General features: G+C 50.8%; 193 protein-coding genes, 9 tRNA genes and 1 riboswitch (1 of these 203 cut by a window edge). Of the genes, 35 read left to right on the forward strand and 167 right to left on the reverse strand.

The window, feature by feature from the left end; genetic code table 11:
• Positions 1 to 607 precede the first annotated feature (607 nt).
• The 8 genes from JUF13_RS01225 to ykzS all read right to left on the reverse strand — a co-directional run bounded on the left by JUF13_RS01225 (position 608) and on the right by ykzS (position 9,130).
• Complete coding sequence (locus JUF13_RS01225; protein WP_203637387.1) at positions 608 to 2,665, reverse strand: LTA synthase family protein; 2,058 nt, start codon at positions 2,663 to 2,665, stop codon at positions 608 to 610.
• A 228-nt stretch (positions 2,666 to 2,893) separates the two neighbouring features.
• Entirely contained in the window at positions 2,894 to 3,130 is a 237-nt protein-coding gene (locus JUF13_RS01230; protein WP_125574787.1) for a YkuJ family protein, read from the reverse strand.
• Positions 3,131 to 3,222: 92 nt separating this feature from the next.
• Complete coding sequence (locus JUF13_RS01235; protein WP_203637388.1) at positions 3,223 to 4,242, reverse strand: lysylphosphatidylglycerol synthase transmembrane domain-containing protein; 1,020 nt, start codon at positions 4,240 to 4,242, stop codon at positions 3,223 to 3,225.
• A 4-nt stretch (positions 4,243 to 4,246) separates the two neighbouring features.
• The gene (locus JUF13_RS01240; protein ID WP_203637389.1) at positions 4,247 to 5,269 is read right to left on the reverse strand and encodes a glycosyltransferase family 4 protein; all 1,023 of its coding nucleotides are present in this window, start codon (positions 5,267 to 5,269) and stop codon (positions 4,247 to 4,249) included.
• 12 nt (positions 5,270 to 5,281) lie between these two features.
• Positions 5,282 to 6,460 (reverse strand): glycosyltransferase family 4 protein, encoded by a 1,179-nt coding sequence (locus JUF13_RS01245; protein ID WP_125765066.1) that lies wholly within the window; start codon positions 6,458 to 6,460, stop codon positions 5,282 to 5,284.
• Positions 6,461 to 6,762: 302 nt separating this feature from the next.
• Positions 6,763 to 8,496, reverse strand: a complete 1,734-nt coding sequence (ptsP, locus tag JUF13_RS01250; RefSeq protein WP_203637390.1) for a phosphoenolpyruvate--protein phosphotransferase — start codon at positions 8,494 to 8,496, stop codon at positions 6,763 to 6,765.
• Complete coding sequence (locus tag JUF13_RS01255; protein ID WP_125583687.1) at positions 8,496 to 8,762, reverse strand: phosphocarrier protein HPr; 267 nt, start codon at positions 8,760 to 8,762, stop codon at positions 8,496 to 8,498. Before JUF13_RS01255 ends, ptsP begins: the two co-directional genes overlap by 1 nt.
• Positions 8,763 to 8,929: 167 nt before the next feature.
• A complete protein-coding gene (ykzS, locus tag JUF13_RS01260) occupies positions 8,930 to 9,130 on the reverse strand; it encodes a protein YkzS (protein ID WP_125765068.1) in 201 nt (66 codons plus the stop codon).
• A 1,035-nt stretch (positions 9,131 to 10,165) separates the two neighbouring features.
• Between ykzS and JUF13_RS01265 the strand changes: the two genes are divergently transcribed.
• Together JUF13_RS01265 and JUF13_RS01270 are read left to right on the forward strand one after the other, a co-directional pair.
• On the forward strand, positions 10,166 to 12,400 hold the full coding sequence (locus JUF13_RS01265) for an ATP-dependent Clp protease ATP-binding subunit (protein WP_125765069.1): 2,235 nt from the start codon (positions 10,166 to 10,168) through the stop codon (positions 12,398 to 12,400).
• A gap of 164 nt (positions 12,401 to 12,564) precedes the next feature.
• Positions 12,565 to 13,665 (forward strand): MucBP domain-containing protein, encoded by a 1,101-nt coding sequence (locus JUF13_RS01270; protein WP_203637391.1) that lies wholly within the window; start codon positions 12,565 to 12,567, stop codon positions 13,663 to 13,665.
• A 519-nt stretch (positions 13,666 to 14,184) separates the two neighbouring features.
• On the opposite strand, the gene JUF13_RS01275 is transcribed toward JUF13_RS01270, so the two are convergent.
• Positions 14,185 to 16,791 (reverse strand): cation-translocating P-type ATPase, encoded by a 2,607-nt coding sequence (locus tag JUF13_RS01275; protein WP_203637534.1) that lies wholly within the window; start codon positions 16,789 to 16,791, stop codon positions 14,185 to 14,187.
• Positions 16,792 to 17,326: 535 nt separating this feature from the next.
• Positions 17,327 to 18,763, reverse strand: coding sequence for a C69 family dipeptidase (locus JUF13_RS01280; protein WP_203637392.1), 1,437 nt, complete (start codon positions 18,761 to 18,763; stop codon positions 17,327 to 17,329).
• A gap of 298 nt (positions 18,764 to 19,061) precedes the next feature.
• Here JUF13_RS01280 and JUF13_RS01285 point away from each other — a divergent pair, with 298 nt between their 5' ends.
• Positions 19,062 to 20,417 (forward strand): FAD-dependent oxidoreductase, encoded by a 1,356-nt coding sequence (locus JUF13_RS01285; protein ID WP_203637393.1) that lies wholly within the window; start codon positions 19,062 to 19,064, stop codon positions 20,415 to 20,417.
• Positions 20,418 to 20,497: 80 nt separating this feature from the next.
• On the opposite strand, the gene JUF13_RS01290 is transcribed toward JUF13_RS01285, so the two are convergent.
• The 3 genes from JUF13_RS01290 to JUF13_RS01300 form a co-directional block, all read right to left on the reverse strand.
• The gene (locus JUF13_RS01290) at positions 20,498 to 21,619 is read right to left on the reverse strand and encodes a zinc-ribbon domain-containing protein (protein ID WP_203637394.1); all 1,122 of its coding nucleotides are present in this window, start codon (positions 21,617 to 21,619) and stop codon (positions 20,498 to 20,500) included.
• A gap of 176 nt (positions 21,620 to 21,795) precedes the next feature.
• Entirely contained in the window at positions 21,796 to 23,925 is a 2,130-nt protein-coding gene (locus JUF13_RS01295) for a lectin-like domain-containing protein (RefSeq protein WP_203637395.1), read from the reverse strand.
• Positions 23,926 to 24,544: 619 nt separating this feature from the next.
• Positions 24,545 to 26,122 carry a peptide chain release factor 3 gene (locus JUF13_RS01300; protein WP_203637396.1) on the reverse strand — a complete coding sequence of 526 codons (1,578 nt, stop codon included), beginning with the start codon at positions 26,120 to 26,122 and terminating at the stop codon, positions 24,545 to 24,547.
• Between the two features lie 633 nt (positions 26,123 to 26,755).
• Here JUF13_RS01300 and JUF13_RS01305 point away from each other — a divergent pair.
• Positions 26,756 to 27,289 carry a hypothetical protein gene (locus tag JUF13_RS01305; RefSeq protein ID WP_225893608.1) on the forward strand — a complete coding sequence of 178 codons (534 nt, stop codon included), beginning with the start codon at positions 26,756 to 26,758 and terminating at the stop codon, positions 27,287 to 27,289.
• Positions 27,290 to 27,738: 449 nt separating this feature from the next.
• The gene (locus JUF13_RS01310) at positions 27,739 to 28,575 is read left to right on the forward strand and encodes an alpha/beta fold hydrolase (protein WP_236002656.1); all 837 of its coding nucleotides are present in this window, start codon (positions 27,739 to 27,741) and stop codon (positions 28,573 to 28,575) included.
• A 501-nt stretch (positions 28,576 to 29,076) separates the two neighbouring features.
• Here the strand turns inward: JUF13_RS01310 and JUF13_RS01315 are convergent.
• The 5 genes from JUF13_RS01315 to ntdP all read right to left on the reverse strand — a co-directional run bounded on the left by JUF13_RS01315 (position 29,077) and on the right by ntdP (position 35,112).
• Positions 29,077 to 31,101 carry a CDP-glycerol glycerophosphotransferase family protein gene (locus tag JUF13_RS01315; protein ID WP_203637398.1) on the reverse strand — a complete coding sequence of 675 codons (2,025 nt, stop codon included), beginning with the start codon at positions 31,099 to 31,101 and terminating at the stop codon, positions 29,077 to 29,079.
• Between the two features lie 14 nt (positions 31,102 to 31,115).
• Positions 31,116 to 32,000 (reverse strand): hypothetical protein, encoded by an 885-nt coding sequence (locus tag JUF13_RS01320; RefSeq protein ID WP_125765079.1) that lies wholly within the window; start codon positions 31,998 to 32,000, stop codon positions 31,116 to 31,118.
• A 67-nt stretch (positions 32,001 to 32,067) separates the two neighbouring features.
• Complete coding sequence (gene tagD, locus JUF13_RS01325) at positions 32,068 to 32,484, reverse strand: glycerol-3-phosphate cytidylyltransferase (RefSeq protein ID WP_203637399.1); 417 nt, start codon at positions 32,482 to 32,484, stop codon at positions 32,068 to 32,070.
• Positions 32,485 to 32,637: 153 nt separating this feature from the next.
• Positions 32,638 to 33,750 (reverse strand): AI-2E family transporter, encoded by a 1,113-nt coding sequence (locus tag JUF13_RS01330; RefSeq protein ID WP_203637400.1) that lies wholly within the window; start codon positions 33,748 to 33,750, stop codon positions 32,638 to 32,640.
• An 807-nt stretch (positions 33,751 to 34,557) separates the two neighbouring features.
• A complete protein-coding gene (gene ntdP / locus JUF13_RS01335; RefSeq protein WP_125765082.1) occupies positions 34,558 to 35,112 on the reverse strand; it encodes a nucleoside tri-diphosphate phosphatase in 555 nt (184 codons plus the stop codon).
• 673 nt (positions 35,113 to 35,785) lie between these two features.
• Here ntdP and JUF13_RS01340 point away from each other — a divergent pair.
• Positions 35,786 to 36,031 (forward strand): YdeI/OmpD-associated family protein, encoded by a 246-nt coding sequence (locus JUF13_RS01340; protein WP_203637401.1) that lies wholly within the window; start codon positions 35,786 to 35,788, stop codon positions 36,029 to 36,031.
• A gap of 72 nt (positions 36,032 to 36,103) precedes the next feature.
• Here the strand turns inward: JUF13_RS01340 and JUF13_RS01345 are convergent, their stop codons facing one another.
• Positions 36,104 to 37,285, reverse strand: a complete 1,182-nt coding sequence (locus tag JUF13_RS01345) for a serine hydrolase domain-containing protein (protein WP_203637402.1) — start codon at positions 37,283 to 37,285, stop codon at positions 36,104 to 36,106.
• 43 nt (positions 37,286 to 37,328) lie between these two features.
• Entirely contained in the window at positions 37,329 to 38,129 is an 801-nt protein-coding gene (recX, locus tag JUF13_RS01350; RefSeq protein WP_125765085.1) for a recombination regulator RecX, read from the reverse strand.
• A 244-nt stretch (positions 38,130 to 38,373) separates the two neighbouring features.
• On the opposite strand from recX, the gene JUF13_RS01355 reads away from it, so the two are divergent.
• On the forward strand, positions 38,374 to 38,832 hold the full coding sequence (locus JUF13_RS01355) for a flavodoxin (protein WP_203637403.1): 459 nt from the start codon (positions 38,374 to 38,376) through the stop codon (positions 38,830 to 38,832).
• 343 nt (positions 38,833 to 39,175) lie between these two features.
• On the opposite strand, the gene JUF13_RS01360 is transcribed toward JUF13_RS01355, so the two are convergent.
• From JUF13_RS01360 to wecB, 3 genes are all read right to left on the reverse strand, one after another.
• A complete protein-coding gene (locus JUF13_RS01360) occupies positions 39,176 to 40,096 on the reverse strand; it encodes a YihY/virulence factor BrkB family protein (RefSeq protein ID WP_203637404.1) in 921 nt (306 codons plus the stop codon).
• A 435-nt stretch (positions 40,097 to 40,531) separates the two neighbouring features.
• Positions 40,532 to 41,389 carry a nuclease-related domain-containing protein gene (locus JUF13_RS01365; protein WP_125765088.1) on the reverse strand — a complete coding sequence of 286 codons (858 nt, stop codon included), beginning with the start codon at positions 41,387 to 41,389 and terminating at the stop codon, positions 40,532 to 40,534.
• Positions 41,382 to 42,515 (reverse strand): non-hydrolyzing UDP-N-acetylglucosamine 2-epimerase, encoded by a 1,134-nt coding sequence (gene wecB, locus JUF13_RS01370; protein ID WP_308439860.1) that lies wholly within the window; start codon positions 42,513 to 42,515, stop codon positions 41,382 to 41,384. Before wecB ends, JUF13_RS01365 begins: the two co-directional genes overlap by 8 nt.
• A gap of 628 nt (positions 42,516 to 43,143) precedes the next feature.
• On the opposite strand from wecB, the gene JUF13_RS01375 reads away from it, so the two are divergent.
• Together JUF13_RS01375 and JUF13_RS01380 are read left to right on the forward strand one after the other, a co-directional pair.
• On the forward strand, positions 43,144 to 44,085 hold the full coding sequence (locus JUF13_RS01375) for a glycosyltransferase family 2 protein (protein WP_203637406.1): 942 nt from the start codon (positions 43,144 to 43,146) through the stop codon (positions 44,083 to 44,085).
• Between the two features lie 63 nt (positions 44,086 to 44,148).
• Entirely contained in the window at positions 44,149 to 44,613 is a 465-nt protein-coding gene (locus JUF13_RS01380) for a GNAT family N-acetyltransferase (RefSeq protein ID WP_203637407.1), read from the forward strand.
• A 74-nt stretch (positions 44,614 to 44,687) separates the two neighbouring features.
• Here the strand turns inward: JUF13_RS01380 and JUF13_RS01385 are convergent, their stop codons facing one another.
• The 6 genes from JUF13_RS01385 to JUF13_RS01410 all read right to left on the reverse strand — a co-directional run bounded on the left by JUF13_RS01385 (position 44,688) and on the right by JUF13_RS01410 (position 49,986).
• A complete protein-coding gene (locus tag JUF13_RS01385) occupies positions 44,688 to 46,043 on the reverse strand; it encodes a gluconate:H+ symporter (protein WP_203637408.1) in 1,356 nt (451 codons plus the stop codon).
• 160 nt (positions 46,044 to 46,203) lie between these two features.
• A complete protein-coding gene (locus tag JUF13_RS01390) occupies positions 46,204 to 46,656 on the reverse strand; it encodes a universal stress protein (protein ID WP_125765093.1) in 453 nt (150 codons plus the stop codon).
• Between the two features lie 415 nt (positions 46,657 to 47,071).
• Positions 47,072 to 47,344, reverse strand: coding sequence for a hypothetical protein (locus JUF13_RS01395; protein ID WP_125765094.1), 273 nt, complete (start codon positions 47,342 to 47,344; stop codon positions 47,072 to 47,074).
• A gap of 149 nt (positions 47,345 to 47,493) precedes the next feature.
• Positions 47,494 to 47,566, reverse strand: a tRNA-Arg gene (locus tag JUF13_RS01400).
• 53 nt (positions 47,567 to 47,619) lie between these two features.
• A complete protein-coding gene (locus JUF13_RS01405; RefSeq protein ID WP_203637409.1) occupies positions 47,620 to 48,969 on the reverse strand; it encodes a DEAD/DEAH box helicase in 1,350 nt (449 codons plus the stop codon).
• Between the two features lie 12 nt (positions 48,970 to 48,981).
• The gene (locus tag JUF13_RS01410; protein WP_203637410.1) at positions 48,982 to 49,986 is read right to left on the reverse strand and encodes a Gfo/Idh/MocA family protein; all 1,005 of its coding nucleotides are present in this window, start codon (positions 49,984 to 49,986) and stop codon (positions 48,982 to 48,984) included.
• Between the two features lie 668 nt (positions 49,987 to 50,654).
• Here JUF13_RS01410 and JUF13_RS01415 point away from each other — a divergent pair.
• Positions 50,655 to 51,032 carry a DUF4828 domain-containing protein gene (locus tag JUF13_RS01415; RefSeq protein ID WP_203637411.1) on the forward strand — a complete coding sequence of 126 codons (378 nt, stop codon included), beginning with the start codon at positions 50,655 to 50,657 and terminating at the stop codon, positions 51,030 to 51,032.
• A gap of 54 nt (positions 51,033 to 51,086) precedes the next feature.
• On the opposite strand, the gene JUF13_RS01420 is transcribed toward JUF13_RS01415, so the two are convergent.
• Together JUF13_RS01420 and JUF13_RS01425 are read right to left on the reverse strand one after the other, a co-directional pair.
• Complete coding sequence (locus tag JUF13_RS01420; RefSeq protein ID WP_203637412.1) at positions 51,087 to 51,842, reverse strand: GH25 family lysozyme; 756 nt, start codon at positions 51,840 to 51,842, stop codon at positions 51,087 to 51,089.
• A gap of 438 nt (positions 51,843 to 52,280) precedes the next feature.
• Positions 52,281 to 53,105: a MurR/RpiR family transcriptional regulator gene (locus JUF13_RS01425; RefSeq protein ID WP_203637413.1), complete on the reverse strand. Its 825-nt coding sequence runs from the start codon at positions 53,103 to 53,105 to the stop codon at positions 52,281 to 52,283.
• Between the two features lie 477 nt (positions 53,106 to 53,582).
• Here JUF13_RS01425 and gnd point away from each other — a divergent pair, with 477 nt between their 5' ends.
• The 4 genes from gnd (at position 53,583) to JUF13_RS01445 (ending at position 59,754) form a co-directional block, all read left to right on the forward strand.
• Positions 53,583 to 54,488, forward strand: coding sequence for a phosphogluconate dehydrogenase (NAD(+)-dependent, decarboxylating) (gene gnd, locus JUF13_RS01430; RefSeq protein WP_125765100.1), 906 nt, complete (start codon positions 53,583 to 53,585; stop codon positions 54,486 to 54,488).
• 32 nt (positions 54,489 to 54,520) lie between these two features.
• Positions 54,521 to 56,077 carry a gluconokinase gene (gntK, locus tag JUF13_RS01435; RefSeq protein WP_125765101.1) on the forward strand — a complete coding sequence of 519 codons (1,557 nt, stop codon included), beginning with the start codon at positions 54,521 to 54,523 and terminating at the stop codon, positions 56,075 to 56,077.
• 164 nt (positions 56,078 to 56,241) lie between these two features.
• On the forward strand, positions 56,242 to 57,600 hold the full coding sequence (locus JUF13_RS01440) for a gluconate:H+ symporter (RefSeq protein ID WP_125765102.1): 1,359 nt from the start codon (positions 56,242 to 56,244) through the stop codon (positions 57,598 to 57,600).
• An 831-nt stretch (positions 57,601 to 58,431) separates the two neighbouring features.
• Entirely contained in the window at positions 58,432 to 59,754 is a 1,323-nt protein-coding gene (locus JUF13_RS01445; protein WP_203637414.1) for an APC family permease, read from the forward strand.
• Between the two features lie 46 nt (positions 59,755 to 59,800).
• Here the strand turns inward: JUF13_RS01445 and JUF13_RS01450 are convergent, their stop codons facing one another.
• From JUF13_RS01450 to JUF13_RS01485, 8 genes are all read right to left on the reverse strand, one after another.
• Positions 59,801 to 61,324: a gamma-glutamylcysteine synthetase gene (locus JUF13_RS01450; RefSeq protein WP_203637415.1), complete on the reverse strand. Its 1,524-nt coding sequence runs from the start codon at positions 61,322 to 61,324 to the stop codon at positions 59,801 to 59,803.
• A gap of 934 nt (positions 61,325 to 62,258) precedes the next feature.
• Positions 62,259 to 63,557, reverse strand: a complete 1,299-nt coding sequence (locus JUF13_RS01455; RefSeq protein WP_203637416.1) for a pyrimidine-nucleoside phosphorylase — start codon at positions 63,555 to 63,557, stop codon at positions 62,259 to 62,261.
• 37 nt (positions 63,558 to 63,594) lie between these two features.
• Positions 63,595 to 64,551, reverse strand: coding sequence for a DNA-binding transcriptional repressor DeoR (gene deoR / locus JUF13_RS01460; protein ID WP_125765106.1), 957 nt, complete (start codon positions 64,549 to 64,551; stop codon positions 63,595 to 63,597).
• Between the two features lie 419 nt (positions 64,552 to 64,970).
• Entirely contained in the window at positions 64,971 to 65,678 is a 708-nt protein-coding gene (deoD, locus tag JUF13_RS01465; RefSeq protein WP_203637417.1) for a purine-nucleoside phosphorylase, read from the reverse strand.
• A 31-nt stretch (positions 65,679 to 65,709) separates the two neighbouring features.
• Positions 65,710 to 66,897 (reverse strand): phosphopentomutase, encoded by a 1,188-nt coding sequence (locus JUF13_RS01470; protein WP_203637418.1) that lies wholly within the window; start codon positions 66,895 to 66,897, stop codon positions 65,710 to 65,712.
• A 31-nt stretch (positions 66,898 to 66,928) separates the two neighbouring features.
• Positions 66,929 to 67,615: a deoxyribose-phosphate aldolase gene (gene deoC / locus JUF13_RS01475; RefSeq protein ID WP_125765109.1), complete on the reverse strand. Its 687-nt coding sequence runs from the start codon at positions 67,613 to 67,615 to the stop codon at positions 66,929 to 66,931.
• A gap of 369 nt (positions 67,616 to 67,984) precedes the next feature.
• Positions 67,985 to 68,836 (reverse strand): hypothetical protein, encoded by an 852-nt coding sequence (locus JUF13_RS01480; RefSeq protein WP_203637419.1) that lies wholly within the window; start codon positions 68,834 to 68,836, stop codon positions 67,985 to 67,987.
• A 471-nt stretch (positions 68,837 to 69,307) separates the two neighbouring features.
• On the reverse strand, positions 69,308 to 69,553 hold the full coding sequence (locus tag JUF13_RS01485) for a helix-turn-helix transcriptional regulator (RefSeq protein WP_125765111.1): 246 nt from the start codon (positions 69,551 to 69,553) through the stop codon (positions 69,308 to 69,310).
• 166 nt (positions 69,554 to 69,719) lie between these two features.
• On the opposite strand from JUF13_RS01485, the gene JUF13_RS01490 reads away from it, so the two are divergent.
• Entirely contained in the window at positions 69,720 to 70,082 is a 363-nt protein-coding gene (locus JUF13_RS01490; RefSeq protein ID WP_125765112.1) for a helix-turn-helix domain-containing protein, read from the forward strand.
• A 64-nt stretch (positions 70,083 to 70,146) separates the two neighbouring features.
• Here the strand turns inward: JUF13_RS01490 and nudC are convergent, their stop codons facing one another.
• The 12 genes from nudC to JUF13_RS01550 all read right to left on the reverse strand — a co-directional run bounded on the left by nudC (position 70,147) and on the right by JUF13_RS01550 (position 86,236).
• Positions 70,147 to 70,971, reverse strand: a complete 825-nt coding sequence (gene nudC, locus JUF13_RS01495) for an NAD(+) diphosphatase (RefSeq protein ID WP_203637420.1) — start codon at positions 70,969 to 70,971, stop codon at positions 70,147 to 70,149.
• 348 nt (positions 70,972 to 71,319) lie between these two features.
• Positions 71,320 to 72,687, reverse strand: a complete 1,368-nt coding sequence (gene rlmD, locus JUF13_RS01500) for a 23S rRNA (uracil(1939)-C(5))-methyltransferase RlmD (protein WP_203637421.1) — start codon at positions 72,685 to 72,687, stop codon at positions 71,320 to 71,322.
• 74 nt (positions 72,688 to 72,761) lie between these two features.
• Positions 72,762 to 73,772 carry a diacylglycerol kinase gene (locus JUF13_RS01505; RefSeq protein ID WP_125765115.1) on the reverse strand — a complete coding sequence of 337 codons (1,011 nt, stop codon included), beginning with the start codon at positions 73,770 to 73,772 and terminating at the stop codon, positions 72,762 to 72,764.
• A 17-nt stretch (positions 73,773 to 73,789) separates the two neighbouring features.
• On the reverse strand, positions 73,790 to 75,211 hold the full coding sequence (gatB, locus tag JUF13_RS01510) for an Asp-tRNA(Asn)/Glu-tRNA(Gln) amidotransferase subunit GatB (protein WP_125765116.1): 1,422 nt from the start codon (positions 75,209 to 75,211) through the stop codon (positions 73,790 to 73,792).
• Positions 75,211 to 76,680 carry an Asp-tRNA(Asn)/Glu-tRNA(Gln) amidotransferase subunit GatA gene (gene gatA / locus JUF13_RS01515; protein WP_203637422.1) on the reverse strand — a complete coding sequence of 490 codons (1,470 nt, stop codon included), beginning with the start codon at positions 76,678 to 76,680 and terminating at the stop codon, positions 75,211 to 75,213. The genes gatB and gatA overlap by 1 nt, the downstream gene beginning before the upstream one ends.
• Positions 76,681 to 76,992, reverse strand: a complete 312-nt coding sequence (gene gatC / locus JUF13_RS01520) for an Asp-tRNA(Asn)/Glu-tRNA(Gln) amidotransferase subunit GatC (protein WP_125765118.1) — start codon at positions 76,990 to 76,992, stop codon at positions 76,681 to 76,683.
• Between the two features lie 237 nt (positions 76,993 to 77,229).
• Entirely contained in the window at positions 77,230 to 78,375 is a 1,146-nt protein-coding gene (locus JUF13_RS01525) for a CamS family sex pheromone protein (RefSeq protein ID WP_203637423.1), read from the reverse strand.
• A gap of 22 nt (positions 78,376 to 78,397) precedes the next feature.
• A complete protein-coding gene (ligA, locus tag JUF13_RS01530; RefSeq protein ID WP_203637424.1) occupies positions 78,398 to 80,431 on the reverse strand; it encodes an NAD-dependent DNA ligase LigA in 2,034 nt (677 codons plus the stop codon).
• Positions 80,432 to 80,452: 21 nt separating this feature from the next.
• A complete protein-coding gene (gene pcrA / locus JUF13_RS01535) occupies positions 80,453 to 82,714 on the reverse strand; it encodes a DNA helicase PcrA (protein ID WP_203637425.1) in 2,262 nt (753 codons plus the stop codon).
• A 694-nt stretch (positions 82,715 to 83,408) separates the two neighbouring features.
• Complete coding sequence (locus tag JUF13_RS01540; RefSeq protein ID WP_203637426.1) at positions 83,409 to 84,557, reverse strand: ATP-grasp domain-containing protein; 1,149 nt, start codon at positions 84,555 to 84,557, stop codon at positions 83,409 to 83,411.
• A gap of 109 nt (positions 84,558 to 84,666) precedes the next feature.
• Positions 84,667 to 85,242 (reverse strand): xanthine phosphoribosyltransferase, encoded by a 576-nt coding sequence (locus JUF13_RS01545; RefSeq protein WP_203637427.1) that lies wholly within the window; start codon positions 85,240 to 85,242, stop codon positions 84,667 to 84,669.
• Between the two features lie 85 nt (positions 85,243 to 85,327).
• Positions 85,328 to 86,236: a 1,4-dihydroxy-2-naphthoate polyprenyltransferase gene (locus JUF13_RS01550; protein ID WP_203637428.1), complete on the reverse strand. Its 909-nt coding sequence runs from the start codon at positions 86,234 to 86,236 to the stop codon at positions 85,328 to 85,330.
• A gap of 661 nt (positions 86,237 to 86,897) precedes the next feature.
• On the opposite strand from JUF13_RS01550, the gene JUF13_RS01555 reads away from it, so the two are divergent.
• Entirely contained in the window at positions 86,898 to 87,875 is a 978-nt protein-coding gene (locus JUF13_RS01555; RefSeq protein WP_203637429.1) for a polyprenyl synthetase family protein, read from the forward strand.
• Between the two features lie 57 nt (positions 87,876 to 87,932).
• On the opposite strand, the gene cydC is transcribed toward JUF13_RS01555, so the two are convergent.
• From cydC to JUF13_RS01575, 4 genes are all read right to left on the reverse strand, one after another.
• Positions 87,933 to 89,669 carry a thiol reductant ABC exporter subunit CydC gene (gene cydC / locus JUF13_RS01560; RefSeq protein ID WP_203637430.1) on the reverse strand — a complete coding sequence of 579 codons (1,737 nt, stop codon included), beginning with the start codon at positions 89,667 to 89,669 and terminating at the stop codon, positions 87,933 to 87,935.
• The gene (cydD, locus tag JUF13_RS01565; RefSeq protein ID WP_203637431.1) at positions 89,666 to 91,399 is read right to left on the reverse strand and encodes a thiol reductant ABC exporter subunit CydD; all 1,734 of its coding nucleotides are present in this window, start codon (positions 91,397 to 91,399) and stop codon (positions 89,666 to 89,668) included. The genes cydC and cydD overlap by 4 nt, the downstream gene beginning before the upstream one ends.
• 1,340 nt (positions 91,400 to 92,739) lie before the next feature.
• A complete protein-coding gene (cydB, locus tag JUF13_RS01570; RefSeq protein WP_125765127.1) occupies positions 92,740 to 93,750 on the reverse strand; it encodes a cytochrome d ubiquinol oxidase subunit II in 1,011 nt (336 codons plus the stop codon).
• Entirely contained in the window at positions 93,743 to 95,194 is a 1,452-nt protein-coding gene (locus JUF13_RS01575) for a cytochrome ubiquinol oxidase subunit I (protein ID WP_125765128.1), read from the reverse strand. The genes cydB and JUF13_RS01575 overlap by 8 nt, the downstream gene beginning before the upstream one ends.
• Positions 95,195 to 95,468: 274 nt before the next feature.
• On the opposite strand from JUF13_RS01575, the gene JUF13_RS01580 reads away from it, so the two are divergent.
• A complete protein-coding gene (locus JUF13_RS01580) occupies positions 95,469 to 96,413 on the forward strand; it encodes an NAD(P)-dependent oxidoreductase (RefSeq protein ID WP_203637432.1) in 945 nt (314 codons plus the stop codon).
• A gap of 86 nt (positions 96,414 to 96,499) precedes the next feature.
• Here the strand turns inward: JUF13_RS01580 and rfbB are convergent, their stop codons facing one another.
• From rfbB to JUF13_RS14480, 6 genes are all read right to left on the reverse strand, one after another.
• Positions 96,500 to 97,528, reverse strand: a complete 1,029-nt coding sequence (gene rfbB / locus JUF13_RS01585; RefSeq protein ID WP_203637433.1) for a dTDP-glucose 4,6-dehydratase — start codon at positions 97,526 to 97,528, stop codon at positions 96,500 to 96,502.
• 71 nt (positions 97,529 to 97,599) lie between these two features.
• On the reverse strand, positions 97,600 to 98,676 hold the full coding sequence (locus JUF13_RS01590; protein ID WP_225893610.1) for an LCP family protein: 1,077 nt from the start codon (positions 98,674 to 98,676) through the stop codon (positions 97,600 to 97,602).
• Between the two features lie 175 nt (positions 98,677 to 98,851).
• Complete coding sequence (gene lplA, locus JUF13_RS01595; protein WP_203637434.1) at positions 98,852 to 99,871, reverse strand: lipoate--protein ligase; 1,020 nt, start codon at positions 99,869 to 99,871, stop codon at positions 98,852 to 98,854.
• 54 nt (positions 99,872 to 99,925) lie between these two features.
• Positions 99,926 to 101,341, reverse strand: coding sequence for an APC family permease (locus tag JUF13_RS01600; protein ID WP_203637435.1), 1,416 nt, complete (start codon positions 101,339 to 101,341; stop codon positions 99,926 to 99,928).
• 185 nt (positions 101,342 to 101,526) lie between these two features.
• On the reverse strand, positions 101,527 to 102,000 hold the full coding sequence (locus tag JUF13_RS01605) for a hypothetical protein (protein WP_203637436.1): 474 nt from the start codon (positions 101,998 to 102,000) through the stop codon (positions 101,527 to 101,529).
• Entirely contained in the window at positions 101,984 to 102,118 is a 135-nt protein-coding gene (locus JUF13_RS14480; protein WP_263972794.1) for a hypothetical protein, read from the reverse strand. Before JUF13_RS14480 ends, JUF13_RS01605 begins: the two co-directional genes overlap by 17 nt.
• 605 nt (positions 102,119 to 102,723) lie before the next feature.
• Here JUF13_RS14480 and asnA point away from each other — a divergent pair.
• On the forward strand, positions 102,724 to 103,734 hold the full coding sequence (gene asnA / locus JUF13_RS01610) for an aspartate--ammonia ligase (protein ID WP_125765136.1): 1,011 nt from the start codon (positions 102,724 to 102,726) through the stop codon (positions 103,732 to 103,734).
• Between the two features lie 73 nt (positions 103,735 to 103,807).
• On the opposite strand, the gene JUF13_RS01615 is transcribed toward asnA, so the two are convergent.
• The 41 genes from JUF13_RS01615 to rpsL form a co-directional block, all read right to left on the reverse strand.
• Positions 103,808 to 104,473 carry a potassium channel family protein gene (locus tag JUF13_RS01615; RefSeq protein ID WP_203637437.1) on the reverse strand — a complete coding sequence of 222 codons (666 nt, stop codon included), beginning with the start codon at positions 104,471 to 104,473 and terminating at the stop codon, positions 103,808 to 103,810.
• Between the two features lie 12 nt (positions 104,474 to 104,485).
• A complete protein-coding gene (locus JUF13_RS01620) occupies positions 104,486 to 105,838 on the reverse strand; it encodes a TrkH family potassium uptake protein (RefSeq protein WP_125765138.1) in 1,353 nt (450 codons plus the stop codon).
• 167 nt (positions 105,839 to 106,005) lie between these two features.
• Positions 106,006 to 106,398, reverse strand: a complete 393-nt coding sequence (gene rpsI / locus JUF13_RS01625; protein WP_011668466.1) for a 30S ribosomal protein S9 — start codon at positions 106,396 to 106,398, stop codon at positions 106,006 to 106,008.
• Positions 106,399 to 106,412: 14 nt separating this feature from the next.
• A complete protein-coding gene (rplM, locus tag JUF13_RS01630; RefSeq protein ID WP_125765139.1) occupies positions 106,413 to 106,856 on the reverse strand; it encodes a 50S ribosomal protein L13 in 444 nt (147 codons plus the stop codon).
• Positions 106,857 to 106,994: 138 nt separating this feature from the next.
• A complete protein-coding gene (gene truA / locus JUF13_RS01635) occupies positions 106,995 to 107,792 on the reverse strand; it encodes a tRNA pseudouridine(38-40) synthase TruA (protein ID WP_203637438.1) in 798 nt (265 codons plus the stop codon).
• Between the two features lie 9 nt (positions 107,793 to 107,801).
• Positions 107,802 to 108,602: an energy-coupling factor transporter transmembrane component T family protein gene (locus JUF13_RS01640; protein WP_203637439.1), complete on the reverse strand. Its 801-nt coding sequence runs from the start codon at positions 108,600 to 108,602 to the stop codon at positions 107,802 to 107,804.
• On the reverse strand, positions 108,595 to 109,467 hold the full coding sequence (locus tag JUF13_RS01645; protein ID WP_203637440.1) for an energy-coupling factor ABC transporter ATP-binding protein: 873 nt from the start codon (positions 109,465 to 109,467) through the stop codon (positions 108,595 to 108,597). Before JUF13_RS01645 ends, JUF13_RS01640 begins: the two co-directional genes overlap by 8 nt.
• A complete protein-coding gene (locus JUF13_RS01650) occupies positions 109,443 to 110,279 on the reverse strand; it encodes an energy-coupling factor ABC transporter ATP-binding protein (protein WP_203637441.1) in 837 nt (278 codons plus the stop codon). The genes JUF13_RS01645 and JUF13_RS01650 overlap by 25 nt, the downstream gene beginning before the upstream one ends.
• Positions 110,280 to 110,602: 323 nt before the next feature.
• On the reverse strand, positions 110,603 to 110,986 hold the full coding sequence (gene rplQ, locus JUF13_RS01655) for a 50S ribosomal protein L17 (protein WP_020090123.1): 384 nt from the start codon (positions 110,984 to 110,986) through the stop codon (positions 110,603 to 110,605).
• A gap of 30 nt (positions 110,987 to 111,016) precedes the next feature.
• The gene (locus tag JUF13_RS01660; RefSeq protein WP_125765144.1) at positions 111,017 to 111,967 is read right to left on the reverse strand and encodes a DNA-directed RNA polymerase subunit alpha; all 951 of its coding nucleotides are present in this window, start codon (positions 111,965 to 111,967) and stop codon (positions 111,017 to 111,019) included.
• Between the two features lie 87 nt (positions 111,968 to 112,054).
• A complete protein-coding gene (rpsK, locus tag JUF13_RS01665) occupies positions 112,055 to 112,444 on the reverse strand; it encodes a 30S ribosomal protein S11 (RefSeq protein WP_125574870.1) in 390 nt (129 codons plus the stop codon).
• A gap of 17 nt (positions 112,445 to 112,461) precedes the next feature.
• On the reverse strand, positions 112,462 to 112,827 hold the full coding sequence (gene rpsM, locus JUF13_RS01670) for a 30S ribosomal protein S13 (RefSeq protein ID WP_125765145.1): 366 nt from the start codon (positions 112,825 to 112,827) through the stop codon (positions 112,462 to 112,464).
• Positions 112,828 to 112,853: 26 nt separating this feature from the next.
• Complete coding sequence (gene rpmJ / locus JUF13_RS01675; protein WP_011668476.1) at positions 112,854 to 112,973, reverse strand: 50S ribosomal protein L36; 120 nt, start codon at positions 112,971 to 112,973, stop codon at positions 112,854 to 112,856.
• Positions 112,974 to 113,002: 29 nt separating this feature from the next.
• Positions 113,003 to 113,221, reverse strand: coding sequence for a translation initiation factor IF-1 (infA, locus tag JUF13_RS01680; protein ID WP_011668477.1), 219 nt, complete (start codon positions 113,219 to 113,221; stop codon positions 113,003 to 113,005).
• A 164-nt stretch (positions 113,222 to 113,385) separates the two neighbouring features.
• Positions 113,386 to 114,036: an adenylate kinase gene (locus JUF13_RS01685; RefSeq protein WP_308439862.1), complete on the reverse strand. Its 651-nt coding sequence runs from the start codon at positions 114,034 to 114,036 to the stop codon at positions 113,386 to 113,388.
• 90 nt (positions 114,037 to 114,126) lie between these two features.
• Complete coding sequence (gene secY, locus JUF13_RS01690; protein WP_125765147.1) at positions 114,127 to 115,437, reverse strand: preprotein translocase subunit SecY; 1,311 nt, start codon at positions 115,435 to 115,437, stop codon at positions 114,127 to 114,129.
• Complete coding sequence (rplO, locus tag JUF13_RS01695; protein ID WP_203637442.1) at positions 115,437 to 115,871, reverse strand: 50S ribosomal protein L15; 435 nt, start codon at positions 115,869 to 115,871, stop codon at positions 115,437 to 115,439. Before rplO ends, secY begins: the two co-directional genes overlap by 1 nt.
• A 35-nt stretch (positions 115,872 to 115,906) precedes the next feature.
• Entirely contained in the window at positions 115,907 to 116,089 is a 183-nt protein-coding gene (rpmD, locus tag JUF13_RS01700) for a 50S ribosomal protein L30 (protein ID WP_125765149.1), read from the reverse strand.
• 14 nt (positions 116,090 to 116,103) lie between these two features.
• Positions 116,104 to 116,607, reverse strand: a complete 504-nt coding sequence (rpsE, locus tag JUF13_RS01705; protein WP_125765150.1) for a 30S ribosomal protein S5 — start codon at positions 116,605 to 116,607, stop codon at positions 116,104 to 116,106.
• A gap of 22 nt (positions 116,608 to 116,629) precedes the next feature.
• A complete protein-coding gene (gene rplR, locus JUF13_RS01710) occupies positions 116,630 to 116,995 on the reverse strand; it encodes a 50S ribosomal protein L18 (RefSeq protein WP_275404329.1) in 366 nt (121 codons plus the stop codon).
• A 37-nt stretch (positions 116,996 to 117,032) separates the two neighbouring features.
• Positions 117,033 to 117,569, reverse strand: a complete 537-nt coding sequence (gene rplF, locus JUF13_RS01715) for a 50S ribosomal protein L6 (RefSeq protein ID WP_203637443.1) — start codon at positions 117,567 to 117,569, stop codon at positions 117,033 to 117,035.
• Positions 117,570 to 117,599: 30 nt separating this feature from the next.
• A complete protein-coding gene (rpsH, locus tag JUF13_RS01720; protein ID WP_048735521.1) occupies positions 117,600 to 117,998 on the reverse strand; it encodes a 30S ribosomal protein S8 in 399 nt (132 codons plus the stop codon).
• A gap of 34 nt (positions 117,999 to 118,032) precedes the next feature.
• Positions 118,033 to 118,218, reverse strand: a complete 186-nt coding sequence (locus JUF13_RS01725) for a type Z 30S ribosomal protein S14 (RefSeq protein ID WP_082153261.1) — start codon at positions 118,216 to 118,218, stop codon at positions 118,033 to 118,035.
• A 20-nt stretch (positions 118,219 to 118,238) separates the two neighbouring features.
• Positions 118,239 to 118,781 carry a 50S ribosomal protein L5 gene (gene rplE, locus JUF13_RS01730; RefSeq protein ID WP_125765152.1) on the reverse strand — a complete coding sequence of 181 codons (543 nt, stop codon included), beginning with the start codon at positions 118,779 to 118,781 and terminating at the stop codon, positions 118,239 to 118,241.
• 25 nt (positions 118,782 to 118,806) lie between these two features.
• Complete coding sequence (gene rplX / locus JUF13_RS01735) at positions 118,807 to 119,118, reverse strand: 50S ribosomal protein L24 (RefSeq protein ID WP_125582384.1); 312 nt, start codon at positions 119,116 to 119,118, stop codon at positions 118,807 to 118,809.
• A 34-nt stretch (positions 119,119 to 119,152) separates the two neighbouring features.
• Positions 119,153 to 119,521 carry a 50S ribosomal protein L14 gene (gene rplN / locus JUF13_RS01740; RefSeq protein WP_048735513.1) on the reverse strand — a complete coding sequence of 123 codons (369 nt, stop codon included), beginning with the start codon at positions 119,519 to 119,521 and terminating at the stop codon, positions 119,153 to 119,155.
• 49 nt (positions 119,522 to 119,570) lie between these two features.
• Positions 119,571 to 119,837, reverse strand: coding sequence for a 30S ribosomal protein S17 (gene rpsQ / locus JUF13_RS01745; protein WP_048735510.1), 267 nt, complete (start codon positions 119,835 to 119,837; stop codon positions 119,571 to 119,573).
• A gap of 28 nt (positions 119,838 to 119,865) precedes the next feature.
• The gene (gene rpmC, locus JUF13_RS01750; protein WP_125582382.1) at positions 119,866 to 120,060 is read right to left on the reverse strand and encodes a 50S ribosomal protein L29; all 195 of its coding nucleotides are present in this window, start codon (positions 120,058 to 120,060) and stop codon (positions 119,866 to 119,868) included.
• Complete coding sequence (gene rplP, locus JUF13_RS01755; RefSeq protein WP_125765153.1) at positions 120,050 to 120,484, reverse strand: 50S ribosomal protein L16; 435 nt, start codon at positions 120,482 to 120,484, stop codon at positions 120,050 to 120,052. The genes rpmC and rplP overlap by 11 nt, the downstream gene beginning before the upstream one ends.
• Before the next feature lie 2 nt (positions 120,485 to 120,486).
• The gene (gene rpsC / locus JUF13_RS01760) at positions 120,487 to 121,146 is read right to left on the reverse strand and encodes a 30S ribosomal protein S3 (RefSeq protein WP_203637444.1); all 660 of its coding nucleotides are present in this window, start codon (positions 121,144 to 121,146) and stop codon (positions 120,487 to 120,489) included.
• Positions 121,147 to 121,149: 3 nt separating this feature from the next.
• The gene (gene rplV, locus JUF13_RS01765) at positions 121,150 to 121,506 is read right to left on the reverse strand and encodes a 50S ribosomal protein L22 (protein WP_203637445.1); all 357 of its coding nucleotides are present in this window, start codon (positions 121,504 to 121,506) and stop codon (positions 121,150 to 121,152) included.
• Positions 121,507 to 121,523: 17 nt separating this feature from the next.
• A complete protein-coding gene (gene rpsS, locus JUF13_RS01770; protein ID WP_048735499.1) occupies positions 121,524 to 121,799 on the reverse strand; it encodes a 30S ribosomal protein S19 in 276 nt (91 codons plus the stop codon).
• 81 nt (positions 121,800 to 121,880) lie between these two features.
• Entirely contained in the window at positions 121,881 to 122,729 is an 849-nt protein-coding gene (gene rplB / locus JUF13_RS01775; protein ID WP_125765155.1) for a 50S ribosomal protein L2, read from the reverse strand.
• A gap of 26 nt (positions 122,730 to 122,755) precedes the next feature.
• Positions 122,756 to 123,043 (reverse strand): 50S ribosomal protein L23, encoded by a 288-nt coding sequence (rplW, locus tag JUF13_RS01780; RefSeq protein WP_125574885.1) that lies wholly within the window; start codon positions 123,041 to 123,043, stop codon positions 122,756 to 122,758.
• Complete coding sequence (gene rplD, locus JUF13_RS01785) at positions 123,043 to 123,666, reverse strand: 50S ribosomal protein L4 (protein ID WP_125765156.1); 624 nt, start codon at positions 123,664 to 123,666, stop codon at positions 123,043 to 123,045. Before rplD ends, rplW begins: the two co-directional genes overlap by 1 nt.
• A gap of 21 nt (positions 123,667 to 123,687) precedes the next feature.
• Positions 123,688 to 124,338, reverse strand: coding sequence for a 50S ribosomal protein L3 (rplC, locus tag JUF13_RS01790; RefSeq protein WP_125765157.1), 651 nt, complete (start codon positions 124,336 to 124,338; stop codon positions 123,688 to 123,690).
• A 45-nt stretch (positions 124,339 to 124,383) separates the two neighbouring features.
• Entirely contained in the window at positions 124,384 to 124,692 is a 309-nt protein-coding gene (gene rpsJ / locus JUF13_RS01795; protein ID WP_011668500.1) for a 30S ribosomal protein S10, read from the reverse strand.
• A gap of 295 nt (positions 124,693 to 124,987) precedes the next feature.
• Positions 124,988 to 126,316, reverse strand: a complete 1,329-nt coding sequence (locus JUF13_RS01800) for an MATE family efflux transporter (protein WP_203637446.1) — start codon at positions 126,314 to 126,316, stop codon at positions 124,988 to 124,990.
• Between the two features lie 167 nt (positions 126,317 to 126,483).
• Positions 126,484 to 128,583 (reverse strand): elongation factor G, encoded by a 2,100-nt coding sequence (fusA, locus tag JUF13_RS01805; RefSeq protein WP_125765159.1) that lies wholly within the window; start codon positions 128,581 to 128,583, stop codon positions 126,484 to 126,486.
• Between the two features lie 190 nt (positions 128,584 to 128,773).
• Positions 128,774 to 129,244 carry a 30S ribosomal protein S7 gene (gene rpsG, locus JUF13_RS01810; protein WP_020090150.1) on the reverse strand — a complete coding sequence of 157 codons (471 nt, stop codon included), beginning with the start codon at positions 129,242 to 129,244 and terminating at the stop codon, positions 128,774 to 128,776.
• Between the two features lie 84 nt (positions 129,245 to 129,328).
• Complete coding sequence (rpsL, locus tag JUF13_RS01815) at positions 129,329 to 129,742, reverse strand: 30S ribosomal protein S12 (protein WP_125765160.1); 414 nt, start codon at positions 129,740 to 129,742, stop codon at positions 129,329 to 129,331.
• 282 nt (positions 129,743 to 130,024) lie between these two features.
• Between rpsL and JUF13_RS01820 the strand changes: the two genes are divergently transcribed.
• The gene (locus JUF13_RS01820) at positions 130,025 to 130,675 is read left to right on the forward strand and encodes a prepilin peptidase (protein WP_203637447.1); all 651 of its coding nucleotides are present in this window, start codon (positions 130,025 to 130,027) and stop codon (positions 130,673 to 130,675) included.
• 85 nt (positions 130,676 to 130,760) lie between these two features.
• Here JUF13_RS01820 and rpoC read toward each other — a convergent pair whose 3' ends face one another.
• The 17 genes from rpoC to JUF13_RS01905 all read right to left on the reverse strand — a co-directional run bounded on the left by rpoC (position 130,761) and on the right by JUF13_RS01905 (position 149,418).
• Entirely contained in the window at positions 130,761 to 134,408 is a 3,648-nt protein-coding gene (gene rpoC / locus JUF13_RS01825) for a DNA-directed RNA polymerase subunit beta' (protein ID WP_203637448.1), read from the reverse strand.
• Positions 134,409 to 134,429: 21 nt separating this feature from the next.
• Entirely contained in the window at positions 134,430 to 138,044 is a 3,615-nt protein-coding gene (gene rpoB, locus JUF13_RS01830) for a DNA-directed RNA polymerase subunit beta (RefSeq protein WP_203637449.1), read from the reverse strand.
• A 239-nt stretch (positions 138,045 to 138,283) separates the two neighbouring features.
• Positions 138,284 to 138,886 (reverse strand): TetR/AcrR family transcriptional regulator, encoded by a 603-nt coding sequence (locus tag JUF13_RS01835; protein ID WP_203637450.1) that lies wholly within the window; start codon positions 138,884 to 138,886, stop codon positions 138,284 to 138,286.
• Between the two features lie 326 nt (positions 138,887 to 139,212).
• The gene (locus tag JUF13_RS01840; protein WP_203637451.1) at positions 139,213 to 141,705 is read right to left on the reverse strand and encodes an ATP-dependent Clp protease ATP-binding subunit; all 2,493 of its coding nucleotides are present in this window, start codon (positions 141,703 to 141,705) and stop codon (positions 139,213 to 139,215) included.
• 17 nt (positions 141,706 to 141,722) lie between these two features.
• Positions 141,723 to 142,190, reverse strand: coding sequence for a CtsR family transcriptional regulator (locus JUF13_RS01845; RefSeq protein ID WP_203637452.1), 468 nt, complete (start codon positions 142,188 to 142,190; stop codon positions 141,723 to 141,725).
• Positions 142,191 to 142,388: 198 nt separating this feature from the next.
• A tRNA-Pro gene (locus tag JUF13_RS01850) sits at positions 142,389 to 142,462 on the reverse strand.
• 29 nt (positions 142,463 to 142,491) lie between these two features.
• Positions 142,492 to 142,565, reverse strand: a tRNA-Pro gene (locus JUF13_RS01855).
• Between the two features lie 37 nt (positions 142,566 to 142,602).
• A tRNA-Arg gene (locus JUF13_RS01860) sits at positions 142,603 to 142,676 on the reverse strand.
• A gap of 22 nt (positions 142,677 to 142,698) precedes the next feature.
• A tRNA-Leu gene (locus JUF13_RS01865) sits at positions 142,699 to 142,784 on the reverse strand.
• 11 nt (positions 142,785 to 142,795) lie between these two features.
• Positions 142,796 to 142,867: transfer RNA gene (locus JUF13_RS01870), tRNA-Gly, on the reverse strand.
• A gap of 27 nt (positions 142,868 to 142,894) precedes the next feature.
• Positions 142,895 to 142,967: transfer RNA gene (locus JUF13_RS01875), tRNA-Thr, on the reverse strand.
• A gap of 36 nt (positions 142,968 to 143,003) precedes the next feature.
• Positions 143,004 to 143,085 (reverse strand) — tRNA-Leu (locus JUF13_RS01880).
• A gap of 38 nt (positions 143,086 to 143,123) precedes the next feature.
• A tRNA-Val gene (locus JUF13_RS01885) sits at positions 143,124 to 143,196 on the reverse strand.
• Positions 143,197 to 143,656: 460 nt separating this feature from the next.
• Positions 143,657 to 144,928, reverse strand: coding sequence for a serine--tRNA ligase (serS, locus tag JUF13_RS01890; RefSeq protein WP_203637453.1), 1,272 nt, complete (start codon positions 144,926 to 144,928; stop codon positions 143,657 to 143,659).
• Positions 144,929 to 146,147: 1,219 nt separating this feature from the next.
• On the reverse strand, positions 146,148 to 146,780 hold the full coding sequence (locus tag JUF13_RS01895; protein WP_203637454.1) for a deoxynucleoside kinase: 633 nt from the start codon (positions 146,778 to 146,780) through the stop codon (positions 146,148 to 146,150).
• A gap of 215 nt (positions 146,781 to 146,995) precedes the next feature.
• Positions 146,996 to 148,507 carry an amino acid permease gene (locus tag JUF13_RS01900; RefSeq protein WP_203637455.1) on the reverse strand — a complete coding sequence of 504 codons (1,512 nt, stop codon included), beginning with the start codon at positions 148,505 to 148,507 and terminating at the stop codon, positions 146,996 to 146,998.
• Positions 148,508 to 148,626: 119 nt separating this feature from the next.
• Positions 148,627 to 148,809, reverse strand: a riboswitch (Lysine riboswitch).
• 60 nt (positions 148,810 to 148,869) lie between these two features.
• Positions 148,870 to 149,418, reverse strand: coding sequence for a GNAT family N-acetyltransferase (locus JUF13_RS01905; protein WP_225893611.1), 549 nt, complete (start codon positions 149,416 to 149,418; stop codon positions 148,870 to 148,872).
• A 215-nt stretch (positions 149,419 to 149,633) separates the two neighbouring features.
• Between JUF13_RS01905 and JUF13_RS01910 the strand changes: the two genes are divergently transcribed.
• Complete coding sequence (locus tag JUF13_RS01910; protein WP_225893612.1) at positions 149,634 to 150,428, forward strand: lp_1002 family arylesterase; 795 nt, start codon at positions 149,634 to 149,636, stop codon at positions 150,426 to 150,428.
• Positions 150,429 to 151,291: 863 nt separating this feature from the next.
• Here JUF13_RS01910 and JUF13_RS01915 read toward each other — a convergent pair.
• From JUF13_RS01915 to JUF13_RS01945, 7 genes are all read right to left on the reverse strand, one after another.
• Complete coding sequence (locus JUF13_RS01915; RefSeq protein ID WP_203637456.1) at positions 151,292 to 151,960, reverse strand: phosphatase PAP2 family protein; 669 nt, start codon at positions 151,958 to 151,960, stop codon at positions 151,292 to 151,294.
• A gap of 104 nt (positions 151,961 to 152,064) precedes the next feature.
• Positions 152,065 to 152,520, reverse strand: coding sequence for a threonine/serine exporter family protein (locus JUF13_RS01920; RefSeq protein ID WP_203637457.1), 456 nt, complete (start codon positions 152,518 to 152,520; stop codon positions 152,065 to 152,067).
• Between the two features lie 16 nt (positions 152,521 to 152,536).
• Entirely contained in the window at positions 152,537 to 153,292 is a 756-nt protein-coding gene (locus tag JUF13_RS01925; RefSeq protein ID WP_203637458.1) for a threonine/serine exporter family protein, read from the reverse strand.
• Between the two features lie 147 nt (positions 153,293 to 153,439).
• Complete coding sequence (locus tag JUF13_RS01930; RefSeq protein ID WP_203637459.1) at positions 153,440 to 154,087, reverse strand: metal-dependent transcriptional regulator; 648 nt, start codon at positions 154,085 to 154,087, stop codon at positions 153,440 to 153,442.
• A 61-nt stretch (positions 154,088 to 154,148) separates the two neighbouring features.
• Positions 154,149 to 155,045, reverse strand: a complete 897-nt coding sequence (locus JUF13_RS01935) for a cation diffusion facilitator family transporter (protein WP_203637539.1) — start codon at positions 155,043 to 155,045, stop codon at positions 154,149 to 154,151.
• Between the two features lie 490 nt (positions 155,046 to 155,535).
• Entirely contained in the window at positions 155,536 to 156,099 is a 564-nt protein-coding gene (locus JUF13_RS01940; RefSeq protein WP_125765176.1) for a GNAT family N-acetyltransferase, read from the reverse strand.
• A gap of 925 nt (positions 156,100 to 157,024) precedes the next feature.
• Complete coding sequence (locus JUF13_RS01945) at positions 157,025 to 157,465, reverse strand: MerR family transcriptional regulator (protein ID WP_203637460.1); 441 nt, start codon at positions 157,463 to 157,465, stop codon at positions 157,025 to 157,027.
• 216 nt (positions 157,466 to 157,681) lie between these two features.
• Between JUF13_RS01945 and JUF13_RS01950 the strand changes: the two genes are divergently transcribed.
• Complete coding sequence (locus JUF13_RS01950; protein WP_203637461.1) at positions 157,682 to 159,187, forward strand: MDR family MFS transporter; 1,506 nt, start codon at positions 157,682 to 157,684, stop codon at positions 159,185 to 159,187.
• Complete coding sequence (locus JUF13_RS01955; protein ID WP_203637462.1) at positions 159,187 to 159,909, forward strand: DUF4811 domain-containing protein; 723 nt, start codon at positions 159,187 to 159,189, stop codon at positions 159,907 to 159,909. The genes JUF13_RS01950 and JUF13_RS01955 overlap by 1 nt, the downstream gene beginning before the upstream one ends.
• Before the next feature lie 1,055 nt (positions 159,910 to 160,964).
• Here JUF13_RS01955 and JUF13_RS01960 read toward each other — a convergent pair.
• Positions 160,965 to 161,204 (reverse strand): MerR family transcriptional regulator, encoded by a 240-nt coding sequence (locus JUF13_RS01960; protein ID WP_125765197.1) that lies wholly within the window; start codon positions 161,202 to 161,204, stop codon positions 160,965 to 160,967.
• A 187-nt stretch (positions 161,205 to 161,391) separates the two neighbouring features.
• Here JUF13_RS01960 and JUF13_RS01965 point away from each other — a divergent pair, with 187 nt between their 5' ends.
• Both JUF13_RS01965 and JUF13_RS01970 read left to right on the forward strand, forming a co-directional pair.
• Entirely contained in the window at positions 161,392 to 162,096 is a 705-nt protein-coding gene (locus JUF13_RS01965) for an AzlC family ABC transporter permease (protein ID WP_203637463.1), read from the forward strand.
• Positions 162,087 to 162,419, forward strand: a complete 333-nt coding sequence (locus JUF13_RS01970; protein ID WP_125765181.1) for an AzlD domain-containing protein — start codon at positions 162,087 to 162,089, stop codon at positions 162,417 to 162,419. Before JUF13_RS01965 ends, JUF13_RS01970 begins: the two co-directional genes overlap by 10 nt.
• A 642-nt stretch (positions 162,420 to 163,061) precedes the next feature.
• Here JUF13_RS01970 and JUF13_RS01975 read toward each other — a convergent pair.
• From JUF13_RS01975 to JUF13_RS02025, 11 genes are all read right to left on the reverse strand, one after another.
• Complete coding sequence (locus JUF13_RS01975; RefSeq protein ID WP_203637464.1) at positions 163,062 to 164,333, reverse strand: uracil-xanthine permease family protein; 1,272 nt, start codon at positions 164,331 to 164,333, stop codon at positions 163,062 to 163,064.
• 211 nt (positions 164,334 to 164,544) lie between these two features.
• Complete coding sequence (locus JUF13_RS01980; protein WP_203637465.1) at positions 164,545 to 165,735, reverse strand: MFS transporter; 1,191 nt, start codon at positions 165,733 to 165,735, stop codon at positions 164,545 to 164,547.
• Between the two features lie 29 nt (positions 165,736 to 165,764).
• Positions 165,765 to 166,172: a hypothetical protein gene (locus JUF13_RS01985; RefSeq protein WP_203637466.1), complete on the reverse strand. Its 408-nt coding sequence runs from the start codon at positions 166,170 to 166,172 to the stop codon at positions 165,765 to 165,767.
• A gap of 44 nt (positions 166,173 to 166,216) precedes the next feature.
• On the reverse strand, positions 166,217 to 166,735 hold the full coding sequence (locus JUF13_RS01990; protein WP_203637467.1) for a GNAT family N-acetyltransferase: 519 nt from the start codon (positions 166,733 to 166,735) through the stop codon (positions 166,217 to 166,219).
• A 14-nt stretch (positions 166,736 to 166,749) separates the two neighbouring features.
• Positions 166,750 to 167,202, reverse strand: coding sequence for a MarR family winged helix-turn-helix transcriptional regulator (locus JUF13_RS01995; protein WP_125765186.1), 453 nt, complete (start codon positions 167,200 to 167,202; stop codon positions 166,750 to 166,752).
• An 845-nt stretch (positions 167,203 to 168,047) separates the two neighbouring features.
• On the reverse strand, positions 168,048 to 168,635 hold the full coding sequence (locus JUF13_RS02000; RefSeq protein WP_225893614.1) for a GNAT family N-acetyltransferase: 588 nt from the start codon (positions 168,633 to 168,635) through the stop codon (positions 168,048 to 168,050).
• A 351-nt stretch (positions 168,636 to 168,986) separates the two neighbouring features.
• Positions 168,987 to 170,207: an RNA-guided endonuclease InsQ/TnpB family protein gene (locus tag JUF13_RS02005; RefSeq protein ID WP_203637468.1), complete on the reverse strand. Its 1,221-nt coding sequence runs from the start codon at positions 170,205 to 170,207 to the stop codon at positions 168,987 to 168,989.
• A 207-nt stretch (positions 170,208 to 170,414) separates the two neighbouring features.
• Positions 170,415 to 171,611, reverse strand: coding sequence for an MFS transporter (locus JUF13_RS02010; RefSeq protein ID WP_203637469.1), 1,197 nt, complete (start codon positions 171,609 to 171,611; stop codon positions 170,415 to 170,417).
• Between the two features lie 479 nt (positions 171,612 to 172,090).
• Positions 172,091 to 172,867, reverse strand: coding sequence for a DUF1003 domain-containing protein (locus JUF13_RS02015; protein WP_203637470.1), 777 nt, complete (start codon positions 172,865 to 172,867; stop codon positions 172,091 to 172,093).
• A 7-nt stretch (positions 172,868 to 172,874) separates the two neighbouring features.
• Positions 172,875 to 173,762 (reverse strand): RluA family pseudouridine synthase, encoded by an 888-nt coding sequence (locus tag JUF13_RS02020; RefSeq protein WP_203637471.1) that lies wholly within the window; start codon positions 173,760 to 173,762, stop codon positions 172,875 to 172,877.
• 15 nt (positions 173,763 to 173,777) lie between these two features.
• Positions 173,778 to 174,095: a biotin/lipoyl attachment domain-containing protein gene (locus JUF13_RS02025; protein WP_203637472.1), complete on the reverse strand. Its 318-nt coding sequence runs from the start codon at positions 174,093 to 174,095 to the stop codon at positions 173,778 to 173,780.
• Between the two features lie 294 nt (positions 174,096 to 174,389).
• On the opposite strand from JUF13_RS02025, the gene JUF13_RS02030 reads away from it, so the two are divergent.
• Complete coding sequence (locus JUF13_RS02030) at positions 174,390 to 174,629, forward strand: Sec-independent protein translocase family protein (RefSeq protein WP_203637473.1); 240 nt, start codon at positions 174,390 to 174,392, stop codon at positions 174,627 to 174,629.
• A 70-nt stretch (positions 174,630 to 174,699) separates the two neighbouring features.
• On the opposite strand, the gene JUF13_RS02035 is transcribed toward JUF13_RS02030, so the two are convergent.
• The 7 genes from JUF13_RS02035 to JUF13_RS02065 all read right to left on the reverse strand — a co-directional run bounded on the left by JUF13_RS02035 (position 174,700) and on the right by JUF13_RS02065 (position 184,395).
• On the reverse strand, positions 174,700 to 176,103 hold the full coding sequence (locus JUF13_RS02035; protein WP_203637474.1) for a sugar porter family MFS transporter: 1,404 nt from the start codon (positions 176,101 to 176,103) through the stop codon (positions 174,700 to 174,702).
• A 331-nt stretch (positions 176,104 to 176,434) separates the two neighbouring features.
• Positions 176,435 to 176,998, reverse strand: coding sequence for a sugar O-acetyltransferase (locus tag JUF13_RS02040; RefSeq protein WP_203637475.1), 564 nt, complete (start codon positions 176,996 to 176,998; stop codon positions 176,435 to 176,437).
• A gap of 757 nt (positions 176,999 to 177,755) precedes the next feature.
• Entirely contained in the window at positions 177,756 to 179,180 is a 1,425-nt protein-coding gene (araA, locus tag JUF13_RS02045) for an L-arabinose isomerase (RefSeq protein ID WP_203637476.1), read from the reverse strand.
• Between the two features lie 355 nt (positions 179,181 to 179,535).
• Complete coding sequence (locus JUF13_RS02050) at positions 179,536 to 180,267, reverse strand: L-ribulose-5-phosphate 4-epimerase (RefSeq protein WP_203637477.1); 732 nt, start codon at positions 180,265 to 180,267, stop codon at positions 179,536 to 179,538.
• A 25-nt stretch (positions 180,268 to 180,292) separates the two neighbouring features.
• On the reverse strand, positions 180,293 to 181,897 hold the full coding sequence (locus JUF13_RS02055; RefSeq protein WP_203637478.1) for a xylulokinase: 1,605 nt from the start codon (positions 181,895 to 181,897) through the stop codon (positions 180,293 to 180,295).
• A 435-nt stretch (positions 181,898 to 182,332) separates the two neighbouring features.
• The gene (locus JUF13_RS02060; RefSeq protein ID WP_125765851.1) at positions 182,333 to 183,418 is read right to left on the reverse strand and encodes a GntR family transcriptional regulator; all 1,086 of its coding nucleotides are present in this window, start codon (positions 183,416 to 183,418) and stop codon (positions 182,333 to 182,335) included.
• Between the two features lie 86 nt (positions 183,419 to 183,504).
• Positions 183,505 to 184,395, reverse strand: coding sequence for an ArsR/SmtB family transcription factor (locus JUF13_RS02065; protein WP_203637479.1), 891 nt, complete (start codon positions 184,393 to 184,395; stop codon positions 183,505 to 183,507).
• A 275-nt stretch (positions 184,396 to 184,670) separates the two neighbouring features.
• Here JUF13_RS02065 and JUF13_RS02070 point away from each other — a divergent pair, with 275 nt between their 5' ends.
• The 3 genes from JUF13_RS02070 (at position 184,671) to arfA (ending at position 188,964) form a co-directional block, all read left to right on the forward strand.
• On the forward strand, positions 184,671 to 185,651 hold the full coding sequence (locus JUF13_RS02070; protein WP_203637480.1) for a glycoside hydrolase family 43 protein: 981 nt from the start codon (positions 184,671 to 184,673) through the stop codon (positions 185,649 to 185,651).
• Positions 185,652 to 185,665: 14 nt separating this feature from the next.
• Positions 185,666 to 186,943 (forward strand): oligosaccharide MFS transporter, encoded by a 1,278-nt coding sequence (locus JUF13_RS02075; protein ID WP_203637481.1) that lies wholly within the window; start codon positions 185,666 to 185,668, stop codon positions 186,941 to 186,943.
• Positions 186,944 to 187,473: 530 nt separating this feature from the next.
• On the forward strand, positions 187,474 to 188,964 hold the full coding sequence (gene arfA, locus JUF13_RS02080; RefSeq protein WP_203637482.1) for an arabinosylfuranosidase ArfA: 1,491 nt from the start codon (positions 187,474 to 187,476) through the stop codon (positions 188,962 to 188,964).
• Between the two features lie 189 nt (positions 188,965 to 189,153).
• On the opposite strand, the gene JUF13_RS02085 is transcribed toward arfA, so the two are convergent.
• Positions 189,154 to 191,388 (reverse strand): ATP-binding cassette domain-containing protein, encoded by a 2,235-nt coding sequence (locus JUF13_RS02085; RefSeq protein ID WP_203637483.1) that lies wholly within the window; start codon positions 191,386 to 191,388, stop codon positions 189,154 to 189,156.
• A 158-nt stretch (positions 191,389 to 191,546) separates the two neighbouring features.
• Positions 191,547 to 193,346, reverse strand: a complete 1,800-nt coding sequence (recQ, locus tag JUF13_RS02090) for a DNA helicase RecQ (protein WP_203637484.1) — start codon at positions 193,344 to 193,346, stop codon at positions 191,547 to 191,549.
• A 365-nt stretch (positions 193,347 to 193,711) separates the two neighbouring features.
• On the opposite strand from recQ, the gene JUF13_RS02095 reads away from it, so the two are divergent.
• From JUF13_RS02095 to JUF13_RS02110, 4 genes are all read left to right on the forward strand, one after another.
• The gene (locus tag JUF13_RS02095) at positions 193,712 to 194,149 is read left to right on the forward strand and encodes a MarR family winged helix-turn-helix transcriptional regulator (protein ID WP_203637485.1); all 438 of its coding nucleotides are present in this window, start codon (positions 193,712 to 193,714) and stop codon (positions 194,147 to 194,149) included.
• Between the two features lie 60 nt (positions 194,150 to 194,209).
• Positions 194,210 to 195,577 (forward strand): dihydrolipoyl dehydrogenase family protein, encoded by a 1,368-nt coding sequence (locus JUF13_RS02100; protein WP_203637486.1) that lies wholly within the window; start codon positions 194,210 to 194,212, stop codon positions 195,575 to 195,577.
• Between the two features lie 218 nt (positions 195,578 to 195,795).
• The gene (locus JUF13_RS02105) at positions 195,796 to 196,563 is read left to right on the forward strand and encodes an ion transporter (RefSeq protein WP_203637487.1); all 768 of its coding nucleotides are present in this window, start codon (positions 195,796 to 195,798) and stop codon (positions 196,561 to 196,563) included.
• 77 nt (positions 196,564 to 196,640) lie between these two features.
• Positions 196,641 to 198,044 (forward strand): C69 family dipeptidase, encoded by a 1,404-nt coding sequence (locus tag JUF13_RS02110; protein WP_203637488.1) that lies wholly within the window; start codon positions 196,641 to 196,643, stop codon positions 198,042 to 198,044.
• A gap of 187 nt (positions 198,045 to 198,231) precedes the next feature.
• On the opposite strand, the gene JUF13_RS02115 is transcribed toward JUF13_RS02110, so the two are convergent.
• The 12 genes from JUF13_RS02115 to helD all read right to left on the reverse strand — a co-directional run bounded on the left by JUF13_RS02115 (position 198,232) and on the right by helD (position 213,245).
• Positions 198,232 to 199,308, reverse strand: a complete 1,077-nt coding sequence (locus JUF13_RS02115) for a hypothetical protein (protein ID WP_203637489.1) — start codon at positions 199,306 to 199,308, stop codon at positions 198,232 to 198,234.
• A 403-nt stretch (positions 199,309 to 199,711) separates the two neighbouring features.
• Positions 199,712 to 202,243 carry a M1 family metallopeptidase gene (locus tag JUF13_RS02120; RefSeq protein WP_203637490.1) on the reverse strand — a complete coding sequence of 844 codons (2,532 nt, stop codon included), beginning with the start codon at positions 202,241 to 202,243 and terminating at the stop codon, positions 199,712 to 199,714.
• Between the two features lie 77 nt (positions 202,244 to 202,320).
• Positions 202,321 to 202,803, reverse strand: coding sequence for a flavodoxin (locus JUF13_RS02125; protein WP_203637491.1), 483 nt, complete (start codon positions 202,801 to 202,803; stop codon positions 202,321 to 202,323).
• Between the two features lie 98 nt (positions 202,804 to 202,901).
• The gene (locus JUF13_RS02130; protein WP_203637492.1) at positions 202,902 to 203,315 is read right to left on the reverse strand and encodes a hypothetical protein; all 414 of its coding nucleotides are present in this window, start codon (positions 203,313 to 203,315) and stop codon (positions 202,902 to 202,904) included.
• Positions 203,316 to 203,456: 141 nt separating this feature from the next.
• Positions 203,457 to 203,933, reverse strand: coding sequence for a flavodoxin (locus tag JUF13_RS02135; RefSeq protein ID WP_203637493.1), 477 nt, complete (start codon positions 203,931 to 203,933; stop codon positions 203,457 to 203,459).
• A gap of 408 nt (positions 203,934 to 204,341) precedes the next feature.
• The gene (locus JUF13_RS02140) at positions 204,342 to 205,553 is read right to left on the reverse strand and encodes a HEPN domain-containing protein (RefSeq protein ID WP_203637494.1); all 1,212 of its coding nucleotides are present in this window, start codon (positions 205,551 to 205,553) and stop codon (positions 204,342 to 204,344) included.
• A 24-nt stretch (positions 205,554 to 205,577) separates the two neighbouring features.
• Positions 205,578 to 205,871: a hypothetical protein gene (locus JUF13_RS02145; RefSeq protein WP_203637495.1), complete on the reverse strand. Its 294-nt coding sequence runs from the start codon at positions 205,869 to 205,871 to the stop codon at positions 205,578 to 205,580.
• Between the two features lie 159 nt (positions 205,872 to 206,030).
• Positions 206,031 to 206,525 carry a hypothetical protein gene (locus JUF13_RS02150; protein ID WP_203637496.1) on the reverse strand — a complete coding sequence of 165 codons (495 nt, stop codon included), beginning with the start codon at positions 206,523 to 206,525 and terminating at the stop codon, positions 206,031 to 206,033.
• A 128-nt stretch (positions 206,526 to 206,653) separates the two neighbouring features.
• Positions 206,654 to 208,195, reverse strand: a complete 1,542-nt coding sequence (guaA, locus tag JUF13_RS02155) for a glutamine-hydrolyzing GMP synthase (protein WP_203637541.1) — start codon at positions 208,193 to 208,195, stop codon at positions 206,654 to 206,656.
• A gap of 768 nt (positions 208,196 to 208,963) precedes the next feature.
• Positions 208,964 to 209,542 (reverse strand): hypothetical protein, encoded by a 579-nt coding sequence (locus JUF13_RS02160; RefSeq protein WP_203637497.1) that lies wholly within the window; start codon positions 209,540 to 209,542, stop codon positions 208,964 to 208,966.
• Between the two features lie 11 nt (positions 209,543 to 209,553).
• Positions 209,554 to 210,477, reverse strand: coding sequence for a type I pantothenate kinase (gene coaA / locus JUF13_RS02165; RefSeq protein ID WP_125765875.1), 924 nt, complete (start codon positions 210,475 to 210,477; stop codon positions 209,554 to 209,556).
• A gap of 473 nt (positions 210,478 to 210,950) precedes the next feature.
• Positions 210,951 to 213,245 carry an RNA polymerase recycling motor HelD gene (helD, locus tag JUF13_RS02170; RefSeq protein WP_203637498.1) on the reverse strand — a complete coding sequence of 765 codons (2,295 nt, stop codon included), beginning with the start codon at positions 213,243 to 213,245 and terminating at the stop codon, positions 210,951 to 210,953.
• Between the two features lie 788 nt (positions 213,246 to 214,033).
• Here helD and JUF13_RS02175 point away from each other — a divergent pair.
• Together JUF13_RS02175 and JUF13_RS02180 are read left to right on the forward strand one after the other, a co-directional pair.
• The gene (locus JUF13_RS02175) at positions 214,034 to 215,890 is read left to right on the forward strand and encodes a cation:proton antiporter family protein (RefSeq protein WP_203637499.1); all 1,857 of its coding nucleotides are present in this window, start codon (positions 214,034 to 214,036) and stop codon (positions 215,888 to 215,890) included.
• A gap of 586 nt (positions 215,891 to 216,476) precedes the next feature.
• On the forward strand, positions 216,477 to 217,133 hold the full coding sequence (locus tag JUF13_RS02180; RefSeq protein WP_203637500.1) for a histidine phosphatase family protein: 657 nt from the start codon (positions 216,477 to 216,479) through the stop codon (positions 217,131 to 217,133).
• 1,342 nt (positions 217,134 to 218,475) lie between these two features.
• On the opposite strand, the gene JUF13_RS14590 is transcribed toward JUF13_RS02180, so the two are convergent.
• The 7 genes from JUF13_RS14590 to JUF13_RS02210 all read right to left on the reverse strand — a co-directional run bounded on the left by JUF13_RS14590 (position 218,476) and on the right by JUF13_RS02210 (position 227,652).
• A complete protein-coding gene (locus JUF13_RS14590) occupies positions 218,476 to 218,556 on the reverse strand; it encodes a putative holin-like toxin (RefSeq protein ID WP_225893638.1) in 81 nt (26 codons plus the stop codon).
• Between the two features lie 682 nt (positions 218,557 to 219,238).
• The gene (locus tag JUF13_RS02185; protein ID WP_125765880.1) at positions 219,239 to 220,198 is read right to left on the reverse strand and encodes an ABC transporter ATP-binding protein; all 960 of its coding nucleotides are present in this window, start codon (positions 220,196 to 220,198) and stop codon (positions 219,239 to 219,241) included.
• Entirely contained in the window at positions 220,198 to 221,298 is a 1,101-nt protein-coding gene (locus tag JUF13_RS02190) for an ABC transporter ATP-binding protein (RefSeq protein WP_125765881.1), read from the reverse strand. Before JUF13_RS02190 ends, JUF13_RS02185 begins: the two co-directional genes overlap by 1 nt.
• 13 nt (positions 221,299 to 221,311) lie before the next feature.
• Entirely contained in the window at positions 221,312 to 222,337 is a 1,026-nt protein-coding gene (locus tag JUF13_RS02195; RefSeq protein WP_203637501.1) for an ABC transporter permease, read from the reverse strand.
• An 11-nt stretch (positions 222,338 to 222,348) separates the two neighbouring features.
• Entirely contained in the window at positions 222,349 to 223,278 is a 930-nt protein-coding gene (opp3b, locus tag JUF13_RS02200) for an oligopeptide ABC transporter permease (protein WP_125765883.1), read from the reverse strand.
• A gap of 201 nt (positions 223,279 to 223,479) precedes the next feature.
• On the reverse strand, positions 223,480 to 225,108 hold the full coding sequence (locus tag JUF13_RS02205) for a peptide ABC transporter substrate-binding protein (protein ID WP_203637502.1): 1,629 nt from the start codon (positions 225,106 to 225,108) through the stop codon (positions 223,480 to 223,482).
• Positions 225,109 to 226,023: 915 nt separating this feature from the next.
• Positions 226,024 to 227,652, reverse strand: coding sequence for a peptide ABC transporter substrate-binding protein (locus tag JUF13_RS02210; protein ID WP_203637503.1), 1,629 nt, complete (start codon positions 227,650 to 227,652; stop codon positions 226,024 to 226,026).
• A 1,173-nt stretch (positions 227,653 to 228,825) separates the two neighbouring features.
• Here JUF13_RS02210 and hflX point away from each other — a divergent pair.
• The gene (gene hflX / locus JUF13_RS02215) at positions 228,826 to 230,103 is read left to right on the forward strand and encodes a GTPase HflX (protein ID WP_203637504.1); all 1,278 of its coding nucleotides are present in this window, start codon (positions 228,826 to 228,828) and stop codon (positions 230,101 to 230,103) included.
• A gap of 477 nt (positions 230,104 to 230,580) precedes the next feature.
• Here the strand turns inward: hflX and JUF13_RS02220 are convergent, their stop codons facing one another.
• Positions 230,581 to 230,686, reverse strand: the end of a protein-coding gene (locus tag JUF13_RS02220) for an amino acid ABC transporter permease (RefSeq protein WP_125765887.1). The gene runs 551 nt beyond the window's last position; 106 of the gene's 657 nt are visible here — the last part of the coding sequence; the start codon falls outside the window, past its right edge; its stop codon occupies positions 230,581 to 230,583.

Consider the following 230,686-nt stretch of genomic DNA (forward strand, 5'->3'; position numbering starts at 1 on the left):
CTCATCGATTGTTGTTACTTTATTTGTTATAAAAGCGAATTGACTTCGCAAATATTGTTTGGGTTTGATACCAAGTATCAAACCGCCCTACACATATTTGGTTTGTCGAAACAATGTTCAGTTTTCAAAGGTCTACCAAGTTATCATAAGAAGCAAGTGCTCCGTGACAACTTTTAAAGTATATCATGCTGTCAAAATCATGTCAACAAGTTTTTAAACATCTTTTTGAATAAATATTGATGTTTGCTGCAACTAATTGAATAAATATTCTCAACAACGATTACTACTATATCAAGAATTGCCAAGACCGTCAAGCCTTTTTTTCAATTACTTGAATCTCGTTTCATCCTTGCCGATGCAACGCTTGTTTGCGTTTCTGACAACAAAAAATAGTTTACCAATATCCACGCCATTGGTCAAGGGCAAAATGAATATTTACTGAAATTATTTTCAGCGCCGGCCACACACCCTCACCACTTCTCCTAAAACTCTCGGCCACACCTCACCGATATCACCTGAATCGGTCTACCCACGCACGACACCTCTTACACAGAAAAAGAGTCCCAACACACTCACTAGGAGTAGTCGGAACTCTTCTATATGAAGCTTATTTCAATTCTGGTGCGTCTGTCTTGTACGTGGTCGTCTTACCCTTGTTCTTGGCCAAGGCACTCGTCTTCTCCTGTTTTTCCGCCTCAGCAAGTTTGGCCATTGCTGGTTTGTACTTATAGGTAAAGTCGGTCTTGTTGACCTTGGTAAAGTTCTTTGGCGTGTAGAAACGCAAGAGGTCTCCGTAGATGACCCGGTCGGATAAGGAAAGCTCCGTCGTCACGTGGTTCTGCATCTGATCGACGACCTTCTTCTGCGCTGCCGTCAACGTGAGGACTTTCCCCGTCTTCGTATCATAGACGGTTCCCCCTATCTTGGCATACTTCGGCGAAATGAAGTTCCCATTTCTAAAGGCGACGGTCTGATTGCGATTCTTCGCTAACAGGTCCTGCCCAAACTGGATCGTATCGGTATTCTTCACCCCAAGCAGATCCAATAAGGTTGGCAAGACATCAATTTCCCCCCCATACGTGTGGTTGATGCCCCCCTTGAGTCCCGTCGCGTGAATCATGAATGGGACCTTCTGGAATTGGGCTAAGTCAAAGTTCGTGACCTTACTCTTCCCCAGTAATTGGGCAATCGCTGGCCGGTGATTGTTGGAAATTCCATAGTGATCCCCATAGGCAACGATGACACTATTCTTATACAGACCGACCTTCTTCAGGTACGTCAGGAACTCAGCAAATGACTGGTCCAAATAGTGTGCCGTCTGAACGTATGGGTCTACGGTCTTATCCCCTGTTTTGGTTGCGGGGAAATCCGTGTTCTTCTTATCTAACTCGTATGGGTAGTGGTTAGTCAGCGTGATCAGCTTGGCATAGAACGGTTGTGGTAACTGTTCGATGTACTTCGCGGACTGTTCAAAGAAGATCTTATCCTTTAACCCATAGCCGACGGAGTACCCAGGCTTCTCCGTATAGTAGCTAGAACTGAAGAAATACTGGTACCCCCAGGACTTGTACGTGTTGTCCCGGTTCCAGAAACTTGGCACATCCCCATGGAATGCTGCCGTACTGTACCCCGCCTCTTGACTCAGGATAGCCGGTGCCGCCTGGAACGTGTTTTGCGTCCCATAGGTGGTCATTGCCGACCCCTGTGGTAACCCAAACAGTGAGTTTTCCAGCATCATTTCAGCATCAGAGGTCTTCCCCTGGGCCACTTGATTATAGAAGTTGTCGAATGACAGGGTGTTCTGGTTATGGTAGAACTTATTCAGTGTGGGGGTAACTTCCTTCCCATCGACCTTATAGTCGAGCAGGAACTGTTGGAAACTCTCCAAGTGAATCACAAACACGTTCTTGCCCTTTTCCTTGCCGTAATACGACACGTTGGGACTCACGCGGTTTTGCTTCAGGTATTTCAGCACACTCTTCATGTCACTGGCATTGGCACTCGCCCGGGTGGCACTTTCCTTCTGCGTCTGGTACCCATTAAAGGCCGCATATTCATTCAGCCCCAGGTACTTGACGATGTAGTTGTTGTCAAACGTCCGCGTCAGCAGGCCAGAACGGTCCGCGTTGGCCATGCCAAATTCGGCAAACATCAGCCCAAATGACAGTACGGTGATTGATAACGCATACCGTCGTTTGAATGGCCGCGGGTCGATCCGAATGACGTGGGTCACCAGCAACACGATTAAAACGATAATATCGATATACACAAAGAAATCATATAGATGGGTAATTTGTGCCATACTCTTCCCCAAGTTGTTCCCAACATCGCTCGACCCCTTCATGATCCCGAAGGAGAGGAAGTCTGAGAATTCTCGGTAATACAGCACGTTCGCAAATATCCAGGTCGATTCCAGGACATTAATAATCACCATTAGCCAATAGGCTAACCGTCCCCGGAAATACAGGGCAATGCCGAAAATCAGTAGTGCCGCTGGAACGGGGTTAATGAACAGCAGAAACTGTTGGACACTCCCCTTTGCCCCCAGCGTGAACTCGGTTTGATAGGCAATGTAAGTCTTTACCCAAAATAGAACGATGGTCAACAGGAAAAAGCCCATGCGGGTGTTTATCCAGTTCATCTTTCGTTTAAAAAAATTCGCCATGAGACAGCCTCCACAAAATAGTTAACATCACTACAGTATAACGAATACTAGCGGGGTTTCAATCTGATTAAGGAACCTTTGAAAAAATTCAAGTTTTGCTCACGTTTCCGTCACAACTTAACGCGATTGGCGCACCGTTCTGGGACCAACCAGTCGGTCGCCGGCCGTGTAACCGCCACCATATTTTTATTTAAAAAAAACAAAACTATGATCACCATAGTTTTGTTATTAATTATCCGTCAATAAATCAAATAATTCGATAGCTACTAAATCAATGTTATCAAATTCAAAAGTCGTTTCCGGATTGTGTTCGGTTAACGTGTACGTGTGGGTCAATTGGTTAAATACGACCGTTGCCTGTTCCACGCCTTCTTTTTCAAAACGACGGGGTTGTGGCTCGTCGGTAGCATCTTCCTGCATCGCTTTTAAACGATTGATGATGCCAATCAGTTGAGATTCTTCCATGGTTGGTCCCCTTTCTAGCTTTCACTATGATTTTACCAAACTTAAGCCACTATGGCACGCCCTAATCGCGAAAAACTCAGAGTTTTCACAAATCAGTTCTCTTCGCGCACCTTATCCGGGCGAATCACCATCGCCACCAGACCGGCTAACATCCCCAAGTAGTAGGTCAGGAGCCGCCATAGAATCATGGCCAGCACCAATTTACTATTCGATGAAATGTAACTACGGAAAATCATTTCAAAGCTGTATTCGGCGCCCCCAGAGCCCCCTGGAATCGGGAACAGGGAAATCACCATGACAATGAGGATGTGGAGACTCGTGACCATGACGATGTTTGCCGTCGTGTAGCCCAGCGCCAGCATGATGAAATACGGGATTAAATAGTAGAACATCAGCTGGAAGAAGGTAATCACAAAGACGCGTAGCATGAGCTTCCACTGCCCACTGATGCGGACACTTTCGGCGTAAAAGGAATCAATCTTCCCGTTCACGTTGGTCGACATCCGCTCGAAACGTTCGGCTTTCATGAACCACCCCATGGGTTTCATAATCACGCCGACCGCCTTCTTGGTGAACGCGTGCCAGAACATGATCATCAGGAGCCCCACGATGACGGCCAGGTGAATGGAAAAGCCAAACACGACCAGCCAGACCAAAGCGTGGAGTTTGTCCTGAATGTCGTGAAACCCGATGACCAGGGCAAATAAAAAGTTGATGACAATCATGGACTGGTAGACCACGAACTTCATCAGGAGGACCGAGCTGGCCTTCCCCGCATCGACCCCCGTTTGCATTAGGGCAATCAGTTGGGCCGGTTGACCACCGGATGAGAATGGCGTGATGCCGTTAAACAGCTGTTCCACCATGGGGATTCGGAGGGCATCCTTAAAGGTAAAGCCTTCGATACGATCGGAGATGAACACCTTGACGATCCACGCTTCCAGCCCCAGGTAGATCACCATACATAAGATGGCGACGCCGAACCACCAGAAGTTAATATTAACAAAATCATTGATTAAAACTGAAAATTTAATGTCACGGAGAGAAAACGCAAAAATAGCAATCCCCAGGAGTAACATCAACGCTAAGACCCATTTATTTCGTCGTGACATTCAGTTACCCCTCTTTTGCTTGCTGCGTATAGAACTCCCGCCAAATCTGCGCCAGATGTTCCTCGGAGTAGCGGTCAGCTGCCGCCAGGCTCCGTTGATGCCAATGTGCCAGCGCTGCTGGGTCCTGAGGTAACTTGTGTAATTGTTCGTTCATCGCGTCGTAATCGGCCGCTGGCTGATAGTCGCCCGCGATAATGGCCTGGTACAGGTCGAGATCCCGTAATAAGACTGGGGTCCCAGTACTAAAGGCCTCCAGTACAGACATGGGAAATAGTTCATTAAAGGATGGCAATAAAAAGAGGTCCGCCAAGTTATAGTAGTCGACCAATTTATCCCGGTCAACGATCCCTGGAAAACTCAGGTTAGCCGGTGGATCATCCACGACCTTCTTGAGCGCCGCGTAGCCATCGGTCATCCGCCCGAAGGAGAAGCCCCCAGCCCAGATAAACTGCAGATCCGGATTGTTCCGGGCTAATTTAATAAAGTCAAATAGCCCCTTGCGCTCCTGAATCTGCCCAATGCCCAAGATCGTAAAACGCTGTTCATCGTAGTGGTACTTCTGGCGCAAGGCCCGTTTCTTCTCGGCATCGACCGGGTAGAATTCCTTGCGACTCACGAAGTTGGGAATGTACGTCACCTTTTCGGCCGGAATCCCCGCTGCCACTAGCTTAGGAATGAACGTCGGGTTCACCACCACGATGTGATCCATCCGCTTGTAGAAGGCAATCACGTATTTATAAAAAATGGACCGGAATGGTTGGGGAATCTTCAAACTCCCCTCCAGAGTTTCCGGCAAAAAATGAACGTAGCCGATTTTCCGGCCACGATGCGGCATAAACGTTGATAAGTAATAGGAAAAATTAATCGTGTGGTAATGGGTCAGGTCGACCCGCCGATAACTGTTTACGGACACGTCAAACTCCTGGTCCAACCGCGTCGCCAACAGATTCATGAGTTCGTTGTAAGCACTCCCCACACCCTGACCCTTCACGGAATCAGCCGCAGAAAACATGTTGATTTTTAACATCCAATAACTCCTCTAATCGCTAAAGTCCGGGGTATCCTCGTGAGATTGCTCGTAGCTTGCCTGGGCATCCTGATAGAATTCCAGGATGTGTTGCCCAAAAGTATCCGCAGAAATTTCCGCTAACTTCCGTGCCAGCAAGTCTGGGTCCTGCTCGTCATCCCCATGAAGCAGGTAATCAACCACGTTCTCAACTAATTCGTCTTCGGTGGTAAATGTCACCCCGAGTGTCCGACTCGACAATAGTTCATCGGTATACGGACTCGTCATGACGACAATCTTAGTGCCCGCCGCCAGCGCCTCAATGTACGTCAGCCCCTGGGATTCAGAATCCGAGGAGGACAGGAAGACGTTCGCCATATGGTAGTAACGGAACACTTCATCGTTATTGATTTCACCAGTAAAGGTCACGTGATCGTCCAGCCCGGCATCCTTGGCCTGCGCCTCGAGGTCCGCTTTGGCTGGCCCATCACCCACAATCAGCAACTGTGCATTCGGCACCTGCGCTAAAATGCGGGGCAGCGCCGCAATACTGGCTTTGATATTCTTTTCATACGCCAACCGACTCAGCGAGAGAATCACTGGGGTGTCGGGATCATACCCCAACTGCCGCCGTAAATTAGCGGTATCCGGCTGTTCATACTGGTGCAGGTTGACCCCGGTCGGGATGACCCGAATCGGTGTCTTAACCCCATAATCTGTTAAGGTGGTCAACACCCGGTCGCTGGGCGCTACCACGCCAGTTAAGTGATAACAAAAGGCCAGCGTCCCCTGCTTGACGTGCACGGGCTTCAGAATCTTCCCGTTCGCCACGTAGTGTAAATAATCCTCGTACATCGTATGGTAGGTGTGTAGACACGGAATCTCGAGGTTCCGCGCCACAAACTTTCCGATCCAGCCCATGGAAAATTCCGTCTGGGTGTGGACCACGTCTAAATTTAACTCCTTGGCAATTTGGTAGGCCTGAAATAGCCCCCGCACTGCGATTCGGCGGTCAGTGAAGGAGACGAACGGAATGCTTGAGAAACGAAAGACATTGCGTTCATACACGTTCTTCTCAACGTGCGGGTCGGTCGTCGTGAAGATGTAGACCTGGTTACCCTGTTTTTCCAACTGATCCCGCAACGTCTTGATGGACGTCGCGACCCCACTCACTTGAGGGAAATAGGTATCCGTAAATATGCCGATGTTCATTGCCAATCCCCCTTGCGTCTTGTGTTTTGTCTTAAATAGCTCCCGGGTCCCGTTTGCCAACACCCATCCCTTAATACGAGCGGTCCAGACCGGCACCCAGTAGCCTTCATATTGTACAATCATCACAATTATATGGGTTTGCCTAAGTGATTGCAAACAACAACGGAGGTTGCTGAAAAATTAATGGTCATTCACCGTGACAACACGGGGTCACTACTGAATTTCTTTCCCCACGGTCACACCAAAAAAGCACCCGCCAGCCGATTATTGTCGGTCGCGGGTGCGCACGTTTCACGTTAAATTTAAGACTGTGTCAACACATTGGGAACCGCGGCCTGCACCATGGTAATGACTTCTTGACTGGTGCCAGCCGAATTCACGGCACTTTCCGCGAGTCCTTGAAGGTCCTTGGCGTTGAGCTGACTGATCAACTGCCGCGTCTTTAAAATCGACCCGGCACCCATAGAAAACTCATCGAGGCCCATCCCCAATAACAGCGGAACCGCAATCGGATCACCCGCCATTTCGCCACACATGGCCACGGGAATCCCCGCTGTGTGTCCGGCCGTAATGATGCGTTGCACCAACCGCAGAATCGCGGGATGGTACGGCTGATACAGGTAGGAAACATCCTGGTTGGTTCGGTCGGCCGCCATCGTGTAGCCAATCAAATCGTTGGTCCCAATGCTCATGAAGTCCACTTCCTGCGCGAAGCGGTCCGCCAACATGGCAGCTGCTGGCACCTCGACCATCATCCCCACTTTGATTTTTCCCAGGGGTACCCGGGCCGTGGTGAGCTTCGACCGCTCCTCATCGTAAATGGCCTTGGCCTGCCGAAACTCGTCCAGCGTCGCAATCATCGGAAACATAATCCGCAAGTTACCGTAGGCCGAGGCCCGCAGCAACGCCCGCAGCTGACTCCGAAAGATATTTTGGTGGGCCAGACTCTGGCGAATCGCCCGGGCCCCCATGAATGGATTGGCTTCCTGCTTCTGATGCAGGTAAGGCAATGGCTTGTCCCCACCAATGTCCAGGGTCCGAATGACCACGGGCCGTGGTGCTAATTTTTCCAACACCTGCCGGTACGTGGCAAACTGTTCGTTCTCCGTGGGCAGCTGCTCCGAATCCATATACAAAAATTCGGTGCGCATCAAGCCCACGGCCTCCGCGCCATTTTGCAAGACGTTCGGGATGTCACTGGCGGTCCCCATGTTGGCGGCCAACGTTACCCCCACCCCATCGCGACTCGTCGTGGTGTGATTACGCAGCGTGGCTAACCGTTTCATATTAGTGATGCGATCCAGCATGGCCTGCTTGGCTGTATCCAATTCTGCTTGGTCGGGATCGGTCACGACGCTCCCGGTTGACCCGTTGACGATGACTGAATCGCCATCCATCAACGTTTGGGTCCCCGTCTGCGTTCCCACCACCGCGGGGATGTTCAGGGAGCGCGCCAGAATCGACGAGTGAGACGTCCGGCCACCCAGATCCGTGACGAAGCCCAAGATGTACTTGGACGCCGCCGAGACCGTATCACTGGGATTCAAATCGTGGGTCACTACTACGACCGGCTCCTTCAGCAACGCCAAATTAGGCAAGTTCACCCCAAGTAAATGGGCGGTCACCCGCTTGACCACGTCGTGAACGTCAGACGTTCGTTCCTTGGTCAGCGCATTATCCGTCGCCAGAAAGCTCTGGGCAAAGTCGTTCATCACAGTTGCGAACGCGACTTCCGCGTTGACGTGTTCCGTTTTGATTTTGGTTTCAGTCGCCGCAATCACATCTGGGTCTTGGAGCATCGCCCTATGCGCACTAAAAACCTGGGCGCCATCAGCGCCCAGGCTTTTAGTTGCACGCGTTTCAATCGTCTCGACTTCTGAGACGGCTGCTTCAAGGGCCTGATGGAATCGATTTAATTCGTAATCAAGATTAGTGATTGTCCGCTTTTTAACGGTGAGGGTTGGCTCAACGAACCGGTAGACCCGGCCGCAAGCCACCCCATCACTGGCGGCAATTCCCTTGAGCATCGCTCTCATTAGTCAGATAAACCCTCTTTTTTCAACGTTTCAGCCACTGCGTTCATGGCATCGGCTTCGTCGTCACCGTCAGTCGTGATGGTGATGCTGGCGTTTTGGCCAACACCTAAGGACATAACGCCCATGATAGACTTCAAGTTAACGGACTTGTCTTGGTACTGCAAGCTAACTTCAGAGTTGAACTTGCTAGCAGCCTGAACTAATAAAGTTGCGGGACGTGCGTGGATACCAGTTTCTGCAGTGACACGAAATTCGCGTTTTTCCATAATTGATCGATCTCCTTTAAGCTTAGGTTGATTTCTTACCAAACACGACTCACCCTGACCTTGCGCATTGGCCAAACAACCATTTTGTGAGTCACGCCTACCTACTAAGAATATCAATCTAGCAGGCAAATTACAAGCATTCATGAACCGCTTACATCAAATAATCACTATTCGTCGTCTTTTTTGCCACCATCATCGTAACGGTAGATTAATTTGCCACCCTTGTGGGCCTGGCCAATCACTCGCTTCCGGGTTTCAAAGGCCATGAAGGCTTTTTGAAAGGCGGGAAATTCTTCGGGGGTGACTTCGAATTCGTCTAGTTCCTGATCTTTTAGTTGGTTCATTAGCGCGGTAAAATCTTTTGCCAAAAGTTTTTTCCTCCTTAAACAGTTCGCTTAACGTTTCAGCGTGCTGACCGTTCCCGGCGGCGGGTTCAAGTTGCCCTGCTGTGGGGCCGGTTCCAGACTGAGGGGCGGTCTTCCACCTCGCTTTGAAGCCACGAAAACCCCGTGTCTTCAAAGTCGTCCCATGCTCTAAACTGAGAAGTTCACTCAGTTAAGACCATCGACACAGCTGGTCAACTTGACCCGCCTCTGGTCACTCACGTTGAAACGTTACCGCAATCATGGCTAACCTCTTACAATCACCACGATAGGTTTGCTTCAACTATTGTGACAGATACTTCGAATATTTCAATACCTTTCTACTCGCCTTTAAATTATCGCGCATCTCTAATTTAGAAGCAAACAACCTGTCGCCTCCCTTATAATGGGTCGACAACCACTATAGTAAAAATGCTGACAAATTTTAACAACTAATCGGAAACACATGACACTCTTCCTACTAATTCGATTCATACCCGCGTACACGTAAAAATTGTAACCACCGCCGACTGGCTTGAGCTTACCGCCGGGAATGTAGCCGTCGACCGTATAATTTGGTGCGTCTGTGTCAGTGACCAGAGGCGAATCAAGGTGCCCTGCTGTGTCGATGGTCTTGGCTGAGGTCCTTTCTCAGCCTAGCCCATGGGGCAACCTTTGAGACCGCCCTATGGCTCAAAGTTGAGGTGGAAGCCCGCTCTTCGGCTGGAACCGACCCCACAGCCGGGCACCTTGAATTCGCCGCCGGGAACGAAAGCCCAGCGCGCACCAAATTTCACCACGGTTTGGGAAAAGTAGGAGAAATCAGGAGTCGATTTTAGCATTCTACTACCGAGAGTGCTAGAATAAAATTGTTCGCTGGAAATGCCACGATTACCGCCGATTTTGTCGTGAAACAAATTACTTGCACGGCAGGTCGAACGCGGTATAATGTGGTCAATGGTCAAGAAAGGTCAAAACTTTTCTCACACAGACCTGCGTGGGTTTCCCACGAGAATTCCAGGCAAGAAAGGAGACGACAAGATGCTATGTCAAAATTGCCACCGCAATGAAGCAACGATTCACCTTTACATGAGTGTAAATGGGCAGCGGCAACAAGTTGACCTATGCCAAAATTGTTATCAACTGCTGAAGCAGCAACAAAACGATTCTGGAAATGGAGGTGGCCGTATGGCACAAGATCCATTCGGCTTTGGTAACCTGGATGATATTTTCCGGGCAATGCAAGGCGGCAACAACGACCAAGCTGACTACCGGCAATCCGGTGCGCAGCAACCTGGTCAACCAACCCAACCTGCTGGTAACCAAGGAAACGGCAATGGCCTACTCAGTCAGTATGGCTTGAACCTGACCAAACTAGCTAAGGACGGCAAGGTTGACCCCGTTATTGGGCGTGACAAAGAGACGGCTCAAGTCATCGAAATTCTCAATCGCCGGACCAAGAACAACCCCGTTTTAATCGGGGAAGCCGGTGTTGGGAAGACGGCCGTCATTGAAGGCCTTGCGGAACGGATTGTTGAAGGCAACGTTCCCCAAAAATTAGCCAACAAACAAATTATTCGATTGGACGTGGTTTCCCTGGTTCAAGGAACCGGGATCCGGGGCCAATTTGAACAACGGATGCAACAATTGATGAAGGAAGTTCAGAGTAATCCGGACATCATCCTCTTTATTGACGAAATCCATGAAATCATGGGTGCCGGCAATGCCGAGGGTGGCATGGACGCTGGTAACGTGTTGAAGCCAGCGCTTGCTCGGGGTGACTTCCAACTCATCGGGGCCACGACTTTAAATGAATACAGAGATATTGAAAAGGACCAAGCCCTCGCACGGCGGTTCCAACCCGTTACGGTTGATGAACCGAGTGCCGATGAAGCCGTCAAAATTTTACAAGGCATCCAAAAGAAGTACGAAGATTACCACCACGTTCACTACACGGACGACGCCATTGAGGCCGCTGTTCGCCTGTCTGACCGTTACATCCAAGACCGGTTCTTACCGGACAAGGCCATTGACCTGTTGGATGAAGCCGGTTCACGGAAGAACTTAACGATCAACGTGGCTGATCCCAAGGCTATTGATGAAAAGATCAAGAGTTCCGAGGATCAGAAGCAGGCTGCTTTGAAGCAGGAAGACTACGAAAAGGCCGCCTACTACCGTGATCAAGTCACGAAGTTAGAGAAGTCCAAGGAAAATGCCAAGACCGCTGATCAAAACCAGTCGGCCACGGTTACCGTCAAGGACATGCAGGACATCGTCGAAGAGAAGACGTCCATCCCCGTGGGTGAGTTAGCAGCCAAGGAACAACATCAACTGCAAAGCCTCTCCCCTGATTTGGAAAAGCACGTCATTGGCCAAAACGAAGCCGTCGACAAGGTTGCGCGGGCTATCCGCCGGAACCGTATCGGGTTGAACGGCACGGGCCGGCCAATCGGGTCCTTCCTCTTCGTTGGTCCGACTGGTGTTGGGAAGACGGAATTAGCTAAACAATTAGCCAACGAACTCTTCGGCTCTCAGGAGGCCATGATTCGGTTTGACATGTCTGAGTACATGGAACCGCATTCCATTTCGAAATTGATCGGGTCCCCACCTGGCTATGTCGGCTATGAAGAAGCCGGTCAGCTGACGGAACAAGTTCGTCGGCACCCGTACACCTTGATCTTACTGGACGAAATTGAGAAGGCCCACCCCGACGTCATGAACATGTTTTTACAAATTCTTGACGACGGCCGGTTGACCGATTCTCAAGGTCGGACCGTTTCCTTCAAGGATACGTTGATTATCATGACCAGTAACGCCGGGACCGGCGATGCTGAAGCCAACGTTGGTTTCGGTGCCGCTGCCGAGGGCACGACCCACTCCGTTCTGGGCAATTTGACCAACTACTTCAAGCCAGAATTCTTGAACCGTTTCGACGACATCATTGAATTCAACTCTCTCAGCAAGGAAAACTTGATGCACATTGTTGACTTAATGATTGGTGACGTCAACCAGATGCTTGCCGGCCAAGGCCTCCACATCCACGTTACGGAACCCGTTGAAGAACAACTCGTGGCGAAGGGCTACAACCCAGCAATGGGCGCTCGGCCATTACGGCGAGTCATTCAAGAAGAAATCGAAGACCGGATTGCGGACTTCTACCTTGATCACGCGGACGTTAAGAACCTCGTGGCCAAGATTGAAGATGGCAAGATTGTCTTAGCCGCTGACACGGATACTGCTAAACCAGCAGCCGAACCAACGACGGATAAAAAGTAAAGTTCATTTTTAACGGCGATTCGCAACTTGCGGGTCGCCGTTTTTGGTTGCCTAATCAATCTCTGGAAGCGTTTTGCAAAAGGACCTGCAACGCACCACCAGAATGCGGTATACTGTAAGCTATAGACTAATATTTTAATGGAAACTTCAGGAGGTGAAAGGACATGGCTTTTTTTGACTGGTTACGACGGGTGATCGAACCGAATCAGGTACCCAAGCGGCGGCCGCGGCACGCACAGACGCGACGGCGCCCTGAGTCCGCACCGGTTCCGCAAGAAACACCCGAACCCCGTGCCACATCCCTGCCCTTAGCCCCAACACCCGTCTCACCGACACCGCAGGCCGCACCCCAACCGGTTGCGAAGGCTGCTCAGGTAGCGGCCACCCTGGTCGTCCGATTAGTGGATGATCAAAATCAACCGCTCCAACCTGCCTTAGTTCTTACCGGCTTCCTCAACCAGCCGGTCAACTTCCGCTTTCCTAAAATTGCGGGATACGCTCTCCGTGATGTACACGGGTTCACCCAGGATTACATTTCAGCATACGGACTGACCACCCTGGTCTACGTCCGACACTGGGGACAGCCCATCATTAGCTACCTGGTCGATTACGATACCGGCCGGTTGCTGGAGCTTCCCGGGATTCTCCGCGGACGCCTGGGAACGGCCTTCTCGTTGACCCCTCCAGCCGTTGAAAACTACCGCATCTTTCAGGCTCAGGGTCAACAACGTGGCACGTTTAACCAGCACCCCGGCCAGGTCGTTTACTACTACCGGCGGGATTCTTGGCAAATGGTTCAGCGGGTCCATCAATTTGTCTTTCTGCAGGCCGACCATCAGGTTTTTGATGGCCCCAACGGTCAGGCTTACGGGTACCAGTTCCCCACGGATTCGCTGTGGCGGCTATTCATGATCATCACCCTGACCAACGGCGACGTTTGGTACAACCTCGGCGGTGAACAGTGGCTCTCGGCCAAGGAAACCGTACGGCGGGAGCACCAGTTCATCGACCTCGGCTTGCCCGAACCCGACCGGTGGCATCCCGAACCGTTTGAACGGATTGGCACTGTCGACTATGTACCGGGCAAGGCCGTGTCCATTTACCACGAACCCTACGGCGAAACGGCCGGTCAGCTCGACCATGGTGAGGCCCTGGATATCCGCGGCCGGGTCGTGGATGATCAGCAGCTGGTCTGGTACCAGATTGGGCCGGATGCTTACATTAACGCGCGCTACGTCCGCCTCGCCCTCGTCGCCTACGCTTAGAACTGGGTTGTGATTAATGTTCGTTCCCGGCGGTGGGCTCAAGACGGCCTGCTGTGGGGTCGGCTCCAGCCTGTGAAGCGGGCTTCCACCTCGACTTTGAGCCTGAGGAGCGGTCTCAAAGATCGTCCCATGGACTAAGCTGAGTGAGAAACCTCAGCTAAGACCATCGACACAGCTGGCCATCTTGGCCCACCTCTGGTCACTGACATTGATCACACCAAGTTCTATTGTGCTGGTTCCTGTGGTTGATATATGGCCACCACAATTACTAATCGTTGAATTATATAAAACCAAATAAAAAACGGTCGCCTCTTCATTTTTTTCACGAAGAGGTGACCGTTATTTTTGTGTCTAACCGATTCATACGTTGCGGCGTATGCTTGAATCTTAGCTTACTTGCCGAATGTGTCTTACCACGACCCCCACGCGCTTCCAAACGTCTCGTTTACTCCTCCAAGCAATCGTCAGTTATCGGTCGCGTGAGTGTCTTGGCTTGACCCATTCAGTTACGGTGTTGCCCTAGTCAATTTCTGCGACCCACGTGTTCGTGGAGCGTCGCTGCCAACGCTTGGCAATTTCTAACACAATCGTTGGGACAAACATCCCCGGAATCACGATAGCCCACGCCACTGCCGGTAAGCTTACCAGGCCGAACATGCTTTGTAGGCCCGGAATCGTGGCGATAGCGATGACCAAGGCTACGGCCAGGAGCATCGCCCCGTTTAACACAGGGTTACGCATGAGGCTTTGCCGTGTCAGCGGCTGCCGGTCCTTGATAGCGTAGATGTCGACCATCGAACCAACCGCGAGCACCAGGAAGACCATCGTCATCCCCATCGTGGCTTGCCCCGCGGAGAGACCGAACCGGCCAATCGCGTAGATACCTAACGTCAGGAAGGTAAACGTGACCGCCCGGATTGCCAAGCGACTGCCCAGTCCTCTAGCAAAGAGACTTTCATCGTTGGCCACCGGTGGCTGTTCCATGGCTTCCTTTTCGCCCGGTTCGCGGGAAATGTAGAACCCTGGGATACCATCGGCTAACACGTTGATCAGTAGGAGTTGTTCCGCCAAGAGCGGTGCACCCCAGCCCATCAGGACCGCGCCCACCATCAAGAAGATTTGGGCAAAGTTGACGCCCACCAGGAATTCGATGGCCTTTAAAATGTTCTGGTAGACCGTCCGACCTTCCCGGACCGCGGAGATAATCGTCGCAAAGTTGTCATCCGTCAGAACCATGTCGGCGGCCCCCTTAGAGACTTCCGTTCCGGTAATTCCCATGGCAATTCCGACATCGGCGGCCTTCAGAGCGGGAGCATCGTTGACCCCATCACCGGTCATGGCCACGGTCTTGCCGGCATTTTGCCACGCCTGCACGATTCGAATCTTATCCGTCGGCGATACCCGCGCATAAACCGCGATATCTTGAATCTGTGCGGCGAGCTCGTCGTCCGTCAGCGTCCGGAGCTCGTCCCCTGACATCACCAGTTGTCCCGGCGTCAGCAGGCCGATTTCCTTAGCGATGGCTTCAGCCGTCACCATGTGATCCCCGGTGATCATCACCGGCTTGATTCCCGCACGCTTGGCTTCCCGAATCGCCGGAATCACTTCTGGCCGTGGTGGGTCAATGATACCCACCAGCCCCGCAAACGTTAAGTCCTTGGTCAGTTCCGTCCAGTCGTGCGTTGCCGTCGCTGGCATCACCTTGTAGCCCACCGACAAGACCCGTAAGGCCTGCTGGCCAAATTGGTCGTGAACGGCCTTGGCTTGATCGAGAGCTTGTGGTTGCCACGCCACTGGTAACCGGTCGAAGGCGCCTTTCACGATGACCAATTGTTGGCCATCCGCTAACCGGTGGACCGTCGCCATCGTCTTTTTCGTGGAGTCAAAAGGATCTTCCGCCAGCCGTGGTGCTTGTTTTTCAAACTGTTGCCGGCTCTTGCCGTGGCCCTTTAGCCAACGCACAATCGCCAGTTCCGTGGGGTCACCCATTGTCTGTTCCTGACCGGCGACCTCTTGAATTTCGGCGTTGGTTGCCAGGCCCAGGTAGCGCATCATCTTTTCACCAGCCGGCGTTAACGTGTCCGCCGCCATGGCGTTCTTCGTGTTGGGCGTCCAGTAACGGGTAATCGTCATCTGATTTTGCGTCAACGTCCCCGTCTTGTCGGAGGCAATCACGTCGACGCCGCCAATCGTTTCCACCGCGTTGACCCGGCGCATGATGGCGTTGCGTTTGGCCATCCGCTTCACCCCGTGCGCCAAACTAATGGTCACGATGATCGGTAGCGTTTCTGGCACGGCCGCCACGGCCAGGGAAATGCCAATCATCAGGCTGTCAGCCAGTCCCTGATTTTGCATCCAAATGCTGAGGGCGAAGATGACCATCCCGCCCATCACCGCAAAGGTCGTCAGCCACGCGGACAGTTTGTTCAACCGACCTTGCAGTGGCGTTGCCCGCTTCTTGGTCTTGTTCAACAGACCCGCGATTTGGCCCAGTTCCGTTGCCATCCCGGTCGTCACCACCTGAACGATGGCCGTACCTGCCGTGACGGCGGTTCCGGAAAAGACCTGTTGCGCTTCCGTTGCACCATTTGGATCCACGAGCTTTTCCTTCGTGACCGGCACGCTTTCACCGGTTAAGACGGCTTCGTCAACAGCTAAATTGGTGCTCTGGAGCACGACGCCATCGGCTGGCACCTGGTCACCGGCTTTTAGCAGGACCAGGTCCCCCGGCACCACGTCCTTGGCCTGAATCGTCTGGGCGATGTCGTCGCGCCGAACAGTGGTCGTGGGCAGGCTCATGGACTGTAACGCTGCCAACGCCTTTTCCGCCGAGGCTTCCTGGTACAGCCCGATGATCACGTTGATCACCAGGATGGACCCGATCACAATCGTCTTCGTCCAACCGCCACCCTGAAAGAGCGCCATGTAACTGGCTAAGCCGACGGCAAATAATAGCACAAGTGAGGAAACGTCGCTCAGGTGACGCGCCACCTGTTGCCACAGCGCGGGTTTCTTTGCGGCGATTAATTCGTTCGCCCCGGTCGCAGCCAGTTGGTCTTGGGCCTGTTGCGCCGTTAACCCCTGCTGCGCCGTTAAGTTGATTTTCTTCATCTCTTTTCTCTTCATCATGAAATCCTCCGTTAACTAAATGAATCATTGCATCGATTACTATAAGCTTATTATGACGAAAAGTTTTGCGTAGACTTTGAGAGAAATGTGAAGATTTATAGAGTCTTGACGTTTTATACCGTAGACTTGTTTAAAACCCTATTCAGCGGCTGTTAACCGACTGATTTCAAGTTTGTGGGCAAATAAATAGAGCGTGTCTCCCCAGACGGATTGCCCAGGGAAATACGCTCTATAGATAGTCTTTTAAATCAATCTAGCTAAACTTGCGAGACAAAATCGGACCGACTGGCAGAAGCAGTGACGACACAGGTGCGCCCATGTCAGTGACCAGAGGCGGGCCAAGACGGCCAGCTGTGTCGATGGCCTTAGCTGAGGTTTCCCACTCAGCTTAGCCCATGGGACAACCTTTGAGACCGCTCCCCAGGCTCAAAGTTGAGGTGGAAGCCCGCTCTTGGGCTGGAACCGGCCCCACAGCAGGCCATCTTGAGCCCGCCGCCGGGAACGAACTGACAAATGCAAGCCCTGAACCGTCTTATAGGTTCTTGTCCATGTTGAAGGTCAGGTGCGACAGCGTCAGGCCCTTTTCAATCAAGTCATTGGTCAACTGCGTCGTGACCTTCCGCATGTCGGCAACTACCTGGTGGTTTTGGTCCGTCAGGTAGGCGGTCAAGGCATCCCCCGTGAGGTCTTTGGCACCAGCTAAGGCTGTGGCCACGTGGGTCCGTAAGTCCTGCTTAGCGGCCGTCACGTAGTCCGTATCCTGTTCGATGAACTGAACGTAGTGGGATTCTACGATCATGGACATCTTGCGGTACATCCAGTAAGCACTGACGTCATCCAAGTGGACCGGCGTCTGGCTGTACGACGGATCCGTATCGGTGGCGTTAGCAAAGAATGGGACGTAAGGACTGAAGGCTGGCACCCCGAAGTTCAACCAGAAAATGGCTGAGCGGTCGGCCGGCACATCGTTTCGTAACTGGAGCACGTGCGAATTTTGCGTCCGGTTCATGGCGATTGGCCGGAACTTCAGCTTGTCCGCGCCGTCGCCAGGGCCCAGTGGATCGTATTGGGTTTCATTATAGTGGGAACTCAAAATGTATTCCACGTCTTCCACACTGATCTTGTGGCTGGTCCGGCAGATGAATGGCAGGTCGCTGGATTGGGGATCCTGTTCGATTTCAGGATTCAACACGTGTTGGCCGAACCAGACCCGTGGCGTGTTGTAGTGCCGGTCTTTTTCGGTACTGGTCCCAAAAATGTGACGGAAGTTCCAGCCGTCTTGGTCTGGATTCAAGTGGTTGGTCGTCACAAATTCTTGGATGCCCTCGGAGAACATGAAGTTGTCTGGATCATCGAAGGTCACCTGTTGAATGGCCACTTGATTCGCGGTCACCGCATAGGCGTCATCCGGAATCCGTTGGGCAACCCAGTGATGTCCCGTGACGATTTCCATGTACCAAACTTCATCATGATCGGAGAAGAGCACGCCGTTACCTTCTGGTGAGCCGTATTCCTTGATCAGATTCCCCAGGTAGCGCACCCCGTCGCGAGCGGAGTTAATGTACGGGAGCACCATCGTTTGCAGGGAGTCTTCGGCCAGACCATTGGCCACCAGCGGATCGAAGGCTAAGGCAGCAGGATTGCCGTAAACACTTTCGGTAGCGCTCATCGCCACGTTCTTTTCGTTGAACCCACTTTCGGCGTAGACCCCTTCTTTGTCGACTTCGACGTTAGGCGTTGCCATGTAGCGGTAACCATCGCTAGGAATTGGTGCCGTGAAGCCGTTTTGGTTGGAGACCCAGGTCCGCTTAGGTTGATCATGCTCTGCGGGATGGACATAGAACCGTTGGGGCGTTAAGGGTAAAAAGGTATCGTCGTTTCTAGCAATCAGCGTGGACCCATCGACCGTGGCGGCTTTACCCACCAAAACGGAGGTGCAGGCTGAGAGATGCTTGGCTACTTTTGACATTAAATTAGTCACTCCTTCAAATAAGTCCTGTCCGTGAGTGGCCGACGCCGCGTGGTTCCCCATCCGTGTTCGCCACTGAACTTACAGGTAAATCTACGCTCTTTAGTTTACCGCTTTTCGCTAAGCAAGACTAGTTTCGGGTTCAATCCCCGTTGTCAACAAAATGGTAACACTTTCAGAAAAGTGTTGACATTCTCGATAAGTTGTCTAAAATAGAGTTGTAATCAATTGAAAAGGATTTCACATGGACGTGTTTGTGAAGGACTATTCAAAAAATCTTGTTTTGGGAGGCACCACCATGAAAGTCACAGTTGTTGGTTGTACACATGCAGGAACCTTTGCCATTAAGCAAATTTTAGCGGAACACCCCGATGCAGAAGTCACCGTTTACGAAAAGAATGATAATATCTCCTTCTTATCTTGCGGAATCGCCCTGTACCTCGGCGGCAAGGTTGCCGATCCCCAAGGCCTGTTCTACTCCAGCCCTGAGGAATTAAAGAGCTTAGGCGCGAACGTGCAAATGGGTCACAACGTTTTAGCCATCGACGCCGATCAAAAGACGGTCACGGTAGAAGATTTGGCGACCCATGCCCAGACCACTGAAAGCTATGACAAACTGGTCATGACGTCCGGTTCATGGCCCATCATTCCCAAGATTGACGGAATCGACGGCGACCATGTGAAGCTTTGCAAGAACTGGAACCACGCCCAAACCTTAATTGAAGAAGCGAAGCACGCCAAGCACATCACGGTCATCGGTGCTGGCTACATTGGTGCCGAACTGGCCGAAGCTTACTCCACCACCGGCCACGACGTTACCCTGATCGATGCCATGGACCGCGTCATGCCTAAGTACTTTGACCAAGAATTCACCGACGTGATCGAGCAGGACTACCGGGACAATCACGTACAATTAGCCTTGGGCGAAACGGTTCAAAGCTTTACGGATACCGGTGACGGCGTGACCATCAAGACCGACAAAGGGAGCTACGACACCAATTTAGCCATCCTCTGCATCGGCTTCCGGCCCAACACCGCCCTGCTCAAGGGTCAAGTTGACATGGCCCAAAACGGCGCGATTATCACGGATGATTACATGCGGTCATCCAACCCCGACATTTTTGCTGCCGGTGATAGTGCAGCGGTTCACTATAACCCAACGCATCAAAACGCCTACATTCCCCTGGCTACCAACGCGGTTCGTCAAGGTATCTTAGTTGGCAAGAACCTGGTTACCCCCACCGTTAAATACATGGGAACACAATCTTCCTCTGGCTTAGCCCTTTACGGTCGGACCATCGTTTCCACCGGGCTGACCTTAGCCGCTGCCAAGCAACAAGGCATTAATGCCGAGCAAGTCATCGTCAAGGATAACTACCGGCCAGAGTTCATGCCAACGACGGAACCCGTGCTGATGTCCCTGGTTTACGATCCAGACAGCAAGCGGATTCTCGGTGGCACTCTGATGAGCAAGTACGACGTCTCACAATCGGCGAACACCCTGTCCGTCTGCATCCAAAACGAAAACACGATTGATGACCTGGCCATGGTCGACATGCTGTTCCAACCTAACTTTGACCGGCCATTCAACTATCTGAACATCCTGGCCCAAGCCGCTCAGGCGCAGGTAGCCACCTTAGAAACCACTAAATAACCTGCATTCCCCTTTTGAAAAAAGTTGAGGAAGCAAAAAAGTTTCGCCATCCTAATCGATTGGCGAAACTTTTTTATGCTTTAAGGCTTCCGCGGCTTAAACGCAGAAATCAGGGCGAAGATGGTCAGTACGGCACACCCACCCAGAGAGACCCAGGCGCTGAGGCCAAAGCCTGCATCGCCAAACGTCCCCGAGTAGCCGCCACTGATACCATTGTAAATGTAGCCAAAGACCGTCCCAAAGATCACATCAACCACAATGGCCACGATAACGTTGATGATTCGTGTCGTCCGGCTGGGCAACACCCCCAAGATCAGCGCGACGATTGGAGCCACCGTTAAGGCCACGAGCCATCCCGTGGCACTAGAGTCCTGTCCGAAAAATTCCGAAGCCGAGCTCCCTAGCTTGAGCAAATTAGCCAGGGTTAACCCGGCTGAATAGTTAATAAACGAGGCAGACGCCTGCAGGTACGGACCCACGTAAACGGCCCCCAGAGCGGCTAAGGCGCCTAAGACCACCATGACCTCGGTCACGCCCATGCCCAGGTGACCCTTGGCAACCGGCGCGGTCGTGGCCGATTGCACCGTTGGACCAGCGGTGGGTTGTTCCGTGGCGCCCGCTGACGGTGCTTGTTGCGGCATGGCTTGCTTAATGGCCGAAGCCGTCTTGGCCTGCAGATCGCTCTGCTTGGCCTTTAGGTTTTGGTTCACGTTTGACCGGTAATCCTGATCACGGTAATATCGGTTGACCTTTCGCTCGAAGCCGGTGGCGTCGGTCCCGTAACTGCCGGCAATCAGGTAAATCAACACCAATAATAGCAAAATCGTCCACCAGGCAACGTGGGCCGCCGCAAACGTGAAGAGCAGGAACAGGAGGAACACGCCGATCCCGGTCGTCACTAAGTTATTGCGAATCCACAGCCCGACGTGCTCCAGGTTCTCCCGGTTCAAAATCAGATTCCGGTTGCCGTTGTGGTGTGCGGTTGCCGTGGGTGCCGTCCGTTGTCCCGTCGTCGAGTCGTCATGCGTCGTGCGTGACTGACTAGTAGGCGTCACGGGTGCCTGTGGTTGGGCCGACTGCTTGGGACCAACCGGTTGCGCCGCTTGCGTGAGTGACTGCCCACACTGCGGACAGAATTTGCCGTGCTCAACATTTTCCCGACCACACTTCGGGCAAAACTGTAAAGTTTGCGTATTTTCCATCTAACATCTACCCCTTTTATATGTATGAAATCATGGTGCCTTTCCAGTATAGACCACGCCTAGCTGGTTTAGCCACCTTTTATTTTCCTACCGGGATATTTTGCTAAGTTAAGGGGTTTTTGACCATAAAAATAAGCGCCACGACCGCTGTCGTCACTCTTCATGTGGGTCCTTCACTATTCGGGCACGTTATTCAATGACCAGGTGACCGTCGCGCTGTACTTGCCTTGCAGGGCCGCCGAGTTCACTTCGAGCAGTAACCCGTTGTCCTCGTCCCAGTCATCAACCACGTTCGTCAGGTCATCGTTGCCGGTCGCTTCCCCCTGGCTCACCGCAATCGGCGTGTCACTGATAGGCGTGCGGTCATCCCCATCGTAGTAGCTCAGGGTGCCCGCCAGCTTCTGACCGTCTGCTCGCGTGAAGTCCGTGCTAGTCACCTGTAAGGCCCACTTGGCACCGGCTTCCCGCGTATCTAAAATTTCGACCTGCCAGTCCAGGGTCCGTTTGACCTTCTGCTGGGTCCCGGTCAGCGTCGTGTTCTCAAACGAACTCTTCTCAGCAACCGTGTTAAAGACCAGCTGCCGGTTGACGGTGATCGTATAGGTCACGGCGTTGGACACGTTGCCATAGGGGTCCTCGACCGTGGTCACCAGTGTGTTCTTGCCGCTCTGCAGGTCCGCGGCCGCCACGGTCACATCAAACCGACCGCTGGACGGGTCCGTGCCGTCCGGAATTTTAAAGTCGGCGCGCGCTTGGCCGTTGAGCGTCGAATGAATCGTCATGTCCCGGTTGGCCAAGTCGACGCCCTCCGGTACCACCACGAGTCCCTTCATGGTCGCATCTTCACCGGGATCCACTTGACCGCTACTGCCGGACAAAGAGGCTGCCATCAGTTCCAGCGTCGGGTTCAGCATAAAGACCGGGGTCTCCGCTGTGACCACCCCGTTGACGGCACTGAAGCCACTCGCTGCAGCGTCCACGGTGACCGGTGCCGTTAAATTGGCCGCCTTCCCCGTCAAGGTCACGTGGGCCGTTTGATTGCTGGCCGACAGGGCCTGAGTCAATTTGACTGTTAACTGGTTTTCCGTTAATTGGCTAACATCCACCACCGTTGACGTGCCATCGGCGTAAGTGACCTTCCCGGCCGTCACGTCCAGGTATTCGGGCACCTGTAAATGGGCCTGCACGTCTTGCCAGGACTGCTTACCCGTCAGGTAGTCCAGTTGGTAATCCAACTTAAAACTATCCTGCCCCTTCATCACGTCGCCGTCACCAATTTCTTTGCCGGTGGTCATGTCCGTCAGGGTCGCCGTTGCCTGCGCATCGACCAGTCCGGGCACCTCTTCCATCACGACGAGGTTGTTTTCGTAACTATCCCCCGTCGCTCCGGTAAAACCCCACCGCACCTGGCCCGTTCCCTTGGGGTCGATTTCAGTCAGGTCGAGCTTGGCCGACTCGCTGACGCCACTTTGGCCCTTTCCGGTGACCGGGTCTTTGTCATTAAAGGTGTAGGTCATCTGCTGCGACTTGGCCTGCCAGTCCAACGTCAAATGGTGCCACGAGCCGTTGGACAGTAGCGTGTAATCCCCCTTCAACACGCCGGCGTGGTCTTGGGTCGCATAGTAGCCGACGCTGTAGATGGGCAGCAACGTGGACGTCCGCACCATTTGGTAGCTGTCCACGGCCGCCGGATAGTTGTTGGCAATGTGGGGACCAGCAATCCCGACGTCAAAGGAATCCGCATCCCCGGTGTTGCCGTAATTGGTGGACGTGTTTAAATGCGTGTCGAACTCCAGCGCCCAACTATTTTGAATCGCCGTCGCTGCGAGCTTGTCCGGCGTGGTCTGCTTCTTATCGGTATCCACGCCCCACACACCCAGCGTTTCGCCGGAGATATTCTTCCCAAACGTTGGCGTGGCCGCTAAGCCCTTGTCATCGTTCTGGAGTACAAAGGCCATCCCATCGGCGGCCTTCTTGCCGGTGTTCCCAAAGTACAGCCACATGGACGCGGATTGATTGCGCGTCAAATCAAAGACGTTGTCCGTCGTGGACCAGAGCGCGCCAAATTGCTTCTTGCCGTTATTGATCTTCGCCGCCTGCGTCCCCGTCACAGTCGGATTCGTTGCGGTCACCACGGATGCCTGATTATTACTCGTCGTCCCCGGTGTAAAAATGTTATCAAGCGAAATTCCCTGCGGTGCCGTCTTCAAAGCCTGGTCATAATCCGCATCGGCACAACCGGTAACCCCACCCACGCCGAGCAAACTCAGCCCTAAGAAAAACCCAAACCAACTTCTGAACTTCATCGCAATCGCTCCTCTCCATCCCCCAAAACGATTATGGGGCACCATCAATTTTCAAGATTATTATTTCGTTTATAGTGTAACAGAACTGAATTTATGACGGGGCTTTCACGCAAAATCCGAAGGGAAGCCTTCGAAAAATGACGGGATAGTGACGAAAGTGTTGATTTACTGGGAATTGTAGCGGATTTAGACTAGACCAATTGGGCGAGTCACTGGCGGTGAACTGACCGTTAAAAAGTACAAAAAAATCCCCACCACTTCAAATGAAGAAATGGCAGAGATTCGCTAGTATTTAGAGTTAATTAACACAAGTCACCGTTTGACCACTACCGAACGGGCTAAACCCGTGTCAGCCGCAAGGCTGGGAAAACTGGGCCAGTCGTGGGAGTGACCAGAGGCGAGCCAAGGTGCCCGGCCGTGTCGGTGGTCTTGGCTGGGGTATTTTCCCAGCCTAGCCCACGGGGCAACCTTTGAGACCGCTCTTTGGCTCAAAGTTGAGGTGGAAGCCCGCTTCTCAGGCTGGAACCGACCCCACAGCAGGGCGCCTTGAGCTCGACGTCGGGAACGGACGCGACCAGGCCCAGTTTTCACCAGCCCGGAGGCGCTGACAACGACCAGTTTAGAGCTTAGAGGTCAGTTCGACGTCAGGGTACTTGTCCTTAAACCAACGTTCAGCGAAGTGGTTTTCAAACAAGAACAGTGGCTCGCCATGATTGTCCTTGACCAGCAGGTTTCGGGATGAAGACATCCGTTCGTCCAATTGGTCAGGGTTGATCCAGCGCGCAGTCTTCTTGCCCATCGGTTCCATGATAACTTCAGAATTATATTCATTTTGCATCCGGAATTGGAAGACTTCAAACTGCAGTTGCCCCACGGCACCCAGGATGTAATCCCCGGTAGAGTAAGACGTGTACAGTTGAACGGCCCCTTCTTGAACCAGTTGGTTGATTCCCTTGTGGAAGGACTTTTGCTTCATCACGTTCTTCGCAGATACACGGACGAACAATTCCGGCGTAAATTGTGGCAGCTTTTCAAATTTAATCTTGTTCTTCCCGGTGTAAATGGCATCACCGATTTGGAAGTTCCCAGTATCGTACAGCCCGATAATGTCCCCAGCCACGGCCGTTTCCACGTTCTCACGCGTATCAGCCATGAACTCGGTCACGTTGGACAGCCGTAATTTTTTCCCGGTCCGTTCCTGAATGACGTCCATGCCCCGGTCAAATTCACCCGAGCAGATTCGCACGAAGGCAATCCGGTCCCGGTGATGCGGGTTCATGTTGGCTTGAATTTTAAAGACAAAGCCAGAGAATTCAGGGTCGGTCGGCGCCACGTCGATATCCTGTTCGGTATGGTGACTGGCAGGCTTCGGCGCGTACTCCAGGTACGTTTCCAGGAACGTTTTAACCCCAAAGTCGGCTAGGGCAGACCCAAAGAACACGGGCGTTTGGTCCCCACTGGCGATTTTGGCTTCGTCAAATTGGTTCCCGGCTTCGCCAATCAGCTCCATGTTATCACGAGCATCCTGGTACCAGCCGTCTTCTTCCAAGTCGTTGTGTTCGGCCAACTCACCATTGGCCTGCAGCGGCAGGTATTGGTGCGCTTCGTCATCGGGCCGGAACAGGGCAACGCGGTTGTGATACCGGTCGTATAACCCCTTGAGTTCCTTCCCCATCCCGATTGGCCAGTTCATCGGGTAGCCTTCGATGCCCAAGACATCTTCCAGTTCGGCGATGAGGTCCATTGGATCCCGACCATCCCGGTCAAGCTTGTTCATAAAGGTAAAAATCGGAATACCTCGCATCTTACAAATTTGGAACAGCTTCTTGGTTTGGGGTTCGATCCCTTTGGCAGAGTCGATCACCATGACGGCAGAGTCGACGGCCATCAGGGTCCGGTAGGTATCTTCAGAGAAGTCCTCATGCCCAGGAGTATCCAAAATGTTGATCCGCTTGCCTTGGTAATCAAATTGCATGACGGAACTCGTTACGGAGATCCCCCGCTTTTGTTCAATTTCCATCCAGTCGGACTTAGCAAAGTTGCCACTCTTCCGGGCCTTAACGGTACCGGCCTCACGCACGACGCCCCCAAACAGCAGTAACTGTTCAGTAATCGTCGTCTTCCCGGCATCGGGGTGAGAGATGATGGCAAACGTCCGGCGCTTATCAACCGCTGACGCTAAAGTTTTTTCACTCATTAGTTTTCCTCACAAAAGTTATTTTATATTTTAAGTTATCGTTTTTAAATTAAACGTCACAGCTAGTAATTTTAACACATTTAGGCCGACAATTCACGGTTTGTTAGTCGGCTGCGCGAAACCACAGCGCTACCTGCCGCTCCCGGCGGTGGGCTCAAGATGCCCTGCTGTGGGGAACGGCTCCAGCCTGGGAAGCGGTCTTCCACCTCGCCTTTGAGCCCCAAGACCGGTCTCAAAGGTCGTCCCATGCTCTAGGCTGAGAAAGTCCCTCAGCCAAGACCATCGACACAGCTGGCCATCTTGGCCCACCTCTGGTCACTCAGACTAATTCATAATATCCCTTTTTTCCTACTTAAGGCTAAAGCCTAGTCGATGATTCCAACCAACATCCCCAACTACCAATACAAACAACTCACTTAATCACTCACTATCAGGAACACCTACCGCAACACCCATGCCCGATGATTTGTCGTCTAAAATAATCACGCTTTAACTTAACTCCCCCTTAGCGTGTGGTATCATAGAAGATATGCCATTAATGTTTTAACGGACGACTTGTTTAATCGTCCTTAACTAATTTTAGAACGAACTTATTTAGAAATGGGTGAAACTATGTCGGCGTCTACTGAAGCCATGCTTATTAAAATTGTCTTTGCCGTGGGGGCCCTGGTGGTTCTGGGTGGTTTGGTCGGCTTATTAGTCGCGCGAAACAAACACCAACCGCTGCGGCCGACCATGTCCGTCATCCTCTGTGGGGCCGGACTAGCCGTGATTGCCCTGCTCTTAAACAATCTGTTGTTTTTGAGCTACGACCACGTGCAATTAAAGAAAAATCAATATTACGAGGTCACCAGCCTGACCGCCAACATGAAACAGTCGTTGGCCAGCAGTCGGACGGCCAATCAGCCGGTCAGTCCGCAATCCAAGAAGGCCAGCAAGAACGTGACCTACCTGGTTAAAAATTTAAAACAACCCCAATCTGCACAAAAAGCGGCCCAAAGTGCCCAACAACAATTGGTTCACACGAAGCGGCCCGATTTAAAGTTGGTTCACCGCCAGTACCGGATCATCTTGCAGCACTACTTTGATGGCACGGGCATCACGGCGGAACAGGCCAATCGCCTAACCGCCCACGCCTACCGTCAAGCCACCAGCTACGACAAATAAGGCGATAACAGCGCCTACCGGGTGGTCAAAAATAGACCGGAACGCGGTGGGCAGGACGCCCAGAGCCAAAGAGCGGTCTCTGCGCTCGCTTTGAACCTCTGAGAATCGAGTTTCAAAGTCGCCATTTTAGTAGCGAACCGCTACTAAAATCCCACGGCTGAGTCTATTTTTGACCACCCTCTCGGCTCCTATCGTCTTACCCCGTACCCGTATAGCTCTTTGTACTCACTCATTCTAATCCACATGACACATATCCCAATTTCCCAATATGATTTTTGCGTATAATTCTAAGCTGAATGCCCTCACCTGACATGGTGACCGCATCCAGTTTTTTTAATTCACACAATTTCAAAAGTAACAATTGTTGATTTTTGTTACCGCATGCGGTACACTCACCTTAATCACCAATCGAAAATCTGTTACTAAACCAAACGGGGGACCTGCTCATTATGACTGCATACATTGACACACCAACGAAAACACTCGTCACACCGGAAAATAAAACCTTTGCGTACCGTGAAATTGGCACGCCCGCTACCGTCCCGGTCATCGGTCTGATTCACCTGTCAGGTAATCTCGACAACTGGGATCCGACTGTCGTGGACGGCCTGGCCCAGGAACATCAACTGATTCTCCCCGACTATCAAGGCGTTGGCGGTTCCGGCGGTAAAGCTGCCCTGACCATCCAAGGCATGGCCCAGGAGATTCGCGAATTTATCCACGCTCTGGGCCTCAAGCAAGTCGACCTATTTGGCTTTTCAATGGGTGGTTTCGTAGCCCAAGAAGTCATCAACCAGGAACCGACCCTGATTCGGCGGGCCCTGTTAACGGGAACGGGTCCCCGTGGTGGGCAAGGTATTGGCGATGTGACCAAGATTTCTGACCGCTCTTTAGCCAAGGCCATTTTCACCTTCAAGGATGTGAAAACCTGCCTCTTCTTCACCCGGACGGCCAACGGCAAGCAACAAGCTGCCAAATTTCTAAAGCGGATCAAGGCTCGCCAAACCGGCCGCGACCGTTCAATCGGCTGGAGCGCCTACCGAACCCAACTAAAGGCCATCAACAAATGGAGTACAGAGTCAGCCATTGATTTCTCCCAGCTGGACTTGCCAGTGCTGGTTGCGAACGGTGATCACGATGCCATGGTGCCCACTAAGCCCAACAGCTACAACCTAGCTAAGGCCTTCAAAAATAGCGAACTCGTCATCTACCCAGACGCAGGCCACGCCGGTGTCTTCCAATTCAACGAAGAATTTGTCAAAAAGGCCAACGACTTTCTACGTTAATCAATTGCTTAGCTAGCAAATCAATTAAAAAACTTCAACCAAACAAAAAAGCTGAATGCCCTCAACCATAATTGGTGAGTGCATTCAGCTTTATTTGTTTCATTTTTAAAATTCACAGCCGGTTAACCCGACCACTTAGTCATGACCACAAGAAGCCAGTCAAAACTAGTCACCATAACTATCGCAAAAGAACCGCCAGCTGGTAGGTTAAAACCGTGTCAGCCGTAGGGCTGGGAAAACTGGGCCGGTCGTGGAAGTGACCAGAGGCAGATCAAAGTGACCGGCTGTGTCGGTGGTCTTGGCTGGAGTTTTGTTCCAGCCTAGCCCACGGGGCGACTTTTGAGACCGCTTTTCGGCTCAAAATCGAGGTGGAAGCCCGCCCTTTGGCTGTAACCGACCCCATAGCCGGGCACTTTGAATCTGCCGCCGGGAACGGACGCGACCAGGCCCAGTTTTCACCAGCCTGGAGGCGCGAACAACGACAGGTTTAACCCGCCAAAGCTAGACGTTCTTTTCGATTTGTTGAACGACGTAGTTGACGATCTTCAGGGAACTGAGCCCATCATCAATCGCACAGAACCGCCGGTAGAAGTCCATAAACTTCTGATTGCCGCTCATATCTGGCGTCTTCAGTTTGTCGGAAACCAAGTCCAACAGCTGATGCTCGTTATGGGCAATTTCACCCGGCAAGTCCTTTTCGTAGTCGAGGTAGAAGCCCCGCAATTCGTCCTTGTACATGTGGTAATCGTACGGGTAGAACAGGATTGGTCGCTTGAGGTAAGCGAAGTCGAAGAAGACGGACGAGTAATCGGTGATCAACATATCTGAGATCAGGTACAGCTCGGAAATGTCTGGGTGGTTGGAGAGGTCAAAGACAACGCCCTCGTAACCACTGATATCCAGGGCATTTGAAATCAAATAATGCATCCGCAGAACCAGAACGGCATCCTGGCCGAAGCGCTTGCGGAAGTCATCCAGGGAGAATGGCAGCTCGAAGGTATACTTCCCCTTCTCAGCAAACTGGTTGTCTCGGTAAGTTGGCGCGTAGAGTACGACCTTCTTATCGAGCGGAATCCCCAGCCGTTGCTTCAGCGCAGTCACGTCTTCAGGCGTACTGTTGATCAGTTCGTCGTTTCGCGGATAACCGACCTTTAAGATTTGATTGTTAAACCCAAAGGCTGACCGGAAGATCCGCGTCGAGTAATCGTTAGGTGAGACCAATGCATCCCAGCGGTTGGCTTCACGGACGAAGTTGGCGTGGTACTTAGCCGTCGTTGTGCCGGGCATGGAAACATTTTCAATGTCCAGTCCCAACTTCTTCAACGGCGTCCCATGCCAGGTTTGGATGTAGGTCACATAGTTTGGCTTGCGCACCCATGACGGGAACCGCGCGTTACTGATCCAGAAGCTGGCCTTTTCTAGCGTCCGCACCCACTTGGACGTCCGCCGAATGACAAACGGAATCCCATTTTCCTTACAGAACTTCTTCTGTTCCCGGTCGATCGACCAGACAAAGTTGAAGCCAGGATAGAGTTGGACGAACAGCCGGTAAATGGCGTATGGCGAGTCACTGACCTGCCGCCCACCAAAACTTTCGAAGATGATGGTGGGTTGCTCAAATGCCCGGTGACCGCGCTTGAATAACCGGCGCATGTAAGCCAGGTTGACCTTGTCCATTAACATGGAGAACAGCTTGGTGACGCCACCGACTTTGCTAGAGGCATTCGCCACGCGTTGTGGCAACGTTGGCGCGGCCATTTCCCGCACACGGATTCCATTGTCAAAGCGTTTTTCAACGACGACCAAGCGATGCCCTGGCGTCACCGCCTGGGTCACTTGCCCGGCTAACGATTTGGCCAATACGACCCGTTGTTCCAGGTCCTGACCGGCCACCGTTGAGCGGATGAACAGCTGTTGCTTGGTGTCTTTAGCCAAGTCCGACAGCGGAATCGACGCCGTAAAGAGCCCATGCAGGCTCATGTGGGCAATTGGCCATTCCGCAGAACTATCCTGTTGCTCATTCTTTAAGACCAAGCGTTGGTTCTCGATTGGCTGCCCGTTGATGCGGCTTTGCCCAATAACCTGTAACTGGTCATCCTGCAAGTTAATCGCACTGATGGTGAATTCCGTTTCCGCCTGTTGGGTGTGCATGTTAAACAGCGCCATCCCCTCGGCATCACTATTCACTTGGTAATAACTGGTCAGGGTAAATTGGTGCCGGTCACTCAGGTATTCACTTTCGACCTGGACCAGGCCCCGCGTATTCTGCTGGCGAATGTTTAAGTACAGTTCCCAGCTAAATTCACTTTGGCCCTCTGCCGCAAATTGCAGCGCATTGGCGTCCACCCGGATCTGCACGACCTCAGCGCTGACCACCTTACTGATGGGTACGGTGATTGACGCCTGGGTGTTCTTTTCCAGGAAGGTGACCGCCAGATCATCGAAGGGTTCCGGCACGTCGATCAATTCAAGTTCCAGTTCTTGTAAATTCTTTTTATGATGTAATCCAGATAAAATCGCACGCACGATGGAAAAACTCCTTAGTAATTAAAAATCAGCTGGTTCGGCATCTGTGGGGATAACTCGGCGTTAACGGCCAAGTCCACGTATAGCTGGGTGTCCGGCGTCAACAGGTGACTCAGCACGGCTTGATAAAAGGTGTACAAATTATCAAAGCGCCGGTAGTTTGAGTACGCCAGCACCCCATAATAGGTTTCGGTCGTCGACACGATTGAGGTGTGGTCAATCGTTGCGGCTTCTGCCTTACTCCGTTGCCGCTTGGTCATGTTGGCCGTCGCCGCGTTTTGCTTGGCATCCGCAAATTCCGTGGCTAACATCGCTGACGAATTGCTCAGATTAAAGACCTGATCAACTGGCCGTTCATGCCGGACGAACCGCAGGACAGCTTCTCCCTTGGCGTTTAAGATGTAACTGGTCTGGGCAACCTCATCGGCAATCTTTTCGATGCCCACGACGTTCCCGTCCAATCCATAAGTATCGATTTGTTTCAATTGGTCTGCTTGATATTGCCGCAAGACCATTGGCGTTTCGTCGTTCAATTGGCGTAATTCCGCCACCAAATGGCCAGCGTCTAAGTAGCGTTTCACTTGTTCTTCATTGTCGGCAAAGAGTCGTTCGTCAAAGTCCGTCAGTACCGGCTCGTTGCGTTCCCCACTGGTCAGCTTCAGCCCCTGTTCGTCCTGGTACAGGTCGGCCAACGTGATCAAGTTCACGTTTTGCACGTCGGGGTTCTTTTGGGCCAAGCGATTCAGGTAGTCGCGGACCTGCCAAGTCGCTTCAAAATCAACTAGCGCGACCAAGACACTGACCGGCACCCCTTTCCGCACGGCCTGTAGCAACTGCTGTGAGAAGTTTGGTTTGTGCATCCCGTTTAAGGACGTCACTAGAAAAATAATCTGTTGCATTCGTTTGCCTCCGTCTACGCTCTCTAAGAAAAAATCCCTAGTCAACGACTAAGGATTATCACCAACACTACTCTTTTTCCTGCCAGTCTTTTTCGTCTGAAAGGCCTAAGTCGTGCTTAATTTTAGTCGTGGAGATGCCTTCCGTCCGTGGTAAGTAAATAACTTCACAGTAATCCTTCAAGAAGTCAAACTTCCCCTTCCAGTCATCACCCATGACGAAGATATCGATGTCATTTTCTTGAACGTCGCGAATCTTTTGGTCCCAAGTGGTTTCAGGAATCACGTGGTCCACGTACTTAATGGCTTCCAAGATGTACTTACGGTCTTCGTATGACGTGTAAGCCCGCTTGCCCTTTTCGGCGTTAAATTCGTCGGAGGACACGCAAACCGTTAAGTCATCGCCTAAGGCCTTAGCCCGCTTCAATAACCGAATGTGACCCTTGTGCAACAGATCAAACGTTCCGTACGTAATTACTTTTTTCATGTAGATTCTCCTACTTTATCTGGTTAATTTCCCTCGATAGTCCCTGAGGGGGTCGCTAAAAAATTCCAATAACAATCTAAATAGTAGCATATTCAGCGGTGACGTCAACTTCAAACCGCAAACGTTACGCTTTTCTTGAGAAATTTTGCCCCGCTAAAGGGCTTTGCGCTCGGAATGTTCCAGGCGCCAAATACTGTAAAGATACTGAACAATCGTCTTCACCACGGCATAGAATGGGATGGCTAAGATCATGCCCAGCAATCCGGCAATATTTCCCGCGGCCAACAAAATAATAATGATGGTCAACGGATGAATTTGTAAACTCTTGCCAATAATGTTGGGGTAAACCAGGTTGCCATCGATCTGTTGCACGACAACTACCACGATGATCACGTAGATCACCAGACTGGTGCTACTGGTAAATGCCACGATCAGTGCTGGTAAAATCCCAATGTAGGGTCCCACGTAAGGAATCAAGTTGCACAAACCGGCGAAGAATCCCAGCAACAGCGCATATTTTTCACCCACGAAGAAGTACCCAATGGCCGTGAAGCTCCCGACGAAAACACACTCAATGATTTGACCACCCACGTACCGCGCAATCGTGGTGTTCATCCGGCTCAGCAGCTCCGCGGTCTGGTCGCCGTGCTTGGTGGGCAGCCACTTGCGAATGGCCGGCATCAGCTTGTCCCCATCCTTCAGCATGTAGAACAGCATGACAGGCACTGTAACGGCCGTGACGGTCACCGTGGTCACTGTTCCAATAATGGAGCCAATCCCGCTGGTAAGGCCGCTCATGAAGCTCTGAGCGTATTTAGAGAGGGCCGACTGTAGCTGACTCAGGTATTTGGAGAAATCAATGTTCTTAAACGCCGGATGATCAATCAGCTTGCGCAAAACACCCTCGGTCGACTTAGCAAAGTCGGGGATATTACCAACCAGTGTGGTCACCTGGGTCACGAGCCGTGGAATCAGCCACATACCGCCCGCAACCAGAATCAGGACCAGGAGTAAGAACACCAGCGCGACGGCTCCGGTCCGGTTAATGTGAAATTTCTTCCACCGGACCTTTTCGAGAATCTTGACTAGTGGGTTCAATAAGTAAAAGAGAATCCCCGATATTAGTAGTGGTGCAAAGATGGTTGAGAGAAAAATGCCAATTGGTGAAAACAAAAAACTAATCTGCGTGCAGACCCAAATCAGTGCCGCCACAATCAACAGCTCTAACGACCAAAACATGATTTTTGAATTCGCGACCCATTTCATCCCGGTTGCCCCTTCCTGGTTCAAACTAGTGTTCTATCAGTGCCTCCGGGCTGGTGAAAATGGCCTTCGTCGCGTCCGTTCCCGGCGGTGAGCTCAAGCGGCCCTGCTGTGGGGCCGGTTCCAGCCTAAGAAGCGGGCTTCCACCTCACCTTTGCGCCTGAAAACCGGTCGCAAAGGTTGTCCCATGGGCTAGGCTGGGAAAATACCCCAGCCAAGGCCACCGACACAGCTGGTCGGCTTGGCTCACCTCTGGTCACTGCCACGACTGGCCCATTTTCACCAGCCCTGCGGCTCACACTAGTTTAAGCCGCAGTTATTATGTACTTTTTTCTTTTTGTTGTTACTGTTTATGTCTAGGCATCGATGACTCTGACCATGTGCGGTCAATTAATTGAGAAAACAGCGTCGGAACCAAACACTGTGTTTCGTTCCTTTGCTATGCTCACTGATACAATTGTATTCGTTTAACACAAATTTAGCCTACGGACTAGAAACACACTATCCTGAACACATTCGGATAAGGGGCTAAATCCATGCCAGCCGGAGGGTCGGTGTAAATAGGCTCAGCCGTGGGAGTTGCCTTAGCGGGTTCCCCACTTAGGCAACTGCTATCTTTGAGACGCGACCTTCGGCTCAAAGTAAGTCCGGAGACCGCCCTTCGGCTCCGGGCGGCGCCCACAGCGTCCCGGCCTATTTTCACCGACCCGGAGGCGAAAACAACGCGTAATTCACCCCGTATCCCAATTTAGAAAAAAAGGAGCGAGCCACGAATGGACTTGCTCCTGGTGGTACGGAAGACAACTCTTACTAATCATTCGAGCGCCGCAGCAGCTCCTGATACCGTTGATACCAGAGATCGACATAGGCTTGGGAAAAGGGGCCCTTATGATGATTAATCCAATCGACTAAGGTCAACACGTTGGCCTTTAAAATGCGGTCAGTCTCTTCGCCGTAATGCCACCGTTGGCTGAAATCCTCATACTCGTCAACGTCGAGCAGGCGTTTTTCACCATCCGGAAAGACCTTCACGTCGAGATCATAATCAATGTATTTGAGCGCTTCTTTGTCCATCACATACGGGGAAGCCAAATTACAGTAATACGACACCCCGTTGTCCCGAATCATCGCAACAATGTTAAACCAATAATGCTTGTGAAAATAAACGATTGCGGGCTCTCGTGTCACCCACCGCCGCCCATCGTCTTCGGTGACCAATGTATGATCATTGACGCCGATGAGGGCGTTCTCGCTTGTTTTGAGTACCATAGTGTCGCGCCAAGTTCGATGCAAACTTCCGTCGTGCTTGTAGCTTTTGATCGTAATGAAGTCGCCTTCCTTAGGTCCTCTAGCTTCGCGCGTCATGTATAAACCCTACTTTCCAAAAGTAACGGGTAACTATAAAAATTCACTCAACATTATACCAGATTTGGCGCGTCTTGAATAGGTTCAGACCGATTATGCGCGACAAAACCTGTGGAATGGCAACTATCCCCAGTAAAATTAACTTAATCAACTGCGTTTGGGTTAACCGCACCGCCTCCGGGCTGGTGAAAATTGGGCCTGGTCGCGTCCGTTCCCGACGGCGCGCTCAAGGTGCCCTGCTGTGGGGCCGGTTCCAGCCAAAGGACGGGCTTCCACCTCGACTTTGAGCCAAAAATCGGTCTCAAAGGTCGTCCCATGGGCTAGGCTGGAAAAAGACTCCAGCCAAGACCATCGACACAGCTGGGCACCTTGGCGCGCCTCTGGTCACTTCCACGACCGTCCCAGTTTTCCCAGCCCTGCGGCTAACATTGGTTTAACCCAGCTACATTTTTCTCACAGCGGCTGTGATTCTGGCTTATGGCTCAACCTAACAATCAGTTGCGTCATGGGAACGCCGATTACGATACGCATTTTCTACTCACTGACACCGATTTTTCCCTCCTCGCCAGCTCACCTCGACCACTGCCGCCAATCATCCCCTCACCAAACCGTGTTATACTAATGCCAATCAGAAACTCGCACCACCCAACTTACTTGAACGAGGTGAACACTTTTGGCTCAAGCTCCCCTTGGTACCTTTGAACCGATGATTCCGCAAGTCGCTGAACTGCTGGCCGATGATGCCCAGTTAACTGACTTCTTTCAGTCGTTGACCGTGGGGTATCAGCGCGAGTGGGCGCGTTACATCTTCGGTGCCAAAGCCGAGGATACCAAGCAACGCCACATCGCGGACATGCGCAAGATTCTTGCCGCTGGCTACAAATCCAAGCGGGCGTATGGCAGCCGGCCTAAAGCTTAACGGTTACCGACGCAACGTCAAAGGACCTGACTCCCACTTCTGGGCAGTCAGGTCCTTTTTGCTTGCGTTCAGTTAATGATTCAATTGACCCGCCTCTAAGAGATTCCAGATTTGAATGGCTGGCGTTTGAGACAGTTGGTTCGCCCGGTAGTAGTTACTCAGGAGAATCACCCCGTCCTCGCCGTCCTTGCTGACGAGGGCCGTCGCCTCGTACCCGTAGGCTAGACCGTGGACCCGGATGTAGCCGGGGTAAACGTAGGCACCGCCACCGTACATCGAGGCCGTTCCCGGTGCCAGCAGGACGTTGACGTCGCTGGCTGGGTACAGCTTACCCAGTAACATGTTTCGCTCACCAATGAAGAGGTCGTGGGCCGACATGTAGACCTGGCCCGTCCCAAATTGATAGAACATGGATGCCCGGGACTCAGGGTACTTGGCGTCGTAATTGGTATCAACGTCCGCCTGGTTATTGTTTTGATACCCCTGAGAAAAGGCCCGGCGATGCGCCATCTTGAACACGAAACCCGTGTGATTCAGGTTCCACGGTTCAATAATGTTTTCCGTGAAGTATTGGCGGTAGCTTTCCCCACTGACCTGCTGAATGATTCCCGCCAGTAGCATAAAGTTGACCGGTGAATAGTTCCACCTACCAATATCTCGCGGTTGACTAATGATGTTGGACAAAATGAATTTGATCATGCCATTTTCCGAATTTAAAGTGTCCGGAAAGGCCTCCAGCGTCAGCCCGCTCTTCATATCCAGCATGTCACGCAATGTGATGCGCTTGGCCCCCTTGATCTGCGGGTAGTATTTGGACAGCGGATCCGTCAGTGAAAGTCTCTGCGCTGCGGCTAATTTCATGATCAGACCGGCCGTAAACGACTTCTGCACGGACGCCAACTGGTACACGCTGTTGACGCCGTTCTTTTTCTGCTCGCCGGCATCCGCGTAGCCCATCCCCTGCTGGTAGATGACCTTGTCCCCGTGCATGACCAGTGCGGTCCCCACGAACCGGTTGGCCCGTAAAATGGCATCGATTTCTCGGGAGGCCGCTGTTTGCTTGGGTGCCGTCTTTTTCTTGGCCGGCTTCTTTGGTTGCGGCTTGGGCTTCGGCTTAACCACCGAAGAGCTACTGCTAACGGCTGCGGGCTGCGGATGCGTCTCCGCCAGCCCGTTGAACCACCACGCGAGGCCACCCCCGATTCCCAAAACCATGCCAAATGCCACCAAGGCCCCTAAAGTCTTCTTGTGCATCTCAACATCCCCTTACTCCTAGTGCTTGGTTGTTGCCTAAAAACTACTCAGCCGATTCCCCTAAATCAGCCAGCCACTGACTAATGTCGTCGAGCTGAAAGCCCTTGCGATACAGGACCTGTTTCGTTTTATACTTGCGTTCCGATGGGCTGAGCGTCCGGTAACGGTGCCAGACCTTTTCACCCTGTTTGACCAACAACTCGTGCTGCTGGTCAACGTCTGGCGTTAGGTCCAGCGACTCCAGCATTTGACCAATCTCATCGTTGTTAAAGCCGCGGCTCATCAGTCCCTGGCGAATCTTCTGTTGCTGGGTGCCAAAGGCCTGGCGGTGATACCGTTTCGCCAGCTTCTGGGCCACGGCCGTCCCCACGGTCAAGCGGTCTTCTGGTGTATACAGTAACAACGCATCGTCAATCAGCTTTTCGCCGACCCCTTTTTGCCGTAAATGTTGGCGAATCACGCGGGGCCCCTTGTCACCCGTGTGCATCATGGTCCGCACGTAGCTCGCCGCGTAATGGGCATCGTCTAGTAAATGCAACTCGCGTAATTTTTTAAACGTCGCGTCAATCGTGGGTTCCGGAATCTCCAAGGTGACCAGCTTGTCGTGCACTTCTTTTTCCGTGCGCAGCTGATTCGACAGATAATCCAGTGCCCGGTTGTAGGCCTTGGACACGTTATCGGCATCCACCAGTTGAGATTTTAACTGCTGGTCAACTTCCATGCCCTTGAATAGACGAAAGTCGATCAACACGCCCTCACTCACCGGAAACGCGTAAGCGCCGTCAATATAAATATTATACCGGCCACTACGTTTTTGGGCCTCAATCATGGTAATGACGGCCATTAACCCTCACATCCTTTTCTCAATTTCAGAAACATTTTGCTGTTCTTGGCATTATTTTACCAGTTCGCCGGGGGGTGTGGGAAGCAGAGCGACAGATTTGTTAGTCAATCATCTTTTCGCGGCAATCACGGTTGGCCGCCACAACGATTCCTAGTCACCATCGCAGTGACCTGCTATAATTGGGACAACTTGCTGGCGGTCCCAACCGACTGACCAGTCGATCTAAAAATAAGGAGTGAGCGCTTTGGTAACAGCACAAGTGGTCTTTGCCACCATCACCGGCAATAACGAAGACGTTGCGGACATCGTCACGGAAAAATTGGAAGACCTGGGATGTCAGGTCACCGAGACAGAAATTTCACAGACGGACGCCGCCGAGTTTGAAAACGTCGACATCTGTGTGGTCTGTGCCTACACCTACGACGAAGGCTCCCTTCCCGACGAAGGCATGGACTTCTACGAGGACCTCCAGTCCATCGACCTGACCGATAAAATTTACGGCGTGGCCGGTTCCGGCGATACCTTCTATGGCGAATACTACAACACCACGGTGGATCACTTTGACGCCACCTTCCAGAAGACTGGTGCCATTCGCGGTGCAGCTCCCGTTAAAATTAACTTGGCACCGGATCAGGCCGCCATCGACCAGCTCGACGCCATGGTCCAACAGCTCGTGGACACCTACCACGCTAAACACAGCTAACTCTTTCGTTCCCGGCGGCGGGCTCAAGGTGCCCTGCTGTGGGGCCGGTTCCAGCCAAAGGGCGGGCTTCCACCTCAACTTTGAGCCTGAGAATCGGTCTCAAAGGTTGTCCCATGCTCTAAGCTGAGAAAAATCACTCAGCTAAGACCATCGACACAGCTGGTCACCTTGGCCCACCTCTGGTCACTGACGTTTGTGGTCTTTAGGCGGCTTTGGTGGCTATCCACGAATTGCTGGTCTTTGTTTTACTTTCTATCCGTATTTGATTCTATGTCTCACAATTATATTAATACGCACAAATAAAGCCTCCCACCGACAAACTTGTTGGTAGGAGGCTCTTTGCTTATTTCTCTTTATTTTTTAAATGATATTTGCGATACCTTAACAGGTTGGGGATGGCCAACGCCTTTTGTTCCTCGATGGCCCCCACGATTAACTCCTGGATGGCCGCGTTCAACACGGCCCCAAACATCAGGATCAATCCGGTGAAGTCCAACCAGAACATTAAGAAGATGAACGTTCCAATCGTTTTATAGCTATCGATGTTGTGCACGAAGTATTTCACGTAGATGGAAAACGCCTGCGAGAGGAGCAACCAACCCACCGTGGCGACCAGGGCCCCGGGCCACACGAACCGCCATTTTAACTTAGCGTTGGGCACGAAGTAAAAGAGAATCATCAACACGACGAAGACCACGAAAAACGTAAACGGCCATTTCAACGCGTTAACGTACCCCAGAATCGCCCGTGGCAGGTGTAGCAAAGGGGTCAGCTTTTCCAACACGATTTGCCCGAAACTAAAAAAGATCATGAGGGCAAACAGGAAGGCAATCAGCACGACCATCCAGAAAAATGCTACGACCCGATTGACGAACGCATTTTGATTCTTCGCGACGCCATAGGCCCGGTTGACGGTTCGTTGGAACGCCGCAACCGCCCGGGAGGATGACCAGATGGACACGATAACCCCAATGGACAGCACGCCCCCGCTCCGATTATTCAGGAACGAGTGAATGATGGGCTCCAACATGTCAAAAATACTTTCGGGCACCATTGGCTCAATGCTATCCAGCACCGTCGACGTTTGAATATTTAAATAAGGTAAGATACTGGCTAGCACCAGCAGGGCTGGGAATAGCGACAGCAACGTATAATAGGCCAAAACGACGGCGGAATCGGACACGTTGGCCATCGTGTAGTGCTTCATGATGGTTCCGTAAACGTGCTTGAGTTGCGCGCCCCGTTTGCGCCACTGAGTGGTCAAGGTGTTCGAACCTCCTTTTTCTAGAAGATGGGTTGGTCGGTATCTTACGTTCCCGGCGGCGGGCTCAAGGAGTCCTGCTGTGGGGCCGGTTTCAGCCAAAGAGCGGGCTTCCACCTCAACTTTGAGCCTGGGGTGCGGTCTCAAAGGTTGTCCCATGCTCTAAGCTGAGAAAAATCACTCAGCTAAGACCATCGACACAGCTGGTCACCTTGGCCCGCCTCTGGTCACTGACACTGACCAAACCATCTTCTATTTGTGTCTCGAATTGTTTTCTGTTGGTAATCTATTTATCGTCAACTTGATTGTCCACAAAATCAATCACTATACCCAATCGTAACTTGTCCTAGTAATTGTGACCGCGATTTATTAGTTTACCAATTCTCCAACTATCTCGCAATAGCCTATTCGTCTTACTCTAACTAAACGCCATCGCTATTAGAATGATCCGTAATCCTCAGCGAACTTCAGCGTGCCAATCATCTTTTCCAGCGTCTTGCGGCTGAAGCGCACCCGCTTGGCCTGACGGAAGGATTCGATGAACGTGGCTAAGTCGTCATAGTTGGCGACCGCCGTACAATTATACGCGTCGTGGGCGTTCAGCTTGGTCTTATTCCCCACGACCAACGAATTGGTACGGTCGTAACGATCGTAGTAATTATAATAGACCAACGGTTTCACAAAGTCGATGATCCGGTCGTTTTTGTTCTCCAATTGCTTGTGCATCGTAATTTCACTATTGATGTAGCGCACCAACAATTTCGACGAGAGTTCCGCCTGAGTGGCGGGGTTACTGATACCCGTGTGTAGCGTGATTGAACGTTGCCCGCGGCCCTCTTGTTCCAGGCTCATGGTGTAGCCCTGCGTCAGCGACTCGTTTTCTTCCGATAAATTTGGCAGGAAGAATCGGTCTAAGCGGTTAGTCAGTGCCGCAGCGGTATCCTGGTCCTTCTCGCGGTTCTTGAGATTGACCGCCGAGAAGTCGTCCAGACTAGACGAAAAAATTTCTTCGGAGAGGTCATGAAAAATCATCCCCCGCCAATACTTACTCTCCACGTTAATGACACCAAACGAGGTCACCAGTAAATTATCAATTTGCATGACCCGCCAGGAATCACCCTCGTTCATTTCCTGAGTCACGGGATTCTTGACCTTGTTGGCAAAGTGCACGTTGCGCAAGATTTTATAATCAAATCGTTCGTTGTGCTTCTTCGCGGCCTGGTGAATATCCCGCATAATTTCTGACAACTGTTCCGTGGTCTTGATTTCGGCCCGGTCATAAGCCGTCTCAGCCATTTGCATTTCCTCCATTGATGGTCGTTTCGATTGCGGCCAAAATTCTTTCTGACGCGTGGCCATCGCCGTATGGGTTCTTGGCCTGCGCCATTTGATCGTACGCCGCCTGGTCAGATAGCAAGTTTTCCATCGCTGCCGTGACCTTAGCTGGATCGGTGCCGACCAACTTCAACGTTCCGTTCGTGACCCCTTCCGGCCGTTCCGTGGTGTCCCGCAAAACTAGGACCGGCTTGTTCAATGAGGGGGCTTCTTCCTGCACGCCACCGGAGTCCGTCATGATAAAGTAGCTCCGCGCCGCCATGTTATGGAAATCCACGACATCCAGGGGATCAATCAGATGAATCCGATTCATGCCACCCAGCTCTTCGTGAGCAGCCGCCTGAACGACCGGGCTCAAATGAACCGGATAAACGACTTCCACGTCCGGATGGGCTTCAACGACCCGCCGCACGGCCTTGAAGACGGCGTGCATAGGCGCACCCTGATTTTCCCGCCGATGCATCGTCAGTAAGATCATCCGATGATCCGGGGCAACCTGAGTCAGGACGTCATGCTGGTAATTGGCATCCACCGTCTGCTTGAGCGCATCAATGGCCGTGTTCCCGGTCACATAGATGTGGTCATCCGGATGGGCCTGCTTCAACAGATTCTGCCGGGATAATTCCGTGGGCGCAAAGTAGAGGTCACTTAAAATATCCGTCAGCTGTCGGTTCATTTCCTCGGGATACGGAGAGTACTTGTCCCAGGTCCGCAAGCCGGCCTCCACGTGGCCCAGTAGCGTCTGGTGATAAAAGGCACTCACACTGGCAGCGAAGGTCGTGGTCGTGTCCCCGTGAACCAGCACGATATCTGGCTGGGCCTCGGTCATGACATGATCCAAATGGGTCAAGACCCGCGTGGTGATGTCACTGAGCGTCTGCTTGGGCTTCATGATATTTAAATCATAATCAGGTTTAATTTTAAAAATTTCAAGCACTTGATCCAGCATTTCCCGGTGTTGGGCCGTGACCACGGTAATCGGCGTAAATTCTGCCGGCCGTTGCTGCATCGCTAAAATAATTGGGGCCATCTTAATGGCTTCTGGACGGGTACCAAACACCGTCATAACTTTAATCGGTTTTGTCACAAACATTTCCCTCCAAAGTGGTGTTGATTAGGTCAATTATAGCAGAAGCGTGTCGGGCATGTTATTAATTCCGGTTTTTCCTCCCAAATGCTACACTGAGCGAGAACTGGTTCTTGCACTCGCCTTACCGGGCGGGAAAAATGGACCGGAACGCTGGGGCGGCCGTCCGAAGCCAAAGAGCGGTCTTCGGACTTGCTTTGAACCTCAAAGAGCGAGTTTCAAAGACACCAGTTCTCTAAGCAACACGGCCCGTTGCTAAGAGAACTCCCACGGCTGAGTCCATTTTTCCCACCCTCACGGCTGACTGTAAAGCCAGTTCTCACTCACCGCTCACGTCTGTCTCTACTCCCCCCCGCAATTCTCTTCTCTACTTACGTTCCCAATTTCCCCTTCAATTTCGTCTAACCAATTCAAATCCCCACTAATTTACGCATCCGAAAGATTGTTTTCAATGCCACTTAATTTGCCCACTGACCATTAAACTCAATTCACTTCACAACTGTAAGCGGATTCACCCAACTCTTGCTCGTGTCGTTGTAGCGTTGTCACCCACTTTTAAGCGAATTGTCATGGTCAGTCCCGGCCTTTTGAGGTAAGATAGTAACGTTGTGTGAAAGGAATGTCTACGATGAAAAAGTTAAGTCTGGTCGTTCCTTGCTATAACGAGGAGGAGTCTATTCCCTTATTTTACCGAACCGTTAGCAAGGTGATCGATTCAATGAACACCCCTACCCCGACGGTTGAGCCGGAGTACATTTTTGTGGATGATGGGTCAAGTGACCACACCCTTAAGGAAATGAAAGAATTACACCAAAACCATCCCGAAACGGTCCATTACCGGTCGTTCTCACGGAACTTTGGGAAGGAGTCAGCCCTCGCAGCCGGGCTACAAGCCACCACTGGGGACATGGTCGCTGTGATGGACGTTGACTTACAAGATCCACCCGAATTATTACCGCAAATGGTCGACCTCATTGAAAATGACGACTACGACTGTGTCGGGACAATTCAAAAGGAACGCCGCGGTCAAAGCAAGTTACGGGCCTTTCTGTCCAGCAGCTTTTACCGCGTGATCAATAAGATTTCGGACGTCCGCATCGAACCCAACGCCCGGGATTACCGGTTAATGACCCGGCAGTTCGTGGATACGGTCACGTCATTGCCCGAATTCAACCGGTTCTCCAAGGGCATCTTCAGTTGGGTCGGTTTCAAGACGACCTACCTGACCTACGAGAGTCAACCCCGCGCGGCTGGCACCACGCACTGGAACTTACGCCAACTGTTTGCCTACTCCATTGAAGGCATCATTGACTTCTCCAATGCCCCGTTGCGCCTGGCTACCTGGGTCGGCAGTATTTCTTTTTTTCTGTCGATCATTGGGATAATCTTCGTCATCGTTCGCGCGTTAACCGTGGGCGGCGCCGTTGCCGGCTGGCCATCCCTGGTCGCTATCATGCTGTTTATTGGTGGGATTCAATTATTCTGCCTCGGCATTTTAGGCCAATACATCAATAAAATTTACCTTGAAACGAAACACCGGCCAAAGTACATTGTCCGGGAAGAAGAGTAAGCCTAGGGGCTCGGCACACGTTGTCGGGCCTTTTTGTCATCCCAGAAAGGTGGTAACTCCCCCATGCTGATTCGTCCATATCGCGCCACAGATTTCGCGGAAATTCGCCAGTTATTCAAACAAACCATTCAAACGGTCAATGCGAAAGACTACACGCCGGCACAGCTAGCCGTTTGGATTGGTTCCGACGATGCCCCGACTCGAGCGCGCTGGCAAACGTCTCTGGCGGCCCACACAACCCGTGTCGCCTGTCAGTCGGGACAAGTGGTGGGCTTTGCCGACATGACCGCCACAGGATATTTAGATCGATTATACGTTCATGTCCAGTACCAACACCAAGGCGTTGCCCACGCCTTAATCACCGCCCTGGAACATGCGGTTTCCGCTGACCGGTACACCACTGCCGCATCCATCACCGCCCGCCCCTTCTTTGAACACGAAGGTTATCGCGTTATCCGCCTGCAACAGGTGGAACGGGCCGGCATTCACCTAATCAATTACATTATGGAAAAAGCCAGTAAAAGTTAAAAATGCGCGTAAAAAATCCCCGTAGCCACGTTAACCATGGCTACAGGGATTTTAATCAATAGCAATAACTTGTATTAGTGAATAATCATGTTCATTAAGAGCACCATTAACAACCCAACCACGGAGATAACCGTTTCCAGGGTCGTCCAGACTTGGAACGTTTGCTTAACGCTCAGGTCAAAGTACTCGGAGAACATCCAGAAACCGGCATCGTTCACGTGAGAAGCCGCTAAGGAACCGGCCCCGATGGCTAAGGCAATCATGACCGGATCAGCACCCAGTGAGTGCATCAATGGCATAATCAGCCCGGAAGCCGTCATCCCGGAAACCGTGGCGGAGCCCAGGGAAATCCGTAAGATAACGGTAATCAGCCAAGCCAACAGGATTGGTGAGAACGTGGAGTTCATCATCAACTGTTGCACGGCCTTACCGACCCCACCATCAATCAGAACTTGCTTGAAGGCAGAACCCCCAGCAATCACCATCAGTAACATGGCAATTGACTTGATGGCGTCTTCCAGCGTGCCACTGATTTCCTTCATGGAACGACCCCGATGGAAACCCATGGACCAGATGGCAAAGAGTAAGGCGACGACCATGGCGATGACGGGGTTCCCCAGCATCGTGATGACCGCATCCAAACCGTGCGGATTCTTCGGCGCCGTTCCGCCATTGACCGCCATTTGATAAATCGTTGCCAAAATCATGAAGACAACTGGGAATAAGGAGGTGAAGACGGACAGACCGAAGCCTGGCGTTTCATCCAAATCGAATTCCTTTACTTCACCAAAGGCCGGTAAAGACTTCTTAACGACAAACAATTCTGGATTAAACCGACGGATCACGCGGGTCCAAACTGGCCCAGCAATGATCACACAGGGAATGGCCACAATGATTCCGACCATTAACATTTCCCCCACGTTAGCCCCTAAAGCCGTCGCAACAGCGGTTGGGGATGGTTGTGGTGGTAAGAATCCTTGGGTCGCAGACAGTGCGGCTGCCATGGAGATCCCCAGATAGAGGAATGGGACGTCGGCTTCCAACGCAACCGCAAAGACGATTGGCGTTACCAGAACCAGCCCAACTTCAAATAACAGGGAAATCCCAATCAGGAAGGACGCCACCACAATGGCAACTTGAAGGCGTTTCTTCCCAAAAATCTTGATCAACGTCCGGGCAATTCGGTAAGAACCCCCAGCGTCAGACACCAACCGACCAATCATGGCCCCGAACCCAAAAACGATAATCAGTTCGCCCATTGAGCTGCCAATACCGTTTTTGATGGAATCCGCAATATTTGCGGGGTTCATGCCTAAGCCAAGCGCTACCAAAATAGACGTAGCGATTAATGAAACGAAGGTGTTTAACTTTACTCGAATGATTAAAAAGAGTAACAGTAAAATACCCAATAATAAAATCACGAACTGCATATTTCTCTCTCTTTTCTTATGCTCGATTCTGATAAAACCAGCCTGCCGCAGCCAGAATTATCTTGTCGCATAAGAACCATTGTATGAAAAATATTTTCAAGTTGCAAGGGGGTAACTGAATATTATTTACAGTTTGCTTGTGAAAACAGTCATGAAAACGCTATCTGACAATCATTACGGAAACTGGAGAATATTTTGCCATGTAGGCCGCTTGACTCCCAAAGTATTTCCGCACGCCAGATTGTGAAAGTGACCCCACAACTAGCAGGTCTGGTTCAACCTCGGGGATAATCTTTTTCACAATCGTTTCTCCGGGGTCCCCCTCACCGATGATAATTTTCACCTTGGTGATGCCAAACCGCCGCGCTAATTTTTCATATTCCTGTAAATGCGCTTGTAAATCACTGCGTTGACCATGCACGTAATCCTTGCTGAGAGCTTGGTAGATATTCATGTTGTCAGATTCCAGTACGGAACAAATCACTAACTCAGCGTCGTCAAACTTCGCCCGGTTCATCGCGTAACGAAAGGCCAGTTGCGCGTCCGGTGAGTCATCCACCCCAACTAAAATTCGGGTAAACTTCTTTGGGTCCATTGATCCGGTAGTGTCCATTGAAAACTCCTCCTCACTTTTCTTAGCTACGTCCATTATAGCGGAAAACGGTTCCATTGGGGAGCCCTTAGGTTAGTGAAAATAGGTGGACTAAACTTACCGTTCCCGACGGCAGATTCAAGGTGCCCTGCTGTGGGGAACGGCTCCAGCCTGAGAAGCGGTCTGGAGCCTCGCCTTGAAACCTCGCTGAGTATCGCGAGTTTCCAAGGTCGTCCCCTGCTGTAGGCCGGGAAGGAACCCCGACCAACACCAGCGACACAGCTGGTCACCTTGATCCGCCTCTGGTCACTCACGTTGGTTCAACCATTTTCACCAGCTGTGTTCCCCCCTCCCCGTTATATCATCCATAACTATAAAAAATGGGCACCACCAGTCAGTAGTACCCACTCAAAACTAATTTTTCATTTTTTCTCAGTTACTTAACCCGATCCCGCTTTCGCAACCAATTGTTTAACCGCAAGAAGAAATAGATAATTGCAACCAACAGACTCCACGCGATCAGTGCCGTGACGACCATGATGCCTAGAGTCGACAGCGAATGGCCCGTCTGCCACCAATCTTCGACGAGCTCCCAGATTCTGATGCCTGAATGGTGGTGTAGCAAGAAGCTCAGTGGTGCGAATATCAAATCTAAGACGACGCCCAGTGCAATGAACCCCCAGGCCTCTTTCATGGCTCGCTTGAACATGTGACCCCTCCTCCAGGTTTGTGTGAGCATCCAGCATCCCCATAGCTTGACCCACGCTTAATCCCTCTTTTAGTTTAGCATATCCCTCACTGTAAACAAAAAGCGCGCCGGATTGGTTTCCGGAACGCTCTCGATTGATTCATTTTTGATGGCCCCACCCGGACTCGAACCGGGATCATTCGCTTAGGAGGCGAGTGCCCTATCCAGTTGTGCTATAGGGCCATATTAAAAGATCCGTTATTAATTTTCACACGGATCTTTGTAATTGTAAAGCGTTACTTCGCTTCGTCGTGGTCACGCCACTTCTTGCGCATCCCTTTATTCTTGGTGTGCCGGTTCTTGTGCTTCTTTTTCTTGCTAGGGTTAGGCGTCTCCGCCTTGACCGTTGGCTTCGCACCGCCACTGGTTTTTACCTTGGCGCTGACCTTAGTACCGTCCTTGGCTTTGGCCGTAGCGGTTGGTTTTGCCGTGGCTTGACGTTCGGCCTTGGCCGTTTCGTTGGCCTGTACGGCGGCAGCGGTTGGCCGTTCCGTCCCTAAGGCTCGTCCGTTAAAGTAGAGTGGAACCAACTCGTAGTCGGTCTCCTTCAGCAGGCGTTTCAAATCACGTAAATCGTGGTCGTCCCCTAAACTGATCACCTGACCCGGTTCGCCCATTCGGCCGGTCCGACCGACCCGGTGCACGTATTCGTTGACCTTATCTGGCAAATCGTAATTGATCACGGCTGGCAGCTTGGGAATGTCTAATCCCCGGGCCGCAACGTCCGTCGTCAATAACAACCGAATCCGTCCCTGACGGAAATCCTGTAAGGCCTTTTCCCGTTGGACCTGTCGCAGATCACTGGTCAACCCCGCTGCGGAAACGTGGTCATGGTAGAAACGCGTTGCCGTCTTGCGGAGCGTACTGGACTGCTTGAAGAAAACCAGTGCCCGGAAATTCGGGATGGCCAGCAGCCGCTTCAGCATTTGGTCACGCTTGTTCATGCCGACCTGTAACAACCCGTGGCGAACTTCCCCCTGCGTGTTGTCTTGGTCCCGGACGTCCACCCGTTCAACGGCTTGGCCGAACCACTTGTCCAGCTCATGTAAAATTGGCGTGTCGGTAGCGGAGAAGAAGCCTAACTGCACATCAGCCGGCATCGACTGGGCAATTTCACGGACAGTGTCTAACGTGTCCCCTGTTAACAGGTCATCGGCTTCATCGACGATCATCAGAGAAATCAAATGCAGCTTGAGCTTACGGTCATTGACCAGGTTCAAGACCCGACCTGGGGTGCCGACGATAATTTCTGGCCGCTTCTTCAAGCGCTCCGTTTGGCGTTTGACGTTGGCCCCACCGGTTAAGGCGGCGACCTTTAAGTCGAGTAACTTGGCCCAGTCACGCATGACCCGGCTGGTCTGAATGGCCAACTCTTGGGAGGGTTCCAGAACAATCAGTTGAATCCCATCCCCTGGCAACAGGTTCGCCAGTGCGGGCAGCGTGAAGGCGACCGTCTTACCGGACCCCGTGGGTGCTAGTCCCAGGACGTTTTGGTCCCCGACCATTTTGTCATAAACGGCCGTTTGAATCGCGGTTGGCGCCTCGTAACCTAAATCTTTAAAATGTTGTTCAAATTGTTTTAACATGCTGTTTCCTTTCTAGTCGTTCTCATCAGCTGGGAAACGCAGGTTGGCGCTGACCCGTAAGCTGTAAAGCACCTGGTTCACGGTCGTGCTCCACTGTAACCAGCGACGATAATCCGCTTGGTTCTGGGAATCAGTTGGGGCATCGAGCACCCGGGCAAAATCAGTCACTTCTGGCAGCATGGGATTGGCCAAGGCTGGTTGGCTGAGGTCCGTGACGTTCCCCGCTGCATCGCGTTCGGACACGTGCGTCAGCTCACCCGCACTGTCCAGTGAAACTGTTTCTTTCAAACCATAAATTTCGGATGGCGCGTAGGAATTGCTGGTCTTCCCAAACGAAACGGTGATGTCAAAGCCGACATAGCGCAGGACTGCCAGCCCCTTGCCATCGGCCCCGGTCGCAATCAACGTTGGGTAATATTGGACATGCTCCGGCTGACCGAAGAGTGCCACGGCAAGATAAATGGGATAAACCCCCAAGTCCTGCAGCGCCCCGGCAGAAAATTGGCGGCTGAACACGTTGGGTACGTCACCATCCAACACCAGGTCGTAACGTGACGAGTATTTCATGTAAGTCAGCGCGGCCCCTTGAATCGTCGGCAAGCCCAGTAAAGCCTTCGACAACGCGTGGAAATTAGGGGTGTGCACGTGCCGGGCCGCCTCAAAGAATTTCACATCTGGATGTTGGGCCAAAGCCGCCTGAATCGCCACCATTTCCTGACGATTACTGAAGGCCGGCTTCTCCACCACGATGGAAATATCATGGGCAATCGCGGCCATGGCCTGGTCAAAGTGCAGGCTGTTAGGTGAGGCAATGTAGACGGCGTCCAAATCGGCCTGCGTCAGCATCTCCTCGTAATCCGTGTAACTGGTCTGCGCCTGGTTCTTGGCTGCGAACGCATCGGCGGTGTCCTGGTGCCGAGAGTAAATCCCAGCCAGTTCATACCGGCCGCTCAGCGCCAACGCCTCTACGAATTGTTGCGTAATCCAATTGGTCCCTACCGTCCCCATACGAATCATGCGAATCCCTCCAAAATTGTTTGAATTGTTTTTGATTTTTGTTAAATTGTGATTAATTGCCGTTCCCGGCGGCGGGCTCAAACCGACCCGCTATGGGGCCCGGTTCCAGCCTATGGAGCGGGCTTCCACCTCGACTTTGAGCCTGAGAAACGGTCTCAAAGGTCGGCCCATGGTCTAACCTGAGAAAATCACTCAGCTAAGACCATCGACACAGCTGGCCGGTTTGGCCCGCCTCTGGTCACTGACACTGATGACTGACTATACCATTTCTGTAATTGAAACACGGATGTCGTGCCAACTATTTGTTCACTTTGGTTGTAGCTGACCACAATTCGAGAACAAACCTCATTCCGAACATTTCTTTCAAATGACATCAGGCGATTCTCAATCGATAGTCATGATGACATCTGTCCAATCACCACAAAACACGCTTACCTTCAAGTTTACCATGCCAGTGCGTGAAAACCCGTGACCAACACTCGGTGATTACTGAGCGTGACGCTGGTATTTGCTCTGCCCAGCTAAGCGCTAATCCCATTTTAACAGTCCCTGTGTTCCGGCGATAGCTTTCGGATTAATTTTCTAAAATCTGAGGGAAATAGTACAGGTTTCCCGGTCAAAAATGTTATATTGTAGAAAGAAACTTAAATTCAAGGGAGGGATTACCGGTGAAAGGTCGAGACATTGCCTTATTTGGAATTTCACTGGTTGCCGGATTGACTGGCGGCTTTTCGTTGCGCAAGAAGAAAGACCCACAACCAAGCACATCGCCACTCTTTTACGTTGGCACGTGGCAGTTTATTGACCCCCACAACCAGCGTCGCCACCGGCTCGAAATTAGTCCTAATCTTGACGTGCAGATTGATGATCACCAGCTTCAAGTCCGGGTTCAGGACCTCAATGAACAGCAATTGACGTTCCAGGATAAATTCGGTTATCACTTAACCATTCACGCCAACGAACGCCAACCAATTTCGTTTTTCGATGAAGCTGATGATTGTACTTACACGATGAAACCTATTTCGCCAACCAAAGATGACGCCTAATCATAACTAAGGACCTGGGATACTTGACCCCAGGTCCTTTTAATTTGCCTAAATTTATGGTGCATACTTCGCCCACACCCGCCGGTTCCCATTGAACACGGACCGAGCCACGGGCTGATCCTGGCCATTCTGGGTCACACTGCCATCCGCATCATATTCGATCAATTTGACCTGCGAATCGTGCCCCGCCAGCTTGCCCCCAGCAATCCAATAATCCTCACTGGGTAAGACTGGCCGAACGAATTGGGTCAACACCTGTTTGTTAGCGAAAATAATGACCCCCTGATGGTACCATTTCAGGCGACTGACCAGCGTTTTGAGCTTCTGACCCTGTGCCGCCATATCCGTATTACTACTATTATATTTACCGTAATAACTGACCGCCACCATAATTGGTAAGGTCCCGGTATCCTGACCGACCGTTTCGTGGAAGTGGCGGTACTGTCGCGCAGCCGAGCTGGTAAAGCTGAATGTATGCGCAACCCCCACCTTGAGGTCTGCCCCCTGGGACCGCGAATAGTTATCGCTGAAATCGTCATCGGTATAGGTCGCCCCAGACGTCGCCTGCAGGTAAACGAAGTCAGTATGCTTGGCGAGTTGTTGGAAGTCCAGGTAGCCACTGTCCTGGTTAATCGTCATCCCCCGTACTGGGTAGTTCTCCAACTGCCGCTTCTGGTGGGCCTGCCACTGACTCCAGCCCACAACAGCGATGACCACCACCAGCAGGAGGCCGAGGCTCCACCACCAACGCCGATGATGCCGACGGCGGTACGTATTTTCATAAATTGGCTTGTACTCAGTTCGTTTCACCGTCAGTCACCGTTTCTCCTTTAGCCGTCGCACCATCTGCTTGGCGCTAGTAGCCACTAAATTTATCTTTTATTATACCATGCCGGCCGCCAGAACCTAACCCGCGGCGCGATTGTCCCTGGTTTTAATTTGGTCGTTGTTGGCGCCTTACCGGTCGTCACTGGGTTAACGGGATGTGAGCCGCAGGGAGAGTGAGAATGGGCTTAGCCGTGGGAATGTTCTTAGCGGCGCTTTTTGCCGGTTAGAACATTGATATCTTTGAGACACCTGGGTGGCTCAAAGTAAGCCCGGAGACCGCTCTTTGGCTCCGGGCGTTCGCCCACAGCGTTCCGGTCCCATTCTCACTCTCCCGGAGGCGCCGGTTCCCCTTAACCCAGTTGACTGCGTGGACGTCAAAGGAGCCGGGAAAATGATCCCGGCCCCTCTGCATTTAGCTAATTAATCTTCATGCCGGGTCTGTTCGATGACATCGCGGACCTTGGTCAACGTTTGATCGGTTCGTGAAGAGATTCGCAACACGGTCATCATAAACAGGCTGTCAAGAATCGCCAGCTGGGAAAGTAACGAGTACATGCCCTCCGACCGGTAGTTCACTTCATCCGTTAGTGATAGGAAGGAAACGTCCGCGGCCTGGGCCAATGGTGACCCACTATAACTGGTGATGGCAATCATCGTGACGTCATTGCGCTCTAGCTCTTCCGCGATTTTCAACGTCTCATGATTCCGACCAGAGTGGGAGATGATAATGGCCACGTCATCCTTCCCCAACTTAGCGGCCTGCATCAACTGAATATCATAGTCCGGATAGTACGCCACGTTCAGTGAGGTCCGCAAAAATTTGTGAAAACCATCTAATGCGGCGATTGAGGACCCGCCGAGGCCGAAGAACGTGACCGACTTGGCGTGAATCAATTTGAGCACCGCCCGGGCCAGCTCGTGTTCACTCAGCGCCTCGTTCGTGGCTTCTAATGAGTGAATCGTGTAGTGGAAGGTTTTATTCGCAATGGTCGACAGGGAATCCCCCTCGCCCAGTTCTGGAAAGGAACTGATTTGGGGCGTGTCTTCAATGGCCAAATGAGCCAAGGCCATGGTGAACTCCCGGTAGTTCGCGTAGTCCATGCGTTTCACAAATCGTGAAATGGTGGCCGTGGAAACCCCGGTGGCGCTGGCCAACTCCTTGATGGTCATTTCACTCACAACGCTGGCGTTGTCCAGTGCCAGTGTCGCCACCTTCTTTTCCGTTGGAGATAGTTGATCGTACATTCCCCGAATCTTACCAATGGTTGAGCGCGCGATGATCGCCGACCCCTTTCTTCGATACCCTTATTTTAAAACTTGTTTTATCTATCAATAGACGGTCTAATCTATAAGCCGGTTACCCACTTAGGTATCCAGCACCCGGACGATTGAATCACATCGACAAGTAAGGTCAGTCACCCAACCAGGAATCCCCATCCCCTGCCGGTTGCCAATCTGTGTCTTACCCCGGTATGCTGACAGCGACGTTGAACTTTTTAGCCAATTTTGCGAATCACAAAATTTTTTGGTAAAAAAGTTTCACTGTCGTAAATCGCCGAAATCCCGCGGTGTAAAGCGATTACCATTTTAAAATCTGCCGCGCGGCGATAACTTATTTCACTTTTTGTAAACATTTTACATCAAAAGCCTTGAAATGTGAAACTTTTTTACATATAATAGCGTTGTCAGAAAAATTTCGCATCATGCAAAGGAGATTATTTCATGAAACTCGGATTAATTGGTTTAGGTAAAATGGGTCTTAGCCTCGCAGAAAACGCTATGGATCACAACCACGAAATCGTTGGTTTTGATTTAAACAAGGATTTTGTCGACAAGGCAGTTGCTGCAGGTGCTGAAGGCGCCGACAGCTTAGAAGACATGGTTTCCAAGTTACCTTCACCTAAGATTGTTTGGGTTATGGTTCCAGCCGGCAAGCCAACTGACTCCACGATTGAATCATTAAGCACGTTGCTCAGCAAGGGCGACATCTTGATTGATGGTGGGAACTCTTACTACAAGGATTCTCTTCGTCACAATGAAATCTTGAAGGCCAAAGGCATTGACTTCTTTGACTGTGGGACTTCAGGTGGTATGGAAGGTGCACGTTCACACGGTAACTTCATGATTGGTGGGGACAACAAGGCTGCTTTCGAAACGATCCGTCCATTATACGACGACATTGCTGAAAAAGACGGTTACCTTTACACCGGTCCAGCTGCTTCAGGTCACTACTTGAAGATGGTCCACAATGGTATCGAATACGGCCAAATGCAAGCCATCGCTGAAGGTTTCGAAGTTCTCGAAGCTTCCAAGTTCGACTACGACAACGAAGCCGTTGCTAAGGTTTGGAGCCATGGTTCTGTTATCCGGGGCTGGCTCATGGAATTGGCTGAAGAACAATTCGCCAAGGATCCTGAACTTAAGAATATCGCCGGCCGCATGCATGCTTCTGGTGAAGGCCAATGGACTGTTCAAGAAGGTTTGGACAGCCATGTACCTACGCCAGTTATCGCTTTGTCATTAATGATGCGTTACCGTTCTATGCAAGATGACACCTTCACTGGTAAAGTTGTTTCAGCTTTACGTAACGGTTTTGGTGGCCACGCCATGGACAAGGCTGGCAAATAATTTTTAATTAGCGACACGAAAGGAAGAGCTCTATGGACTACATGATTGGGGTCGATATTGGTACGACCAGTGTCAAGACCGTATTATATGATACTGCGGGTAAGATGCAAGGTTATTCAAACAACCTGTATCCCCTCTATCAAGATGTGCCCGATATGGCTGAAGAAGATCCAGATGAGATCTTCTCTGCGATGATCGATGGGTTAACCACTGTTATGCGGAAGGCAGATTTGAAGGATGGCAAGTTACAAGGTGTCTCCTTCTCCGCTGCTATGCACAGTCTGATTCTCTTAGATGAAGACCACAAGCCGCTGACTCGGGCAATTACCTGGGCTGATAACCGGGCAGTTAAGTATGCAGATGAATTACGCGAAAACGGTGTGGGTAAGCAACTTTACGAAAAGACCGGGACGCCAATTCACCCTATGACACCGCTCAGTAAATTAATTTGGTTGCGCAATGACCAACCGGACTTGTTTAACCAAGCCCGTTGGTTCGTCGGTATCAAGGAATACGTCTTATACAAGTTATTCGGCGTGCTCCAAGAAGACTACTCTATTGCCAATGCCACTGGTCTCTTTAACATCTTTAAGATGGACTGGGACGACCAAGCCTTGGAAGTTGCTGGGATTACCCGTGACCAATTACCTAAATTGGTCGACACAACTGACCAAATCACTGGCATGAAAGCTGATTACGCTGGTGTTATTGGTATGGACCCACAAACTCCCTTTATCATGGGTGCTTCCGATGGTCCCCTCGCCAACTTAGGCGTTAACGCCATCAAGCCTGGTGTTGTGGCTGTTACCATCGGGACGTCCGGTGCCGTTCGGGTCGTCACTGATAAGCCGAAGATTGACCCTAAGGGCCGGGTCTTCTGCTACTACCTTTCTAAGGATCACTGGGTTGTCGGTGGACCAGTCAACAACGGGGGGATTGTCTTCCGTTGGGTCCGTGACCAACTCTTTGCTCCAGAAAAGTTGACCGCTGAACAAATGCACGTTGACTCCTACGATCTCTTAACTGAAATCGCATCGAAGGTCCCTGCTGGTTCCGATGGTCTGATTTTCCATCCATTCTTGGGTGGCGAACGGGCCCCTATCTGGGACGCTAACGCACGTGGCTCCTTCTTCGGTTTAACACGGACCCACTCACGGGCTCACATGGTTCGGGCAGCCCTCGAAGGGATTGTCTACAACCTGTACACCGTGATGTTGGCCCTCGAAGAAGTTGTTGGCAAGCCATCTAGCATTCAAGCTACTGGTGGTTTCGCCCGTTCAGCTCTCTGGCGGCAAATGCTCGCTGATATTTTTGAACAAGACGTTACCATCCCAGAAAGTCCTGAAGGGACTGCCCTGGGTGCCGCAACGCTTGGGATGTATGCCTTAGGAATGATCGATGACCTCTCCGCTGTGAAGAACTTCATCGGTGTTTCTAACGTGCACCACCCTAACCCAGAAACGTATGACGCTTACCGGGCCTTGGTTCCGATTTACATTCGCCTTAGTCGGCAATTACAATCAGAATACAAGAATATCGCTGAGTACCAACGGACTCACGTTCACCAACAAGACACCAAGAAAAAGTAATTGGTCTAGTCTTTTCAGAAAACTAGCCAACGAAATTTAAATTTTTGAAACTTTATGGTATACAAATTGGGTTTTATAACGTACAATGTGTGTACTTACATTGAAAAGCCAACGGATCATGCGTTGGCTTTTCAAAATTCAATCAATGAAAGGGCTTACTTCCTATGGAACTACTAGCTTTGCTTATCGGGGTCATCTTCTTATTGGTCCTCATTATTCGTTTCAAGATCAACACCTTTGTTTCCCTGATTTTAACTTCTGTCTTAACAGCCATTCTGTTAGGCATGAACCTCACGACAATCGCCACGACGATTGAATCCGGGATTGGGAGCCAACTTGGCGAACTCTCCTTGGTCTTTGGTTTCGGGGCCATGCTGGGTCGGTTAGTTGCCGACGCCGGTGGGGCTTACGTGATTGCCACGACACTGATTGACAAATTCGGTAAGAAGCGCCTCCAATTAGCTATTATGCTTGCTTCATTTATTTTAGGTATCGCGCTATTCTTCGAAGTTGGGATGGTTCTGTTAATTCCTATCGTCTTTGCCATTGCCGTTGAAGCTGATGTGCCAATCCTTTACTTAGGGATTTCCATGGCAGCCGCTTTGTCCGTTACCCACGGGTTCTTACCTCCTCACCCAGCACCAGTTGCCATTGCGCAAGTCTTGGGTGCCAATGATGGTAAGGTCCTCCTGTTCGGTTTAGTTGTTGCGATTCCTGCAGCCGTTATTGCCGGGCCAATGTTCACCAAGTTAGCTCAGAAATTTGCACCAGAAGCCTTTGCTCGTAAAGGGAACTTGTCTTCCTTGGGTGAAGTTAAGACCTTCAAACCTTCCGAAGCACCTAGCTTTGGTCTGTCCGTTCTGACTTCCCTCTTCCCAGTTATCCTGATGGCCATCACGACCATCTACAAGATGACGGTCGATGGTGGGGCAACCCCCACCAAGAACGCCTCCATGTTGGACCAAATCGTTGCCTTGATTGGTGACCCAGCCATCGCGATGTTAATTTCTCTGATGGTTGCAATGTTCACCATGGGCTGGGGTCGGAAACGTAAGACCTCAGACATCATGGCAACCTTGGAAAACGCTGTTAAGTCCATCGCTATGCTGCTGTTAGTTATCGGTGGTGGTGGGGCCTTCAAGCAAGTCCTCATCGACGGTGGTGTTGGTAAAGAAGTTGCCAAACTCTTCATCGACTCTAACATGTCCCCACTGATCTTAGGTTGGTTAGTCGCCGTTGTCCTCCGTGTGGCTTTAGGTTCCGCGACGGTTTCTGCTTTGACCGCCGCTGGTATCGTTGCCCCATTGATGGCCCAATCCGGTGTTGACCCTGCCCTCATGGTTCTGGCCATTGGTGCTGGTTCCTTAGCTGCTTCTCACGTGAACGATGCCGGGTTCTGGATGTTCCGTGAATACTTCGATTTGACTGTTAAGCAAACGCTGAGCATTTGGACCGTGCTGGAAACTGTGATTTCCATCGTGGGTATCCTGATTGTTCTGTTGCTGAATATGGCGTTCCACTAGAATTTTTCTGACAATTAATTCGAGCGTCACTTGGTCCGCTGCCCCCTGGGGTGGCGGACCTTTTTGTCTGGGCTAAAGCATTCGCCTCCGGGATGGTGAAAATATACCGGAACGCGGTGGGCGCCGTCTGGAGCCAAAGTACGGTCTCCAGACTTACTTTGAGCCGCTGAGAACCGCGTCTCAAAGATAGCAGTTGCCTAAGCGGTAAAACCGCTAAGGCAACTCCCACTGCTGAGTATATTTTCACCATCCCTGCGGCTGACACGCGTTTAGCCCGGACAAATAGTATTGGTGTTCGGTTATTTTCTACTAGTTCAAATATGAATGTAACCCAACAAGATTTATATGACAGTTAAATTAAGCCTGAGGAGCGGTCTCAAAGGTTGTCCCGTGGGCTAGGCTGAGAAAAAACCTCAGCCAAGACCACCAACACAGCTGGGCACCTTGGCGCACCTCTGGTCACTACTATAACAGGTGGATTTTCACCATCCCTGCGGCTGACACGTGTTTAGCCCCGTACAAACGGTGTTGTGGCTGGGTAACGTGTTGCACTCACCTGAAGCCTGGCCCACTTGCTTTCAACATGACTGCAAAAAACTCAACCCTAGCCCAAAACATATCCGCCTAATCATGTTGCTCATCACAACGACTTATCCCTTAAATATTCCCATAAAAGTATAACTGCTTAAATACCCCCTCCCTGCTCGTCTAATCGCTTTCTCACCGTCGTGACATCCTTTCACATATCTCTGCTTCAACTGCACACAACGCTAAATTTAAGTGCTATAATGGTAAAATCAGTCATTTGAGAGAAGAGAGGAGTCTAAGACTTTGGCAAAAGAACTACGTCGAGAAATCGGCACGTTTACTGCCCTGGCAACCGTGATGGGAACCGTGATCGGTGGTGGGGTATTCTTCAAGACCGCTAGCGTGGTGGCTGCCAACCACTCCGCTAACATGACGCTGGCTGCTTGGATTTTGGGTGGGATTTTGACCATCTGCGCGGGCCTGACGAGTGCCGAACTCGCTGCCGCAATTCCCCGCACCGGGGGCGCCATGCGTTACCTGGAGTACGCCTACGGCAAGCCCGTGGGTTTCTTAATGGGTTGGGCGCAGCTATTGGTCTATTACCCGGCAAACATCGCGGCCCTCTCGATTATTTTTGGGACGCAATGGGTCGCCCTATTTCATCTGAGTAGCGCCTGGCAGTTACCGGTCGCCATTCTGTGTGGTCTGAGCATCACTGGCTTAAACTTTTTAGGCGCTAAGGTCGGCGGGTCCGTTCAGTCGATTGCCCTAATTTTTAAATTGATTCCTATTATCGTCATCGTCGGGATTGGCCTGTTTGCGCCGGCCAATGCCACGATTCACCTCTGGCCAATTACCACCGGTGACCACCTCAACTGGGGCAGCGCCTTCAGCTCCAGCCTGTTGGCGACGATGTTTGCCTATGACGGCTGGATCAGCATTGGGAACATCGCCGGAGAAATGAAGCATCCCGAGCGCGACCTGCCCCGGGCCATCATCATTGGCCTAGCCGGTATCACCCTAATCTATACGCTGGTCAACCTGGTGTTCTTAAAGACGTTGCCCATCGATCTGATTGCGGGTAATCAAAACGCTGCGGCCGATGCATCCATGAAACTGTTCGGCCAATTTGGCGGCAAGCTGGTCACGATTGGCATCTTGATTTCCGTCTACGGCGCCATCAACGGCTACACGCTGACGGGGATGCGAGTACCCTTCGCCATGGCCGAAGAGGACAGCCTGCCCTTTTCTAAATACTTCCGCCAGCTGTCTCGCCGGACTTATGTGCCCTACTTTGCGGGGAGCGTGCAGTTCGTCATTGCCCTAGTGATGATGTTCATGGGAAGCTTTGATCTCTTAACGGATATGCTGGTGTTCGTGATGTGGGTCTTCAACTGCCTCATCTTCATCGCCGTCTTCAAGTTACGACGGACGGAACCTGAGCTCAACCGGCCTTACCGGGTCCCAGGTTATCCCGTGATTCCGTTGATTGCGCTGGTAGGTGGGATCTTCATCCTGGCAACCACGCTGATCACCGAAACAGGCCTCGCCGTCACCGGGCTGCTCCTCACCCTGATTGGCCTGCCAATTTACTTCTGGCACCAACGCCATCAAACCACTAATTAAACAAAATGGCTCACGCAAGCGCTAAACTTGTGTGAGCCATTTTTCGTTAGTTTTCGTAATGTAAGGGCGCTGGTAACGCCGGTAAATCAGGGAACAGTTGTCGCAAGCGGGCGTCGGCATCGGGCACGCGGGTGTCGCGGTCCTCCAACACCTGGGTGATGCCATCGAAGGTAAACATCAGGAGGTCGGCGCCGTTCTCGTCCCGTACCTGGTAGAAGCGGATGCCGGCTTGTAAGGCGGTCATCACAAATCGTTGCGCGTGATCAGAGAGTTGCTGAAGCTGTGGCAACAAGGCTGGCGTGTTGATACGGTCGTGATACCATTTTCGTGCCACGGCCTGCCCAAATTTCATCAGGCTACCATTCTCCACGTGGGTCAACAACTTCGCTGCCGGCGTTAACTCGGGATGCGTCAGGACTTCCTCCAGGTCGTCGATGATGTCCCACTGCTCAATGTGCGTCTGTAGGGACTGGGCCATCTCCCGCATTTCATGGAAGATCTGCTCCCCCTCCAGCTGATACTGCGTGGCCGTCAGGGGATTCTCCAACGCGACCGTCTGATTCTTGGTCCGCGCGGCCGTCAGCGTTTCTGCTAGATTTTCCGGCTCCGGTTGAGTCAGCAGGTACAGCATGAAAATTTTCAGGAAGTACATGGCGTGGCGACTGACCCCGTTGGGTGTGAACGGCGTGTTGTCAAAGTCTCTGAGTTCCAGGTATTGGATGCCCCCGGTCAGGAAGTCACGCGCGTTGGCCCGTCCCTTGAGCCGCACCGGCCCGTAAAATTCGTGGGCTGAGAAATAGGTTCCCTCGTCGATACGGTCCTGAAGCTGCGTTAAATGCGCCGTCAGTGAGGCATAGGTCACCTGTTCTTGTGGAAAATTGACGAAACCGTAAGGACTGTTACGAATACTACGCACGGGTTCCTGTAGATCCGCCGGCACAGTCTCGAAGAAGCCCTTCTCCGCGATGGGACTGGCCCCGAACAGGTACGTCAACAACCACTGGTAGCGCACAAAGTTTTGGGCCACCCGGAAGTACAAGGCATTTTTAAAGGCAACCAGCGAACTAAATTCGGTGGTGTAATGACTATACAGCCGATGAATGACGGGGTCCGGCAAGCTGTAGTTGACGTGCACGCCGGTCAGACAGCCGTGCTGCAGGCCGTACTTCTTGACCAAATACTCCCGGTATGGGCGAATCGCTGGCCGGTCAAAATGGTCCGCAATAAACTGCAGATCCGTGTCGTCTACCACTGGTGGCATGCTCAGCGGCCAGATGCGGTCGTCGCCCTCCAGTGAGCGGTACGCCACCGTTTGTAACGTATCGAGTTGGTCCAACGTTCCCCCAATATTGGGGTTGGGGTCGGTAATGACCTCCAACTGACTTTCGGTGAAGTCCGTTTGAAAATACGGATGGAAAGTCCGGGACCCAAGTTGGCTGGGGTGTGGGCGGCGGCTCAACCGGCCATGCTGGTCGATTCGCTGCTCTTCAATCTCTAGCCCCACTAGACTGTGATAAAGCTGTTCTGATAAGTTTTCTTCGCGAATAACTGCTAATAGGTTGTCCAGCATGGCGGTAACATCCCCTAACCTTAAGATGACTGATTTAACCTAAAGTGTAAACAAAAAAGGGGCCCGTGTCACTGATATTGGCTAACTTTTTTCAAAAAAATTTAGTGAGTAACCCATCCACCGGGCTGATGAAAATACGTGTTGTCCTTTCGTTCCCGGCGGTGGGCTCAAGGAGCCCTGCTGTGGGGCCGGTTCCAGCCTGTGGGGCGGGCTTCCACCTCAACTTTGAGCCTGGGGGACGGTCTCAAAGGTTGTCCCATGCTCTAAACTGAGAAAACCACTCAGTTAAGACCATCGACACAGCTGTGAAACGGAAAGCCACAATCATTCCACAATTATTCGCGTAAAGAATCGACACTAATTCAACCACGGCCGTCAGTACCTGAATCATCGCCCACCAGCCACGACGACCCTTACCAGCCGGCTCTTTTAGCCGTTGTTAGCGACCAGAGGCGATTCAAGGTGACCTGCTGTGTCGATGGCGTTAGCTGAGGTTCCTCACTCAGCTTAGGCCATAGGGCGAGCTTTGAGACCGCCCCTCAGGCTCAAACCGCGTTCCCCACAATCACTCAAGCAAAGAACCGATACTAGCCCAAGGACGTCAGTACCCACACATCAACCTCCACCAGCCACGGCACCCCTTGCCAGCCGGCTCTTTCAGCCGTTGTTAGCGACCAGAGGCGGTTTCGCGGACGCAGCTGTGTCGGTGGTGTTAGACCGAGTGCTTTTCTCGGCCTTACACCACGGGACGACCTGGGAAACTCGCGCCCCTTGGCGAGGTTTCTAGGCGAGACGGAGGACCGCATCTCAGGCCGCAGTCGTTCCCCACAGCAGCGGTAGCGAAGACCGCCGCCGGGAGCGGACCCCAACGACAAAAAAGAGCCAGCCGGCAAGGAACGCCGACTGGCTCGTAGGAGATGAAGCGCGGTTCTGACTACCGAACCGTTTCGTGAATCAGCGTAATTGGTTCCGCTGAATCGCTAATTTCAATGTTCTTGTAAAGCATGTCCTTGATGTCATCAACATCTTCACGGTTACTGTAGATGGTCAAGAGCGTGTCACCAGTCTTAACGGCGTCACCGATCTTCTTGTTCATCATGAGTCCAACCGCGTAGTCCAGCTTGTCGTCAGCCTTTTGCCGGCCACCACCGAGTAACATCCCGGCGATACCCATTTCATCGGCTTCAACCTTGCTGACAACCCCGTCAGACTTGGCTGGCAAGTCAATCTTGTATTTGGCTTGTGGCATAATTTCTGGGTGTTCGATGACACTCCGGTCGCCGCCTTGGGCTTCGATCATGTCGCCGAACTTCTTCAATGCGGAGCCGTCTTCAATGGTCTTTTCACACATGGCCCGGGCCGTCTTCAAGTCGTCAGCCTTTCCAGACATGACAACCATGTGAGAGCCTAACGTCAAGACTAAGTCGGTAATGTCGGCTGGTGCTTGCCCCTTTAAGAGGTCGATGGATTCCTTGATTTCCAAGGCATTCCCAATGGCGTTCCCCAAAGGTTGATTCATATCGGAAATGATGGCCATGCAGTTCATGCCGACCCCTTTACCGATACCCACTAAGGCTTTGGCCAATTCACGTGAGTCGTCCAAGGTCTTCATGAAGGCACCCGCACCGGTCTTAACGTCGATAACTAAGGCGTCGGTCCCAGAAGCAATCTTCTTGCTCATGATGGAACTAGCAATCAACGGAATGGAGTCAACCGTGTCGGTGACGTCCCGCAGTGCATAGATCTTCTTGTCAGCGGGGGCAATGTTTCCAGTAGCCCCAACGATGGCCAAGCCTTGATCCTTCACTTGCTTCTTAAATTCATCTTCACTGATTTCAACTTTGTATCCTGGAATCGCTTCCAATTTATCCAAAGTGCCACCCGTGTGACCCAGGCCACGGCCAGAGATCATGGGTACGGGAATGCCCAATGCGGCAACGATTGGGGCCAATGGAATACTGGTCTTGTCACCCACACCACCGGTCGAGTGCTTGTCGACTTTAATGCCAGGGATGCTGGATAAGTCCAAATGGTCCCCAGACTTCATCATGGCCATGGTCAGCTCTGAGCGTTCAGCATCGGTCATGTCGTTGAAGTACGTTGCCATCAAGAAGGCACTGGTTTGGTAATCTGGAATTTCACCGGAAACTACCCCATCAACGAAGGTTTGGATTTCTTCCTTAGTTAATTCGCCACCGTTACGTTTCTTATCAATAATATCTACCATTCTCATGTTTCAGCCACTCCATTTCTAATTGGGATAAACGTCGTTACTGTTTCGGCGTGTCCTTAAGTAGTTGTGCTGCTGCGTGTTGATCAATAATGAGGCAATTCGGGTAACCGCCCAGTAAGGCTGCTTTCACGGCGGGAACTTTGGCATCCCCTGCCGCCACCAGAATTGAGTGTTCCTTTTGCTTTAAGCTTTCTAAATTAATGCCGATGGTCCGTTCATTCAGCTGTGGATTAACGATTTCACCATTTTCATCAATGTAGCGCGAGAAGATATCCCCCACCGCATGGGCCTGTAAGGATTCCTTTTCAGGTTCCTGCAGGTACCCCAGCTGAAAGACCAACGCATTGTTGCGGACCGTCCCGACAGAATAAATCGCGATATTGGCTTTCTCGCCCAACTCAAGCAGATACTGAATGTGCCGTTCCTTCTCCACCAATTCCTTAGTTTGTTGGTGGTCGAAGATGACGGGCAGTGGTAAGTACTGCGGCACCGCGTGAAAAGCATTGGCAAAGGCGTCGATGCTTTCGTAAGCGTAGGTGTGCTCAGTGGAGTAACTCACACTCCCCTTAAGTTGAATGACCTCTACCCCAGTCAGGGTATCGGGTTGTAAATTGGAGCCAATGGCGTAGATGGTCTTGCCCCAGCCAATCCCAATGACATCATGTTCTTGCACAATGTCTTCGAGATAGCGAGCGGCGTACGACCCGACCGCATTTAAAATGTCACCAGTTGCGGTCAACTGCGTGGGCACCACGTGAACCTCCACGTGATAGGCCGCACCTAACGCATCTTCCAGCGTCTGCACGTCCTGCACGGGGTCCACAATTTGAATCCGCACTAAGCCTTGTTCTCTAGCAAACTGAAGGAGCCGGGAAACCGTCGGCCGGGAAATCCCCAACTGTTGGGCAATCTGACTTTGACTCTGATCAGCTTGGTAATACATCTTGGCAACGGTTAGTCCTTGGGCCAAGCGCTGTTCGGTCGTCTCTGCCATTCCCGTTTCCTCCCCATTATTGGTTATTTATTTTCTTTGGTGCGACGAATAGTGAAAACACGACGATGTGGTCGTTCCCGCCGGTGGGTTCAAGGTGCCCCACCTCTGGTCACTAACAACGACGTTACCATTTTCACTTTCGTAGCCAAATACCTACCGTCTAATTCACAGTCATGCCATAAGCCATTGGCTGTTGGCTGTCTGTGTACCAGGCGCTCTGTTCCTATCAGCCGCCGGTTCCAAGCGCCACGGTCCCGGCACTGATACTTTTCGCTAACTATCCAAAGAGTGTTTCACCCTTGGCCTACTCAAACTATCTTCACCAGGGTAGTCCTAACAGTCACTTAGCTATTCACCCTCTGGTTCATTATCCGATAGAAAAGGCGGGTGCGTCTCTTTAGTCCGCACCCGCCACTTCATTACGCTTTAACGGCTGTGTCTAAAGCAACCTTGATCATATCGTTGAAGGACTTTTCCCGTTCTTCTGGCGTCGTTGATTCACCGGTAATCAAGTGGTTACTGATGGTCAAGACAGAAAGTGCGCGAACGTGGTACTTCGCAGCTAACAGGAAGAGCGCCGTTGATTCCATTTCAGTGGCAATCACACCGTAATCAATCAGCTTTTGCCGATCCATTTCGTCGTTGTAGAACCGATCTTCGGCCAAGATGTTCCCCACCCGAACTGGGATCTTCAAGTCTTGGGCCACGTGGTAAGCGGTGTCCAACAGACCGAAATCACTGATTGGGGTGTAGTACATGCCTGGACCAAAGGTGTTTTGGATAATGGAAGAATCCGTTGAAGCGGATTGGGCCAAGACCACGTCGCGAACGTGAACGTCTGGGCTCATCCCACCGGAAGTCCCTACCCGGAACAACGTCTTTACGCCGTATTCACTAATCAGTTCGTTGGCGTAAATGGAGATTGAAGGAATCCCCATCCCAGTGCCTTGCACGGAGATGCGCTTGCCCTTGTAAGTCCCGGTGTAGCCGAAGCAGTTCCGGACCTTATTGTAGCAAACTGGGTTTTCTAAGAAGGTTTCAGCAATGTACTTTGCCCGTAATGGGTCACCGGGAAGTAAAACAGTGTCAGCAATGTCGCCCTTTTTAGCTTCAATATGGTTACTCATGATTAGTTCCTCCTAAAATGGTTGTGGTTACCTATTTCAAGTCTGCCAAGAAACTGTGGCCTTCATCGTTGCCAGCCACGCCAAAGTTATCCAAGACCGTTGCTCCAAAGTCAGAGAACGGTGAACGAACGCCTAAGCTCCCACCTTGCTTGATGCTTGGTGAGTAAACCAGCAATGGCACTTGTTCACGGGTGTGATCGGAGCCTGTAAAGGTTGGGTCGTTCCCGTGGTCAGCGGTGATCATCAGCAGGTCATCGTCATGCATGTTGTCTAAGACTGTGCCGAGGCGCTTGTCAAAGTCCATCAATGCTTGCCCATAACCTTCTGGGTTGCGCCGGTGGCCATACATGGCATCGAAATCAACTAAGTTAATGAAGCAGAAACCGGTAAAGTCTTCTGCCATGACGTGGTCGACGTGGTCCATCCCGTCCATGTTGCTTTCGTTATGGTAGCCTTCGTCGATCCCATGACCGGAGAAGATATCGTTGGTCTTCCCAACGGCAACGACGTGGACACCCGCTTTTTGTAAGCGGTCCAGGTCAGTTTCGCCGGTTGGTTCCAACGTGAAGTCACGCCGGTTAGCGGTCCGGGTAAAGTGGTCCTTGTCAGGGCCAACGTATGGCCGAGCAATGATCCGGCCGACTAAGTATTCTGGGCCGTTGACCAATGAACGCGCGTACTCACAAATCTTGTAGAGTTCTGCCAAAGGAATGACATCTTCATGCGCAGCAATTTGCAAAACGGAGTCGCCAGAGGTGTAGACGATCAGGTCGCCCTTCGCCATCTGTTGTTCCCCTAATTCAGCAATGATCTTGGTTCCGGATTCTGGCCGGTTACCAATGACTTTACGGCCAGAGAACGCTTCCAATTTGTCGATGATGTCGGCTGGGAAGCCGTTAGGGAACGTGCTCAGTGCTTTACGAACTGGCAAGCCCATCATTTCCCAGTGACCATCCATGGAATCCTTACCGGCTGAGATTTCGCGCATCTTACCGTAGTAGGCCTTAGGATTATCCGCAACGGGAACCCCTTCGATTGGGGTGTCACGCAAGTTAGATAAACCAATCTTAGCCATGTTTGGTAGGGATAATTTACCGGCAAAATGCTGGCCGATGTGGCCCAGCGTATCTGCGCCTTCATCGCCATATTTAGCGGCATCGGGAGCGGCCCCGGCACCAACTGAGTCAATTACTAAGCCAAAAATACGTTTGTACTTCATACCTTATTTACCCGCTTTCACAAATTTAATTCTAGTAACCGGACTTTTCGGCTGGTGCACCAGTCAAGATAGCAACCGTGGCACTGACACCTAAACGGCTAGCACCGGCATCGATCATTTCAACGGCTTCATCCCAGCTGTGAACACCACCAGAAGCCTTAACGCCTAGGCGGTCGCCAACAGTTTCACGCATCAATTTAACGTCTTCAACCTTGGCACCGGCAGTTGAGAAACCAGTTGAGGTCTTCACGAAGTCTGCGCCGGCCTTTTCGCTTAACTTGCAACCCAGAACGATTTCGTCTTTGGATAACAGGCAAGTTTCCAAGATAACTTTCAAAATCTTACCCTTGGCGTGAACAGCGTCGGCCAATGACTTGATGTCAGCTTCAACAACATCATTGTTACCAGACTTTAATTCACCAATGTTGATCACCATGTCGATTTCTTCGGCGCCGTCATCGATAGCCTTTTGCGCTTCGAAGACTTCGCTATCAGTTGCCATGGCCCCGAGTGGGAAGCCAACAACGGCGATTGGGTTAACGTCGCTGTCCTTCAATTGCTCAGCAACGAACGGAATCCAGTAAGAGTTTACGCAGACGGAAGCCGTGTCAAATTTCTTTGCTTCGTCACAAGTTTCTTTGATGCTGTCTTTAGTTGCATCTGCCTTTAAGTTAGTGTGGTCAATGTATTTTGCTAATTGTGCTTTCGTTAATGTCATTATATGAAACCCCTTTCATTTATCACCAATAGCATACCCAATTCCTGCACATTTGTAAACCCCTGAATTGAACCGCTGTTCAAAAGCGTGCACCTTTGTGCATAATCAGGCAAGAAAAGTTTCACTTTCCGGGTTTACCGTTTTACTTAATTGAAGCCCGTTCTGATAACGTTTTCATTTTCGCTTGTGAAATTAATTAGTTCATGGGACGGACGTTAAAGCCCCTCATTTTGTTAGAAAAAATTTTTTCAAAAAAATCGGCTGGATTAAAAATCCAGTCGATTTCTGGGTGAATTTGGTCTTCAAGTACGAATTTGTTGTCAAGAGTTCCTAGCAGTCGTCAGCCAGTTTCTCTCAGGCAGCAGCGAACTAGTCTGGCATGTTGTCCCGAATCTTCTGACCAACTTCTGTGTTGGTGGGGCAGAACAACGCATGCTTCTCACTAACATAGTAGGTATCCCACTTGTCCGTAATGGCCTTATAGGTTGCCGGCGTGAAGTCGCTCTTCATGATGCTGACCTGCATGGGCACTGAAAATAGACTTTGCGTGACGTAAGGAAAGCCGTCTTCATCGTAAGGTACATCATCAACGTAATAGAACGTTAAACCGTTGACCTCGCCCTTTAGATCTGGCAGACTTAGCCAGTCATTCCAGGACACATGTTTGGTGTCTTTGATGTAGAGTTTAGCGTTGTTGGTGGCAGTCGGCATAGTCTTGTTTGCTTGCGTCTGACTACCCGTGGTCTTGGTGGTCGCGGTTGGTTTAGCTGTCTTGGCAGGTGTCGAGGTCGTTGACGTTGTGGTTGAAGACGTTGTTGGCGTCGTTAGCTGACTGTTGATTGTAGAACTACTCTTGGTTCGTTTCTTCGTTCGAAAACCAGTTAAGTATTTTTCATTGACCCAAACGCCCTTACCCTTATAGGTGACATAGTCGTACTCATACCGCAGACCACCTAGTGAAATAGCTTTAACCTGATGAACTACCTTGTTCTTCATGGTGCCTAAGCGATACGCCCGCTTCAAGCGGTAGCGGTTATGTTTAACTTTATGTAGGGTGTACGCGTAGTGCTTGTACCCCGACTTGCGAAAATGAAATGAGCTAGCCGCTCGCGCATGCATCCACAACATCGGATGACTCTTGGCAGCGTGCGCCGTCTGTGGCACCAGGCCACCCCCGATTAACCCGCCGAAAACTAACAATCCCACAATACTCTTCTTCATCTGTTCCATCCCCTACTGGCCACAACTGTAGCCAATTTGTGGGCGCTTTTCACCACATTCCAGCAAGTGGACAACGCACCTAACCTTCTCAGTCTAGCCACAGTATCACTGTTTGTCAATAATCATTGGGATAAATGGTTCAGGGACGGCTAATTTTACGGCACCTAAGCATTAAAGTAGCTTTCTCCGTATAAATCAGCTATCATCACATCAACACCAAGTTAATCAGTCACTCATTAGTTCCAGCATTAAGTTGGTGATCACATTGTTCATCCCTGTCAGCTACATACTCCTTAATCCTGGTGAAAGGAGGATAACCCTACGCAATAATATTTGGTCATCAATCATCAGCCACCAAAAAAGTTTACTACCGCAAAAAATCGCCAGGGTTACCCCTCGCGATAATTAATTAAGCCTGTTTGATTGACCGGATCAGCCCGGTGACTCCCCCCTGAATAAATGACCCTTAACTTATCCTTTGGCCGCACGTTGTCGGATTGTTTGAATAAATTCAGCCTTCTTGCCAAAGAACAGATAGTTTTTGGGAATCTGGTAAAGTTGGGACAAACGTTCAATGGTTTTAATTCCCAAGTTTGAGCTATCTCGTTCCCAAGCAGCCAACGTTTGGTAATGGATACCTAGACAGGCCGCCGCCTCTTTTTGTGAATATCCCGCATTGTGGCGTGCAGCCTCTAGTGTAATTTGCAGCTTATCCATCACGGAATCCTCCTTACAATCACTTCCACATATTAAACGAGTTTATTCGTTTTGTCAATTATTGATTGATAGGAGTTTCTTGTTTGCTTGTCTAGTCACAATTCGTTATAATGACGATAATAAGTGAAATTTAACCTTAGTATTAATTTTAAAAGGAGTGAACGTAGTGCCCCGCCATGAATTATCTCCATTTGAACGCAATATTCGGCGGATTATTGCCCAAAACCTCAAAGCAGCTAGTCGGGACATGACCCAGGCCGAACTGGCAGAAAAAACGGACATTCCGACCTCGACGCTTTCGGGCTACTTTGCCCAACGTTCTACCCCCAGCCCTGGCAACGTTCAGCGACTGGCAGATGCATTAGGCGTACATAAATCCGCAATTGATCCCCGTTATGGTGACGACCTGCTAGAGAACGATGTCTGTTTTGAAGCCATCTTCTCGCAGCTGTCCCCCGAACGTCAAAAAGCCGTCTTAACTTTCGCCCAGCAACAATTAAGGGCCCAATTGGACCACTCATCTAAGTAACGGTTTGGTTAAAACAGCCCCGGCAGATTACTCGCCAGGGCTGCTTTTTCGTTTCGACTAATGCTTACACGCGACCATCACGGAAGGCTTTGCGCATCTCCCAGGCCAAAATAAACTTGGCCCCATCGGTCGGCATCTCATCCCGACGGAACCACTGGGCCTGGGCCAACTCATCGCGCTCCAAGTCGATGGCCACATCTTCGTCAAGTTCGGCGAAGAAGACAACCAGTAGCGACTCGGAGAACGCCCACGGTTGACTGCCAAAGTAACGCAGATTGTGGACGTGCAATCCAACCTCCTCTTGAACCTCACGGCGAACGGCGTCTTCTAGCGTCTCACCAATTTCAGCAAATCCCGAAATCAAGGTGTAGGGCGCATAGCCCGAAGCGTACTTGGTCAGTAGAATCTGATCCCCCTTGGTCACGCCCACGACCACCACTGGGGAGATCCGCGGAAAGACCTGGTAGCCACAGTGCCCACAGGTCAGCGCACGTTGCTGCTCGTCCGGTCGCATGGCATGCCCACAACGCCCGCAGAACCGATTGGTTTCATACCACCAGGCTAGATGCGCCGCGGTCGCACCAGCGAAGCCCAGCCAAACCGGTTCAACCTTCTGAAACCTATTGATTGGCTGATACTGATACTCAGCCGTTGTGACGACACGTTGCGTAACCAGGTAGAATCCCGTCTCATCGACGCTGAACAAATAAGTCATCTGCGTCGGTGAAAGCTGCCACTGGCGGACGGCCTCGCGGTAGTTTGGCAGCCGCTGCTCGTGGGCGAGGATAACTTGTCGATTGTCATAGATCACAACGTAATCGCTATCCCGGGGCGCGCGCCGTTGCTCATAGTGATTGTCAAAAACCTTGGGACTAATATCTTGGAACATCTTTTCCCCAACTTTCTCATTGCCAAGTACCTATCATCGATGTGTCTCAATCAGCATTTATTTTACGCGTCTGTTTCAATTTTACAATAGTCAAAAATAGTGAATTACATTTGTTCAAGAAGCCTGTTGACTCCCCCGCAAAAAAACGCCAAAATAACGATTTTCCCTTTAATTGACCTAAGTCCCCAACCGAGCAAAAGACAGCCCCCAAAACGGTTAATAATCGTCTTAAAGGGCCATCTTGGGTCATTGGCTTCCAGAATCATTTAGCAAGCAAGCGATTTTCAATTAAATAAGTGCGCACAAAAAAACATCCGCCCCATAAAACAGGCGGATGTCAGTAGAAAATTACTTCTTAACCAACACGGTCACAGATTCAACGTGTGGGGTTTGTGGGAATTGGTCAACGGGTTGAATTGGCCCGTCGATTTCATAACCGAGTTCCTGGAACCGGGCCACGTCACGCACCAGTGTTGCTGGGTTGCAGCTGACGTAGACGACCTTCTTAGGACCCATCTTGGCAGTGGAAGCAATCAAGGTTTCGGCCAGACCTTTACGTGGGGGATCAACCACCACGACGTCGGGCTTGATGCCGGATGCTTGCCACTGGATCATTTGGTCTTCAGCCTTATCCACGAAGAAGTCCACGTTGGTCAAATGGTTCTTTTGCGCGTTGACCTTAGCGTCTTCAATGGCTTCGGGCACGATGTCGACCCCGTAGACTTGCTTAGCGTGCTTAGCCAATGCCAGGGAAATCGTCCCGATACCACAGTAAGCATCGATGACGGTTTCAGTCCCGGTCAGGCCAGCCTTGTCGATGGCCATTTGGTACAGCTTTTCAGTCTGCTGCGGGTTGACTTGGTAGAATGACCGCGCGGAAATGGCGAAGGTCAAGCCCATCAAGGTGTCCTCAATGGTTGGCTTGCCATACAACGTCCGGGTCACGTTCCCCATGATGACGTTGGTCTTCTTGGCGTTCACGTTCAAGACGATGCTGGTAACTTCAGGCAAGGCCTTGTGAATTTGGTCGACCAGTTGGTCCTGACTAGGCAATTTCTGTTGACGACTGATCAGTACGATCATCATCTCGTGACTGTAGTAACCACGACGAACCATGATGTTGCGGATAACACCCTTGTCACTGATTTCGTTGTAAGCAGGAATTTCAAATTGACGCAGCAAATCGCGAACCTTCACGATGGCGTCGTCGATGGCGGGGTCTTGAATGTAGAAGTCCGTCAACGGAATCAATTCATGACTGTGTTGCCGGTAGAAACCGGTCTCCAATTGGCCCTTAATCATGCGAACAGGAACTTGCGCCTTGTTCCGGTACTGGGTGGGGTTAGCCATGCCCAGTGTTTCAGCGACGTCAACGTCTTGGTGGGCCTTACTGAAGAGTTCTTTGATTTGATGTTGCTTGAAGGCCAGTTGGGCTGGGTAAGCCAAGTGTTGTAACGGCGCGATACCGGTTTGCCGGTAGGTCTTGTCCACGTCCTTGACCCGGTCAGCGGATTCCGTTTGCCAAGAGATAGCCCGGGCAAAGCCGTAATGGCTCTGAACCTTGGTCACTTGAATGGTAATCTCTTCGCCAGGTAAGGCGTTTTCGATGAACAATGGGAAGTCGTCGACCTTAGCCACGCCCATCCCCTGGTAAGTCAGGTCGGCAATGGTCACGTCAAGTCGTTCGTTTTTACTTACTGGTGCTTTTGTTTTCATATTAACCTCAATTTCTTTAATGAGAAAGGGATTTTGCTGCTCATTCGTCGCGCAAAATCCCTCCCAGTTACTCTCTAGACATCAGTGTCTTGGTCTTCCGGCAAACTCTCGACTTGCTTGACGAAGTTTTGCTCCGCCGCTAACAATTCGGGAGATTCACTAGTGACCGCCGAATCCGGAATATCATCCAGATTGGCATACATTTCAATGTGTTGCCGCAGGTTGCGGAACTTCATCGGTGCATCCCCACCATACTCGCCGTCCAGGTTGATCATCATCCGGTCTTCAACGGGCCGGGCAATCACCTTACTGGTCTTCTCGTAAATGATGTGGGGATCGTTGATATGCTTACCCCCGTTTAAGACTAAGCCCATCAACCGCAAGATTTCCGGCATGCTGGCCGTCTTCACGATGATCATGGTAAATTTACCATCATCCAACGCCGCGTCGGGCACAATCTGCTCGAACCCGCCAATGGAATTGGTCAGCGCAAGGAGAAACATGGATGCCTTCCCCCGGAAATGACCGCCATCATAGGTCAGATCCATTTCGATTGGCTTGATGCGGGGCAAGAGTTCTGCCCCCTTCATCAGGTAGGCCAGGTACCCGAAGATAGACTTCAGGTTAGATGGCACGTCGTAGGTCAACTCGGTCAACAGACCCCCACCCGCAATGTTGATGAAGTAGGTGTCACTGGCCTGACCAATATCCATCTTGATGGTTTGGTCCTTCAGCACGACCTTCGCCGCCGCCAACGGATCTTCCCGTGGGATGTGTAACGCCCGGGCATAATCATTCGTGGTACCGGCAGGAATAATGGCCATCTTCGGACGATGAGGTAAGCCAGCCAAGCCGTTGACGACCTGGTTGATGGTCCCGTCGCCCCCGGCTGCCACGACGAGTTCGAACCCGGCTTTAGCTGCCCGGGTCGCCTCATCGCGTGCTGAATTTGGTGCGGGTGTCGTGGCGTAGGCACTGGTTTCATAGCCTGCCTGCTCAAACACCGCTAAAATATCGATTAGGTCTTTCTTCAACGCCTCGCGTCCTGAAGTCGGATTATAAATGACCCGTGCCCGTTTACGCATGATGTGCCTCCAATGTTCTATTGCTGTAATGCCGTCATCAACAATTTGTTAACAACTTGTGGGTTGGCTTGACCATGAGTTTGCTTCATGATTTGCCCAACTAAGAAACCAACGGCCCGTTTCTTCCCGTTGTTAAAGTCTTCGATGGATTGTGGATTAGCTGACAAGACATCATCAATGATGGGTTGTAACTTCGCTGGATCTGACAGTTGAACCAGACCGTGAGCTTCCACGTAAGCCTTAGGTTCTTCACCATCCGTGATGGCCTTGAAGACCTTCTTAGCCATCTTGCTGGAAATGGTGCCGTCAGAAATCAAGTTGATCATACCGGCCAGGTTGGCTGGGGTCAGCTTAGTGGCTTGCAAGTCAACTTGCTTCTCGTTCAGGTAGGCGTTAACGTCCCCTTGCAGGTAGTTAGCGGCCATCTTGGGATCAGCCTTTAAGGCAACCGTGGCATCAAAGAAGTCAGACATTTCCTTGGTCTGGGTGATAACCATAGCGTCGTAGTCCGTCAAGCCTAACTCGTTGACGTAACGTTCGCGCCGTTTCGTTGGCATTTCTGGCATGGCAGCGTCGAGTTCCTTGATCCAGTCATCACTGATGTTCAGTGCTGGTAAGTCTGGTTCTGGGAAGTAACGGTAATCATCTGAGCCGGCCTTGACCCGCATCAGAATGGTTTCGCCAGTCTTTTCGTCAAACCGCCGCGTTTCTTGTTGCACAGCGCCGCCGGACATCAAGACTTGTTGTTGCCGCTTTTCTTCGTATTCCAACCCACGTTGCACGTAGTTGAACGAGTTCAAGTTCTTCAATTCCGTCTTGGTCCCGAACTTCTCCTGACCCACTGGCCGCACGGAAATGTTGACATCGACCCGCATGGACCCTTCTTCCATCTTCACATCGGAAATCCCGGTGAATTGGATGCGTTGGCGTAAGGCTTCCAGGTAAGCGTAGGCTTCGGCTGGAGAAGCGATGTCTGGCTTCGACACGATTTCAATCAGAGGCGTCCCTTGCCGGTTCAAATCGACGTAGGAGTGGTCCCGTTCATGGGTGTTCTTCCCGGCATCTTCTTCAATATGCATTTCAGAGATTCCGATTTTCTTCTTCACGCCATCAACGTCGACTTCCACCCAGCCATCATGGCCGATAGGCTTGTCGGATTGCGTGATTTGGTAAGCTTTCGGGTTATCTGGGTAGAAGTAGTTCTTCCGGTCAAAGTGGGTGTGTTGTTCCACCGTGGCGTGTAAGGCTAAGGCGGCAATGATACCGTCGGCAACGACGCCCTTGTTGGTGGTTGGCAGAACCCCTGGGTAACCCCAGTCGATGACGTTGGTGTTGGCGTTAGGGTCGGCCCCGTAGGCAACTGGTGATGGGCTAAAGATCTTTGAATGGGTCTTTAACTCAATGTGGACTTCCAGCCCAATCGTTGTTTCAAAGTTCATTAGTTTTGGCCTCCTAACGTGGGTACTTGTAAATGAAAGTCAGTGTTTTGTTCGAAGGCGTAACCCGCTTTGTAGAGCGTGCTTTCGTCAAATGGCCGACCGATGAGTTGCATACCGACTGGCAAGTTGTTGCTGAAGCCAGCGGGTAAGGACAGTCCTGGGAGCCCGGCTAAGTTCACGGGAATTGTCAAGACATCGTTCATGTACATCGTGATTGGATCTTTGATTTCATCACCGATACCGAAGGCCGTGGTTGGTGCAACGGGACCCATGATAAAGTCGTGGTCTTTCAAGACCGCTTTAAAGTCGTTGATAATGACCGTCCGGACCTTGGCCGCCTTGATAAAGTAGGCGTCATAGAATCCAGCGGATAAGGAGAACGTCCCTAACATGATTCGACGCTTAACTTCTTCGCCAAATCCTTCGGAACGAGACTTCACGTAGACGTCTTCCAAGTTCTTCACGTCGTCAGCCCGGTAACCGTAACGAATCCCATCGAACCGTTGCAGGTTAGAAGAGGCTTCGGAGGAAGCGATGATGTAGTAAGCCGCTACCCCATATTTGTTATGTGGTAAGGAAACTTCATCGACCGTGGCGCCTAACTTACGGTACGTGTCAGCAGCAGCCAAGATGGCAGCCTTGACGTCCTCGTTGACCCCTTCGGCCAAGAATTCCTTTGGCAAACCAATTCGCATGCCCTTAACGCTCGTGGCGTCATTCAGGTCGGCAGCGAAGTTAGGCACCGCCTGCGTTGAGCTGGTTAAATCGTGATTGTCATGACCCGCGATGGCACTCAGAACCGTGGCGTTATCCTTCACGCCCCGCGTCATTGGGCCAATTTGGTCCAGGCTAGACCCGAAGGCAATCAGACCCCAACGGGAAACGCGGCCGTACGTTGGCTTCATCCCGACAATCCCATTGAAGGCAGCGGGTTGACGAATAGAGCCACCGGTATCTGAACCTAGCGTAACGGGCACTTGGCCTGAGGCAACAGCGGCCGCAGAACCACCTGAAGAACCACCGGGAACCTTGGTTTGGTCCCAAGCGTTCTTGGTCGTCTTGAAGGCAGAGTTTTCGGTTGACCCACCCATGGCAAATTCATCCAGGTTGGTCTTCCCCACGTTGATCATCTGTGCGTCGGCCAGCTTTTCAGCGACCGTGGCATCGTAGACGGGTTTGAAGTTGGCCAAAATCTTAGAAGCGGCCGTCGTGGTCAATCCCTTGGTCACGATATTATCCTTCAGTCCCATGGGAATCCCGGCCAATGGTTGGTCGGCGTTGATCCCTTGAGCATCAATTTTCGCTGCTTGATCTAAGGCAGCGTCTTCGTTTAAGTTTAAGAAAGCATCGATCTGTGGGTCGGTTGCCTTGATGTTGTCGAAGGTTGCTTGCGTTAATTCCTTAGCGCTAAGCTTCTTGGCAACCAGGTCGGCGTGTAGACTAGCGAGATCCTTGTCAAAATAATTCATTTACGCGTTATCCTCGCTTTCATCGATGATGGCAGGTACCTTGATGAAGCCACGAGCTGCGTCTGGTGCGTTGTGCAGCAGGTCTTCACTTTGTCCCCAGTTATCGGCGACGTCCTCACGCATGACGTTGATTTGGTCGGAAACGTTGCTGGTCACGTCAACACCATCGGTATCAACTTCGCTCAGCGTTTCAAACATACCGATAATGTCGTCCAGTTGAGGCGTAAACGCGTCCAACTCGGCATCCGTAAATTCAAGCTTTGCCAAGCCGGCAACGTGTTGAACTTGTTCTCGATTAATTCGATTAGCCATCAATTATCCCTCTTTCTAATTTATCCGCAATTCACCGTTCACTCCGGACTACTCCCAGGGTAAACATACATTAACATTCTACCATATATCCGTGGGACGCCAAAGATTATGACAAGAAAACTTCCATGGAAACGCCACCAGTTTCAGGTAGTCGGTCGCAAACACGTTAAATTTCAAAAAAAGGACCGTTATCCCCTCACCTCGTCATGTGGTGAGCAGGACAACGACCCCTATTTTTTAATAACTGTTAAAGACGTGACTCGTGAACTTCTTCGAGCCGGTGGTCCGGTTCAAGAAGCTTTGCACGCCGTCCGTCGATGACACCGTAATGTCAATCGGCACCCCGGATGGCAGGTACTTTTGCGCGGCCGTCTGGAGATACTGTGTGAAGCTGATGATTTCCGTTTGACTGTAGAACTGCGTCTGGATGTTAACGTGCATCCCCGTCAGCGATTTCCCATTGTAATGAGCCTGTGCGGTGACCCCGCTCAAGTTCGGGAAGAAGTTTTGCACTTCTGTTTTGAAGTTTGAGAAGGAACTTTCATCGTTGCTGTTCGGGCTGCTCTCGCCACTCTCAACGGGGAAGACGTAATTCTTCTCACCTAACGCCGTCCAACTGGAGACGCTCGTGGCGCCGGCCTTGTTGTTCGAGTAGGCAATGAAGTCGCCCCCGACCAAGCTATCGTTTGAGGCTTGCCGGTAGATGGCAATGACGATTGGTACGTTCTTCAGCGCTGACTTCTTCCGCAACCGCTTGAGGACGGTATTGGCCGCCTTCTTAGCGTACGCTTCACCAGCCGCCTTGCTGATCTTGGTTTCAAACGTGGCCCCGTACTGGGTCTTCTTGTAGTAATCCACGGAGTTGACCGCGATTCCAATCGTGACCCCGCCCAGACTCAGCTTGTTGTTCTTCTGGGTCATGTAATCTTGTTCTTCTAAGGCCTGAATGTAGATGGGGTTCCGGCCAGTAGACGACGTTGAGCCGTTACTGGTGGGGTTTAATCCCGTGGCATTCGACTTAGATTTCCGGTCCAACCAGTTCTGAACGGTGGATGCCGTCAGATGCTGGCCTTCTTGGAAAACATACTTCTTGGTGGAGAAGACTTTCTTCGAGACGTTCAGCATCCCGTTTTCAAAGCTCTTCAGGTTGTACGTGTTCCCAGAGTCTTGACTGTTGGTCACCCCACGCGATTTACTCGTTTGGTAGTGGCCACTCTTAATGACCCCTTCGTAATCACCATCGCTGCTTTGTCCCGTTAATTGGGTTCCCCCGGACTTACTGTTGCCGGAAGTTCCGGACATACTGGAACTACTTAAATTGCCACACGCGGCCAAAAATAACGGCACCGCGGCCAACGCAATAAAGGTTCGTAACCGTTTCACGACTTGTTTCCTCCTAAAGTCATCATTTCGTTTCGTTCATCGCTGCCTGTAGTTGCGCTTCGTTCCAGACTGGAACGTTGAGCGACTGGGCTTTGGTGAGCTTGCTACCGGCGGCTTCACCCGCAATCAGTAGATCCGTCTTCTTGGAGACGCTCCCTGTGACCGTAGCCCCATGTTGTTCGAGCCAGGCGGTCGCTTCTGGCCGACTCAGCTCCTGGAGCTTCCCGGTCAACACGATGCGCTGACCAGCAAACTGGCCCTCCGTATCCACGGGCGTTGCCGCCCCACTGGTATACGTCAGGTTGACCCCGACCGCACGGAGTTCATCAATCAATTCACGAACCTGATCACTGGCAAAATAGGTGACGACGCTGTCAGCAATGATGCCACCAACCGTGTCAATGGCAGAGATGCTCTCGCTATCAGCTGCCATCAGACTACCAATGTCACCAAATTCAGCCGCAATCGACCGCGCGGCTTTAGCCCCCACGTGGCGAATACCTAAGCCAAATAGCAAACGTTCTAATGAATTATTGCGACTATTATCAATCGCTGTCAAGAGGTTTTGGGCTGACTTCTCCCCAAATTTATCTAAAGTTAATAATTGGGCGGTCGTCAGCCGGTAAAGACTGGCCACATCATCGACCAATTTACGGTCAAATAATTGGGCTACAATCTGGGGACCTAAGCCGGCGATGTTCATGGCATTCCGGGAGGCGAAGTGATTCATCCCCTCGGCCAATTGGGCGGGACACCGCGGATTGATGCATCGTAGTGCCACTTCCTCATCCAGGTGGACCAGCTTCGCCCCACAGGACGGACAGTTCGTGGGGATGGGATAAGGTTCCGCATCCGCTGGTCGTTTAGCCGCCACAAACTGAGAGATTTCGGGGATGATATCCCCAGCCTTGTGCAACAGGACCGTGTCCCCCAACCGAATGTCCTTAGCCGTCAGGTAATCGGGGTTGTGCAGGGAGGCCCGCGCAACCGTGCTTCCAGCTAAGGCAACGGGCGTCATGACAGCGGTTGGCGTCACAATACCCGTCCGGCCGACCGTCCACTCGATGTCTAAGACGGTCGTCTGAACCTCTTCAGGTGGGAACTTGTAGGCAATCGCCCACCGCGGCACCTTGACCGTCGCCCCGATTGCCCGTTGAAGCGGCAATGAGTTGGCCTTGATCACAATGCCATCGATCCCATAAGGCAGGTCGGACCGTTGTCCCTGGTAGCGGTCGATATAGGCCGCCACGTCGTCCATGTTGTGGGCAACCTGGTAGGCCGGATTCGTGGTAAAGCCGAGTTCGGCCAGTTCATCCAGCAAGCCACTCTGGCTTCGCGTATTTAACGGCTCATAGTCGGCGATGTTATACATGAAGGTCGCCAGCTTACGGTCGGCGGTCACCTGCGTATTTTGTTGGCGCAGGCTTCCCGCCGCCGCGTTCCGGGGATTGGCAAATGGGGCTTGACCAGCCGCCTCGCGCCGCTCATTCAGCGCGAAAAAGGCTGCCTTAGGCATGTAGCATTCGCCCCGCACATCAATCGTCAATGGCCGGCTCAGAGTCTGGGGAATGGACGGAATCGTCTTCAAATTGGCCGTAATGTCCTCACCAATTTGCCCGTTGCCACGCGTCGAGCCTTGCACGAATTCACCGTTTTCATACCGCAGTGAAATGGCCAGGCCATCAATCTTTAATTCACAATTATAGTCAAAGTCCTCGTCAACATTGCCACGAAGGCGTTCATCAAATTCCTTGAGCTCGTCAATGGAGAACACATCCCCCAACGATAACATGGGAATCTCATGGGTCACCTTAGGCAGGTCGCCCCGCGTGGTGCCCCCCACGTTTTGGGTGGGTGACTCCGGCGTCACGATTTCTGGAAAGGCCGTTTCCAAGGCGACCAGTCGGGCATAAACGCGGTCATACACGTCATCTTCGACCGTTGGCGCATCCGCGTTGTAATACTGTTTGCCCCAGGTAATCAATTGGGGCCGGAGCTCTGCTGCCTCGGCAGCGGCTTGCTCCGCCGTTAAGGTTTTAATGGGTTTGTCAGTCATCAAATTCCTCCCACGTCACACTTATTTTTCGACTCGCTTAATTGGGGCGAAGGCGGCTAACAACCGCTTCACACCCTGTTCTGGAAAGGCAATGTCCAATTCGGCATCTTCACCGGTCCCGTTGACCTTGACCACGGTCCCGATGCCCCACTTCTTGTGGCTGGCCTTATCGCCAACGCCCCAGCTAACTTCACCGGCACCCGTGCCAGTTGACTCGATGACCCGGCCGGTCTTGCCGGCATATGGCTTGGCAACCGCACTGGCCGTCCGCCGAGCAAATGGCACGTCACGCCGACTTGGGGTCAAGCCGGATTGCGTTTCGCTGTAGTCTAAGTGCAGCAACTCTGGATCAATTTCGGTCACGAAGCGGGACTGCGGGTTGGTTTGACGCCGACCGTACAGCATCCGCGAGTAGGCGTTGGTCAGATATAGCTTGGTTTGGGCCCGGGTAATCCCCACGTAGGCCAACCGCCGCTCTTCTTCCAACTCGTCGTCTTCCAGCATGGCCCGAGAGAGTGGGAAAATCCCTTCTTCTAGTCCCATCAGGAAGATGACGGGAAATTCTAGCCCCTTAGCCGCGTGCAGCGTCATCAGGGTTACCTCAGCGGGTTCCTCTTCAACATCATCTTGCGCGGAAACTAAGGCCAAATCGGCCAGAAATTCAACCAGTCGTTCTTCCGTTTCATCATGATCGGCGTTATCCCAATCATCATCAAACTTCTGCGTCACGGATAGGAATTCTTGGATGTTTTCGATCCGGGTCTCCGCCTCTAGGTTCTTGGCCGCAACGGCCTTCAAGGCGGCCATGTAGCCGGTCTGATCCAACAATTCATTGGTGATTTCGGAGACGCTCATAGTGGCGGCCTTGTCTTGCACGGCCCTCAGCGTCATTCCAAATTTCTCCATGGCATTGCGAATCCGCGCACCCAGGTTCGTAGCCAGCGCAATGTTTTGCGTAGCTTCTAACTCGGTCCAGTCATGCATTTCCGCAAAATCACGGAGCTTTTCGACACTCGTTGCGCCAATGCCCCGCTTAGGTTCATTGATGATCCGTTCCAGGCTCATGGAGTCGGCTGGATTGGCCACCAACGTCAGGTAGGCCAGGACGTCACGAATTTCCTTGCGGTCGTAGAACTTGTGCCCCCCGACCATGGTGTACGGAATGTTGGTCTTGACCAGCGTTTCTTCAATCACCCGGGATTGGGCGTTGGTCCGGTACAAGATGGCAAAATCGCCGTAACCGCGGTTGTGTTGCTCGCGTTCTTCTTGAATCTTAGCGACCACGTAATGGGCCTCATCATTTTCATTTTGACCCCGGTAATACGAGATCTTTTCCCCTTCCGGATTGTCCGTCCAGAGATCCTTTTTCTTCCGGTTAACGTTGCGTTGAATCACGTCGTTGGCGGCCTTCAAGATGGTCTTGGTCGACCGGTAATTCTGCTCCAGCAGCGTGACGTGAGCAGCGGGGTAATCATGTTCAAAGTTTAAAATATTTTCCATGTTGGCACCCCGCCAACCGTAGATACTTTGGTCCCCATCCCCAACGACACAGAGGTTGCCGTACTTCTTAGCCAACAGGTTGACCAGCGTGTACTGGGCATCGTTGGTATCTTGGTATTCATCAACGTGAATGTACTTGAATTTTTCTTGGTAGTAACCCAGGACTTCTTTATCTTGATTGAAAAGTTTGATAGTCAACATGATCAGGTCGTCAAAGTCCATCGCTTGGTTGGCCTGCAGCTCGCGTTGGTAACTCTCGTAGACCGTCGCCACCGTCGTTTCAAAGGGATTCCCAGCGGCTTCACGCATCATCGCTGGTGTTTGTAAGGCGTTCTTGGCGTTTGAAATGGCCCCTAACACGGACCGGGGATCAAACTTCTTGACGTCTAAGTTTTGTTGCCGCAAGACCCGCTTGATCAGCGTCCGTTGTTCTCCGGGGTCTGCAATCGTAAAGGCTCGGTTATAGCCGAGCTTATCGGCATCCCGCCGTAAGATCCGCACACACAGGGCATGGAACGTGGAGACCCAGACGTCGTTGCCATCTGGTCCCAATAATTTGATGACCCGTTCGCGCATTTCCTTGGCGGCCTTGTTCGTAAAGGTAATCGCCAAGATGCGCCACGGCATCACGTTGTTGTGCTCAATCAGGTAGGCGACCCGGTGCGTTAACACCCGGGTCTTCCCACTACCGGCACCCGCCAATACTAACAGCGGTCCCTCCGTCTGAAGGACGGCCTCCGTTTGCTTATCGTTCATGCCAGTTAACAATTCTTCTCCTGCCACCGTGAACACAGTCCTCTCTGTAATTAGTCTTGAATAGTATACCAAAAAAACATACGTTCTGCTGGAAGTGTCCCCGACATTTCAAAAGAAATTTTGGAGACCGCTGCCATAATTTTAGCGGTTAAAAAGCCGTGCACACCAATAAACGCACCCAATCAGCCAGCCGGGTGATCAGATGCGCAATGTCACTGTTTTTATTTGTCGTTGTTGGCGCCTTACCGGTCGGCGAAAATAAACCGGAACGCTGTGGGCGGACACCTGAAGCCAAAGTGCGGTCTTCAGGCTCGCTTTGAGCCTCAAAAGACGAGTCTCAAAGTCGCCAATTCTCTAAACGGTCAGGATCAACCGTTAAGAGAATTCCCACGGCTGAGTTCATTTTCGCCGACCTCACGGCTGACAGCGGATTAAAAACGCGACATGTCCGCTGCCCTCTCCTCAATCCAGTAATGGCCACTGCCAAACAAACTTACCGGCCGTCACTGGGTTAACGGGATATGAGCCGCAGGGAGAGTGAGAATGGGCTTAGCCGTGGGAATGTTCTTAGCGGCGGTCTGTGCCGGTTAGAACATTGATATCTTTGAGACACCTGGGTGGCTCAAAGTAAGCCTGGAGACCGCTCTTTGGCTCCGGGCGTTCGCCCACAGCGTTCCGGTCCCATTCTCACTCTCCCGGAGGCACCAGTCCCCTGTTAACCCTAGTCGACAGCTGGGTCGGTTGGGGTGGACCAGATTGCGGTGTCGTCTAGCTGGTCAAGCAAAGGTTTAACCGCTGTCCCCTGCACGGAAATGTGCCCCACCACGTCATCATCGGCGGGTTTGCGCAAATGGTAGAAGGTGAAGTGCCAGTTGGCCTTGATCTGCCACTGGGTTTGGATAGCCGTCAGCTGACTGGTCGTAAAGTTGGCCGTGACTGCCGGCGTCAGGATCGTTGGTTGGGCCAACGGTAACCCACAAACGGCGCGCATGTGTTGTTCAAATTCGTCGACCGTGGCGGCATCCCCGAAGACGTACCCCGTCTCGCTAGGTGCGGCCACAATCTTTTTCACGTAAATTGCGCCACTGCTGGTGAGATAGAAGGAAACTTCAAAGACCCCTACATAGTTAACGTTTTTGCCGACTTCACTCGCAATCCGGTGAATTTCACTAGCCACGTCGTCATCGAGTTGTGCGGGAACCCAAGTCTTCTGAGCGCGGTCATTGACCGACTGCACTTCCGTGATTGGAAAAGCTTGTTGGTTCCCCTCTTGATCACGGGCAACGATGATTGAGAATTCTCGATCATAAGCAATTTGGGATTCCAAGATGTAGGTTCCCCAATCGAGTAACCCCGCCGCCTTGGCAATATCCGTTTGCGTCTTGATGACTAACTCACGGCCGTGGGACCATTCTTTTTGAATGGGTTTTAAGACACAGGGATAGCCAATGGAATTGACGGATTGGTACACGTCATCCAAGTTGATGATCGTTGCGTACGGGGCCACGTTCACATTTAATTGATCAAAGAAGGCCCGTTCTAACAACCGATCCTGCATCATTTCCAGCATGTCTGCGCCCTGTGGAATCCGGGTGAACTGCGCTAAAAATTTGATGACGTCCGTGTCCACACGGTCCGAATCGTACACGATGGCCGCACAACTCTCAGCAAAATGCTGAAGTTTGTCGCGATCCTTCGCGGTGCCAACTGCCTTGAAGTCGGCTAATTGTAGCGCCTCACTCGTTTCGTCAGCGCCATACGCCCCAACACGCAACCCCATTTTCCGGGCCGTCGTTACCAACATTGCCGCGTTAGCGCTGTTACCAATCACCCCAACAGTATCTCCAGGATATAAGACCGTGTTCGCCAATTTACTCCCTACTTTCTACCTAAAATTAATTTTTTCGTCAGTGTTAAAGATTGAAACCATTCACTTTTTATTCTAAAGTTTCCCAAGTGATTAAACAAGTTAGATGCGCCTAATCCTGGGCAAAAATGACCTGACCATCCGCAAAGGAAGCGATGCTGGCCAATGCCACCAGTGGCACCCCGGCGTCAACGACCATTTTGTGGCCCTTCTGGAAACGTTTCTCGATGACAACACCGACCCCAGCGACCGTGATACCCGCCGTTTCAGCGATATCAAACAGTCCCTGAACGGCTTGTCCATTTGCGAGGAAATCATCCACAATCAGCACCCGATCCTCGGGCGATAGAAAGCGACGGTCAATGGAAATATCGTTGTTGACCTGCTTGGTGTACGAATAGACCTTGGCCGTGTACAGATTATCCTGTAGCGTCAGGCTCTTGTGCTTGCGGGCAAAAATAACGGGAACCTGTAAATGTAACCCAGCCATGACGGCGGGCGCAATCCCAGAAGATTCGACCGTTAACACCTTCGTGATGCCGGCATCTTTGAAATGGCGGGCAAATTCAGCCCCCATCTGGTCCATCAATTGGGGATCAATTTGGTGGTTCAAAAAGTTATCAACCTTCAGCACGTTACCCGGTAAAACCGTCCCGTCCTGTCGAATGCGATCTTCTAAAATTTTCATCGTCTTTGACCTCCAAAAAGTGTTTCTTTTATTCTACCCGATTGCCGCTTAAAAAACAGCAACCTGACCAGACATTTAGGAATGCTTAACCCAACCACAGACCGAGTAATTCCGAGATAACCGTCACCAGCGCTAAGATTCCCAGACTTCGTACGGCCAGAATAAAGGTTTCCTTCTTCACCTGAACGCGGAATAGGCCGCGAACGTTGCGGACGATCAGGGGCACGCTGATCAGCGCCAGCAACGACCATTTGGGCAGGTCGCCCAGCATCACGCTGACAATCAGAGACAGATACCCGATGACGTAGAAGCTGGCAAACAGCCATAAGGCCCCCTGTTTGCCCAAGTAGTAGACAATCGTCTTGCGGTTCAGGCTCAGGTCCTCGGCGGCGTCACAGATGTTATTAGCCAGCAATAACGCGGCAATGGCCATCACGGCGATTCCCGATGCCAATAAAACCCGACCCATGAGCGGCCCAGTAAAGGCGGACGTTTGATAAAGGTTTAAATAAACCGTAATTAGCATAATCATATAACCCATGGTAAATCCGGCAAAGAACTCCCCCGTGGGCGTGCCAGACAACGGCCGTGGCCCCCCAGCGTACAGGTAGCCGACGAGAAAACAAAAGACGCCCATAACCAGTAGCGGCCAGCCGGTCACCCAGACGAGAGTCAGGCCAATGATTCCCGCTACGACCGCCATGCTCGCCATCAGAGCAAAGATTCGGTTAACGGCCAGGTGGTGGGCCCCGATGATGTTGGTATGCTTCTTCCACTCGGCAGCCTGATTGCCCGCCTTGGTATAATCCTGATAATTATCATTGATATCCACGGCCATGTTAAAGAGCAACATCGCCACAAAAAATAACGCGGTAACACCCCAATTCACATGCTGATAGTTAGCTTGGACAAAAATAACGCCCAATAAGAACGGCCAAACAGAGGCAATTTTGGCTTTAATTTCAACGAGTTCGAGAAAGGTACTGACGGTCATACGGATTCCTCCTGAATTTTTATAAGTTTAATATTATTGATTTGGTCTCCGACTTAGTGCTGACATGAAACTGCCAAATAAGCCGAGAAGTATGTATGCTAAATATTTTGTTACGCGATAACTTGCCACAGAAAATGATTGCGTGCGTCCAGAGGGACTAAGGTATCCGAACGGACGTGCCACGGCCTTCACCCTAGATGCCACGCAAATTGGCGGTAATTCTCGCGGGCTAAACCAGTGTCAGCCTCCGGGCTGGTGAAAATGGGCTCAAAGTAAGTCCGAAGACCGCCCCCCAGGCTTCGGACGTGCGCCCACAGCGTCACGGCCCATTTTCACCAGCCCGGAGGCGCAATCAAACACCTAGTTTAGCCACAATTTGATAATAGCCCATACCTGCGGTGAGTTCAACCGCCACAGATATGGGTTAGCCCGTTCACTCAGTCTCCCCAAAATTAGTTTTTACCAATAACGATTACACCAGCGTTACGTCGCTCACCGTCCAGTCTGATAATCCTTGATATCACACCACTTCTCGCCGATTTGGTCTGACTAGTCCACCCAACGTCCTAACAAATTCGAACAACAGAGTAACCTTTATTTGACAACGTTTCCACATGCCGGTAAGATAAATTTTAACGTAACATACATAGCGAGGTGCAAAATGGATCGACAACTTTGGCGGCAATTTCCACAAGTAGAACCGCAATTGGATGCGCTACAGGACTACCTTTTCCGGGCGGTTCAGCTGGATAACCAACCCATCCACAGCAAAATATTAGCGTTGTTAAAATCTGGCGGCAAGCTGTTGCGTCCGGGATACTTTTACCTATTCTCTAAATTTGGGAACCAGGGCACACCGGCGGAATTACAGGCCGGCGCGGCGGCACTAGAAATTCTGCACGTCGGCACCCTGATTCACGACGACGTCATCGACGAGTCCCCGACCCGGCGTGGCGTCCGCACGATTCAGATGAAATATGGCCAACGGAACGCCATTTATGCCGGCGATTTCATGTTCACGGTCTACTTCAACCAGGTCTTGAAGGCCACGGCCGACCGGCACATGGTGCAGGAACACATCGACGCCATGCACCGCATCCTGCAGGGCGAACTCCACCAAATGGACCTCAACTACCGTGAGGACATTACGGTTGACGCTTACCTCAACGAAGTCGCCGGCAAGACCGCCGAGCTGTTTGCGCTGAGTTGCTATACCGGTGCCAAACTTTCCGGCGCACCGGCCAGCGTGGTGGCCATCACCCGTGAGATTGGGATTGCCATTGGCTGTGCCTACCAGATGCTCGACGACATCTTAGACTACGCGGGCGACCCGGCCAAAACCCAGAAGCCCGTCCTGGAAGACTTGCGCTCTGGCGTCTACTCCCTGCCATTGATTCTGGCGATTCCCCAGGCTAAACGCGACTTCCACCACCTGTTGCGTAAGAAAAAGGACATGACGGTGGCCGACATTCAGGCCGTTCAATCGTTGGTCGCCCAGTACCATGGCGTTGCGGCCGCTCGACAACTGGCGCTGGCCCACACGGAAAAGGCGTTAGAGCTGATTCAACAGCTACCTGCTGGCGAGGCACAAGCCGACCTCGAAAAGCTCACGACCATGCTCCTGCGACGTGATCACTAATTGATTAAACTAGTAAAGGGTCATCCCACGTGAGGATGACCCTTTTTGTGTACAAATTTACTTTCCGCGATCCAAGTCGTACAACGCTCTAAATCGGGCATTGTCCCGGTACAGTTCGGCTGGCGTCCCCTGCATGTCGAAGCGGCCGTTTTCAATGAAGCGGACCTGATCGACGTGGTTGATGCCTGCCAAATGGTGCGTGACCCAGATAATCGTCTTGTCGTGGAGCACGCTAAAGACCGTGTCCAGCAAGTGTTGTTCGGTAATCGGGTCCAGGCTCACTGTTGGCTCATCCAAGATGATGATGGGCGCGTCCTGCAAGAGAATCCGCGCCAAGGATAGCCGTTGGCGTTCTCCGCCAGAGAACCGACTCCCGGCCTCCTGGACTTCCGTGTCATAGCCCTGAGGCAGCCGCCCAATCAGGTCATCCAGTTCAACGGCTTTGACGGCCGCGTGAACGTCCGCATCGGTCGCGTTTAAATTCCCCAAGCGCACGTTGTTCATCACGGTCGTGTCGAACAGGTACGGCTGCTGATCCAGCACGCCAAAGAGTTGTGCCCGCTGCTGTTGTAACTGAGCAATCGGTACCCCGTTGAGCGTCACCTGTCCACTCGCCGGCGTTTCATCCCCCAAAATTAACTTCAGGAGCGTACTCTTCCCCGTCCCACTGGGACCCAGCAAGGCTAATTTCTCACCCGGATGGAGCTCTAAGGACAGATCATCAATGACTTGGCGCTCGGCCCCCGGATACGTGAAGGCCACATGGTCCAGCTGTAACGTCGGCGCCCCGTTAATCGTGGTTTGTGGCGCCTGTTCCGGTTCATTTTCATCCAAGCGGTTGACCCGTTCGATGGAATCCTTGTAGACCGGCCACTCGCTGACCCCTTGGCTCATGCTTGAGAACGGTTCGACGGTTGGGAAAAGTGCCAGCCCAAAGGCGGCGACCCAGTTGGCTTCGGCCTGATTGTGCGTGAACGTCAATCCGGCCCACCAAACGATCAGCACGACCGCTGCCCCGAAGACGACCTGAATGGCAAAGTTGCGCCACCACTGAAAATGGTGGTCGGCCCGCCGCAGCGTGGCAATCTCATCGATGGGTTGGTCCTGTTGTGCCAGGAAGGCCGTCCGCCGACCAGAAATCAGCCAATCGCCCAAGCCCAGCACGGAATCGGTCAGTTTGGTATAAAAGTTCCGCTGCACCTGGCGTGCTTGGAACTCGCGGCGACCGTTTACCGTCACGGACAACAGCGGCATGAAGATGACAATCACACCCAGCAGTAGCAGCATCAACAGGCCAAACGCCCAGTTGAAGTAGCCGATACCAATGACCACGAATAGATATAGCAGCCAACCAATCACTAGGGGAAAGACCGTCCGCAGATAAAGGTTTTCAATGTGGTCGATGTCTTCGGCTAAGATACTAAGGACATCCCCCGTCTGGTGTGTTTGGCGAATGGCAACCGCTTGCTTTTCCACGGCCTGATACAGCCGCTTCCGAAAGTCCGAAACGATTCGCAACACCCAGTTGTGACTGGTCAGCCGTTCCGCGTAACGAAAGGCTGGCCGGCCAATCCCAAAGGCCCGGGCGAGCACGATGGGTACGTAAATCATCAAGATGTTGTACGGATGGGTGGCGGCCCGACTAATCAGGTAGCCGGAGTTAAACATCAGCGCGCCCCCGCAGAAGAAAGTCATGAAGCCCAGAAATAGAACCAGCGCCAACAGTTTTCGGTAGCGTCGCAGGTACGGCATGACCCAGTGATCGTGCTTAAATGTCGCAAAAAATCCCTTCATCGTGTCGTCGCTCCTTCCATTTCAGACCGCAACCGAACGTAGGCGCCGTTTCGCTCCTGAAGCTCGGCAGGGGTCCCCTGCTCCACGATTTCGCCGTGGTCCATCACTAAAATATAATCCATTTCATTCATCCAATGGAGCCGGTGCGTCGCGAAGAACACCAAATGGTTCGCAAAGACCGGCATCATGGTTTGTTTCAATTCCACTTCGGTTTCAATATCCAAGTGCGCCGTGGGTTCGTCGAATAGCAGGATTCGCCGCGAATCGTCCAGGAAGGCGCGAGCCAACGCAATCCGTTGGGCCTGGCCACCGCTGACGCCTCGCGCGCCTTCACCAATCTGAGTGTCCAAGCCGGCCGGCAAGGAGGCAATCCAGTCGGTCAATCCGGCTTTGGCGGCAGCAGCATTGACGGCCGCTTCGCTCGCATCCGGCGCATAGAAGGCCAGGTTGTCCCGCAAGCTGGCATGAAACAGGTATGGCGCCTGCGGAATATAAACGAAGCTGCGTTGCCAGGCCTTCTGGTCGAGGTGTGGCACCTGGGTTCCCCGAACGTGAATCTGTCCATCTTGGGGGCTCAGAAAGCCGCCCAACGTGTTGATCAGGGTCGACTTCCCGGAACCAGAGGCCCCAATGATGCCGACCTTTTGAAAGCCATGGACGTCAAACGTGATATCCTTTAGCGTCGCCGCATCCTCGCCATAGGCCACATTCACGTGATCAAAGCGCACGTCGTCGTCAGCCGTCCACACGGGCTCGCGGGCCGGTAAGAGCTCCCGGTCGCTCGGCGTTTCGCGTTGTAAAATATCCAGCACGGCTGTCAACGCATTCTTCCCGTTCAGGGTCGCGTGATAGTCGTTAGCAAAGTTTCGAATTGGGGCAAAATAATCTGGTGCCAGGGTCAAAATGACCAATGCTGGCAGGAGTTGAATCGAATTATTCATCAAGCCAAAGCCCAAGAAAACGGCAATAATGGCGATCGACAGCGTCGTGAAAAAGTCCAACGCAAACGTTGACGTCATGGCAATCGTCAGGGTCGCCATGGTCTTCTTACGATAATCCTCACTGACTTGATAGACGTTGTCCGCATACTTTTCGTTCAAGCCCAACTGCTTCAGGGTTGGCAGACCCCGCAGCGTATCCACAAAGTGATTGGATAGTCGTTGGTAGCCGGCATATTGCCGGTCGGCCTTGGCCTGGGCCGCGAGCCCCAAGATAATCATAAAGATAATAATCAACGGGTAGATAGCCAATAGGAACAGTGCCTCTTTCCACTGGATGAAGGCAATGTAAATCAGCACCAGCCAGGGCGTGATCGACAGGTCCAGCACCTTCCCGATGATCATCATCAGGTAGGTCTGAATCTTGTCGATACCCTCCAGGCCCATGGTGACCACGTTTCCAGTCCCCTTTTCGGCCACCACGCTGGGACCCAGGTCAAACAGCTTGGCCATAAAGTCCTTCCGCAATTTCTTAGTCGTTCGTTCGACAAACGGATACATTAGCCAATCCTTTAAGAGTGTCAACAAATGACGCGCCAGGAAGGCGACCGCAAACACCGCCAACGGCTCGACAATCGTGTCAATCGGCTGTTGTTTCCAGAGCTGAACAATTGCGGCCGACAAGTACTGCGCCTGAATAATAATCATAATGGCTTGAATCACCGTCAGTACCGCCTCAATCGCCGCGGCCGGTTTCACACCCGGAAATTTAAAAACTCGTGAATCAATCAAAATAAAGCCCCCTCACAACAAGTGATAACTCATACTGCCATGATAGCATTTTTTAGGTATCTAAGCGCTACCAATCGCCGCTTCCCAACATCTTTTTGGCAATTTAGTTGGTTACAATTGGTTGAGCTTTGGTGAGTTGTGCGTTGGCGTTCTCGCCTGCGGCAGCTAGATACGCCCCGCCTATGGGGCCCGGCTGAAGCCATAGTGCGGTCTTCACCCTCGTTTGGAAGCTTCACTAAGCCCGTGAATCTTCCAAGCGGCCCGTGCTCTAAGTCCGGCAACCCCAGCCGAACTAAGAGCACCGACACAGGCGTGCGCATCTAGCTGCCTCCGGCTTCACTTGACGTCAACCGCCAAGCCAACCGGTTGTGGCAACAATTGTCCTCAGTATCTACTTCGCTTACTCAGAATCGGTCTTCAATATGTATCGATTTTCCTCTTGAAGAGGCACAACCACCACCGGGTTAAACCAGTGTCAGCCGCAGAGCCGGTGAAAACTGGACCAGCAAAGTCCATGGGACAACCTTTGAGACCGCTCCTCAGGCTCAAAGTTGAGGTGAAAGCCCGCTCTTCGGCTGGAACCGGCCCATAGCCAGGCAGGTTGAATCCACCGTTGGGAACGAACCACAACACGGATCCGTGCTGCTCCCCAAGAAGCACACCCACACACCACGCTAAGTTAAATCACTGTCAACCGCACAGCTGGTGAAAACTGGGCCGGCCGTGGGAGTGACCAGAGGCGGATCAAAGTGCCCCGCTGTGTCGGTGGTCTTGGCTGAGGTCCTTTCTCAGCCTAGCCCACGGGACAACCTTTGAGACCGCCTTTTGTCTCAAAGTTGAGGTGGAAGCCCGCCCTTCGGCTGGAACCGGCCCCATAGCGGGGTAGGTTGAATCCGCCGTCGAGAACGAACCACAACACAATCCAGGCCACTCCTCACGAAACACACTCACACACTATGCTAGGTTAAGTCACTGCCAACCACAGGGCTGGTGAAAACTGGGCCAGCCAAGTCCGCGTCAGTGACCAGAGGCGGATCAAAGTGCCCCGCTGTGTCGATGGTCTTAGCCGAGGTTTCTCACTCGGCTTAGTCCATGGGACAACCTTTGAGACCGCCTTTTGGCTCAAAGTTGAGGTGAAAGCCCGCCCTTCGGCTGAAACCGGCCCCATAGCCGGGCACTTTGAATCCGCCGTCGGGAACGAACTATAACACAACACGACCCAGGCCCAGGCCCAGTTTTCACCAGCTCGGCCCCGCTGGCAAAGACTGGTTTAACCAAAAATCCCCACGGCTGGAAAAGTCGTGAGGACCCGAGCACCAAACAGGTGCATTTAACTTAAATTAAGCGTTTTGCTTAGGTGAGGCCAACCGCTTGTAGAAGACCCAGTAGCTCCAGATGAAGTAGACCAAGACGATTGGAAGGATGCTAAACGCCAAGATGGTCATCAGGTGCAGCGTGTAAGGTGAACTAGAAGAGTTCTTGATCAGCAGCGAGTACGCTGGATTGTTGGCAACCATGACCCGTGGGAATAACCCATTGAAGATCAAGACAACCACACTGACCAGTGACAAACCACTGCCGATAAAGGACAGCCACTCGTGGTTCCCCAACACACCCCAGTAAGCCAAGCAGGTGAAGATGACCAAGGCAACCACAATCGCCGTGGTCGTCAGTGGCTTCTTGGCAAAGAAGTCGGTTGAGAAGTACAGCAGAATGGCAAACAGAACTTCACCCGCAAATAAGACGGGGTACAGAATCTTATTCCAGGCCAAGGCCCGTTCCCGTAATTCACCGGACGTCTTCAACCGAATGAAGTTTAACCCGTGAACCAGGGATAAGACGGTGACCGCTACCCCACCAACGATGGAGAACAGGTTGACGTAGTCGAAGAAGTGCGCGGTCATGTCCCCATTTTTATCGATAGGCATCCCGGCAATCATCGCGGTGAACAGCATCCCAAACAGGAAGGCTGCGCAGAAGCTCCCAATCGTGGAAGCCCACTCCCAGAAGTTTCGCCAGGTTGCCGTCTGCATGTTTGCCCGGAATTCAAACGAGACTCCCCGGAAGATCAGGGCGGCCAGAATTAAGAACAGCACCAGGTAGAAGCCAGAGAACAGGGTCGCATACCACATTGGAAATGAGGCGAACATGGCACCACCAGCGGTGATCAGCCAAACTTCGTTCCCATCCCAGTGCGGTCCGATTGAGCGAATCACAACATCACGTTCGGCTTCGGTCTTGGCGAAACTCTTAACGAGCATCCCCACACCAAAGTCAAACCCTTCTAGGAAGAAGAACCCACTAAACAGCACGCCGATTAAAATAAACCAGATCAGTTGATAGCTAGTCATGGTTGAACGCCCCCTTTGAGTACGGATCAAGGTCAGTATCGCCCGCCGCATACCCATCGGTATTTTCAGTATCAGGACCAGCCTTCAACGTCCGGTGACACAGAACGATCATGACCAGGCCCATGCCGGCAAACATCAGGAAGTAAACAATGTTTGATGTCAGCAGCGAGGCAACGGATACATTTGGCGAAACCGCGTCGGCAATGGTCAGTAAGCCATAGACGACCCAAGGGTAACGCCCAAATTCAGTGATGAACCAACCAGCCGTGTTGACCACAAATGGGAGCCATAGGCACAGGCCCATGATGTAGAGGAACCAGCGTTGATTCATAATCAGCTGCGACTTCTTGCGGTTAAAGAACAACCCGACAATCGCGAGCAAGGCAAACAGTGCCCCCGCCCCTGACATGATCCGGAAGCTCCAGAACAAGGTCTTGGTTGGAACGTAGTAGTTAATGTCATTACCATATTTCTTATCGTACTTGGCATGTAACTCTTTGTTAATCGTGTTCATCCCTTTGATGGTCCCGGTTGTCTTGTGGTAACTCAACAAATTCAAGACATACGGCACATCAACGGACCAAGTCGTCTTGTGTTGCTTGTTGTCGAATCCAGCAACCATTGACCATTCACCTTTATTGGTCGAGTCCTTGTAGAGCCCTTCCATAGCGGCAAATTTCATCGGTTGGTTGTTGATTAAGTAACGACTTTGAATATCCCCACTGGCAATGGACCCCAGGGAGAAGATTAAGCCAATGACCAGCGCCACGTTCAAAGACTTGCGGTAGAACGTCACGTGATCCTTCTTCAGCAGACGCCATGCGGCACAGCCGGCAATGACGAAGGAAGCGGTAACAAAAGCGCCGAAGATAACGTGCGGAAATTCACTCCACAGCTGGGGGTTACTCAAAACAGCCCCAAAACTGACCATTTGAACGTGGCCCGTTTGTTGGTTGATGATGTAGCCCAATGGATTCTGCATGAAACTGTTGGCAGCCAGAATCCATAATGCGGAAAGTGAAGACCCGAACATAACTAACCAAATAAAGAGCGTGTGGACCCACTTATTGAAGCGGTCCCAGGTAAACATCCACATCCCGATGAACGTGGATTCCATGAAGAAGGCTGCTAGCGCTTCGATGGCTAATGGTGCCCCGAAGATGTCCCCCATAAACCGAGAGTATTCAGACCAGTTCATCCCAAATTGGAATTCCTGAATAATACCAGTAACCACCCCAACGGCGAAGCTGTACAGGAACATTTTGCCCCAGAACTGCGCCATCTTCTTGTAATCCTCATCACCCTTAATCGCATACATGGTTTCCATGACGGCGACGACAAAGGCCAAGCCGATTGAAAATGGAACGAAGAAGAAGTGAAAGACAGTGGTCATTCCAAATTGGAATCGCGCTAGGCCCAGGATATCCAGACCAAGATTTAACATTTTTCTAACCTCCCCAAACGTTATTAGTGTAAATAAATAATTGCTGTCTTGGCTCTATTATATCGAGTGATAAGTCAATAAGCAATGGTTGGGCGCTAATCTACCCAAAGTTAATGGATTACATTCGAAATTTGTGTGCAATTAAGTTGTTAGTCTTCGTGACACTTTAGTCAATGTGTGTTATTTATGTAAGCGTTCTCCCTGCTTTAGCGGGATTTCTGGCAAACTCGTGCTAAAATGGAGGGGACGGCAAACGTCGAAGGAGGTTTTTTACATGACAGAACGATTATTAACCTTTCCAACCTTAAATCAAACGCAAATCACTGCCCTAACATCCCTGGGTGTCGACGTGGTTCCCGCTAGCGAGTGGGAAACCGCCACGGATATTGATATCATCTTTGGCTGGGGGCAACACGGTCCAGCCGTTCTGCAGAACCCGCAGAATCACGTGCGCTGGATTCAAACCATTAGCGCGGGTGTCGATTACCTGCCCCTCGATTGGATTAACGCCCACAATATTCAAGTCACCAACGCAAGTGGCGCCTACTCTGCGGCTATCGCGGAGTCGACGATTGGTTATTTACTTTACTTTCTGCGTGACTTTAACGACGCGGTCAAGAACCAGGCCGGCCATTTCTGGCAGGTGCCCGCACGGTCTGACCTGGCAACATTGGCCAATCAGAAGGTCGTCATCTATGGTACCGGCAGCATCGGCCAACACATCGCCGAGCTGCTGAACGGCTTTGGCAATTACCCATTTGGCGTCAACCGTTCTGGCCATGGTGTCTCTGGCTTCCAGGGCACGGTGAGTCTGGAAGATGACGCTGCGCTGGTCAAGGACGCCGACGTCATTATCAATGCCATGCCCGCGACACCGGCGACCGTTCATTACTTTAATACCGCTTACTTTGAAAAATTAAATGGCGTGCGAATTTTTGTCAACGTCGGCCGTGGAAAGTCCGTCGACGAACAGGCTCTCATGCACGCACTGCTTTACCAAAACGTGTTGAATGCCGCTTTGGATGTCTTCGAGACGGAACCCCTTCCCCGCGAATCCAAGCTGTGGGATTACCCGAACGTCCTGATCACGCCACATCAAACTGGCTTCGATGTCGATAACATCCGGCCAATCTTCGGTTACCTCAGTGATAACCTGAAGAGCTGGGAAGCCGATGGTCAACTGACTGTCAACCGTGTCGACGTCAGCCGCGGTTACTAACGTTTAGTAGGCTAACGCAAAATACGTCTCTACCCTTTTGTTGGGCGGAGACGTATTTTTTAATGGGTTTAATGATCTAGCTATTTTTACTGGCCATTCTCCCGGTACCCAGCTTCCACCCGTTCCTTATCCCCGCGCCACCACGCTTCGTGCGCCCGGTACCAGGCAATCGTTTGCCGCAAGCCCGCCGTGAAGTCGGTCACGCGTGGCTGCCAGCCCAACGATTGTTGGAGATAACTGGCATCGATGGCGTACCGAACATCGTGTCCCGGCCGGTCGTGCACGTAATCAAAAGCATCGGCTGGCTGGCCCATTAGCTTCAAAATGAGTCCCAGTACCTCGCGATTGCTGCGTTCCCCATTGGCGCCAATCAGGTAGGTTTCCCCCACCTTGCCGCGTGTCAAAATGGTCCAAACGGCGCGCGAATGGTCGTCCACGTGAATCCAGTCCCGGACGTTGGCACCGGCCCCGTATAGTTTTGGCCGCCGGTGACTCAGGATATTGGTAATTTGACGGGGAATAAATTTTTCCACGTATTGATACGGTCCATAGTTGTTGGAACAATTAGAAATCGTCGCCCTGAGCCCAAACGAACGCACCCAGGCCCGAACCAGCAGGTCGGCACCGGCCTTCGAGGCCGAATACGGACTGCTAGGATTGTAGCGCGACTGGGGCGTAAATTTTTCGCCAAAGCCGTCACCATGTCCGGGCAAGTCCTGACGTAACGGTAGGTCCCCGTACACTTCATCGGTGGAAATCTGATGGAATCGAACGGCATACTGTCGGCAGGCCTGTAACAAGGTGTAGGTGCCGATAATATTGGTCTGCATGAACGGTGCCGGGTCCAGCAACGAACGGTCATTGTGACTCTCAGCGGCGTAGTTGACCACCGCATCCGCGTCGCGCACCAGCCGGTCAACGATGACGGCATCCGCGATGTCCCCCACCACCAGGGTCACCCGATTGGCCGGCAAGCCAGCCAAGTTCTCCCGGTTACCCGCATAGGTCAGCTTATCCAAAACGGTCACGTGAACGTCGGGCTGGTGGGCCACCACGTATCGGACAAAATTAGCCCCGATAAAGCCCGCGCCACCGGTTACTAACAACTCTTTCATCACCAAAACTCCCTTCATGCAAAAAAGACACGAGAACCCCTAGTGGATTGTCGTGCCTAATTCATTTATCCTTAGTAGCCGTTACCAGGTCCACCATTACCGGAATCCCCCGTGCCACCATTGTCAGAGCTGGTCGTTGTCGTGCTCCCAGTCGTGCCAGACGTGGCGTCCATCTGGGCAATGGTTCCCGTGGACTTGTGGGCCAAACTCAGGGCATTCCGAATGTAATTCGTCACGCGCTGAAGCTCGGTCTTTGAGGCCACTTCCATACTTTGGCCGTTAATCGTTTCGCTCGTCCCTTGCAGGTGAGTCGTCTTGACGCTAGAGATTGCCTTACGATAATTCGTCGCCAGAGCCGTCAAATCGTTAAAGGTCAGATCCGTCTGTGTTTGTTTGGATAACGAACTGATAAAGCTTTGATTTAACAGCGATGTAATTGAGTTCGACTTGCCAAGTAAGGCCATGATGACCTTCCGTTGCCGCGTTTGCCGCCCGTAATCGCCGAGCGGATCATCGTCACGCATCCGGGAGTAGGCCAAGGCCTTTTTCCCATTCATGTGGGTCTGAACACCCTTCTTAAACGAGTAACCCCCGTAGCTAAAGCTCAGGGTTGGCTTTAGCGTCACCCCGCCAACTTCATCAATGATTTTTTCCATCCCACCCATGTTGATGATGGCATAGAAGTCAATTGGGACGTTCAACATGTCCTGCACGGTCGTAATCGCCGTCTTGGATTTCCCGTAGGCATAGGCCGCGTTGATCTTGGAAATCCCGTAATCCTCGTAACCAGGGATGTTGACCGCCGTATCCCGTGCCAGACTGGTAATCGTGGTCTTATTCGTGGTCGGATTGATGGTGACCACCATCATACTATCCGTCCGCCCGGCAAATGTCCGACCGAGGGCCCCGGTATCCGTCCCCATCAGGAGAATCGACACGGGTTCCTTATCCTTTAAGACCTGGTTCACGTTCCGGAGTTTCTTAACCCCGGAGGCTTTGTAGGTCTGGTCGACGCTGTCCTTGATGCCTTGGTACTTTTTCATCCCGTAGGCCACGCCACCCCCGATTAAAGCAATGATCAAGATGATGATAATATTACGAATTGGATGTCTCTTACGACGCGGCCGTTGCCGCTTTTCCATTTCCATGGTTTGGTACCCACCCTTTCAGCCCAGCCGGAATTGTCACGGCTGGCGGATTCTATTTATAATCGACTTGACCATTATAGGGGTTAAGTCTTAACGTGACCTAAGTTCTGCGGAACCTTAAGAAAAAAGCAAAGCGCTACCGTCGCAACAGTAACGCTTCGATGACGTCTTTCACTTAAGCCTGAGGCTGCTTGGCCAAGAGATCGACCAGGTCAGTGGCCGGAATCTTGCCAAAGTAACTAGCCACATCCAACTGATCAAAGACCGCCTGAATCGCAGTCGGCGTGTACGGAATCCCGGTCAACTGTTGGGTAACCTCTTCAATTGGCAATTGGCCAAAGAAGTCCCCATGAATCTGGATGGCTTTGATTTTCCCCTGGTCCACATCGAGGTCAAACTCAACGGTGCCGGCTGGGAAATGCTGGCGACGGGTCAACGAATAGGCCGGATCATTCCCGTAGATCCAATCCCAATTGTTAAAGTACTGGTCGGCTAAGGCCTTCACCCCAGCCTTATCGGTCGCCGTCAGCTCGTATTGCTGGGCCTGACTTAAATCGCTGACACCCAGAATCTCTTTGGCCAGGGTGTCCCGGAACTCTTCGATGGTTAAATGTTGGTACTCGGGCGCACAGTAAGGTTTCAAATTGGTAACCCGACTCCGCACGGACTTGATACCCTTAGTCGCCAACTTGTCGGCTGGGACCTGTAGGGCGTGGGCAATTTGTGACTGGTCCACGTCATACATCAAGGTGCCATGAGAAAACATGCGGCCATTCTCGACGTGCATGGCGTTGCCGGAGAACTTCTTACCGTCAATCGTCAGGTCATTGCGCCCCGTCATGGCAGCACCGGTTGCGCCCATTTGATGAAGGGCCTTAATCACGGGATCCGTGAATCGCTTGAAGTTGCCCACGGCATCCCCGTCATCCTTGGTAATGAAGCTAAAGCTGACGTTCCCCAGGTCGTCGTACACGGCGCCCCCACCGGACGTCCGCCGGGTCAAGATAATGTTGTGGTCCTTCACATATTGTTGGTTGATTTCTGCCAGGACGTTTTGATAACGCCCGACAATGATGCACGGTGAATTCACATAGAAGTACAGGATGGGTTCCGTCAAATCGGCGTGCTCCATCAGGTACGTTTCAATCGCTAAATTTTGGCGAATATCTAAACTTGGGCTTGCTAGGTAACGCATCAAGTCATCCCTCTCGATAAGTCTATAACTATTCTACCACGAAAAATGAAAGCGTTACCCAGCTTGTGAAATTTCTCGAACGCGGCTGTGGTGATACCCATAAGACACGTAGACAATCAGGCCGATGACGACCCAGACGCCAAAGGCTTCCCAGGTAAAGGCCTGCAGCTGCGTCATCAGGTAGACACACGCCAGGAATGAGGCAATTGGCAGGTACGGATACAGGGGCACCTTAAACGAGGTGTCCAGATTCTTAAACCGTTCATCATGGCGCAGGAAGACGATTCCCAATGAAACCATGGCAAACGCCGACAACGTCCCAATGTTGACCAATTCCGCAATCTTATCGATGGGAATCACGGCCGCAAAGACACTGGCAATGGCCCCAAAAATCCAGGTGTTGGCCACGGGCACGTGCGTCTTCGGATTTAATTTCTTCAGTGAAGCTGGCAACAGGCCGTCACGGCTGATAGCAAACAATAGCCGGGTGCCTCCGTAGGACATCACGATCAACACGGTCGTCATCCCCACGATAGCCCCAAAGGAAATCACGCCCGATGCCCAGTTCTGATGGATCAACGTCAACGCTAAGGCCACGGGATCGGCCACGTTCAGCTTGGTGTAGTGCACCACGCCAACCAAGACGGCCGACAGACTCACATACAGAACGGCGGCCACCAAGAGCGAGCTGATAATCCCAATCGGCATGTTGCGCTTGGGATTCTTGACTTCTTCACTAGCGGTCGACACGGCATCAAACCCGATGTAGGCGTAGAATGCCACGGCCGCCCCCTTGAAGATACCGCTCGTTCCAAAGGGTAAGAACGGATTGTAGTTCGCTGGTTTAACGTAAAAAATAGCAATTCCGATAAATAATAAAATAACCAAGATTTTAACGATCACCATGATGTTGTTGATCTTGGCCGACTCCCGAATGCCCTTCGAGAGCAACCAGGCCACCAACATGGTAATGACTAAGGCCACGACGTCGATGCCGCCGCCCTTAACCCCAGCGGTCCCGGCCGCAGCCTGCAGGAACGGTGGGAGTTTTAAACCAAAACCGGCTAAGAGGTTCTGGAAATAAGAGGACCAGCTCACAGCCACCGAGGACACCGCAAATAGGTATTCAGAAATAAGCGCCCACCCGAGAATCCAGGCCGCAAACTCACCAAAGACCGCGTAAACATAGGTATACGCACTCCCGGCAAGCGGGATGGTAGAAGAGAACTCGGAGTAACACAGGGCAGCCATTGCACAAACGACAACGGCAATCAGGTAGGACAACATGACCCCGGGTCCGGTATAGTTGGCGGCAATCAGGCCGGGCGTGATAAAGATTCCGGACCCCACGATGGCCCCAATTCCCATGGTGGTCAGACTAAACGCCGTCAGCGTCTTTTCCAGACCCGTTTTCTTGTATAAATCCGTCTGCACCTGTTTCTTAATAAAGAGTTGCTTTGGTCGTCCCAAGTCGACCCCTCCTTCCAAATGATTAATGAGAATTTGATTAAACCAATTATCATAGTCTAATTTCATTTGGTCGCAATGTCAAGTGAAAAATCGCCTGAAAGCGGATAACTGTGGGCTTAATTGCTGATTTTGTCCCTAAAGCTCGTGCGGGATGGTTGACGCCATTAATCTCTCAGAAAGCGGTACTAAATCCGCGGCCGTTCCCGGCGGCCCCCACCAACCGGTGCCATATCTAGAAAAGTGCTGAGCTTATTCTCAAAGGCTGCTTCCTTGTGGGGGAGCTGGGGATGCCGTTGGGCCAGTTGCACCAGTCGCTGATAATTCCGCGGCCCCAACGCCTGTACCTTGTGATCCCGGTCAGCAATCACCTTGGTCACGACCGTTGCCGCATTGTTCGCACCGTATTCCACACACCGTGTTGCCGCAGAATATTTGCGATGACGGTCCCGGTCAATCAGGATGTCATACCCCACCCGGTGCTTGGACTTTTGCCCCATGTGATGATCACTGATGCGAATCTCTTTCAACACATCATGGTCCAGGTGTAAATACAGGCTGGGGGTCCGATGACTAGTGACGCGCACGTGAACACCGGCGGCCCGTAGCTGAACAATAATCGTGCGAATCAGGACCTTCAACTGGTCATCGGTCATTTTCATGGGAAACCTCCTGTTGGTGAATCCGCTCAGTCATGGTACTGCCAAATTCCAACGCCTTGGCCGCGCCATTCAACTGGCCGGCCATGATGAATAAGTCCTCAACGTGCATGCTGGTCATCCCCTACTCCCTTAAATTATTCCCAGCATACCCTGCCAACTAACGATGGGTCTAGACCCTTTCACCCGCCTACAGGGAATCTTAAACTCTGATAATTTTAATTATCAAAACACCCATTTTAGCCCCATTGCGGCACCGTTCTCAAAAAAAATAACATTTTTTGGCCGATCATTTTCTTCTACTAGTGCCGTTTATTTGATGAGGGACCAACCAGAAAAAATCTCGCTAAATTCTAATTTAGGCATTTACAATTTTCAAAATGGTGCTAGTATTAATGCCACAAGATAAAAAACGCAGGAAAGAGGAGTAAGTTTAATCAGCCTGTCAGTGAGTTGGGACTTAGTGCAAACCCAATCAGTGCTTGATTTTTCCGAAAAACACTTTCTTAGTTGCTTCCTGAAATGACGCTGTCACGCTAGGGTAAGCCGTTAACCGGTACGTTACCATCGGTGGAGTATGTTTGTACTCTGATTGAGCTGGCCGATCATTTGGATCGACAACTTGGGTGGTACCGCGAAAAGGTTTTTCGTCCCTTGATTTTACACAAGGGATGGAAAACCTTTTTGTTTTATCTTAAATCAGGCCCCAAGAAGGAGAAAAAGCTTATGCATTTAATTATTCCAAAATCATACGATCCAAAGTTATCCGTTCGGGAAACGCAGACTGCCATTCGTTACATTCGGGAAACTTTCCAAGAAGAATTCGGTAAGCAACTGAACCTGTCTCGCCTGTCCGCCCCCATGTTTGTGGAAAAAGCCACTGGGTTAAACGACAACCTGAACGGCATCGAAAAGCCCGTGTCCTTCACCATGGCCGACATGGGCGCCGACGACACGATTGAAATCGTCCACTCCCTGGCAAAATGGAAGCGGGTCGCTCTTAAGCGTTACGGCTTTAACCTGCATGAAGGCCTGTACACCAACATGAACGCCATCCGTAAAGACGAAGACCTCGACAACTTCCACTCCGCTTACGTGGACCAATGGGACTGGGAAAAGGTCATCACCAAGGAAGAACGGACCGAAGCCACGTTGAAGCAAACGGTGCGGACCATCTTCAAGGTGATCAAGCACATGGAACACGAAGTTTGGTACAAGTTCCCCGAGGCCGTACACCACTTGCCAGACGAGATTCACTTCATCACAACGCAAGAATTGGAAGACATGTACCCAACCATGACGCCGCGGGAACGCGAGAATGCCATTAGCAAGAAACTCGGTTGCGTCTTCCTGATGAAGATTGGGGACGCCCTAAAGAGTGGCAAACGTCACGACGGCCGCGCACCCGACTACGATGACTGGCAATTAAACGGGGACATCATGTTCTGGTACGAACCGTTACAACAAGCCATCGAAATCTCCAGCATGGGTATCCGGGTCGACGCTGCTTCCATGAAGCGTCAACTGAAGCTGGCTCACGCCGAAGACCGCCTCAGCCTCCCTTATCACCAAATGGTCTTGAACGAAGAGGTTCCTTACACCATTGGTGGTGGGATCGGTCAATCCCGTCTCTGCATGTTATTGCTGGGTAAGGCCCACGTCGGTGAAGTTCAAGCTGCCCTGTGGCCTCAAGAAATGATCGATAAATGTGAAGCCAACGGGATTCATTTACTTTAATCCTAACTAAAAAGTCACGTTTCAGATAGCCGCTAACCGGTTATTTGAAACGTGACTTTTCTATTGTAGAAATTTATTTTTTTAACGTCTCATCCAGCTTCTCAACGTTGGCAATGGGTCCGACCACCGTGAGTACGTCATGCAGCTGCACGATGTCCGTGGGTTGCGGGGAGATGTTGATGGCGTGGCCGTGTTGAATCGCAATCACGGTCAAATCAAAGCGTTGCCGCAGGTTTAATTTGACCAGGTCCTGATTCACAAAGTTCGGGTCGGTGATGACGACTTCGGCCAGCGTGTACTCATCGCTGAGATCAATGAAGTTCAAGATGTGATTCGACAGGAGCTTACGCACGATGCTGTGCCCCATGTCGCGTTCGGGGAAGATCACTTGATCCGCCCCCACACGCTTCAATACGCGGCCGTGGTCGCTGGTTTCGGCCTTGGCAATCACCTTCTGGGCGCCGAGTTCCTTGGTCAACATGGTCGTCAAAATGCTGGCTTCCATGTTATTGCCGATGCCAACAATGACGTAATCAAAGGTGTCGATGTTCAGACCGCGCAAGACGTCCTCATCGCGGGTATCCGCAATCAACGTCTGCGTGGCGATGTCCATCATTTCGTTGACCGGTTCCTCGCGAACGTCCACTGCAAGCACGTCTTGATGCGCCTCCACGAGCGTTTGCACGACGCTCTGACCGAAGCGGCCGAGCCCCAGGACCGCAAAACTTTTCTTTGTCATGGTAAAACCTTCCTAACCAATTAAAATGTTTTCTTCTGGATAACGAATCAGGTTGACCTTGGTCTGCCGCTTAGACAGCGAGTACAGCGACGTGAAAATACCGACCCGACCGACAAACATCAGCATCATGATCACTAATTTACCGATCACCGTTAGATGTGGGGTCAACCCCAGGCTCAGCCCCACGGTCCCAAACGCCGACAGCACTTCAAACACGATGTACTCGAGCCCAAAGCCCTTCGGAATCTTTTCCGTCTGTGTCAAGATCAGCGTGGCCACGACAATCACAACACTGGCCAGGAACACCAGTAACAACGCCCGACTAATGTTAGTTTGACTAAAGCGCCGGCGACTGAATTCAACGTCCTTCTTGCCCCGTAATTGGGCAATACTTTGGAGCATCAAGACCCCAAACGTCGTGGTCTTGATCCCCCCGGCAGTCGATCCGGGCGTCCCACCAACAAACATCAGAATCATAATCAAAAAGATACTCCCGGACTGTAGGTCATTCGTCGGCAAGGTAATCAGCCCCGCGGTTCGTGGTGTGACACTGAGGAACAGCGTATTGACGGTCCGGTTGAACCAGGACGTGTTCTTCGGCAACAACGAGAGGTCCCGCTCCGTGATCAGCAATAGGACAAACCCAACGACGAACAGCGTGCCGGTCGTGACCAACGTCAACTTCGAGTTCAGGCTCAGGCGTTTGCGCTCATGATACAGCAGGAGGTCCCGCCAAACCAGGAAGCCCAGTCCCCCACCAATAATCAGAATAATCGTGACAATCAGGAGGTACGAGTCATCGCGAAAGCCCATCAGGCTGTTTCCAAAAATATCGAACCCGGCGTTACAAAATGACATCACCGCGTGGTAGACCGACGCATACAGGCCCCGTTTCCACCCGTAACGCGGAATAAAGTCAAACGTGAGTAAACACGCACCCCCAAGTTGGAAGAGCGCAGAGAGGCCGACAACGTATCTCATGACGCTCTTGGTGTCGCTCAAATTTTCCAAATTCAGGGATTCCTTCACCATCAGCTGCGTCGACAGGTCGAGGTTGCGCCGAATGATGTTAAAGAGGAGCACGGCGAAGGTCATGTATCCCAAGGCCCCAATTTCGGACAAGCCCAAAATAACCACCTGACCAAAAAAAGACCAGTGTTCGGCCGTGTTGACGACCGTGAGCCCGGTGATACAGGTGGCCGAGGTCGCCGTAAATAAGGTATTAATAAAGGCGGTGCCGCGCATCCCGTTGGTGGCGATAGGCAGACTCAGTAGCACTGTGCCAATCGTAATCAGGAAGATGAACCCCCACACCATCTTTTTGGACAATGTATCAAATAATCTTGAATGCGTAATTTTTTCCATAATTTCCCATTCCTATTCGCTATTCTCTTCAGCTTAAGACAATCACGCGGGGAAAACAATACCCATTTCCAGTCAGGCCACTGACCTCCCAAACGGTTGACTGCATCGCACAAAAAAATCCCCACCAACTGAATGGTGAGGATTTCCAAATCGAAAATATCGAAATATTAACGCTTTGAGAATTGTGAAGCCTTACGTGCCTTCTTCAGACCTGGCTTCTTCCGTTCCTTCATACGAGCGTCACGAGTCAAGAGACCCGCACGCTTCAATGGGCCACGGAAATCTGGGTCAACTTCGAGCAATGCCCGAGCAATCCCATGACGAGTTGCGCCGGCTTGACCGGAGAACCCACCACCGCGAACAGTAACTAATGCATCATAGTTACCGAGCGTTTCCGTAACGTTGAATGGTTGTAAAACAACTTCACGGATACTTGCGAATGGAATGTAATCTTCGATTGCCTTGTTGTTCATAACAATTTTGCCTGAGCCGGGTACTAAACGTACACGAGCAGAGGAGTTTTTACGACGGCCAGTGCCGCGATATTGAACTTGTGCCAATTTGGTTTTCCTCCTTAGATAAGGTTAGTAATGTCTAATACTTCTGGCTTTTGTGCTTCGTGCTTGTGGTCTTCACCAGCATACACGTGAAGCTTCAATGCCATTTGGTGACCTAAGGAGTTCTTAGGAAGCATGCCTTGTACAGAAGTTTCGATCAACTTTTCTGGGTTTTCGGCCCGGAAGTTACCGGCAGTCCGTGACTTTAAGCCACCAGGAAAACCAGTGTGGTGATAGTAAATCTTGTCGGTAGCCTTACGACCAGTTAAAGCGACTTTGCTAGCGTTGATGATGATTACGTTATCACCAGTGTCCACGTTAGGGGTGAACGTTGGCTTGTTCTTACCACGTAATACAGATGCAACGACTGAAGCAAGCCGACCTAAACTAACGTCGGTTGCGTCGACAATGTACCATTTGCGATCAATGTCGCTAGGTTTTGCAATATAAGTTGTACGCACGTTAAATTCCTCCATAAATCTGTGTTTGTCTGACACCAAGTAAACTTTCCGGGGCTTATCGTGGGGCAAACAATACCAACAACCATAATACAAAGTTTTACCCATAAAGTCAATGATTGTTTGTCCCCCGAACGAAATTTACCGCTGATGTTGGGGTAATTTCGTCGGATGCGCCGGGTCCTCTCCTTGATAATACACGTGTTTCAAATATAGTCCAGCCGCTGGCACCGTTCGCCGAGCCTGCTTGCGGTCCTTGACTTTGTACAAACGTAAAATATCATGCACGGGCCGCGTCCCGGAGCCAATTTCGACTAGGACGCCGACCATGATCCGCACTTGATTGTACATAAAGCCATTGCCATAAAATTCAAAGACCAATTCATTGTTGGCCTGATCGATGTGGCAAGTAGCCTCGTAAATGGTCCGGACAAAGGTTCGTGTCTGCGCTCCAGAGGCCACAAAGCTGGTAAAATCATGTTCCCCAATTAAGTCCGCCAAGGCAAGCTTAATTTTTTCCAAATCAACGGGAAATTTCCACTGGCCAGTATAATTTCGTTTGAAAGGGTTGCGGAACTCCCCCATGTCCATCCGGTAAAGGTACCGCTTGCCTGACACGTTGTAGCGCGCATGAAAGTCTGGTGCGGCCAACTCGACCTTGGTGACCTCCATATCCATCGGTAACATGCTGTTTAAGCCCTTGCGCATGTTCTCCGCGGGGATGTCAAAGGGAAAGTCGAAATGGGCCACCTGCGCCAAGGCATGGACCCCAGCGTCGGTCCGCCCTGATCCGTAGATGACGATGGCGGGCGTTGGATTCTTGGCCATTTTGTTGATGACCTTCGTCAAAACGCTCTCCACCGTGCGTTTGTGCGGCTGCCGCTGGAAACCAGCGAAGTCAGTCCCATCATACATAAAAGTTACTTTATAACGTTGCATCAGATCCTCCTACCAACGACGACAAGCGAGAATCGCCGCAAATCCAAGTAAAAATAATAACCACGTAATCGTGTCTCGCTTCTGCCACGTTAAAATACGATACTGCGTGCGGTGCTCGCTGTCCTGATACCCCCGCGCTTCCATCGCCGTCGAGAGGTCTTCGGCCCGGTTAAAGGCACTCATAAACAGGGGCACCATCAACGGAATCAGAGACTTGGCCTGTTTAAATAGACCACCTTCGCCAAAGTCCACCCCTCGGGCCCGCTGCGCATTCATAATCTTCTCAGCTTCATCCATCAACGTCGGCACGAACCGCAGCGCAATCGACAGCATCATGGCCAGCGTATCCACGGGCACCCGAACCCACCGCAAGGGTTTCATCAAAGAAGCCAGGCCGGTCGCAATGTCCAGGGGCTGCGTCGACAGCGTCAGCAAGGTTGACATCATAATAATGAGCAAAAAACGAATGAAAATATAGCCCGCATTGATCAGGCCAAACTGGGTCACATTAATAAAGGCCCAGTGAAAGTACGCATGCCCGCCAACCGGGCTGAACAATAGCTGTAAAATCACGGTAAAGACGATCAACCACAGTAGCGGCCGAATCCCCCGCAGGAAAAAGCCCAAACTAATTTTAGACGCGAGAATCGACCCAATCGTCAGCGCAATCAGAATCGCATAACTCAAGGGATTGTTCGCGAGAAAGACTAAAATAATATAGCAGAAACTCAACATCAGTTTTGCCCGGGGGTCCAGTCGATGAACGACCGAATTCAACGGCAAATACCGCCCAAAGATAAATTTAGACATGGTCGGCCCCCTTTGCTGGCCACCGTGCCGTAATCTGATCAGCTAGCTGTTCAGCCGTCAGCGGTAAGGGGTCCCAAGTCAATCCGCGCTGAGCCAACCGCTGCGCAAACTGAGCCGCTCGAGGAACATCCAGCTGATTGGCTCGTAACCAATCGGGGTCCGCAAAGACCTCCTGTGGCTGGCCATACTTCACGAGCTTGCCCTCACGCATCACGGCGACCTGCTCGGCATACTGGGCGACGTCTTCCATCTGATGAGTGACCAACACAATCGTTAGCCCCTGCTCCCGGTGAAGCCGCTCAAACAACGCCATCATCGCTTGTCGCCCCTGGGGATCGAGTCCCGCGGTCGGCTCGTCTAACACCAACACCTGCGGCCGCATCGCCAAAACACCGGCAATGGCGACCCGACGCATCTGCCCGCCAGAAAGCTCGAACGGTGACCGCTCAGCATAACTCGCATCAAGCCCCACTGTGGTTAACATTTCGTCGGCCAACGCATTGGCGTCTGTCTCACTCATGCCAAAATTTTGGGGCCCGAAGGCAATATCCTTGCGAATGGTCTCCTCAAATAACTGGCTTTCGGGGAACTGAAACACCATGCCCACGTGTTGCCGCAACGGCTTGAGATCCGCATTGGTCGTACTCGGCGTCACGGTAAAGTCATCCACGTGAATCTCCCCGGCAGTGGGTTTGAACAACGCATTCAGCTGCTGAATCAGCGTCGATTTGCCACTCCCAGTATGCCCAATGATGGCTAGGTAGCCGTGATCGGGCACCGAAAAGGAAACGTCTTCGATGGCGGTGTGAGCCATGGGTGTGCCAGCCTGGTACGTATAGGTTACGTGTTCGAAAGAGATTGCCACAACCATTCCTCCATTTCCGCCGTCGTTTGGTACCCCGCTGGGGGGGTGATGCCGCGCTGTTGCAAGGCCTGTTTTAATTTTGCTGTAAACGGTAGATCAAGTCCCATCTCAATGAGACCTGCCCCCCGCGCAAAAATTGTCGCCGGCTGCGCTTCTTCAATCAGCTGCCCATCGTCAATGACTAAAATGCGGTCAGCTCCAGCGGCCTCGTCAATGTCATGCGTGATAGAAATCACCGTTAGATGTTGCCGTTCCCGTAGCTGACGAACCAGCGCCAACATATCACTTCGTCCCTGGGGATCCAACATGCTGGTTGCCTCATCCAGGATCAGAATTTCTGGTGCAATAGCTACAATCCCAGCCAACGCGACCCGCTGCTTTTGCCCGCCAGACAGTGAGCTGGGTTCACGTTGCGCAAAGTCAGCCATACCAACTTCAGCCAGTGCCGCCTTAACACGGGGCAACATTGTGGTCCGTGGCACTTGGCGATTCTCCAGTCCAAAGGCAACATCATCCTCAACGGTCGCACCGACGAATTGATTGTCAGGATTCTGGAAAATCATGCCAATCTTACTGCGAACGTCCCAAACGGTTTCCGGCGTTAATTTGACGCCATCCACGGTGATGGTGCCTTCAGTGAACGGCAATAAGCCGTCTAGGGACTTCGCTAAGGTCGATTTACCACTCCCGTTGTGTCCGACAATGGCTAACCACTCACCGGCGTGTACGTCGAAACTAACGTCCTTTAACGCCGGCCGTTGTTCTTCGCCATATTTATATGAAAGATGCTTCACTTCAATGATATTTGCCATCCGCGTTATTAATTCTCCTAGTGAAAAAGTCACCGCTAATTATATCAAAGTTTTGGACAATACCGAAGTGTTCCGCCAGTTTTGTTACCAGATTGTGAAAGCCTCCGTCATCACGCGCCAAAAAATCCTGAGAACGCAAAAAATCGGCACAAAAAAAATCACTAACAAACCAGCGGCGCTGAGGCATATGCCCCCATTCAAGCTAGACTCGGAAAGAATTCCCCATCATCGTAGCGCTCTATACCACATGGTTCTAGTGATTAATTTGTAACCGATTCACCACGTTTAAGGACGTGATCACTCCTTGAACCGTCTAACTAAAATTAGTCAACGAATTCCAAGATGGCCATAGCAGCGCCATCACCGCGACGAGGCATCGTCTTTAAGATACGCGTGTAACCACCGTTACGATCAGCGTACTTAGGTGCCAATTCGCTAAATACCTTTTGTAAAGCACTAGTGACAACGACATCGTCGCCATCTTCTTTAACATCTGCAACAACGTTACGGATGAAAGCAGCGGCTTGACGACGAGCGTGTAAGTCGCCTTGCTTACCCAAGGTAATCATTTGGTCAGCCGTCTTGCGAACTTCCTTAGCGCGTGCTTCGGTCGTTTCAATGCGGCCGTTCAAGATTAAACTAGTGGTCAAATCGCGTAATAAGGCACGACGTTGAGAACTAGTCCGTTGTAATTTACGGTAACTCATAACCAGAAACCCTCCTTTGAGTGTCTAAAATTAGTCTTCCTTCCGAAGTGACAAACCTAAGTCAGCTAACTTAGCCTTAACTTCTTCAAGGGACTTGCGACCCAAGTTACGAACCTTCATCATGTCTGCTTCAGTCTTGTTGTTCAATTCTTGGACCGTGTTGATACCAGCACGCTTCAAGCAGTTGTAAGAACGAACGGACAAGTCGAGCTCTTCGATGGTCATCTCAAGCATCTTTTCCTTGTGAGTTTCTTCCTTTTCAACCATGATTTCCGCATTCTTAGCTTCGTCAGTCAGGTCGACAAACATAGCCAAATGTTCGGTCAAGATCTTTGCAGCCAGAGCAATGGCTTCGCTTGGATTAATTGAACCATTCGTCCAAACATCCAGGGTCAATTTATCGTAGTCAGCCCGTTGGCCAACCCGTGCATTCTCTACTTGGTAGTTAACCCGTTCGATTGGGGTGTAAATGGAATCCACAGCTAAGACACCAATTGGCATATCAGTGTTACGAGTTTTGTTCTCGTCAGCAGAGACATATCCCCGGCCCTTATCTGCAGTCATTCGCATGTGGAACGTTGCCCCATCTGCAACTGTAGCAATGTACAGATCTGGGTTCAAAACGTCAACGTCGGCACCAGCAACAATATCACCAGCGGTGATTTGAGCAGGTCCCTTAACGTTGATCTCCATCGTTTCTTCTTGATCGTCGGCACCGTTCAACTTCAGCGCAATCTTCTTAACGTTCAAGATGATTTGCGTGACGTCTTCTACGACTCCTTCGACAGTCGAAAACTCATGCAGAACCCCGTCGATTTGAATGCTGGTAACAGCTGCACCAGGTAATGATGAAAGCAGAATCCGACGTAAGGAATTGCCAAGCGTTGTCCCGTAACCACGTTCCAACGGTTCAACAACAAACTTACCGTAGTTGCTACTTTCGTCAATTTTATGAATGTTAGGCTTTTCAAATTCAATCATTCTTATCGTTTACCCCTTTCAAACCGCGTTGAGCTCCTATAAGTCAATCCCATCATGAAGGTTGCCCTCATTAATGAAACGCTCACGTTAAACCCGACGGCGCTTTGGAGGACGAGTACCATTATGAGGCACTGGCGTAACGTCACGAATAGCCGTAACTTCGATACCAGCAGCTTGGATTGCCCGGATAGCAGCTTCACGTCCTGAACCAGGACCCTTGACAGCAACTTCAACGGACTTAACACCGTGTTCTTGTGATGCTTTAGCAGCGGCTTCAGCGGCCATTTGTGCAGCAAATGGCGTTGACTTCCGACTACCCTTGAACCCTAAGGCACCAGCTGATGACCAAGCAATAGCGTTCCCTTGAACGTCAGTGATCATAACTAATGTGTTGTTAAACGTAGCATGGATGTGTGCAACACCGGATTCAATATTCTTCTTGACCCGACGCTTGCGACTAGTTTTTCTAGTAGCCATAAAGTGATAACCCTCCTTTACTTCTTCTTACCTGCAACGGAAACGGCTTTACCCTTCCGAGTGCGGGCATTGTTTTTGGTGTGTTGGCCGCGAACAGGCAAACCGCGACGGTGACGCATTCCACGATAAGAACCGATTTCTTGCAAGTTCTTGATGTTCAGGCTAACTTCACGACGTAAGTCACCTTCGACCTTGTACTTGTCAACTTCGGCACGAATCTTGTCTTCTTGATCAGGTGTCATATCGCGAACCCGAACGTCTTCTGATACTCCAGCATCCGCAACAATCTTGTGCGCGGTGTTGATACCAATACCAAAAATGTAAGTTAAACCGTAAGCGATTTTCTTATCACGTGGTAAATCCACTCCAGCAATACGTGGCATTTAAGTGCACCTCCTATAAATTGAAATTACTTACCCTGGCGTTGTTTATGCTTAGGGTTGGCTGAGCAAATAACCATTACTCGACCCTTACGCTTGATAACCTTGCAGTGTTCGCACATTGGCTTAACTGATGGTCTTACTTTCATGAATATCCCTCCTACATCTGTCCAGGCGGTTACTTAAACCGATAAGTAATCCGGCCTTTAGACAAGTCATACGGTGACATTTCAACAGTTACTCGGTCACCAGGCAGAATCCGGATGTAGTGCATCCGAATCTTACCGGAAACGTGAGCGAGAATCTCATGACCGTTTTCTAATTCGACCCGAAACATTGCGTTAGGCAATGTTTCGGTAACTTTACCTTCGACTTCGATGACATCGCTTTTCGCCACGAAAGTACCTCCCTTTTAATTGCGTGTAAAGTACACGTAAAAGCGGTAGAGACAACAACTTGCCCCCACCTAGCACCTGTGAATTGCGACAGCGCGCCATTTACAGGCTAAACCTGAATAAGCTTACCATAATTCTCACGAAGACGCAAGAACTATGACACTTCCTACAGGTTCTTCAGGATCTTTTCGATGTCGACGTACACGTCATCGATGTCACGGTCACCATCAACAGTGAACAATAAGTCCTTCTTGGTGTAGTACTCAATCAGCGGCGTATTTGCTTTCAAATTCACTGCCAAACGATTCTTCACCGTTTCAGGCTTATCGTCTTCCCGTTGATAGAAGTCATGACTACCACAGACATCACAAGTGCCTTCAACTTTAGGCTGTTTGTACAGCTTATGGTAGGTTGCCCCACAGTTGCGGCAGATATAACGACCAGAAAGGCGTTCAACCAAGACATCTGGCTCAACGTGAATATTGATCACGGCGTTGATGGTCCGATCCAGTTCAGGGCCAAACGTGTTTAACGCTTCGGCTTGAACAATGGAACGGGGGAACCCATCCAACATGAACCCGTCTTTGGTATCATCCTGAGCTAACCGGTCACGAACAATGCCGTTCGTCACTTCGTCCGGTACCAGTTCACCTTTATCGATGAACTTCTTAGCAGCCAAGCCCATTTCAGTTTCGTTCTTCATCGCTTCACGGAAGATGTCTCCCGTAGAAATATGCGGTAAGTGGAACTCCTTGATAATCTTTTCGGCTTGAGTACCTTTACCGGCACCTGGTAAACCCATGAGGATCAAATTCATTGCTGTCATGTTCGTTCTCCTTATTCGAAAATTTGCCCGAAAAACACAAGCAGGTGTGCTAAATAGATCAACACACCCGCTGGAAACTCATTAAGCTGGTTCTGGATCTTGGATAAAGCCAACGTATTCGCGCTTCATCATTAATCCGTCAACTTGCCGCATGGTTTCGATAGCAACACCAACGACGATTAAGAGGCTGGTACCACCTAAACCAATTGACTCATCTAAGTCCCAAAGGTTTTGGGCTAATAACGGAATCAAGGAAATGAATCCAAGGAAGAGTGCCCCAACAGTGCTGAGACGCATCAATAGGTTGGAAACATATGATTGTGTTTCGTGACCAGGCCAAACACCAGGAATGTAGCTCCCCTGCTTTTGCAGGTTCTCAGCTAACTTTTCTGGGTTAACTTGTACGAACGCATAGAAGAACGTGAACACAATGATCAGAACAGTGTACAAAATGGCACCATCGAACGTTTGCATGTTGAAGACATCCGTTAAGGTTTGGTACCAAGCATCTTGAGAGTGGGTGTTTTGGAACGCCATCAGAATAGTCTGTGGCGTGGCAATAAACGAACTCGCGAAGATGACGGGGATAACCCCGGCAACATTGACCTTTAATGGAAGGTAGCTACTATCCGGCGAACCAGATACGCGACGTGTGTATTGCATAGGGACACGCCGTTCGGCTTGCTGAACCCAGGTGGTAAAGGTCACAATGACCAAAACCAAGACGATTAAAGCTAAGACGAAGATAACACTCTTCCATAAGGTTCCCTTATCGGCATCGACAAAGTAAGTTTGGTAAAGCTTGTAAACAGAAGTTGGCGTCCGAGCAATGATACCCGCAAAGATAATCATTGAAATCCCGTTCCCTAACCCACGATCTGTAATCATATCACCCATCCAAGTAGTTAACATCGTCCCACCAGTTAGGATTAACCCAATTGATAAGTACGTTGCAACGCTTGGATTTTGAACCAATTTCAGTGAACTTAAGGCACTGAAACCAGCCGTGATACCGATGGATTGAACGAATGCTAATGCAATCGCTAAGTATCGTGTGGCTTGATTCAATTTCCGTCGACCAGTATCCCCTTGCTTGCTCCATTCAACGAAGCGCGGAACGATGTCCATTTGTAGCAATTGAATAACGATTTGTGCAGTGATGTATGGTGAAACCCCCATCGCAAAGATGGAATAGTTTGTTAACCCACCACCACTGAAGGTATCTAAAATACTAACCAATCCAGAAGACGCAACGCTTTGAAGTGCCTTTGCGTTAATGCCGGGGACGGTAATATAAGTACCCAACCGAAAGACAATCAAAACCAATAGAGTAAAGAGAATTTTTTTACGAATGTCTTTAATCTTAAAGGCGTTTTTCAAGCTTGATAGCATTAAATCACCTCAGTTTTACCACCAGCAGCCTCGATAGCTTGGGCGGCTGACTTGGAGAACTTAGCGGCTTTCACCGTCAACTTCTTCGTTAACTCACCGTTACCCAAGATCTTAACACCGGACTTTTCGTTTTTAACGATACCGGCTTCAACCAGGGCAGCTGGAGTCACTTCAGCACCATCATCAAAGACGTTCAAAGCAGCTAAGTTTACGACAGCAAATTCCTTACGGTTAATGTTGGTAAACCCACGCTTTGGGATCCGACGGTACAATGGCATTTGGCCACCTTCAAAACCCAAACGAGTCTTGCTACGAGCCTTTTGACCCTTTTGGCCACGACCAGAGGTCTTACCATTACCAGATGAATCACCACGGCCAACCCGGTTACGAACCTTCCGTGAGCCTTCAGCAGGTTTTAATTCATTCAACTTCATGCTATTGCGCACCTCCTTATTTAATGATATGAAAACTATTTAACTTCTTCAACCTTAATTAAATGTGCAACTTGGAAAAGCGCACCGCGGGTAGCTTCATTGTCTGGTTGTAAAACCGTGCTGTTAACACGGTGTAAACCTAAAGCTTCCACAATCTTCCGCTGTTTAGGGAGGCGGTGAGCAACACTATGAATTAAAGTAACTTTTAATTGAGCCATTTTAATACCCCTCCTTATTCAGCTAAGTGTTGAAGAGAGACACCACGGAGAGCGGCAACTTCTTCAGCACGCTTCAACTGAGCCAAACCATCAAAGGTGGCCCGGACAGCGTTGACTGGCGTGTTAGAACCTAAACGCTTAGAAGTAACGTCAGCGACACCAGCTAATTCCATGACGGAACGAACTGAGCCACCAGCAGTAACCCCGGAACCTTCAGCGGCAGGCTTGAGCATAATCTTGCCCCCACCGTATGAACCGAGAACTTCGTGAGGAATGGTCGTTCCCACGATAGGTACTTCGATCAGGTTCTTACGAGCGGCTTCAACGGCTTTACGGATAGCTTCTGGAACTTCTTGAGCTTTACCAGTACCAAAGCCAACGTGACCGTTCTTATCGCCGACGATGACAAGAGCAGAGAACCGGAGACGACGGCCACCCTTTACAACCTTAGTGATACGGTTGATAGCAACGACGTTGTCTTCAAGCTCTAACTTGTCAGGATCAATAAATTTTGCCATGTGTGGTTATTCCTCCTTACTGTTAAAATTTCAGCCCATTTTCGCGAGCAGCTTCTGCCAATGCTTGAACACGGCCATGGTACAAGTACCCACCACGATCAAACACAACATTGCTAATTTTCTTTTCGACAGCGCGCTTAGCAACTAAAACACCAACAGCCTTAGCTTGGTCGGTCTTGTTGTCACCATTCACATCACTATCTAACGTCGAGGCACTAACAAGCGTGACACCCGCTACGTCATCAATGACTTGAGCGTAGATGTTTTTGTTAGAGCGGAAAACGTTTAAGCGTGGGCGTTCTGCAGTTCCAGAAATTTTGTTCCGGACACGCATATGACGCTTTTGACGTGTCTTATTCTTATCTGGTTTCGTAATCAAAATAGTCACCTCTTTGTAGAATTATCAGCATTAAGCTGCGTTAATGTTACTTACCAGTTTTACCTTCGCGGATACGAACGTATTCGTTTTCGTAACGGATACCCTTACCCTTGTAAGGTTCTGGTGAACGAACGGCACGGATTTCAGCAGCGAAGTCACCGACTTCTTGCTTACTAATACCGGAAATGTTGATAGTGGTGTTATCCGGAACCTTAACTTCCAAGGTTTCTGGGATAGCCATTTCAACTGGGTTGGAATAACCAACGCTCAATACCAAGGTCTTACCCTTAGCTTGAACACGGTAACCAACACCGACCAGCTTCAAGGTCTTAGCAAAGCCATTGACAACACCTTCAACCATGTTGTTCAAGTTAGCCCGCTGAGTCCCATGAAGGGCCCGCGTCTTGTTGTTGTTATCTGGACGATCAAAGTCAACTGCACCGTCGCTGATCTTCATCGTAATGAAGTCAGAGAAAGTCCGAGTTAAGGAACCCTTAGGACCCTTAACCGTTACTTGATCACCATCGCGTTTAACTTCAACGCCGGCTGGGACGTTGACAGTTTTATAACCAATACGACTCACTGTAAGGCACCTCCTATCTTCTTAAAAGTTTTACCAAACGTAGGCGAGAACTTCGCCACCGATTTTCTTGGCGCGCGCTTCTTTATCAGTAATTACACCTTCAGAGGTGGAGATAATAGCGATACCCAAACCGTTTAATACCTTTGGTACAGCGTCGGCTTTAACGTATGAACGTAAGCCGGGCTTTGAAATACGCTTTAAACCACTGATGACACGTTGGTTATCCTTACCGTACTTGAGGAATACGCGGATGATGCCTTGCTTGTCATCATCGATGTATTCAACGTTGCGGATGAAACCTTCGCGCTTCAGGATTTCAGCGATGTCGCGTTTAATTGTTGATGCAGGTACTTCGAGTGATTCGTGGCGAACCATGTTCGCGTTACGAATCCGCGTCAAGAAGTCTGCAATAGGATCAGTCATGGACATTAACGTTTACCCTCCCTTTGTTTAAAATTCCGTTTTACCAACTAGCCTTCTTCATGCCAGGAATTTGACCCTTGTGGGCTAATTCCCGCATGCAGATACGGCAAAGATGGAACTTTTGATAAACAGAGTGTGGACGTCCACAACGTTCGCAACGAGTATAATTCTGAGTAGAGAACTTCGCAGGACGCTTGTTCTTAGCAATTTGAGATTTCTTAGCCAATTTGTGTGAACCTCCTTTTATTAGTGTGCAAACGGCATACCGAATTGAGTCAGTAATTCACGTGACTCTTCATCAGTGTTAGCCGTCGTAACGATAACGATGTCCAAACCACGAACACGGTTAACGTTATCAAAGTTAATTTCTGGGAAAATCAATTGTTCCTTAACACCCAGAGTGTAGTTCCCACGACCATCAAAGGCCCGGGTACTTACACCACGGAAGTCACGAACACGTGGCAATGACACGTTGATTAATTTGTCCAGGAATTCGTACATCCGGTCACCGCGGAGGGTAACCTTAGCACCGATTGACATACCTTCACGAAGACGGAAAGTGGCGATTGACTTCTTGGCCTTAGTAACCAATGGCTTTTGACCAGAAATCAAGCCCAACTCTTCAACGGCTTCGTCCAGGTTCTTAGCGTTGGAAACAGCATCACCAACACCCATGTTCAAAACGATCTTTTCGATCTTCGGCGTTTGCATAACAGAACTGTAACTGAACTTTTCCACCAATGATGGGGTAATTTCATTTACGAATTTTTCTTTTAAACGAGCTGACATGAAATTATGTTCCTCCTTTCAAAGATTATTTGTCGATGGTTTCGCCGGACTTCTTAGCGAAACGGACTTTGTGACCATCTTCTACTCGAACGCCAAGCCGGGTTGGTTCGTTGTTCGAAGGATCGATGAGCATAACGTTGGATGCGTGAATTGGCGCTTCGATATCAATGATCCCGCCTTGGGGGTTTGATTGAGTAGCTTTTTGGTGCTTCTTAATCATGTTGATACCTTTAACGATCACGCGGTTCTTAGCATTCAGGACCTTAGATACAGTTCCTTCTTTGCCTTTATCTTTGCCAGCGATCACGCGGACCTTGTCACCAGTTTTAATAAGCATTCCTGTGGGCACCTCCTTGTTAAACGTTTCTTAATTACAGTACTTCGGGTGCTAATGAGATAATCTTCATGAAATCGTTGTCACGTAATTCACGTGCAACTGGTCCGAAGATCCGAGTCCCTTGTGGGCTCTTATCGTCTTTGATCAGCACTGCAGCATTTTCATCAAAGCTGATGTATGAACCGTCGTTACGACGTACACGAGACTTCGTACGTACGACAACGGCCTTCACAACGTCACCTTTTTTGACAACGCCACCTGGTGTTGCTTGTTTGATAGTAGCGACAATGACATCACCGATTCCAGCGTAGCGACGCTTGGAGCCACCCAGAACCTTAATGGTCAAAATTTCGCGGGCGCCAGAGTTATCAGCTACCTTTAAGCGACTTTCTTGTTGGATCACTGTAAGTGTCCTCCCTTCAGTTCTAATTCAGAATACGATAAAACGACACCTAAATGATTACTGCTTTTTCAACAATGTCGACTAAGCGGAACCGCTTGGTAGCAGACAGAGGACGAGTTTCCATGATTTCAACAATATCGCCTGTGTGGGCTTCGTTGTTTTCGTCATGTGCCTTGTACTTCTTGGAGTACTTGACACGCTTGCCATATCGTGCATCAGTCTTCGTCGTTTCTACAACGACAGTGATCGTCTTTTCCATTTTGTCGGAAACGACACGACCACGGTAAACCTTGCGGTTATTACGTGCATCACTCATGTATTAGTGACCTCCTTCTTATCGTATTCTACTTGTTCAGTTCTTGTTGGCGAAGAGCGGTCTTAATCCGCGCAATGTTCTTCCGAACTTGCTTCAACCGTGCAGTGTTTTCCAATTGACCAGTAGCTAATTGGAAACGCAGGTTAAATAATTCGTCCTTGTAGCTCTTTTCTTTATCGAGCATTTCAGCAGTGGTTAATTCGTTGATTTCTTTAATTTTCATTTGATTCGCCACCTACTTCCTCTCGTGCTAAAACTTTCGTACGAACGGGAAGTTTCATGGCAGCCAGGCGTAATGCTTCGCGGGCAGTTTCTTCAGAAACGCCACCCACTTCAAACATAATCTTACCGCGCTTAACTGGGGCTACCCAGCCATCAGGCGTACCTTTACCATTACCCATCCGAACCCCAACACCTTTAGCAGTGTAGGATTTGTGAGGGAAAATTTTAATCCAAACTTTCCCACCACGCTTCATGTAACGTGTAATTGCCACACGGGCAGCTTCGATTTGACGGTTGGTGATCCACTTGGAATCCAACGCTTGCAAACCGTAATCGCCGAAGGCAACGCTCTTACCACCCTTGGCTTCGCCGCGAAGCTTACCACGGTGGACACGACGGAACTTTACTCGCTTAGGTACCAGCATGTTTATTTCCCTCCTTGTCCGTTAGATTGTTTCTTTTCGGGAAGAATTTCACCACGGTAGATCCAGGTTTTAACACCTAAAGAACCATAAGTAGTGTGCGCTTCAACCCAAGCGTAATCAATGTCAGCACGCAACGTGTGCAGAGGAACCGTACCTTCAGCATAGCTTTCGACACGGGACATGTCAGCACCGTTTAAACGACCAGCAACTTGCGTCTTAACACCCTTGGCGCCAGAACGCATAGTCCGTTGCATCGTTCCACGCATAGCGCGACGGAATGCAACACGGCCTTCCAATTGACGAGCAATGTTTTCGCCGACCAACTTGGCATCCAAGTCTGGCTTTTTGATTTCCACGATGTTGATGTGGACACGTTTGCCAGTCAAGTCGTTCAATTCCTTACGGAGATTTTCGACTTCGGAACCACCCTTACCAATAACCATCCCTGGCTTGGCAGTGTGGATTGAGATGTTGACGCGGTTTGCAGCCCGTTCAATCTCAACAGTTGATACAGATGCCTCAACGAGACGCTTTTCGATAAATTTACGGATTTGAAGGTCTTCCTTCAGGTAAGCAGCGAAATCCTTTTCAGCATACCACTTTGCTTCCCAGTCGCGAATGATACCGACCCGTAATCCAGTTGGATTTACTTTTTGACCCACGCGTTATCCCTCCTCTTTTTCAGATACAACAACCGTAATGTGACTCGTACGTTTGTTGATTGGTGAAGCAGAGCCTTTGGCACGAGGACGGAACCGCTTGAGGGTTGGTCCTTCGTTCACATAGGCTTCGCTAACGATTAGATCTTGACGATCTAAATCAAAATTGTTTTCTGCGTTAGCAATAGCAGAGTTTAAAACTTTTTCCACAACCGGTGAAGTACCACGGGGTGTGAACTTTAAAATTGCAATTGCTTCAGCGACGCTCTTGCCGCGGATAAGATCGATGACAAGGCGAATTTTGCGAGCTGCAATACGAACTGTTTTAGCAGTTGCTTGCGCTGATGTAACTTGTTCAGCCATTTGTTAAATCCTCCTTATCAACGAGTTTTCTTGTCGTCGCCACCATGACCACGGAATGTCCGGGTTGGTACGAATTCGCCAAGCTTGTGGCCTACCATATCTTCTTGAACGTAAACTGGTACGTGCTTCCGTCCATCATATACAGCAATAGTTAAACCAACAAAGCTAGGGAAAATAGTAGACCGACGGGACCAGGTCTTGATGACAGCCTTTTTGTCTTGATCCTTTTGCGCATCAACCTTTTTCAGTAAGTGCGCATCGGCGAAAGGTCCTTTTTTCAAACTACGACCCATTATGAAACCTCCTCTACTTGTGGCGCATCGGTTAAGCCGATGACAACCAGGTCTCTGTACATCCGAAGTATCGGATGTTGATTACATCTTAGAACCTTTACGGTGACGAACAATGAACTTCTCAGTCTTGTTCTTCTTAGAACGTGTCTTCTTACCAACAGTCTTCTTACCCCATGGAGAAAGAGGAGATGGTAAACCAACAGGTGCTTTACCTTCACCACCACCATGTGGGTGATCGTTAGGGTTCATAACAGAACCACGAACGTGAGGACGTTGACCAGCCCAACGGTTACGGCCGGCTTTACCAACGTTAACTAATTCATGTTCTTCGTTACCTACGGCACCGATAGTTGCACGGTTAACGTTCAAGATCATCCGAACTTCACCGGAAGATAAACGAACTAACACGTACTTTTCGTCGTTAGCTTTACCTAACAATTGAGCTGAAGTACCAGCAGAACGGACCAATTGGCCACCCTTACCAGGCTTCAATTCGATGTTGTGAATGACAGTCCCAAAAGGAATGTTCTTCAATGGTAAAGTGTTACCGACCTTGATATCAGCTTCTGGACCAGATTGAACTTGTGCGCCAACCTTTAAGCCCTTAGGTGCGATGATGTATGACTTAACACCATCAGCGTAAACTAATAATGCAATGTTAGCAGTCCGGTTAGGATCATATTCGATAGCCTTAACCGTTGCTGGAACATCATCCTTAATCCGCTTGAAATCGATGATCCGGTATTGACGCTTGTTACCACCGCCACGATGACGGACAGTCATCTTACCAGCGTTGTTACGGCCAGCAGAGTGACTTTGTGAATCAAGCAATGACTTTTCAGGAGTCGTCTTAGTGATGACGTCTTTGTAAACCAAGCTCGTCATGTTACGACGACCATTGCTTGTTGGTTTGTATTTCTTAATCGCCACGTTATTTCCCTCCTATATCTGAGATTTTATTCTTCGTTGAATAACTTGATTTCTTTTGAGTCGGCAGATAAGCTGACAATGGCCTTACGACGCTTCTTAGTGTAGCCTTCGTAACGTCCTTGACGCTTCTTCTTACCTTTCAAATTCATGATGTTAACCTTAACAACCTTGACGTCAAAGATGTCTTCTACGGCATGCTTGACTTGAGTCTTGGTTGCTCGTACGTCAACGTCAAAGGTGTAACGCTTGTCGTCCATAGTTGCCATCGTAGCTTCGGTAACAACTGGGCGTAAGATAATGTCACGTGATTCCATTATGCGAGCACCTCCTCTACTTGAGAAAGAGCTGGTTGGGTAATCACTAACTTGTCCGCATCAGCGATATCAAGGACATTCAAGCTCTTGGCTGGAATAACCTTAACGTTTGCTAAGTTACGGGCTGCTAAAGCAGCAGTTACGTTGTCGTCTTCAAGGACAACCAACGTCTTAGTAGTGACATTCAAACCAGCCAACACTGCAGCAAATTCTTTCGTCTTAGGTGCGTCGAATGCTAAGCCATCAAGAACGACTAAGCTTTCGTCAAGAACCTTTTGTGAAAGAACTGACTTCAATGCTAAACGACCAACCTTCTTAGGAAGGCGGTAACTGTATGAACGAGGGGTTGGTCCAAAGACCACACCACCACCGACCCATTGTGGGGAACGGATGGAACCTTGACGGGCACGACCAGTACCCTTTTGACGCCATGGCTTCTTACCACCACCACGAACGGCACTCCGGTTTTTAACGGCGTGGGTTCCTTGGCGCATGGAAGCTCGTTGCATCAAAATCGTGTCGAATACGACGTTGTCGTTAGGTTCGATGCCGAAGATATCAGCGTTCAAATCAACGTTGCCGTTTTGGCTACCATCTTGTTTGTATAATGCTACGCTTGTCATTTAATTATCCTCCCTTCCTATTTAATTTTCAGAATGCTTTGGACGTGGCGGGCGAACAGCACTCTTAACAGTAACGAGTGACTTGTTAGCACCAGGCACATTGCCCTTGATCAACAGAACGTTGTTATCAACGTCAGCTTTAACAATCACAAGGTTTTGGATAGTAACTTGCTTGTTACCCATCCGACCTGGAAGCTTCATACCAGGGAATACCCGGTTAATGATGGCACCCAGAGAACCTGGACGACGGTGGTAACGAGAACCATGGGCCATAGGGCCACGGCTTTGACCGTCTTTATGAATGTTACCTTGGTATCCATGACCTTTAGTGATACCAGTGACATCAACGATGTCTCCTGCTTGGAAGGTATCAACTTTAACTTCGTCTGCTACCTTGTAATCTCCCAGCTCAACATCTCTGAATTCACGAATGAAGCGCTTAGGAGTCGTGTTTGCTTTTGCTACATGACCTTGTTCGGGCTTGTTGCTGAGTACTTCACGCTTGTCTTGGTAACCAAGTTGAATGGCTTCGTAACCGTCGTTTTCCATCGTCTTAACTTGTAACACAACGTTTGGCGTTGCTTCGACAACAGTAACGGGGATTAATTCGCCAGCATCAGTGAAGACTTGCGTCATCCCGACCTTTTTCCCTAAGATTCCTTTAGTGGTCATGAGTACACCTCCGATTATATTGTATTAATTTACTTGCTTTGGAAATTATAACTTGATTTCGATATCAACACCGCTAGGCAGGTCAAGCTTCATTAATGAGTCGACCGTCTTTGGCGTTGGGTTAACGATATCAATCAGACGCTTGTGCGTCCGCATTTCGAATTGTTCACGTGAGTCCTTAAACTTATGTGGTGAACGTAATACGGTGTAGATCGTCCGTTCAGTTGGTAAAGGAATTGGACCTGAGATGCCGGCACCAGTTCTCTTTGCTGTTTCAACAATCTTGTCCGCTGATTGGTCAAGGATGCGATGTTCGTATGCCTTCAACCGAATCCGAATTTTTTGTTTTGCCATTGTGTTCCCTCCTTCGTCTATTTTAAAAATAAGACTAACTCCGTGGAAATTCCCGCCACGCCCTCATGGCAAAGCGGCCGGGCGTGTCGCAATCTCCCACATCATCGCTTAAGCTTTTGAACCGAACCCCCAGGCCATAAAAATGCTCGGGGAAATACAGCACTTGACTATCATACTAAATAAAACGCCGACTGACAAGGGTTTTAACAGAATTTCTCAAATCTTTTTGTAAAAAACATTGACAGCTTGATCCAAATCAATTTCAAAGTTAGGGGTCAGTTCGGTTGATTTGGAGTCAAACACGGTTTCTTCTATTAAATAGGTGTCTTGCTAGTCCCCACCCGATTGCGCAGGTAAGAACGTCAGCAATTGGCTGTGCCCAGATGACGCCATGGTACCCAGCGATGTGCGCGCCAATGACAATGGCCAGGTAGAACACGACTCCCTGCCGTGCAATCGACATGATAAAGGCCCCACTCGCCTTTCCCGTGCTTTGGAACACTGTCGTATATACCAAGATTGCCCCAACAAACGGCGTCGTGAGCAAGAACGCACGTAACATATACGTCCCCGCAGTAATCACCGCAGTATTATGAAGGAACAGACCAATAATTTGTGGCGCGAAGACCATTAAGATGATGGCCAGTACTAGGGCATAGACAACCTCGACCATGAGATCAAAGTGTAAGATTTTTTTGAACCGTTCCATGTTCTTAGCACCGAACGTATAACCAATCAATGGTTGCGCCCCAAAGGCAAAACCGACCATCACCAACATCACGATCATATACACCTTAAGTACAATCCCCATCGCGGCCACGCGTGTTGGTCCGTAGTCCACCAGGTACCGATTTAAAACGGTCGTCCCAAATGCCTGCATGAGGTTCGTGATTGATCCTGGGATGCCGATAAACAAGACTTGACGAATCAGCGCCGCGTTAATCCGACTCTGCTTCACATCAATTGAGATGACCTGACAATAGTGTTTTGTCAGACCAACCAGGACGACGGCGGATATCGTGTAGCCGATAACTGTCGCCAGTGCTGCCCCCGCTGCGCCCATTCCCAGCGGAAAAATCAGAATTGGATCCAATATAATTGTAATAACTGTGCCGACCATCGTTCCAATCATGGACTGTGTCGCGAAGCCTTCCGTTCGAATCAGATTACCTGGGACGATGGAAACAATGATGGGCATCGCACCAATCGCCATGATGCGATAAAATTGTTTGGCGTACGCGTACGTTGCCGGAGTCGCCCCCAGCAATCGTAAAATGGGTCGCATAAAAATCAACAAGAGCACTGTCGTCACCAAACCAATGACCACCGCACCATAGAGGCAAAAACTGCTAACCCAACTGCTCGTTGCATAAGCTTTCTCACCCAGCAGTCGTGAAATTAATGAACTCCCACCTAGGCCAAAGATGTCACCCAAGGCGATTAACAAGGAAAATAATGGCGTACACAGCGCGACACCTGCCACTAAGTTGGTGTTCTGGGTTTGTGAAACGAAGAACGTGTCGGCTAAATTGTAAATCATGCTGGCAACCATCGCAAGAACGACCGGTAACGCCAGCTTAAAGTACGCCCGGGGAATCGGAGCGCGTTCGAACAACTCTTCCATAACTCACTCTCCAATACTTGAGGCCCGCGTGACGCTTACACGCACGGATTATTATAACGCAAGACACCACACTATGTGACGACGAGTTCCCATGAGCTTTCCTTTTTTCTATAAAAAAAACGCCCAACCCGGAGGTCAGACGTTTCTTGATAAAGAGTGAGGACAGACTAGTCTTCGACTGGAGTGCCGCCGTTCTTCTTGATAATATCAGCTTGAACACTCTTAGGCGTTGGTTCGTAGTGATCAAACGTCATGGTAAAGGTACCACGACCTTGAGATGCAGAACGTAACGTCGTAGCGTAACCAAACATTTCAGATAACGGAACGAATGAATGAATCATTTGTGCGTTACCACGTGCTTCCATACCATCAACCTTACCACGACGAGCGGTAACTTGGCCCATGATATCACCCATGTATTCTTCAGGAACCAAGATATCAACCTTCATGATTGGTTCAAGAATAACAGGGCCGGCAGTTTGGACAGCCTTCCGTAAAGCCAATGATGCGGCAACCTTGAAGGCTGCTTCACTAGAATCGACTTCATGGTAACTACCATCGTATAACTTGGCCTTAACGTCAACCAATGGGTAACCGGCTAAGACACCGTTTGCCATGGCTTCCTTCAAACCTTGGTCAACTGAAGGGATAAATTCACGAGGAACAACCCCACCAACGATAGCGTCTTCGAATTCGTAACCCTTACCACGTTCGTTAGGGGTGAATTCGATCCAAACGTCACCATATTGACCTTTACCACCAGATTGGCGAACAAACTTACCTTGGACCTTAGTTGACTTCGTGAAAGCTTCACGGTAGGCAACCTGTGGGGCACCAATGTTAGCTTCAACCTTGAATTCACGCTTCATCCGATCGATGATGATATCCAAAGCAAGTTCACCCATCCCAGCAAGTAAAGTTTCACCAGTTTCAGGGTTCGTTTCAGCCTTTAAAGTTGGGTCTTCTTCAGAAAGCTTTTGAAGAGCAACGTTCATTTTGGCTTGGTCAGCCTTCGTCTTTGGTTCAATGGCAACCTGAATAACTGGTTCTGGGAAGTCCATTGATTCCAAATGAAGTGGGTGATCTGGGTCAGTCAAAGAGTCACCAGTAGTGGTGTTCTTCAAACCAATGGCCCCAGCGATATCACCGGAGAAGACTTCTGGAATTTCTTGACGGTGATTTGAATGCATTTGCAGCAAACGACCAACACGTTCACGCTTGTCCTTCGTCGCGTTTAAGACGTAAGAACCAGCTTCCAGAGTACCGGAGTAAACCCGGATGTAAGTCAAACGACCAACGAATGGGTCAGTGGCAACCTTAAATGCTAAGGCAGCGAATGGCGCATCATCATCGGCACGTAATTCAACGGCTTCTTCAGTATCAGGAACAGTGGCGTTGTAAGGCTTAACATCCAATGGGGATGGTAAGTAGTCCACAACGGCATCCATCAACATCTGAACACCTTTATCCTTGAAGGCAGAACCGGCGAAGACTGGGAATAATTCCAGCTTCAACGTTGCCCGACGGATAGCGGCCTTCAGTTCAGCCTTGGTGATTTCTTCACCTTCAAGGTACTTTTCCATGATTTCATCGTCAACATCAGCGACGCTTTCGATCATAGCTTCATGACGCTTTTGGGCTTCTTCCTTCATGTCGTCTGGAATATCAACGGTATCCCAGTCGGCACCTAAGGTATCCTTGTCGTAAACGTAGGCTTTCATTTCAATCAAGTCTACGACACCGGCAAAGTCATCTTCAGCACCAATAGCCATTTGTAAGGCTAAGGCGTTCGCTTGTAAGCGTTCGTGGATAGAGTTAACTGAGAAGTCGAAGTCGGCACCCAGCTTATCCATCTTGTTAACGAACACGATACGAGGAACATCGAAGTCTGAGGCTTGACGCCAAACAGTTTCGGTTTGAGGTTCAACACCGGCTTGACCGTCTAAGACGGCTACGGCACCATCAAGCACACGCAGGGAACGTTCAACTTCAACAGTGAAGTCAACGTGTCCTGGGGTGTCAATGATGTTAATCCGGTGACCCTTCCATTCCGCAGTAGTAGCGGCAGAAGTGATCGTAATACCCCGTTCTTGTTCTTGTTCCATCCAGTCCATTTGTGAAGCCCCATCATGGGTTTCACCAATCTTATGGATTTTACCAGTATAATACAGGATACGCTCAGTAGTCGTCGTCTTCCCGGCATCAATATGAGCCATGATACCGATGTTACGAGTCTTCTCAAGCGGAAATTCACGAGTATTAGCCATGATTAATGTGTAACTCCTCTCAAAATTGATCGTAGATTGTGCCAAAAAGTGACTACTAACATCGCAATTGATTTTAGTAGCCACCTCTGGATTAAAGGATTACTCCCTTAAGTTAGCAGCAAGTAGTCCTCAGGACACATTGCTTTTAACATTTTATCACACTACAAGCAAAGCAGTGCGATAGCTGCTCTTACCAGCGGTAGTGAGCGAAGGCACGGTTGGCATCAGCCATCCGGTGGGTGTCTTCACGCTTCTTAACGGCAGCACCGGTGTTGTTAGCAGCGTCCATGATTTCACGAGCAAGTCGTTCAACCATCGTGTGTTCGCCACGTAAACGAGAGTACTGAACCATCCAACGAAGACCTAACGTCGTCCGACGGTCTGGCCGAACTTCGATAGGAACTTGGTAGTTTGACCCACCAACACGCCGAGCCTTAACTTCCAAGACTGGCATAACGTTCTTCATTGCTTCTTCGAAGACTTCCACTGGATCGTTACCAGTTTCGTTCTTAATGATGTCGAAGGCACCATAAATGATTTTAGTTGAAGTTCCACGTTTCCCATCCATCATCGTATGGTTGATCAGACGAGTGACCAACTTTGAATTGTAAATTGGATCAGGAAGGACTTCACGCTTTTGTACGTTTCCTTTTCTAGGCATTGATAATATCCTCCTTGAAATGCTGTTACAGGTTAGTCGACGGCAACCGTGCGCCTAACCCTTCTTATATCTAGTAGTCTCGGTCTAGTCCTTAGGCTTCTTGGTACCGTACTTAGAACGACCTTGACGACGGTCAGTAACACCGGCAGTATCGAGGGCACCACGGATAATGTGGTAACGAACCCCAGGTAAATCCTTAACCCGGCCGCCCCGGATAAGCACAACACTATGTTCTTGAAGGTTGTGACCAATACCAGGAATGTAAGCAGTCACTTCAATTAAGTTTGACAACCGCACACGTGCATATTTACGTAAAGCAGAGTTAGGCTTCTTTGGTGTCATGGTACCGACACGAGTAGCAACCCCACGCTTTTGTGGAGCTGGATTCTTAACTTGAGCTTTTTTGAAACTGTTATACCCGTAGTTTAAAGCTGGGGCATCTGATTTAGAACTTTTAGATTTACGACCTTTACGCACCAATTGGTTGATAGTAGGCATCTAAATAGTCCTCCTTTCCGTATTCTTTCTAGAGTTTTAAGTCCACACATCCAGGTGGTTCATTTTCCTGCAAAGAAAAAAGACGACCCATGTGGAGATTTAATTGAAGTGTCCTCCCCGCCGTCAGTCAGCATGTCCGGTAATGAATACCCGAGACCTGTCTGCGAAAAGCACCTTGAATAGAATACCATGCCAGAAAACGCCTGTCAACCAACCATGGCCGAATTTTGCAGAAACATTTCGGCATTTTTTACGGAGTTAACCTATAGAGGTGAAACTTTCATGACAATTATTCTATTCATTTACGGTACTTGTATTGGCTCCTGGCTAACGGCCATGGCAGACCGGTACGCCACAAACACGTCCCCTTTCTATCCAGCTTCGCACTGTGATACCTGTCAAACGCCCCTAGCTCACTGGCAACTGGTTCCCGTGTGCAGTTACCTGCTACTTCGTGGGCGGTGTCATTACTGTCACGCGTCAATCCCCGCAACGACGTTCATCATGGAAGTCACCGTCGGCCTCCTGTTAACGACGTTGCACCCAACGACAAGCACTCGGCTAATCTGGTTAGGACTATGGGGCTTCGCTGCACTCTGTGACGCGCGCACTCAAACTTTTCCCGGATGGATCAGTTACGCAACCCTCCCCCTCGTTCTCTGGGGCCATACCCCACTCGTCGTGCTGCTGACCTTAACCGTTGCACTGAGCATCCGTGTCCTGTGGCCACACTGGCGCCACCCTTTGCTTGGCGACGGCGATCTCGAAATGATGCTCAGCTACCTCCTGCTCTGGGGAATGACCGCAACTGCCCGCTGGGTCTTATTAGCCAGCACGTTGGCCCTTCTGCAACGAAGCGCGCCACGGCGCATCGCTTTTCTTCCCTATTTAGTCATCAGTGCGGTTTGCTGGTGGCTGTTGCCAGAAGTCTGATGATTCGAATACAACACAAACATCAGACCAACAAAAAAGGACCCGCCATCACTGACGAGCCCCCGACCACGTTGCCTAGTTGTCACTAAGCCTGTGAGTCTTCTTGCATTTGTTTTTCTAAGTCGCTGATAGAGTAAACGCCTTCGGTTGACGTACCGCCAACTTCTTTGGGTTTGATCTGACGGTAATCTGGCATCCCAGTCCCGGCAGGAATAATCTTCCCAATAATAACGTTTTCCTTCAAACCAACCAGTGGATCGTTCTTGCCCCGAATAGCTGCATCGGTCAAGACACGCGTCGTTTCCTGGAAGGATGCGGCTGACAAGAAACTGTTCGTTTCCAAGGCAGCCTTGGTGATCCCTAGGATAACTGGACGTGCGGTAGCGGCAATGCCACCATCGATCAACGTCTGGTAGTTAGCGCGACGGAAGTCTTGAATATCCATCAAAGTACCAGGTAAGACATCAGTGTCACCTGGGTCCATGATGCGGACCTTCCGTAACATCTGACGAACCATGATTTCCACATGCTTATCACTGATCGCAACACCTTGCATCCGGTAAACACGTTGAACTTCACCTAAGATGTAAGTTTCAGTTGATAAGACATCGCGAACCCGCAGCATTTCCTTAGGATCAACAGACCCATAGTTCAATGCAGAACCACGGTGGATAAAGTCGCCTTCAGTAACCCGCATGCGGGCAGTGATCGGTAACGTGTAACTCCGCGTATCGGCTTCACCCTTAATGGTGATTTCCTTGGTCCGTTCAGCTGGGTTTTCTTCGATTGATTCAACCGTCCCAGTAACTTCGGTAATCTCAGCTTTACCTTTAGGGTTCCGAGATTCAAATAATTCTTGAACACGAGGAAGCCCTTGGGTAATATCTTCGTTCCCGGCAACACCACCGGTATGGAAGTTACGCATGGTCAGCTGGGTACCAGGTTCACCGATAGATTGTGCGGCAACAGTCCCGACAGCTTCACCAACTTCAACTTCGTCACCAGTAGCCATGTTCCGGCCGTAACAATGTTCGCAGACACCATGTTCAGTGTTGCAAGTAAAGGCGGAACGAATGGTAACTTCTTCGACACCAGCATCAACGATCTTTTGTGCCGTGTCTTCGACGATCATTTGGTTTCTAGGAACGATAACGTCCCCAGTCTTGGGATCGTAGACGGTCTTTTGGGTGTAACGCCCTAAGATCCGGTCGTACAATGGTTCGATCATTTCGTTTCCATCAGTGATGGCACGAATCTTCAAACCACGGTCAGTCCCACAATCCTTTTCCCGAATGATAACATCTTGGGCAACATCGACCAACCGCCGAGTCAGGTAACCTGAGTTGGCAGTCTTAAGGGCCGTATCGGTCATCCCTTTACGGGCCCCATGGGTCGAGATAAACATTTCCATCACAGACAGGCCTTCACGGAAGTTAGACGTGATAGGCAACTCCATGATGTCACCACTAGGTGCGGCCATCAGGCCACGCATACCGGCAAGCTGCGTAAAGTTAGAAATGTTCCCCCGGGCACCAGAATCACTCATCATAAAGATAGGGTTCTGTTGGTCGAAACTGTGAATCAAGGCGTTTTGAATGTCATCCTTGGCATCGTTCCAGATACCAATAACGCGTTCGTAACGTTCGTGATCCGTAATCAACCCACGACGGAATTGCTTCGTCACCGTGGCAACCTGCTTGTGAGCAGCATCGATGATTTCCGGCTTTTCTTTCAAGTCGGTGACATCGACCATCCCAACCGTCAAACCAGACTTAGTTGATTCGTCGTAACCTAAGTCCTTAATCCGGTCAAGCAGTTCTGAAGTAGCCGTAACCTTGTATTGTTGGTAAACGGCAGCAATGATATCGGACAAGAAGCCCTTCTTGAATGGTCCAATGATTTCTGCATTTTGCAGGTAATCATGAATGTCTTCACCAGGTTCCAAGAAGTACTTATCTGGAACGGCACCATTCAAGTTGGTGCTAGTTGGTTCGTTCAAGTATGGGAATGACTTAGGCAGGATGTTGTTGAAAATCAACTTTCCAACGGTCGTCACCATAATCTTGCTACGTTGTTCGTCAGTAAATGGCTTGTCTGGCATGGAAGAAACCTGAACACCCACACGACTGTGCCAGTGAACCAGACCGTTCCGGTAAGCCAGAACAGCTTCGTTGAGGTCGGTAAAGATCATACCTTCCCCTTCACGGTTATCTTCTTCCATGGTCAGGTAGTAGTTCCCGATAACCATATCTTGAGAAGGCGCAACAACTGGCTTACCACTGGCAGGAGCCAGGATATGGTGAGCAGCTAACATCAGCAAACGTGCTTCAGCTTGTGCTTCGTCAGATAAAGGCACGTGAATGGCCATTTGGTCCCCATCGAAATCGGCATTGTAAGCTTCACAAGCCAATGGGTGAAGACGCATAGCTTTACCACTAACCAAGACTGGTTCGAACGCTTGAATCCCCAAACGGTGAAGCGTAGGGGCCCGGTTCAACAGAACAGGGTGTTCCTTGATGACGTCTTCCAAAACGTTAAAGACATCGTCATCTTCACGGTCGATTTGGCGCTTAGCGTTCTTAATGTTTGAAGCCAACCCACGGGCAACCAGTTCCTTCATGATAAATGGCCGGAATAATTCCAAAGCCATTGGCACTGGGAGACCCATTTGGTTGAACTTGAGGGAAGGACCTACGTCAATAACGGAACGACCAGAGTAGTCAACCCGCTTCCCTAACAAGTTTTGACGGAAACGTCCTTGCTTCCCTTTCAACATGTGTGAAAGAGACTTCAATGGACGGTTACCAGGACCAGCCACTGGACGGCCACGACGACCGTTATCGATCAAGGCGTCAACGGCTTCTTGGAGCATCCGCTTTTCGTTTTGAACGATGATTCCAGGAGCATTTAAGTCCAGCAAACGCTTCAACCGGCTGTTCCGGTTGATAACCCGCCGGTACAAGTCATTCAGGTCAGACGTCGCGAAACGGCCACCTTCGAGTTGTACCATTGGACGAAGATCAGGTGGGATTACCGGAATAGCATCCATTACCATCCACTCCGGACGGTTACCTGAAGTAACGAAGGCTTCCAGAATGTCCAGACGACGAACGGCACGCGTCCGCTTCTGACCAGTAGCTTCCTTCAATTCTTCTTTTAATTCAGTGACTTCTTTATCAAGATCTACGGCCATCAATAACTTCTTGATAGCTTCGGCACCCATTTCGGCCTTGAAAGCGTCACGCCCGTATTCAACGAGCTTGTCGCGGTAATCACGTTCGGAAAGCAATTGCTTCTTTTCGAGTGGCGTGTTACCTGGATCCAAGACAACGTATGAGGCAAAGTAGATGATTTCTTCAAGCGCACGAGGACTCATGTCCAGGACCAAGCCCATCCGACTTGGAATCCCCTTGAAGTACCAGATGTGGGTTACAGGAGCAGCCAATTCGATATGGCCCATCCGTTCACGACGAACCTTAGAACGGGTAACTTCAACCCCACAACGGTCACAAACGACACCCTTGTAACGGATCCGCTTGTATTTCCCACAGGCACATTCCCAGTCCTTGGTAGGACCGAAAATCCGCTCGTCGAACAGCCCATCTTTTTCAGGCTTTAATGTCCGGTAGTTGATGGTTTCAGGCTTCTTGACTTCCCCGTAAGACCAGCTACGGATCTTATCAGGTGAAGCCAGCCCGATCTGCATGCTTTCGAACTTATTGACATCGACCAAAGAAGCGACCTCCCTTATTAATTAGTCTTGCGTGTTCGGTTGACTTTCATTTTTTGTTGATGTTGATGCAGCCTTGCTATCACCGGTCTGAGCAGCGGCTTTCCGCTGTTCTTCTTGCTGTTGCGCATACTTGCTCAAAGCATCAACGTTCACAACATCATCGTCATCGTCATCCATATCACGGAGTTCAATTTCTTCGTTGTTCCCGTTTAAGACCTTCATGTCCAGACCCAAGGATTGTAATTCCTTGACCAGAACACGGAATGATTCAGGGACACCAGGCTTAGGAATTGGATCGCCCTTAACAATGGCTTCGTAGGTCTTAACCCGTCCAACCACGTCATCAGACTTGTACGTTAAGATTTCTTGTAACGTATAAGCGGCACCATAAGCTTCCAAAGCCCAAACTTCCATTTCACCAAACCGTTGGCCACCAAATTGCGCTTTACCACCAAGTGGTTGTTGCGTAACCAGTGAGTAAGGTCCGATGGAACGGGCGTGCATCTTGTCGTCGACCATGTGGGCCAACTTCAGGTAGTTCATGACACCAACGGCAACCCGCTTATCAAACGGTTCACCAGTCCGGCCATCGTATAAGACAGTCTTGGCGTCAGAAGCCATCCCAGCTTCCTTGATAGCGTCAGCGATATCAGTATCACGCGCACCATCAAAGACAGGGGTTGCGACGTGAATCCCTAACTTACGAGCGGCCATCCCCAAATGCAATTCGAGCACTTGCCCGATGTTCATCCGGGAAGGCACACCCATGGGACTCAGCATGATGTCGATTGGCGTACCATCTGGCATGTATGGCATATCTTCTTCAGGGATAACGACTGAAACAGTCCCCTTGTTACCATGACGACCAGACATCTTGTCACCAACTTGGATCTTCCGCTTTTGCGCGATGTAGACCCGAACCATCATGTTGACACCAGGAGAAAGTTCATCACCGTTTTCACGCGTGAAGATCTTAACATCCTGGATAATCCCGCCACCACCATGCGGCACCTTAAGAGAAGTATCCCGTACTTCACGGGCCTTTTCACCAAAGATGGCATGGAGCAAACGTTCTTCAGCAGATAATTCAGTGACACCCTTAGGCGTTACTTTACCCACTAAGATGTCGCCGTCTTGAACTTCAGCACCAATCCGGATAATTCCGTCTTCGTCCAAGTTCTTCAAGGCGTCTTCACCAACGTTAGGAATTTCGCGAGTCATTTCTTCAGGTCCAAGCTTCGTGTCACGTGCTTCTGATTCGTATTCTTCAATATGAATCGACGTGTAAACATCATCGCGAACCAACCGTTCGTTGATCCCGATGGCATCTTCGAAGTTGTACCCTTGCCAAGTCATGAAGGCAACTAATGGGTTTTGGCCTAAGGCTAATTCCCCATTTTCCATTGAAGGACCATCAGCCAAGATTTCGTCGTTGTCGACGTGATCGCCAACCTTAACGATTGGGCGTTGGTTGTAGTTCTTCCCACCGTTTGACCGGCGGAACTTCATCAGCTTGTAGGTGTCCAAAGCACCGTCTTCACGCCGAACCCGGATTTCACGAGCATCAACGTATTCAACAGTTCCTTCGTGTTGACTAATTAAAGCAACACCGGAGTCATGGGCAGCCTTGTATTCGATACCAGTCCCAACTAATGGTGCATGTGGGTCCAGCAATGGCACAGCTTGCCGTTGCATGTTGGCACCCATCAAAGCACGGTTGGAGTCATCGTTTTCCAAGAAAGGAATACATGCAGTGGCCACGGCAACAACTTGCTTAGGCGAAACATCCATGTAGTCAATCCGGTCAGCAGAAGTTTCGATGTTATTATCTTCGTCACGGGCCATGATTGTGTCCGTGTCAAATGAACCATCATCTTTTAACGGCGTGTTGGCTTGTGCCACAACGTAGTTATCTTCTTCATCAGCAGTCAGGTAATCGATCTTATCGGTAACCTTGTGCGTATCCCATGAAACCCGACGGTATGGTGTTTCGATGAACCCATACTTGTTAACCCGGGCATAACTGGAAAGACTGTTGATCAAACCAATGTTAGGACCTTCAGGCGTTTCAATTGGGCACATCCGACCGTAGTGGGTGTAGTGCACGTCCCGGACTTCATAACCGGCACGGTCACGCGTCAAACCACCAGGCCCAAGGGCGGACAGACGCCGCTTATGGGTTAATTCACCCAGTGGGTTGGTCTGATCCATGAATTGAGACAGTTGTGAGGAACCAAAGAATTCCTTGATAGAAGCCACGACTGGGCGAATGTTGATCAATTGTTGTGGCGTTACCGTCGCAGCATCTTGAATAGACATCCGTTCACGCACAACCCGTTCCATCCGGGATAAACCGATCCGGAATTGGTTTTGCAGGAGTTCACCCACGGAACGAATCCGCCGGTTACCCAAGTGGTCAATATCATCGGTGTTCCCAATCCCAATTTGCAGGTCGAAGAAGTAGTTCATGGAAGCAATGATGTCGGCTGGGCGAATATGCTTCAGCTTAATATCAATGTTGCCATTCCCAATAACAGGGACTTCTTGTTCAGGGTCATCAGGTGATTGCACCTTAATGATTTGTAATTTAAGCGGTTCAGTGACAACGGCTTCGTCTGAAGGTTGGAAAGTAACCATCTTGAAATCGTCTTGATCCAAGAATGGTGCCAAGGTCTTCATAACGTCCTTGTCAACGACCGTTCCCTTTTGCGCGATGATTTCACCGGTATCAGGGTCGGCCAACGTTTCGGCTAAAGTCAGGCCCAGTAAACGGGTCTTCAGGCTCAGCTTCTTGTTCGTCTTGTAACGACCAACGGGAGCCATGTCGTAACGCTTAGGATCAAAGAACCGTGCAGTCAGCAAGCTCCGTGAAGAGTCAGCCGTCTTAGGTTCACCTGGGCGTAGGCGTTCGTAGATGTCCTTTAAGGACTCTTCGACACGGGAATCGTCGGTGTTCTTGTGGATATCCTTTTCCAAGGTTTGGGAAAGACTTTCGTTATCCCCTAAAATATCCAAGATTTCATCATCGGAACCGAATCCTAAGGCCCGAACTAATTCGGTCATTGGAATCTTCCGCGTCCGGTCGATCCGGACGTAAGAAACGTTCTTCGCGTCGGTTTCGAATTCTAACCAGGCACCCCGGTTAGGAATGACCGTGGCACCGAAGACGGTCCGACCGTTCTTGTCAGTATCTTCATTGAAGTAAACCCCTGGTGAGCGGACTAATTGAGAAACAATAACCCGTTCTGCCCCGTTAATAATGAAAGTCCCTTGGGCTGTCATTAATGGGAAGTCACCAAAGAAGACGTCTTGTGATTTGATTTCGCCCGTTTCGTGGTTGGTTAAACGTAAAGTCACGTGCAGTGGTGCTGAATAGTTGGCATCGTGCTCCCGTGCTTCATCCACAGTATATTTGGGTTCAAGTAATTGATAATCAACAAACTCTAACGAAAGGTTTCCTTGAAAATCTTCGATTGGCATGATGTCGTCGAACATATCGCGCAAACCTTCGTCGAGGAACCAGTTGTAGGAATTGGTTTGAATTTCAATCAAGTTAGGTAAATCAAGGACTTCCTTGATTCGCGAATAGCTACGGCGCGTACGGTGTTTCCCGTATTTCACTAAGTGTCCTGCCAAGTTGTTCACCTCTCCTATTTATTCTGTGACCGGCCAAACCAAATGTTACATTTTAATTACAAATGCATTCACACCCGGTTTTTTGGCAAAAAAAATCCAAAAACAAACAAGTTGCTTGCTTTTGGCTTCTTATAATGGACGCTACCGGACAATATATCGGTGCGTTCAATTTCAGTTCACAGTTGCATACAAATGATATAGTACTAAATCTATCGCCAAATGTCAATAAGGAACACTTATTATTTAACCGCGACACCAAATAAAATCAAACGGACCAGTGCCAACGTCTGCTCATGCTGTGAGGCATCGGCTGGACCAACGTGGTGGAACGTGTTAAACAGCGGACTCAGACTGGTCAAATAGAAGGAAGCAGCATCCTGTGGCTTCACGTCCGGTTGCAGCGTGACCACACCAAGTTCAAAGAACTGTTGCAAGGGCGTCAGGTAGTCTTGCATGAAGACCATCCCCAGTTGGCACTTATTCTCCGGTTTCAAGAAACGGAAGCTACTGTGGATCACCGTGAAGACATCGCGGGGATGGACCCCCGTCAGAACCTCTGTCACTTCCGTTAAGGCGGCGACTGGATCAGGTTGGTCAACGTTGGCTAGTTCGTCGTTAACCGCAAGGATGCCCTGCTGGACCTCCTCACCGACCGTCTTGATCACTTCTAAGAAGATAACCTCCTTATCACTGAAATGATGATAAAGGGCTGGCTGGGTAATGCCGACCTCCTTAGCAATGTCTCTGGTCGATGTGGCTTGGTATCCTTGGGACAAGAACTGTTCCCGGGCTGCCTTCAAGATGGCCGCATGCGTGTGGCTTAACTGCTCTTCTCTCTTCATGGCTTCCGTCCTCTCATTTACTACCCGGTGTCAGTTTCCCGTTAACTGTGTCTGCAGCTAACTTTCCGGCCCGCGCAAACTACGGGCGCCGTGTCTGACACCAGGTATTTTCTAGTTAAGTTCAGTTTACCACATCTCACTTATCGCTTGTTAGACCAAGTTGTTTCCTAGTCAAATCGTAACAATTCAACCAACAGTTAACTTCTGGGACCACGCAACCCATGCAAAAAGTACGCGACGGCCAGGACCACACCCCGTGGTAGCGGGGAGCACTGACAATCGCGTACTTTTTAAATTAGCCTGTTTCTTCTATACGTTTAGTATTATTAGTGACTGGCAACTGTCTTCTTGACTTCTGGTGACTTCACGTTGACCGTTACTTCACCCTTGGTTGCGCCAATGGTGACCTGATCACCGGTCTTGACCTCACCGTTCAGCAGAGATTCACTCAGCTTGTCTTCGATCTGCGTCTGCAGAGCCCGCCGGATTGGCCGAGCCCCGTACTCAGGATCAAAGCCCGCCTTAGCCACGGCATCAATCGCCGCTGGCGTAATCTTCAACTTGATATCTTGTTCAGCCACGCGATCCACGATGTGCTTAGCCATCAGCTTCACAATTTCGTGGAGTTCTGGCTTCCGCAGTGAGTGGAAGATGACCGTTTCATCGATTCGGTTCAAGAATTCTGGACGGAACGACTGTTTCAGGGTTGCCCGGATGGTATCGGACATCGCCTTGTAGCTGTTGGCCATGTCTTCGGCACCGAACCCAACGGTCTTTTCATCCCGCAGCTTCGTGGCCCCCAGGTTAGACGTCATGATCAAAATCGTGTTTCGGAAATCAACCTTGCGTCCCTTAGAGTCGGTCAGGTACCCATCGTCTAAGACTTGGAGCAAAATGTTGAAGACATCAGGGTGGGCTTTTTCAACTTCATCGAAGAGGACGACTGAGTAAGGCTTTTGCCGAACTTTTTCAGTCAGCTGGCCCCCTTCGTCGTAACCCACGTAACCGGGTGCCGACCCAATCAAACGACTGGTTGAGTATTTTTCCATGTACTCACTCATGTCGACCCGAATCATGTTGTCTTCGGAACCGAACATGGCTTCAGCCAAGGCCTTCGCCAATTCAGTCTTCCCGACCCCGGTTGGGCCAAGGAACATGAAGGACCCGATTGGGCGGTTAGGATCTTTCAATCCAGAACGGGCCCGCCGAATCGCCCGAGACACAGCAGAAACGGCTTCCTCTTGACCAATAACCCGGTTATGCAAAATCTTTTCCAGGTTAACCAGTCGATCAGCGTCCGTTTGCTTCAGCTGGGTGACCGGGACACCGGTCCATTCAGCCACAACGTCCGCCACGTCCTCACCAGTCACATCTAGTGCGTACTGGTGGGTGTCATCGTCGGTCGCCGCGTTGGCCTTCGCCTGACGTGCCTCAACCTTTGCGCGGAGGGCCTTTTCTTCAGTCCGCAGCTTAGCAGCACGCTCGAAGTCTTGTTGTTCAATGGCCTTTTCCTTCTCGTCAGCCAAGTCCTTTAAGGCCTGAGCCTGTTTGGTTGCCGCCGTTGGCTTGTCCATTTGGTCGATGCGGACCTTCGCAGCCGCTTCATCCATTAAATCAATCGCCTTATCAGGTAAGAAGCGGTCACTGATGTAACGCGTCGACAGCTTAACGGCTTGGTCGATGGCCTCATCCGTGATGTTCACGTGATGGTGATCTTCGTACCGTGGCCGCAAGCCCTGCAGAATCTCCGTGGCTTCAGCTGGCGTTGGTTCGTTGACCTGAACTGTGGCAAACCGCCGTTCGAGAGCAGCGTCGGATTCAATGTACTTTTGGTATTCGTCCAACGTGGTAGCCCCAATGGTTTGGAGCTCGCCCCGGGCCAGCGCTGGCTTCAGAATGTTCGAGGCATCAATCGCCCCTTCCGCGCCACCAGCACCAATCAGCGTGTGTAATTCATCAATAAAGAGAATGACTTGCCCATCGTTGTAAATTTCTTCGATGACCTTTTTCAGTCGATCTTCAAATTCACCACGGTACTTGGTCCCAGCAACCAGCGAGCCCATGTCGAGCATCATCAGGCGCTTGTTTTGCATGTCTTCGGGAACGTTTCCGGCAACGATGCGTTGGGCCAGGCCTTCAGCAATCGCCGTCTTCCCAACCCCAGGTTCGCCAATCAAAACGGGGTTGTTCTTGGTCCGCCGACTCAAGATTTGGATAACGCGCTTAACTTCCTTGTTCCGGCCAACAGTTGGGTCCATCCGGCCTTCCTTAGCCGCATCCGTTAAGTTACGGGCTAAAGAGTCCAGCGTTGGCGTGCCGCCTTGAGGAGCCGCCCCACGACGTGAACGGGCATCGCCACGACGCTTAGGCGTGTCAGAGATTCCCAGCTTACGCAAGACAACCTTGCGGGCATCGTTCAATTCGACGTTTAAATTCATCAAGATCCGGGATGACAAAATGGTGTCGTCACTGAGTAGGGCTAACAACAAGTGTTCCGTCCCAATCTTCGTGGCGCCCAAGCGCTTCGCTTCGTCACCGGCCAAGGCTAACATGGCCTTGGCCTTGGGTGAGTATGGCAGGTAGCTGTCTTTATCCATGTCAGCTAGCGTACCGTAACCCGTAAAGCGTTCAATCTCTTCGCGGACATCATCATCGCCAACGGAAAATTGTTGTAAGACTTTGTTGGCGATCCCGTTTTTTTCAATGGTGAGGGCTAACAGCAAGTGTTCCGTACCGACTGCCTGGTGCTTGAAATATTTTGCTTGTTCCTGTGCCAATACAAGGACGCTCTTAGCACTCGGTGTAAATAGGTTATCCATTGCAACTCCTCACTTTCTTAACTCTCGTAACGCAGGTGGTTTAAAATCGAAATCAGAATCTGGGCGCGGACGCGTTCATTCAGTGCCCGATCACCCGTGTTGACGGCATCCTTATTGATTGCCGCCAGGATGATATTGGCCTCTTGCCGATTAATCGACCCAGCCTCAAATAGGCTCCGGACCACCGATAGGCCATCGTGGCGGGTGATATGGTCCCCCACCGCACTCACTAACGAATCGATGAAATCTAGGTTGTCGAGCAACTTGACCTTTTCAATGCGAATATAGCCACCGCCACCGCGTTTACTCTGAACGACGTAACCGTCCTGAATCGTAAAGCGGGTCTTGATCACATAGTTGATCTGCGATGGCACGACATTAAACTGGTCGGCAATTTCCGCACGCCGGATTTCCACCTGCTGAGACTCAGCCAAAATCTGCTTCAGGTAAGACTCAATAATATCTGAAATATTTTGATTCTCCATTATCGTCCCCCCTTCGGTGCAGTTCTTCTGACTAATGTTGACTAATATTATACGAACTTTCCATGAAAATGCAAAGGATTAGACCGCATTTCACCGAGAAGTTCTGGAAGATAAGCATAACAAAAAAACGGCCGACTTCCAAACAATTAGTAAGGAAGTGACCGTTTCATTTTTCGTATGTAATTCGGGATAAAAAAATCGGGAAGACAAGATTTGAACTTGCGACCCCCACGTCCCGAACGTGGTGCTCTACCAAGCTGAGCTACTTCCCGAAATAGCCCGCTGACCTTGCGTCAGTTTATCGGGAAGACAGGATTCGAACCTGCGACCCCCTGGTCCCAAACCAGGTGCTCTACCAAGCTGAGCTACTTCCCGAAAAATTGCTTATGCGGTTATTCATAAGCAACAAAAATGCACCCAGTAGGAGTCGAACCTACAACCTTCTGATTCGTAGTCAGACACTCTATCCAGTTGCGCTATGGGTGCATAATGATATTAAGTTGTTGAATGCCGAGGACCGGGATCGAACCGGTACGGTCATCACTGACCGCAGGATTTTAAGTCCTGTGCGTCTGCCAATTCCGCCACCCCGGCAAAAGGGCAAAAGCGGAAGACGGGATTCGAACCCGCGACCCCCACCATGGCAAGGTGATGTTCTACCACTGAACTACTTCCGCAAATTGGCTATTTTATTAATGGTGCCATGCCGACTAGAGGATTCGAACCTCCGACCTCCTCATTACTAGTGAGATGCTCTGCCAACTGAGCTAAGTCGGCAAAATATTTTTAAAATATTTTGCAATATTTAGTTAATGCAGGTGAAGGGACTCGAACCCCCACGTCATAAGACACTAGAACCTAAATCTAGCGCGTCTGCCAGTTCCGCCACACCTGCAACGTTGGCGAACTAACCGCCAGGGACCGGGGTCCCAATGGAGGATACAGGGCTCGAACCTGTGACCCTCTGCTTGTAAGGCAGACGCTCTCCCAACTGAGCTAATCCTCCATATTTTCCGAAGTGAGAACTGATGTCCTCGTCCGAAACAACTATTACAATTTACCATGTCTAGCAGATGATGTCAACAACTTTTTTGAAATATTTTGAATAAATATTCGTTGGCTGAATAACTAATCGCTTGACGACAAGTAACATTGTAGCTCATTCAGAATGAAAAAGCTAGGTTTTTTTCGAAAAACTTTGAGAAGTTTATTTCTCGCAATTCCCGGTTGGCTAGCTCATCAGCGTTCCGCGCGATGGACTAATTAACCAACAAAAACTATTTTATACGAAACCCCATAACTCGTCAACTAGAAATTACAAAAAATATTCAAAAATATTCAAAAAATTGTTTTTTCACTCACTCCCCACCGCTTCATTTCCGCAAAAAAAAAACAGGCGGGCCCCCTATCCATCACGGATAAGGAACCCACCTGCTAGTGATTTAGGCTTATTTGATTTTTAAGTTCTACTTGGTGATCTTGGTAACGCCACCCATGTAAGGAACCAGGACATCAGGAATCGTTACGGAACCGTCGGCATTTTGGTAGTTTTCCAAAATAGCGGCCACGGCCCGACCCACGGCCAAACCAGACCCGTTCAACGCGTGAACGTATTGCAGCTTGCCATTGTCATCTCGGTATTGGATGTGCGCCCGGCGTGCTTGGAAGTCCGTCGTGTTCGAGCAGCTGGAAATTTCCCGGTACGTGTTTTGTTCTGGGAACCAAACTTCCAAATCATGCGTCATAGCGGCCGTAAAGCTCATGTCGCTGGTCGTCAGCGTAATGACATGGTAAGCCAAGCCTAACTTCTGTAAGAGGCTCTCAGCGTGTTTCGTCAAAGCTTCCAGTTCATCCCATGAGTTTTCTGGCTTACAGAACTTCACCATTTCAACCTTATTAAATTGGTGCAAGCGAATCAGTCCCCGGGTATCGCGCCCAGCACTCCCGGCTTCGGACCGGAATGCTGGCGTCAAGGCCGTGAACCAAACTGGCAGGTCCTCTTCAGGGATCACTTCGTCACGGTAGTAGTTGACCAATGGCACTTCGGCGGTTGGAATCAACGTCATGTCTTCATTGCGTAACTGGTAAACGTCTTCCTTAAACTTAGGGAATTGGCCAGTCCCGTACATCGAGTCATCGTTGACGATGTATGGTGGCAATACTTCTTTGAACCCTGCCTTGGTGTTTTCATCCAGGAAGAAGTTGTAAACGGCCCGTTCCAGACGTGCACCTAAGCCGAGGTAGTAGAGGTAACGGCTACCGGAAACCTTGGCACCGGCTTCAAAGTCCAGGATGCCCAAGTCTTCACCCAACTCGTAGTGGGCCTTAGGCGTGAAGTCCAGGTTAGGCTTCTCGCCCCATTGACGGATCTCGACACTGCCGTCTTCCGTTAAGCCAACTGGCACGTTGTCGTTAGGAATGTTTGGCAAATGGGCAGCGGCATCGTGAACCTGGGCCTTCAAGTCATCGAGGTCGGCATCAATCTTCTTGATATCGGCGCTGACCTGACGCATCTCGGTAATCTTATCGTTGGCGTCTTCCTTGTTGCGCTTCAATTGCGAAATTTCATCGGAGACCGTGTTGCGTTGGGCCTTCATGGTTTCACTCTTAACGATCAGTTCCCGGCGTTGCGCATCCAAAGCCAGTAAGCTATCGATATCGGCGGGATCAACACCCCGCGTGGCTAATTTTTCTTTAATAAAGTCTGGTTCTTGGCGAATCAATTTCAAATCTAACATACAGTTGTGCTCCTCTCTTTTTCACGGATGATACAAAAAAGGCCTCCGTCACATGGGACGAAGACCTTCGCGGTACCACCCAAGTTCGCAGCTGGTTCACCCAGTTACACCCTTGAACATGATAACGGTCTGCACCGTGCGGCATTACCCGCCCACTTTAGTTAGCGCTGGAATGTTCGACGTCGCGGTTTGCAGCTTGCCCCGCTTCTCTGGCCGTCTACTGGATAGGCACCTCGTGTTTTTGAATACACTCATCATACCGCATTTCTTTTCCAATGACAATTGCCAATTGAAAATGGGGATTGGCTCAGTGTTCGTTCCCGGCGGCGGATTCAAGACGGTCTGCTGTGGGGAACGCCTGCGGCCTGAGAAGCGGTCCTCCGGCTCGCCTTGAAACCTCGCAAAAACCCGCGAGTTTCCAAGGTCGTCCCGTGCTCTAAACTGAGAAACCCCCTCAGTTAAGACCACCGACACAGCTGCCCGTCTTGATCCGCCTCTGGTCACTTAGACTGGCCACCCCATTTTCAATTGGCATAGTCCTGGCCGCCCTGTCCCACTCCACCTGTAATGACCACCATCCCCTGTATGCGTTTTAGACACGTGTCCTGCTCTTCCCCCTCAAACATACTAGCTGGTCGTTAAAGTAACTGATACAGCCTCAGATCCGGCCAGAAACCTACTGCACAGTTACCACTACTTAGTGAGCGGCAAAGTCATCCCCCACCATACAATCAGAAAGCCGGCCACTTTTGCTTAGCCTACTGGAACCGGAAGTCACCAAATGAGCTGCCCTGTGTCGGTGTTCTTAGACCGAGCGGGCTCCTCGGCCTTGGAACACGGGGCTGCGCTCATTTCCACACAGCAGAGCATACAAGCGACTTCTATAATTCAGCCTGCCAGATAGCCAAGTCACCTCCACTTTACAATCAGAAAGCCGGCCACTTTTGCTTAGGCGGCTGACGTGACCAGAGACAGCTCAAGGTGCTCAGCTGTGTCGATGGCATTGGTCGGGGTTCTTTCCCGGCCTAGGGCATGGGACGACCTTGGAGACTGGTGCCTCTCCAGGCTTCAAGGCGAGCCGGAGGACCGCTTCTCAGGCCGCAGGCGTTCCCCACAGCAGAGCACCTTGAAGCTGGCGGCGGGAACAAAAGCCCGACTAAGCGAAAGTGGCTCCGTGCCCGAGGGCGCGGAACCACTTTATTTTTAGTGTAGAGCTGTTTTACAGTGAAGCAATTTTTTCGTCGATCAAGTGTAAGACTTGGTCCCGCGCTGCTGGGTCTTCCACGAAGTCCAGCTTGTCGCCGTCGATTTGCATCTTAGGTGACTTGTCGTAGGCATTGTACCAGTCGACGTAACGTTGATCGAGTTCTTGGTAGTATTTGTAGAGGCTAGGGTCATGGTCGATTTGTTCGTATGACCGGCCGCGCTTCTTGATCCGTTCCAGCATCGTTTCAAAGGAGATGTTGATGTGAATCAGTAAGTCTGGGTTCTTCTTGTGCGTCGCGTCAGGTAATTCCTGCATCATGTTGGCCAACAGGGAATCGTAGATGTCGACTTCCGTGCTGGTGGCCCGGCCTAAGTCGGCGTTCAAATGGAAGAGTAAGGAATCCTCAAAGATTGAGCGATCCAAGACACTTTCATCATCGGCGTTGGCGGCCTTGATGTTGTCCAAACGCTTGTTTAAGAAGTAAATTTGAAGCAAGAAAGCATACTTCTGGGGGTTCTGGTAGAACAGTGGCAAGATCTTGTTGTCATCCACTGATTCGTAAAATGCTGGTTTGTTTAAGTGTTCGGCTAACAAAGTGGTTAAACTCGTTTTGCCGGCTCCGATAGTTCCCGATAATACAAGCATGCAATCTCTCCTTTAAATAACGACGCGCCGGTTTTTTTCGTCCGGCCAAAATTTCAACACCACATATTGTACCAACCTCATGGGTAAAAGACAATATGTCGTGGCCATTTTCTCTCTAACCAATCCGTTAAAAACGGCGCCTAGTCCGACTATTCGCCGACTAGACGCCGTTCAGATTTATTTAAAAATTTCGTGTGCCCACACTAATTTCTAGTTTAATCGTTTGAAGTAGCATCCGCCTTAACTTCTTTTAACGTGCCTTCCTTATGAACAGGGGCAACGTCAACTTCGCTCAGCGGAATCAACTTAGTGTGCTTCTTGATCTTGTAGCCGATGTAAAGGACTAAGACCAATGGCACACTGATGTAAGTGACTAAGACTTGTTCCCAGTTCCCTGAGAAGAAGGATTGTGGGTCTTGCCCAACAATCACAGCCACACAGAGGATCAACGCCAGGATTGGTCCGATTGGGAACCACTTTGCGTGATAGCTCAGTTCGGACAGCTTGTGTCCTTGCTTGATGAATGCCCGACGGAACCGGTAATGTGACAACGCAATCCCGAACCAAGCGATGAACCCGGTCAACCCACTAGCGGCAACCAGCCACATGTAGATTTGCGGACCCGCAATACTACTGATAAAGGTCAAGGCAGCAACAATGGTCGTGGCAAACAGGGCAGGATAAGGAATCCCGTTCTTCCCAGTCTTTTCGAACAATTGTGGTGCGTAGCCTTCCTTAGACAGAGAGTACAGCATCCGCGTGGAAGCGTACATCCCAGAGTTTGCAGCGGAAATCACGGACGTTAAGATTACGGCATTCATGACACTAGCGGCAGCGGCCAAGCCGGCACGCTGGAAGACCAACGTGAAGGGACTGATGGCGATGTCGGTTGCGGAAGAACCCAACAGATCCTTACTGGTGTAAGGCAAAACGGCGGCAATGACAAAAATAGCTAAAATGTAGAATAAGATAATCCGCCAGAATACGGAATTGATGGCCTTGGGAACACTGTGCGCTGGATCTTCAGATTCACCAGCGGTAATCCCAACCAATTCAGTTCCTTGGAACGAGAACCCAGCAACCACGAAGACACTCAGGATTGCGGGGAAGCCACCAACGAATGGGGCCTTCTTGTACGTGAAGTTTTCCAAGCCAGTGGCGTGACCACCCATGATACCCACGATGGTCATTAACCCAACGGCTAAGAAGACGAAGATGGTAACCACCTTGATCAAGGACATCCAGAATTCCGTTTCACCAAAGGCTTGGACGGCCAAGGCGTTGATCAGGAAGACGATGCCTAACGCAATGGCACTCCAGATCCAGCTTGGGACCCCGGGTAACCAAAACTTCATAACCAGTGCGGCGGTTGAAATATCAACGGCAACCGTAATGGCCCAGTTGAACCAGTAGTTCCAGCCCATGGCAAACCCTAAGGCTGGATCAACGTACTTGGCTGAGTAAGCAGCGAACGAGCCAGAGATTGGCATGTTCGTGGCCATTTCACCCAAGCTGGTCATCAGGAAGTACACCATCAGACCCATGGCAACGTAAGCAGCCAGCGCACCACCAGGCCCGGCTGTTGAAATAGCCGACCCACTGGCGACGAATAACCCGGTCCCGATACAGCCACCTAACGCGATCATTGAGACGTGACGTGTCTTGAGGCCCCGCTTGACCTGATCTGAGGCCCCGCTGGTTGTTGCGTTTGTCATACTTTGTTCCATAAATGTTTCCTCCTTCTTATTTTAGAAGGACTTCCTCGAAACGACCCAGTGAACTAAAAAATCTCCTTCGCAATAAAAGCCCGCGAAAGAGATTGGAAAATTCATTATTCCAAGTCAATATCGTTGAAAGCGCCCCGCAACCCCTATTCGGCTGCGACAGTCCCTGATTTATTCAACCAGGACCCAACCTACACGCTATGTCCTCACGCGCAGGTTTCGGCGACCGCCCCTTTTGCTTTCCGTCTGCGATGTTGACCCATCTCAGGAAAGCGACTCTTGTTGGTCGCACCTCTTCTATTCGATACTCTGTAGTATACGCATCCCTACCAAATATTGCAACATGAAAATTCAATTAGAATGAATTATTTTTCTGCCGGTTGCAGATTCAACCGATACAAAGCCTGTGGTGACACGGGTTCACCCGTGATGCTGGGACCCACAAAATGGTCCAAAACAATCTGAAAGCCTAGCTTTTCTAAGACCCGGGCCGACCGGTGATTGCTGAGATAGCAGGTTGCCCAAACGATTTGCGGCCGCTGACTCGCCTGCCGGACCAGTTGTAGACTGCCGACCAAGGCCTCGGGCATGATGCCCTGTCCCCAGTCAATGGGGTCCAGGAAATACCCCAGGTCATACTCAGCCGGACTGGGTTCACCCGCGTCGCCGGTGTGCTGATAAAATAAAATCGTCCCCATGAAGCGGCGGGTCGCCTTGTCTTCTATTGCAAACGCAAACGGACTTTGGCGGTCAGCCGCCAGCCACCGTTTGACCTGTGCCGGGTCCGCATCGGTGGGTGACCCGTTAGCCGCGGCCACAGCCGGTAACGTCAACAGGCGTTGATACCCGGGAAAATCACTCTCGGTCAGCGGTCGTAATCGCACCCGCGCCGTCTCACTCATTTTTTCCATCATCTGATCCCCTCATTTCTCATCACCCCAGCACCAGCCAACTTGTCAGGTCACTACCTAACCCGTTGGCGAATGCGGTATACTTTAAGGTAACCGGGTTCAGCCAGTCCATCGGCGACCGAACCCCGTTTCGTTGACAGGCGCGCGCACAAGTTTGCGATTGGCCATGCCCACGAAACGTTTAATCTTATCATGACTTATTTTGGGAGGTTTCGCAATTGAAAACAATCACTTTGCCACTCGCACCCACGTCCAAGGCTTACTTACAGGGGTATTTGCGCGAGCCAGCCGAAGACATGGGCACCTATCCCGCCATCATCATCGTTCCCGGCGGCAACTACACCCACATCCCCGAACAACAGGCCGAGGACTTGGCATTAGCCTGGTCAGCGCGTGGCTACCAGGCCTTCTTCCTGCGCTACACGTTCGTCGGTGAAAAGACACCACTGCTGCCCACGCCTGTCGTGGAGCTGGCCAAGGGAATGGCCCTGCTGCGGCGGAACGCCAACAACTGGCAAATCGACACGGATCACATCTTCGTGGCCGGCTTCTCCGTCGGCGGTCACATCACCGCGCTGTTCAATGACCTGTGGCACGATGAGGACTTTAACAAATTAGCCGGCACCACGCCCTATGAAATTAAACCGCGGGCCGTCATTCTCGGCTACCCGGTCATCACCCCGGCAGCGGGCTACCCCACGGACGCAGCCATGCTGGCGAAGTGGACGGATGATCCGGCCAGCATCGCAGCGGACAAGCTCGTCAACAGTCGTAACGTCGCGACCTTCATCTGGGTCACCGCGGAAGATCCCCTGGTACCCGTCCAAAACGCCTTCGCCTACGCCCAAGCTTCAATCGCGGCCAACGTGGACACGGAGCTCCACGTCTTCCATCAGGGCCCGCACGGCTTAGCATTAGCCAACCGTGTCACGGCCTGGAAGCCGGGGACGGCGTTGCCACACGTGGCACACTGGGTCGATCTAGCCGAAGAATGGCTCCACGAACTGGACTAGCACTTCCGCGTCTTGACTCGCCTTGCCGGGCGGTGAAAATGGTTTCGTGTCATCCGTTCCCGGCGGCGGATTCAAGGCGGTCTGCTGTGGGGCCGGTTCCAGCCAAAGAACGGGCTTCCACCTCAACTTTGAGCCTGGGGAGCGGTCTCAAAGGTTGTCCCGTGGGCTAAACTGAGAAAATCGCTCAGTTAAGACCACCGACACAGCTGCCCGTCTTGATCCGCCTCTGGTCACTCACGTGGTGCGGAACTTTTCACCGTACGGATGGCGGCTGACACGGTGTTAGGCCAATTCGGTTTATTTAGCGTTTTATTGTGGGTACATTACTTTAACAGATTGACTTTTTCAGACGCCTTCACGTATTTTTTTCGTGGAGGCGTTTTTCTTTTGCTCTTCTCCCTCGTCAACGACGGTCACCAACGATATTAGCAGGCCCACACTACTCATCACATAATGCAGCGCTAATTTAGTAACAGTGAAAATTAATCTCAAGAGTATACCCTAACCACACCACCGTTTCTATGGGCTAAACCAGTGTCAGCCGCAGGGATAGTGAAAATATCTTCGTTGCAGGAGTGACCAGAGGCGAGCCAAGGTGACCAGCTGTGTCGATGGACTTGGCTGGGGTTCTTTCCCAGCCTAGTTCCATGGGACAATCTTTGAGACCGCCTTTTGGCTCAAAGTTGAGGTGAAAGCCCGCTTCTCAGGCTGGAACCGGCCCCACAGCAGGGCACCTTGAGCTCGCCGCCGGGAACGGATACAACACGGTATATTTTCACCATCCCAGAGGCGCAGTCTAACAACTAATTTAGCCCATAGAAAAAACGTGTCAGCCACTGGAAAGAGTGGTTGGCACGTTCTCGTTAAATTTCAGATTTTTTCAACAAAGGCCAGTGTTGCATCATCGGCGCTAAGCGAATGTACAGCCCCTCAGCCACCTGTAACCACAGGTAAGCCAACAGGACTGCCCCAATCGTATCCGTTGGGAAGTGGGCGTTTAAGTACACCCGGGAGATCATGACCAATGCCATCCACACGATGAGGACGATTCGGAGCAGCCAGGCTTTCCAGGCCGCCATGATCATCGGCATCAGGATAACCCAGATCATCGCAATCAGCAGGAAGGTGCCGAACACGTGACCGCTAGGGAAACTGTAGCCATCATCGATAGCCAGATGGGCCGATGGGCGGGCGCGTTTGACCAGACTCTTGACCAAGCTGGCGATGACGTCACCCCCGGCTAGCGTCGCCAGACACCACAGTGCGGGAATTTTAAACTTGAAGCCCCACAGCAGGAAGGCCAGGATCAGCACCCAAATAATATCCAACTTAGGCTCCGCTAGGCTCGTGACTCCCCGATACAGCAACGTTTTCCACCCCGGTTGATTCTTCTGAATCACATCGACGATCGATGAATCCAGGAAATCCACGTAGGCGTTTTGCGCCTTTATGTAAACGGCCACGACCAAGAACAGTATGGTGGCAAGCGTAAACTTCCACGGCCGATCGCGGTCCTTATTAAATAGCATCATGATTATTTATTCCTTTCGTCATACCCGATTCTGGGAAAAACCCCTAGCAATGAGTATACCACCCCACACCTAAATTTCTAGACTTCTCCCCAGTATTAACACTTTCATAAACGCTTGCGGTGCCGCCAGAAACGGCGTTGAATCCGGTTGACCAGTTCCGAAAGGAGAAAGCCAAAGGCAATTGCCCCGGAAATCATGACCACCTGGAGCAAAAAGACCAGCGCCGTGGAATTATTGCCCAGTGCAAAGTTTTTGATCATTTGGTACGCCTGCCCCCCCGGCACTAGCGGCACAATGGCCGGGATGTTAAAGAGAATCATCGGCATCTTTTTTAATTTAGCCGCCTGCAGTGAGGCCACCCCAATCGCCACGGCGCCCAGCAGGTTGCCAATCACGTAACCGCCACCCCACAACACAGTGAAGCGGTACAGCACATAGCCCAGCACGCCAATCCAGCCGCCCACGTTGAGCGCGCGCCGGGGGATGTTGATGAGGATACCAAAGGCAATCGTGGCCACGTAGGTTCCCGCCACTTCGATGATAAATTCTAAGACCGACATGCCGCTTCCTCCTCACTCATAGAAATTGTAAGACCATGGCGATACCAAACCCTATCGCGGCCGCACTCACCAGCGCCTCGACGCCACGGGCGGGCCCGCTGACCAGATTGCCGGCGAGAATATCACGCACCGAGTTGGTGATGGGCACCCCGGGCACCAGGGGCATGACGCTCCCAATGATAATATCATCGACGCTATTGCCTAGGCCCATATGCACGAACACCACGGCCATCACGCCAATCGCGGCCGCCGCAGTAAATTCGGACAAGAACCGAATCTGAATGTATTTATTCAGCACGTAGTAGACCCACCAGCCCAGCATCCCCACCAAACAGGTGATCCAGAAGTCTGGCAAATTGTGCCGAAAGACCACTTCCAATGGCCCACTGACCATGGCCGCGGCCACCAGCTGAAGCCAAAAGGGAAAGTAGCGGCTGACGCTGTCCAGGTGGTCTAACCGGTCGGCAAACTGGCGCAGGTCAATCTTGTGATCGGCGTACTGCCGCGACAGGTCGTTGACCACGGCAATTTTTTCCAAATCAAAGGTCCGGCGCTTCACGGGTTCAATCTGCGCCCCCACCTCGCCGTTGATGGCCATGAGAATCCCAGTGATCATCACAAATAGCTGACTGGTCTGAGCCCCAGCATTGTGGGCGATGCGGGTCATCGTATCCTCGACCCGCTCAATTTCCGAGCCATTTTCAATCATGATTCTGCCGGCGGTAAGCGCGGTGTGCAAGATTAATTGGTCCCGCTTTTTTTGACTACTCATCCCGGTCCCCTTCTCTTTTTAGACGTTTTGACTATTATACGGCATGGCGCCCAGCTGGGGAAATACACAATCTAACATTTATCAAAAATTTCTAAAAATGACCAAATAAAAAGGTCCGCAACCGAGGTCGCAGACTAACCAAAATTTCTATTTGACGAAAATATAGTGGGCCGCCTTGTAACTCACGATGAGTTTGGCGTCGTCCGTCAGGTTTTGCACCGTCACGGGGCCCTCAAACGGATCGTGCTTCAAGACCTTCAGCTGATCCCCGATATCCAATTTCAAATCACCCAGATAGGTTAACAGATCATGGTTATCAATGAATCGGTCGACCGACACAATTTCTCCATCGGCGGCATCGTTCAACACGGTATGGCTGTCTTCGTGGTAGTGACCGTAACGGTCGGGAATCACGCCACCATGCGGACAGTGTGTGGGGTTCCCCAACATGTCGTCCAGGGCGTTGACCATTTTGGCACTCGTCACATGTTCCAAAACCTCAGCCTCATCATGCACGTCGGGCAAGTCATAGTTCAGCTTCTCAACTAAGAAATCTTCCCAGATTCGATGCTTACGGACCAAATCTTCCGCCAGTCGAATCCCTTTGTTGGTCAACGAAATGCCGGCATAGGGCGTATGCTCAGCCAGGCCTTCCGCGGCCATCTTGTTGACCATTTCCGTTACGGAACCGGCCGCAATATTCAAGCTAATGGCAATTTGTTTGTTGGAAACCTTTTTCTGTTTGCCACCCAACTCGAAAATAATTTTTAAATAATCCTCCTTCATCGGAGTCATCACAGTTCACCTCATCTAGATTGTGTCTCATTTATACCGCGAATTTCCCCGAAGTGCAAGGCTAATCGTGCCGCCAGTCGTTCTGATCATAGAAGAGATCTTCGTCCTGGCCCCGTCGGCACTCGGCCTGAATCGTCACGTGGTTCACCCCATACTTGTGACAAAGTAGTGCTTCGATCTGCCGGTAAATTGGCTCAATCTTACTCAAGGGTAGGTCGTCCATGTTCACGTGGACTGAGAAAACAATATTATTTTCATCAATCAGCCAGGCGTGAATGTGATGGACCCCTTCGACCTCGGGCAGTTGGCAAAGGTCGTGGGCAATCGCATCGTAGTCCAGCTTCGGTGAGGCCTCCATCAGAATGCCAAACGTCTGCTTGATGATGGGCCACGACTCGTACACGATATATCCCGCCACCAAAATCGTGATCAACGGGTCGACCCAGCTGATCTGCCAAACGGTGATCAGCACGGCCCCCACGATGACCCCCACGGACGCCAGGGCATCGCTCAACAGGTGCAGGTACGTGGCCCGAATGTTCAGGTTATGCTTGGCTCCGTGGTTGAGTAACACCGTGGAAAACAGGTTGGCCAGAAAACTGACAACGGCCACCAGCAACATGATGTCACCCTTGACCGGTTCCGGATGCAACAAACGCCGCACGGCTTCGCCCGCCAATACCAAGGAAATAATCACCAACACGCCAGCATTTAACAGGGCCGTTAAAATCTCAACTCGCCGGTAACCGTACGTGTTGTTCCGGGTCTGACGACGACCGCCAATACGGTGTGCCGCGTAACTCAGCACCACCGAAAACGCATCCCCTAAATTATGAAACGCATCGGACAGCAGTGACAGGCTCCCAGAAAACAGGCCCCCCACCAATTCAAAAATCGTAATGACCACATTTAACACGGTGACCAGTAGGAACCGACCGCCCGACAGACTCTTCTCCAATTGCTCCGCCCCCATTACCTTGCTACTCTCTATTATCGCAGAGTTTAGGGTAATTGAAAAGCCGGTTTTCGGCGAACCTCACGTTTTTGTTGGCGCTTGGGTTGTGCGTCTCGAATTCGCCTCCGGGGTCCGGAAAAATGGGCCGTGACGCTGTGGGCGGACGGTTGAAGCCTAAGGGGCGGTCTTCAGCCTTACTTTGAGCCGCCTGAAACGCGTCTCAAAGATACCAGTTGTCTAACCGGCCTAGCCGGTAAGACAACTCCCACGGCTTAACCCATTTTTCCGGATCCCTGCGGCTGAGACTGGTTTAACCCGGTCGCTAACCTGCTCTTTCCTATCCTCATCTCAGAACAATCACTTTGTGGTGGACTAGCCCCTACGAAAAAAAAGCCGATTCCGCTGAAAGCGAAACCAACCCTTTATTATAGTAGATTTAAGTTTATTTTGGCGTCAGTCAGCGGCAGCCAAGTCCATCAGGTCAGTCCTTGGACTACTTAACCGTTTGGGCCGTTGCCAGATGCGCTGGCTTAGCGTTGACCGTTAACCGTTCGTAGGCAAAATCGGTCGTGCCGGGCATCCCCGCTGCGGCTAAATCAATCGTCCCGGTTTCACTGAAACCGCTCTTCTTGATGATGTGTTGCATCGCCATGTTTTGCGGATGCGTGTCGATTCGGATGCTTTCGATAGAAGCAGCGTGGTCGATTTGGTCAAATAACCGTTGGAATAATTGGCCGGCCAGGCCGCGACCATGATGGTGGCTAGATACTGCTACGCGGTGAATAGCCAAGTATGGGGCTTGCTTGGTCAGCCACTGACCATCGATCTGTTTATAGGTCGGATCCTCCCCAGGAATCAATGCAGCGGTCCCTAAAATTTCGTTGTTTTCTTCCAAAACAACGGTCCAGCCCTGGTGAATGTCATCAACTAAGATTGACGTGGTTGGGTAAGCCCCCTGCCATTGGTCAATTGCTTGGGCAGCGAGTAATTCTCGTCCGTCCCGGATAATCGATTCAATTTGTGGTAAGTCAGCCATAGTAGCTTGTCGTAACAGCATATGTTAACACCATCCTTCTAGTTTTGTTTTAAAGCGATTTTGTAATCTTAACACGTTCGCCAAAGAATACAACAAAATAAATTCGCTTTTTCTAAACATTTTCACTAGAAATCAATGAAAGCTGACAACCACGCGATTTGTGACCGGTTTGGTTTCTCATTTTCCGTTCATTTTCTTAAGGATTTTTCATGTTTTCATAACCGTTTAGGCCTATTAACACTTGTGCCAGCTCAGTAATTTTGACGCTTATCTAATCTCGCCTAGGCATCCACACCATAGGACCGGTGAGCTTATTTCGGTCTAAATCCATGTCAGCCGCGAGGGCAGCGTAATACCAACAACACACAGCAGGAACGGTAGGCTTATTTTCGCCCTAAATCCGTGTCAGCCGTGAGGGCGGGGAAAAAGGTCTCAGCCGTGGGAGTTGTCTTACCGGCTCTGCCGGTTAGACAACTGGTATCTTTGAGACGCGCACCTGGCGGCTCAAAGTAAGGCTGGAGACCGCCCCTCAGGCTTCAGCCGTCCGCCCACAGCGTCCCGGACCTTTTTCCCCGCCCGGTAAGGCGAACCCAGAAACCAAATTTAGGCCGAAAAAAAAAGCCCATCCGAGAACTTTCTAAACTCGGATGAACCCAGCGGGAGCAACGGTAGGCGAGTGAAAAATAAAAAGTGTTATTTTTCATAAAACACGTCGTTTTAGTTTCACGATTGCTTACGCTGACATAGTGCCAACGTAGTCCATGCGCAAGATAAACGCGCTATTACTAATGGTTATTCGCCTGGTTTCACAACACGTCAACAACATGATTGACCACCAATCCAGCCAGAAGATCGATTGGTATCGAAAGTTTTTTCTGCCAACCACCAAATGCTCTCCCGTGTCTTCAGATTACCATTCTTACCGGCGATAAACAATGAAATCGCCCTATTTCGTGCTAGCAATCAGCTTAAATTGCCATTTATCGTCAATTCGTTCAGCAACTAGGTCTTTGCCGGGCTCTGGATCGAAGTTGCCCAAATTAATTTCGGTGTGTTCCGGGTCGACGGCCATTGAGACGAAACGTCCCTCGAAGAAGGACCGTAGCGTTTCAAAGTAGGCCCCCCGCCGTTGGGCTTGCTTAACGGCCCCCGCTAACGTATAACCGTCGTCCAAGAACGTTTTAATCTGTTGGACCTTCAACACCGTCTTATAGGAAAACTTACGATTCTTCCCATCGCTGGAACTCTCGCTGTGAATGTAGCCCTTGCTTTCCCAGTAGCGCACCTGACTCTGCGACACCCCGGTTGCCGCGGCCACGTCGCCAATTCCTAAAATTAATGTTTCAATTGGCATTTTTTTTAATAAATTTGAGACATCTTCGTTCATGTACGTAACGTCCACCCTTCGTCATGGATTTAAGAGAAATTCAATTATAGGTTAAATGAAAACGGTTGTAAAATTTAAGAGTTCTTCTCAGACTCGTGTGTCCTTTTCTCTAATCAGTATAGATATTTTAAAAAGGATGTCAAGTTAGTTGACAAAGATAGCAAATCTGCGTATAGTTATTGCAGAATTAATTTTAGGAAAAAGAGGGAATTATAATTGGGAAATGCAATTGATACCAACGGAAAGTCCTACAACCGGACGCTCTTAGTCGTCCTGCTGCTGATTGGAACTTTCTGTACGGTACTGAATCAAACTATTTTAAGTACCGCCTACCCAACTCTGATGAAGGCCTTTGATGTTTCGACCTCCACCGTACAATGGTTAACGACCGGTTTCTTGCTGGTTAACGGGATCATGATCCCAATTAGTGCGTGGTTACTCACGACCATCAGTTCAAAATGGCTTTACATTGGGGCCATGTCGACCTTCTTAGTCGGCACCATTCTCTGCTGGTCCGCCGTCAGCTTCCCCATGTTGCTGATTGGCCGGCTCATCCAAGCCGTTGGGGTCGGGGTTTCCATGCCATTACTGCAAACCTTGATGCTGACCATCTTCCCCGCTAACAAACGGGGGACGGCCATGGGGCTTGCCGGGATCGTTATCGGTCTAGCACCAGCCATTGGGCCGACCTTATCCGGGTGGGTCATTGACAACTGGACTTGGCGGGATCTCTTTGGCATGATTATTCCAATCGTTGCCATCGTTGTTATCGCTAGTTTCTGGATCATGCGCAGCGTTCTGGAAACGCACAAGGAACCGTTGGATATCCTATCCGTTATCCTATCCACGATTGGTTTCGGGAGTATGCTGTACGGGTTCTCCTCCGTTGGTGACGACGGTTGGGGCAGTGCCATTGTCCTCTCCACGTTAGCCATCGGGTTCATCTTCGTGGGTCTCTTCATCTGGCGTCAATTGACCATGAAGGATCCATTCTTGAACTTCCGGGTTTACAAATCAAAAGAATTCACCATCTCTGCGATTCTGAGTTCCGTGGTCAACATGGCCATGGTCGGAGTCGAAATGGTCATTCCCCTTTACCTTCAAATGGTTAAAGGGATGTCGGCCTTCCATTCTGGGTTGACCCTGTTAGCTGGGGCCCTCATGATGGGAATTATGAGTCCCATCACCGGCCGGGCATTTGACCGCTTCGGTGCCAAGCGCTTAGCCACGATGGGGATGTTCCTCTTAACGATTGGGACCTTGCCATTCGTCTGGATCACCAAGAACACGTCGACCCTCTACATCGTCTTGCTGTACGCCGTGCGGATGTTTGGGATTGCCATGGTCATGATGCCAACGACGACTGCCGGGATGAACGCCTTACCACTGAACATGATTTCTCATGGGACCGCCGTCAACAACACGCAACGGCAGGTCGCTAGTTCCGTTGGGACCGCCATCCTGATCAGTGTCTTGACCAACGTCACCAAGGGGCAAATGCCAGCCAAGCACGTCTTGACGACCAACCCGTTGAGCTACGCCAATGGCGCCATCAACGCCACCCTGTCCGGTTACCACGCCGCCTTCTGGATTGCCGTTGGCTTCTGTGTGGTCGCCTTAGTCGTTGCCTTCTTCATGAAGGGCAGCAACCACTCCGTCCATTTAGCCGATAAGAACGCGCAACAAGAAAATGCGGAAGCTACCGAAGGAGGTGCCGCCTAATGATTATCTTTTCACTGATTATTTGCGCCGTCCTGTCCTTTGTCTTCTACGTTTACGTGCAGAATCGCTCACTCAGCAATGTCCTGACCGCCGTGGCCGTCATCGGCCTGCTGGCTAGCATCTTCTTCATGGTGAAAAATGACCATGACCACTACGGGATGCACCAGGTCACTAAGACCTCGACGCAAAAGATCTACACCGCTTCCCCATCGAAGCAACTGCCAATGATGCTGTACCAACCTATTGGCTCGGCCAACCAGCACCAGGTCTACGTTTACAAGACCAGTGCCAACGCCAAGAAGACCAGTCACACGGCTGCTAAGGTCACGACTAAAAACGTGGTCAAGCGCACGACCGGCACGAACCGCATCGTCACCAAGAAGACCTACTGGGAATTCAAGAGTGGCGCCGCTAGCTTCTGGTTTGGCCTGTCCGGTAACGGGCACACCTACGTGAAGGAAACCAACACGATTTACATCAACAAGAACTGGACCGTGTTGAGCGCCACCCAGGCTAAGCAATTGCAAAAGATGGCGAAGTCCAAGAGCTTCCAAGCTAAGCAAAAGGCCGCTGCCACGGTTTACGTCAAGAAGGCTGTGATGGCCGCCATGACCAAGAACCCAACCATGTCCGCTGCGCAACAAAAGAAGGTTACGCAACAGGCTGCCGCTGCTTTCCAAGCTCAGGCGATGAAGCAGTTGATTGCTCAGATCAAGAAATAAGCATGCTTAAAAGCACGTACCAATCCTGTGAGGTTGGCACGTGCTTTTTGCATCCGCTAATTGATGATAATTGGCAGCATAGTATCTCGCCAGCGCCTTACCGGGCGGGCAAAATAAACCGTGACGCTGTGGGCGGACGCCTGAAGCCAAAGGTCAGTCTTCAGACTTGCTTTGAACCTCTGCGAACCGAGTTTCAAAGACACCAATTATCTAAGTGGCAAGGCCCACCACTAAGATAATTCCCACGGCTGAGTTTATTTTGCCCGCCCTCACGGCTCCTATGGTGTGGATTGGCAACGTTAGGCGGTGGATTGGCTGCAGAACGCTGTCATCCTCAGGTAGGTTGTGGCAATTGATGCTGTAATCATCCTTAACTAGAAGTGACAACAGGAACACCTCAAGACACTCTAGCCCATGAGACACTCGCGGGATACAGAGGGGCTTCAGGAAGTCGCCCCGCACAGTCTGAATTCCAGTACACTAGTGGAAGATGAACAAGAATGAGCTGCTTTTACTCGCCAGTGTGAGCGACCAGAGGTGGTTTTGCGGACTACGCTGTGTCGATGGCCTTATCCGGGGTTTCTCACCCGGGTTAGGCCATGGGGCGACCTGGGAGACTCGTGCTTTTCGAGGCTTCCAGGCGAGACGGAGGACCGCTTCTCAGGCCGCAGTCGTCCCCCACAGCGTGGGGAGCAAAGAACCACCGCCGGGAGCGCAGTCAAACACTAAGACAGAAAAGAACGAGCTGCTTTCCTTTGCCAGTGTGAGCGACCAGAGGTGGTTTTGCGGACTACGCTGTGTCGATGGCCTTATCCGGGGTTTCTCACCCGGGTTAGGCCATGGGGCGACCTGGGAGACTCGCGGGTTATAGCGAGGTTTCCAGGCGAGACGGAGGACCGCTTCTCAGGCCGCAGTCGTCCCCCACAGCGTGGGGAGCAAAGGACCACCGCCGGGAGCGCAGTTCAAACACAAGGCAAAAAGAAAAGCAGCTCACGGGCTGGACCCGCGGAGCTGCTTAGTGGTGCATTTTACCGATTCATTACCTTAATTACTTGCTAGTTCACCTGAGTTAACTGCGTTTGGCCCTTACGGCAACGTGGTAATAACCCGGATAAGTCGTCTAAAGACGTCCCGTTATCCTGAAAACATTGAATCATGTCGATCCAGTACAAATCTGAATCATCGAATTCCGTGACGGAATGTTCCTTCCCTAAAAGTCCATTCTTCACGTAATCCTCAATGCGGCTTGCGTCAACGTGCGCTGATGCTGCCAATTCAGTTAAGTTCATCTTCATCGCCCATACCCTCACTTTCATTCATTATCAATGAGAGTATCATACAACCACCTTTACCGAAATGCAACCTTTTCAGTTCAAAAAATTTACATGACAATCTTACGGATAAATTACGGGTTTACGTAGCCATAAGTTAGCGCTAAACTTGAAATTAAAAACTAATTAGAGAACAGAAAGGAAGTCTCTTATGAGTCCTTCACTCACCTTTCGGACAGGGGTTCGTGACGTCCTCCCCACCGTCTTTGGTTACATCGGGGTGGGCCTAGCTTTTGGCATTGTCGCCCACACCAGTCACCTGAGTTTGCTAGTGGTCGCCGGGCTCTCATTTGTCGTCTACGCCGGCTCCGCGCAATTCATTATCACCAGCATGCTCCTGCTACATGATCCGCTATCTGCTATTTTTATTTCGACCTTCCTGGTGAACTCGCGGATGATTCTGATGAGCACCAGTTTGGCCCAGTATTTCAAACATGAGTCCCTCACGCGCAACCTTTTGATTGGGACGCTGGTGACCGACGAAACCTTTGCCCTGGCCATGAACAAGCAAAACAAGACCAACGGCAAACTCAGCTTTGCCTGGCAGTCCGCGGCTAATGTGGTCGCCTACTTGGTCTGGGGCATATCAACCGTCGTCGGGGCCATCCTCGGTGGTCTGATTGCGGACCCCACCCGCTTTGGCTTTGATTTCGCCCTGACAGCGATGTTCATCGGCCTGGTCTACTTACAACTGATCAGTGACAAACACCTGGGAATGACCCTGCAATTGAGCGTCATGGCCTTCGTTGCACTGGCCTATTACTTCCTAATTGGTGTAATGAGTCAAAATTTTGCCCTGCTAGTGGCGACCGTCGCCGGCTGTCTATTTGGAATGGAGTTGAAAAAATGTCGATAAGTCTAACTGAGCTCTGGGTCATCCTGGGTTGCGGGGCCATCACCGTCCTCTCACGGGTGCTCCCCTTTGCCTTTGTCAAATCACTGAACATGCCAGCGTGGCTGATCAGCTTTCTTTCCTTCGTGCCCATCACCATCATGACGGCGCTGTGCTGCGAGAGCCTGTTCGTCGCCCATGCCGGCCATCTGGCCACGCTCAACGTCGCCAACTGTTTGGCAGCCATCCCCGCTACACTAGCCGGTGTGCTGACCAAGAGCCTCCTGATGGTGGTGGTCGTGGGCATCATGGCCATGGCCGTTCTCCGCTACTTCTCTATCGGGTAAAATGATTGTAACCAGCCGTTCCCGGCGGTGGGTTCAAGGTTGCCTGCTGTAGGGAACGGCTCCAGCCTAAGAAGCGGTCTTCCGCCTCGCCTTGAAGCCTGAAACCCACAGTCTTCAAGGTCGTCCCATGGTCTAACCTGAGAGAACCACTCAGGTAAGACCATGGGACGACCTTGACCCACCTCTGGTCACTGACAATTTGTTACACCATTTCAACTGAACGTAATCTGCATCTAACAACTAAACAAGAACGACCACAGTCCTCTGTATATAGAGAATTGTGGTCGTTCTTTTGTATACAATTTATCATCATTGACCGAAAGTCTGAAGCATAAGCCACCCCGTACCTATTGTTTCCATGAATTGTTAGAGAAAATGCCGAATAACCACGAATAATCCCCCACGATCAGTGACTCAGGCATGATGTCTGAGCGACCAGAGGCGGGTCAAGGTGACCAGCTGTGTCGATGGCATTGGCTAGGGTCCTTTCCTAGCCTAGGGCATGGGCCGCCCTTGGAAACTCGTGATTCTCAACGAGGTTTCAAGGCGAACCGGAAGACCGCCCTTTGGCTGGAGGTGGGCCCCACAGCAGGGCACCTTGAACCCGCCGTCGGGAGCGGAAATGTCATGACTGTCTAGTTACTAATCGTTGTCTGGGAGGACCAGGTTTAAGACGATACCCAGCACCGCCGCCACTGCCAGCCCCGAAAACTCGTACTGGCCAATCTTCAGGTAGGCGTTACCGATGCCAATGACCAGAATGGCCGAGGCAATCATCAGGTTGCGTTTGCGATTGAAATCGACGTGCTTCTCAATCAGAATACGCATCCCGCTGGAGGCAATCACCCCAAATAACAGGAAGCTGATTCCACCAATCACGGGGTTGGGGATACTTTCAATCAGCGCGCTCAGCTTGCCGACAAAGCTAAAGATGACGGCAAACACCGCGGCCCCAATCAGGACGTAGACACTGTGGACCCTCGTGATGGCCAGGACGCCCACATTTTCCCCGTAAGAGGTCACGGGTGGGCCCCCAACAAAGCTGGCAATAATCGAGGCGAGGCCATCCCCCGCTAACGTGTGTTGCAGGCCGGGGTCTTCGAAGAAGTTGCGATGCGTCAGCTCATTTAGCACGGTAATGTGGCCGATGTGCTCGGTCATGGTCACAAAGGCAATCGGTGCCAGACTGATGACGGCCCCCCAGTAGAAGTGCAGCGGATAGCTCAGCAGCGGCACTTCAAAGCTAGGTAGCTGGAACCAGGCCGCCTGCATGACCGGTTTAAAATTGACCAGGCCGACCGCCGTGGCAATCAGGTAGCCCGCGATGATGCCCAGCAGAATCGGCACCAGTGACAGGAAGCCGCGTAAGTAGAGGTTGAAGGCAATCGTCAACAGCAGCGTGGCCATCGCCACCGCAAAGTACTGCCAGTGATAGACGCCGGCGCTGTCGACCGTGGCCTTCTGGGCGGCACTGCTAGCTAGCGACAGTCCAATCACCATGACCATCGGCCCAACCACGATTGGCGGCAGGGCCTTGTTGATCCAGTCCGCCCCGATCATCGCGACCACCAGGGCCACAATCAGGTAGACGGCCCCGACCGCCAGGGTCCCCTGGGCAATCCCGGGATACCCGGTCGTCTTCATCAAGGCCACCATGGGCACGATGAAGGAAAAACTGGACCCCATGTACGCGGGAATCTTGCCCCGGGTAATCAAGATGTACATCAGGGTGCCGACACCAGAACTAAACAGCGCAATGCCGGGATTTAATCCGACGAGAATCGGGACCAGCACCGTAGACCCGAACATGGAAAATAAATGCTGAAGCGAGAGACCAAACCACTGACCCCAACTGGGCCGTTCCCAAATATCAATCAAGGCATCCGGGTTGCGGTAACGCGTTGGTTCTTTCATGCACAAAGACCTCCAGGTTATGAGATAGAAAAAAGGCACATCGCCCCCGTAAGGAAACGATGTGCCCACACTTTTAGCCTAGACTTAGCCCAGCGTCTGCCGGAGCGCGTGCACCCTTCATTGCCTCACGGGACAATGTTAAAGGAATAGATTAGTACCTAGTATAGAGAGTCCGTCAAGCCAGGTCAACGCATTGTCTTAACTATCGTTTTTAGCCAATTAAGCGTTGATACCACCGATTGATAAGTCCCAAACCCATTAAGAGCAAAATGCCAATAACAATCAGCGTGCCGTTTGCCAACCAATCCGTGACGAAACCGAAGACAAAGCTCCCCACCGGCTGAAAGGCATCAATGGCCAGGAAGAGAATGCCAAACATCCGGCCCAAGAACTCCGGTGCCGTTAAATCTTGAGTGATGGTGATGGCCCGAATTTCAAAGCACGAATAGCAAAAACCGAAGACGCCGCTGACCGCCAGCAGGACCCAGTAATTGGCCCATACCCCAGCAACCAGCAGCGCCACAGCGGCCAACATCAGGTCAAGATAGTTCTGTTGCCGCTTGGGTGGCCGATGGTCCAGAGTCAACCGGAGTCCCCCCAGGATGCCGCCAACTGCCAAAATCATCAACAGGTAGCTGTACCGGGACGAATCGCCCCCGTACAAGTGATTGACGTTGTATGGCAAGACAAGCCGCACCGCCGCATAGAGCACGTTGATCAGTCCGCCTAACACGATGGTTTCCACCAAGCCGGGCCGTTGCCACACGTAGCGCCAGCCCGTCAACAGGCTTTCTTTTACCCCCAGCCGGGAATCATCCTTGATTGGCTGGCGGTAACGAATACTGAGGTAAAAGAGAAACGACAGCAGAAATGATGAGCCGTTGAGCACCAAGAATCCCCGCAGGTCGAGCCAGTGCATGGCCAGCAGCGCCCCACCGATCAGTGGCGCACAGATGTCGGCCAGATCAATCAGGGTATTGCTGACGGCGTTGAACCGTTGCCGCCCCGCTAAGGTAATCAGTTCGGGAATCATGGCCTTGGCCGCTGGCAGACTAAACGCCAGCCCCACGTCCAAGATCACGGTCAAGGTAATCAACGGTCCGGCCGTGATGTGCTGGGGATCCAGCCACCAGGCACAGACCAAACAGCCAATTACGCTGAGTAATTCCGCGCTGACCACGATGCGTTTACGATTAAAGTTATCAACGACCACCCCGCAGAGTAAATCGCCGAAAAATAAAACGACCCCACCGATGGCTTGAATAATCCCCAGTAGTGCCGCGTTGCCCGTGGCCTGCACCACGAACCAATTTAAGCCGAATAAGTACAGCGTGCTACCTAGTCGCGAGACAAAGGGTGCGAGGAGGAGGGGCAGGTTAAACGCCTTGGTCGTCTGTTCCATGCGACCACCTCCAACTTGTCACGCCAAGACTAATCGACCATCCGCCAGTTACCCTCATCCGCTTTAGAAATGTCATTTAAAAATTTTAAGACGCATTTTGCCCGGTTGGGTTGCTGTTCGTTCAAGACGTTCAGCCCGGCCCCCGTCACCAGGGGTTGGCTCAGCCGGAAATCACCATCGGCCGTTTCACCGGTCGCAAAGGCCATGACGGTTTCGCCAGATTCAATCTGCGTCGTCAGGAAGAACATGGTAAAATCATCATCTTCCTGCATGTAGGCGGGCATCGCCCAGATACCGGGGGCAATCTCTTGCATCTCACCGGTCTCGGTGCCATCGAGGAACTTGAATTCCTTGTGGTTGGCTTGCGTCACGGGCTCCTTCAGAACCAGCATCATCTTGGCGAAATCAGCGTCGCCCATTTGAATATTATCTTTCATGTCAATCTCCTCAATGCGTCATTTTTTTATTTACATAAGCCCAATTATACCAGCGTCTTTTGTAAAATTAAATCACGTTGTCTTGAGGTCCCCAGCTGGAAGACATGGTCGCCAATTTCCTTGAAGCCCATCGCCTCGTAAAACTTTTGGGCCGACGTATTATTTTCCCAAACGCCCAACCAAATGGCGGCTAACTTCAGTGATTGTGCTTTTGCCACGGCATATTGGTAAAGCTGCTTGCCCAGACCCTGACGTTTGAAGGCTGGCAGAATGTAGATCCGTTCAATTTCCAGGTTGCCATCGCCCTGTTCTTCGGACTGCGTGGGACCCCAGTTTAATTTCACGTACCCAGCCACCTGGTCGTCAACCAGGATGAAGGAAAATTGGCTCGTGGGTTGTTGCATTTCCTGTAAGAGTTGGGCTTCGTTGTAGCTGTCATCCAAATACTTGGCCAAGTCTGCCGGCGTGTTCACCGCGCCAAATGTGTCGGCAAACGTTGCCCGACTAACCGCCTGTAAAGCCTTTACGTCATCTGGGGTGCATAATTTAATTTTTTCTGTCATTGTTTTTGCTCCTTTTAATAAGTTCTGGTTTGTCCTTGTTTAACGGCGACCCAATCCTGCGCGACGTTCTCGTCCACGCGTTCCAGATAGCTCGCTAGCTGTGCCGCCTCGGCCGGAGTGAATCCCTGGAGGGCGCGGCCGTTCGAGTAGTCATTTTCGCGTTTGACCAACGGATAGACCTGCTCCCCCTGCGCCGTGACGAACAGTCGCTTGATCTTGCGATTCGTGTCATCCGGTCGCTTTTCCAAGACACCTGCGGCCGTCAGCTTCTGCACGGCCCTAGCCGCCGTCGTGCGATCGACGCGCAATAGCTCGGCCAGTCGCTCTAAAATGATGCCGGGATGCTCAGCCACCCGGGCCAGGTAAAGATACTGGCCCTTGGTGAGCTGCACCCGTTGAAATTCATGATTCGCAATGGAATCCAGGGCCCGCGAAATGTTGCCCAGCGGTCGTAAAATTTCAGTCAATACTTTCCCTCCTTAGCACATCAATTGCCGCAATCTATTCGTTCCCGGCGGCGGATTCAAGGTTCCCTGCTGTGGGGAACGGTGCCAGCCTGAGGAACGGTCTGCCACCTCGCCTGGAAGCCTAGAAAATCACTAGTCTCCCAGGTCGTCCCGTGCTCTAGACTGAGAAAATCACTCAGTCAAGACCACCGACACAGCTGGTCAGTTTGGCCCACCTCTGGTCACTGACATTGATTACCTAGTCCCAATCTCACTCATGGCAACCTGCCTGAGTGAACTAACAACTATCGATGCAATGAAAATAGTTTAAATCAATTATGCTGTATTTGCAACAAAAAGTTTTGAATAATTTTCTGATAAACTAAGTACGCTAGTCAAACATTCATCCAGGAATACCTGTGACAGCCTTCTGTCAGCTACCGGTCTAGGAAAATGCGGCCATTGCAGGAGTGACCAGAGGTGAGCCAAGGCGCCCAGCTGTGTCGGCGGGAACGGATATGACCAGCCTCATTTCTGATGGCAGCAATATCGACTAAAGTATGACCAACCTTCATTCCGCGGGTTCAGAAAGATGAGACAATGCGGCGTAATGTCAGTGACCAGAGGTGGCTCAAAATGCCCGGCTGTGTCGGTGGCCTTGGCTGAGGTCCTTTCTCAGCCTAGCCCACGGGACAACCTTTGAGACCGCCCTTTGGCTCAAAGTTGAGGTGGAAGCCCGCCCCTCAGGCTGGAACCGGCCCCACAGCAGGGCGTTTTGAAGCCACCGTCGGGAACGAAATACCCCATTGTATTTCACGACTAAAAAGGCCACCCAACTAGTGCCGGGTGGCCTTACTAAAAATCACTTAGTTTGCGAGACGGACGCGTTCGCCAATCTCTAGTTGCATGTGGTAATACTCATGGTCCCCAATCATCTGCGTCCCGGTCACCTCGTAGCCCATGCGTTCATACAACCGCATCGCGCCAGGGTTTTCGAAATCGACGTTTAAGCCGATCACCGATTGCCGGTCTCGTTGGGCGTAAACGGGTAAGGCCCGCAACAACTGGCGGCCAATCCCCTTGCCCTGATGGTCCGGTGAGACGGCGAGTGAATCCAAGTACCATTCACCCGCTTCGGTCTCTGAGTCTAAATCAAATGGTTCGTCGAAAGCGGCACTGTTAGCTGCCAGGCGAGTCATCACGTTATCTACAACGTCTTCTTTTTCGCCCGGATAGCCAAATGCTACCCCAACTACTTGGCCATTGGCCTCGGCCACCACCGTGGTTGCCGCACCGGACAAGTAAGTCCGCGTACGGTACGCCGCCGTGATGACCTTCAGTAAATCGGGGCCTGGAACGTCTTCCAGGTCGGTCAAAGCCATTTCGTCGTAGATCAAGTTCATCAGCGGTGCTATTTGAGGCGCATCCACTGGTCGAGCTTCACGAATTATCACAAAAAATCCTCCATTTCTAGTTCTCTCACTAGCCTACCGGAGCCCCGCGCCTTTGTCAACGAATTTGCCATGGGGTTAAATGGCTGACTGGGTTTGCTGTGAATTCCCGCCTGCGGCTTCCAGGAGGACGCCTGCTGTGTTGAGGTGATTCGAAATAGCATAATTTCATCCCATGCTGGTCACGATTGAATGAACATAATCCCAGCTCTAGTCAATTGCCCCTGAATGAATTCAGAGGCTTGTCGCTCACGTGTCTGGCGACACAGTAGTCCAACATGTCCGTTAAGACACTCCTACTCGTAGTGGCAACATCATCGGGTAATTGACGGCTACCCGTTTAACTATCAGGATCTACCCAACAGTCGTTAGTTTCTTAATCTTGGGATGCTTGACACCGTTCAACCAATCTTGGCCGAGCATCTCAATATTCATGGCTCCTAATCGGTCATCATTACAACGATACTGACATTGAGAGCACCAATACTCATGAGTTTCGTGATGACGATTAGTCTTCTCAACTAGGCCACACTTGTGACATCTCTGCGAAGTGAATGCTGGATTCACCTTCACAACGGTGCTTTGAATAGCCTGAGCCTTGTACGTCAAGAACGATTCTAGCTGGAAGAAAGACCAGGAACGGTGACTATTACGCAGTGACTTAGGTAAGTCATCGGTGTTGAATGTTACGTTGGTTAAGTCTTCCAGGACAAAAAGTGTATGCGAGCCATATCGTGCAACGAGTGTCTTAGCTAGCCGATGATTCACATCGGTCATCCAGCGGTTCTCTCGTTGCGCTAGCCGTTTCAACTTTTTCTTGGCAGATTTAGTCCCTTTACTTTGTAGTTGCCGACGAATCTCCAGGAACTTCTTTCGCTTAAGTAAGATTTTTTGACCATCAAAGAATAGTGCCTTGCCTTCACTATCAAAGGTAGTCGCTAAAAAGCGTAAACCACGATCAATTCCCACAACTTTAGGATTATCTTTGGCATCGAAATCGTTGACTTCCTTTGTGATGCCGATGTGCAAAAACCACTTGCCCCGGGAGTGGACTAGCTTAGCGGTACCCAGTTTCCAGTCGTCGGTGAAGTACTTCTCGAATCCTTTATCAGTGAACCCCAACTTAGTTCGTTTGCCTAGAGTGGTTATCGAGATTTCCCGCATGCTATCTACGAAAGAATAGTTACTCTGACGTACCAAGTCTGCTTGTGGCCGACGAAACTGGATGGGGGTCACCAACCAGTTCAGGTCTCTAGGGACTTGAACCCACTTCTTTTCCTCGTTCTGGTAACGGTAAGGATGTTGCTTCATTTGTTCCTGAACAGTTTTGTAGCGAGCTACTACTGTCCGAAAAACCGATTGGACCATCTGACTATTGAGCGATGATTCTTGTCTGAATATTTTGTACAGATAGTGATTGATTTTTAACCAACTTAACTGAAACTCGTGGTCAAAAATCCATTGACTAACAATATTAGCTACACGTTGATATTCCTGGCTCATTGCCAAAAATTGTTCTGCTTGATTCGTGTCTGGATAGAGTCTCAGCTTGATTGTTCGTCCTAGTTTAACCAATGGATACCTCCCCTGTAGATTGGATTTAGTATACCATATTTAGCTTTCTAGGGGAACGTATGTTTCAAAAATCATTAAGTTATGGCATTCATCCCGCGATTAAAATCGCAGGTTTTCTGCTTAGTCTTTAATAAAAACATTGTGATACCTCTTTCAGAGAAAGCTCTTCGCAAGTCGGACTGAATCCCTGTGAGTGTCTCTCTGGCTTCAAACACGTAGTTTATCTCGTTCAAATACTTTAGAAAGCTCCATATACGAAAAGCCACAAATCATCGCCATTACTCCATACAATATAAGCAAAATTCGTCCACTTACAAACTGGAAAAGAAATGTCCCTACTGGCGCACCGATTGCATCCCCAATCAAAAATCCTGATTGCGCTAATCCTAAATAAACGACGGTTTCTTCCTTGGGAAACATATCATACTCCACTAGTTCTTTCAGTATAAAAAATCCTGTACCTTCGACAGACATTACGATAAAAGCAATCATAATCCAAATGTATTGATTTCGGGTCATTAACCCACAGAAGATAATGATACTCCCTGAAAACAGCTCAACAAGCCAAAAATAACGTGCTGGCTGCTTGTTAAAAATCGGTAGCTGAAACAGGAACGCGGACAGCATGGTCACCACCCCCAAGGAGGTAATGATGACACTTACTGCACCAACGTTATACCCAGTGGCTCGCAGTAGTGCAGGAGCAATCGGATCAACGATAGAAGTTGTTATTCCCATAAAGATGACAGCAACCAAATACGACAGACCCCGAACACGATTTACTGGCAATGCAAAGACCTTTGATTTCTTTTCAATTTTGATTTCACCATCTGCAGGAACGGAATTAGCCGGCAACAAAATTATTGCCATAGCTGTTGCCGATAAGATTACAATGTACACGACGTTACTTGATGAAAAAATGAATAGGATCAGCCCCGTGACTAGCGTTGCTAGTAATGACGTAATCTGCATTATTGTGTATCGAGAAGAAATTAGGATCTGCTTGTCCTCCGGATTTTTATCCGACTCCGCATAAATCCACTTTCTCACCACTAAGATTAGAATAGCCGCTCCAAAACCCGAGATGCTGCCCGAGATAATAGCTATCCAGCTACTTTGAAAGAAGACTCTCAGAATCATACCTGTTGCGTAAATTAATCCAAGAATTTTCGCGACCTTTCTCAAACTCATTCCTTCTAATCTATTGGTTATCAAGAAAGAAAATGAGCCAGCAATGGCCATCGCCGAATATGCTAGCGAAAAGTTTATTAACTTGCCATTTTGTTGAAAGTATAGAATTTGCGTATACTTTGAAATTCCCATAGAGAGATAAAACATTGTTATATAGATAAACAAGCTCTTATACTTTCTCAGTACGCCTACATAAAGTCTTACATTTTTCATCTCTTCACTTTCTTCTCAATTATTGACACAGCGCTCGGACCTGATCCGCGTAAATTTCATTCTGTTCAGTGAATCTATTTACAAAATCCTTATCAACCGGCATATTCAAATTAATCACACAGACGAGATAGTTATAAGGATGCGCAGATATTATTAACGTATTTACCATAACCTCTCACCTCACTATTCAATAATTTTCGGCGATAACTGTAACACCTTTCCTGATTGAAAACTATTTTCCTGAATGGCTTAGGGATGGTAATGAACAAATAATCGCTAATCATTTACCATGATTTATCGCCAATCATAGACGGTCAGTTATTTGGTGCTTACAGCGCAAGCCCAGCGTTCGAACCCACAGAAATAGGCCCGGCGGTTAGCGCGAACGCCGACCGTCAGGCCTATCAAAAAAATTCACTTAATGGGCAACGCGCCCGGCGACTCGTTGGCCGAAGAATAAGCCAACAATAAATAAGAGACTAGCGGTGATCCACTTGCTCATGGTGAGACTCCCTTCGTTCTGCCGCATCAGGGGTGGCCTTGGCCTCCCGCAATTCGGCTAGTTCTTGACGAATTTCACCTAAAATTTCTAACTGAAACCGTTCGATCTCCATGGTGTGTGGGACCTGGTTCTGCGCCAAGTGATCGACCTTAGCGTGAAGTAACCGCAGTTCGTGCTCGGACTTGAGGTTCACGTGATAGTCGTTTTCGGCCATCATCCGGTCCCGGTCTGCGGAGCGGTTCTGGCTCATCATGATGATGGGCGCCTGAATCGCTGCGACACAGCTCAAGACTAAATTTAACAGAATGAAGGGGTAGTTGTCAAAGTTCGCCCCAAAGACGTGCAGGCCATTAACGACCATCCAGCCAATCAGCACGAACATGAAAACAAGGATAAAGCCCCATGAGCCCCCGAACCGGGCAACGTCATCGGACACCTTCTGGCCAAATGTGAGACTTTCCTTCAGGCTGTCGTTCACGTCGATGATATCGTAGTCGTCGCTCTGCAGGGCCTTGGTCAGTTTGTGATTAATTTTTTTCGTCTGCTTTAAATCGGCGTTGATCATCGCGTCCACGTGATCCAACCGATATTTTAATAAATGATGCCCGCAAATGTAATCGGTCGGCTTGCTTTGGGGATAGTCGCGCTTGATGCGGTTCCGCAGCCCCACGTCCAGTTCCGCCAGCTGCAGGCTCGTTTCCAGCGAAATGGGTGCCCCATCGACTAAACAGGTTAATTCGTCCGCCTCTGTCATTGTTTCGTCACTCCTCAGATAATTGTTGAATCAGGGCTTGCCAGTCAGCGGGTGGCGCACTGGTAAAGGCCCGGTCTTCCCCGGTAAAGGGGTCCGTAAATGCTAACGTGTGGGCGTGTAATGCCTGCCGCGTCATCCCCGCTAATTGCGGACCGCCGTATAGCTCATCCCCGACTAAGGGATGGTCCAACGAGGCAAAATGGGCGCGAATCTGGTGCGTCCGCCCCGTATGTAATTTCACCCGAACCAACGTGGCGTTTGGAAACCGCTTTTCGACCCAGTACTCCGTCTTCGCGGGCTTGCCGTCCGGGGAGACCATTTGGTTGTAGCCGGTCGGGTCGCTGGCTAACGGCGCATCAATGACGCCGTGGTCGTCAGGCAATTGACCACTGACCACCGCCAGATAGCGTTTATCCACCTGATGGGCCGCCTGTAGCTGACTCGCCAGGCTATTGGCCAAGCGGTGCCGGGCAACCCAGACCACCCCACTCGTAAAGCGGTCCAGCCGCGTCAAAATGTGGGGTACCTGGTTCTCCGCGTCCTCGGCCAGCCAGTAACCCTTGATGCGGTTGACCAGCGTATCTGTGCGGTTAGCGGGTCCCGGTACCACGTTGAGGCCAGCGGGCTTGTCCACGACCAACCAGTCACGGTTTTCAAATAGCACCGTGATGGGCGTCTCACTCGTCGCCACGGCATCGTCCGCAGCTTCGGCGGGCAAGCCGACCGTGACGGTGTCCCCCACGTTTAAATCAACGGCTGGTGTAACCACCTGGCCGTTGACGCGGATGGTTCCCGCCTGCTTCAGGTCGCTAAAGACCCGGTGGCTGACCCCCTGATTATTTAAAAAACGTTTTAAACTGGTGACGGGCCTCGTCACCTGCCAGCTCAACTCCATGTTGGCCCTCCCTTTCTACTCATCGACTAGCTCAATCATCCAGTCGAGGGCATCGTTGTGTTCATTTAAACGTTCCGGATGTTCTTCAAGTGCCTGGTTAATGGCCTGAATGCGACCAGCAAAGGGCGACCGCAACGTCAGGTCTTCTCGCTCACCGTGAACCACCATAAATGGCGTCCCCAACTTGATGCGCCCAGCCGTCACCAGCCAGGAAATCTTTGTGACGTCGCCGACCATCTTGCGACCATCGTCGGCAAACCCCAAGCGAAGGCGTCCCTCTTCATCGGGCGTTAACCACAGGGCATCCGCACTTGCTTCAATTCGATCAATCATTGTTGTCACCCCTCGCGCTTATTTTTGTCCTGTTCATCGTTTCCAGTGTCCCCACCGACACCGCCAAGTTGGCATGGTCATCGTAGTAAAAACTTAACCAACCACTTTCAGCTAACCAACGGTGGTCGTCGTTAGGGGGCGAAACCTTTCAGGTTGGGCTAGTCACCGAATGATCAGGGACTAACGGCCACCTGTAATTACGTCCCATTTTACCATAGCCCCGGAAATCCCGGGAACCATTTCCCCCTTTCTCCGGAAAACTCTGTATAATGGGGGCATAAAGGGGGAGATATTATGATGACTGCCAATTTACTAACCGGTGGCTTGATTCTCATTACCGGGATTGCACTCATTATTTTTCTAGTGGCAAAGTTAATTCCACGCACGAACCACGACCACGACACCGCTGTTTTATTGGGGATATTTTTGGTAATCGGGATCGCACTGGTCGGCATGGGTGGCTTCATCGGTATGGGCGGCTGGAGTAGCGCCATGATGGGTCACTGGGGTACCGTGATGGGCTGCTGGCGTTAGTTTAATGACTTTACACATACATTAAAAGGGTTTGACGGCCGTGGTCGTCAGACCCTTTTTCAATTTCTCATTAACGATCCTGTGATTCAGAAACTTCGTAAGCCTTTTTCGCTTGTGTCCCCTGTTGTTCGATCTCTTCCAGCGTCCGGCCCTTGGTTTCTGGCACAAACAACCGGATGAAGGCGACCCCTAACAGACAGATAATCCCAAAGATTGCGAATACGGCGTCCTGGGACATCGACTCCGTCATGATTGGGAAGAGTAACCCCACGGCGAATGACCCGATCCAGTTAAAGGATGAAGCCAATCCTGAAGCCCGTCCCCGTACAGCCAATGGGAAAACTTCCCCAATCAGCACCCACGTCAACGGTGCCCACGTGAAGGAGTAAAAGGCAACATAGATCGATAGGAAGAGCACAATCAGCATGGGGTTCTTATTCAGGTTGACCACGTTCAGAAAGGCCGGCAGAATGAAGGACAATCCCATGACCACGCCACCTAAAGTTAACAGCGTCCGGCGATTAAATTTGTCGGCAATCACTAAGAATAGTAAGGAACCAATGACTAGGATAATCCCTTGAATAATGGGCCACAACAGTGCGGAACTGGCTGCACTCCCCGTGGCTTGTTGCACGATCAACGGAATATAATAGAAGATTGCGTTAGCACCTTGGAACTGTTGAAAGGCGGCGACCCCCACCCCAGCAATGACCAAGTACCGGTACTTACCTGAGAAAAGCGTTCCCCAGGAGGTGTTTTGCGCAACCGTTGCTTCATCGGTAGCGGCGTCTTGAATGTCCGCTAACTCACCGGAAATTTCATCGGCCGGCCGGATAAAGCTCAAAACTTGCTTGGCACCCGCCAAGTCGCCATTTTTAACCAAGAACCGTGGTGACTCAGGCAACCGTAACACGCCGGCAAATAAGATGATGGCCGGAATGGCTGCGGAACCCAACATCAGCCGCCAGGCAATAAGTTCTGGCATCCCCTTCAACAGGTAGTCGACCACGTACGAGATCAGCATTCCGGAAACAATCATGGTCTGGTTGATCCCCGTCAAACGGCCCCGTAACCGTGCTGGTGACATTTCTGACATGTAGGCTGGTACGAGCGCAGATGATGCCCCGACGGCCAGGCCCAAGAAGATCCGAACAGCAATCAGATAGGTCGACCCTTGATTGGGAGCCAAACCAGATAACAGTGAGCCCACCGCAAAGATTAGTGCCGAAATCAAAATCATCTTGCGGCGGCCAAGTTTATCGGATAGCTGACCGGAAATGGCCCCACCAAAGATAGCCCCGAACATCACGGCTGACGTAATCCACCCGATCACGCCAGCATTGGTCAATGCCCAGTCATGCTCCAGAAATGGCAGCGCCCCTGTCATCACCCCAATGTCATACCCGAACAGAATGCCCCCAAAGGAGCCAAAAAAGTAAATGAAACCGCTTGAAATTTTCTTCGTGCTTGTCACAGTGTTCCCTCCCAATGTCTCTTGCTCGCAACCACACCTGCCTTGCCAGACAAATAGGTGCGATAACTAATCGTCTCTCGTGCAATCCTTGTGAATTCAGTAATTATAGCTTTTATGTAAACCGTTTTCACAAACGCAATAATATTATTTTAGTCTACTTATACGGATAAATCAACCGTTTATTATTTCATTCGTATTACTTTTCTAAACCGTTTTCTTTTGTTTTGGAATCTACATGTAAGCGTATTTACCCATAAGTACCGATAATGGCCTAAAGAAAAGCACAACCTCCGCCTCTTGCCCTGCGAAGATTGTGCTTTGTGACACAATACTAGTTTAATTTTTTAATGATGCGCGCTGGATTGCCCCCCAGAACCACGTTGTCGCCAAATGATTTAGTCACAACCGCACCGGCCGCAACGATGACGTTGTTGCCGAGCGTCACGCCAGGACAGATGATGGCCCCACCACCGACCCAGACGTCGTCGCCCAACGTGACGGGCTTGCCAATGCCCATGGCCCCGTTACGCCGGAGCTTGGGGTCTGCCGGATGATTCACCGAATAAATCTGAACTTTGGGTCCCAGCAGGCAGTGCTTGCCGATTCGGACCGGCGCCACATCTAAAATCGTGCAGTCGTAGTTGGCAAAGAAATCATCACCCACATAAATGTTGTACCCATAGTCACACCGGAACGTGGCGTGGACCTCAACGCCTTCGCCCGTCGCCCCAAACAGGGCCTTCACTAGTTGTTCACTGGCAGCCGGGTCCGATTCACCTAAGGCGTTCAAGGCTTCGACCTGCTCGCGAGCCTCACCGCGTTCGGCGACTAGCTCTGGGTCATAGACGTTGAAGAGTTCACCGGTGATCATTTTTTGCTTTTCACTTTTAGCCATAATTCCTCCATTTTCCCGGTTCTGGGTTTAAACAGGTTTTATTTCGCCTCCGGGCTGGTGAAAACTGGGCCTCGTCGCGTTCGTTCCCGGCGGTGAGCTCAAGCCGCCCTGCTGTGGGGCCGGTTCCAGCCAAGAAGCGGGCTTCCACCTCAACTTTGAGCCAAGGATCGGTCTCAAAGGTTGTCCCGTGGACTAGGCTGAAAAAGAACTTCAGCCTAGTCCACCGACACAGCTGGTCGGCTTGGCTCACCTCTGGTCACTACCACAACTGGCCCATTTTCACCAGCCCTGCGGCCAGCACTTGTTTAAACCGTTACCGCGTCATTCTTCTTGTTGTTTTGATATAACGTTGTTTGTTCTGACGTAGAAATACATTTTTCTCTGTAGGGCTACAGTATTTGTATTTTTCAAGCGCGGGTGTCCCAATTAATCATCCATGTCGCCTGCAACGCACAATCTCCTACACAGCCACCCCGGCCACTTCTCTTAACATTTGTGAGCGACCAGAGGCAGCCCAAGGTGCTCAGCTGTGTCGATGGCCTTGGTCGGGGTTCTTTCCCGACCTAGGGCATGGGACGACCTTGGAAACTCGCGCTTCTCAGCGAGGTTTCAAGGCGAGACGGAGGACCGCCTCTCAGGCCGCAGTCGTTCCCCACAGCAGCGGGAGCAAGGATTGCCGCCGGGAGCGCAAGAACAAACCGATAAGAAAAGTGGCCGTCCGCCTTACCGGCGAGCGGCCACTCCATTTCAATCAACTTTACTTAATGAAAGCCTTAGTCATACCAACCATGGTAGCGTAGTCTTCCATTTGTTCTTCAGTCAAGGAGAAGGAAAGCATGGTGTGGTGACCACCACCGGCCTTCATCCATTCCAAAGCACCGGTCTTCAAGCCAACCTTTGGCGTCCAGAGTTGCTTAGCAACTGGCAACTTAGGCGTTTCAGCTTCTGGCTTGTTCGCGTCAACGGCGTAGCTGATCATCTTGAAGCCGTCACGGAAGTCCGCAACAGTCACGTCAATGGCGTCACCTTCGGAACCAGTGAAGACCAAACGAGCAGGGTCAGCCTTACCACCGATGTCCAATGGGTGAACTTCAACACGTGGCTTGTCGGAAGCGATTGAAGGGTCAACTTCCAGCATGTGAGAACCGAGGATGGCTTCGTGGCCCTTCCGCAGATCCAACGTGTAGTCTTCCATGAAGGCCGTCCGGTCGTTGTGGGACATGATCTTCATAACCCGGCCCAAGGCAGCGGTCTTCCAGTCACCTTCGGCACCGAAACCATAACCGTCACGAATCAACAATTGTGCGGCTAAACCAGGAAGTTGTTCCATCCCCCAGAGGTCTTCGAAGTTCGTGGTGAAGGCCGTGTAACCGCCCTTTTCCAAGAAACTCTTGATCCCCAGGTATTGCTTCAATTGAACGCGAACAGAGTGCTTGTACTTGTCAGCATCGTTATCGCCTTGAACCATTTCGTAACGAGATTCGAGGTCGGCGTATTCCTTGTCGATGTCAGCGTCAGCAACCTTGCTGATCTCTTCAACTAAATCACCGATACCGTAGTAGTCGACAGTCCAGCCCATCTTGATTTGTGCTTCAACCTTGTCGCCTTCAGTAACGGCAACGTTCCGCATGGTATCGCCAAAGCGGGCAACCTTAACCTTGAAGCTTTCGTTGTAAGCAACGGCAACGTCTTCCCAACGCGCAATTTGTTCTTGCACATCGTCGTCACCCCAGTAGCCGTAAACGATCTTGTTGTTCTTTTGTAAACGGGCGTTGATGTAGGCGTATTCGCGGTCACCATGAGCACTTTGGTTCAAGTTCATGTAATCAAAGTCGATGTCGGCGTAAGGAATGTTATTCAGGTATTGGGTCGCCAAGTGAAGTAATGGCTTTTGTAATAATTCCGTCCCACGGATCCAGTTCTTGGCTGGGGAGAACGTGTGCATCCAAGTAATCACACCGGCAACCTTGTCGTTGTAGTTAACTTCCTTCATGAAGTTGGTGATACTTTCAGCGGTCGTCATGACATCCTTGAAGACCACCTTGTAAGGCAATTTGCCGCTAGCGTTCAGCTTGTCGGCGATGTCTTGGGCATCCTTCGCAACGGACTTCAATTGTTCTTCACCATACAGGTGTTGGGAACCGGTAACAAACCAAAATTCATAATCTGGAACTGATAACATAATAATGACACTCCTTTTAATTTTAAGTTTCGTTTAATAGGTTAAGCTGGCCGCCTCCGGGACGGTGAAAACTCACGATACCCCAGAAAAAGCTGAGCATGCGACCGACTATGACAATGCCTGTTCAAGGAACGACAGTCGCTCAGCGTAGTCATATCGTTGCCGCCGAAGCCAAGTAGGTACAGAATCCCGTGGTAGTGATGTTAGGCCGGCGTTTTCCCGGGCTTACATCACTGGATGGGGTCAAGACTCACGCCTTTGTGAGGCTTGGACCCAAGGCCGAAGACCGCTCTTTGGCTTCGGCCGTGCCTCATGGGATGGCGTACCTACTTGGCGAGGCATTCGGGCAAGAATCTTACTCGCGAGCAGCGTGTTCCTTGGACTTGGCGTTGTTTTGGCCGTAGTAGGCGTTGGCGCCGTGCTTGCGGAGGTAGTGCTTATCCAACAAGTACTGTGGCAACTCCCGGTTAGCCCGCGTCAACTGGGCCGTGTGGTAGTCTTCTTCGGCAACCACTTCGAGCACCTTGGCATTGTAAACGGCCTTGTCCGGAGTTGGGCCCCAAGCAAAGGGACCGTGCTGGCTAACTAACGCAGCGGGAACGGCTTCGTAGTCGATGCCCCGTTCGTTAAAGGTCTTCACGATGGTCTTCCCCGTGTTGCCTTCGTAGTCTTCTTCGATTTCTTCCTGCGTCAAGGCATCGGCGGCAGGTACATCACCGTAGAAGGTGTCGGCGTGCGTCGTGTTCATGGCTGGAATATCCATCTTAGCGGCGGCAAAGGAAACGGCCCAAGGTGAATGGGTGTGCACGATCCCACCAATATTTGGAAAATGGTTGTACAGGTACGTGTGGGTCGGCGTGTCACTGGAAGGGTTCATGTCCCCTTCAACGACTTTGCCATCGGCGACACTGACGACCACCATGTCTTCTGGCTTCAAGTCGTTGTAGTCGACACCAGAAGGCTTGATGACATACAAGCCCTTTTCACGGTCGATTCCGGAGACGTTACCCCAGGTGAATGAGACCAGGCCCAGTTTTGGCAAACGCATGTTGGCTTCGTAAACTTCTTGTTTTAAATCTTCAAGCATATTCTTTCTCCTTAACTATCAGTGATTAATCATCCAGTAAGTCGACGGCCTTGCCTTCAACGGGTAAAGCGGCCTTGTAACCGGCGATAAATTCATTCGAACCCTGCACACCAGCTGGGTCAGGATCGACCGTGGTGCTGTCAGGATCGGCAAAGACCTTGTTGTCCAGGAAGTCTTCCAACGTTTCGTTGGTATCCTTGTCCGTGACGTAGAAGCCAAGGACTGCCATCCCCCAAGGACCACCCTCGCCGGCATTGCTGGTGACGGTGATTGGCGTGTTCAACGAGTCGGCTAAGACCTGTTGACCTACCTTAGGCGTCCGGAACAGCCCACCCTGAGCAATCAAGGAATCCAAATGAATGTGTTCCTCGTTAGCCAGGATGTCCATACCAATCTTCAATGGGGCAAACGCGGCGTATAACTGTGTCTTCACGAAGTTGGCCAAGGTGAAGTTGCTGTTCGGTGTCCGGACAAACAGTGGCCGACCAGCCGTCATCTTGGTGATGTTTTCACCAGAGAGGTAACTGTAGTTCAACAGGCCCCCGGCGTTGGCATCACCCTCCGTTGACTTGTTAAATAACGCGCCGTACAATTCGTCGGGCTTCAAGTCAACACCGATTGTTTGGGCAAATTCCTTAAACAGGTTGACCCAAGCGTTGATATCGGAAGAACAGTTGTTGGTGTGGACCATGGCAACTGGCAAACCAGTTGGAGTCGTGACCAAGTCGATGTCGCGGTGAACGGCCTTCATGGGTTGGTCCAAGACCACCATGGAGAAGGCTGACGTCCCGGCGGAAATATTCCCGGTCCGTTCGCGGACGGCGTTGGTGCCGACCATCCCGGTCCCAGCATCCCCTTCAGGCGGTGCCATCACGCTACCGGCGGTCAGGTTGCCATTTGGATCCAATAATTTGGCGCCATCAGTCGTTAAGTTACCGGCTGGTTGCCCCGCTAAGAGTACCTTGGGCAAGATTTCCTTGATATCCCAGTGGTACTGCCGCACGGACTTGACGTCTCTGAACTTTTCTAATAATTTTTCATCATAATCTTTGGTGTAACTGTCGATTGGGAACATCCCGGAGGCATCCCCGATCCCAATGACCCGTTCACCGGAGAGTTGCCAGTGCACGTAGCCGGCCAACGTCGTGAAGAACGTCACGTCCTTGACGTGGTCCTCTTGGTTGAGGATGGCTTGGTACAAATGAGCGATGCTCCAACGCTGTGGCACGTTAAAGTCGAATAAATCCGTCAGCTCATCGGCAGCCTGCTCTGTGATGTTGTTCCGCCAAGTGCGGAATGGCACCAGCAGCTCATCGTCTTCATTAAAGGCCATGTACCCGTGCATCATGGCACTGACCCCGATTGACCCGATTTTGGTCAACGGAACGTGATACTTCGTTTGTACTTCCGCAGCCATTTCTTGGTAACTGGCTTGAATCCCGGCCCAAACGTTTTCCAAGGAATACGTCCAAACGCCCTTCTTCAACTCGTTTTCCCAAACGTAACTGCCCGAAGCAATCGTTTTAAAGTCGGGAGTGACTAAGACGGCCTTGATCCGCGTGGAACCCAGTTCGATTCCCAGCGAGATGTTACCGCTTTCAACATCCTGAATAATATTCTCCGCACTCATGCGATTAACCTCCCTAGCGCTGTTGGCTAGTTAATTCTGTAACTTATGACTCAACACAAGAATTGTACAATTTTTATTCGCATAAATCAAGAGCAAATTATATTTGTACGGATTATTCGTTAAATCCTGTCATACCAAGGGGTTATGTGGCCAACAATTCTGATTGTTTTCAAAATCTAACAAAATTATCGTCCATAAAGTGGAAGATAACCGGGTGAAACTGACCTATTTCTACAAAAAATCAGCCCCAAAAGATTGGTTGTTACTTGAATGATGTACTTATCCGGATAAGTAACTGACCTGATTCACGTGAATCTTTAACAACTCACGTCACCCCTGCTGGATTTACCGAACCATTTTGGCCACAAAAAAAAGCGAACCCGGCAGTTTCACCAAGTTCGCTCGCTCATACTCATTATTGATTAAACCAGCCGGCTATTCTCCGTCTGGCAGCTTAATCGCTGAATGACGCTTCACAATTTCTGGTTGGTACGTGATGTTCTCCACCTGATCATGGTTCAACAGTTTGATCATGGCATTGGCCGCGTCGGCTCCCATGCGTTCCTTCTCGTGATTCATGGTCGTCAACGATGGTGTGAAGTATTCCCCAATCTGATAGTTATCAAAGCCCGTGACCGAAATATCCTCCGGGACCCGGACACCATTGGATTTCAGGTAATCAATCACATGAATCGCCAGCTGGTCATTGTAACAGACGATGGCGGTTGGCGCCTCCGTTTGCTGCAGGTAGCCGTTGATACGCTCGTAGATCTTCTCGGATGATTCCCCCGATTGGTACATGATGATGTTACTCATATAGGAATACTCGGGATGCTCCTGGTAGGCCCGGACAAATCCGTTCATCCGATAGACCCCTTGGATATCGTCCACCTGGAAGATTCCCAGGATGCTCTTGTGGCCCAGCTCAAACAGGTAGCGCATCATGTTCTGCTCGGCGGTCAGGTCATCGGTATCCACGTAGGGAAAGTCCAGCTTGGGATAATGCGCGTTAATGAACAACGTCGGCAGCTCATCATCCTTGATTTCCTGGTAAAGGTCCTCGTTGGGATTGGGCAAGGCGCTCTGGGTGGGTTCGATAATCAGTCCGGCCACCTTGCTATCCAGCATGTTGATGAGACTCTTGCGTTCCTTATCGTGCATGTTATGCGTGTTACTGATCAAGATTGAGTAACCGGCCTTGGACAACACCTGGTCGATTCCAGAAATGATATTCGGGAATATGTAGTCCGCGATGTGGGTGGTAATGACCCCAATCAGCTTGGTATCGGTTGGCGTTGACCAGTCCTTATGCCAGTCCTGGACGAACATGCCGCCCCCTTGAATCCGGTAAATGAAGTGATCACTTTCCAGATCCCCCACTGCCCGGCGCACCGTGTAGCGGCTCACCGCGTATTGTTTCATGAGCTCGGACTCCGTCGGTAGCTTTTCATCCACCTGATATTTGCCCGAGATGATATCTTCTTTTAAGCCATCTTTGACTTTTTGATATTTATTTTCCATGTTAGCACCTCATCAATGCACTTATTCTACCGGTTTTCGGCGGCCGTTTCAAATAAATATCATAATAATCGGAATTCATTAGACAATTAACTATAGAAGGCAGACAACGCAATATTCTGATCATGGTTACCAAATCCTTGGCCAAAAATAGTACAGCCACCGGACTTTTTAGCATCTTTTTTAACCTCGAAACGAATGGTCCAGGTCTCCTGATCCGTTGGTAAATCATCCAAACAAACATCGGTGAAGGGTTGCCCATCCAGATAGGTCCCGTGGTCCGTGACCCGCAAGATTTTGAGAATCCCATACTGGTTGACATTGTCCGGCACCCAGTCGGGCGTATACTTCCCCCGGATGTCGGAAAAGTCGCCGGGACTCCGCCACGTGCCAATTTCCTTACCATTAATGGAAAACGTAATGTCGGACGGCCAGGTATTGTTGGAAAACGGAAATTCCGAGCCCAACTCGACAGACAGGTCGAGCATTTCCAGGTGCTCCCCGCGCTGTAAGAAGTTAGGCGTGCGGTACTCCACGTAACCATCGTTGAACCAGATCATGCCAGCATTCATGCGCTCGGGAAACATGAAGAACTTGGGATTGTCCACTTTGCCAATGTACCCATCGGGACCGGCCAGCCCACACGACGGCTGCACAGAGTACTCCGTGTAGTGGCCAACCGGGATGGTTGTTTGATGAACCTTGAAGTCCGGATAAATGGCCTGAGGGAACTTGACCTCAATCGTGTCGACATGTAAGGAAGAAATCTTCTGGTGACCGACCCGCTTGCTGGTAATCAGCCCGGCCGTCTCCAGCTTGCGCAGGTGTTTGGTGACGATGGCACTGCTTAAATCCAAATGACCAGCTAAATCCTGCACACTCATCGGTTGACCGGACAACAATTGAATGATTTTCAATCGGACGGGGCTTGCCAAGGCCTCGTAGACCGGTAAAGATGTTTCCGTTAAGTCTAATTGCATCGTAATGCGCTCCTCTTCACAAAGTTTTTTACTCTTTAATATTTACCATTAGGTTAAGTAAATCAAAACTAATCGGCAATGTATCCGCTAACATTTAACATTATAGTTAACCCAGCCGCGAAAAACAAACTTTTTTGTAGAAAGATTAACAAAAGTGGTTGACAGCGTTTTCATCCGGTTGTATATTTCATATGTACTTATTTATTAGGATTTATTTGGAAATAGCAATTTTAAGTCCTTACAAATTATTCAGCCAAAGGAGAGATTGATTTAATATGGTACAAGCACAGGATTACATCAACCCACTCATTGTTCAACGGGCAGATCCTTACATCTACAAGCACACTGATGGTTACTACTACTTCACTGCTTCCGTTCCTGCCTACAACTTAATTGAAATTCGCCGGGCAAAAACCTTAAACGGGTTGGCCAACGCTGCACCCCGGACTATCTGGCGTAAACACCCAGATGGTAGCGGTGCCATGAGCCAATTGATTTGGGCACCCGAATTACACTACATTAATGGTAAATGGTTCATCTACTTCGCCGCTTCCCACACCAAGGAATTCGACCACAACGGGATGTTCCAACACCGGATGTACTGTATTGAATGTGACAATCCAGATCCCATGCGTGACGAATCCGACTGGATCGAACATGGCCGGGTCGAAACGCCAATGGACACCTTCGCTTTGGATGCCACGGTCTTTGAAGCCCAAGACAAGCTATACTACGTTTGGGCGCAAAAGGATCCCGCAATCAAAGGGAACTCCAACATCTACATCGCTGAGATGGAAAATCCTTGGACGTTGAAGAGCAAGCCAGTTATGCTGACGAAGCCTGAATACGACTGGGAAACGAAGATTTTCTGGGTCAACGAAGGTCCTGCCGTGTTACACCGGAACGGTCGGTTCTTCCTCACCTACTCCGCCAGCGCAACCGACGAAAACTATGCCATGGGCATGCTGAGTGTTCCTGAAGATGCTGATTTGCTGGACGCCGCCAACTGGACCAAGTCCAAGACGCCCGTTTTCCAAAGCAACATGCCAATTCACCAATTTGGCCCAGGTCACAACTCCTTCACGGTTGCCGAAGATGATAAAACCGATATCTTGGTTTACCACTGCCGGAATTACACCGACATCAAGGGCGACCCACTGTACGATCCAAACCGTCACACGATGGTTCAGCCGTTCACTTGGAATGATGATGGCACACCAAACTTTGGCAAGCCAGTTCCATACAATTACAAATAGGGGCGAAATAAAAAATGGATAATGCAAAAACTGAATCAAAACATTTCTGGGGGTTCCCATTCTCTCACTTTAGTTACTTCTTTATCTGGGCTGTCGTCAACGGGTATTTAACCCTTTGGTTGGAACAAGTTGCCCATTTAAACGGGACTGAATCCGGGATGATCTTCTCCATGATGGCCGGGATTTCTTTAATCTTCCAACCAGTCTTCGGGGTTGTTTCCGATAAGTTACTCTTCAAGAAGACCTTGATCTTAACGATTTCTATCGTCGGGATCTTCATCGGGCCTTACTTCCAATGGGCCTTCATGCCATTGCTGCACATTAACACGGTATTAGTTGCCATTGTGACTGGGACTTTCCTCAGTTTCATCTTAAACGGTGGTGTCTCCGTTATTGAACAATACGTTCAACGTGCTAGTTTAGCCAACGGTTTCGAATACGCCCACTCTCGGGTTGGGGGTTCCGTTGCCGGGGTTGTTGCTTCATTAGTTGCCGGCCGGGTATTCCTCTGGAAGCCAAACTCAATCTTCTGGGCATGTACCATTGCTGCTATTATTTTAACTGGTTTACTGATTTTCTCTGACAAAGTTGATATGGACAATGCCTCCGCTGCCGGTGATACTTCCGACTCCCTGGACATGAAGACGGTTCTTTCCGTGTTCAAGATCAAGAACCTTTGGGTTTTGGCGATCTTCTACATGGGTGCCTCTGCCCTGTTCGATGTCTTTGACCAACAATTTATCATCTTCTTCAAGACTTTCTTTGACACGGCTGCTCAAGGGACCTTGGTTTACTCTTACATGAGTTCCGCCCAAACGGCCATTGAATTCTGCTTAATGTTCCCAATGCCTTGGATCATCAACAAGATTGGTTCTCGGAACGGGTTGATCATCTACGGGTTCCTGACTTGTATCCGGATCTTAGGGTCTGCTTTATCCCCTAACTGGATTTGGATCGTCGGCTTCCGTCTGTTGGCTGGTCTGGAAATGCCACTGCTGTTAACTTCTATTATGAAGTACATCGCTGGTGCCTTCGATATTCGTTTGTACGCCACGGTTTACGCCCTCGCGTCGAACTTCGCTAAACAAATTTCCGTCTTCATCTTCTCAACGGTTGCTGGGAGCATGTACGACAAGATTGGTTACCAACACACTTACGTTATCATGGGTGTCGTTGTCTTCTTCATTACCTTGTTCGCTGCCTTCATGTTAAAGAAGGAAGACCCTGTCCAAGCTGGTGAAGTTGAAGCACCTGACGACGCTAAAACTGAAACGGCGACTAGTCAGGAATGACCGTCAACGCTTAAATAATTAGATTTGAAATGGAGGGGAGGCCAATCGCGGCCACCCCTCTTTTCTTTGGGGTTACGGGTTACGCGGATGTTATTGTCGCCTCCGGGCTGGTGAAACTGAGCCTCGTCGCGGTGTCCGTCCGTTCCCGGCGGCGAGCTCAAAGTGCCCTGCTGTGGGGCCGGTTTCCGCCTGAGGACCGGGCTCCCACCTCAACTTTGCGCCTGAGAACCGGTCGCAAAGTTTGTCACGTGGACTAGGCTGGATAAGAACTCCAGCCAAGGCCACCGACACAGCTGGTCACTTTGGCCCGCCTCTGGTCACTAACATCCACCGACGTGGCCCATTTTCACCAGCCCTGCGGCTGACATCCGCTTAGCCCCCATTCACTCAGCTTTATTCTCACCAGACTTTCTACAGGTGTCCTCATTATTTCTTCACGCATCTATCCACTCCTGTAGACGTCTATCACACGTAAACATGTACCCGATTCACCGATAACTGACGCATACTTAATTAGGAGGAAAACTTTCATGCAAGGAAAATTAACCGTCGACCCAACCAATCAGATTTCTAAAATTGACGACCGGCTCTTTAGTGCGCTGATTGAACACCTGGGCCGCGGCGTTTATGATGGGCTTTATAACCCGGGGAATCCCCTGTCCGATGCCAATGGCTTTCGGCAGGACGTGGTCAAAGCCGTTAAGGACCTCAATATCGACTTGATCCGTTACCCCGGTGGGAACTTTGTTTCTGGCTACAACTGGGAAGATGGCATTGGGCCGAAAGACCAACGACCAACTCGACTGGACTTGGCCTGGCGGAGCATTGAAACCAACCAATTTGGCCTCCACGAATTCATGAACTGGACCAAGCAGACCGGTACGCGACCCGATATGGCCGTTAACCTGGGCAGCCGCGGTATCGACGCCGCCCGCAACCTGGTTGAATACTGTAACTACCCCGGTGGCACCTACTGGAGTGATCTACGGAAACAAAACGGCGCCGCAGAACCCTTTAACATTAAGACCTGGTGCCTGGGTAACGAAATGGATGGCGACTGGCAGATTGGTCACAAGGACGCCGAAGAATATGGCAAATTGGCCCACGAAACGGCCAAGGTCATGCGGCTGGTCGATTCCGACCTAGATTTGGTCGTCAGCGGCAGTTCCACCCGGGAAATGGCCACGTTTGGTAGCTGGGAAGAAACCGTCCTTGACCACACCTACGACGACGTGCAATACCTCTCCCTGCACCGCTACTACGATAATGAGGAAAACGACCTCCACAATTTCTTGGCCAAATCCGTCGACTTCGACGAATTTATCAGCGGCATCGTTGCCGTGTGTGACGCCGTCAAGGCCCGTAAACACAGCGATAAGACGCTCAATCTGGCCCTGGACGAATGGAACGTTTGGTACCACTCCCACAAACAAGACGATGAGACCGCGCCTTGGCAACAAGCGCCACATTTGTTGGAAGACCACTACAACTTTGAGGACGCCCTGATGGTCGGGACCATGTTGATCACGTTATTAAAGCACGCCGACCGGGTGAAGATTGCCTGCCTGGCCCAATTGGTCAACGTGATTGCGCCCATCATGACCGATGACACCGGCATCTGGCTGCAGTCCATCTTCTTCCCATTCATGCAGGTCTCCAAGTACGGTCGCGGTATCGCGCTCGCTCCTAAACAAACGGCGGATACCTACGACAGTAAAGACTTTACCGACGTGCCCTACCTCGATAGCCTGGCCGTCTACAATCCCGAACACCACGAAGTCGTGGTCTTTGCCGAAAATAAGGGTGAGGACGCCATGGACTTCAGCACCGAACTACGGGAATTCACCGCACAATCCGTGATTGAAGCCACCCAATTTGCCGGCTACGACATCAAGCAAACCAACGAAGATCAGGTCATGGCCATTAAACCTAACGACCACGTCACGCTGACCGACAACACCTTACAAACGACACTCCAACCCCTTTCCTGGAACATGTTCCGGATTCAGGTTGCTGACTAATTAGCTTCATTGATCGAACGACTAGCAAAAAGATTCGCATCCGCAACTTTGCGCGGACGCGAATCTTTTAGTTTTCATTATTTGTACTCACCAGCAATTAGTGAACTTTCACAGGCTGGAACCGCCCCCACCACAGAGCAGCTTGAATTCGCCGCCGGGAACGGATAGACACGGACTCGTTTACAAATACTATGCCGTCACCGAGCGTTCAGCCTGGTGGATGCCACTAACGGGGCCCTCGTACAGGACCTCGCCACCCTTGTCCCCGCCGTCCGGACCGATATCAATCAGCCAGTCCGCACTGCGCATGATGTCCAGGTTGTGCTCAATGACTAATACCGTATTGCCCTTATCCACCAAACGGTTAATAATTTGAATCATGACCTTGATATCTGAGGGATGCAGGCCGGTCGTCGGCTCATCTAGAATATAGAGGTTCCCGCGCTTGTTGAGTTCCTTGGCAACCTTCAACCGCTGGCCCTCCCCGCCGGACAAGGTGTTCAGGGGCTGACCAAGTGCTAGGTAATCCAGACCGACATTGGTCACGTGAGTCAACTTATTCGCCACCTTAGTGCCAGCAAAGAAGGTCACCGCCTCCTCAACCGTCATGGCCAAAATCTCGACGATGTTTTTCCCCTGGTAGGTATAGGTCAACACCTGCGGATCAAACCGTCCGCCGTGGCACAGTGAACAGGTCACCGTCGCGTTTTCCATAAATGACAGGTTCAATTCCACGACGCCCTTGCCGCCACACTGGGGACAAGCACCCTTGGAGTTGTAACTGAAGAGGCTGTCACTCACGTCATTGGCCGTGGCCAACAACTTGCGAATGTCATTCATCACGCCAATGTAGGTCGCCGGATTGGACCGACTGTTGGCGTGTAACGGCCGCTGATCGATTTGAATGGCGTCCGGCTGGTCATGAGCAAAGGCCTGCTCGACCAGCGTACTTTTGCCAGAACCCGCTACCCCGGTCACCACGGTAAATAGCCCCGTCGGTACCCGTAAGACAGCATCCTTGAGGTTATGTCGCCGACTGGGTTGGCTGGTCAAAAAGGTCGTTGGTTGGCGCGGATTGGGGTTAATCGGCAGGCTTTGACTCAAAAACCGACTGGTCAACGTGTCTGCCTTCAACAATTCCGGATAGGTCCCGGTGAAGGTGATCTCGCCCCCATGAATACCGGCGTGCGGGCCGACGTCGACCACGTAATCGGCCACCTTGATGACGTCCGGGTCGTGTTCGACCACGAGCACCGTGTTGCCATTATCTCGCAGGCGACAGAGCAAGTCGTTGAGTCGGTGAACATCGCGGGGGTGCAGGCTCGTACTGGGCTCATCGAGAATGTACAACAGATTCGTCAGACTATTGGCCAAATACTTGACCGTCTTCACCCGCTGCGATTCCCCACCGGATAACGTGGTGGTCTCCCGCGTCAGGCTGAGATAATCCAGACCAACGTCGACCAGGCTTTGAACCCGGTCGCGAATGCTGGTGATCAGCCCCTGCATCCGCTCATCCGTAAACGTTTCTAGCGTGACCAGCAACTGGTCCAACTGAAGGTCCGTCAGGTCAAAAATATTGAACCCGTTGACCTTGGCGGCTAAGACCTCTGGCCGGTAACGTTGGCCATGACAGGTTGGACACGGCTGCATCGTCGCAAATTTTTCGATTTTCTTGCGCGCACCCTCGCTGATGCCCGTGCTGGTCTTTAGATTTTGCCGATAGAAGAGGCGTTCAACGCCCTCAAACGTCACGTTCATCTGTGCCCCCCGGTAATCGACCGTTAAGTGCTTCTCACCGTTCATCAGCTGGTCCATTTCGGCCGAGGTGAAGTCTTGCACCGGCTTATCGAGGTCGAAGTATCCGCTGTTTGCAATCATTTGAAAGTAAAAGCTGGTTGCCCCATAACCGGGTAGCTGGATGGCCCCTTCGTTCAGGGATTTCGTGACGTCCAACGCCGCCTCACGATTCAGCACGTAGGTCTTGCCAATTCCCTCACAGTCCGGACACATCCCCGCCGGATCATTGAAGGAAAAGGCGTTACTGGCGTTTCCGTACTGGGGGCGACCGAATCGCGAAAAGAGAATCCGTAAGAGTGCGTTGATGTCACTGACCGTCCCCAGCGTCGAGCGCGCATTGCCGCCTAAGGGTTTCTGATCGATGACGATGGCCGTCGACAGATTATGCACCTCATCCACGTCCGGTCGGTGATAGTGCGGCAGGTACAGCCGGGTGAAACTATCGTATGTACTATTCAGTTGCCGCCCTGCCTCCTGCGCAATGGTGTCGAAGACAATGGAAGACTTTCCCGAACCGGATACCCCGGTAAAGACGGTCAATTTGTTCTTGGGAATCTTGAGACTCACGTTCTTCAAATTGTTTTCCCGGTCATTCACAATTTCAATAAAGTCTGGATTAGACATGGCGACCTCCCGTCGATTGACTAAGTAACTGACAGACTTCTAGATTACCATAGTTGATAACGTGAACAAAGTGAGACGTCTTGCCATTTTATGGCAGCAAAAAACGGTCAACGATGGCGGGAAAATCCCGTTAATCGTTGACCGTTTGTCGTTAGGCATTAAGCTTCCTTGGATGATTTTTCCTGTTCCGTCGCCACGTATTCGCGAATGATTGCCATGAACTCTTCGCCATACTTATCCAGCTTGCTCTGGCCGACACCCTTAACGTCGAGAAAGCTCTGGTCATCGGTCGGCAGGGCTTCACAGATGGCATGGAGCGTCTTGTCCGAGAAAATGACAAATGGTGGCTTGCCAATGGCTTCGGCCAATTCACGACGCAAGGCGCGCAGTTGCTCAAAGAGCTCATCGTCCTCTGGGGCCAGGCGTTTAACCTGCCGAGCCATCTTCCGGAAGACCTGTTCGTCACCCTTCAAAACGGCACCACCCTCGGCCGTCACCTTTAACGTGGGGTACTGGCCCCCAACGCTTGCCAGGTAGCCGGCCGCCGTCAGAAAGTCAATCAACTCCCCGACGGCCTTTTGCCGCTGCCCCTGCATGATACCATAGGTGGTCACTTCATCTAAATGATTCTCGCGAACTCGCTGGTTATGCGCGCCGGTCAGCACCTGCGCGACTACGGCCTTGCCATAGCGTGACCGTAACCGAATAACACAGGACAGAATTTTCTGGGCATCCGTCGTGACGTCTTGGGCTTCACGGTCATCGAGACAGTTGCTACAACGACCACAGGGTGCGGACTCTTCGCCAAAGTAATGCAGAATGAACTGCTGCAGGCACCCCTGCGTATTGGCGTAGCGGTTCATCACCTGGAGCTTGCGGTAGGCGCGTTGCCGGTGCTCCTCGTCCATTTCGGATTGATCAATAAAGAACCGTTGAATCTGGAGGTCCGAGGCCCGGTAGAGCAAAATGGCCTCACTGGGCAACCCATCCCGGCCGGCCCGCCCCGCTTCTTGGTAATAGGCTTCAAGTGTGCCTGGCACCTGCGCGTGAATAACGAAGCGCACGTTACTCTTGTCGATGCCCATTCCAAAGGCATTGGTGGCGACCATCACCTGAACCCGGTCGTAGAGAAAGTCTTCCTGATTCTGGCGCCGCACATCTTCGTCCAGCCCCGCATGGTATGGGGCCACGTCGATGTGGTGGCGTTGTAAGAGTTTCGTGACCCGGTCGACTTCCTTTCGGGTGCTGGCGTAAATGATGCCGGCCTCACCCTGATTGACCTTTAAGTAGTCTAAAATGTACCGGTCTGTGTCCTGGTCCTTGACCACGGTCAAATTCAAATTGTCCCGGGCAAACCCGGTGTTGACCTCGTTAGCCGCATCGATGCGCAATTGTTGACGGATGTCGGTGGCCACTTGTTCCGTGGCCGTGGCCGTCAGGGCTAAAACCTGCGGATGCGTTGGCAATTGTTCAATCGCCGTACTCAACGCCAGGTAGCTGGGCCGGAAGTCATGCCCCCACTGGGAAATACAGTGGGCCTCATCGACCGCCAACAAATCAATTGGCAGGCTTGACAGCGCCTGAATAAATGCCGCTGAATCCAACCGTTCGGGGGCGATATAGAGTAATTTAAAGACGCCGTTGTGTAGGGCGTTCAAGCGTTCCTGAATATCGGGCCAGTCCAACGAACTGTTAATGAACGTGGCGGGGATGCCACTGTCGTTCAACGCGTCGACCTGATCCTTCATCAAAGAAATCAAGGGGGACACGACCACGGTGATGCCATCAAACAACATGGCAGGGATTTGATAACACAGGGACTTCCCACCCCCGGTCGGCATGATGGCCAAACTATTATCGCCAGCCATCACATGTTCGATGACGGCCTTTTGCCCCGGCCGGAACTCATCGTAGCCGAAGACTGTTTTTAAAACCTTTTGTGCTGCCGCTAACTCCATCACGTCTACTCCTTATGCTTGTTTCTAATTTCTGCGGATTAACTCTAGGCTCCATTATACGCTAGGTTAGCCCGCAATACTCCCCTGGTCGTTAGACTGACCTGGCCAAATCTCAGTCCGGCTAGCGGGTCAGCTCGCTTTTAGCCATTTTACGCAAATGGTGCAAGCTAACCTTTTAGTGAAAAAATTTATTCAGCGTTTTTTTATTTATCCCATAACCCTATTCAACCGGGATTCGGTGACGGTTACAATGGTCTTAATTATCTCGGATTTTTCACAATATAACCCGAAGATAGTTGACAGGTAAGACAAATGCGCTTATAGTACAGTATATCGTACACAACTTAATTGGAGGCGAGGATACTGTGCAGGATGACTTAACTCTAGCCAATCAACTTTGTTTCTCAACTTACCATGCTAGCCGTTTGCTGATTAAACTCTATCAACAAGCGCTTCAGCCGTTTTCCCTGACGTATCCCCAGTATCTCGTTCTATTGAGTCTGTGGGAAAATGATCGGCAGCCCCTGCATGATCTAGGTGACCGCCTAGACTTTGGCAGTAACACGCTGACCCCACTGCTTCGGCGGATGGAATACAACGGTTGGCTCACGCGAGCCCCCCAGGTCGATGACCGGCGTCAATTGATCATCAGCTTGACGGAATACGGGCGAACATCCAAGCCAGCCATCTTCGACGCCATCCGAATCTGTGTGGATGCCCAAAACATCGACCCCGTTCAGTACAACGCCGCGTTACAGATGAACCATGCACTCATCGAGAAACTGCAAAAAATGCTAAATTAGTGTTTTTTGTCCTCCCAATCAATCGTTCACGACCAAAAACAGAAAGAGGTTATTTAGTCAATGTCACAATATGATGTCGCGTTTATCGGTAGCGGTCACGCCAATTGGCACGCCGCTGTCACCTTGAAACAAGCCGGAAAATCAGTCGTTATTATCGAAAAGGACTTGGTTGCCGGCACCTGTACCAACTACGGCTGTGATGCCAAAATTTTACTGGATGGGCCTTCAGAACTGATTGCCAAACTTCACCAATACGCTAACGTCGGGGTTCAGAGTACGACGAACGTTAACTGGGAACAGTTCATGGCGTACAAGCACCAGGTGATCGATCCCCTCCCAGACCAAATGACGGCCCTCTTCACCAAGCTGGGTATCGACGTCATCAATGGCCGGGGCATTCTGATGGGCAACCACCTCATCCAAGTTGGTAAGGAGATCATCAAGGCCGATAATATTGTGATTGGCACCGGGCAAAAGCCTAAGCGCCTCGCCATCGTGGGCAATGAATTTCTGCACGACAGTCGTGAATTCCTCAGTCTCCCGAAATTGCCTAGTCACCTCACCTTTATTGGGGCAGGCATCATCTCGCTAGAATTTGCTTCCTTGGTGCTGGCTCTCGGGAGTCAGGTCACCATCATTGAACACGGCAACCGGGCTGCTCGTGGCTTTAATACCGCGCACGTTGACAAGTTAGTGGCCCACTTAGAAGAAGCCGGCGCTACCTGCTACTTCAATGAATCAGCCTTATCCGTTGACGTCACCACCGATGGCTACCGGGTCACCACAGCTAGTGGCAAGAGCATCGACACCCAGTATGTCATCGACGCCACCGGTCGGGAGGCCAACGTCACTCGCTTAGGCTTAGAAAATGCCAGCATCTACTCCAGCGCACGCGGCATCGAAGTCGATGACCACCTGCGGGCAAACGGCGACAACATTTACGCCAGCGGCGACGTTCTGGACAAGGACCAGCCCAAGCTCACACCGACGGCGATCTTCGAGTCCAACTATATTGCCGGCCAAATCTTAGGTAACTCAGACCCCATCGTTTACCCTGCCATCCCCAGCGTGCTCTTCGCGCTCCCACGGTTGGCCCAAATTGGTGTCACCACTGAAGATGTGGCTGTCGATCCAGAGAGTTACCACGTTCAGACCATTCCCTACGGCAAACTCTTTGCCTTCGCCTACCAAAACGAAACCGATGCCGAACTGACGGCTGTATTTAATAATGCTAACCAATTGGTGGGTGCCTCGGTCTATGGCATGGATGCCCCAGATATTGTCAACGTCTTAGCCCTGATTATTGATCAACGACTGACCGCACTGGACCTTAGCAAAATGATTTTTGCCTTTCCAACGGCCACCCAGGGCATTATCGATGCGCTCTTACCAGCCATGATGCCCGCGCCGGTTGCCGAGATGGTCTAGTCTTCTAAATCTATGTAACCTGCTTGAGCCTGGGACTTGTCCTGGGTTCTTTTTGTCGCCCTGCCTATTATCTGGTCGAAACGTGCGGCTAAGGACAGCTGCTTCCGCTTTTCAAGTAAGCCCACCGTCAATACCAGTCGCCCCCACACTCATTCTCTGGCTAAACGTGTCATACTAACCTTAATATGCGGGACAAATGACTGTGGGGAGTGATTACATTGACGACCGTTAAAAAAATCTACAATTTAATCGTCGTGGGACTGGCCTTAGTCTCGATTAGCCTGGCCGTCTTTGATTTTTCCGGCGTCATCAGCATCACCCACTGGCCGTGGTCCGTACTGGATGACGGGATCCTGGCCTTCTTTACGGTGGATTATTTCGTTCGGCTATGGCGGGCGCCCCACAAATGGGCCTTCTTCCGCCACAACATCTTTGACCTTCTGGCCATCATCCCCCTCAGTACCATTTTCAGTTTCTTCCGGCTGGCCCGAATCACGCGCCTCTTTCGGCTAGTCCGCCTCTTTCGGTTCGTCCGGCTTGTGGGCTTCATCGGTAAGCTCCGTCATACCCTAAAGGGCTTCCTAAAGACAAATGGCTTCGTCTACCTCCTCTGGGCCTGCACCGCCATTCTGATTCTAGCGGCCACCCTGTATTCCTACGCCGAACACGTTTCCTGGGGCGAGGCCCTCTGGTGGGCGATTGCCACCACGACCACGGTCGGCTACGGGGACGTGGCCCCGCATACGGTCGTCGGCAAATGTGCGGCTACCCTGTTGATGCTGGTGGGGATTGGCTTTATTGGGGCACTAACCAGTACGATCACCACCTATTTCGCCAACCGCGGGCGTGACTCCGAGTATCAACAGGTCGTTAACCGCCTGGCCACCATTGAGCAGCAGAACCAGGAGCTCAGAGACCTCTTGCGTGCGCAACGCCCCAAGACTGATGGCACATCTGACAAACACGCTGAAACGGCTGAAAAATAGCCGGCTGGAATTGCCGAACCACTTCTCTTCACCCTGACGACAATGATATAATATGGGTTAAAAGGAGTGCTGCATTTATGGAAAAACGGATTAAAGGTTCATGTACCACTATTTTAGTTGGGAAAAAGGCCTCAATCGACGGCTCAACCATCATTTCACGGAACGACGATGGTCACGAAGCCCTCGACCCTGAGAAGTTTGTCGTGGTTAACCCCGCTGACCAACCCCGGGATTACCAAGCCGTTATCAGTGGTGTGCAAATTAAGCTGCCTGATAACCCCTTACGTTACACGTCAATTCCTAACTCAATTCTGACCAACGGTATCTGGCCAGCAGCCGGCATCAACAGCGATAACATCGCCATGTCAGCCACTGAAACCATCACCACGAACTCCCGCGTCTTGGGCATCGACCCTTACGTTGCCGGTGGGATTGGTGAAGAAGACCTGGTCACCTTAGTTCTGCCATATATCCACAGTGCCAAGGAAGGGGTCGAACGTTTGGGTGCCCTCCTGAAGGAATTCGGGACCTACGAACCAAACGGAATCGCCTTCTCCGATAACAACGAAATCTGGTGGTTAGAAACCATCGGTGGTCATCACTGGGCTGCTAAGCGGATTCCAGATGACGCCTACGTGGTTGCCCCTAACCGGATGAACATTGACGACTTTGATTTCAACGCCGATGACACGCTGGCTTCAGATGACCTGGCTGACATGATTGCCACTTACAACCTGAACCCCGACTTCGATGGTGTTAACCTGCGTCACATCTTTGGGAGTGCGACTGACAAGGACACGGTTTACAACAACCCCCGTGCTTGGTTCGGTCAAAAGTACTTCACCCCAGACGTTGAACAGGACCCACAAGGCCAAAACCTGCCATTCATTTGCCACGCCAACCGGAAGATCTCTATTGAAGACGTCAAGTACGTCCTGAGCTCTCATTTCCAAAACACGAAGTATGATGTTTACGGCGACGGCTCCGAAAGTGACAAGACGAAGTTCCGCCCAATCGGGATCAACCGGAACCACGATGTCCACATCCTGCAGATTCGGAACAACGTGCCCGACAGCATTGCTGGGATTCACTGGTTAGCCTTTGGTGCCAACACGTTCAACACGGTCGTACCTTTCTACGCCAACGTTGACGACACCCCAGCTGCCTACAAAGACGCTGACGGCACCTTCAACATGAACCACATGTACTGGTTGAGCTGCACCACGGCCCTCTTGGGTGACACGGACTTCGACCTGTACGAAGACTTCCGGAACACCTTTGCCTTAGACGCCATGGGTGCCTACCGTAAGATTCAAAACGATACGGATGCCGCAATTGTTAACGGTGCCGACGTCAAGATTTTGAAAGACGCTAACGAAAAATTGTCCAACGAATCATTCACCCGTCAAACCAAGTTATTGGGCGACATGGTGACCTTTGGTTCCGAACACATGAAGTTACGTTACAACTTGAACGACTAATTGCGCTGATTGAGAGTCTGGAATTTTTCCAGGCTCTTTTTCTATTTCAATCGATTCTTGCAAGTATACCTGGCCCCCACCGAAATAACTAGCGAACACCCGCAAAAAAGGACAGAATCGTTTTAACCCGCGAGCCATTGCAGGCAAAAACGATTCTGTCTCTTTTTTACTTAGGCACTGATGTCAGTTAGAATTTCAACTCATACGCAAACGCCAATTTCTTATAATAATCCTGTTCAATAAAGTCCGTGGGTTTGACCTCGCCATCTCGCTTGTCAAAGTAGGCGACGCCCGCCAACTTGAGCATCTTGTAAACGAACTGCGAACAGAATAGAATGTTGGGCTTCGCCGAGTGCTTAGAAACCAGGCCCACCATGTTGTAGGCGCTGCCTTCCCGGTTGATTTCTGCAATCTTGTCAATCACGAACTGTTTCTGCGCCCGCGTCACCGGCAAACTATAGACCAAAAGCGACGCGCCCTGTTTCTGGTGGAAAAACTCCAGCGTTTCCGCGTTCATCCCCGGCGGATAGACGTTGTCCCCACCGTTGTACGAAATAATCGTGGCCAGGTCGCGGTCAAAGGCCAGTGACACGTGATTAAACTGTTTGCGCGTGACCACCGAGATCATTTCGCTGGCGGCGCTCCCGGTATTGGAAACGGCCAGGTACAGGTGCTCATCGGCTAGCGTCTCGGTGGCGGCCACAAAGTAGTCGTCCGTCAACGTGCCATGATTGATGTACCGTACGGAACTGTGACGCGGCAAATCTGCCAGTATCGTTTTCAGATGATCAACGGACACCTTGTCTTTGGCGGCCGTCGCATCGTTCATCAGGCCGCTCAATTTGTCCGCGCTTTGCCGCAATTCATCGAAGCTGACCGTGGCCGCCTCTTCAACCGTTGGCAGGTAAAAGGCCACCTGATTGTTGGTCGTCACGAAACGTTCGACCCAAAGTGGTAACAACACAATGACGACCCCGATGATTTTTTCGGGGAAGTACACAATCGACCAACCGCGGTCCGGAAAAACCACGACCGAGACGAAGATAATCTGTAACGCCATTAAGAGACCGTAAACCGCCGTCAGTCCCCATTTAGCCAGTCGGGGAAACTGCGCCAACCACGTCCGCAGAATCATCATCGCGGCCAAGTAGATGTACACCAAAATTAGCATCGGTTGGGTTGCAAATAAATACAAGCAGACCAGCAACAGCCAGCCCATCCCCCGAATCCGAATAGATTGAAAATAATCGACGAGTTCTCTCACGCCATGCCCTTCTTCCACAATTGTTGTGCAAATCAAACTAGTTATGTCGTTCCCGGCGGTGGATTCAAGGTTCCCTGCTGTGGGGACCGGTTCCAGCCTGAGGGGCGGTCTGCCACCTCGCCTTGAAACCTCGCTGAAATACGCGAGTTTCCAAGGTCGTCCCGTGTTCTAAGCTGAGAAAGTCACTCAGCTAAGAACACCGACACAGCAGGGAACCTTGATCCATCTCTGGTCACTTGGACTAGCCTGATTTGAACACAATTATTTTACACTACTTCATTTCAACTTAATTGAGACTATCAATAACTCATTGTAGTATACCATAAGCCCCGTCTTCCCTTATCCAGAACCGAAAAAGCCCCCACCATTGCTGATGAGGGCTTCCGTTTCATTCAGTTAAGCTTTACTTCACCGTCTTGGCAACCGCAGCGTTCACGGCATCCTTTTCGGCTTCGACCAGGTCAACGCGGCTCTCGATGACCTTGGTGTCCATTTTAATTTCCCGGGTTAAGCCTGGGGTGTTGATCTTAGGTTCGAAGAAGGCCTTGAATTCAGCCAACCGTTCTGGCGTGTGGAAGACACCCGTCGTCACGGTGATGTAGGTGGTGAATTCCATGTCGCCACCGACCGTGTCTTCAAGCCATTGCCAGTCGTTCCGTAACCAATCCCATGCCGCCTGTTGCCCCTTGTGGGCTAACACGCCACGGTACCAAGCCCGCAAGTCTTGTGGCTTGATGGTGTCAGCATCTTCGAACGCGTTGATCAATTGCTTGATCAGGTCGGCGTCCGGCGTGGTTGGTAAGGCTGCAGCGATATCGGCCTTGTAGCTGGCGTCGCTGGACTTCCGGTAGTCGTTCAACAATTGGGCAAACAAGTCGGCGTTCCCGAAGTTTTCCACCTCGTTCGCTAAAATGTAGACCCGCACGGCAGCTGGCAAGCTAGCCAACTTATCCTGGTTAGCCGTGAAAATGGCGTGAGCGGCCTGTAACGTGGCTGGTTCCTTGGCGTACAGCACAGCGTTTAAAATCGTCGGCCGCGTCAACTGGTCATCGTTGGATTCGCCGGCTTGTGGTAACCACCCCAACCGGTCAGCCTGTGGCGCACTTAATTTACCAAACAAGGCCCGTAACTGGGTTTCTTCGGTCGAACCAGGCGTCACGAACTTCCGCAGGTTGTTGGCAACACCGTAGAGCACGTCGTTGACCACAGCGGAGTGACTCTTAGCGAACCGTGGCAATAATGGCACGATGTCCGCGTATGAAATTTGCCGACCTTCCGCGAGCAAACGCAGGTCTTGCAGCAATTGTAACTGCGTGATGGCGTCCAGGGACTCTAAGTTATCCAGGATGTCTTGCAGCAAGGTGGCGTCGTACTTCACGATGAAGTGGGAGTTGTTCCCGACGTTCAAGCGGAAAGGTTCGCCGCTGGCCTGACGCAACGCCGCGTAGTCGCCTAACGTGGCATCGGTGTCCGCGAAAATGGCCGGGGCAGCGTCGTAGTTGCTGTTCAATGGCACTTGCCATTGACGGCCGGCGTCCTTGCCCTCACCCACGAAGAATTGTTGTTGGTGAATGGTCAATTTGCCATCGACGACTGCGGCGGAAACAACGGGGTAACCGGGTTGTTCGAGCCAAGAGGTCATGATGGCACCGACGTTCATGCCGGAAGCGGCCCCCAGAGCGGCCCAGAGGTCGGCCCCGGTGGCGTTGCCATAGTGGTGCGTGGCAAAGTAGTTCTTCAAGCCGGCACGTAAGGCGTCGTCACCGATCAAGGCGCGGACCATGACCAGCATCCGCGCACCCTTGGCGTAGACGATGGCACTGTCAAACAGCGCGTCGATCTCGGCGGGGTCTTCAACCTGCACGTGAACGGATTGGACACCGTCCGTGGCATCCCGTTGGAGGGCCATTGGGGCTTCACCCGTTTGGAAGGATTCCCAGATGTGCCAGTCGGGTTCGATGGCGTTGATGGCCACGTATTCCATCATGTTGGCAAAACTTTCGTTCAACCAGAGGTCATCCCACCACTTCATGGTTACCAGGTCACCGAACCATTGGTGCGCCAATTCGTGGGCGATAACCGTGGCTACCCGTTGCTTGGTTTCAAATGAGGTGTTGTCGGGATCTAACAGTAAGTAGGCTTCCCGGTACGTGACCAGGCCCCAGTTTTCCATGGCGCCGGCTGAGAAGTCTGGTAAGGCCAGTTGCCAGGAATGTGGGAGTGGATATGGCGTTTGGTAAAAGTCTTCGTAAAATTCAATTGAGCGCTTGGCAATGTCTAAGGCAAAGTCGAGTTCCTTGGCTTGGTGGGCCTTAGTCGCAAAGACGCCGACCTTGACGCCACTCTTGGTGGTCGTCAGCTTGCTCTGCATGTCCCCGAAAGCAAAGGCAATCAGGTAGGAAGACATGCGAACCGTGGTGTCAAAATAGTGAACACCGTCAACCGTCTTAACTTCGGGCATGTTGCTGATGATGGTTTCGCCGTCATGCTCGTCGAACTTGATTGCCAGGTCAAACGTGGCCTTGGCTTCGGGTTCGTCGACACACGGGAAGGCTTGCCGGGCAGCGGTCGTTTCAAACTGCGTCCCGATCAATTGCTTCTTCTCCCCATTTAACTCGTAGTAGGATGGGTAAATCCCCATCATGCTGTCGGTCAATGGTGCGGTAAAATCAATGGCCACCGTGGTCTCGCCGGTCTTGCCCAGGTCGATGTGGATACCTTCGGACTCGTCATCAAAGGTGAATGGCACGTCCTTGCCATCGGCTTTAACGGCGCTGATGGTCATGTATTTCTGGTGAATGGCGATACTTGTCTCTTTGGCGTCACCGGTAATGGTAGACGTCCCAGAGATCAGCTTGGTCGCACGGTTGATATCAAGGTAAACGTTGTAATGCGTAGGTTGAAACAGTGCATAAAAATGTGTGGATTCTGCCATAGTTTTCTCCTTAAATTCTTAGAATAAACCCATTATACGACAATTGTTTGCGGGGCGCCACGAATCACGCGACGAGATTACCGATTCCCCCGTTTGATCCAGTCCTCGACCGCCGTGCCGGTGATGGCACTGGTGAACCGCTGGCTGGGTCCCCAATTGATAGCCGGATAGTCCGTGGTCAGCTTGTCCGTTGACTTGGCGATGGGTGTCTCGCCAGAGGTGCAGAACTGGCGGACGTCCTTGCAGCGGAAGAAGCCGGTCTCCAGCAAGGTGTTGATGACGTGTGGCACCTGGCCCCACCAGAGCGGTGAGCCCAGGTAAATCGTGTCGGCGTTGGCAATCAGCGTCTTGTCTGGCACCACGATGGCTGGCCGCGACGTTTCGTCATGGGTCTCCAGCGAGGTCCGACTGGTCGGGTCCTTGTAGTCGAGGTCGGCCGGCGTGTAGGGTTGTTCGGCCTGCAGTTGAACGAGTTGCGCGCCAGTCACGGCCGCAATCTTCTGGGCCACGGCAGCGGTGTGTCCGGTATTAGAAAAGTAGATAATCACTTGTTTTGACATGTAAAATCCTCCTGTGGTTGGATTTTTCTCTCTGCCTTTATTATACGACCAATTCTCGGCAAAAAAACACAATCCGATTGGGGATTGTGTTAGTGTCCTTATTTAGCTCGCGTCATGAAAATGTCGCCACCACGCTGCTGGCCGAAATCGAGTTTCTTACCCCGACGACTTAAGAAATTCCATTTCGTAAACAGCGCATCCCCGTGTAGCGTGACAACATCCTTACTGTACTGAAAGGCGTTGATCTTATGGATTTTATGATCATACCCCGTATCTGAAGGCAGGTAACCCTTCATCTGCCATTTGGCAGTCTTTTTGTAAACCACTAACTTCATTCTTGGTAACCACATGTTTTTCTTGATATGCGGCTTCTTATTGTACTGGGGCTTCGTTACCCAGGTTCCTCGCATGGACTTGGGAATCACCTTAACCTTAGCGCTAGCGGGTACGGTCATCACCGGTGCTAAAATCACGAGTGTTAACAAAGATACCCCAACTTGTTTGAACGTCATCTGAATCGCTCCTCCACTATGTATTCGGTACAAGCCCAGAATAGCACGGTGGACCTCACGATTACCAGTGTTGTGACGCACAATTTGTGGGTATTTACTTTCTAGTTAAAGAGACGACACACAATGACGTATTCGATTGAGTTAGTCTTCCGCTGCCCAATCACGAATCTCGTCTGCGGTCAGACTGGTGGCGAAACGACGGCCGGCATGCCAATCAATGTGCGGGTAATTTGCCCGTAACCGTTCAACTGCCTCAGCGATTGGTGTCGACCCAGATGTGCAGAAGGGATGAACCGCCTTGCCGGTCAAATCCAAACTGTCGAGGAGCGTGTTGATTTCCCGTGGCACAGTCGCCCACCAGAGTGGGAAGCCCAGGTAGATGACGTCGGCTGCCGCAACCGGTGCCGGATCAATCGCCTCAATAGCTGGCCGCACCTTCCCGGCATGCATCTCGTGATAACTCCGACTGGCTGGGTCCTCCCAGTCTAAATCGGCTGGTGTATAGTCTTCCTTGGCGTGAACCCCAATGAGCTTAGAGCCCGTCGTAACCGCAATCTGTTCAGCGATAGCCTGGGTAGTCCCAGTATTTGAAAAGTACATAACAACTGATTGCCCCATTAGTCATTCCCCCATTTTATAAATAGCATTCTAACTTAGTTATACACCCTTTTAGTCCGCCTGTGGTCATCCCCGCGAAAGATTCCAAAAATACGTGATTAGACATTTACTTTGGGCATGGCGGTTGACGCATTTATGGACTTAGAAATTCAACATAAAGGATGGTTCAGGTAGGAAGACGACGCTATCCTTAGCATTCCCACCTAACTTTTAACTCTTACGCCAGTCACTTAATAAAGATAATTTAAAAAGCACAATCCATTGGCGGACTGTGCTTCGAAGGACGTGGCTAGCTTGTTGGCGTGACTGAACGTGAAGTGACACATGTAGTCATTCAACTTGCCCTTCAACCGATACTTTTTGGCACTTAATTCTTTGTACGAGCACTTAGTTGTGCCACCACCTCTACTATAAAAAGTAATGACTTTTTTGGTTCTCAGCCGCTGAGCTGAAAGCACCATCGCAACCTTCAAAAAAGTTCGTAACACTCCTAACACACCTTTGTACTTGCAAAAGATCCATAGGTTCAGGTAAATTATGACTGCCATGATTAAACTCCGCTGGATATCGAAAAAAGTCCCCTTTTCGATCTAATTTGTCGAACTCGGATACCAAATAATCGACACTATCTAGTGGACTCGAAGCAGCACTGGAATTACCTATTTTTTCAACAACCGGTCTAATTTTCATCCAAAGCTTTGGTCTTAACCGATGACTCTTCAAACGAATTCGTAAATTCTTTATTTCTTGGAATTCTGAGCTCGCTAACTGCTTTAATTCCAACTCTATAAGATGTCTTAACGAAAAAAGAATCGGAAAAGGAAAAAACATCTCCTCAGAATTTCTTTCCATATAAATTAGAAATTCACTAACATCTTCATATCCTTCAATAACATCATAATAATTTTCATCGCAACTCCTGTTGTAACTCCCCCAGCCAATTCTACAGCCATCAACTCCATTACCGGCAGTAACAAAAAATTCAGGTGTTAATTCCAAATTATGTGAATTCGACTGAACCTCACAATCATGCAAAAGAGATTCGCTAATAATATCAAACGCTACCAGCATTCGATTTCCAACTTCACGAATGTCTAAAGAAGTCTCAGAATATTTCTTCAAAAAAGCCACTTCGAAGGGATAGCGAAACAGATTTGATTTTTTATCAAACATCTCAATTTCAAAAATATATTTTTTCAACCATTCTAAATCTTGTTCTGGAAAAGATACATTACTCTCAGCATTGACAATACAGTCTAGTAAGCCACTTAAATCATGTCGCTCTTCGACCAATACTTGTTGCACCCGACGCTTATCCGGAAATGCCTTATACACCTTTGCCTTAAGCATTAATTCAATCGACTGCCTTAACATAAAAACCCCCGCAAGAAACCATGTATCAGTTTTTATGTGATTATTCTCTGATTGAATGACCTCGTTCAGTACGGCATAACCCGCATCTTTGTACTGAGTCGCTAGATTAATATAATCTTCCACGTAGTTCCCTGTCCATTTAAAATCGGTCAATTCACTGTTATCTGACCTATCCCAAATGCTCGCATACTCGCCTGGCCACAATCCTTCAAGAGACCTATCATTAATCCACTTACCTATTTTCAATTCATTCCAACTTTCCTCAGACAACTAGTTATAAGAGCTGGCATTAATTCTTTGGTCATCCAAAAACGCATCCATCATCGAAACATGATTAGAGTTAAACGCTTCACTAGCATTCTCCACAAAGGCTTCGACATTACATATGAACTCATACTGCTTTCTCACCCCACCTGTTCGCCGCATGAGCTCTTCACATGCCCTCACAATATATTTTTCATCTTTTTGACACGTCCAGCGTTTTTCAACAGAAATCTCACTCATACGGTTTAGGTTCACTCCGTTAACATCATATACCTTAAACAATTCAAAAATATCGCTCATACAAATTTCCTCCACGACTAAGACAACCTTTTTTCTCTTACTCACACAGACTACGCTTTTTAGTTCTTATAGTCAACTAGTGTGGGCTTTTTTGTCTATAAAGCTAAACACCTATCGAATGCAGAACAAGGCTACTAAGGAGAAGGGAGGATACTCCCCTCATATTAGCAACTGCTTTACATCTATTTCCATCCTTTCTAAAATCAATAAAATCTTTTTCCATTGCTCTTCGGTAACTTCTTCTGCTACTTCCTTCCTGTAACTAGAAAAGATCTGAGAAACATCCTCCTCATCATGATCACCATTTCTTATCAATCCAGCCTTTAAAACCATCCTAATCACGGCACCAATGGTCACATTTCGCGCTCCTAGCTGCTCGGCCATTACAACCTTCAACTTTTTTATTCCATGCTCAACATCACTATTAATTTGTAATCTAGGCTTTAAAGCATTCGTCTTAATATCATACTTTTCACTAACCTTGACTTTCTTTATATATATATCTTGCCAATTACCTACCCATTCTGAATCATAATAGGCTCTATTTAAAGTTTCACCTTTACTGATTGGCGTACATTCTTGCTTTTCATACAATTTTTTAAGTTCTTCGAAAAATTCAGCAGTTTCGTAAGAAATTCTGACCTCATAGCTCATTTCACATGCCCCACTAAGTATAATTTAATTATCTACATTTCTATTTCTAAATTATTGTTTACAAAAATAGCTTAGAAAGCATACGCCCACTAAGCTAAAATATTACTTCACATTTTCATTATTCCCACTTACTCCCACTCAATAGTCGAAGGCGGCTTGCTCGTAACATCATACAGGATACGGTTGACGTGATCCACTTCGTTTACGATGCGGACGGAAATCTCCTGTAAGACATCCCATGGAATGCGCGCGAAGTCCGCCGTCATCCCATCGATGGACGTGACGGCCCGGATACCCACGGCATAGTCGTAGGTCCGGCCATCGCCCATGACGCCGACACTCTTGATGTTTGGTAAGACGGTAAAGTATTGCCAAATATCACGGTCGAGGCCGGCCTTCTTGATTTCTTCACGCAGAATCAAGTCACTATCGCGAACGATTTGTAACTTTTCTGGCGTGATTTCACCAAGAACCCGAATTCCTAAACCGGGACCAGGGAACGGCTGACGCCAAACGAGGTCGCTTGGCATCCCTAATTTTTCACCCAACTCACGGGCTTCATCCTTGAACAAGGAACGCAGGGGTTCAATCAGCTGGAAGTGCATGTCTTCCGGCAACCCACCCACGTTATGGTGAGACTTGATGGTTTGCGCCGTGTCCGTCCCACTTTCAATCACGTCGGTGTACAACGTGCCTTGGGCCAAGAAGTCGATACCGTCGAGCTTTTGGGCTTCGTCGTTAAAGACTTGGATGAATTCATTCCCAATAATCTTACGTTTCTTTTCGGGTTCAGTGACACCAGCCAACTTGCTCAGGAAACGGTCTTGGGCATCGACTTTAACGATGTTCAGGCCAAACTTCCCTTCCAGGCTCGCCATCACTTGTTCAGCTTCGCCCTTCCGCAACAGACCGTGATCTACGAAAATGCTGGTCAGTTGCGTCCCGATAGCCTTGTGCAACAGCACACCGACCACGGAGGAATCGACCCCACCAGACAGGCCCAACAAGACGCGCTTGTCGCCGACCGTCTCACGGATGTGTTCGATCTGCAGGTCAATGAAGTCGTCCATCGACCAGTTAGATTTTGCGCCACAGACATCAAAAGCAAAGTGCTTCAAGATGTCATTACCATATTCCGTGTTCCGAACTTCCGCGTGGAATTGAATCCCGTAGAAGTTGCGGTCAACGTCTTGCATGGCAGAAATCGGGCAATTTTCGCTCGTTGCCACGCGTTCAAAACCATCAGGCACCTGGGTCACTAAGTCACCGTGACTCATCCAGACCGTCTGCGTCTTTGGCGTGTCCTTGAACAGTTTGGCATCGTCACTTAATACCGTGATGTCCGCCCGTCCGTATTCCCGGTTATCAGCGGATTCAACTTTCCCGCCAGCCAGGCTGTGGGCCATCAGTTGCATCCCGTAACAGATACCCAAGATAGGAACCCCTAACTTGAAGATCTCCGGGTCAACGTTAAAGGCACTGCTATCGTACACACTGTTAGGTCCCCCGGAGAAAATAATCCCCTTAGGGCCCCAAGCCTTGATCTCAGCCGCACTCATGGTGTGGGCCTTTAGTTCAGAGTAAACGCCCATGTCACGAATCCGGCGCGTAATCAATTGATTGTATTGACTTCCGAAGTCCAAGACGATAATTTTATCGAATTTGGACATATCAACGTTTGCCAAGCCATTCACCCTTTCTTCTTTTTAAACATTGGTTATATCATACCGATTTCTGAAACGCGGGTCAATGTAAATCCACCACAATCGCTTCACCCGGTGATGGAAAATTCACTTGGTCTCCACCTGCGGATGACAGCCCCACGTTAAAATAGTGCGCAAGTCCGTTCCCGACGACAGGCTCAAGACGCCCTGCTGTGGGGAACGGCTCCAGCCAAAGACCGGTCTTCCGCCTCGCCTTGAAACCTCGCTAAAGTTCGCGAGTTTCCAAGGTCGTCCCGTGCTCTAGGCAAGGAAAATACCCTTGCCAAGACCACCGACACAGCTGGGCATCTTGGCCTGCCTCTGGTCACTAACATTGACGCATCCATTTATAACGGGTCAAAACCACCCCATGCCATCATTGTTCAAGTATGATATATATTTTCAACAAGCATAACCCTAGCAGCACACCAGCAAAACTGCCAACCAACTATCTGCGGTTCAAACCAGTGTCAGCCGCAGGGATGGGAAAACTGGGCCGGTCGTGGGAGTGACCAGAGGCGCGCCAAGGTGCCCGGCTGTGTCGATGGACTTGGCTGGCTGGGGTTCTATCCCAGCCTAGTTCCATGGGACAACCTTTGAGACCGCTTTTCAGGCTCAAAGTTGAGGTGAAAGCCCGCTTCACAGGCTGGAACCGGCCCCACAGCAGGGCTCCTTGAGCGTACCGCCGGGAACGGACGCGACCAGGCCCAGTTTTCACCAGCCCGGAGGCGCAAGTCACACCAGTTTCAACCGCAAATGATAGTAAGTTTGGCGGTCTAGCTGGCGGCGTTGTGTGGCGACGAAACCGAACTCCGCCGCCAGCCCCGCCAGTGAACTCCCCGGCCGCACGTCCATCCCCATCACCGGCAACCCACTCTGCCGCGCGCGATGAATGGCATCGCCCAGCAGCCACTCGTCAAACCATTTCTGCTGGTAGGTCTTGCCCTTGGAGCGGTTGCGAACCGTCAAGAGATCCAGGTACCACTCGTCCGGCAAGGCCCGCGGCGTCACCACGAGCTGTTGGGGTACCGTCAGCTGTTGCCGTTCAAACAACGTCGCCCATTGATTATCCAGCGCCCGCTCAGTTGCGGCGGGATACCCGTAAGCCACGCCAACCGCCACGCCCTGATTTTGATAAACTCTCGCCTGCGGATACCCGTAGCGAAAATCAGGCTGGTGGTAGCCGACAAATAACATTTGTGATAATTGTTCCTTGGTCACGCGGCGCAGGCGCCTGAGCTGCCGGCGTTCCACCTCGTGGAGTACCAGCATGGTCACGGCGTCCGCGTCCACAATCGTGGCGTCTCGTAACATCGCGCCGCCCCCTAGTACTTCCGCAACAGCAAGCGGTCGATGCGGTGGTGGAAGGATTTATGCAGAATCATGTCCGCCCGATTCCGGGTAGGCAAAATGTATTCCGTTAAATTTTTCAAATCAATGTCGCGCCAAACCTGCTTGCCCTTCGCGATGGCTTCCTCGTGACTGACCGTCGTATAAGGATAGTAATAGTTGGTCGGGTCCTGAAAAGCCGTTTGCAATAACAACTCGAACCGTTCCAGGAACCAGCTCTCAATCAGCGTTGGATCAGCATCGACGTACAACGAAAAGTCGGTGAAGTCGCTGACATAAATCTGTTCATTGGTCGGTAACTGCAGGGTATTGATTCCTTCAACAATCAAAACGTCCGGGTGCACGATGTACTCGAACTGATCCGGCACGATGTCATACACCTTGTGGGAGTATACGGGGGCCTTGATCAGCTCCTGCCCCGCCTTGACGTCGTTTAAGAACTGAATCAATGATGCCATATCATAGCTTTCCGGAAAGCCCTTACGCGCCATCAGGTTACGTTTTTTCAATTCCTCATTGCTGTATAAAAAGCCGTCGGTCGTAATCAGCTGAATGCGTTGCCCCTCAAAATAGTGATTGAGCAACACTTCCAGCAGGCGCGCCGCCGTACTCTTACCCACGGCTACACTGCCGGCGATGCCAATGATAAATGGGACCCGTCGCGGCTTTTGCTGGAGAAAGGCCGCCTTATCTTTTTGTAATTGGCGGTAGTGGTTAAATTCCAAGTGTAATAAATGCACCAACGGAATGTACACGTCCTGAACGTCTTGCAGGGAAATCCGGTCGTTAAACGCCTTGATCTGGCGCAGACTTTCCTGCGTCAGTGGGAGCGTTGCGTCATCGGAAAAGGCCCGCCACTGGGCGCGGGTAAACGCATTGTAATTGATGGGATCACTCATGGAGACACCTCTACTTTGGTTAAAATAAACTGTTGTGCTGGGTCTTTCCGCCTGCGGGCGTTTAGCCTAGCCGGCCTGTGGGGCCCACCCGAAGCCAAAGAGCGGTCTTCGGGTTCGGTTTGAGCCACGAAAGTCACGTATCTCAAACGCGTCCCGTGCTGTAAGGCCGGAAAATCACCGGTCTAACACCACCGACACAGGCGCTGGCAAGCCTAACGCCCTCCGGCTCCAAGACCGACCATACGTTGATTTGAACTCGTACAAGTGTCTAGGCTTCTAAGCCTCGGCACTGCTTGTTTTCTATGCACAACAGGTCAAACAATTAAATCCTATTATACCGCAGATACGCTGGTTACCGGGCATGATTTCACTAGATTGATAGCGGATTCAGTTGTGGCATGAGCGGATACAAAAACATCCCCCACCGGCCCGAAGGCTCGTGGAGGATGCGTGTCATTTCTTATTTAACAACTTTAAACCATTTCATACTCATCCGCCGGCACGTCGCTCAGCAGCGGTGACAACTCGCCGACCGCAATCAAGCTCAGGCGGTGCATGGCACGTGAGCAGATGGTGTACAGCAGTTGCCGCTCGTCATCCGCGCCGTAGCGGCTGGCCGAGGCCTGCCACACGATGACGCCGTCAAATTCCAGCCCCTTGGCCAAGAAGGATGGCACCACGATGGTTCCCGGTGCGAGCCGTTGATTTTCGGATTGAATCAACGTCACCGCCACGCCGGCCGCCTTCAAGCGCTCCGTCAGGTCGCGACAGTCCGCCAGGTCCTTGCCGATGATGGCCGTGGTCTCGTCCTCTTCTTCATTTTGCTTGATTTGGGCGATGACCTTTTGCAGGCCGGCTTCCTCATCGGCCGCCACCGTCATGGTTGGCAGCTCCCCTTCACGCGCAAAGGCGGTCACGGCCTCCCCATTTTTCAAAATATGCTTGGTGAAGTCGGTGACCTGTTGCGTTGACCGGTAAGACTGCGTCAGTTGAACGACGCGCGTCTTGTCGGGGTCGAACATGGTGCTCAGCTCCTGCAGCAGCGTCCGGCTATTTTCCTTGGTGAAGATGGCCTGGTTGAGGTCCCCCAGCATGGTAAAGCGGGCCCGCGGGAAGCTGAACTTCAGGAACGCCAGTTGAAAGGCGTTGTAATCCTGAATTTCATCCATGAAGACGTAACGCATGTCGCGTTCGCCGGACTTCCCGGTCATCTTGTCGTACAGGTACAGGTATGGCGTGGTGTCGACCAGTTGCATCCGGTGGTCACGCAGCTTTGCCACGGACTCCTCGACGCTGGCGTTCCAGTCGGCCACGGTGACCTGGTAGTCGCTCAGGTCGATGCGGTTCGGCATGTCGCGGAGCATGTGGACGTATTGGTTGTTGATGCTCAGGAAGCGGGCGCGCACGATGGCCTTCCGAATGGGTTCAAAGGCCTTCATGACCACCTTGCGTGCCAGGAATTGCATTTCCTTTTCGGAGGAATCAAACTCCCGGGGGTCATCCCCGTACAGCGTGTCCAACTGTTCCTTGCTCAAGTCTTGAATGGTATCTTCAACCCACTTGGTCTTCATTTCGCTGGTGATGCGGCGATTGAGGATCCGAATCAGGGCTTCCTTGGTGGCCTGGAGCCGGTTGCCCAGATGGTAATTGCGGTTGAAGCTGTAGTAAATTTCCTGAATTTTTTCCTTCGGGATAAAGACGTCACCCTGGAACTTGATGTTGCGGAAGACCATGTCCTTGGCTTCCAAATGGTCGGCGTAACCGGTCACGGCATCAAAGAACGCCAGGCTCCCCTTCATCTGATTGATTTTCTTTTGCGCGGGGGTGTTGGTCTCGTCAAAGCGTTGGGCCAACGTTTCCACTTCAATTTTTGGCAAACGACGGCCAGCGTACTGGTAATACGTCATTTGGACCATGTTGTGCTCGCCCAATTCTGGGAGCACCTGGTCGATATAATCGTTAAATAATTGGTTAGGCGAGAAGAGCATGACCTGGCCGGCGGTTAAATGCCCGCGGTACCGGTACAAGAGGAACGCGACCCGCTGTAAAATGGCGGCCGTCTTCCCGGAACCCGCGGCCCCCTGCACGAATAACAGGTCGGAGCCGGTGTCCCGGATGATTTGGTTTTGTTCCTTTTGAATGGTTGTCACGATGCTCTTCATCTTGGTGTCGGAGTGCTCGCTCAAAGCCGACAGGAGCATCTGGTCGGTGACCGTCTGATCCGTGTCGTACAGGGTGATGATGGTGCCGTCTTCAATTTGAAATTGACGCTTTAGTTTGACATCCACCGTCTGCTCGCCATCTGGCGTTTGATAGCTGACGTTTCCCAGTTCGCCATCGTAGTAGATGCTGGAGATGGGCGCCCGCCAGTCATAGATCAGAAAATGGTCGGGCGTGTCGGAGAAGGACCCTAGGCCGATATAAATGGTTTCCACCTTGGCCTTGGGACCTTCCTGGAAGTCGATCCGAGCGAAATAAGCCTTCTGCTCCAAGCGTTTGAGCGTGCTCAGTTCCGTGGTCGCGTGTTGCCAACTGTTCTGCCGTTCGGCCAGCATCTGTTGCTGTTGCCGCACGGAGAGTGCCGTTTCCAAAATCCCTTCGTAACTATCCGTCTTGATTCGTAAATCATTGACAAAGTTCTTCCGGATCCCGGCCTCATCACTCTCGGCTACGTCGATCCGTTCCTTAGCTTCCTTTTCGGCGGTCTTGATCTTTGTGACCACCGCGTCTAAATGTTCTTGCTCGTGGGCCTTGATTGAATCTGGCAAGCCAATCCCTCCTCAAATAACTGGGTAAACAACTACCACTCAAAATTACTGCGTTTCAGTCCGTTCTGCCTGCGTCAGTTAGGCATTCCACCCCTGTGTGGCAACCCTTTGAAGCCATAGTTCGGTCTTCAAAGGCGGCGGTGAGCCTTGCAAAACCCACAAGTCTCCCCACACGACCCGTGAAGGCCGGCAACCCACCGGTCTAACAACACCGACACAGGGGTTCCATACCTAACTGTCTCCGGCGCCACTCACATGGTCATTGTAGTGGCTAAGTTAACTTATTTCATGCGACAACTTTATTCCATAACTCTATTTTAGTCTAAGCTACTAGATAAGTCATTGTCTTAACAGTTAGGCCGAATGATTAGTAAGGCGACCTACCGACACAAACAATGAAATCAACAACATTAATCAACTATGCTTGACTACGGGCTAAACCAGTGAACGCCGCAGGGCTGGTGAAAATAGGCTCAGCCGTGGGACTTCCCTTAGTAGCGCTTTTCGCTGCTTAGGGAAGTGATAGCTTTGAGACTCGTTCTTAGAGGATCAAAGTAAGCCCGAAGACCGCTCTTTGGCTTCGGGCGTTCGCCCACAGCGTCACGGCCTATTTTCACCAGCCCGAAGGCACCAACAACGATTATTTTTTTGCCCGTATCAAGCATAATTCGACTTTCCATTTTACACGTGTTCGACCTATAAAGAAAGTAAACTGACCGGCGTCAAACCAGTTCCTTCACGCGAACTTTGGTATAATGTAGGGGAACTTTTTTTGAGGGGATGAAACGATGGATCAAGTATCCTTGTTAATTATTTTAACCGCCGCCCTGGTGACGCCACTAGTCATGGCCAAATTCAAACTGACCGTGCTACCAACTGCCGTGGTGGAAATCTTGGTGGGAATTCTGTTGGGCCCTAGTGTCCTCAACATCGTTCACAGCAATTCAACGTTGTCCTTACTGTCGAGCACCGGGGTTATTTTCCTCCTGTTCCTCAGTGGGATGGAAATTGATTTCAGTCTGTTCAGCCGGCGCAAGGTCCCGCAGACCCCGTTAGCGGCCAAAGCGGCCGGGAGCGCGCCCAAGTACTCGCCGGTCTTTCTCGCCGTCTCGAGCTACGCGGCCATCATGGTCAGCTCGCTGTTGCTGGGGTTCATTTGTCAGTGGACCGGGCTGTTCAAGGACCCGTGGCTGGCGGCCATTATCTTTATGACGATTTCTTTGGGGATCGTCATTGCCACGCTAAAGGAAAAGGAACTGCTGAGCAAGCCGTTCGGGCAGACCGTTCTGTTGATCGCGGCGTTGGGTGAAATCATCCCGCTGTTTTCACTGACGATTTACGCGTCCGTCTTCGGTGACAACAGTAAATCCCTGTGGCTGCTCCTGCTGGTCTTCCTGGCCGCCGGGGTGCTCTTCCGCCGCTTCAAGCCGTTCTTCACCTTCTTCGACAGCATCAACAAGTCCACGACCCAATTGGACATTCGGCTGGCCTTCTTCCTGATTTTTAGTCTGGTGGTCATTGCCGAATCCGTGGGGGCCGAGGGTATCCTGGGCGCCTTCGTGGCCGGCATCGTGATGAAACTCCTGCAACCACAGGAAAACACCATGGTCCGGCTCGACGGCATCGGGTACGGATTCTTCATCCCCATCTTCTTCATGATGAGCGGGGCCGACCTCAACCTACGCACACTGCTGGCAGACCCGGCAACCTTGCTGCTGATTCCAGCCTTCTTTGCCGCCTACCTGCTGGCCAAGGCCGCCGTTTACTTCATCTTGCGGCTGCGGTTCAAACGTGGCAACGCCTTTGCGGGGACCGCCATTTCCGCGGCCACCATCACCATGGTCCTGGCCGTTTTGCAAGTCGCCAAGTCCATGAAGGTCGTCACCTCGCAACAATCTGGGGCCTTCTTACTGGCCGCCATTTTAACCTGTGTGCTGGGCCCCCTGCTCTTTAACACCGGCTATTCCGCCGAGGCTGAGGACTTGAAGAAGTCGACCGTTCACTTCATCGGGACCAACCTGCTGACCGTCCCCGTGGCGCAACAGCTGGCCGATAGCTGGTACGACATCAGTATGTATACCGACAAACCTGACAATTACAAAACTTATAACTCCGAGGTCAACGTCCATCTGCTGGATTCGCTGGAAAGTGACTACGTGGAGGGACAAGACGCCTTCGACGCCGACATCGTGGTTCTGGGCCATTTCAATGCTAACAAGAACTATGAGCTGGCCAAGGCCGCCAAAGCCTACGGGGTCAAACGGGTCATCGCCCGCTTCGAGGACCGCAACGTGTTAGACGCCCGCGAAGACGAGCTGACCGACCTGGGCATCGAGGTCTACAACACGCCGAACGTGAACATCTCCATGCTCCGGAGCCTGATTGAAACGCCAACGACTCTGCGCCTATTGACGTCAACGACCGCCGCTGTCTACGAAGTGGCCCTTCACAACCGGCGCTACACCGGCCTGGAAATTCACAGTTTACCATTTGTTAAGGACATCACCATCAGTCAAATTTTCCGGGATGGTCACTTCGTCCGGCCAACCGGGAGTACCACGCTGAAGCTAAACGACCGGATCATCTTCACCAGTAACGCGGCAACGGCTCGTGAAATCCGGCGCGAACTAGGCATTTTAAACTAAAACTGTTAAGATATTAACCAGTTGTGTGAGTACTCCCCCGCCTTACCGGGCAGCGAAAATGAGCCGGAACGCTGGGGGCAGGACGGTCGAAGACAAAGAGCGGTCTTCGACCTCGCTTTGAACCGCCCAAACCGCGTTTCAAAGTCGCCATTCTCTGAAGAACACAGAGAATCCCCCGGCTGAGCTCATTTTCGCTGCCCTATCGGCTACACCGTGAGTATCCACACCATTGGTTATGTCTTTCGGTTAGTTATCATCACTCATGCATTGGCATCACCATTGTATTGGTAACTAACAGAAAGTAGCTAGCATTTAACGAACAGTTAAACTTATCCATGGTCTAACCGTTTATCAGCCGCAGGGATGGTGACAATAGGCTCAGCCGTGGGAGTTACCTTAGCGGCAAAGCCGCTTAGGTAACTGATGTCTTTGAGACTCGTACTTTGAGGCTCAAAGTAAGTCCGAAGACCGCTCTTTGGCTTCGGACGTTCGCCCACAGCGTCACGGCCTATTTTCACCATCCCGGAGGCAATGACAACGACCGCAGACCATGGATGAAGTTTTTTGAAGAATAGGAGAGATTGAGATGGCAACAGTTGAACTTTACTTGGTGCGTCACGGCCAAACTTATTTGAACAAATACCACCGGATTCAAGGGTGGTCCGACTCTCCGCTGACCGCTAAGGGAATCGCCGATGCCAAACGTGCCGGCGAGCGATTGGCGAAGATTCCTTTTGCCGCTGCCTATGCCAGTGACACGACGCGGGCCCAGAACACGGCCAAAAACATTTTAGCCGCTAACCAGGCCCCCGTTGCTTTGACGACGGAACCTGCCTTCCGTGAAGAAAACTTTGGGTACTTCGAAGGCCTCGACACCGGCCTCACCTGGCACACGCTGGGCACGCCGGTTGGCCTGGACTCGTTCAACGCCATGATCAAGGAATTGACGATTGAAAAGACCAAGGACATGTTCCACGCCCAAGACCCCTTCGGCGATGCTGAAGACAACGCGATGTTCTGGGCCCGGGTGCAACCTGGTTTGGACCACGCCATCGCCGCTGCCAAAGACGGCGACCGTATTCTGATTGCCACCCACAGCACGACCATCCGCAGTATCGTTTCCAAGTACTCGGACATCGACGTCTCCGTGCCGGTTGATAATGGCAGTATCACCAAGATTACCGTTAAGGACGGCACTTACAAGGTGAACGACTACAACAACTCTGAGGGTAAAATTAAATAGTTTCGTATCGGCCTACTGACAAGCTTTTGTTGGCGGGCTTTTTATAACGAAATTTGTAAGTGATTGTCGTAGTCGTCCGGGTTAGAATATGCTATATTGTAAGCATAGAAAAAGGCCGGCGTTGGACCGCCGACCTTACAAGCCGCTTCAAGAGCGGAGACAGTGACAACGAATGAGTCGCCCTAATTCTGTCAAAGATTTAGAGGGCGGCTTTTTGATTACTTCCGATCGTTATGACGATCAATTAGTATCATCAATGTGGCAAAAGCCAACATCAATGACAGCGCTTGGAACACGCTCATGGACTGCGAAACCTTTCTTTGGATTTGTTCCATGTACCTCACCTCAGAAGGAAAAAGACAGTCCCCGCTCACAAAACTTCCTGCATTCCCCAGTGTAACAGAGCGGTCGCCATTCTCCTGGTAATTTGCCTTATAAATAATTTGGTATGTGAATTTCAATTCTGCTCGTTGTAACGTCCGAATATTTTACAAACTGCAAAGCGCCTTTTCTCCTGAGAGTATGCTATATTATAGACGTAGAAGAAAAAAGCCGGTGGTTGGACACCGACTTTACAAGCCGCTTCAAGAGCGGAGACAGTAACGACAGATGAGTCGCCCTAACCTATCAAAGCTTATAGAGGGCGGCTTTTTGATTACCTTCGATCGTTATGACGATCAATTAATATCATTAACGTGGCGAAAGCCAGCATCAATGACAGCGTTTGGAACACGCTCATGGACTGTGAAACCTTTCTTTGGATTTGTTCCATATACCTCACCTCAGAAGGAAAAAGACAGTCCCCGCTCACAAAACTTCCTGCATTGCCCAGTGTAACAGAGTTATCGCCATTATTTTGGTAATTCGTCTTATAAATAATTTGACATGTGAATTTGAATTTAGACCGTTGCATCGTCCTAACATTTTGCAAACTGCAAAGCGCCTTTTCTCCTGAGAGTATGCTATATTATAGACGTAGAAAAAAGCCGGTGGTTGGACACCGACTTTACAAGCCGCTTCAAGAGCGGAGACAGTAACGACAGATGAGTCGCCCTAATCCGTCAAAGATTTAGAGGGCGGCTTTTGATTATTTCCGATTGTTATGACGATCAACTATGGATTTGAATGATGTTTAGTACTATGGAATTGGTTTCAAATTCTCTATGCTTTCACGCTAATTTGAGTGGCTTGAATAGTTATTCGAGTTAGAATGTGCTATATTGTAAGCATGGAAAAGGCCGGCGTTGGACCGCCGACCTTACAAACCGCTTCAAGAGCGGAGACAGTAACGACAGATGAGTCGCCCTAGCCTGTCAAAGCTTATACTGGGCGGCTTTTTTGATTACTTTCGATCGTGACGATCGATTAGTATCATCAATGTGGCAAACGCCAACATCAATGACAGCGCTTGAAACACGCTCATAGACTGTAAAACCTTTCTTTGGGATTTTTTCCATACGCTTCACCTCAGAAGGAAAAAGACAGCCCCCGCTCACAAAACTTCCTGCATTTCCCAGTGTAACAGAGTTATCGCCATTCCCTCGGTAAGTCGACTTACAAATAATTCAATAAAACGTTCCATCTCTATGGCCAGCAACTAATCACGGTTGCTGGCCCTTTTTGCATCCTCCAAGTACATAAGCTGTGTAGCCAACTGTGAATGGTTTGTACCAAGTCAGCAAATTAAGTTGGGCTTCGGGCTTCGGGCTTCGGGCTTCGGGCTTCGGGCTTCGGGCTTCGGGCTTCGGGCTTCGGGCTTCGGGCTTCGGACCAAACCAGCGGCCTGGTCAACGCACAACCAGGAGCCGGAGGAAGCCAGGGTGGAGACGGCTGTGTCGGTGATGTTAGGCGGGTGGGCTTGCCGGCCTTACATCACGGGGCGACTTTTGAGACGCCGACCCTGGCGGCTTAAAAGCGAGCTGGAGGACCGCCCCTCAGGCCGGAAGCGGTCCCCACAGCAGGCGGAACCCTGGAAGCCGCAGGCGGCCATCCCCCACTGTCCTTGACCCAAAAGCCTTTGACCTAAATCCCCAAACCAAGCCCGAAACCCCAAGCCCAAAGAAAAAAGCACCGCAGCCAGGAAAACAGCTGCGGTGCCAAAACACTTACTTGCGAATCAACGAAGCCTCGTGGGCCCGTTGGGTGTACATGTCAATTTCATCATCGGCAGCCCGCACCCAGTGACGTGGGGCGATTTCAACCAGGTGACGTTCCTTGCCATCGTTCTCACCGCTACCGTCGTACGCAATCTCTTCCCGGGTCCGTTCGAACTCAGGATCAGGGACAGGCACAGCGGACAGCAAACTCTTGGTGTAGTCATGCAAGGGATGGGCGTAGATTTCGTCAGAGTCGGCGATTTCCAACATCCGGCCGTAATGCATAACCCCAATCCGGTCCGAAATGTATTTCACCATGGAGAGGTCATGGGCGATGAACAGGTACGTTAAGCCCTGTTCGCGCTGGAGCTTCTTCATCAGGTTAACCACTTGGGCCTGGATGGAAACATCCAAGGCTGAGATGGGTTCATCGGCAATCACGAACTTAGGATCAACGGCTAATGCCCGGGCAATCCCGATCCGTTGCCGTTGCCCACCGGAGAATTCGTGGGGGTACCGGCTGGAGTGGTCCTTGTTCAGACCTACAGTTTCCAGCAAGTCTTCCACTCGCTTGGTCCGGTCGGCGTCGTCCTTAGCCAAATGGTTAATGTCGATACCTTCGGCCACGATATCCTTGACCTTCATCCGCGGATTTAAGGACGCGTAAGGGTCTTGGAAAATCATTTGCATGTCTTGCCGGAATTCGCGTTGGTCGTCTTTACTAGTAAAGTTATCAACGTTCTTGCCGTTAAACAAGATTTCACCAGAGGTGGGTTCGTACAAATGGATGATGGCCCGTCCGGTCGTGGTCTTCCCAGAACCGGATTCACCAACCAGCCCAAAGGTTTCCCCGCGGTAGATATCAAACGAGATATCATCGACGGCGCGAACCTCATCGGCCTTACCCACGTTGAAGTATTGCTTGAGGTGCTTGACCTCGAGGATTTTTTCGGCATTTTCGTAATCCATTATTGCTGTTCCTCCTCTTCTTCAACTGGGACACTTGGCCGTTGCTTGGCGACCAAGGCCTGTTGCATCTCAGCGTACTTCTTTTGCCGCGCCACGATTTGGGCTGGTGGCGTGACCTTTGGTGCATCCGGATGGAGCAACCAAGTGGCCGCGTAGTGCGTGTCAGAAACCTTAAAGAATGGGGGTTCCTGTTCCGTGTCAATCTTCAGGGCGTACGCGTTACGGGCAGCGAAAGCATCCCCGGTTGGTGGATCGAGTAAGTCAGGTGGCGTCCCGGGAATCGATGGCAATTCATCCCCACTCGAATCAAGCGTTGGCATAGAGCTCAAGAGGCCCCACGTGTACGGATGCTTCGGGTTGTAGAAGATTTCATCGACGGTCCCGTATTCCACGATCTTCCCGGCATACATAACGGCGACCCGGTCGGCCATGCCGGCCACGACACCCAAGTCATGCGTGATAAAGATGATTGACGTGGAAATCTTGTCTTGCAGTTCCTTCATCAGGTTCAAAATTTGCGCCTGGATTGTCACGTCCAAGGCAGTCGTTGGTTCATCGGCAATCAGAATTTCTGGATAGTTGATCAAGGCAATCGCAATCACGATCCGTTGCCGCATCCCACCAGAGAATTGGTGCGGATAATCATTGATCCGGTTTTCTGCGTCGGTGATTCCAACTAATTTCATCATTTCCAAGGCTTGTGCCAAGGCTTTTTCTTTCTTCATTCCCTTGTGGACCATCAGGGGTTCGGCGATTTGCTTACCGATCTTCATGGTTGGGTCCAGCGAGGTCATTGGGTCTTGGAAAATTTCGGCGATATCTTGTCCCCGGAATTGTTCCATTTCCTTGTCGCTCTTCTTCAACAGGTCTTGGTCCTTGTACAGGATCGAGCCACTGGTGATGTCGGCGTTACGGGCGTTTAAGCCCATAATCGTCCGGGTGGTTACGGATTTACCGGAACCAGATTCCCCAACGATGGCTAAGGTTTCACCCTTCCGCAGATCAAAGCTGACGTTCCGGATGGCCTTAACGTCACCGGCGTAAGTTTTGAAATTAACCTGCAGGTTGCGTACTTCCAAAATGTTTTTATCGTTCTCCATGACGTTAGTTCACCTACTCTTTCGTCCGCGGATCAAAGGCATCCCGTAAGCCATCACCCAGAAGGTTAAAGGCTAACATGATGATGGAAAGAATCAACGCCGGCCACCACATTTGATATGGTAGGAATTGGAAGTTCTTCTGTCCATCGTTCAACAACGTCCCTAGTGAAGCCTGTGGTGAGGAAATCCCAATCCCAATGTAGGACAAGGTGGCTTCGAAGAAGATGGCGTTAGGGATGGTAAACATCGTGTTAATGATGATGACACTGGAGAGGTTTGGCAGAAGATGCTTGAAGGCTATCTTCAGCGGTCGCTCACCCAGCGTTCTCGCCGCCAGAATGTATTCTTGTTCCTTTATCTCCATTGTCTGCGCTCGGACAAGTCGGGCCATGTTGGTCCACGACGTCAGCGCGATGGCAATGATGATTGACGTCATCCCGGGTTTCAGAATCAAAATCAACAGGACGATGACAACTAGGTTAGGGATGGACAAGATGATTTCAATGATCCGCTGCATAATGGTATCTATGCGGCCACCTTTCCACCCCGAGAACATCCCGTAGGTCACCCCAATCGTTAAATCAAAGAGGGTCGCCACTAACGCAATGATCAAGGAGATCCGAGTCCCGTAGAGAACCCGTGAGAACAGGTCCCGACCTAAGTAGTCGGTCCCCATGATGTAAAACTTACTGGAAGCCCCAGCCTGCTTATAAGCATCGATTCGTTGGCCCGCTTGAACCAACGTCCCGTTGAACCCATTGATGCCAATGCCAGGAATCTTAGATGGCAAGTTGGCGTATGACGGGTTCACGGCGTTTGGGTTGTGTGGTGAGACCACCAGGGACCCAAAGGCCATGATGAACACGATGGCTAAGACAATCAAGGATACCCAAGCACCCTTGTTCTTCCGTAACCGCCGCCATGCATCTTGCGCGAAGGTTAACGAAGGCGCCGCAATTTTTTCACTGTCGAGCGCTGCCCGGTCATCGGCATTGATTCGCTTAAAGCTATCTTCAGGGAGTTTAACTGTATCTGCCATTTATTTACCTCCTAGTTAGCCTTTCCTGTGATCCGGATCCGTGGGTCCACGATACCGTATAAGATATCGGTGAACAACAGAACGACACAGAGCATGAATGAGTAGATGATGGTCAAGCCCATGATGGTTGGGTAATCGTTCGTCAAGACAGACTTAACGAATTGTTCCCCGATACCAGGAATGGAGAAAATGTTTTCCACAACCATGGATCCAGTCATGATGTTCACAGCTAACGGTCCAACGATCGTAATCAGCGGAATTAAACTGTTCCGCAGCGCATGGTGGTAAATAACCCCCGTGCGACTCAACCCTTTCGCTTTGGCCAGTTCAATGTAATCCGAACTGAGCACGTCGACCATTTCGGTTCGGACGAACCGCGCCGACTCGGCTAGCGGTGTCGCGCCTAACGCCAGGGTTGGCAAGACCGTGTAGATAAAGCCACCCCATTCGGCGATTGGGAACCAGCCCAATTTCAACCCCAAGTAGTATTGGAGTAAAACGGCTAAGACGAAAGATGGAATCGAAATCCCTAAGATAGAAACAACCGTAGCCGTGGTATCAACCCACGAGTTCTGCCGCATGGCCCCAAAGGCCCCGACAACGATCCCAACAATGACCCCTAAGATCATGGCTTGCAGCCCAATCTGCAAGGATGGTCCGATCCGACTTGAAAGCAAGTAGGACACTGGTTGGTCGCTGAATTGGAAAGACGTTCCGAAGTTACCCCGCACAGCCCCTGCTAGGTACAGCAGGTACTGTTGCCAGACTGGCTTGTTCAAACCATATTGTTCGTAGATCAGCGCAATCTGACTCTTGGACAACTTAGCTTGGTTAGTCAGTGGCGTCCCGGGTAACAACTTCATTAGGAAGAACGTCAAGGTAATAACGATGAATAAGGTCAGGATCAGGTAAAAGATCCGTTTTGCTAGATACTTTGCCATTTGTTTACCTCTCAATCAGTAGACTTATTTGTTACCGTTAAGTCGTTAAACTTAACAAGAACTCCACGAAAACAACAAGATGATAAATGATTGCAATAATATCGAAAAGTAAGGACCAACTCGCGTTAATCCTTACTCCCCGATAAAGCTTATTTAAGTCGGGCCTTCGCCTGACCGTCATAACTGATTTAAACGTGTTGCTTACTTAGCAATGTAAGCGCGACTGAAGTCCCAGTTAGCACCGGTTGGGAAGTAAATCAATCCCTTGACATCGGACTTGACCAGTTGGGCTTTCCCTTGTTGGTAGACGGGGATGATCCCTTGGTCATTTAAGATAGTCTTTTGGGCGTTAACCATGTCATTCCAACGAGCAGTGTTATTGTTGGCATCCTTACCAGTGGCTGCGGCAACGTCCTTGTCGTAAGCCTTGGAAGACCATTTCCCGTTGTTGTAAGAGTTACCTGAAGTGAACAGAGACAGGAATGAAATTGGGTCAGGGAAGTCAGCACCCCAAGCAGAGATAACGGCATCGAATTGGCCATTTTGTGAACGGCTCAAACGCGTCTTGAATGGCAAGTTACTGTTGGTAACCTTTAAACCATCCAACTTAGCCCATTGACTCTGGATGAATTCAGCACTGTTCTTACCGGCTGGCGTGTCATCGGCCATTAAGGTCAGTGAGTAGCTAGAACGGCCCGTTTCCTTCAAAGCTTGCTTCCAAAGCTTCTTAGCCTTGGCCAGGTCTTGTGAAGTTGCGGATGGAACAGCAGCAGCGGTGTTGAAGTCTGTGCCCTTGTTTTCAGCTAAACCAGTTGAAACTAAGCCCTTTGCGGCAGTAGAACCATCAGCTAAGACCTTGTTGACAAATTGGTTCCGGTTGATAGCCAGTGATAAGGCTTGACGAGCCTTCTTGTTCTTCATCATTGAATCTTTCTTTTCGTTCAATTCAATGTAGAAGGTTGAGGCACTCTTGCGTTCAACGTATTGCTTGTCGTTCTTGTAGTTCTTAGGTTGTTGACCGCTCAAGTAAGTTGCGTCAAGCTTGCCACTTTGGTACTGACTCAAAGAAGTTTGGGGATCCTTCATCGTCTTGAAGTTGATCTTCTTTAGTTTAACATTCTTAGCGTCCCAGTACTTAGTGTTTTTGCTTAATGTCCAGTTATCGGACGTACCAGTCCAGTAAGTTAACTTAAATGGACCGTTGTAGACGTTGTCCTGGGCATTCGTTGCGTATTTCTTACCGTACTTTTGAACAACTGATTCATTTTGTGGGAAGAACATTGGACTTGCAACCAATGAAGGGAAGTAACTGGTAGCTTGCGTTAACGTTACAACGACTTTGTAATCCCCTTCGGCCTTAATCCCTAAGCTAGAAACTGGCTTCTTCTTGTTCATGATGGCGTTGGCGTTCTTAACCTGCGCGTACATGTAAGCGTATTGTGAAGCGGTCTTAGGGTTAACGGTCCGTTGCCAGGCGTAAACGAAGTCTTTAGCGGTTACCTTGTCGCCGTTACTCCAGTTAGACTTACGCAAGTTGAAGGTGTAAGTCTTACCATCTTTGGACTTGGTGTAGCTCTTAGCGACCCCTGGGTGAATGGAACTGTTCTTGCCGATCCGGAGAAGACCTTCACCGGTGTTGTTCATCGTTTCCCCAGAAACAACGTCCGTGGCGGTAGAAGAATCCATTGAAGGTAATGCGGAATTTTCCATCCAGTTTAACGTCTGCTTGCTAGCCTCGCTAGAACTGTTTGATGATGATCCACACGCTGCAAGTAACACAGCGGCAAATGTCGCGACCGTTCCGAGTTTGACTGCCGAATTGATTTTCATTTTATAATCCAACCCCTCTTAGTTGTTTGATAAATAAATTGACAACCTCAAATTTGATATTGCAATTGTATATTAGAAAACAATTAAAATCAATGGTAAAAGCTAATTTAATTTAAAAAAGTTTCTAGAAACGTTGTTGTAGCGCGTTTTAAAATAAAAAATTAAAATCTGATGTCACATTTAGAATTGGCTGAACTTTCGTTTTCTGTATACCGTATACAGGAAAACAGCATAAAGTTACGATGCTGAATGACTGTTATACCAGCAATGGTGACGATTACATAGAGTTAGTAAACCCTTTTATGAGAGTTCAAGGAGCGCACGCTGACGGGATTCAGTCGCTGATGGTGCCGCTACCAGTTAACTGGGTTACCCGTCCAAGTCGGTGAATTCTAATATTCATTTTTCTAAAATAATCATTCTAAGTTTTCCGTAAGAGTGGCCAGCTGAAAAAATTAAGGTGTTTATAACGCAGAGATAGGTTAGAAGCCCTCTCTGAGTCCACACACGACCGTTTATGCCCCGACCCCCGGTAAATTCCTACATATACAAAAACAGGACTGACACGCCCAGTTAGGGGCTAATCAGTCCTGAAAAATTATCAGTTGTTTAGTTCTTGAAAGATAGATGTTACCGGTGCCGTCAAAACGGGAAAATGAGATGGTTCCGACCAATGTGAGTGACCAGAGGTGGGCCAAGCTGGCCAGCTGTGTCGATGCTCTTAGCTGAGTGATTTTTCTCAGCTTAGAGCATGGGACAACCTTTGCGACCGATTTTCAGGCGCAAAGTTGAGGTGGAAGACCGCTCCTCAGGCTGGAACCGGCCCCATAGCAGGCCCGCTTGAGCCCACCGCCGGGAACGGACGTCACCGACCACCCTCTCATTTTCACTGCCGAAGCGGCATCTGCAATCAACTTACTTAGCGATGTAAGCTTTGCTGAAGTCCCAGTTGGAACTAACTGGGAAGTAAGTGACGCCCTTAACCTTTGACTTGACCAATTGTGGCTTGCCACTCTGGTAAACCGGAATGATCCCCTGGTCCTTCAACAGAACCTTTTGGGCATCAATCAGATTTTGCCACCGGGCAGCCGGCTTGTTGGCGTTGGTCGTCGTGGCTTCCTTGACCAGCTTGTCGTAAGTCTTGTTCTTCCATTTCCCGTTGTTGTAGGAATTGTCGGACGTGAACAGCGACAGGTCGGTGATTGGGTCTGGGAAGTCAGCCCCCCAGAGCGTCACCACGGCGTCAAATTGGCCACTAGCAGAACGCGCTAACCGCGTCTTGTATGGCAAATTAGAGTTGGTAACCTTGAAGTTAGGCAGCTTCGACCATTGACTTTGGACAAATTCGGTCGTGCTCTTGCCTTCGGCGGTATCGTCAGCCATCAGGGTCAGCGAGTAACTCTTACGCCCAGTTTCCTTCAACGCTTCGTTCCACAACTTCTTAGCCTTGGCCAGGTTGTGTTCGGTAGCAGCGGGAATCGTGCCCTCCGTTGCGAAGTCCTTGCCGTTGCGGATGGCCAGGCCACTCGTGACGATTCCGGTTGCGACCTTCGAGCCATTGTCGAGCACTTTATTGACAAATTGGTTCCGGTTGATGACTAATGACAAGGCTTGACGCGCCTTCTTGTTCCGCATCATGGAATCCTTCTTCTCGTTGAGTTCCAGGTAAGCGACCCGGGAACTGTTGCGCGCATGGTATTCCTTGTTGTTCTTGTAGTTCTTTGGTTGTTGACCACTCAGGTAAATGGCGTCAAGCTTGCCACTCTGGTATTGGCTCAAAGCCGTTTGGGGATCCTTAACAGCACTAAATTTGATATGCTTAAGCTTAACGGACTTGGCATTCCAGTACTTCGTGTTCTTGGTCAGCGTCCAGTTGTCTGACGTCCCGGTCCAGTAGCTCAGCTTAAAGGCCCCGTTGTAGACGTTGTCCTGGGCGTTGGTGCCGTATTTCTTACCGTACTTTTGAACAACTGATTCATTTTGTGGGAAGAACGCGGTTTGCGCGACCAGCGTTGGGAAGTAACTGACGGGATGAACCAGGGTCACTTGGACCTTGTAATCCCCGACGGCCTTGATGCCCAGCGTGGAAACGGCCTTCTTGCCATTCATGATGGCGTTGGCGTTCTTCACATCAGCGTAAAGGTAGGCGTATTGGGACCCCGTCTTCGGGTTGACTGTGCGTTGCCAGCCGTAAACGAAATCTTTGGCGGTTACTTTGTCCCCGTTGCTCCAGTTGGATTTCCGAAGATTAAACGTGTAGGTCTTGCCGTCCTTGGACTTGCTGTAGCTCTTGGCGACGGCAGGATGCGTGGTACTATTCTTGCCAAACTTCAACAGACCCTCACCTGTGTTGTTCAGCGTTTCACCGGAAACGACGTCGGTTGCCAACGAACTGTCCATGGTTGGTAACGCGGAGCTTTCCATCCAGGTCAAGGTTTGATCCTTGGCTTGGCTACTGCTGCTAGAAGATGAGCCACACGCGGCTAACGCAATGGTGGTTAGCGCGGCGACCGTCCCTAACTTAATGACTGATTTAACTCTCATAAAATCCGACCCCTCTAAGTTAGTATGCCTAAGCAACTTGTTGATAAAGACCACTATAGATTAAAATAAAATGAGAATCAATACCAAATTCTCATTTATGGCAGTTTCTGTGGGTCTTTGTCATCGCCTCCAGGCTGGTAAAAAATGGACCTGGTCGCGTCCGTTCCCGCCGGTGAGCTCAAGGATCCCTGCTATGGGGCCGGTTCCAGCCTGAAGAACGGGCTTCCACCTCAACTTTGAGCCTGAGAAACGGTCTCAAAGATTGTCCCGTGGACTAGGCTGGCAAAAAACACCAGCCAAGGCCACCGACACAGCCGGGCACCTTGGCTCGCCTCTGGTCACTTCCACAACCGGCCCATTTTCACCAGCCCTCCGGCTAACATCGGCCAACGCAACGATGGTTGTGGAGTTGCTTCTCAGAAATGACTTATTTCTATCGGGCTTTAGAATCAGAGGCCAATCAACAGTTTCACCAGTGTCGCCACAAATTGCCGCAGATTCACATTAAAAAACGATTGGCAACGTTCCCCCTACCACACTTTCAATCCAGTGAAAATGTGGTCATGTGTGAATGACCAGAGGCGAGCCACACACTAGAAAAGCTATCCACAACACACCCAACCACCAGCCAATACCAATCCAGTGAAAATAAGCGGTCAATGTGAGTGACCAGAGGTGGGCCAAGCCGGCCAGCTGTGTCGGTGTTCTTAGCTAAGAACACGGGGCGACCACCTTTCAGTCTGTAACTCACTCCCGAGAACAGATGCCAACCACCTAGGTGATTACCGCGCCCTCACACCGGAAAAATTATCAACGACACACCCACCAGCCAATACCAATCCAGTGAAAATACGCGGTCAATGTGAGTGACCAGAGGCGAGCCAAGGTGACCAGCCGTGTCGATGGTCTTAGCTGAGGTTTCTCACTCAGCTTAGCCCATGGGACAACCTTTGAGACCGCCCTTCGGCTCAAAGTTGAGGTGGAAGCCCGCCCCTCAGGCTGAAACCGGCCCCATAGCAGGGCACCTTGAGCTCGCCGCCGGGAACGGACAACTAACCGCCACCTGATTTTCACTAGTTTGGGACAGGTGGAATCCTAACAACGCTTAATTTTTCGGTGTTTGCAAAGGAACATGTTATACTCAACGTATAGACTTTAAAGGAGGGTGATCTTTTGGAAGAAACCCCACGAACACCAGTCATCACGATTGGGTTGAACGCTGGTCAAGCCACGTTCGGCTACTCGATGACTGAACTGAAAAACTTGGTAGAGGCCAACAACATGACGGTCGCTGAAGAAGTTCAGCAGTCATTGCCGAAGCCAAATCCAGGGACTTACTTTGGGACTGGTAAGGTTGAGGAATTAGCGACGATTGTTGCGGACGATGGTGTCGATACCATTGTCGTGAACGATGAGCTGTCCCCTAGCCAAATCCGGAACCTGGAGGCTGGCACCAAGGCCCGCATCATGGACCGGACCGGTTTAATTTTGGAAATCTTCGCTAACCGGGCACAATCCCGTGAAGCCAAGCTCCAAGTTCAACTCGCCATGTTGCAATACCAACTCCCTCGTTTGCACACCAGCGCTTCGCAACGGCTGGACCAACAAACCGGTAGCGGTGGCGGCGGTGGGTTCACCAACCGTGGTGCCGGTGAATCTCAAACTGAAATGAGTCGGCGGACCATTCAACGGTCGATCAACCACGTTAACCATGAACTGAAGGAAATCAACCAGGCGGCCGCCACACAACGGCAACAACGGGAACGAAATGAACTCCCTTCCGTTGCGCTGGTCGGTTACACCAACGCCGGCAAGTCCACGTTGATGAACGCCCTGGTTCGTGAATTTGGTAAGAGCGAAGAAAAACAGGTCTTCGTGAAGAACATGCTGTTCGCTACGCTGGACACCAGCGTCCGTCAGCTGACCTTCCCCGACCAAAAGAAGATGCTGCTAAGTGACACCGTTGGGTTCGTGAGCCAACTCCCTACCCAATTGGTCAAGGCCTTCCGTTCCACGTTAGCTGAAGCTGCCAACGCCGACCTATTGATTCAGGTCGTTGACTATGCTGACCCGAACAAGGAATCAATGATGGCCACCACGGAACAGACGCTGCAAGACATCGGCGTCACCGACGTGCCGATGATCACCGTCTTCAACAAGGCCGACCTGACGGAAGCCCATTACCCGAACCGCGTGGGTGATCAACTCATCCTGTCAGCCAAGGACCCAGCGTCCATCGATGCCCTGGTTACGGCCATCAAGGAAAAGGTCTTCCACAACTACGTAACGGCCAACTTCCTGGTCCCATTCGCAGACGGTGAAGTCGTTGCCTACATGAACGACCACGCCAACGTTTTGGACACCAACTACGAAGCAGAAGGCACGGCCCTGAAGGTTGAACTTCAAGAAGCCGACTTCGACCGCTTCAAGAAATACGTCGTCACCGAATAATTTACACACCAAAGGCATCCCCCGACAAATAGTCAGACGGATGCCTTTTTGTTTACGATAAATGAAAAGAGCTCACCCACGCCAGTTCCAACGAACTGAAGTGAGTGAGCTCAATTTAAACAATTTAAAATCAAAACGAAAACAACAACCACCCTGGTAAACGACCAGCGAAGTCCCGGGCTAAACCAGTGTCAGCCGCAGGGCTGGGAAAACTGGGCCGGTCGTGGAAGTGACCAGAGGCGAGCCAAGGTGACCAGCTGTGTCGATGGTCTTAGCTGAGGTTTCTCACTCAGCTTAGAGCATGGGACAACCTTTGAGACCGCTCCTCAGGCTCAAAGTTGAGGTGGAAGCCCGCCCTTCGGCTGGAACCGACCCCACAGCAGGGCTCCTTGAGCTCGCCGCCGGGAACGGACGCGACCAGGCCCAGTTTTCACCAGCCCGGAGGCGCTGCCAAGCACAAAAGTTCAGCCCAGAGGACTAAGCTTGGCGTTTTTCCAGGTAACGGGCCAGGACGGAAAGGCAGTAGCAAACCACAAAGTACATCAAAGCAATCGCCACGAACATCGGAATGATGTAGTTGGTG

The organism is Levilactobacillus wangkuiensis (assembly GCF_016861605.1).
In the GTDB taxonomy this organism is placed as follows: domain Bacteria; phylum Bacillota; class Bacilli; order Lactobacillales; family Lactobacillaceae; genus Levilactobacillus; species Levilactobacillus wangkuiensis.

Coding starts and splice junctions, on each gene's coding strand:
- JUF13_RS01255 (WP_125583687.1), bottom strand. CDS start 8,762: ATGGAAAAACGCGAATTTCGTGTCACTGCAGAAACTGGTATCCACGCA.
- opp3b (WP_125765883.1), bottom strand. CDS start 223,278: ATGGCAAAGTATCTAGCAAAACGGATCTTTTACCTGATCCTGACCTTA.
- JUF13_RS02130 (WP_203637492.1), bottom strand. CDS start 203,315: ATGACGTTCAAACAAGTTGGGGTATCTTTGTTAACACTCGTGATTTTA.
- secY (WP_125765147.1), bottom strand. CDS start 115,437: ATGCTATCAAGCTTGAAAAACGCCTTTAAGATTAAAGACATTCGTAAA.
- serS (WP_203637453.1), bottom strand. CDS start 144,928: ATGTTAGATTTGAAATTGATTCGCCAAGAACCAGACTTTATTAAAGAA.
- rpmD (WP_125765149.1), bottom strand. CDS start 116,089: ATGGCTCAATTAAAAGTTACTTTAATTCATAGTGTTGCTCACCGCCTC.
- asnA (WP_125765136.1), top strand. CDS start 102,724: ATGCATTTAATTATTCCAAAATCATACGATCCAAAGTTATCCGTTCGG.
- JUF13_RS01395 (WP_125765094.1), bottom strand. CDS start 47,344: ATGTTCAAGCGAGCCATGAAAGAGGCCTGGGGGTTCATTGCACTGGGC.
- JUF13_RS01385 (WP_203637408.1), bottom strand. CDS start 46,043: ATGCAGTTCGTGATTTTATTATTGGGTATTTTACTGTTACTCTTTTTA.
- JUF13_RS01440 (WP_125765102.1), top strand. CDS start 56,242: ATGGAACTACTAGCTTTGCTTATCGGGGTCATCTTCTTATTGGTCCTC.
- JUF13_RS01410 (WP_203637410.1), bottom strand. CDS start 49,986: ATGATTCGTATGGGGACGGTAGGGACCAATTGGATTACGCAACAATTC.
- cydB (WP_125765127.1), bottom strand. CDS start 93,750: ATGACTAGCTATCAACTGATCTGGTTTATTTTAATCGGCGTGCTGTTT.
- JUF13_RS01640 (WP_203637439.1), bottom strand. CDS start 108,602: ATGTCTAAATTTATCTTTGGGCGGTATTTGCCGTTGAATTCGGTCGTT.
- JUF13_RS01940 (WP_125765176.1), bottom strand. CDS start 156,099: ATGCTGTTACGACAAGCTACTATGGCTGACTTACCACAAATTGAATCG.
- JUF13_RS01345 (WP_203637402.1), bottom strand. CDS start 37,285: ATGCACAAGAAGACTTTAGGGGCCTTGGTGGCATTTGGCATGGTTTTG.
- rplC (WP_125765157.1), bottom strand. CDS start 124,338: ATGACCACTAAAGGAATCTTAGGGAAAAAGGTCGGGATGACGCAAGTC.
- tagD (WP_203637399.1), bottom strand. CDS start 32,484: ATGAAAAAAGTAATTACGTACGGAACGTTTGATCTGTTGCACAAGGGT.
- JUF13_RS01840 (WP_203637451.1), bottom strand. CDS start 141,705: ATGGATAACCTATTTACACCGAGTGCTAAGAGCGTCCTTGTATTGGCA.
- JUF13_RS01620 (WP_125765138.1), bottom strand. CDS start 105,838: ATGGAAAAAATTACGCATTCAAGATTATTTGATACATTGTCCAAAAAG.
- JUF13_RS02210 (WP_203637503.1), bottom strand. CDS start 227,652: ATGAGAGTTAAATCAGTCATTAAGTTAGGGACGGTCGCCGCGCTAACC.
- JUF13_RS01470 (WP_203637418.1), bottom strand. CDS start 66,897: ATGAAGTACAAACGTATTTTTGGCTTAGTAATTGACTCAGTTGGTGCC.
- JUF13_RS01320 (WP_125765079.1), bottom strand. CDS start 32,000: ATGCAACAGATTATTTTTCTAGTGACGTCCTTAAACGGGATGCACAAA.
- JUF13_RS01965 (WP_203637463.1), top strand. CDS start 161,392: ATGAGTCCTTCACTCACCTTTCGGACAGGGGTTCGTGACGTCCTCCCC.
- JUF13_RS02160 (WP_203637497.1), bottom strand. CDS start 209,542: ATGTTACGAGACGCCACGATTGTGGACGCGGACGCCGTGACCATGCTG.
- JUF13_RS01330 (WP_203637400.1), bottom strand. CDS start 33,750: ATGAAATGGGTCGCGAATTCAAAAATCATGTTTTGGTCGTTAGAGCTG.
- JUF13_RS02195 (WP_203637501.1), bottom strand. CDS start 222,337: ATGGCAGATACAGTTAAACTCCCTGAAGATAGCTTTAAGCGAATCAAT.
- JUF13_RS02070 (WP_203637480.1), top strand. CDS start 184,671: ATGGTACAAGCACAGGATTACATCAACCCACTCATTGTTCAACGGGCA.
- rfbB (WP_203637433.1), bottom strand. CDS start 97,528: ATGAAAGAGTTGTTAGTAACCGGTGGCGCGGGCTTTATCGGGGCTAAT.
- nudC (WP_203637420.1), bottom strand. CDS start 70,971: ATGTTCCAAGATATTAGTCCCAAGGTTTTTGACAATCACTATGAGCAA.
- JUF13_RS01450 (WP_203637415.1), bottom strand. CDS start 61,324: ATGCTGGACAACCTATTAGCAGTTATTCGCGAAGAAAACTTATCAGAA.
- truA (WP_203637438.1), bottom strand. CDS start 107,792: ATGCAACGTTATAAAGTAACTTTTATGTATGATGGGACTGACTTCGCT.
- rpsQ (WP_048735510.1), bottom strand. CDS start 119,837: ATGAGTGATGCACGTAATAACCGCAAGGTTTACCGTGGTCGTGTCGTT.
- JUF13_RS01290 (WP_203637394.1), bottom strand. CDS start 21,619: ATGGAAAATACGCAAACTTTACAGTTTTGCCCGAAGTGTGGTCGGGAA.
- JUF13_RS01955 (WP_203637462.1), top strand. CDS start 159,187: ATGATTATCTTTTCACTGATTATTTGCGCCGTCCTGTCCTTTGTCTTC.
- JUF13_RS01895 (WP_203637454.1), bottom strand. CDS start 146,780: ATGCTTGTATTATCGGGAACTATCGGAGCCGGCAAAACGAGTTTAACC.
- JUF13_RS01380 (WP_203637407.1), top strand. CDS start 44,149: ATGCTGATTCGTCCATATCGCGCCACAGATTTCGCGGAAATTCGCCAG.
- JUF13_RS01390 (WP_125765093.1), bottom strand. CDS start 46,656: ATGGACACTACCGGATCAATGGACCCAAAGAAGTTTACCCGAATTTTA.
- JUF13_RS14590 (WP_225893638.1), bottom strand. CDS start 218,556: ATGAGCGTGTTTCAAGCGCTGTCATTGATGTTGGCGTTTGCCACATTG.
- rpmJ (WP_011668476.1), bottom strand. CDS start 112,973: ATGAAAGTAAGACCATCAGTTAAGCCAATGTGCGAACACTGCAAGGTT.
- rlmD (WP_203637421.1), bottom strand. CDS start 72,687: ATGAAAACAAAAGCACCAGTAAGTAAAAACGAACGACTTGACGTGACC.
- gntK (WP_125765101.1), top strand. CDS start 54,521: ATGGACTACATGATTGGGGTCGATATTGGTACGACCAGTGTCAAGACC.
- JUF13_RS01305 (WP_225893608.1), top strand. CDS start 26,756: ATGCTTATTAAAATTGTCTTTGCCGTGGGGGCCCTGGTGGTTCTGGGT.
- JUF13_RS02065 (WP_203637479.1), bottom strand. CDS start 184,395: ATGCAATTAGACTTAACGGAAACATCTTTACCGGTCTACGAGGCCTTG.
- fusA (WP_125765159.1), bottom strand. CDS start 128,583: ATGGCTAATACTCGTGAATTTCCGCTTGAGAAGACTCGTAACATCGGT.
- rplW (WP_125574885.1), bottom strand. CDS start 123,043: ATGGAATCACGTGACATTATCTTACGCCCAGTTGTTACCGAAGCTACG.
- JUF13_RS02110 (WP_203637488.1), top strand. CDS start 196,641: ATGGAAAAACGGATTAAAGGTTCATGTACCACTATTTTAGTTGGGAAA.
- JUF13_RS01285 (WP_203637393.1), top strand. CDS start 19,062: ATGAAAGTCACAGTTGTTGGTTGTACACATGCAGGAACCTTTGCCATT.
- recQ (WP_203637484.1), bottom strand. CDS start 193,346: ATGGAGTTAGCGGCAGCACAAAAGGTTTTAAAAACAGTCTTCGGCTAC.
- lplA (WP_203637434.1), bottom strand. CDS start 99,871: ATGCGTTACCTAGCAAGCCCAAGTTTAGATATTCGCCAAAATTTAGCG.
- JUF13_RS02075 (WP_203637481.1), top strand. CDS start 185,666: ATGGATAATGCAAAAACTGAATCAAAACATTTCTGGGGGTTCCCATTC.
- JUF13_RS01905 (WP_225893611.1), bottom strand. CDS start 149,418: ATGATGGAAAAAATGAGTGAGACGGCGCGGGTGCGATTACGACCGCTG.
- deoD (WP_203637417.1), bottom strand. CDS start 65,678: ATGAGTAACCATATTGAAGCTAAAAAGGGCGACATTGCTGACACTGTT.
- JUF13_RS02175 (WP_203637499.1), top strand. CDS start 214,034: ATGGATCAAGTATCCTTGTTAATTATTTTAACCGCCGCCCTGGTGACG.
- JUF13_RS01275 (WP_203637534.1), bottom strand. CDS start 16,791: ATGAAGAGAAAAGAGATGAAGAAAATCAACTTAACGGCGCAGCAGGGG.
- JUF13_RS01405 (WP_203637409.1), bottom strand. CDS start 48,969: ATGTTAAAACAATTTGAACAACATTTTAAAGATTTAGGTTACGAGGCG.
- JUF13_RS02010 (WP_203637469.1), bottom strand. CDS start 171,611: ATGAAAAATGTAAGACTTTATGTAGGCGTACTGAGAAAGTATAAGAGC.
- JUF13_RS02150 (WP_203637496.1), bottom strand. CDS start 206,525: ATGAGCTATGAGGTCAGAATTTCTTACGAAACTGCTGAATTTTTCGAA.
- JUF13_RS01820 (WP_203637447.1), top strand. CDS start 130,025: ATGACAATTATTCTATTCATTTACGGTACTTGTATTGGCTCCTGGCTA.
- JUF13_RS02085 (WP_203637483.1), bottom strand. CDS start 191,388: ATGTCTAATCCAGACTTTATTGAAATTGTGAATGACCGGGAAAACAAT.
- JUF13_RS01240 (WP_203637389.1), bottom strand. CDS start 5,269: ATGTTAAAAATCAACATGTTTTCTGCGGCTGATTCCGTGAAGGGTCAG.
- JUF13_RS01270 (WP_203637391.1), top strand. CDS start 12,565: ATGGCTTTTTTTGACTGGTTACGACGGGTGATCGAACCGAATCAGGTA.
- JUF13_RS02025 (WP_203637472.1), bottom strand. CDS start 174,095: ATGATTGATCGAATTGAAGCAAGTGCGGATGCCCTGTGGTTAACGCCC.
- guaA (WP_203637541.1), bottom strand. CDS start 208,195: ATGTCCAAATTCGATAAAATTATCGTCTTGGACTTCGGAAGTCAATAC.
- deoC (WP_125765109.1), bottom strand. CDS start 67,615: ATGACATTAACGAAAGCACAATTAGCAAAATACATTGACCACACTAAC.
- rpsM (WP_125765145.1), bottom strand. CDS start 112,827: ATGCCACGTATTGCTGGAGTGGATTTACCACGTGATAAGAAAATCGCT.
- JUF13_RS01265 (WP_125765069.1), top strand. CDS start 10,166: ATGCTATGTCAAAATTGCCACCGCAATGAAGCAACGATTCACCTTTAC.
- JUF13_RS01615 (WP_203637437.1), bottom strand. CDS start 104,473: ATGACAAAGAAAAGTTTTGCGGTCCTGGGGCTCGGCCGCTTCGGTCAG.
- arfA (WP_203637482.1), top strand. CDS start 187,474: ATGCAAGGAAAATTAACCGTCGACCCAACCAATCAGATTTCTAAAATT.
- JUF13_RS01505 (WP_125765115.1), bottom strand. CDS start 73,772: ATGCGTAAACGGGCACGGGTCATTTATAATCCGACTTCAGGACGCGAG.
- JUF13_RS01480 (WP_203637419.1), bottom strand. CDS start 68,836: ATGAAGAAGAGTATTGTGGGATTGTTAGTTTTCGGCGGGTTAATCGGG.
- JUF13_RS01980 (WP_203637465.1), bottom strand. CDS start 165,735: ATGGAACAGACGACCAAGGCGTTTAACCTGCCCCTCCTCCTCGCACCC.
- JUF13_RS01800 (WP_203637446.1), bottom strand. CDS start 126,316: ATGGAAGAGTTGTTCGAACGCGCTCCGATTCCCCGGGCGTACTTTAAG.
- JUF13_RS01550 (WP_203637428.1), bottom strand. CDS start 86,236: ATGACCGTCAGTACCTTTCTCGAACTCGTTGAAATTAAAGCCAAAATT.
- rplX (WP_125582384.1), bottom strand. CDS start 119,118: ATGCTTATTAAAACTGGTGACAAGGTCCGCGTGATCGCTGGCAAAGAT.
- gatC (WP_125765118.1), bottom strand. CDS start 76,992: ATGGCTAATCGAATTAATCGAGAACAAGTTCAACACGTTGCCGGCTTG.
- JUF13_RS02185 (WP_125765880.1), bottom strand. CDS start 220,198: ATGGATTACGAAAATGCCGAAAAAATCCTCGAGGTCAAGCACCTCAAG.
- ntdP (WP_125765082.1), bottom strand. CDS start 35,112: ATGACGCGCGAAGCTAGAGGACCTAAGGAAGGCGACTTCATTACGATC.
- JUF13_RS01685 (WP_308439862.1), bottom strand. CDS start 114,036: ATGAATTTGATCCTCATGGGTTTACCAGGTGCCGGTAAAGGTACTCAA.
- JUF13_RS01900 (WP_203637455.1), bottom strand. CDS start 148,507: ATGGAACAAAGTATGACAAACGCAACAACCAGCGGGGCCTCAGATCAG.
- JUF13_RS02125 (WP_203637491.1), bottom strand. CDS start 202,803: ATGTCAAAACAAGTGATTATCTACTTTTCTAATACCGGACACACCGCT.
- cydC (WP_203637430.1), bottom strand. CDS start 89,669: ATGAAGGGATTTTTTGCGACATTTAAGCACGATCACTGGGTCATGCCG.
- gatB (WP_125765116.1), bottom strand. CDS start 75,211: ATGAACTTTGAAACAACGATTGGGCTGGAAGTCCACATTGAGTTAAAG.
- JUF13_RS01945 (WP_203637460.1), bottom strand. CDS start 157,465: ATGAACGAAGATGTCTCAAATTTATTAAAAAAAATGCCAATTGAAACA.
- JUF13_RS14480 (WP_263972794.1), bottom strand. CDS start 102,118: ATGACCAGCATGCACGTTGAGGACTTATTCATCATGGCCGGCCAGTTG.
- JUF13_RS02180 (WP_203637500.1), top strand. CDS start 216,477: ATGGCAACAGTTGAACTTTACTTGGTGCGTCACGGCCAAACTTATTTG.
- JUF13_RS01235 (WP_203637388.1), bottom strand. CDS start 4,242: ATGTCACGACGAAATAAATGGGTCTTAGCGTTGATGTTACTCCTGGGG.
- JUF13_RS01545 (WP_203637427.1), bottom strand. CDS start 85,242: ATGAAAATTTTAGAAGATCGCATTCGACAGGACGGGACGGTTTTACCG.
- JUF13_RS01375 (WP_203637406.1), top strand. CDS start 43,144: ATGAAAAAGTTAAGTCTGGTCGTTCCTTGCTATAACGAGGAGGAGTCT.
- rplE (WP_125765152.1), bottom strand. CDS start 118,781: ATGTCAGCTCGTTTAAAAGAAAAATTCGTAAATGAAATTACCCCATCA.
- JUF13_RS02055 (WP_203637478.1), bottom strand. CDS start 181,897: ATGAGTGCGGAGAATATTATTCAGGATGTTGAAAGCGGTAACATCTCG.
- rpsE (WP_125765150.1), bottom strand. CDS start 116,607: ATGGCAAAATTTATTGATCCTGACAAGTTAGAGCTTGAAGACAACGTC.
- JUF13_RS02145 (WP_203637495.1), bottom strand. CDS start 205,871: ATGAGCGATATTTTTGAATTGTTTAAGGTATATGATGTTAACGGAGTG.
- JUF13_RS01300 (WP_203637396.1), bottom strand. CDS start 26,122: ATGAGTGAAAAAACTTTAGCGTCAGCGGTTGATAAGCGCCGGACGTTT.
- JUF13_RS02120 (WP_203637490.1), bottom strand. CDS start 202,243: ATGGCAGAATCCACACATTTTTATGCACTGTTTCAACCTACGCATTAC.
- JUF13_RS02205 (WP_203637502.1), bottom strand. CDS start 225,108: ATGAAAATCAATTCGGCAGTCAAACTCGGAACGGTCGCGACATTTGCC.
- JUF13_RS01975 (WP_203637464.1), bottom strand. CDS start 164,333: ATGAAAGAACCAACGCGTTACCGCAACCCGGATGCCTTGATTGATATT.
- rplP (WP_125765153.1), bottom strand. CDS start 120,484: ATGCTGGTACCTAAGCGAGTAAAGTTCCGTCGTGTCCACCGTGGTAAG.
- JUF13_RS01580 (WP_203637432.1), top strand. CDS start 95,469: ATGACAGAACGATTATTAACCTTTCCAACCTTAAATCAAACGCAAATC.
- JUF13_RS01960 (WP_125765197.1), bottom strand. CDS start 161,204: ATGAAGATGAACTTAACTGAATTGGCAGCATCAGCGCACGTTGACGCA.
- JUF13_RS02015 (WP_203637470.1), bottom strand. CDS start 172,867: ATGACAGAGGCGGACGAATTAACCTGTTTAGTCGATGGGGCACCCATT.
- JUF13_RS01660 (WP_125765144.1), bottom strand. CDS start 111,967: ATGATTGAATTTGAAAAGCCTAACATTCATAAAATTGACGAAAGTAGC.
- JUF13_RS01605 (WP_203637436.1), bottom strand. CDS start 102,000: ATGAAAATGACCGATGACCAGTTGAAGGTCCTGATTCGCACGATTATT.
- JUF13_RS01845 (WP_203637452.1), bottom strand. CDS start 142,190: ATGGAGAATCAAAATATTTCAGATATTATTGAGTCTTACCTGAAGCAG.
- JUF13_RS01295 (WP_203637395.1), bottom strand. CDS start 23,925: ATGAAGTTCAGAAGTTGGTTTGGGTTTTTCTTAGGGCTGAGTTTGCTC.
- JUF13_RS01650 (WP_203637441.1), bottom strand. CDS start 110,279: ATGGCAAATATCATTGAAGTGAAGCATCTTTCATATAAATATGGCGAA.
- JUF13_RS01990 (WP_203637467.1), bottom strand. CDS start 166,735: ATGACAGAAAAAATTAAATTATGCACCCCAGATGACGTAAAGGCTTTA.
- JUF13_RS02040 (WP_203637475.1), bottom strand. CDS start 176,998: ATGGCTAAAAGTGAAAAGCAAAAAATGATCACCGGTGAACTCTTCAAC.
- JUF13_RS01365 (WP_125765088.1), bottom strand. CDS start 41,389: ATGGCTGAGACGGCTTATGACCGGGCCGAAATCAAGACCACGGAACAG.
- rplV (WP_203637445.1), bottom strand. CDS start 121,506: ATGGCTGAACAAGTTACATCAGCGCAAGCAACTGCTAAAACAGTTCGT.
- rpsL (WP_125765160.1), bottom strand. CDS start 129,742: ATGCCTACTATCAACCAATTGGTGCGTAAAGGTCGTAAATCTAAAAGT.
- ligA (WP_203637424.1), bottom strand. CDS start 80,431: ATGACTGACAAACCCATTAAAACCTTAACGGCGGAGCAAGCCGCTGCC.
- JUF13_RS02050 (WP_203637477.1), bottom strand. CDS start 180,267: ATGCTTGAAGATTTAAAACAAGAAGTTTACGAAGCCAACATGCGTTTG.
- rpsG (WP_020090150.1), bottom strand. CDS start 129,244: ATGCCTAGAAAAGGAAACGTACAAAAGCGTGAAGTCCTTCCTGATCCA.
- rpmC (WP_125582382.1), bottom strand. CDS start 120,060: ATGAAAATTAAAGAAATCAACGAATTAACCACTGCTGAAATGCTCGAT.
- JUF13_RS01280 (WP_203637392.1), bottom strand. CDS start 18,763: ATGTCAAAAGTAGCCAAGCATCTCTCAGCCTGCACCTCCGTTTTGGTG.
- araA (WP_203637476.1), bottom strand. CDS start 179,180: ATGTTATCAGTTCCAGATTATGAATTTTGGTTTGTTACCGGTTCCCAA.
- JUF13_RS01925 (WP_203637458.1), bottom strand. CDS start 153,292: ATGAGTAGTCAAAAAAAGCGGGACCAATTAATCTTGCACACCGCGCTT.
- JUF13_RS02020 (WP_203637471.1), bottom strand. CDS start 173,762: ATGGAGTTGAGCTGGCAGGTGACGAGGCCCGTCACCAGTTTAAAACGT.
- JUF13_RS01835 (WP_203637450.1), bottom strand. CDS start 138,886: ATGAAGAGAGAAGAGCAGTTAAGCCACACGCATGCGGCCATCTTGAAG.
- ptsP (WP_203637390.1), bottom strand. CDS start 8,496: ATGAGAGCGATGCTCAAGGGAATTGCCGCCAGTGATGGGGTGGCTTGC.
- JUF13_RS02060 (WP_125765851.1), bottom strand. CDS start 183,418: ATGGAAAATAAATATCAAAAAGTCAAAGATGGCTTAAAAGAAGATATC.
- rpsK (WP_125574870.1), bottom strand. CDS start 112,444: ATGGCTACTAGAAAAACTAGTCGCAAGCGTCGGGTCAAGAAGAATATT.
- JUF13_RS02030 (WP_203637473.1), top strand. CDS start 174,390: ATGATGACTGCCAATTTACTAACCGGTGGCTTGATTCTCATTACCGGG.
- JUF13_RS01555 (WP_203637429.1), top strand. CDS start 86,898: ATGGATCGACAACTTTGGCGGCAATTTCCACAAGTAGAACCGCAATTG.
- JUF13_RS01310 (WP_236002656.1), top strand. CDS start 27,739: ATGACTGCATACATTGACACACCAACGAAAACACTCGTCACACCGGAA.
- JUF13_RS01970 (WP_125765181.1), top strand. CDS start 162,087: ATGTCGATAAGTCTAACTGAGCTCTGGGTCATCCTGGGTTGCGGGGCC.
- gnd (WP_125765100.1), top strand. CDS start 53,583: ATGAAACTCGGATTAATTGGTTTAGGTAAAATGGGTCTTAGCCTCGCA.
- gatA (WP_203637422.1), bottom strand. CDS start 76,680: ATGAATTATTTTGACAAGGATCTCGCTAGTCTACACGCCGACCTGGTT.
- rplO (WP_203637442.1), bottom strand. CDS start 115,871: ATGAAGTTGAATGAATTAAAACCTGCTGAAGGCTCACGGAAGGTTCGT.
- JUF13_RS01915 (WP_203637456.1), bottom strand. CDS start 151,960: ATGATGCTATTTAATAAGGACCGCGATCGGCCGTGGAAGTTTACGCTT.
- JUF13_RS01225 (WP_203637387.1), bottom strand. CDS start 2,665: ATGGCGAATTTTTTTAAACGAAAGATGAACTGGATAAACACCCGCATG.
- JUF13_RS02100 (WP_203637486.1), top strand. CDS start 194,210: ATGTCACAATATGATGTCGCGTTTATCGGTAGCGGTCACGCCAATTGG.
- rpsH (WP_048735521.1), bottom strand. CDS start 117,998: ATGTCCATGACTGATCCTATTGCAGACTTCTTGACGCGGATTCGTAAC.
- JUF13_RS01575 (WP_125765128.1), bottom strand. CDS start 95,194: ATGTTAAATCTTGGTCTGGATATCCTGGGCCTAGCGCGATTCCAATTT.
- recX (WP_125765085.1), bottom strand. CDS start 38,129: ATGGCCGTCATTACCATGATTGAGGCCCAAAAACGTAGTGGCCGGTAT.
- rpsJ (WP_011668500.1), bottom strand. CDS start 124,692: ATGGCAAAACAAAAAATTCGGATTCGGTTGAAGGCATACGAACATCGC.
- rplQ (WP_020090123.1), bottom strand. CDS start 110,986: ATGAGTTACCGTAAATTACAACGGACTAGTTCTCAACGTCGTGCCTTA.
- deoR (WP_125765106.1), bottom strand. CDS start 64,551: ATGGCAGAGACGACCGAACAGCGCTTGGCCCAAGGACTAACCGTTGCC.
- JUF13_RS01985 (WP_203637466.1), bottom strand. CDS start 166,172: ATGAAAGATAATATTCAAATGGGCGACGCTGATTTCGCCAAGATGATG.
- JUF13_RS01455 (WP_203637416.1), bottom strand. CDS start 63,557: ATGAGAATGGTAGATATTATTGATAAGAAACGTAACGGTGGCGAATTA.
- JUF13_RS01485 (WP_125765111.1), bottom strand. CDS start 69,553: ATGGATAAGCTGCAAATTACACTAGAGGCTGCACGCCACAATGCGGGA.
- JUF13_RS01425 (WP_203637413.1), bottom strand. CDS start 53,105: ATGTACGATCAACTATCTCCAACGGAAAAGAAGGTGGCGACACTGGCA.
- JUF13_RS01930 (WP_203637459.1), bottom strand. CDS start 154,087: ATGACTCCGATGAAGGAGGATTATTTAAAAATTATTTTCGAGTTGGGT.
- JUF13_RS02190 (WP_125765881.1), bottom strand. CDS start 221,298: ATGGAGAACGATAAAAACATTTTGGAAGTACGCAACCTGCAGGTTAAT.
- JUF13_RS01230 (WP_125574787.1), bottom strand. CDS start 3,130: ATGGAAGAATCTCAACTGATTGGCATCATCAATCGTTTAAAAGCGATG.
- rpsS (WP_048735499.1), bottom strand. CDS start 121,799: ATGGGTCGTAGTTTGAAAAAAGGACCTTTCGCCGATGCGCACTTACTG.
- JUF13_RS02135 (WP_203637493.1), bottom strand. CDS start 203,933: ATGGGGCAATCAGTTGTTATGTACTTTTCAAATACTGGGACTACCCAG.
- JUF13_RS01590 (WP_225893610.1), bottom strand. CDS start 98,676: ATGGAAATGGAAAAGCGGCAACGGCCGCGTCGTAAGAGACATCCAATT.
- coaA (WP_125765875.1), bottom strand. CDS start 210,477: ATGAGTGATCCCATCAATTACAATGCGTTTACCCGCGCCCAGTGGCGG.
- rplD (WP_125765156.1), bottom strand. CDS start 123,666: ATGACAAGCGTAGCATTATACAAACAAGATGGTAGCCAAAACGGCAAC.
- JUF13_RS01920 (WP_203637457.1), bottom strand. CDS start 152,520: ATGTCGGTCTTAGAATTTATCATCGAAGTGGCGGGAACCTACGTGGCC.
- JUF13_RS01245 (WP_125765066.1), bottom strand. CDS start 6,460: ATGAACATCGGCATATTTACGGATACCTATTTCCCTCAAGTGAGTGGG.